Here is a 228,219-nt window from a genome sequence, read left to right as displayed (position 1 = left end):
CGATCAGCCGCCTCGGGGACGGTCTGTTCGCGATCTTGCAGGCCGAGCACCGCATCACCCACCTCTACTTCGTCCGGCCCGACCTTGCGACCTTCTACCGCTTCCACAGCCCCGGGCAATCGGGCGACAAGATCACACGGGCAACGATGATGAAGGCGCGCGACAGCCAGGGCCCCGTGCGCGGCCTCGACCTCGGTGTGATGGGTACGCTCACGCTTCGCCTGGTGCTGCCCTGGAAGCGTGGCGACAGGCTCGTGGGCTACGTCGAGATCGGCGAGGAGATCGAGCATCTGATCGACGAGATCAGCCAGAGCCTGGGCGTCGAGCTGCTGGTGCTGGTCGACAAGGGGCGGCTCTCGCGCAGCCAGTGGCAACAAGGCCAGGCGCTGATGAAGCGCACGGGCGACTGGGACCGCTTCGATACCCGCGCCCTCATCGCGAAGACGAGTGACCACATACCTGCCACGCTCGACCACGCCAGGCTCGCCGCCTTGCTGGCGGGTGATACGACGGAGATCCAGGATCAAGGACGCACGCTGCACCTCGCCCCGGTTCCGCTCAGGGACACCGAGGGGCGCGAGCTGGGTGAGCTGGTGGTGCTGCGCGACATCACCGCGCTGGAAGAGATGTTTCAGCTCTCGATCGGCGTCTCCATCCTCGTCAGCCTGCTCGTGGGGCTGGGCCTGCTCGGCGTGCTTTACGCCGCACTCGACCGCGTCGAGCGCGACTACCGCCGGCAGCACGAACTCGAACATCAACTGCTGCGCCTGGATACCGAGCACCAGCGCATCCTGCAGCTCGAGAAGCTGTCGGCCTTGGGCACGATGGTCGGCAGCATCGCCCACCAGCTCAACAATCCGCTCGTCGGCGTCGTCAACCTCGCCCAGCTTGCCGAGCGCGACACGGATGTACCGTCGCATCTGCGCGAGCTGCTCCACGAGATCCGCACCGCGGGAGAGGACTGCCGCGACTTCGTCAAGCGGATGCTGGCCTTCTCACGGGTATCCGGCTTCGAGGGCAAGCCGACCGACATGACGAGCCTGATCGAGGACACGGTATTGCTGTTCCGCCAGGCCGAAAAACAGCACCTGCCGGTGGGGATGGACCTGCCCGCGACAGCCGTCAATCTGGCGGTCGATCCGGTGCTGATCCGGCACGCGCTCTTCAACCTGCTCATGAACGCCAGCCAGCACTCGAGCGCGGACGACACCCCGATCACGATCTCGCTGACACCGCATACCGACGCCACGCGCGGCGTGCCGGGCTGGTCGCTCACCGTCACCGACCACGGCCGGGGCATGACGCCCGAGGTCCTGGCGCAGATCTTCGTGCCCTTCTTCACCACCCGCACCGATGGAACCGGCCTTGGCCTGCCGGTCGTGCAGCACGTCGCCCTGCTGCACGGTGGCCAGGTGACCGCCAGCAGCGAGCCCGGCAATGGCACGCGAATTGCGTTGTGGTTGCCAGACTCGCCTTCGAACGCTGCCTCAGCAGGCTGACATGCCCCCCAAGATACTTATCGTCGATGACGACCGGCACACCCGGGTCTTTCTCGAACGGCTCCTCGCCAAGACCGCCGAATTGAGTCTCGCCGTCGACGCGCGCGAGGCCCGACAGCGATTCGCAGCGACGGATTTCAACCTGGTGCTGATGGATCAGCGCCTGCCCGACGCCAACGGCATCGACCTGCTGCGCGAGCTGCGCCGGCAGCGCCCGCGCCTGGTCGCGATCCTGATGACCGGCTTTGCCGACGTACGCGACGCGGTCGCCGCGGTCCGCGAGGGCGTCTTCGACTATCAGACCAAGCCCTTCGAGGACATAGACGCCCTCGAGGCGGTCATCGGCAAGGCACTGGAGCTCGATGAGGCCTACAGGGACATCGACACCTTGCGTGCGCAGCTCAACACCGGAACTCACCTGCCGGTCATCGTCGGCCAGTCACCGGCGATGGCGCATGCGCAAGCTCAGCTGCAGCGCGTCGCCGGCCTCGACATCACGGTGCTGCTCGAAGGCGAGAGCGGCACCGGCAAGGACCTCGCGGCGAAATTGATCCACGGCCTCAGCGCGCGTTCGCAACAGCCCTACCTCGAGGTCAACTGCGGCGGCCTGCCCGAAACCCTCCTCGAGAGCCTGCTGTTCGGCTTCGAGAAAGGCGCCTTCACCGGCGCCGGGCAGGCCACCGCCGGCTACTTTGAAAAGGCGCACGGCGGCACGCTCTTCCTCGACGAAATCGCCGACATGAGCCCCAAGCTGCAGAGCAGCCTGCTGCGCGTGCTGCAGGACAACTCCTACACGCGGATCGGCAGTGCTCAGACGCGAAAGGCGGACTTTCGCCTGGTCTGCGCCACGAACCGCCCGCTGCAGGCAGAGGTCAGGTCGGGCCGCTTCCGCGAGGACCTGTACTACCGCATCGCAGTGGTGACCATCGTGATGCCGCCCCTGCGCGAACGTACCGGGGACATCCTGACGCTAGCGATGCACTTTCTCGAGGCCTTCAACGCCAAGTTCGGCCGCCACTGCGGGCCCTTTACCCCGGCGGCAGTCGAGGCGCTCGAACACCACCCGTGGGAAGGCAACGTCCGCCAGTTGCAGCATTGCATCGAGCGTACCGTCGCACTGCATGGCGATGGCCCGATCGACGACATTCATCTCTTTCCGGAAGGTTTCGACGCCCCGAGGGCCGGCCTCGAGCTCGGCCCCGGGCCGGCGGAGTCCTCCCAGGCTGCGCTGGGCTATCAGGACGCACGGGCGTCGTTCGAGCGCGACTACATGGTCCGCCTGCTCGAAGCGGCACACGGCAACGTTTCGGAAGCGGCCCGCCTGTCCGGCATCCCACGACAGAATCTCTACGTACGCATGAAGCGCTGGGGGATTGTCACCGAACGGTGACGACTGTCGCTGAAACATGACAGCTCCAGGCCGATCGATCGCCCCAAACCGCCGTAGGCACGGCCCGAAACCGTGGCATGAACCTTGCATGATGTCAGTCACCTGACAACAACCATGTAGGGGCCATCGTTATGAAAAAGACAGCAGTGTTTCTGGGCGTTTCCGTGATCGTCGCCGGCTGTGCCTCCATGGCGACCGGCCCGCAAGCGATCGACTGGAACAAGATTCCCGCGACCAAGGTCGCGCTGTTCTATCCCGGCCAGTCTTCCTACCAGTGGTTGCGCAGCGAGGCCCATGCGGGTGCCGCCAAGGAGACCGCGCGCGGCGATGCCTGCACCTCCTGCCACGACGATCCCAAGGAAGAGCAGCGCCAGGGCGCCAAGATCCTGCGTGGCGATCATCCGCTCGAACCGCATGCCGCAGTCCTGAAGGGCAAGAACGGCCACATCGACATGACGGTGCAGGCGGCCTACGACGACAAGAACGCCTACCTGCGCTTCCAGTACAAGACGAATAACCCGAACCACCCGGGCAACGACTATCCGGGCTACCGCTTCGACGGCAAGGAATGGAAAGCCTACGGCGGCATGCGCCTCAACAAGAACGTGCTGGCCGGCAAGACCGGGGTCGTCTATGAGAACCGCGTGAACATCATGCTCGACGATGGCAAGGTGCCCGGTTTCGCCCAGCAAGGCTGCTGGCTGACCTGCCACACCGGCGAGCGCGACATGCCGAAGGAGCCGACGAAGGCGGAGGTCGAGGCGAACGCCCTGATGCAGGCGATCAAGAAGTCCGACGTGCGCAAGTTCATTCCAGGCACCCGCACCAATCCGATGGACTGGTCGACGGGCAAGTCGCTCGAAGAGATAGCGAAAATGAAGGCCAATGGCGAGTTCCTCGAACTGATGCAGTGGCGTTCCCATCGCAGCGACAAGGTCGGCGGCGCGGATGATGGCTTCGTGCTCGAGTACCGCAACTTCGATGCCGGCAAGAACCACTTCAGCTCGAACATGGACGGCAAGACCAAGCTGCCGAAGTTCATGTTCGATCCGGCCAAGTTCGGTGGCAAGGCGTTCGCCGCGAGCGACTACGGTAGCAAGAAGGAGCTGATCCTGATCCAGGGCGTCAATGCCGTGCCCTTCGATCCGAACGCAGGCTGGAAGGAAGGCGACATCCTGCCGCAGTACGTCCTGAGCGCCGCGGATGCGACGGGCTCGGCCGCCGACAACAAGGCCATTTCCGAATGGAAGGATGGCGTGCAGACGGTGGTGTTCATCCGTCCGCTCGGCCTGACCAACGCCGACGACAAGGCCCTCGAGCCGGGCGGCGTCTACAACGTCGGTTTTGCCATCCACGACGACAACATGACCGGACGCGGCCATCACGTGTCTTACACCAAGACGCTGGGCATCGGCACCAAGGCCGACATCACGGCCGTCAAGCTGAACTGATTCCCACCCCACCGGCCGTCCGCGGACGGCCGGTTTCTTACCGCATCAAGGGGCAAAAAATGAACATCCGAACCCTTATCGTGTCCGCCGCCATCGGCAGCCTGTGTCTCTCCGCGCCCGCCTTCGCCCAGGTGGATGCAGAAGAGGTCTTCAAGGACAACGATTGCCATAAATGCCACCACGCCACAAAAGCGAAAAAGGGCCCTTCGCTCGAGAAGATCGCAGCGCGCTTCAAGACCGAGAACCTCGGCACCGACGAAGCCATCAAGCACATGACGAGCGGCGGCAAGGTCAAGCTGACGGATGGCACCGAGGAGGACCACAAGATCATCGACTCCAAGGACCCCGCGGTCCTGAACGCCGTCGCCAAGTGGATGCTGGATCGCTGATCACCCGACAAGAGTCAACACATCATGCGTAGCCCGGGACTCCGATGGCAGTTGGTGGCAGGCTTGGCCTGCCTTTTTTTCGGTGCGCTTGGCGGGGAGGCGCTTGCTGCAGACACCGGCTCGCTCGACAACGCGAGTTGTCTCGGGTGTCACGAAAAGTCCAAGCCGCCGATCGAACTCGCCGACGCGGATGGCGAGGCGCGGACGCTGCGCCCCGTCGACCCGCATCGCTTTGACGCGGGCGTACATGCCGGGCTGCAGTGCCTTGCCTGCCACACGGAGATCACCGACAGCCAGGCCAGGCACCAGAAGAAAGCGGGCGCCGAACGGCCGACCTGCATCGGCTGCCACGAAACGCTGTGGAAGGACGCGCAAGCCAGCGGGGCGGCGGCACAGAAGCCCCGTCTCGGCGTCGTTGTCCAGAACATCGAAGCCTACAGGACCTCGTTCCATGCCCGCCCCAGCGAGGACGAGCCGGGACGGCCGATGGCGGCCTGCGAGGACTGCCACACCAGTCACGACTTCAACGTGCCGGCCGACGTGTCGCAGCGGCGCAGCGACTGGCATGCGACGGTTCCGGAGACCTGCGGCGGCGCCTGCCACGAGGACCAGCTCGAGTCCTACGCCGAATCCGCACATGGCAAAAAGGTCCTCGACGAGGGCGACACGAAAGGCGCCGTCTGCACCGACTGTCACAGCGCGCATTCGGTCCTGAACACGTCATCGGAAAAGTTCAAGCTCGCTGCCGTCAACACCTGCGGCGGCTGCCACGACGACAAGCTCGCGAGCTACGCGGACACCTATCACGGCCAGGTCAATCGCCTCGGCTACGCCCACACGGCAAAGTGCGCCGACTGCCACGGCAGCCACCGCATCCTCGGCGTGGACCACCCCAAGTCGATGATTCATCCGAACAACCGGATGAAGACCTGCATGCAGTGCCACAGCGACAAGAAGCCCGGCATGCGCGACGCTACGGCCGGCTTTGCGTCCTTCGCCCCGCACGCCACCACGAACGACTTCGACAAGTACCCGCAAATGTACGTCGCGTCGAAATTCATGGTCGGCCTGCTGATCTTCGTGTTCGCCTTCTTCTGGGCCCATTCCGGGCTGTGGTACTACCGCGAGTGGAAGGACCGCAAGCAAGGCAAGACCATCCCCCATGTCGACCTCGCCGCCCTGGGCATCGACCCGAGCAAGCACTTCCGCCGCTTCAACTGGGGCTGGCGCCTCGCGCACCTGCTGTTCGCGCTCGCCACCATGACCCTCGTCCTCACCGGCTCGACCGCGCTGTTCGCCGAGAGCCCATGGGCGCCGAAGGTGGCGGACCTGGTGGGCGGACCGAAGGTGCTGGCCGTGGTGCACCGCGTTGCCGCGGCGGTCTTCATCGCCATCTTCCTGGTGCACTTCGTCCATGTGATGCAGAAGCTGCTCCGTGACCGCAGCTTCCGCTGGTTCGGCCCGGATTCGCTGCTGCCCAACTGGAAGGACTTCGCCGACTGCTGGGGCATGTTCAGGTGGTTCTTCGGCAAGGGGCCGCGCCCCGAGTTCGAGCGCTGGGCCTACTACGAGAAGTTCGACTACTGGGCGGTGTTCTGGGGCGTGAATGTGATCGGCTGGAGCGGCCTGATGCTGGCCTTCCCGCACGTCACGGCGACCTACCTGCCAGGCTGGGTGTTCAACGTGGGGACGCTGGTGCACGGCGAAGAAGCCTTCCTCGCCGCCGTCTTCCTCTTCACGGTGCACTTCTTCAACAACCACTTCAGGCCCGACAAGCTGCCGCCGCCGGACGTGGTGATGTTCACCGGCACGCAGTCGCTGGACGAGTTCCGCCACGATCACCCTGCCCACTTCAAGCGCATGGTGGCCACTGGCGAGATTCAGAAGTATCTGATCGACCAGCCGTCGCGCCCCTTCCACATCGGCTCGGTGGTACTCGGCCTGGTCCTGATCGGTATCGGGCTCGGACTGCTGTTGCTGGTCGGAGTCGGGTTCTTCACCGGCTGATGCCTGCATCCGCCGGGCGGCGCACACGATGCGCGGCCTGGCGGATCGGGGCATTCGCTCCGGCGGAGGCGGGCTTCAACCTGCGGGCAGGAAGCGCTCGAACGCCGCCGGCAGCGGCGCGTTCTCCAGGCTGCGCTGGGTGAACAGGAAGCGCCCGTCGCACACGAAACCGAGGTCCGCCCAGTCGACGTCGTTCAGCGCGTCGCGGAAGGCCTCGAGGTCGACATCCGCGCGGCGCGGAAACACCGCCATCACCGCGCCGTCGTAGTCGGTGCACGGATGCACGAAGAAGGGCCTGGCCACCCGCGTCCTGCCATTCACGTACACCCGCGGCTGCGTGCTGCGGTAGTGCATCCGTCCCCACATCCACCAGTTCGACTCGTCGAACTTCGTCACCTTGCGCTGCAGCAGGCGCACCTTGTGCGGCAGCAGCACCGCCGGCGGCTGCTCGCCCGGCTCGCTCCAGATCATGCGCCGGGTGTGCCCGGTGCTGACCGTGGACGAGCACACGAAGTCGCGGCTGCCGTGTGCCGCGTCGGCGTACAGCTCGTCCGCGCCCGACACCGCACCGACCTTGACGAAGGCCACATCGGACAGGCGCAGCGGATAGTCGCCGCGGGCGAACATCAGGTGGCCGCCGGCTTCGACGAAGTGGCGCTCCACCCACACCGGCGCGGCGAGCGCGGCGTCGAGCGCGTCGCCGACGCCGATCTCGCAGTAGCGCAGGCTGCGCTCGCTGCGGCCCTTCTCGAAGCGCCAGATCAGGCAGTTCGGCACCGCATCGGGGAACACGCGCGCGTCGCCCAGTTCGATCGCATCGGTGATCGAGCCCGCCTCGAACAGCAGGCGGTTGAGCTTCACCGCCGAGGTCGCCTTGAGGAAGTCGCGCGGCGTGATGAAGATCAGCTCGCCGCCGGGCTTCAGGTGGCGCAGGCACTTGTCGATGAAGAACAGGTAGAGGTTGGCGCGCTTGTCCAGGCAGGCGCCGTAGTGGCCGCGCGCGATCAGCGCCCGGGTCGGTTCCGGGATGTCCTGGAAGCGCACGTAGGGCGGATTGCCGATGATGGTGTCGAACTGCTCGCGCTCGGGATAGGCGAAGAAGTCGATCGCCTGCGCACCGGGCGGGCAGTGGTCGGGATCGAGTTCGAGCCCGACCGCGCCCAGCAGATGGCGCAGGAAGGCGCCGTCGCCGCAGGACGGCTCGAGCACGCGACCGTGCTTGCGGCGCAGCGCGAGCATCGCGCGCACCACCGGCTCGGGGGTGAAGATCTGGCCGAGGGCGGCGACATCGCGCAGGCCGAGGGCGAGCTGATCAGGCATGGGGCGCTCCTCGGCGGGGAACCACCCGGGGGGAGCGGGAATCAAGGCAGGCAGACATGGGCGGCGATGTTACCAAGCCCGCCGCCCGCCGGGGCGGTGCCGAGTGCGACACTGGCCGCCCCATCCCCTGGCCCCGAGCCGCCCGGCGGCGCGCACCCGGACTTCGCCGCGATGCCTGTACCTGTGACGCATGCACCTCCTCTCCACGCTTCCCCGCCCGACGCCGACGCGCTGTTGCGCCTGGTCGACGAGGTCGTCCGCGAGCTGCAGCCCGGCACCACGCGCCACGCCAGCCTCGACAGCGCGCTGGACCGCGAACTCGGCCTCGACAGCCTGAGCCGCGTCGAGCTGCTCGCCCGCATCGAGCGTCGCTTCGCCCTGCGCCTGCCCACCGAGGTGCTCGCCGCCGCCGAGACGCCGCGCGACCTGCTGCGCGCGCTGGCTCAAGCCCCCCGCGCGCCCGCGCCACCGTCCGGCGCGGCAGGCGGTGCCGCCGATGCGCACACCGCCGACACCGATGCCGGCGCAGCGCAGACCGGCGCGTCCGAGCCGACGCCGGCCCGCGCCGCGCCCCGGTTCCCGGAATCCGCCACGACCCTGGTCGAGGTCCTCGAATGGCATGTCGCCCGCCACCCCGGGCGCACCCACGTCCGCTTCCTGGTCGATGACGAGCACGCGGAGACACTCAGCTACGGACAGCTGCACGAGGCCGCCATGCGCCTCGCCGGCGCACTCGTCGCGCTGGGCGTGCGCCCGGGCGACTGCGTGGCGCTGATGCTGCCCTCGGGGCTGGACTTCTTCCGCTGCTTCTTCGCCATCCTGTTCGCCGGCGCGGTGCCGGTGCCGATGTATCCGCCGGCACGCCCCAACCAGATCGAGGAGCACCTGCGCCGCCAGGCCGGCATCCTGCGCAACTGCGAGGCGCGGCTGCTGATCACCTTCGACCGCGTACGCCCGCTCGCACGCATGCTCGCCGGACTGGTGCCCACGCTCACCCATGTCGGCACCCCGGCCGCACTCGGGGCTGCGATCGAGACCGCCCGCGCCCGTCCGCTGCCGCCGCAGCCGCTGCGCAGCGCGGCGCTCGGTCTGATCCAGTACACCTCCGGCTCCACCGGCGACCCCAAGGGCGTCGCCCTCAGCCACGCCAACCTGCTCGCCAACATCCGCGCCTGGGGCCGCGCCGCCGCGGTCGTGCCGCAGGATGTGTGCGTGAGCTGGCTGCCGCTGTACCACGACATGGGCCTGATCGGCACCTGGCTCGGCAGCCTGTACCACGGCTGCACCCTGGTGCTGATGTCGCCGCTCGACTTCCTCGCCCGCCCCGAGCGCTGGCTGTGGGCGATCCACCACTACCGCGGTACGGTCACCGCGGCGCCCAACTTCGCCTTCGAGCTGTGCGTCAAGCGCCTGGCCGACACCGCGCTCGACGGCCTCGACCTGTCCTCCTGGCGGCTGGCCGCCAATGGCGCCGAACCGGTCAACCCCGACACCCTGGCGCGCTTCGCCGCCGCCTTCGCCCGCTACGGCCTCGATGCGCACAGCCTGATGCCGGTCTATGGCCTGGCCGAATGCGCGGTGGGGCTGTGCGTGCCCCCGCCCGGCCGCGGCGTGGTGGTCGATCGCGTGCGGCGGGCCAGCGTGCGCCTGGGCGCGCGGGTCGAGCCCGCGACGGCGGACGAGGCCGACACACTGCGCCTGGTGTCCTGCGGTCCGGTCCTGCCCGGCCACGCACTGCGCGTCGTCGACGGCGAGGGCCATCCGCTGCCCGAGCGCTGCGTCGGCGAGGTCGAGTTCCGCGGCCCCTCGGCCACCGCCGGCTACTACCGCAACCCTGCGGCCACCGCCGCGCTGATCCGCGACGGCTGGCTCGCCACCGGCGACCACGGCTACCTGGCCGAGGGCGAGCTCTACCTCACCGGGCGGGCGAAGGAGATGATCATCCGCGCCGGCCGCAACCTCTATCCCTACGACCTCGAGCAGGCGGTGGGCGAGCTGCCCGGCGTGCGCAAGGGCTGCGTGGCGGTGTTCGGCACCCACGCGCCGGGCGAAGCCGACGAGCGCCTGGTCGTGGTGGCGGAGACGCGGGTGCGCGATGCGCAGACGCGGGCGGCGCTCGAGGCGCGCATCACCGCCGCGGCGATGGACGAACTCGGCCTCGCCCCCGACGTGGTCGTGCTCGCCCCGCCGCATGCGGTGCTCAAGACCTCCAGCGGCAAGATCCGCCGCGCCGCCATCCGCGACGCCTACATCGCCGGCACCCTCGGCGCCCCCAGCCGCGCCACCTGGCTGCAGGTGCTGCGCCTGCAACTGGCGAGTGTCGGCGGACGTGCCCGCCGCGCGGCGCTGGCGGTGCCGCACCAGCTCCAGGCGGCGTGGGCGTGGGCCGCATTCATGGCACTCGCGCCGCTCGCGACCCTGGCCATCCTCGCGCTGCCACGGCTCGCGCAGCGCTGGGCGGTCTGCCACCGCCTCGCGCGCCTGCATGCGCGCCTGTGCGGCTGCCCGCTGCGGGTCGAGGGCGCCGACCGCCTGCCGGCCACCGGCTGCGTGCTGGTGGCCAACCACGCCAGCTACATCGACGGCCTCGTGCTCGCCGCCGCGCTGCCGCAACCGGTGCGCTTCGTAGCCAAGGCCGAGCTGCGCGACAGCCGCCTGCTGCGCCCGCTGTTCGAGCGCATGGGCGCGCATTTCGTGCGCCGCTTCGACGCCGGCCATGGGGTGGAGGACGCCGACACGCTCGCCGCCGGCGCCGGCACCGGTGCACCACTGCTGTTCTTCGCCGAGGGCACCTTCAGCGCCCGCCCCGGCCTGCAGGCCTTCCGTCTCGGCGCCTTCCAGGCCGCCGCGCGCCAGCGCCTGGCGGTGGTGCCGGTCGCGCTCGCCGGCACCCGCGCGGTGCTGCCCGACGGCAGCTGGCGGCCGCGGCCCGGGCCGCTCGCGGTCACGATCTGCGCGCCGCAGTACCCCGCCGGCGAGGACTGGCACGACCTGCTCGCCCTGCGCGACACGGTGCGCGCCGACATCCTCGCGCACTGCGGCGAGGGCGATGCGACACGGGACTGAAACGGCGCCGACACCCGCATGCCTGCCGGCAAGGGGCTTCGCAGCGGGCGTGGACCTTGCCGCGCGACATGGCGGGCAGGCGCCCGCCTTGCCTATACTTCGGCCACGGGCACAGTCCCTCCGTCAGCCTTCCCCATGAGGAAATCCGCATGTCCCACTGGTACCCCGACAACGCCGAATCCATCGGCCACACCCCGCTCGTCCGCCTCAACCGCGTGCTCGACGGCGCGCCGGCCACCGTGCTCGCCAAGATCGAGGGCCGCAATCCGGGTTACTCGGTCAAGTGCCGCATCGGCGCGGCGATGGTGAAGGACGCGATCGCCCACGGCCGCCTCGGCCCAGGGCAGGAGGTGGTCGAGCCCACCAGCGGCAACACCGGCATCGCGCTCGCCTTCGTGTGCGCCGCGCGCGGCACCCCGCTGACCCTGACCATGCCCGAGACCATGAGCATCGAGCGCCGCAAGCTGCTGGTCGCCTACGGCGCCAGGCTGGTGCTCACCGAGGGCGCCAAGGGCATGAACGGCGCGATCGCCAAGGCGAAGGAAATCGTCGACAGCGACCCGGGCCGCTACGTGCTGCTGCAGCAGTTCGAGAACCCGGCCAACCCGGCGATCCACGAGACCACCACCGGCCCGGAGATCTGGAACGACACCGACGGCGCGATCGACATCCTGGTCTCGGGCGTCGGCACCGGCGGCACCATCACCGGCGTGTCGCGCTACATCAAGCGCGTGCGCGGCAAGGACATCCAGTCGATCGCGGTCGAACCCGCGGCCAGCCCGGTCCTGACCCAGCACCTCGCCGGCCAGCCGCTCACCCCCGGGCCGCACAAGATCCAGGGCATCGGCGCCGGCTTCGTCCCCAAGGTGCTCGACCTGGCGCTGATCGACGGCGTCGAGCAGGTCAGCAACGAGGACGCCGTCCTCTACGCCCGCCGCCTCGCGCTCGAGGAAGGCATCCTCTCCGGCATCTCCTGCGGCGCTGCCACGGCGGTTGCGGTGCGTCTGGCACAACGGCCCGAGAACGCCGGCAAGACCATCGTGGTGATCCTGCCGGACTCGGGCGAGCGTTACCTGAGCTCGATCCTGTTCGAGGGGCTGTTCGACGAGAAGGGCATCGCGATCTGATCACGCCATGAGCCTGCGCGTGCGCCGCGTCTACGACCCGCCCGCAGCCGACGACGGCTGCCGGGTTCTGGTCGACCGCCTGTGGCCGCGCGGCCTCGCGCGCGAGGCCGCGGGCATCGACCACTGGCTGCGCGAGCTCGCCCCGTCGAACGAACTGCGCCAGTGGTTCGCCCACGACCCCGAACGCTGGGACGGATTCCGCCAGCGCTACGCGGACGAGCTGCAGTCCCCTGCAGCCGCCGCAGCACTCGCCGAACTGCGCGGCCTGATCGCCGCGCATGCGGTCGTCACCCTGCTCTACGGCGCGCGCGACACCGCGCACAACAACGCCGAGGCGCTTCGCATTTTGCTGGCCGCGCAAGACGAAGAGGGCTGAACCGGCTCACCGCCACATGTCGCGCATCTTCGCCGCGAGGTCGATCGCCGCCTGGCGCGAGGCCGGCGAGCCCTGGAGTTCGGGCGGCGGAGGCGGCCAGCCGATCTGCTCGAAGTTGCCGAGCAGGCGGTTGGGGATGAAGCGCGTACGCCCGGCATACACGTGGCGGTCGCCCATGCCCATCTGCTGGGTGACGTAGAAGCGCTGCGGCACGACGAGGTCGAGGTTGTCCCTGGCCCGCGTCATCGCCACGTACAGCAGCCGGCGCTCTTCCTCGATCTCGGCGCTGTTGCGGGTGGCGACGTCGGACGGGATGCAGCCATCGACCACGTTGAGCACGCTCACCGCGTTCCATTCCTGGCCCTTGGCGGAGTGGATGGTCGACAGGATCAGGTAGTCCTCGTCGAGCAGCGGCATGCCGGCCTCGCCGCTCGTGGCGCTGGGCGGGTCGAGGGTGAGCTCGGTGAGGAAGCGCTGGCGGCTGGGCGAGGACGCGGCGATGCGCGCGAGCTGCTGGACGTCGATCACGCGCACCGCGAAGTCGTCGTACAGGCGCGGCATCTGCGCCTCGTACCAGCGGCAGGCGAGCTCGAAATCCGCCGGCCAGGCGGGGCGTTCGGCCAGGCCATCGATCAGCGCGGCGAACTCGCGCCAGCCCGCGCGCGCCGCCTCCGGCACCGGTTGCTCATCCAGCAGCATGCAGCCCGCGGGCGCGGCGCAGACGTTGTCGAGCACGCGGCCGGCGGTCTTCGGGCCGATGCCGGCGAGCAGCTGGATGGCGCGGAAGCCGGAGATGCGGTCGCGCGGATTCTCCGCCCAGCGCAGCAGCGCGAGCACGTCCTTGACGTGGGCGGCCTCGAGGAAGCGGAGCCCGCCGAATTTCACGAACGGGATGTTGCGCCGGGTGAGCTCGATCTCCAGCCTGGCGCTGTGCGCCGAGGCGCGGAACAGCACCGCCTGCTGCTTGAGCTTGAGCCCCTCCTCGCGCCGCGCCAGCACGGTATCGACGACGAAAGCGGCCTGGTCGGCGTCGTCCTTGACCGAAACGATGCGCGGGCGCTGGGCGGATTCGCGCTCGGACCACAGGTTCTTGGTGAAGCGCTCGGCGGCGAGCGCGATCACCGCGTTGGCCGCGTCCAGGATGGGCCTGGTCGAGCGGTAGTTCTGCTCCAGGGTCACCACCCGCGCGGGCGGTTCGAAGGCGGCAGGAAAGTCGAGGATGTTGCGCACCGTCGCGCCGCGAAAGGCGTAGATCGACTGCGCGTCGTCGCCGACCACGGTCAGGCCGCGGCCGTCGGGCTTCATCGCCAGCAGGATGGCCGCCTGCAGCGCGTTGGTGTCCTGGTACTCGTCGACCAGCACGTGATCGAACAGGCCGCCGATCTCGGCGCCGAGTTCCGGCTCGGCCACCATCTGCGCCCAGTACAGCAGCAGGTCGTCGTAGTCGAGCACCTGCTGCGCCTGCTTGGCCTCGACGTAGGCGCGGAACAGGCGCTTGAGCGCGTCCGCCCACTCCGCGCACCACGGGAAACTCGCCTGCAGCAGTTCGGCGAGCGGGGCCTGGGTATTGACCGCCGCCGAGTAGATCGCCAGGCAGGTGCCCTTCTGCGGAAAGCGCTGCTTGGTCGCCGACAGGCCGAGCTCGTGGCGCACCAGGTTCATCAGGTCGGCCGAGTCCTCGCGGTCGTGGATCGTGAACCCGGGGTCGAGCCCGATCCGCCCCGCGTAGTCGCGCAGCAGGCGCGCGCCGATGGCATGGAAGGTGCCCGACCAGTGCAGCTCGGCCTGCGCCAGCCCCGGCCGGCTGGCGGCCGCCTGCGCCAGGATGCGCCTCACCCGCCGCCCCATCTCGTCCGCCGCACGCCGGGAGAAGGTCAGCAGCAGGATGCGCCCGGGATCGGCGCCGTGGGCGATCAGGTGGGCCACGCGGTGGGCCAGGGTGTTGGTCTTGCCCGAGCCGGCGCCGGCGATGACCAGCAGCGGCGGCGCCGGCTGCGGGGCGGTCGCCGCCCCCGCCGTGATCCCGTGCTCGACCGCCGCGCGCTGCGCCGGATTGAGGCGGGCGAGCGGGTCGGGAGCGAGACGGTCGGAGACTGCCGCAGAGGGTGCGGCAGCAGGAGAAGACGAAGGCGGCATGGCTGTAATTATATTCAGCCGATGCCGCCGACGATAGAGCAGGCGTCGGCCCCCTGGCCCGACCTCGCAGGCCGGCGCCGAAGTCCGGGCTGACGCGCCCGGCTCAGGCGGCCGCCCGCAGCGGCGCGGCGCGCTGCAGCAGCAGCCGGGTGAGCGGACTGTGCGGCCGGGCGTCGACGCGCTCGTTGCACAGCGCTAGGGCGAGCGCCTGCTGGCCGTCACGCAGCGCGGCCTCGATCAGCGTCAGGTCGAGCAGGCTGCGCTGCGCGTGGCTGCCGCCGAAGCGGTGGGCGATCTCGCGCACCTCGCGGATCAGGCGCACGGTCTCGGCGTAGCGGCCTTCGCCGAAGGCGCGCATCGCCCGCGTCAGCGGCTGGCCCACCTCGCGCGTGAAGGCGGCGTTGTCGCCCTCGCCCGCCATCGCCGCGCGCTGCGCCTCCAGCACCGTGTCGACCAGGTCGAAACGCCCCGCGCCGACGAAGGCCAGGGTCGCATGCACGTCGTTGAAGGCGTAGTTGCCGGCGGCCGCGAGCGGCGCCCAGTCCTCGGCGAGCTGCTGCCAGCGCGTGCCGACATCGATCCCGCGCAGGTGCAGGCGCCACAGCATCGCCGAGGCGTCGATCATGTCCAGGATCACGGTCGAGCGCTCGCCGCGGATCGGCCCGTCGTAGAGCGCCAGCACCTCGTCGATCTCGCCCAGCTCGAAGTGGTAGAGGGCGAGATGCCACCAGTTGTGCACGCGGAAGAAGCTGTCGGTGGACCACGCCGCGGGGTCGGCGCGCATCCAGTCGATGCCGTCATGCTCGCGGCCCTGCATCTCCATCACGTGCGCCACCGCGTGCTGGGCCCAGCCGTCACGCGGCTCGAGCTCGACCCCGGCACGGCCCTGCGCCTCGGCGCGGGCGTAGTCGCCGCACTCCTCGAGGCCGAAGGCGTGCATGCCGAGCAGGGCGTGGTAGCCCGGCATGCCGCGCGACCACGACGGCAGTGCGCGGGCGATGCGGTCGCGCAGCATGCGCGCGTTGCCGACGTAGAAGTCGAGCAGATGCCCGGCCTGCAGCGCGAGGGCGTCGCGCGGATGGTCGATCGCGACCTCCTCCAGCACGCGTGCGGCCTGGCGGAAGCGGCCCGCCACCAGCGCGCCGACCGCCTGCAGGTGGCCGCGCTCGCGCGCGTTCGCCGGCAGCCGGGCGGCGGCGGCGAGGCAGGCGCGCGCCACCGGGATGGCGGCCGGCTCGGTGCCGAGCAGGTGCAGCCAGGCCTTCAGCGCATGGGCCATGACGAAGTCGGGGCGCAGCGCGAGTGCGGCATCGACGCTCGCCACCGGATCCTCGATGTAGCAGCGGAACTGGTGCAGGGCGCGCCGGTAGTGGGCGGCGCTGTCGGCGTCGGCACCGGTGCAGGCCAGGCCGTGGTCGTCGTGGAAGCTCATCTTCGTTCTCCTTGCCGGGGTGGGGATGACGCGCCTTCTACCCCCGGCCAGCGAAGATCGGCCGGGGCGTGCGCGCAGTGCTAAGTTAAGTCCATGGCCGCATGGCCGATATGTCCGCGACGCCGGAAGTCTTGACCGCGGCGCCGCGGATCGCAGCAGGAGAGGGAGCGTGGATGCACTGTCCGACGTCTTCGCCGCGGTGCGCCTGTCGGGCGGCGTGTTCCTCGACGCCGAGTTCAGCGCGCCGTGGTGCGTCGAATCCCAGGTCGGTCCGGAGGAGTTTCCGCAGGGCGAGGCCCCGGCGCACCTGATCGCCTACCACTACGTGGTGACGGGGCGCATGTTCGTGCAGGTGGGCGGCGAGGCGGTCGAGGTGGCGGCGGGCGAGATCGTCATGCTGCCGCGCAACGACGGCCACCTGCTGGCGAGCGCGCCGGGCCTGCGACCGACGCCGATCGACGCCCACCTGCAGGCACCGGACGCCGGCACGCCGGCCGCGCTGCGCCTGGGTGGCGGCGGCGAGCACACCCGCATCGTGTGCGGCTTTCTCGGCTGCGAGGCGCCGCACAACCCGCTCGTCGCCACCCTGCCGCCGGTGCTGAAGCTGGAAGTGCGCGACGGCACCGGCGGGGCCTGGATCGCGAGTTCCTTCCGCCACGCCGCCGAGGAATTCGCCGCAGGCGGCATCGGCTCGGCGGCGGTGCTCGGCAAGCTCGCCGAACTGCTGTTCGTGGAGGCGGTGCGGCGCTATCTGGCGAGCCTGCCCGCGGGTCAGACCGGCTGGCTCGCCGGGCTGCAGGACCGCATGATCGGACGCGCGCTGGCGCTGCTGCACGGTCGCGTCGCCCATCCGTGGACCACCGAGGAACTGGCGCGCGAGGTGGGGCTGTCGCGCTCCGCCTTCGCCGAGCGCTTCACCGCCCTGCTCGGCACGCCGCCGATGCACTACCTGGCCAGCTGGCGGCTGCAGCTCGCCGCGCTGCGCCTGCGCGACAGCCCGGCAGCCACCGCGCAGATCGCCTTCGACGTCGGCTACGACTCCGAAGCCGCCTTCTGCCGCGCCTTCAAGCGCGCCTTCGGCACCACCCCGGCGGCGTGGCGACGGCAGGGCGGGCGCTGACCGGCCCGCACCCGGGGCGGTCGCGCGCTCAGCGGAAGCACGCAGCCTCGCCAGCCCCCGGCGCGCGCTCCTATGATGGCGTACCGCCCCGCTGCAGCAATCGTCTCCGCCGTGAGGACCGCAACCGTGCCCGACTCGCCCGCCCCGCCCGCCCCACCCGGTTCGCGCCGGGTGATCCTGTTCAGCGGCCACATGGTGGATGCGCCCGGTCGCGCGCTGCCGCGCTTTCCGCCTGCCTGCGTGCCGGCCGCGGCGCAGCGCATCGCCGCCGCGCTCGACCAGCTCGGTGCCGGCCCGGGGGACCTCGGCCTGACCCAGGGCGCGGCCGGCGGCGACCTGCTGTTCGCCGAGGCGGCCCAGGCCCGCGGCCTGCCGCTGCAGCTGCTGCAGCCCTTCGCGGAAGACGAGTTCGTCGCGCGCTCGGTGCGTCCGGTCTGCGACGGCGAGGACTGGGTGGCGCGCTATCGCGCGGTGGCCGCCCGCCTCGCCGCGCCGCCGCGGGTGATGCCGCCCGGGCCGCCCGACGACAACCCCTACGAGCGCTGCAACCGCTGGCTGCTCGACACCGCGCTCGCCCACGGCGGCGAGCAGGTGTGGCTGCTGTGCCTGTGGGACGGCCAGGGCGGCGACGGCGCCGGCGGCACCGCGCACATGGTGGGCGAGGTACGGCGCCACCACGGCCACGTCATCCACATCGACTGCCGGCGGCTGTGGCAGGGCGCAAGCCCCTGAACTAGGCTTAAGCAGTGGCGCGGGCGCCCGCAGGACCTGCCCGCGGCGACTCGTTGCGCATGCCGCCTCACGGCCGCGCGGCGCCGACCCGACGAGCTTCCGGAGGTCCCATGTCCACCCGCAGCTTCCGCATCCGCGGCACCCCCTCGACCCCCGAGCACGCCGTTCGCAAGGCGGGAGGCGGCGGCGCCCCGGCCACCGTGCTCAGCCATCGCGTGCTGAGCCCGGGCCGGGCACGCGACGGCGTCACCGGCGAGCTGGAAGTCGCCGCCGACGAGGTGGTGCGCATCGAGCTGGACAACGGCTTCGAGCTGTGGAGCCGCGCCGATGCGCTGGTGCGCGAGCATGGCCGGCGCAGCCTGGCGCGCGACGGCGGCGACGCCTGGGAGTTCGACACCCTGGGCGACACGCCGGGCGGCGTGCCGGGCGACACCCGCGCACCCGCCGGCGGCGAGGCCAGCCGCGGCGAGCGCGGCGCACTCGGGCTCGGGATCCGCGTGCTCGAGTTCTTCGGCATCCGCGTCGAGGAGAAGGCGGCGAGCAAGCTCGGGCGCTGGTTCGAGGACCGCAAGCTGGAAGGCGGCAAGCCCGGGCTCCACGCCCTGGGCCTGGACGGGGGCTTCGCGCTCGCCCCGCTCGCCCCGCTCGCCGCGGACGCAACGCTGCCGGCGACCACCGAACCGCTGCTGATCCTGCTGCACGGCACCGCCTCCAGCACCCGGGGCAGCTTCGGCAAGCTGTGGGCCGCCGACAACGCCGCCGGCCGCGACGCCCGCACCCGCCTCGCCACCACCTATGCCGGACGCGCCTTCGCCTTCGAGCACCGCAGCCTGACCGAAAGCCCGGTGGCCAACGCGCTCGCGCTGGTGCGCCGCCTGCCCGCGGGCGCGCAACTGCACCTGGTCAGCCATTCGCGCGGCGGCCTGGTCGGCGAGCTGCTATGCCTCGGCCAGTGCGAGGGCGTGGCACAGCAGCTCGACAAGACGCGCCTCGCGCAGCTGTTCGCCGCCGATCGCACCATCGCCGACCAGCTCGGCCTGCTGCCGCTGTCGCCGGACGAAGTGAAGGAACGCGATGCGGCCTACGCTGCCGACCGCGACGCCCTTCTCGAGCTCGTCGGCGAACTCGTCGCGCGCGGGATCCGCGTCACCCGCTTCGTGCGCGTGGCCTGCCCGGCGCGCGGCACCACGCTCGCCTCCGGGCGGCTCGATCGCTGGCTGTCGATGCTGAACTTCCTCGCCGGCAGGGCGCTGGGCGAGAGCCCCTTCGCCGACGCGCTCGAGTTCCTGCTCGCGGTGGTCAAGGAGCGCACCGACCCGCGCACCCTGCCCGGGCTGGAGGCGATGATGCCGGGCTCGGCGCTGACCCGGCTGCTGCACCACCCGGAGCTCGTCTCCGCCGCCGATCTCAGCGTCATCGCCGGCGACGTCGAGGGCGACTCGCCGTGGCAGAAGATCAAGCTGCTGGTCACCGACTGGTTCTACGGTGCCGACCACGACCTGGTGGTCAATACCGGCGCGATGTCGGGCGGCCTGCGCCGCCCCGAGGGCGGCGCGCGCTTCCGCCTCGACCGCGGCGCGCAGGTCAATCACTTCAGCTACTTCCACAATCCGGACAGCGTCCGCTGGCTGCTCGCCGGGCTCACCCGGCGCGACGACGACGCGGCCGGCTTCATGCCGATCGCCGCCGCGCCGCACACCCCGCCGCGCTGGCGCGAGGCGGTGGCGCGCAGCCGGCAGCAGGCCGGACCGCGCCCGCTGGCGGTGGTGCTGCCGGGCACCATGGGCAGCGGCCTGTCCGCGGCCGGGCGACCGGTCTGGCTCGACTACCGCGCCCTGCTGCGCGGCGGCCTGGGCGAGATCGCGATCGACCGCCCCGAGGTCGCCGCCGGGCACCTGATCGACGACTTCTACGGCCCGCTCATCGAATTCCTCGCCGCCAGCCATCGCGTCGAGCTCTTCCCCTACGACTGGCGGCAATCGGTGCGCGAGGCCGCCGCGCGCCTGGCGAACGCGCTCGAGCAGTGGCTGCCGCAGGCCGAACAGGCTGCCCAGCCGGTGCATCTGGTCGCGCACTCGATGGGCGGCCTGGTGGTGCGCGCGATGATCGCCGACGGCGGCCGCGGCGCCGCGCTGTGGCAGCGCATCACCCGCCTGCCCGGCAGCCGCCTGCTGATGCTGGGGACGCCGAATGCCGGCTCGTACGAGGCCCTGCGCTGGCTCACCGGCACCAACCCGACCGAGGCGCGGCTGGCGCTGCTCGACTTCACCCGCGGCATGGACGACATCGTCGACCTGGTGCGCGACTACCCCGGCCTGGTCGAGCTGCTGCCCTTCTCCGCCGCCGACCCCGACTTCGCCGATCCGGCGCGCTGGCGCACGCTGCACGACACCCTGCAGCCGCGCTGGAAGACGGTGCAGGCGCCGGTGCTGCGCGCCGCGCGCGAGACCTGGACATTGCTGCGCCAGGCGCGCGCCGATGCCGAGCACATGTGCTACGTCGCCGGCAGCCAGCCGGCCACCATCGTCGATTACCAGTTCGCCGACTACGATTTCGCGAACCCCGCCGACGAGCAGGCCTGGCTCGCCGGCCGCAAGCGCCTGGCCTTCATCGCCAGCGCCGAGGGCGACGGCACGGTGAGCTGGGCCTCGGGCCGGCTCGACGGCGTACCGATGTGGTATCTGGAAGACACCGCCCACGACGCGCTGTGCGTGCAGCAGCAGGCCTTCCCCGCCTACCTCGACCTGCTGCAGACCGGCACCACGAATCGCCTGCCTTCGACGCCACCGCTGCGCGCACGCGCAGGCGGCGACCAGGCACGGCGTTTCGAACTCCCCGCCACACCGCCGGCCGACGGCCTGCCGGGCGAGGACGAGCTGCGCAGCCTCGGCTTCGGCGGCGGGCTGCGGCGGGCGCCGTCGGATCTCCGCCCGGCGGCGCCGGTGATCGAGATCAGCATCCGCCACGGCGACCTGTCCTACGCCCGCCATCCGGTGCTGGTCGGCCACTACCACGGCGACACCATCGTCAGTGCCGAGGCCACCCTCGACCGCCAGCTCGGCGGCGCACTGTCGCGCCGGCTCGAGCTCGGCCTCTACCCCGGACGGCTCGACACCTGTGCGCTGTTCTTCAACGTGCGCCGCCAGGCCAAGCCCGAGGGCGCGATCGTGGTCGGCCTCGGCCAGGTCGGCGAGCTCACCCCCGGCCTGCTCGAAGCCGGCGTGCGCGCGGCGCTGCTCGACTACGCGCTGCAGGTGTCGCAGTGGCCCAACTCGCGCTTCGGTCCGGCGGGCGGCACGCGCCGCGCCGCGGTGTCCTGCCTGCTGGTGGGCACCGGCGCGGGCGCGCTGAGCACGCGCGATTCGCTCGAGGCCATCCTGCGCGCAGCAATTTCGGCCAACGTGCAACTGCAGGACACCCGCCTCGACAACCCGGTCGCCATCGACCGCCTGGAATTCATCGAGCTGTTCGCCGACGTCGCCATCTCCGCCGCCGAAAGCCTGCACGCGATCCTCGCCAATGGCCAGATCGCCGCCGCGGTGCGCTGGCCGGCTCGGGTGGTGGAGGCCGGCCGCGCCGGCCGCCGGCGGGTGCGCTTCGACGAGGCCCCGGAATGGTGGCACCGGCTCGAGATCGTCGACGAGGACGGCCGCCGCAACGCGCTGCGCTTCATCTTCACCACCGACCGCGCGCGTGCCGAGGAGACGCTCGCCACCGGCCAGCTCGCGCTCGCCGACGCCTTCATCCGCACCGCGTCGAGTTCGCCGAGCGCCAACCCCGAGGCCGCGCGCACGCTGTACGAGATGCTGCTGCCGCTGCGCCTCAAGGAAGCCGCGCCGCGCCAGGGCGACCTGGTGCTGCTGGTGGACGAATGCTCCGCGCGCTACCCCTGGGAGCTGCTCGAGAACCGCTGGAGCGACAACGGCCGCCCGCCCGCGGTCGATGCCGGGCTGATCCGCCAGCTGCGCACCGCGGACTTCCGCCCGCGTCCCGCGCACGCCTTCGAGGCGCGTGCGCTGGTGGTCGGCAACCCCGATCTCGAAGGCTGGGACGCCTTCCCGCCCCTGCCCGGCGCCCAGCACGAGGCCTTCAAGGTCGCCGACCTGCTGCGCGGCCGCGGCTGGCAGGTCGAGGACTGCATCGACCGCCGCGCCGACAAGATCATCGAGCGCCTGCACGGCGACGCCTGGCGCATCCTGCACCTGGCCGGCCACGGCGAGCACGACTACGCGCTGCCGCCGCGCACCGAGCGCCCGTGCGCGGAGCCCGACAAGGACCGGGCAGCGCTCAAGGTCTCGGGCATGATCATCGGCCGCGACATCTTCCTCACCCCCGGCGACATCGAGCAGATGCGCTGGGTGCCCGAGCTGGTCTTCATCAACTGCTGCCACCTCGGCAAGACCGGCCCCGGTACCGACCGCGGCGCGCTCGCCGCAAACCTCGGCATGCAGTTCATCCGCATGGGCGTGCGTGCGGTGGTGGCGGCCGGCTGGGCGGTGGACGATGCCGCAGCGCTCGCCTTCGCCGACGCCTTCTACCGCCGCATGCTCGAGGGCGAAGCCTTCGGCGAGGCGGTGCGCGCGGCGCGCGAGGAGGTTTGGCTGCGCTTCCCCGGGGTGAACACCTGGGGCGCCTACCAGTGCTACGGCGACCCCGCCTACACCCTGCAGCGCAACGGCCCCCAACGCCAGCGTCAGCGCCTGCCCTTCCACGCGCCGGACGAGCTCGTGACCGAGCTCGACAACCTGACCCAATGGCTGCGCGCCGGCGCCGGCCCCGGCACCGCGGGCCGCGACGAAGCCACCGCGGCGCGCATCAACCGCCTGCTGGCGCGCATCCCCGAGGCCGAACGCACGCGCTGGCTGGCGCGCGCCGACGTCGCCGCCGCGCTCGGCTTCGCCTGGGGCGAGGCGCGCTTCTGGGAGGCGGCGATCGACGCCCTGGTCACCGCACTGAGCGCCGCCAAGGGCAACTGCCCGCTGCGCGCGCTCGAACAGCTCGCCAACTTCCGTGCCCGCCATGCCGCCGAGCTGTGGGGCGCGCGCGGCGCGGCCGAGACCGCCGACGAAACACGGGCGCGCGAGGCGCTGATGGCGAGCGCGATCGCCGACCTCACCCAGCTGTGCGAGCGCGCACCCACCGCCGAACGCCTGGACCTGCTCGGCAGCGCCCACAAGCGGCGCGCACTGGCGGCAGAGTCCGAGCCGGCGGAGCGGCTGGCCGCGCTCGACGCCTGCGCCGCCGCCTACCTGCAGTCCTTCGACCTGGGCGGCCGGCAGGAGGCCTATCCCTTCACCAACTGGGCGAGCGCCGCGCTGCTTGCCGGGCGGCTGGACCCCGGACGCCCCGACACCTGGCGGCAGGCACTGGAAGCCGACATCGTCCGCCTGCAGGCCGACCTGCAGGCGCGCTACGACCGCGAGCCCGACTTCTGGGACGGCGCCGCGCTCGCCGACCTGGAGCTTGTGCGCCTGCTCGAGCGCTGCATCGGCGCGTCCGCCGTCCGCGCGCGCCCACGGCGCACGACCAGCCTGCCGGCCCCATGCGCGGAGATCGCCGAGCGCATCCGCGACGGCTATCGCGGGGTGATCACCCGCGGCGCCAGTCCGCGCGAACGCGCCTCGGTGATCGAGAACCTCGACTGCCTGATCACCCTGCTCGGCCAGGACCTGGCCGCGCTGCGCAAGACGCTGGAGGAGATCCGCGACGCGCTGTGAGGCGCACATGGCCGACGCCAGGCGCGACACCGGGGACTAGCCCGCCTCGCCCCTTCGCCGCCCGGACGGGCGCTGGCGAGCCGACGTCAGCGCCGCGGCACGCCGTGATCGAAGGCGCCGGTATCGAGGAAATGGACGGCCTGCAGCAGGCAGGCGCGTGACCACAGCAATTGCAGGTGGGTGACGGGCAGCACGATGTGGTCGCGCGCGCCCGGCCAGCGCGTCTCCGCCACCGTAACCATGCCGTCGTTGGGCCTGGGCACGCCGGGCACGATGCGCCCGAGGCCGATCGGCAACCGGCCCGCAACCACACCGATCTCATGGTCCGGCGGCACCACGGGCCGCACCCGCGCCAGCCATTGCGGCAACACGCGGCCAAGCGCATGGCGCAGCACCGGCACACGCAGGATGCGCTGCGCCGGGTAGGAGCCGAGCGCCGGCGATCCGAGCAGCACCACTCGCCGGATCCCTTCGGGGCGGTGACGAGCGAGCATGTCCAGCACCACACAGCCGCCCAGGCTGTGCCCGACGAGATGCAGCGGGCGATCGAGGCGCGTGATCATGTCCGCCAGCCCATCGGCCGCCCCCGCGAGCGAACCACGCAGCGAGGGATACGAATACGCATGGCTGCACCGCCCCATTTCCCGCAGCCGGCGACGGTGCAGCGCGAACACGCAGCCGTGCATCCACAGGCCGTGGACGAAGAGGATCTCGGGACGCGGTGCGCTCATCGGTACTCCGCAGAAGACATTCGGCTGATCCCGATCACCAGGATCGACGGACAAATATTGACACCGAACCGACCGACTTCCACCATCGCCCGCCTGCACGGGCGCATGAACCCAACGCACTATCCGATTCGAAACGCACGCCGGAGAACCAAGCCGATGACTGCCCTGAACGCCACTTCCCCTGCCGCGCTGGAATCACTGACCGTCGCCTTCGGCGCCGACGTGCTCCCCGGCGACGCCAGCCCGAAATACCTGCAGGACTGGAGCGGCTGTGCCGGCGGCCAGCCGCTGGCGATCCTGCGCCCGCGCAGCACCGAGGAGCTGTCGCGCATGCTGGCGATCTGCCACGCCCACGGCCAGGCGGTGGTGCCGCAGGGCGGGCTCACCGGCCTGGTCGGCGGCGCGGTGCCGGCCGGCGGCGAGGTCGTCGTCTCGCTCGAGCGCATGAACCGCATCGAGCGCATCGACGTCGATTCGGGCACGGTGATCGTCGAGGCCGGCGCGATCCTGCAGACGGTGCAGGAGGCCTGCCGCGACGCCGGCGCGTTGCTCGCGGTCGACCTCGGCGCACGCGGCTCGTGCCAGGTGGGCGGCAACGTCGCCACCAACGCCGGCGGCAACCGCGTGATCCGCTACGGCAACACCCGCGACCTGGTGCTCGGGCTCGAGGTGGTGCTCGCCGACGGCACGGTGCTGAGCATGCTCAACCAGATGGTCAAGAACAACGCCGGCATGGACCTGAAGCACCTGTTCATCGGCAGCGAGGGCGTGCTCGGCATCGTCACCAGGGTGGTGTTCAAGCTCCAGCCGCTGCCCAGGGGCGTCAGCACCGCGGTGGTCGCGCTCCAGGACTACCCCGCTGCCTTGCGCTTCCTGCGCCACGCGCAGCAGAGCCTGTCGGGCCAGGTGAGCGCCTTCGAGATCATGTGGAACGACTACCTCGTCACCGCCGTCGACGCCGGCAAGCTGCGCGCGCCGCTCGACACCGGCTATCCGGTGTATGTGCTGATCGACATGCACTGCGGCCAGCCCGAGACCGACGCCGGCCGCTTCGAGGCCATGCTGGAGCAAGCGATCGAGGCCGGCTGGATCCTCGACGGCGCGGTGGCACAGTCGGTGGCCGAAGCCGAATCCTTCTGGGCGATCCGCGACGGCGTCGCCGAGGTGCTGCGCGACTACGCGCCGACGCTGAACTTCGACGTCTCGGTGCCGATCGCACAGATCGGCGAGTGCGCCGCGCGCATCCGCGAGAACCTCGACCGCGACTGGCCCGCGCTCAAGGCGCTGTTCTTCGGCCATGTCGGCGACGGCAACCTGCACGTGGTGGTGTGCAAGGTGCCGGCCGACCACGACAGCCTGATGCGCATCGAGGACGCGGTGTATTCGGTGGTGCGCGGCTACGGCGGCTCGATCTCGGCCGAACACGGCATCGGCACCCTGAAGCGCGACTGGCTGCACTACTCGCGCAGCGAGGCCGAGCTGGCGCTGATGCGGGCGCTGAAGCAGACGCTCGATCCGAAGAACATCCTCAACCCTGGGAAGATGCTCTGAGACGGCTGCCATGTTTCGCCACGCTGCGCGTGCACCACGGGCGCCCCGCTGCGCGGCGCCTGCCCCTCAATTGCCTTTCAGCTGCCGCGCCGTCAGCGCGGGATTGTCGCCGCTGTAGGCGGCCTTGATCGCGTCCCAGGCCTCCTCGGCAGTCTCGGCGTAGTGGAACAGGTTCTTGTCCTCGGGGCTGATCACGCCGTGCTCGACCAGCACGTCGAAGTCGATCAGGCGCTGCCAGAAGTCGCGCCCGATCAGCACGATCGGACGGCGGCGGATCTTGCGCGTCTGGGTCAGCGTGAGCACCTCGAACAGCTCGTCGAGCGTGCCCAGCCCGCCGGGGAAGCTCACCAGCGCCACCGCGCGCATCAGGAAGTGCATCTTGCGGATCGCGAAGTAGTGGAACTGGAAGCACAGCTCGGGCGTGATGTAGGGGTTGGGCGCCTCCTCGAAGGGCAGGAAGATGCTCATCCCCATGCTGCGCCCGCCGGCCTCGAAGGCGCCGCGGTTGCCCGCCTCCATGATCCCCGGTCCGCCGCCGGTGGCGACGATCACCGGCTCGCCTAGCGCGTCCGCCTCGCGCGTGACCAGCTCGCCGAAGCGGCGCGCTTCCTCGTACCAGCGCGCGTTCTTCACCATCTGCTGCGCGCGCCGGATGGCCGCCTCGTCGCGGCTCGCCACCGCATCGTCGAGCATCTGCGCCGCCACCTCCGGCGCCTTGAAGCGCGCGCTGCCGAACACCACCACTGTCGATTCGACACCCTGCTCCTGCTGCACCAGCTCGGCCTTCAGCAGTTCGAGCTGCAGCCGCACCGGGCGCAACTCCTCGCGCAGCAGGAACTCGGTGTCGGTAAAGGCCATGCGGAAGGAACTGCCGGGGCCGTCGTAGCGGCCCTGCGGTTGGGCGGCCCTGGCCTCGTCCTCGGCAGACGGGAAGTTGCGGGCGCGCAGGGGAAGTTTGTCGCTCATCGGGGGATCCATGTCGGTCGGGACCGGCATCATCGCATCCGCGCATTACATGAGGCGAGTCCCGGCGCCCGCGCCGCACACCCTTACCCCAGCAGGGCCACCGACTTGATCTGCGCCCACATGCGCCGCCCCGGGCGCAGCACCAGCTGCTCGGCGGCGCGGCGGGTGATGCGGGCGATCAGCGCGGTGCCGCCGGCATCCAGTCCCACCAGCACGTGGGCCGGCGAATCGGCGCCGACCACCTCGGTGACCGTCGCCGGCAGCAGGTTCTGGATGCTGGTGCCCTCGACCTGGTGGTCGGCGAGGCTGACGTCGCGGGCGTGGATGCGAAAGCGCAGGCGGCGGCCGAGCGCCACCGCCTGGCGCTGCACCCACACCGCGCCGCCGGGAAAGTCGAGCCGGGTGAGGTGGTAGTGGTCGTCGTGCGCGGCCACCGTGCCGTCGATGACCACGCCGGCATCCTCGGTGAAGGCGGTGGGCAGGTCGAGCCGCGCCATGGTGGCGTGCAGTTCGCCGGCGGCCATCACCTTGCCCTCGCCGAGCATGACCACGTGGTCGGCCAGGCGCACGACCTCGTCGGGCGAGTGGCTGACGTAGAGCACCGGGATGTCGAGCTCGTCGTGCAGGCGCTCGAGGTAGGGCAGGATCTCCTGCTTGCGGCGGTGGTCGAGCGCGGCGAGGGGTTCGTCCATGAGCAGGATGCGCGGGCTGGTGAGCAGCGCGCGCGCCATGCCGACGCGCTGGCGCTCGCCGCCGGACAGGCGATCCGGCATGCGCTCGAGCAGATGGTCGATGCCGAGCAGCGTGGTGGCCTGCGCCAGCGACACCCTGCGCGCCGCGGCCGGGATGCGGCGCAGGCCGAACTCGAGGTTGCGCCGCACCGACAGGTGCGGGAACAGGCTCGCCTCCTGGAACACGTAGCCGAGCGCGCGGCGGTGGGTGGGCACGCATACGCCGCGCGCGTCGTCCTGCCAGCACTCGCCATTGACCACCAGCCGCCCGCGCGCCGCCGGCTCCAGTCCGGCGACGCAGCGCAGCAGCGTGGTCTTGCCCGAGCCGGAGTGGCCGAACAGGGCGGTGACGCCGCGCCCGGGCAGGTCGAGGTCGACGTCGAGGCGAAAGCCGGGGAAGACGACCTCGAAGCAGGCGCGGATGCCGACCTCCGCCATCAGCCCAGCCCTCCACCCGCCTGTCGCCCCCGGCCGTACAGCGCCAGCAGCACGAGGAAGCTGAACACCAGCATGCCGGCCGACAGCCAGTGCGCCTCGGCGTATTCCAGCGCCTCGACGTGGTCGTAGATCGCCACCGACACCACCCGCGTGCTGTCCGGGATGTTGCCGCCGATCATCAGCACCACGCCGAACTCGCCCACCGTGTGCGCGAAACCGAGGATGGTCGCGGTGACGAAGCCCGGGCGCGCCAGCGGCAGCGCAACCGCGAAGAAGCTGTCCCAGGGTCCGGCGCGCAGCGTGGCGGCGACCTCCAGCGGGCGGCGGCCGATGGCCTCGAAGGCGTTGTGCACCGGCTGCACGACGAAGGGCAGCGAGTAGATCACCGAGCCCACCACCAGGCCGGCGAAGGAAAACGGCAGCAGGCCGATGCCGAGCGCCTCGGTCAGCCGGCCGACCGGCCCCTCGGGCCCCATCGCCACCAGCAGGTAGAAGCCGATCACCGTCGGCGGCAGCACCAGCGGCAGCGCCACCACCGCGCCGACCACGCCCTTCCATTGCGAGCGCGTGCGCGCCAGCCACCACGCGATCGGCGTGCCGACCAGCAGCAGGATCACGGTGCTGACCGTGGCGAGCTTGAAGGTGAGCCAGACGGCGGACCAGTCGGCGCTAGTCAGGGAGGGCATGGGGCGGAAGGGTCATCGGCAGGGACGCGCCGTCGGGACGGCCAGGGCCCCATTGTGCCGCGCCGCCCGCCCGCCGGGAAAGCGCGGTGCCGCGGCGTGACGGCCGCGAGCGGTCAATCCGGGGGCAGTTCGAAACCGTAGCGCCGCAGCACCGCACGCGCGGCCTCCGTGCCGATGTAGTCGGCGAAGGCGGCCGCGAGCACCTTGCCCTCGGCCTTGCGGGTAAGGATGAAGCCCTGCTCCAGCGGCGCGTGCAGCGCGGCATCGATCAGGTGGTGGCCGCCCTGCGCGGCGAGCGCCGGATTGAGCGCCAGCGACAGTGCGATGATGCCGACCGTGGCGTTGCCGGTCTGCACGAACTGCGCGGTCTGGGCGATGTTCTCGCCCTGCACCAGGCGCGGCTGCACCGCCTCCCACACCCCGGCGGCGCGCAGCGCCTCTTCCGCGCGCTTGCCATAGGGCGCGTGGCGCGGGTTGGCGATCGCGATGCGGCCGATGGCCGGGTCGGCGAGGTCCTGCAGGCGCAGCGCGCTGGCATCGCGGCTGCGGCTCCACAGCACGATGCGTCCCACCGCATAGGGCCGGGTCGGGCCCAGCGCCAGGCCTTCGGCCTCGAGCGCGCGCGGGTAGGCGATGTCGGCGGAGAAGTAGAGATCGAAGGGACCGCCCTGGCGGATCTGGGTGGCGAACTTGCCCGAGGAGCCGTAGACGACATCGACCGTTCCTTCGGGATGCGCGCGGCGGAAGTCCGCCACGATCTCGTCGAGCGCGAACTTGAGGTCGGAGGCCGCCGCCACCGTGATGCGCTCGCCCGCCACCGCTGCCGGCACGAGCGCGTGCAGCGCCAGCAGCAGGGGCAGCCCGAGCAGGCGCAGCGCAGCGCGCAGCCGGGCACCGCAAGCTCCGAACCTCTCATTCACCGTATCGACTCCTTTCCTGCCGTCATGGCGCCGCGCTCGCGCGGACGCCTCCCGCCCTCATCCCTTCCTCGCCCCTCGGCGCCTTCAAGCCCGCGCCCGCCGCCGCACGCCCTCCGCGCCCGGCAGCTGCGCCGCCACGAAGCGCCAGATCAGGCGCGAGGCGTCCGGCCCGCTCGCATCGCTGAACGCTTCGCCGGCCTGTCCGCCGCTCCAGGCATGGCCCAGGCCATCGACCTCGCACAGACGCACGCACAACTGCCGCCCGCGGCTGAAATCGGTGACCGTCATCGCCCGGCGCGCACCGCGCTGGACGAGGCGCGCCTCGCCGGGCACGGCACCGAGCGCCGCCGCCCACTGCGCCGCCGCGGCCCGGGCATTGCGCGGCGAGACCACGAGGTCGTCGCGACCATGGACGACCAGCAGCGGCGGCCAGTTCCCCGGCCCCCCGTCTGGCGCCAGCGCATGCGTGCCGGCGCGGGCTAACTCGGCCGCCGGCAGACGGCGCCCATGCATCGCGGCCAGCGCACCGGCCGCGGAATGCGCATGCCCGGGCGGCACGCCCGCATGCATCGCCAGCGCACGGAAACGCTGCGGATGAGCGACCGCCAGCAGGCCTGCCATGCTCGCCCCGGCCGACAGCCCGGCCACCGCCACCGCGTCGCGGTCCACCGGATACAGCAGGCAGGCCTGGTCGATCGCCGCCATCAGTGTCGCGGCCTCCGCATCGGCGTGGTAGTTGCGGGTGTCGTACCAGTTCCAGCACCCCTGCGGGTTGGCAGTCCGGTCCTGCTCCGGGTACAGCACCAGGAAGCGCTCGCGCGCGGCGAGCCGGTTCATGCGCGTGCTGCGCGCGAAGCTCGCCGCGGTCTGGCCGCAGCCGTGCAGCATCACCAGCAGCGGCAGGCGCTCGTCGTCACGCACGCCGGCGGGGCGGAACAGGAAGAAGCGGCGCAGCCCGGCCGGCCCGATGGCCTGGCCGGCGATCCAGTCGCCGGCGCCGGGCGGCGGCCGATACGGCGCCGCCATCGCGTCGACCGTGCGCGCCACTGCCTTGCCCGCCGCCTTCGCGCCGGCGTGGAAGGCGTGGCGGGTCATCGAGGTCGCGGCGCGCTGCAGCGCACGGGCAAGCGGCGACTTGCGGACGCGCGGGCTCATGGATGGGCGCTCAACGGGAATTCACGCGACGCGCCGGCATCGCTTCGGCGCGCAGGATGCGTCCGACGTGGCCGGCACCGACCGCCCGCGCATCGTCACGCGCTGCACGCCGCCGCGCATCGCCTCATCGCTCGCCGCGCTCCTCGCGCGCCACCGCCGACAGGTCGCGCAGGTACCAGGCCGCATAGGCGTAGCCGACCACGGCGATCAGCGCGGTGAACACCAGGCTGCCCTCGAAGGGCACACCGGCCAGCACGTTGCTGACCACGACGAAGCTCAGGTAGAGGGCGGCGACCATGCCGCCGAGGATGCGGATCAGGGCGAAGGTCTTGCGTTGCTTGAGGGTGGGCTGGGCCATGGCGCAGGCGCCGGACGGCGCATGAAAAGGGTACAGGCCGCAGGGTAACGGATTCGCGCGCTGCTGGCATCGGCCGCGGCGGTCCGGCCGGCAAGGCGGGTGCGCACCGGGCCTGTGCCGCGTCCGCTCAGGCCCGGTGCGCCGCCTCGCGCATGCGGTCGCGCAGGCCGGAGGCGCGCACCGTGCGCGCCGCGCAGCCGGCGACGAACACCGCGCCCGCGCCCGCCACGGTCACCTTCTTCGCCGCCCGGGTGACGCCGGTGTAGATGAGCTCGCGCGTCAGCACCCGCAGCGGCTGCGCCGGCAACACCAGCACCACCTCCTCGAACTCCGAGCCCTGGCTCTTGTGCACCGTCAGCGCAAAGGCGGTGTCGTGCGCCGGCAGGCGCAGCGGCGCGATCGCGCGGAAGCCGCCGTCGGCCGCCGGGAAGAACACCCGCAGCGCCCCGGTCTCGTCCGGCAGGCACAGGCCGATGTCGCCGTTGAAGAGGCCGAGCAGGTAGTCGTTGGCGAGCACGATCACCGGCCGCCCGGGATACCAGCGTCCGCCCGCGCTGCGATCGGGCGCAAGGCCGAGCACGGCGCGCAGGCGCGCCTCCAGCCAGGCGTTGAGCGCGCCCAGCCCGCGCCCGCCCTCGCGCACCGCGACCAGCACGCGGAAGCGCTCGAAGGCGCCCATCGCGGCGGCGACATCGACGCCGGGCGCACCACCGGGTCCGGCGCGCAGCAGTTCGAAGTAGGCGGCGAAGCCGGCCTCGATGCGCGCCAGCGTCGCCGCAGCGGGCCGCGCCTCCGCATCCTCGATCCACTCCGCGGAGGCATCCTGCCCGGCGCCCAGCCAGGCCAGCGCCGCCTCGCCGCGCCCGGCGCGGATGTCGGTCGCCAGCCGGCCGATGCCGGAGTCGGCGCGGAAGCGGTGGCTCTCGGTGAGCCAGACCACGCAGTCCGCCAGCACGCCGCCCGTCGCGCCCGCGGCAGGCGGGGACCCCATGGGAGCGGGCGTGCCCGCGAACGAAGGCTCGGTGACCCCGTTCGCGGGCACGCCCGCTCCCACAAGGTCCGCTCCCACAAGGTCCACGCTTCCAGGGCCGGCTGCTTGCGGAGGCGCGGTACCCGCGGCCTCGCTCCCCAGCCCCAGCCCCAGCCGGGCGCGCATCGGCGCGCTGAACACGCATTCCGCCGACAGCTCGGCGAACACCGCGCCGGCCTCGACCGCGGCGAGCTGGTCCTTGTCGCCGAGCAGCACCAGGCGGGCGGTGGGCGGCAGGGCGTCGACCAGGCGGGTGGCGAGTGCGAGGTCGAGCATCGAGGCCTCGTCGACCACCAGCACATCCACCGCCAGCGGATTGCCGGCGTGATGGCGGAAGCGGCCGGGTTCGGGGGTGACGCCGAGCAGGCGATGCACGGTGTGGGCCTCCGCGGGCAGGCGGGCGACGAGCGCCGCGGGCAGCGTCTGCGCGCGCTGGCGCAGGGCCTCGAGCATGCGTGCGGCGGCCTTGCCGGTGGGCGCGGCGAGCGCGATGCGCAGGCCCGGCTGCGCCTCCAGCAGGCAGGCGAGCAAGGCGGCGACGGTGGTGGTCTTGCCGGTGCCGGGCCCGCCGCTGATGACGGTGAGCCGGCCCTGCAGCGCCAGCATCACCGCGCACTTCTGCCAGTCCGGCGCCGAAGCGGAGCGCGGCGGGAACAGGGTGTCGAGCAAGGCCGGGCGCACTGTCGCCCCCTCCGTACCCGGAACACCTCGGGCGCCCGCCTGGCCCTCGACGAGGACAGCCCCCCCGGCCACCGCCACGCCCTCGACGAAGTCGGCGCCCTGCCCCCGCGCCACCAGCGCCGCCGCCAGCGCGCGCTCCTGGTCGAAATGCCGGCGCAGGTAGAGGCGATCGCCCGCGTCCACCACCAGCGGATGCGCCGAGCGCCCGGGCACGGCCTGCTCCGCCTCGATCACGACGGCGCTGGCGAGCAGCCGCCGGCGCAGGTCGGCGAGCGCCGCGCCTCCGCCCGCAAGCCCGGCATCGGCGAATCCGCCCTCGTCCCACGCGGGCGGCGCTTCGTCGTCCGGGCGCGGGAAGTCGTCCTCCAGCGCGGAGGGTTCCGGCGCGACGAACGCGGCGAGCGGCACGCAGACATGGCCGGCACCGGTCGCCAGCGCCAGGCGTCGGGCGACGCGGTCGAGCAGCGCCAGGCTGTCGGCCGGTGCCCCGAGGCTTGCCGCCCAGTCGAGCAGGTGGCGCGTGAAGCCGTCGGCAAGATCGTTCATGCGACCGCCTCCGCGATCGGCTCGTCCCGGCCGGCGAGCAGGGCGTCGAGCGCATGCAGGGTGGCGGCGGGGCAGCGGTGGTGGAACACGCCGGCGGGCCGGCCGTCCACCCGCCAGCCCGGGCGCACGCCGCGCACGAAGAGGTAGAGCACGCCGCCGAAGTGCCGGTCGTAGTCGTAGCCCGCCAGGCTGCGGCCGAGGTGGCGGTGCAGGGCCACGGTGTACAGCAGGTGCTGCAGGTGATAGCCGTGGGCCTGCATCGCCGCCTCCAGGCGCGCCGGCGCGTAGTCCTCCGGGCGGTCGCCGAGGTGGTTGGACTTCCAGTCCAGCACCCAGAAGCGGCCGTCGTGCTCGAACACCAGGTCGATGAAGCCCTTGAGGTAGCCGTCGAGATCGGCGAAGGCCAGCCGCGGCACGCCGTAGCCCCGCGCCGCCAGCCAGGCGTTGAGCTGCGCCGCCGTCAGTCGCGGCGCGGGCAGGTGGAAGCCGAGCTCGACCAGGCGGCGGCCGTTCGGGACGCTGTCCAGGCGCAGCGCCGCGCATGCTTCATCGGCCGCCAGCAGGGGCGTGGCGAGCACGTCCGCCAGCAGGCCGCGCAGCATGCGCGCGAGCCGCGCCTCGCCGCCGTCCTCGCCTGCGCGCGCGGCAGCCCCCCCCCACGCCCGCCACCCTTCGTCCGCCAGGCGCTGCGGATGGGCCGCCAGCGCGCGCGCGATCGCGGCCTCCCAGCTCGCCGGGTCGGTGAAATCGGCGGCCTCGAACATCGCATGCATGCAGTCGCCGGCGGCGGGGCCGCGCGGGAAGCGCAGGATGTCGTCGGCCGCCACCGGCTGCGGCGAAGCTGCCTGCAACCCAGCGCCCTGCAGCGGCAGATTCCGTGGGAGCGGGCTTGCCCGCGAATCGAGCGCGCCGTCCGGCTCCTCTCCCGCCAGCAGCCGGATCTCCGCGGCCGGCAGCGCGCTCGCGTCATGGTCCTGCGCCGCGCGCTCGTGGGCGGCGCCCGACAGCAGCGCGCTGAAGCTGCCGATGCGCCAGCCCGCCGGCAGCGGCGGCGGGCGCTGGGCGCGCGGGCGCTGGCCGGCGGTGTCGGGCGCGGGCAGCGCGGCGCCGTCGCCCCCGGGGAGATCGTCCACCGCCATCACCGGCTGCCCGTCCACCGTGCTCGCCGCCACCAGCGCACGCCAGTGCGCATCGGTGCCGGCGGGCGTGGGCTTGTGCGCGGCCCAGGCCTCGGCGTCCATGCCGGCGCCGGCCACCATCCAGTTGAGCAGGCTGCGGCCGGCCTCGGTGTGGCTGATCCGGCCGAAGCTCTTGCTGGCGTAGCTGCCGACCACCAGGTAGCAGCGATGCACCGCGCGCGTCAGCGCGACGTAGATCAGGCGCAGGTCCTCGGCCTGCTGCTCGTGGCGGATGCGCGCCTTGACCGCCTTGTCCGCGGAGGCGCCGGCGCGGTAGTCGAGCACCAGCTCGCCGTCCTCGTCGTGCCAGGCGCGCATCGGCCCCTCGTCGCCCTTGCGCGCGTAGCCGTCGAACAGGAAGGGACAGAACACGATGCCGTACTCCAGGCCCTTGGCGCGGTGGACGGTGACGATCTGCACCAGGTTGCGGTCGGACTCGAGCCGCAGCTGGGTGGCCTCGCCGCCCTTGCCGTCGGCGCGGCGGCCGGCGAGCGTGCGCAGCAGCACCTCCGGCGTGGCGCCGCCGGCGTCCTGCTGCAGCAACTCGGCCAGGTGCATCAGATTGGTGAGGCGGCGCTCGCCGTCGGGGCGGGCGAGCAGGCGGGCGGCGACGCCCTCGTCGCTCATCCACTGCCGCAGCATCACGCCGAAGCCGCGCGTCAGCCACAGCTCGCGCCAGCGCGCGAAGGCGTCCAGGGTGGCGAGCAGCGCGGCCTCGTCGGCGGCCAGGCGGGCGAGCGCGGCGGCGTCGTGGCCCATCGCGGTGGTGGCGAGCGCGGCCTTGACGCGGCGCTCGCGCAGCGGCTCGGCGATCGCCAGCAGCACGCGTTCGAGTTCCTCGGCATCGTCGGTGTGATACACGCTGGCCTGCGACAGCTCGACGCTGCCGACGCCGAAGGCCGCCAGCGCCCGGCGCATGCGCGCGCCCTGGCCGTGGCTGCGCACCAGCACCGCGATGTCGGCGGGGGCGAGCGGGCGCTCGCCGATGCGGATGCTGCCCGCGGCACCGGCGGCGAGCAGGCGGGCGATCTCGGCCGCGCTGGCCTGCGCCGCGCGCTGCATGGCGATGGCACGCGGCAGCCGGGTGCCGCCACCCGCCTCCTCGTCCTCGCTCCCCTCCTCGTCCCCGGGTGTCTCGTCGTGCGGGATGCGCCACAGCTGCAGCGGCGGCACCTCCCGCGCCGCCGTGTCGTCGACCAGCGGCTTGCGCGGCCGGCTGCCGGCGCCGACGTGGATATAGTCCAGCCCGTCCATCATGAACACCGCCGGGTTGGCGCCGAACAGGCGGTTGCAGGCTTCGATCAGCGCGGGGGCCGAGCGCTGGTTGTGGCGCAGCGTGTAGCGCGCGTCGGTGCGCTCGCGCGCGGCGAGGTAGGTGAACAGGTCGGCGCTGCGGAAGCTGTAGATCGCCTGCTTGGGGTCGCCGACCAGGAACAGCGTGCCGTGGCGGTCCTCTGCGCGGTAGATGCGGTCGAAGATCCCGAATTGCAGCGGATCGGTGTCCTGGAACTCGTCGATCAGCGCCACCGGGTAGCGCGCATGCAGCGCCGCGGCGAGCCAGGGCTGGTCGCCCGAATGCAGGGCGCGGTGCGCGTTCCACAGGATGTCGTCGAAGGCGATCTGGCGGCGCTCGGCCTTGCGCCGGCGCAGTTCGGCGGTGGTGCGCTCGACGAAGCGGCGCAGCAGGCGCAGGCGCGCGCTCGCGCATTGCGCATCGACCGTGGCGCGGGCGGCGAGCAGCTCGGCGGCGAGCTCGAAGAAGGCGTGGCGCGGCGGGGCGATGCCGCTCTTGCGGCCGGCGGCCGTGGTGCGCCTGGCGAGCGCGTCGGCGGCGAGCAGCGCGAGCTTGTTGTCCTTTTCGCCCGCCAGCGGATGCAGCGCATCGCCGGCCCCCAGCCAGTCGGCCCATTGCCGGGCGGCCTTGGCGACCGACTCGGGCGAGTAGCTGTTGGCGTTGAGGCCGCCGAACGCGGCTTCGACCGCGGCGCGCGCGTCGCCGAGCGTGCCGGCGGCGGCACACGCCGCGGCGTAGGCCGAGTGCAGACGCGCCTCGTCGCCACGAAGGCCGGCACCGACGCAGGCAGCGTCCACCGCTTCCGCGCCATCGCTCGCGGCCTCCAGCGCTACCGAAGCCGAAGCGCCGGCCGCGACCTCGTCCTCATCGGTCTCCGCATCCCACAGGGCGCGCGCGCACGGCCGCGCCATGTGGCGCTTCAGGATCTCGGCCCAGGCCTCGGGGCTGTCGCCGGACTGCAGCAGGTGCGCGGCGAGCAGCGGCGGCAGCCCGCCGCCGGCGACCTCGCGCCGCCAGAAATCCTGCGTGGCTTCGAGGCGCAGCGCGCTGTCGTCCTCGACCAGCTCGAGCTCGTAGGGCAGGCCGGCGGCGAAGGGCGTGTCGGCGAGCGCGCGCTGGCAGAAGCCGTGGATGGTGAAGATCGCCGCCTCGTCGAAGGTCTGCAGCGCCAGGCGCAGGCGGGTGGCGAGCTGTTCCTGCGCGTGGCCGGCGGCGGCGAGATGCGCGAGCAGCTGGGGCACGAAGGGATCCGCCCCCGGCGTGCCGCCGTCGAGCACCTGCAGGGTCTCGACGATGCGCTCGCGGATGCGCCCGGACAGCTCGGCGGTCGCCGCCTTGGTGAAGGTGACGACCAGCAGCGACTCCACCGGCAGCGCACGCTCGAGCAGCAGGCGCAGGTAGAGGCCGCAGATGTTCCAGGTCTTGCCGGTGCCGGCCGAGGCCTCGACCAGGCGGATGCCGTCGAGCGGGCAGGAGAAGACGTCGAGTTCGGGCGCGGCGGTCATGGGCGGGGATGGTAGCGGTCGGGCGCGAGGGTCGCCAGCCCGGGCGGACCACAGCCCGGGCGGACCGCAGCATCCGAACGCCCTCGGGATCCCCGGCGGACATCCCTGCCAGGGCGGGCGGCGCAGTGAGCACCCGGTGGATCGCTCGACAACCGAAAAGAACGATCGGCGACGGATGTTGCCGGACAAAGCAAAGGCCGCAGAAGCCGCATTTACTATCCTGCAAGCATGACGCACAAAACCTTTCCGAGGTCATTCCGCCCCGAAGACAGGAATCCAGTCGGCCCTCGACGAGCTGGATGCAGGCAAGCAGGTGCCGCGCCCGCTCAACGCGCGGCGCGCGCGTCCGCCGACGCAGCGCTGGACGGCGCTGCGATTCCCACAGCCGTCCAGCTGCCCAGGCGGTGATGCTGCGGCCGCCGGTCCGCCCACGCGGCGAGGCGTTCCATCCAGCTCACAGGGGAAGTCGCGGACCGCGGCGCGGACTTCTCGAACGCCGGGGCGAGCGCGATGCGAGGCAGGTTGATGATGTTCATGGGGACCTCCGGATCGGCAGTGCCTGCATTTTGGCAATCGACATCTGCGCACACAATTGGGCAAACTGCGAACGAACTTTGCGAATTTGCAAAGTCCTTGCGGAGACCTTGTCATGCCCGATCTGGAATGGAGTGACCTCAGGCACGCGCTTGCAGTGGGCGAAACAGGCTCGCTGGCGGGCGCCTCACGCCTGCTCGGCGTCAACCACACGACCGTGCTGCGCCGGCTCGACGCGCTGGAGGCGAAGCTCGGCACGCGCCTGTTCGAACGCAAGCGAAGCGGCTACGCGCCCACCGACGCCGGACAGACCGTGCTGGCGCACGCGCGCCACATGGCTGACCGGGTGGACGAGATCGAGCGCCAGATCCTGGGCCGTGATCGCGAACTCACCGGGCTGCTGCAGGTCACGACCGCCTTCGTCATCATGGAGCACCTGCTGCCCGCGCCGCTGGCCGACTTCGCCCGTGCCTATCCCGGCATCGAGGTCGAGGTGTCCGAGAACGCGTATCTCGTCGACCTGTCGTGCAGGCGGCCGGAGCTCGTCGGCCAGAGCCTGGCGCAGCGGGAGGCGGACGTGGCGCTGCGCATGTCGGGCCAGGTTTCCGAACACCTCGTCGGGCGCAACCTGGGCGTGACGCAGTGCCGCGTCTATGCCCGTCGCGGCGCGCCCGGGCTGCCGCAATCCGTGCAGCCCCTCCCGGCATTGGTGCGCGATGCGCCCTGGGTCGCCTTCGAAAAGAACCAGCAGGACCGCATCTACGACCGCTGGATGCGCGCGCAGATGGAACACGCCCGCGTCAGGGTCCGCGTGGATATCTTCAACGCAACCGCCGCCATGTTGCGTACCGGCATCGGCGTCGGCGTGCTCCCCACCTTCATGGAAACCGCCAACCCTGATCTGGTACCCGTGTCCGAGCCGATTCCCGAACTGGCTGCACCGATCTGGATGCTGACGCACCCCGATCTGCGGCAGACGGCCCGGGTGCGCGCCTTCATGCAGCACGTCGGCGATGCACTGACCGAACGCTTGCGCGCGATCTAGAAGCGCCCCCGGGGCGCGCAACGCGCCAACCGTTGCAGCTCTCTGGAGTCGGACGGGTCACTCGAACAGCAGGGGGCTTTGTGGTCCGAGTGGCGGATCATGGCCGAACCGAGACTTCCGCCCGCCGCCCTGAGCACCTATGCGAACGATCTGCGACAGCGGGAACCATGCGGCCCACGGTGCATCGCAGACACATCGGTTTCACGGCCCCTGGCAGAGCCGCCTGCTCGGCCGCTTCGATCCTCCAGCGGCGCAACTCAACGCCCCCGCGCTCACCCATGACCACCCTCCGCCTCATCCTCGGCGACCAGCTCAACGCCGCCCATTCCTGGTTCCGCGTCCCGCGCGCCGACGTGCTCTACCTGATGATGGAGGTGCGCAGCGAGACCGACTACGTGCGCCACCACGCGCAGAAGGTGCTGGCGATCTTCGCTGCGATGCGCGCCTTTGCCGCCGCGCTGGAGGCCGCCGGCCACCGGGTGCGCTACCTGAAGATCGGCGACGCCGACAACCGCCAGGCCTTCGCCGCCAACCTGGCGCAGGTGGCGGCCGAATGCGGCGCAACGCGCTTCGAGCGCATGGAGGCCGACGAGTGGCGGGTGGAGCGCTTGCTGGACGAAGCCGCGCAGACGCTGGCCCTGCCGCATGCGGTGGTCGGCAGCGAACACTTCCTCGCCGACCGCGTCGAGCTCGCTCAGCGCTTCGCCGCCAAGGTGCCGCGCATGGAGTTCTTCTACCGCGACATGCGCCGCCGCCACCGCATCCTGGTCGATGCCGAGGACGGCCCGGTGGGCGGGGTGTGGAACTTCGACGCGCAGAATCGCGAGAAGTGGCCGGGCGATCCGCCTGCGCCGGAGTGGCCGTGGGGCGGCCACGACCTGACGACGCTCTGGGACGAGATCATCGCTGCCGGCGTGCAGACCATCGGCACGCCGCACGCCGAGCGGGTACGCTGGCCGCTGACTCGCCGCGAGGCGCGCACCGGCCTGGCGCACTTCGTCGAACACGCCCTGCCCTGGTTCGGCCCCTACCAGGACGCGATGAGCACGCGCTCGACCACGCTGTTCCACTCCGGGCTCTCGTTCGCGCTCAACATCAAGCTGCTGCATCCGCGCGAACTCATCGATGCCGCGGTCGGGGCCTGGCAGGCGGGCAAGGTAGAGCTGGCGAGCTGCGAGGGCTTCGTGCGCCAGATCCTGGGCTGGCGGGAATTCGTGCGCGGGGTGTATTGGGCGCGCATGCCCGGCTATGCGCAGGGCAACGCGCTCGATGCGCGACGTCCGCTGCCAGGCTGGTACTGGACCGGCGACACGAAGATGGCCTGCCTGCGCTACGCCATCGGCCAGTCGCTGGACACGGCCTACGCCCACCACATCCAGCGCCTGATGATCACCGGCAACTTCGCGCTGCTCGCCGGCTGCGACCCGGACGCGGTCGACGCCTGGTACCTGGGCATCTACGCCGACGCCTTCGAGTGGGTGGAGATGCCCAATACCCGCGGCATGAGCCAGTTCGCCGACGGCGGCGTGATCGCCAGCAAGCCCTACGCCGGTGCGGCGAGCTACATCGGAAAGCAGTCGGACTACTGCAAGGCCTGCGCCTACGACCCAAGGCGCCGCCATGGCCGCGATGTCGGCAAGAGCGGCGAGCCCGCCTGCCCCTTCAACAGCCTGTACTGGGACTTCCTGCTCCGTCACCAGGCCCGCTTCGCGCGCAACCCGCGCATGGCGATGCCCTACAAGGCGTGGGCGAAGATGGATGAAGCGGAGCGCGCCGCCACCCTGGCGCAGGCGGCGCACTACCTCGGCAGGCTCGACACGCTCTGACGCGCGCGGGCGCATGGCCGCGCCATGCGGCGCTCGAAAACCTCCGCCCAGGCCTCAGCACCGTCGCCGGGTGCAGGTCCGGACGCTCCGTGCGGCCCCTGGCCCGCTTCTAGGCCAAGCCCTTGAGGATCTCCCGGAAGCTGTTCAGACCCGCCTCGATGTTCTCGATGATCTCCTCGGCCAGGTCATCCGGCTCCGGCAGGTTCTCCAGGTCGGCCAGCGACTTGTCCTTGAGCCAGAAGATGTCGAGGCTGGTCTTGTCGCGGGCGAGGATCTGCTCGAGACCGTACTTGCGCCAACGGCCTTCCGGGTTTTTCGTCTCGTGCCAGGTTTCCTGGCGCGCGTGACGGTTCGCCGGGTGGTAGCAGGCGATGAAATCCTGCAGATCCTCGAAGCGCAGCGGCTTCTTCTTCAGCGTGTGGTGGATGTTGGTGCGGTAGTCGTAGATCCACACCTCCCGCGTCCACGACTCCTTGCGCGCCGGCTTGTTGTCGAAGAACAGCACGTTGGCCTTCACACCCTGGGCGTAGAAGATGCCGGTCGGCAGGCGCAGGATGGTGTGCAGCTCGGTGGTTTCCAGCAGCTTCCTGCGCACCGTCTCGCCGGCGCCGCCCTCGAACAGCACGTTGTCCGGCAGCACCACGGCCGCCTGGCCGGTGGTCCTGAGCATGCTGCGGATGTGTTGCAGGAAGTTGAGCTGCTTGTTCGAGGTGGTCGCCCAGAAATCCTGACGGTTGTAGGTCAGCTCGTCGGTTTCTTCCTCGCCCTCGGCGTTGGTGAAGCTCATCGAGCTTTTCTTGCCGAACGGCGGGTTGGCCAGCACATAGTCGAAGCGCCGGCCATCGTCGGCAATCAGCGCATCGTTGGGGGAGATCGTGCTCTGGCCGTCGATCTCGCCGATGTTGTGCAGCAGCATGTTCATCAGGCACAGGCGGCGGGTGCTGGCGACGATCTCGTTGCCGTGGAAGGTCGAGTTCTTGAGGAAGGCTTTCTGTTCCTTGTCCAGCGCCGGGTTGGCGGCCAGGAAGTCATAGGCGGCGAGGAAGAAACCGCCGGTGCCGCAGGCGGGGTCGGCGATGGTCTTGCCCGGCGCGGGGCGCACGCACTCGACCATGGCGCGGATCAGCGCGCGCGGGGTGAAGTACTGGCCGGCGCCGGACTTGGTGTCCTCGGCATTCTTCTCCAGCAGGCCCTCGTAGATGTCGCCCTTCACGTCGGCGCCGAGCTTCACCCAGCGCGTTTCGTCGATCATGCTGATCAGCCGGCTCAGCTTGGCCGGGTCCTGGATCTTGTTCTGCGCCTTGGTGAAGATCTGCCCGAGCATGCCCGCACTGCCGCCGAGCCGCATCAGCGTGGTGACGTAATGCACTTCCAGTTCGGCGCCGCGCTTATCCAGCAGGCTTGCCCAGTCGTGGCCTTTGGGAATGCCGATGTCGCGCCTGTGGGGCGGCCTTGCGTATTCGTCGGCCATCTTCAGGAAGATCAGGTAGGTCAGCTGCTCCAGATAGTCGCCGTAGCCCACGCCGTCGTCGCGCAGGGTGGTACAGAAGCTCCAGACTTTGGAGACGATGGCATCGGTGCTCATGAATAGGTCAGTCCTGGGAATTCAGTTGCGCCCGGCCGGCGGCGGTCAGGCGGTATTTTTGCAAACGGCTGTTGGGCTTGTCGGGCAGGGTGTATTCGATCAGGCCGGCGTCGAGCAGACTGCGTATGCTGCGGTTCAGCGCGCCGCTGACCGACGGCAGGGCGAGCCGGCTGGCCAGCTCGGCCTTGCCTAGCGCGCCTGCGCTCAAGGCCGCCAGCACGCGGCGCGCCTGCGACTCTGCCCCTGACTCTGCCCCTGACTCTGCCCCTGACTCTGCCCCTGACTCTGCCCCTGACTCTGGCTGCGGCTTGACGCCAGCCTGGCTGGCTGTCGCACTAATCGGCAGGGTTGGCAGCATCACCGTCACCCGAAAGATCGACTCCTCGCGCAGGATCGGGTCGTGCCCGCCGAAGGCGCGGGCGTACTTGAACAGGTTGCGCACGCCGGAGCCCAGCTCCTCCGCCCACTGCATCTCGCGGAACACGCGGGCGATGGCCGGGTTCTTCGGCGAGGGAGCGAAGTCGTCGGGGCGCAGCAGGCCCAGGCCGTGCGGGTTGTTGCTGTTCTCGGTGATCACCCGGTCGCGCTGGATGATCAGCTTGGCCGGGAAGGGGTTGAGGTATTCGCGGTGGATCAGCAGGTTGGCTACCACCTCGCGGAAGATGCGGTCGCGCAGGCTGACGCGCCGGTTGCCCTCCAGATAGAAGGGGTCGGCAATGTGCTTGTTCACGAAGGCCATCAGCCGGTCGTAGCTTTCCAGCAGGTTGGTGCGGATATCGTCGCGGTCGTCGTAGCGGTCCAGGTCATGCACGCGCAGGATGGCGTCGGTGCGATGGTGCGGGACCACGCCCAGCACCACCTCGTCACGGCCGAACAGCAGGGCGCCGGCCATGGAGATGCCTTCGGCCCCGGTCTGGTAGTCGCGCTGGTACAGGCGGGCGCTTTTCAGCAGCTCCAGGTCGTCCAGCTCGGCCCAGGGGTGGCCGGCGCGTTGCAGGCGCACGTTGCGGCGCACCCGCTCGATCAGATCGCTGCGCAGGTCGTTCAGGCGGATATGGGGAAAGATGCGGTTTTCGCTGTAGCCGACCTGCTTGCGCAGGTACAGCTCGGCCAGTAGTTGCCCATGGCCGGTGATGTCGAAATCGCCATCCTCGTTGCGGCTGAAGATGCGGTTGTTGCAGCTGTGTACCTGCGAGCTTTCCGGCACGCTCAGCACCAGCAGGGTCTGCCCGTCCAGCGCCACCGGCTCGGGCACCAGCGGCATGGGTGGGTTGATCTTCTGCGGGTTGTGCAGGGTGTTGGCCAGATCCTTGCGCATCTGCGCCAGCGCCTCGGGGGCGATGCCGGTCACCTGGCCGTCATCCGCCGCGCCCAGCACCAGGGTGCCGCCGCGCTGGTTGAGGAAGGCGCAGATGGTCTCGTAGATGTCGCGGTTGAGCGCCTCGCGGGCGCGCTTGAACTCGACGGTCAGCCCTTCGCCGCCGCGCAGCAGTTGGGCCAGATGGTCCGGGGTCATGCCTCAGCCCTGCGCTGGCGCCCGCGCCTTGCGGTGGGCGGTTGGGCGGCGCGTTCGGCGCGGATGCGCTCCAGCAGCGCGCTGGCCGGCTCGTCGTCGGGGTTCTGTGGCACCAGTTGGCCGGAGAAGGCCTTTTTCAGGATGGACTGGCGCAGGGCTTCGGCCTGTTGCATGGAGTTGGCGATGGTTTTTTCGAGTTGCTCGAGGTTGGAGAGCTTTTCATCCAGCAGCCGGGAAAGCTGCTCCTGCTCTTTGGCGCCACAAAGCGGAATGATGGTATCTCGGCATATTTCGAGTGTCAGGTTGAACTGGCCTGCCGTGGCTTTTGATTTGCTCATCATGCGGCGGACATTGATCTCGCTCGACAGGAATGCGGCCAGCAGCTTGTTTTGAATTAGCTCGCTTCGGTAAATGGCAATCGCTTGGTTAATATTCCACTCCGGATAGGTCTCAGGGACAATCGAGACCTTGCCAAGCGGGGGGCCGACAATGTTCATTAGAACGTCGCCGGGATAAACCTTGGATCTCGCCAGGAAGCCGTTGTGGGTGTCTTGGCTGACAAAAGTGGGAGACACCGTGAAGTCTAAAGTCCCGGTTTTGGTGAGGTTGTAGACTTTTATGAATGGGATTTCCCCAGTCCCATCAAACAGTAGTTCCTTTCCAGGGGTCGTGCCCTTCGTGATGAAGTCGCTGATAGCCTCAGCCTTGACATAAACCCATCCCTCCGGAAGTTCCGGCAACTCTGCCAGCTCCTCGGCCGTCAGCGGCGGCAGCGCTTTCGGCTCCTTGGGCTTGGCCGGCTTGCTGCCGGTCCTGCCGGCGGCTTCCCAGGCCTGCTGCGCTTCTTCCCATTCCGCCAACTGCTGCTGATAGCGTGCCTCGCGCTTCTGCTGAATGCGCGCCAGCGGCGCTTCGGCGCTTTCCAGCTTGTCGGGATTCCGCGCCCGCCACTCGGCGGTCAGCTTGCCCTCGAAGGCGTGCTTGAGCAGGGCCTGGCGGTAGACCTTGAGTTGTTGCTGGGCGGTGCGCAGGGTTTCCACGCCTTTGTCCAGTTCGGAGAACAGTTCTTCGAGTTTGTTGGTAATTCGGCCCTGCTCAGGTGCTGGCGGGATAAGTAAGTCGAAATCACCAATCTGTTCGAAGCTTACCCTTGGTCTGTCGCCTTCGTTCAAATGGTTGGCGAATCTGACAAAATCACGGGCATTCAGGCGATATTTCAGGAAGGAGCTTTTGATTAACTCATTTTCGGGGAAAACTATAAACTCTGCAGAAGCAAGTCCGTCACTTTTTGGTTGTGCAATCTTGTTGAGGTAAGGGCGCAGTCGGCCGTACAGGACGTCGCCTGCGTAAAAGCGCGCAGCATTACTTTTCATCTCCCGCGCCGGAACGGAGCCGATGATTTTAGTGGTGTGCGCCTCTACATGATCCATGCCTATAAAAGGCAAATCTGGAAAGCTTTCTGGGCTAACTTTTTCTCCGCGAGGCTCTATTGCACCGCTGAGCTTTAGCTTCACCCAGCCACTTGGTAGTGGTTGCTTTTCTGTCAGCTCATTATCCAGCGATTCACTCATCACGCCACCAACGCCTCATTGATCTCATCCAGCACCGCTTCATAGTCGTCGCCGAACTGCTCATAGAACTCGCCCAGCCCGCCCGCGCGGTCGAAGGGCGCGAAGTCTAGCGCGTCGGTGTCGATATGTACCGAGCTGGCGATGTGGTCGCGGATCATCTGCAGCCACTCCATCTGCTGCTCGTTGAACTTCTCGCCCTTGCCGGCGTGGCGCTTGAAGATCCAGGTCTTGAAGTTGCGCGCCACCGTCTCCTCGAAGGGCGTCAGTTTGTCGTCCAGCCCGCAGGCGCGGCGGATCAGCGCTACCAGCGCGGTGAGGTCGCTGACCGGGTGCTTGCCCTTGTAGTCTTCCAGCCGGGCATAGGCATGCCAGACATGCAGCGGCGCCAGCTTGGGGCGGTCAGCCTTGAGCGCGTCGAGCACCGCGCGCAACTGCTCGAAGGTGACTTCGCGGCGGCGCTGCGGCACGTTGAAGTAGATGGTCAGTGCTTCCAGCTCGTCGCGGTGCGCCTGCAGCCAGGCGGCGAAGTCTTCGGTCTGCTGGCGAGCCACCTCGACGCTGTCAGCTTGCCAGCCGGCATGTAGCACCTCGTCCAGGGTGTCGTGGTCGATGATCTGCTCGCGCTCGCGGCGGATGCGGTCGATCAGCTCGATCAGTTCGCCGTTGAGCACCTTGGCCGCCTGCTTGACCAGCTCGGCCTGGGCCTGGTCGCGCAGTGCCTCGCCCGGATCGCTGCCCACTGGCATGCCAGCCAGCTCCAGGGCGCGCGCTTCGACCCGGTCGGCGTCGATGGCGTTGAACAGCCCGGCGACGATATGGCTGAGTGGCTTGCCGCCGGTATGCGCTTCCAGCTTCTTGTGGTCGGCGGGCTCCAGTTGCTTGGCCAGCCGCGCCAGCCGGCCGGCCAGCGAACTGACGGTATCGCTGTCGCTGGCGCCCATCATCACGCCCATGGCGAGATCCTTGAGCGGCACGCTGGGCTTGGTGATCAGCGGCTGGCTGGCGGTCTTCAGCGACTTGGTGACACCGATGGCATCGACGATGACGTAGTGGGTCTTGGCGGTCTTGGCTGCCGAGGAGACTTTCTGCAGGTCGTCCTTGTCGAGGGTGCGGGTGCCGCGGCCCTTCATCTGCTCGAAGTAGTTGCGGCTCTTCACGTCGCGCATGAACAGCAGGCACTCCAGCGGCTTCACGTCGGTGCCGGTGGCGATCATGTCCACGGTGACGGCGATGCGCGGGTTGTACTCGTTGCGGAACTGGGCGAGCACCGAGCGGGGGTCTTCGCCTTCCTCGACGATGTTGCCCTCGGCATCCTTGCGCCCATCGGCGACCCGGTAGGTGACCTTCTTGCAGAAGGCGTTGCCTTCGCCGAATTCCTCGCGCACGCACTGGATGATGTCGTCGGCATGGCCGTCGGTCTTGGCGAAGATCAACGTCTTGGGCACCTGGTAATGACCATCGGCTTCAACGCGGTCGGGGAAGATCTCCGGCAGCCTGTCGCGGAACGTGCGGATGACGGTGCGGATCTGGTCGGGGCTGACGATGTCGCGGTCGAGCTGTGTGCCGCTGTAGGCCTCGTCCTCGTCCTGCTGCTCCCAGCGTTTGCGGCGGGTCAGGCGCTCGCGCCGCTCGACCTGCTGTTCGGCCTTGAGCTGGCCGCCTTGCTTGGTGACGGCGGTTTCGATCAGGTAGACCTCGTTGCCGACGTTGACGCCATCAGCCACCGCCTTCTCGTGGCTGTAGTCGCTGACCACGTTCTTCCTGAAGAAGCCGTAGGTGCGGTTGTCCGGGGTGGCGGTGAGGCCGATCAGGCTGGCATCGAAGTAGTCGAGCACTTGTTGCCAGAGGTTGTAGATGGAGCGGTGGCATTCGTCGATGAAGATGAAGTCGAAGAACTCCGGCGGGATGGCCGGGTTGTAGGCCACCGGCATCGGCTTCTTCGGCTGGGTCAGCTGCTCGGCCGGGCTGCGCTCCTCCAGCGTCTCGTCCAGCTCCTCGCCCTTGAGGATGGCGTACATGCGCTGGATGGTGCTGATGCAGACCAGGCTGTCTCTGGCGATGTAGGAGGACTTGAGGCGCTGAACCGGGTACAGCTCGGTGAACTTGCGGGGGTCGTCGATGGGCAGATAGCTCATCATTTCCTGCTCGGCCTGTTCGCCAAGGTTCCTGGTATCGACCAGGAACAGCACTCGCCTGGCGCCAGCGTACTTGAGCAGACGGTAGATGGCGGTGATGGCGGTGTAGGTCTTGCCGGCACCGGTGGCCATCTGGATCAGCGCGCGCGGCTTGCCCTCCCTGAAAGACTCCTCGAGTTTGCCGATTGCCTTCTCCTGGCAGTCGCGCAGACGGAGCTCACTGGCCGGCCGCTCGTCCGGGTTGAGTAGCGGCATGCCTTGCAGGCGCGCACGCAGAGTGGCGGTCTGGCCGAGCCATTCACGCAGGGTTTCCGGGCGATGGAAGCTGAACACCTCGCGGGAACGCGGCTTGGGATCGCGGGCATCGGTGAAGCGGGTGATGACGCCGGTGGCCTCATAGAGGAAGCGCAGCGGCTCGCCGGCCTTGACCCATTTCAGCCGGGCGCTGGCATAGCCCTCGGTCTGGTCCTCGACGGCAGTGATGTGATGACCGGCGGTCTCGGGCTTGGCCTCGATCACGCCGACCGGCTTGCCCTCGACGAACAGGATGTAGTCGGCAGGGCCGACGCTGGTCTGGTATTCGCGCACGGCCACACCGATGCCCGCGCTGAAGTCGATCTTCGTCTTGGCCTGCACTACCCAACCGGCGGCAGTGAGCTGTGCGTCGATCTTGTCGCGGGCGCGTTGTTCGGGGTTCTGGTTGAGGGCCATCGAGCAAGCTTCCATCACTGCGTGCATATGTTGCCCGGATGGTATTCCCTTTCGGTTGTCGGCAGCGAGACCGCCTAAGCGCGCCACATCCGGCGGCTGATGATCACCGGCAACTTTGCGCTGCCTGCGGACTGCGACCCGGACGAGGTCGTCGCCTGGAAACTCGGCATCAACAGCGACGCCTTCCAGGCATACGATCGCCATCGAACAAAACGCCCGCAACAGGCCTCCCCATTGCGGGCGTCATTGCGGCACCAGGCCGCGCGCCCAGCGCACGGCGGTGACGTTGACTGCGGACAGAAAGCTCAGGCGATCTGCACCTCGATCCGCTTCGGCTGGGCGTGCTCGGCCTTGGGGATGCGCAGCGTCAGCACGCCGTGCTCGAACTTGGCCTCGACCTTGTTGGGGTCGAGTTCGCGCGACAGCGTGAACACGCGGCGGTAGCGCGGCAGCTTGACCTCGGCGTGGGTCGCCTCCATGCCCTCGGGCACCGGCAACGCCAGCTCGCCCTCGATGCTCAGCGTGTCACCCTCCACGTGCAGGTTCAGGCGCTCCTTGGGCACGCCGGGCAGGTCGGCGTACAGGGTGATGCCGCCGGCGTCCTCGATCACGTCGACGGGCGGCAGCAGTGCGGCGTCCTCGCGCGCCTGGTCGGCGGCCTTGGCGGCGGCATTCGCGATATCGGGCTTGGTGCTCATGGTCGGTCCTCCGTGATCCTTACTGGATGGCGATGCGGCGCGGCTGGGCTTCTTCCTTGCGCTGGATGCGCACGTGCAGCACGCCGTCGCGGTACCTGGCCTCGATCGCATTGGGATCGACATCGTCGGGCAGGTTGACGACGCGACGGAAACGGCCAGCGAAGCGCTCGCCGATATGCACGGTAGCCTTCTCCGCTACCTCCGCCGCCTTGCGCTCGCCGGCGATGGTCAGCGTGCCCTTCTCGAGCTGGACGTCGAGCGTGGCCGGATCGAGGCCGGGCGCGAAGGCGTAGACCTCCACCGAGGTCGGCGTGCCGCCGACGTTGAGCGCGGGATAGCCGCGGGTCAGGCCGCGAATGCTCGGGCCGGTGTCGAAGGACTGCTGCATCTCGCGCTGCAGGCGGTCCAGTTCCGCGAACACGTCGCGGGGAAACAGGGAACGGGCGTACATGCGAACCTCCGGTCGTGGTGTGGAACGGGCGCCGCAGCGGGCGCCCGCACCCTCCCTAACTAGGGTGCCACGGAGGCGATTTCAAGCCCCGGCCCGCCCCCGCCATCTAGAATTCACGCAGACGATCGCTGCGCCGCGTGCTGCAGGAGCCGCATCGGAACGACGGGCGGGACCACACGGAGAACGGCATGAAGAACCATCTCGACGAGCTGCTCGCCGGCATCGCGGCGCTCCAGGAGGAGCTGGAAGCGGAATACCGCAGCCGGCGCGAGGAGCTGGTGCGCAAGCGGATCGAGCTCGCCGACCGCTTCCTGCGCGAGCAGCAACGGCACAAGATCGGGCTTTTCCGCTATCTGCGGCGCTCGCGGCTGCCGGTGGCGCTGACCGCGCCGCTGATCTACCTGGGCTGGATCCCCTTCCTGCTGACGGACCTCTTCGTCACTCTCTATCAGACGGCATGCTTCCCGATCTACCGCATCCCGAAGGTCAGTCGCAGCGGATACATGGTGTTCGACCGCAGCGATCTGCCCTACCTGAACCTCATCGAGAAGTTCAACTGCTTCTACTGCGCCTATGCCAACGGCGTCGCCGCCTACGCGCGCGAGGTGGCCGCGCGCACCGAGCAGTACTGGTGCCCGATCAAGCACGCCCGCCGCATCGGCCACGCGCACGAACGCTATCCGCACTTCTTCGACCACGGCGACGGCGAGGCCTTCCGCGCCGGGCTGGAGCGCCTGCGCCGGCAGTATGAAGCAGAAGACGTGCAAGGCCGTCCGCCCACGGACGATGAGCCGCCGCGCTCATGAAGGCGGGCGGGCGTACGGGCGCCGCCGCCGGCGCGCGCCGCGCGGGGTTCAGCCGGCCAGGGCGCGCACGTCGGCGAGCAGCGCGTCCACGCTCGCGGGCAGGGTGTCCCAGCCGCACATGAAGCGCGCGCCGCCGGCGCCGATGAAGGTGTAGAAGCGCCAGCCGCGCGCGCGCAGGCCGTCGAGCACCGCCGGCGGCAGTTCGCAGAACACGCCGTTGGCCTCGACCGGGAACATCAGCTTCGCGCCCGGCACCTGCACCAGGCCGGCCGCCAGGCGCTGCGCCATGGCATTGGCGTGGCGGGCGTGCTCGAGCCACACCTCGTCTTCCAGGATGCCGAGCCAGGGCGCGGACAGGAAGCGCATCTTCGAGGCGAGCTGTCCGGCCTGCTTGCAGCGGTAGGCGAAATCCTCGGACAGCCTGCGGTCGAAGAACACCACCGCCTCGCCCACCGGCAGGCCCATCTTGGTGCCGCCGAAGCACAGCACGTCGACGCCCACCTTCCAGGTGATCTCGGCCGGCTTGACGCCGAGCGTGGCCACCGCATTGGCGAAGCGGGCGCCGTCCATGTGCACCCGCAGGCCGTGTTCGCGCGCGCAGGCGGAGATCGCCGCCACCTCGTCCGGTCGATACACGGTGCCGACTTCGGTGCTCTGCGTCAGCGTCACTACGCGCGGCTTGGGGTAGTGGATGTCGCTGCGGCGCGAGATCACCTCCAGTACCGCGGCGGGGGTGAGCTTGCCATTCTCGCCGTGCGCGGGCAGCAGCTTGGAGCCGTTGGAGAAGAACTCCGGCCCGCCGCACTCGTCGGTCTGCACGTGGGCGAGCTCGTGGCACACCACGCTGTGATAGCTCTGGCACAGCGAAGCGAGCGCCAACGAGTTGGCCGCGGTGCCGTTGAAGACGAAGTAGACGTCGCAGTCGGTTTCGAACAGTTCGCGCAGGCGGTCGGAGACCTCGCGCGTCCATTCATCCTCGCCGTAGGCAGGGGCATGTCCGGCGTTCGCCGCCACGAAGGCCGCCATGGCCTCCGGGCACACGCCGGCGTAGTTGTCGCTGGCGAAATGTTGAGTCGGGTGCATGACAGATCAGGCGCGGTCCAGGTTCAGCGGCTCGCCGCTCTCGGCGGCGCAGGCCGCGGCGGTGAAGAGCACGTCGGTCGAGGAGTTGAGCGCGGTCTCGGCCGAATCCTGCACCACGCTGATCACGAAGCCGATCGCCACCACCTGCATCGCCACGTCCGCCGAGATGCCGAACAGCGCGGTCGCCATCGGGATCAGCAGCAGCGAGCCACCGGCCACGCCCGACACGCCGGCGGCGGCGAGCGAGGACACGATGCACAGCAGCAGCGCGGTCGGGAAGTCGACCGGGATGCCCAGGGTGTGGGCGGCGGCCAGCGACATCACCGAAATCGTGATCGCGGCGCCGGCCATGTTGATCGTGGCACCGAGCGGGATCGAGATCGAGTAGGTATCCTCGTGCAGGCCCAGGCGACGGCACAGCTCGAGGTTGATCGGGATGTTGGCGGCCGAGCTGCGGGTGAAGAAGGCGGTGACGCCGCTCTCGCGCAGGCAGGTGAACACCAGCGGATAGGGGTTGGTGCGCAGCTTCCAGAACACGAACAGCGGATTGACCACCAGCGCGACGAAGACCATGCAGCCGACGATCATCAGCAGCAGCTGGCCATAGCCGAGCAGCGCATCGACGCCGGCTTCGCCCATGGTGGCGGCGACCAGGCCGAAGATGCCGAGCGGGGCGAAGCGGATCACCACATGGACGATCTTCGAGACCGCGTCGGCGAGGTCGTTGAGCACCTTGCGCGTGCCGTCGCCGGCGTGGCGCAGCGCGATGCCCAGGCCGATCGCCCACGCCAGGATGCCGATGAAGTTGGCTTCCATCAGCGCCTTGACCGGGTTCGAGACCGCGCTCAGCAGCAGGTTCTTGAGCACGAGCAGGATGCCGCCCGGCGGGTTGCCGGTGGCGGCCGGGGCGTCGAGCACCAGCGTGGTCGGGAAGGCGAAGCTGGCGAGCACCGCGACCAGCGCGGCGGCGAAGGTGCCGAGCAGGTAGAGCATCAGCACCGGGCGGATGTGCGTGGGCTGGCCCTGCTTGTGGTTGGCGATCGCCGCGGCGACCAGCACGAACACCAGCACGGGCGCGACCGCCTTCAGCGCGGAGATGAAGATGTCGCCGAGCAGGGCGACCGACTTGGTCGCGCCGGGCGCGACCAGCGCCAGCACGACGCCGAGGACCAGACCGATGGCGATCTGGGAGATGAGGCTCATGCGCATCAGGCGCTGGAAAGCCGTGGGGGTTGCGGTGGTCATCTGGGTGTCTCCTCGTGGATGACGTTGTGGTTAGGGATGCCGGGTAGGGCGTCGCCCCGGCGCGGCGGGGATGCACCGCGCACGGGCTGGGATGAATCGGGTGGGTTGAATCGGTGAGGGTTCGTGTTCCGTCGTGTCGCGCTCAGCATTCGGGGAAACTGACCGCGAGGCCGCCGCGGGAGGTTTCCTTGTACTTGTCGAGCATGTCGCGGCCGGTGTCGCGCATGGTGCGGATCACCTGGTCGAGCGAGACCGTGTGCGCGCCGTCGCCGCGCAGGGCGAGCTGGGCGGCGTTGATCGCCTTGATCGAGGCCATCGCGTTGCGCTCGATGCAGGGCACCTGCACCAGGCCGCCGACCGGGTCGCAGGTCAGCCCGAGGTTGTGCTCGAGGCCGATCTCGGCCGCGTTCTCGACCTGCTCGGGCGTGCCGCCGAGGACCTCGGCGAGGCCCGCGGCAGCCATCGCGCACGCCGAGCCGACCTCGCCCTGGCAGCCGACCTCGGCGCCGGAAATCGAGGCGTTCTTCTTGCACAGCACGCCGACCGCGGCGGCGGCGAGGAGGAAGTTCTCCACGTCGCGCTCGTCGCTGCCGGGCATGAAGTTCATGTAGTAGTGCAGCACCGCGGGGATGATGCCGGCCGCGCCGTTGGTGGGCGCGGTGACGACGCGGCCGCCGCCGGCGTTCTCTTCATTCACGGCGAGCGCGTACAGGTTGACCCAGTCGAGCGCGGCCATGGTGTCGCTGATCAGGTTGTGCTTGCCGCCGCGCTCGCTGAGCTTGCGGTGCAGTGCGGCGGCGCGGCGGCGCACGTTGAGTCCGCCGGGCAGCACGCCCTCCTGGGTGATGCCGCGCTCGACGCAGGCGCGCATGACGTCCCAGATGCGCTTGAGCGCGGCACGGGTCTCGTCCGCGCTGCGCCAGGCCGATTCGTTGGCCAGCATCAGCTCGCTGATGCTCAGGCCGTGGCGGCGGCACTGCGCGAGCAGCTCGGCGCCGGTGTCGAAGGGATACGGCACGACAACCTCGGCCTCGGCCGACGTTCCCGACTGCGCCTGCGCCTCATCGACGACGAAGCCGCCGCCGACCGAGTAATAGGTGTTCTCGTACAGCACGCCGCCCTCGCCGTGCGCGGCCAGGCGCATCGCATTGGGGTGGTAGGGCAGGCTCACCGGCAGCAGGCGCATGTCGCGCGCCCACTCGAAGGGGATGGTGTGGCGGCCCAAGAGCGCGAGTTCGCCGTCGAGCTTGACCAGGTCCACCGCGTCCACGACGAAATCGGGATCGACCTCGTCCGGACGCGCGCCCATCAGCCCCGCCACCACCGCACGGTCGGTGCCGTGGCCGATGCCGGTCGCCGACAGCGAGCCGTAAAGCCTGACCTCGATGCGACGCACCTGGTCGAGAATGTCCTGGCGCTCGAGCGCGGCGGCGAAATCGTGCGCGGCGCGCATCGGCCCGACGGTGTGGGAGCTGGACGGCCCGATGCCGATCTTGAACAAGTCGAGGACGCTGATGGACATGGGAGGCTCCTGTTGTAATTCGCTGCTTGCTTTAACCAGGCTAATCGCGAAAATGCTTATCGGTGTATCAATGCATTTTGCGCGCACGGAAAACGGCACTCAATCGATAGTTTTTCACCGTCGCTTCAGTATTTCTAAACCATGACGCCGAACGCACCCTCACAGATCCACACCCGGCTGCGCGTCTTCCTGGCCGCCGCCCGCCACCTGTCCTTCACCCGTGCGGGCGAGGAACTGAACATCACCACCGGCGCGGTGAGCCAGCAGATCAAGCTGCTCGAGGACTGGCTCGGCCAGCGCCTGTTCCGCCGCCTGCCGCGACGGCTGGAACTCACCGACGCCGGCAACCGCCTGCTCGCCGCGGTCGATCCCGCCTATGCCGCGGTGGAGCTCGCCATCGGCCGCCTGCGCGGCGGCGCGCTCAGCGGCGTGGTGCGGGTGCGCACCCTGCCCTCCTTCCTCGCCACCTGGCTGGTGCCGCGGCTGCCGCGGCTGATGGAACGGTTCCCGCAGATCGAGCTGCAGGTCGAGGCCGAGGACAGCACCTATTCGCTGCGCGACGGCGAGTTCGACCTCGCGATCGACCTCAACGACGGCAGCTATCCGGGCTTCCAGAGCACGGTGCTGCTGGAGGAGGAGATCTTCCCGGTGTGCTCGCCGCGCCTGCTCGAAGGCCGGCCGCCGCTGCTCACCGCCGAGGACCTGCGCCACTACCCGCTGCTGCACGACATGACCGCCTGGCGTGGCAGCCCGCCCTACGCCGAATGGGAACGCTACCTGCGCGCGATCGGCGCGCCGCAGGTGGAGGTGCGGCGCGGCTACATGTTCAACCGCAACCACATCACCATGCAGTGCGCGATCGCCGGCATGGGGGTGGCGATCGCGCGCCGCACCCTGATCACCGACGAACTCGACAGCGGCCGCCTGGTGGCGCCCTTCGCGCAGTCGGTGCGCACCGGCAAGCGCTACTGCGTCATCCATTCCGCCGGCGCGCTCGCCGACCCGCGCGTGGCCACGGTGCATGACTGGCTGGTGAGCGAGGCGCGCACGGCGGAACTGGCCGCCGGACCGTCCGCAGACGCGACACCCGCGACCGGCGAGTAAACCCCGCCAGCCGCCGGCGTCGAGCCAATCACCCGATCATGTGCCCGGGAAGCCAGGTCACCAGGCCGGGGAAGGTGTACAGCAGCACCACCGCCAGCACCATCAGCAGGAAGTAGGGCAGCGCATAGCGCGCGATCACGGTCATGTCGCGCCCGGTGAGGCCCTGCAGCACGAAGAGGTTGAAGCCCACCGGCGGGGTGACCTGCGCCATCTCCACCACGACCACCACGAAGATGCCGAACCACAGCGGATCGATGCCCGCGGCCTGGATGGTCGGCATCAGCACCGCCATCGTCAGCACCACGATCGAGATGCCGTCGAGGAAGCAGCCGAGCAGGATGTAGAAGATCGCCAGCGCCACGAGCAGCATCGCCGGGCTGAGGCCGAGGGCGCCGATCCATTCGGCGAGGTGGCGCGGCAGACCGATGTAGCCCATCGCCAGAGTCAGGAAGGCCGAGCCGGCGAGGATCAGCGCGATCATGCAGTACAGCCGGGTCGCGCCCATCAGCGCGCCGAAGAAGCTCTTGCGGTCGAGCGTGCGCTGGCTGGCGGCGATGATGAGGCTGCCGATCACGCCGATCGCGGCCGCCTCGGTGGCGGTGGCGATGCCGCTGTAGATCGAGCCGAGCACGCCGCCGATGAGCAGGATCACCGGAATCAGGTTCTTCGAGGCGGCGAGCTTCTCGACGAAGGTGGTCTTGAGATCGGCCGCCGGGATCTTGCCCGGGTTCATCAGCGACCACACCACCACCCAGCCCATGAACAGCGTCGCCAGCAGGATGCCGGGCAGCACGCCGCCGATGAAGAGCTTGGAGATCGACACGTCGGCCGCCACGCCGTACACGATCATGATGATCGAGGGCGGGATCAGCAGGCCCAGCGTGCCGGCGCCCGCCAGGGTGCCGAGCGCCATCGACTCGGGATAGCCGCGGCGCTCGAGCTCGGGCAGCGCGATCTTGCCGATGGTGGCGCAGGTGGCCGCCGACGAGCCCGACACCGCGGCGAACAGCGTGCAGCCGATGATGTTGGTGTGCAGCAGGCGGCCCGGAAGGCGCTCCAGCCAGGGCGACAGGCCCTTGAACATGTCCTCGGACAGCTTGGTGCGGAACAGGATCTCGCCCATCCACAGGAACAAGGGCAGCGCGGTCAGCGTCCAGCTCGAGCCGTGGCTCCAGATCGCCACCGCCATGCCGTCGCCCGGCGCGCGCGGCGTGAAGCCGAGCATGCCGAGGATGCCGATCGCCATCAGGGCGAGGCCGATCCATACGCCGCCGGCGAGCAGCGCCAGCATCAGGCCGATCATCACGGCCGCAATCATGACTTCCATGGCGCGCTCCTCTTATTCCATGCGCGCGGCTTCGCCGCTGTGGGTGGCGAGTCGCGCCGGTGCGCGACCCAGCATGGCCATCACCAGATCGTCGAGCAGCGCGATCAGCAGCACGACCGAGCCGATCGCCATCGACAGCTGCGGGATCCACAGCGGGGTGGCGTCCACGCCCTGCGAGATCTCCTCGAATTCATGCGACTGCAGCACCATGCGCACGGCGTAGAAGGCCAGCGTCGCCGCCACCGCGGTGCCTGCCGCGAGCGAGAACCACTCCAGCGCCGCGCGCATGCGCGGGCCGACGCGCTCGAGCACCAGGCTCACGCGGATGTGCTCGCCGTGCTTGAAGGTGTAGGCCAGCGCGAAGAAGCCGCAGGCCGCCATCGCGTAGCCGGCGTAGTCGTCGGTGCCCGGCAGATAGATGCCGAGCGGCCGGGTCACGACGCCGGAGGTGACGAGCACCAGCGTCGCCACCATGCCGATCGCGGCCAGCGCACCGGACAGGCGGTACAGCGAATCGAGGAACGCTCTCATGGGCGATCTCCTGAATAGTGAAGGCCCCGCCGATGGCGGGGCCGATGCAGCAGCGGATTACTTGAGCTTGCGGTAGGCGTCGAGGATGGCCTGACCGTCCGGGCCGGCCTTCTCGACCCACTCGGCGGTCATCTTCTCGCCGACCTTGAGCAGTTCGGCCTGCAGCGCCGCCGGGGCCGGCTGCACCTTCATCTTGTTGGCCTTGAGCTGCTCGACGTACCAGGCGGTCTTCTCTTCCGAGACCTTCCAGCCGCGCTCCTCGGCAGCGGCGGCGGCCTTGAGCAGGGCGTCGCGCGCGGGCTGGTCGAGCGCATCGAAGGCCTTCTTCGACACGAACACGATGTTCTTCGGCAGCCAGGCCTGGATGTCGTAGTAGTGGCTCAGCTGCTCCCAGCTCTTGGTGTCGTAGCCGGTGGCCGAGGAGGTCAGGTTGGCGGAGACGACGCCGGTCGACAGCGCCTGGGTGAGGTCGGCGGCCTGCACCGTCACCGGCTGGCCACCCATCAGCTCGATCATGCGCGCCACGGTCGGGCTGTAGGAGCGGATCTTCATGCCCTTGAGGTCGCCGATGGTGTTGAGCTCGGTCATGGAGTACAGGCCCTGGGGCGGCCAGGCCACCGAGTAGAGGACCTTGAGGCCGTTCTTCGCCAGGCGCGCTTCGACCGCGTCCTTGGAGGCCTGCCACAGCTTCTTCGAGTCGGCGTAGCTGGTGGCGAGGAAGGGCACGGTGTCGAGCGCGTAGAGCGCGTCCTCGTTGGCGAGGCCGGAGATGATCAGCTCGCCGATCTGCGCCTGTCCGGACTGCACCGCACGCTTGATCTCGTTGGCCTTGAACAGCGAGCCGTTGGCATGGACGGTGATCTTGAGCTTGCCGCCGGTGGCCTCGTCGACCTCCTTGGCGAACTGCTGGATGTTCTCGGTGTGGAAGTTGCTGGCCGGGTAAGGCGTGGGCATGTCCCAGGTGGTCTGGGCGTGGGCGGCGGCGGCAATGCCGAAGCCGAGCAAGGAACCGGTGATCGCCTTGAGCAGAGGATGCGAGAAGGTCATGGATGTAACTCCTGATTGAAGTGGGGCAGCGCCCGGAACACATTGTCGGAGGCGGCGACCAGCTATCCATAAGTCACCGTTATTGCACAATAGAGATTTTGTGGGTATCTTGTCAACAAAACGTAGAGGTTTTTTACGCGAAACGTCTTCAAAACCTAATCGGAGGCTCCCATGGGCGACAGCGGCCCCATCGTTTCTTCACAGCACCTCGTCTCGGCGAAGTCGCCCCAGGTATCCGAATTCGAGTTCGGTCTGATCATCGCGTGGCACGCCTTCGCGCGCTGGATGATGCGTTGCATGACCGCCGCCGGCGTCAAGGACATGACCCCGATCGACGTGCTGGTGCTGCACCACGTCGCCCACCGCGACACCGAGAAGCGCCTCGCCGACATCGGCTTCGTGCTCAATGTGGAAGACACCCACGTCGTCTCCTATTCGCTGCGCAAGCTCGGCGGGCTCGGTCTGGTGCACAGCACCAAGCGCGGCAAGGAAGCCTTCTATTCCGTCACCGAGAAGGGGCGAGAGATCTGCCTCGCCTACCGCGACGTGCGCGAGGCCTGCCTGATGCCGGGCTTCACCGGCAGCGCCGACGAGAACCGCCGCATCGCCGAACTCGCCCAGCTGCTGCGCACGGTCTCGGGGCGTTACGACCAGGCCGCGCGCGCGGCCTCCACCTCCCCGCTCTGAATCCAGGAGGCCCGCCATGAGTTTTCGCATCCTGGACGCCGGCGACGCCGCGCTGACCATCGAGTTCGGCACCGTCATCGATCCAGCCCTGCTGGCTGCGGTCAATGCCCTCGACACCGCCATCCTGCGCCTGCAGCAGGCGGGCGCATTGCCGGGCGTGATCGAGACCATGCCCACCTTCCGCTCGCTGACGGTGTTCTTCGACCCGCTCGCCACCGACCGCGACGCCGTGCTCGCCGCGCTGCAGCCGCTGATCGCCGCCGCCGAGCACGGCGCGCCCGCCGACGGCCGCCACTGGCGCCTGCCGGTGTGCTACGAGGGCGAGGCCGCGCCCGACCTCGCCGAGGTGGCCGCCACCCTCGGCATCGACGAAGACGAGGTGGTCGCCCTGCACAGCGGCACCGAATACCTGGTGTACATGCTCGGCTTCCTGCCCGGCTTCCCCTTCATGGGCGACCTGCCGGCGAAGCTGCGCCTGCCGCGCCGCGCCCAGCCGCGCGTGCGCGTGCCCGCCGGCAGCGTGGCGATCGCCACCGGGCTGACCGCGATCTATCCCTGGGAAAGTCCGGGCGGATGGCACCTGCTCGGGCGCTGCCCGGTGCCGCTGTTCGACGCCCGCCGCGCCTCGCCCTCGCTGCTCGCCGCCGGCGACCGGGTGCGCTTCGTGCCGGTGAGCGCCGAGCGATGCCGCGCGATCGAGGCCGCCGCGCGCAACGCCGACTTCGACCCGATGCAGTGGCTGGACGCCGCCCCGACCCCCGCGGAGAACGCAGCATGAGCACGCAGACCGAACTCGAGATCGTCACCCCCGGCGCGTTCTCCTCCATCCAGGACGAAGGCCGCCGCGGCTTCCGCCGCATCGGCGTGCCGTGGGCGGGCGTGCTCGACCGCCGCCTGATGCGCATCGCCAACGCACTCGCCGGCCAGCCCGAGGACGCGCCGGTGATCGAGTGCTTCGACGGCGGCCTGCATGTGGTGGCGCACGGCGGCGCGGTGAAGCTCGCCGTCGCCGGCGACGCGGTGGTGGAGGTGGACGGCCCCGACGGTCGCCGTCAGCTCGCGCCCTGGCGCTCGGTGACGATCGCCGAGGACGAAGCGCTGCGCATCCGCAAGATGGGCAGCGGCCGTATCGCCATGGTCGCGGTGGCCGGGCTGGCGGTCGCGCAGGTGATGGGCAGCGCCTCGACCTATGTGCGCGCCGCCCTCGGCGGCGCAGACGGCAGCGGCCACGCGCTGGCAGCGGGCATGCGCCTGGCCCTGAGCGAAGCCGATGCCTGGGGCAGCGACCGCGTGCTGACCCAGCCCCCGGAAACCGACACGGGCCCGATCCGGCTCGTTCCCGGGCCGCAGGACGACCACTTCAGCGCCGCGGCGCTCGAAGCGCTGGTCGGCGGCGACTACCGCGTCACCGCCGAAGCCGACCGCATGGGCGTGCGCCTCGAGGGCGCGAAGCTGGAGCACAGCGGCGCGGCCGACATCGTGTCCGACGCCACCGTGGCGGGCTCGATCCAGGTCCCCGGCGCCGGCCAGCCGATCGTGCTGCTCGCCGACGCCCAGACCGCCGGCGGCTATCCCAAGATCGCCACCGTGATCACCGCCGACCTCGGCCGCCTGGCCGCGCTGCGCCCCGGGCAGACGCTGCGCTTCGCCACCGTCACCGCCGCCGAGGGCGCGCAGATCGCACGCGCCGCCGAAGCCGAGACCCGCGCGCTGATCGCCGCCATCCGTCCCCTGCCGGCCGACGGCATCGACCTGGTGGCGCTGTACACCGGCAACCTGGTCGACGGTGTCGTGCACGCCCTCGGCACCGAATACCGACCGCTGTATTGAGAAGCCCACCCACCCTGTAGGAGCGACGCAAGTCGCGACCCCCCCTCAATCCGCGCCCGCCCCCCATCCCCTCGCCCACCCCACGGAGCCCCGCCCATGACCCACACCATCAACCTCAACGCCGACCTCGGCGAATCCTTCGGCGCCTGGACCATGGGCGAGGACGAGGCCCTGCTGCAGGTGGTGCGCTCGGCCAACATCGCCTGCGGCTTCCACGCCGGCGATCCGGTGGTGATGCGCCACACCGTGCGCACGGCGCTCGCCGCCGCGGTGAGCCTGGGCGCGCATCCCGCCTACCCCGACCTGCAGGGTTTCGGCCGCCGGCAGATGAAGATGGCGCCCGCCGAACTCGAGGCCATGGTGATCTACCAGGTCGGCGCGCTCGCCGGCATGGCCGCGGCCGAAGGTGGCCGCGTCACCCACGTCAAGCCGCACGGTGCGCTCAACAACCAGGCCTGCGAGGACGCCGCGCTCGCCGACGCGGTGGCACGCGCGGTCAAGGCGATCGATCCCGGCCTGATCCTGCTCGCCCCGGTGCTGTCCGAGCTCCACGCCGCCGGCGAGCGCGCCGGGCTGAAGGTGGCCGGCGAGATCTTCGCCGACCGCGCCTACACCGACCGCGGCACGCTGGTCCCGCGCGGCCAGCCCGGGGCGGTCATCCACGACCACGACGAGCTCGTCGCCCACGTGCTGCGCATGCTGGACGCCGGCGGCGTGGTCAGCCAGAGCGGCAAGGTGCTGCCGACGGCGATGGACAGCATCTGCGTGCACGGCGACACCCTGGGCGCGGTGGAGAGCGCGCGCCATCTGCGCAGCGAACTGGAGGCACGCGGCTGGAAGGTGACGACGCTGCCGGAGGTGGTCGCCGGGCGTTGAGCAGGTTTCCCCTGTGGCGGGCGCGGGCTTGCCCGCGAGTTCGACCACGCCCGGTGGGCGCTTCCCCCCGAGTTCCGCAGCGCCCTGTGGGAGCGGACACGCCCGCTCCCACGACACCGGAAAGCGATGCGATCGAGCCTGCTCAGGCGACCTCGTCCGGCGCGGCCAGCCACTCGATCCGCCCCTGCCCCGCCTCCGCGAGGCGAGCGCGCAGGGCGGCGGCGGAATCCTCGGGCAGGCTGAAGCACAGTTCCACCGCCTGGCCGTGCGCCACCGTCAGCAGCGTCGCGCCCGCCGCATCGAGCTCGCGCCGCAGCAGGCCTTCCAGCGCGTAGGGCAGCACGCAGCGCAGCGTCGCCAGGCGCACGATCGGCACCTTCTCCGCCTGCAGCAGCGCCTGCGCCACCGCATCCGTGTAGGCCCGCACCAGGCCGCCGGCGCCCAGCTTGACCCCGCCGAAGTAGCGCACCACGGTGGCGAGCACGCCTTCCAGGTCCTGGTGGCGCAGCACGTCGAGCATCGGCCGCCCGGCGGTGCCGCTCGGCTCGCCGTCGTCCACCGCCGCCGACTGCCCGCCGGCGAGCAGGGCCCAGCACACGTGGCGCGCGCCCGGGTGCTGCGCCCACAGGTCCGCCACCACCTTCTGCGCCCCGGCGCGGTCGGCCATCGGCTGCACGCAGCCGATGAAGCGGCTCTTCTTGATGATCAGTTCGCTATGGACGGGGGCGGCGAGGGTCTGCGGCATGGCGGCGATTCTAGCCGACGCCCGCGGCAAGGGCCGGGTGATCCGGTCGCAGTCCCCTGACGGGCTCGCGTACGGCGACGCCCCCCCCCTCAGCCCAGGCGCTCGTCGTCCAGCGCCTCGAACAGCGGCATGAACACCGCGCCGGCAAGCGCGCAGAAGCGCTCGTCCAGCGGCTGCTCGACGCCGCGCAACGCCAACCGGTAGGCCGGGTCGGCGGCCTCGCCGAATTGCGGGCGCATGCCGCCGCTCCATCGGGCCGAGGCCTTGTGCAGGCTGTCCCCGTTCGTCACATAGGCCCAGCCCGACTTGGGGAAGAAGTGCAGCGGCCCACGCAGCCCCTCGCGGTACAGGCCGAGCAGGGCCTCGAGCTGCGCACGCGCGTGCGCGGGCTCCAGCGCCGCGAAGCGGAACTCGCCATCGCGCGACAAGCCACGGGTCTCGCAGCGCACGCCGGGCGCCGGCGCCGCGCACAGCAGCAGGTGGGCGAGCCAGGCGCCGAGGTAGTCGCCGGCGCGGGTGTCGTCGTAGCGCGCGCGCAGCAGGCCGTCGGCACGCAGGTCGGCAAAGCTCGCGCTCAAGGACCAGGCCTCGCCGTCGATGCCGCACTCGAAGCGCGCCAGGTGCGGCGGCTGCGCCGGCGCGGCGAGCAGCGCGCGCTGGCGGCGGGCGAAGGCGAGGAGGCAGTCGAACTCGCGCGCGAGCGCGGCCTCGCCGAGGCTGCCGACGGGGTATTCGTTGCCGGCGCACGCGAGCGCCCACAGGCGGGCGTGCGCCACGGACGCCGCTTCCATTCGCGACGGCAGGCCGGCGGCAGCTGCGGCGGCAGCCCCCTCCTCCTCGGCCAGCATCACCGGCAGCAGGCGTGCGGCGAGCGCGCGCTGGCCCGGCCAGTCGGGCAGCAGCGGCTCGACGTCGTCGAGCGCCTCGGCGGATTCCGGCAGGTCCAGCCCCAGGCGCTCGCGCAGCAGGTAACGGCAGGGGTTGGCGAAGAAACGGGTCAGCTGCAGCAGGTCCACTTCCCGCCAGGCCGCATCCGGCGGCGGCAGCGGCGCGGTGAAGAAGGGCGCGGCAGCGGCCGGATCGGCGACCGCCTCCTCGTCGCCTGCATCCTCGACGCCGGCCGCATCGTCCTCGTCCTCGGCCGCCGCGATCACGGACGCGGCCGGCCCGGACGCAGCGCCCGCCGGCGAGGCGGAGGCCGCCAGCCGGCTGGCCAGCGCCTCCGCGTAGTCGGCGTTGAAGCTCGCCAGCCTATCGTCGGCGCGCGCACCGGCGATGAAGTAGTCGGCGGCGAAGGCCTGCAGCGGATGGACCACGGTGAGCCGCTTGCGCGCCTCGGCCAGCGCTTCGGCATCGCCCGCCGTGCTGGCGCAAGCGGTGGCGAGGGTGTCGAGCAGCTCGTCCACCAGCACCGAGGGCGGCAGCGCGCTGCCGTCGCGCACGCTGCGGCCGACGTAGGACAGGTGCAGCACCTCGCGCGCGGACAGGATCAGGTCGAGGAACAGGTTGCGGTCGTCGAGCCGGCGCTGGCGGTCGCCGGCCTGCGGGCGGGCGGTCATCAGGTCGAACTCGGCCGGGCGCTCGCTGCCGGGGAAGGCGCCGTGGTCGAGCCCGATCACGCACACCACGCGGTAGGGCAGGCTGCGCAGCGCCGGCAGCGCGGAGAAGGTGACCGTGCCGCCGGGCACGCCACCGCGCGCCGGGTCGTCGAGCAGCGCGGCGAGCGCCGGATGCACGACCGCCAGCGGCAGGGTGGCCGCCAGCTCGGCGGCGGCGATGTCGTCGGCGAGCGCGGCGATCGCCGCGCGCAGCTCGCGCAAGGCATCGGCGTATTCGGCGGGGTCGCCGACCAGGCGATCGAGCACCTCGTTGAGCACGCTGCGCCAGCCCTCGCCATCGTGCTCGCGCAGCAGCAGGTCGCGCACCCGGCGCAGGCTGTCGGCGTAGCGCCACAGGCTGCCGAGGGCGAGTGCGGCCTGCCCCTCCGGCGCGGCGGCGCCGATGCGGCCGGCGAAGCTGGCCTGATCGGCGGCCTCGCCGGCGGCCCAGGCCAGGAACAGGCGGTGCAGGCCTTCGTCGAGCGTGTGCGCGGGCGCCGCGCCGGCCTCGGTATCGGTAGCCGCGTCCAGCCCCCAGCGCACACCGGCGGCGCGCAGCCAGTCATGCACCGTCTCCAGCGCCGCCTCGTCGAGGCCGAAGCGCGCCGCCACCGGCGCCTGCTGCAGCAGGTCGAACACCCGGCTCGCCGGGAAGCGGCTGGCGGCCAGCTCCAGCACCTGGTCCAGCACCCGCGCCACCGGGTTGTCGCGGGTGCCGCCGAGGCCGGTGATGCGCCACGGAATGCGGCGTGCCGGCGGCGCGGTGCCGAACACCGCCTCGATCAGCGGCGCGGTGGTCTCGAGATCGGGCGTCAGCACCACCACATCGGCCGGGCGCAGCGCATCGGCGGTGCCGGCATGCATCTTGAACAGGCCGAGCAGTCGGTCGTGCAGCACCTCCAGCTCGCGGGTGCGCGAGTGGCAGACGTGCACCTCCACGCTGCGGTCGGTCGCGGCCAGGCGCAATCCCGCCGGAGGCAGCTCCTGCAGGTCGAGGATCGCGTTCTGCAGCCGTGCCAGCAGCTGGCGGCCGGGATGGGGCGCGAACGCGGCGTCGTCCTCGACCGCGTGCTCACCCTCGAACAGCAGGCCGATGTGGGCGCGGGTCTGCTTGCCCCAGGCCGCGAGCAGGCCGTTGCCGGTCTCGAAGAACATGTCCTTCTGCTGCGCCGCCAGCCAGGACAGGCGGCGCGCATCGACGATGTCGAACCAGAACTCGCGGCAGGGATTGAGCGCGTACAGCCGCACCTCCACCACCCGCGACAGCTCGCGCAGCAGGTCGAGGTAGAGCGGCGGCAACGCCGGCAGCGCGAACACGTGCACCGTGGCCGGCAGGCCGACCGCAGCCAGCTCCTCGGCGCTCATCGCGGTCACGCGGCGCAGGAAGGCCTGGGCCGGATGCTCCTGGCGCAGCCCCATGCCGTCGCGGATGCGCCGCCACAGCTCGGCCTGCCAGGCCTCGTCGGCACGCTCGACGGCACTCGCCCCCGGCCCCAGCGCCGAGCCGCGCCCGTCCGCCCACAAGGCCAGCCACTGCGGGCGGTAGGTCAGGTAGTGGTCGAACACGCGCGCGATGCGCCCGGCGAGCTCGAAGCGCATGCGCGCGTCCGCGCCCTCCAGGTAGCGCGCCAGGCGCGGATGGGCCGCCACCCAGGCGCCGCGTTCATGCACGGCGTCGAGCAGGCCATGGATGCGCCAGGCCAGCAGCGCGGCGGAGAACGGCGAGCGCTCGGCCACAGGCACCACGCGTCCGATCTGCGCCCACAGCCACTGCGCGAGGTAGTCGAAGCGCAGGTTGGCGCACACGCCCTCGCGGTCCGCCATCGCCAGCTCGACCTTGCGCCGCAGCGCGCTGCTCGGCACCACCACCTGGCGCTGGCCGAAAGGCCCGGGCTGCTCGGCACCGAGGCGGTCGAGCAGGGTATCGAGCAGGATCTCGAAGCGGTTGGAGAAGCTCAGGTGGAACATGGCGGGCGCGGAGGAGCGCGCAGGCGAGCGCGCGGCGTCGGGTGGATCGCCATTATACGGAGCCGGCCACGCCCCCCCGCGGCACGCGAAGCAGGCGTCGCCCGGCCGCCGCGCGCAGCGCCCCTCATTCGGCGGGAGGCGGCGCGGCGGCATCCGTCGGCCGCCAGGCCATGGCCCGTCCCCGCCCTTCGCGCTTGACCGTGTAGCAGGCCTGGTCGGCCGCACGAACGATGTCGGCGACGCTGTCCACCGAGCCGTCGATCATCGCCAAACCGATGCTGGCACCGATGCGGTACTCGCGCCCTTCCCATTCGAAGCGCAGATCCCGCACCACCGCGCACAGGTCGTCGGCGATGCGTTCGGCATCCTCCGCGGTACAGCCGTGGAGGATCAGCGCGAACTCGTCGCCACCGACCCGGCACACGATGTCCTCGCTGCGCAGGCGGCTGCGGATCAGGTCCGCCACGACGCGCAGCAGGGCGTCGCCCGCCGCATGACCGCCGGTATCGTTGACCGGCTTGAAGTGGTCGAGGTCCATGAAGCACAGCGCGCCGCGATCGCCGGCACGGCGCGAGGCGGCGAGCATCTTCTCCAGCGCCTGCTCGAAGGCGCGGCGGTTGGGCAGTGCGGTAAGCGGGTCGTGCAGCGCCTGGTGGGCGAGGCGCGCGGTGGCCTGCTCGATGCGGGCCTGCAGCGTCTTGTGCGCATTGGCGATCGCGCGCGCCATCGAGTTGAAACCCTGCTGCAGCGTGTACAGCTCCTCGCTGCCCGCGCGCCCGCCGACCTGCACGTCCAGATCGCCCCGCGCCATGCGCTGCACGGCCTCGACCAGGCGCGCCACCGGCGCGCCGACGACGTTCGCCAGGCGGATCGCGAGCAGCATCGCGAGCACCACCGCGCCGGTCGCGAGCCCGATCGCGGTCAGCACCGTGGCGCGCCAGCGCGCGTCGTAGGCGCGGGTGTCGAGCTCCACGTAAACCCAGCCCACCGGCAAGGGCGCCAGCACCGACTCGGCGCCGGCGAGCTCATCGACCTCCACCGGCACCGACATCACCGGCGCGGCAAAGGCGGCGCGCTGGCCCCGCCGCCACAGATGCACGGCGGCGCTCGCCGAGCGCGCTTCCGCGGCGTCCTCGAGCATCGGCTCTCCCATGCGTGCGAGCTCGTCGCCGCGGCGATCGTAGAGCACCGCGGCGGCCACGTCGCTCTGCGCCTGCAGCGCCTGCATCAGGCCGTCCAGGCTGCCCCGGCTGCCCGAGATCACCCCGTACTCGGCCGCGGGCGCGAGGAAGCGGACGATGGCGAGACCGCGCTCGGCGATCTCGCGGTCGGCCACGCGCGCGCCGCGGAACAGCGAGACGCCCGTCATCGCCACCGACAGCAGCATCACCGGCAGCAGCACGGTGAGCAGCAGACGGATGCGCAGCGTCAGTCGATCGCCGCTCATGGCTGGCCTCCTTCCGCGGTGAGGCGCAGCAGCTCCCCGTCGTCCGCAACGTTGATGCCGAGCGCGCGCGCGACCTGACGGTTGACCGCGATCTCGAACGAAACCGGGGCGCGCGGCGGCGGCAGGACGAGCGGCTTGCCGTTCTGGCTGCGCAGCCAGTCGATGAGGTCGCCGGCGACCTGCTCGGGGGTGATGAACACCGCCGCCAGCGCGCCGGCGTTCACATAGGCGCGCGAGAAGGCGATGATCGGCTTCTGGTAGCGGTAGCTGGTGAGCAGGATCGAGCGCGCCGCGGTCGGGCTGGTCAGCATCGGATCGGGCAGCGCCAGCAGCACCTCGCTGGCGCTCAGCACCTCCTCCAGGCTGGCGATCACCTCCTTGTCGTTGCGCACCACGCGGGTGGCGAGGCTGAGGCCGAAGTCGGCGGCCACGCCGTGCAGCCGCGCCTCGGCATCGGCGTTGGCGCCGAGCAGCAGACCCACCCGTTTGCGCTCGGGCAGCACCGCGCGCAGCAGGCGCAGCTGGCGCTCCAGCGGCTGGTCGAGCAGCCAGGCCGACAGCGGCGCCTGCGGGTGCGCCTTGCGCAAGGCCTCGAAGCGACTGCGCGCGATCATCGTCACCAGCGTCGGCCGCAGGTGGCGCGCGAGCGCGAGCTCGGCGGCCGCCTCGCCGCTGGCGACGACCAGGTCGGCGCGCGCGAGCGCGACGTCGTCCAGGCCCTCGGCCGGGCTGCCGATGTCGAAGACACGGTGGCCGAGGCTGGCGGCCGCACGCTTGAAGGCGTCGGCGAAGGCCTTGTGCGCGCCCTCGCGCTGCGACACCACGACCGCGACGTCGAGCGCGAAGGCGGGTGCGCACAGCAGTGTCAGCGCGAGCGCGAACAGGCGCAGCAGCCCCTGCATACCCCACCGCCGCCGCTGCATCGATCGACTCACCAGGACAGGCGCAGCGTGGCGAAGAGCTGCGGCTCGTGGCGGAACTTGCGGGCGTAGAACTCGGGATATCGCCCATTGATGCTCTGGGCCACGATCGCGACCTCGTTGTCGGCACTCGGCGGGCCAAAGCGACGCGCAAGGCGCAGATCGAAGCGGTTGGTCGCCGGCACGCGGTCGCCCTGGTTCAGCCAGTACATGTCGCTGTGGCGGTAGTAACCCAGGCTGGCCTGCCAGCGCTCGGGCAGCTCCTTGAGCACCAGCAGGGAGGTGATCGTGGTCGGCGAACTGCGGTCGAAGTCGCGGTCGGACGCCTCGGCGTCGGCATCGATGTCGATGAAGGCCTGCGACAGCACGATCCGGCCCCAGCCGGGACGGCGCCAGTCGACGCTGAACTCGGCGCCGTGGCGGGTGAGCGCCGCGGAGTTCACGAAGCGGAACTGCTTGGGCGGTCGGTCCGCTGCATGCGGGAAGGGATCGTAGTCCTCGGGCGGCGTGCAGCCCGGCTCGCCAATGATGCAGCTGCGGCTGTCGAGGTAGCGCAGATAGCGCTCGTGGAAGGCGCGCACGTCGAGGTTGAGGCCAAGCTCACTGAACTGCGCCACATAACCGAGCTCGAAATGGCGCACCCGCTCGGGCTCGACCGGGGTGGTCTGGCGGACCCCGACCCAGCGCACCTTATCGTCCATGCGGATTGTCTCGTACGCACTCGACTCGAAGAAGCCGGGCGCCCGGTAGGACACACCGGCCGACGCGCGCACGGCCGACTCGGGCGTAAGCGCGTAGTTCATCGCCACCCTGGGCGAGAAGGTCGAGCCGCTGTAATGGTGGTCCTCATAAGTGCCACCAACATCGAGCTTGAGCGCCGCAAGCGGGTTCCAGCTCAGCGAACCGAAGAGCTGGCTGCTGGTCCCCGACAGCGAGGTGCCGGTGTTGAAGTAGCGCAGCGAGCGCACCGTCTCGCGACGCACGCCGGCGCCGAGCAGCAGGCGCCAGTCCTCGGCGGGGCGATTGGTGTACTGCAGCTCGAACTCGTCGCGGCGGCCGTCGGTGTTCATGTCGATCGGCACCATCACCTCGCCGGCCGTCATCCAGGCCGCACGGAAGCGCTCGTCCTGGTGGCTCAGGTGCAGGCTGAGATCGGATTGGGCCGAGAGGGTATGCCGCCAGGACAGATGAAGGAAACGCGAGCGCGTCTCCTCGTCGCGCGGCTGCTCCTGCCAGTCCTCTACGGTGCCGCGCTCGGCAACCCCGTCGTTGAGCGCCACGTACGCGTCGAGCTCGTCGCGCGCGCCTAGCTGCGCGGTGGCACTGAAGTTGAGAAGCGTGTTGCGCACATCCTCCCCGTAAGTCGGCTCGCCGGTCTTGTCGTCGGGGCGGGCGCGAAAGTTCTGCGCGCGGCGGTGCGAACCGGACAGCCGCCAGTCGATCGCGCCCTCGGTGTGGCCATTGATGCGGAAGCCGTGATCCTGGAATGCATTGCGTCCGACGCGCGTGACCAGGGCCGTACCGTCCTCGGTGGCCGGCGAGCGCGTGATGATGTTGATCACGCCATCGAAGGCATTGACGCCGTAGGCTGCGCCGTTGGCACCGCGCACGACCTCGACGCGCTCGATGTCGTCGACCCGCACCGGCAGGTCCGTCCACGCGGTATCGCCCGACAGCGGGCGGTTCACGGTGACGCCGTCGACCATCACCTTGATGCGGCGATCGTAGGCATCGCCGAGCCCATGGCGCGCCACCACCGGCGAGCCCTCCGGCCAGTCCGCGACCAGGAAGCCGGGGACCAGGCGCAGCAGATCGTGGATCTCGGTGAAACCGGAGGCGCGGATCATCTCGCGGTCGATCACGCTGACCGCCACCGGCGCATCCAGCGGCGACTGCGCGATACGCGAGGCGGTGAGCACGATCGGGATGTCTTCGAAGAACAGGTCGGCAGCCTGGGCGACACCGCCGGCGAACATGGCGATCGTCACGGCGGCGGCACGCGGCGGAAGGCGGTGGGCGGGCACGATGGGGTCCTGCAAGATTCTGAATGGATTAGCCAAAAGCTTTACATGCGCCGGGGATGGCGTCCAGCGGCGCGCGGCCACGAGTGCGAGAATATGCACACTCGGCACCGGGTCGGCGCCACCGCCTTGCTAAACTGCGGACGCGCCGCCCGGCACCACACGCAACCCCTACCGAACCGCGTCCGCAGCCGCCGGCACCCCGACGACATCCCCATGGCCCGAACCCACCCCGAAGGCTGGCAACAGCTCCCCGCCGCCGGCGCCCGCGGACGCGAGCGCGCCACCCTCGCCCTGCTCGCCGCGGCCCTGCCGCGCGCGTGGACGATCTACCACGGCCTGCACTGGACCCGCGCCGAGGGCGCGCAGCTCATCTTCGGCGAGATCGCGTTCGCCGTCGTCGGCCCCGACGGGCGCGTGCTGCTGATCGAGCAGCATGCGGGCTTCCTCGACGAGACCGCCGAGGGCCTGATGCGACCGGGGCGCAGGCGCGCGCAGCACATCAGCGTCGAACTCGCGCGCAGCGCCGACGAGCTGCGCACCCGCCTGCGCCCGCTGCTGGACGGCGCCGAGCCGCAGCTCGACATCCTGCTCTTCTGCCCCGACTACCACGTGCGCCAGCCCGGCAGCGCCGGGCTCGATCCGGCACGCATCGTCGACGCCAGCCGGCGCGACGCCTTCGCCGCCATCGTGCAGGAACTGACCGCCGCGCAGGCGGGCGATGCGCCCACCGAGCCCGCCCGCCTGCAGGCGCTGCACCGCTTCTTCGCCGACATCCTGGAACTGGTGCCCGACGTGCAGGCCCACATCGGCCAGGCCGACGACCTCACCACCCGCCTGTCGGGCGGCCTCACCGAATGGGCGCGCCGCATCGACATGCACCCGCACCGCCTGCGCGTGATCGCCACCGCCGGCAGCGGCAAGACCCAGCTCGCGCTCGCCGCCTACACCGATGCGCTCGCCGCCGGCCGGCGGCCGCTCTACGTGTGCTACAACCGCCCGCTCGCCGACCACTTCGCCCGCATCGCGCCGGCCGGCGGCGAGGTCGCCACCTTCCACCAGCTGTGCGACCGCCGCCTGCGCGATGCCGGGCGCAAGCCGCACTTCGGTGCGCCCGGTGCCTTCCGCCGCATGGAGGCGGACTTCGCCGCGCTGGTCACCACCCACACCACCGCCGACTGGCAGTTCGACGAACTGATCATCGACGAGGGCCAGGACTTCATGGAGCCCTGGCGCGACGCCCTGCTCGCGCTGCTCGAGCCCGGCGGGCGGGCGTGGTGGCTGGAAGATCCGCTGCAGAACCTCTACGACCGCCCGCCGGTGGCGCTGCCGGGCTGGGTGGGCCTGACCGCCGACACCAACTACCGCACCCCGGCCGACGTGCTCGCCCTGCTCAACGCCCGCCTGCCGCTGCCCGCGCCGATCCGCGCCGGCAGCCCGGTCGCCGACAGCGAGCCCGAGCTCTTCGCCTGGCACGACGACGCCGGTCTGCTCGAGGCCACGAAGCGCGCGATCACCCGTGCGCTCGGCCTCGGCTTCAGGCGCGAGATGATCGTGCTGCTCACCTTCCGCGGCCGCGAGCACTCGCGCTTCACCGCCCTCGAGCACCTCGGCCCCCATCGCCTGCGCGCCTTCACCGGGCGCTACGACCTGCTCGGCGAGCCGGAACACTCGCAGGGCGAGCTGCTGATCGACTCCGTCTACCGCTTCAAGGGCCAGTCCGCGCCCTGCATCATCTTCACCGAGATCGACTTCGAGGCCATGGACGAGCTCACCATGCGCAAGCTCTTCGTCGGCGCCACACGGGCGACGATGAAGCTGATCATGGTGGCGTCGGAGCGCAGCGCGGCGCAGCTCGCACCACCCGGACCGTGATGCCTCGCCCCCGGCCGACTAAGATGCAGACAGGGGGTTTCGATCGACAAGGCCGGCGCAGGGGGCCGACGCCCGCGGACACCCGGACACCATCACCATGAGCACACCGGAACGCAAGCTCACCGTCTATTACGACGGCGCCTGCCCGCGCTGCGTGCACGACCGTGAGCGCTACGAAGCGCTCGCCGGCACGGAGGCGGACACGGTGTGCTGGGTGGACATCACCGGCCGCGACGACGAGCTGCGTGCCCGCGGCATCGACCCGCAGCATGCCCTGCGCGAGCTGCATGTCGCCGACGGCGAGGGGCGGGTACGGCGCGAGCTCGACGCCTACATCCTGCTGATGTCGCGCGTGCCGCGGCTGCGAGCGCTTGCCTGGCTGATCGGCCTGCCCGGCGTCCGCCCGCTGCTTTCCGCGCTCTATCGCGCCAGCGTGCTGCGCCGCCTGCGTGCGAGCGGCCGCATGCCGGCCGATGCGGGCGCGGGGGTGCCGCCACAGCGCGGGGCCCCGCATGGCGACAGGTCCGCGCCGCCCGATCGATAGCGGACACCGGATGGACGGGCGATCGCGCAGGAGACTCCCATGACAAGCGCCTCGGGCGTGGTGCTGCTCGCCTGTGTCGGACTGGTCGGATGTGCGACCCTGGATGCCGGACCGCCCGACACCGCCTACCAGGCGACGCTGGGCGAGGTTGCCGTAGTCGCGACCGAACAGTCGCCGACGCTGGGCTTCCACGGCTTTGCCCATGGCAAGGGGGAAGGTGCGCTCACCGGCGCGGGGGGCACGTTTGCCGCCTGCCTGTCGGGCGGGGGCGGTGGCTGCAGCGGCGCGGCCTGCGGTGCGGCCTTGCTGGTGATACTCGGCCTCTGCGGCGTGGCCGGCCTGGTGGGCGGCATTGCCGGCGCGGCCGAGGCGCCTGACGCGAGCGTGGCAGCGGCGAGTGAGGCGCACCTCGCGCAGGCGGTGGAGATACGGACCGTGCAGGCCGCCCTCCGCGACCAGGTCTCCGCTGCCGCCCTGCTGCGCGGCGCCCGTCTTCGCGATGTGCCCCCCGCGTTGGCGCAGGAGGCCGCGGCCACCGGGGACTACCGTTCGTTCGCCGCGTTCGGCGTCGACTCGGTGGTCGAGACCGGCCTCGTCGAGGCGGGTACGCGCGGCAGCGGGATCAACGCGCCCGTCGGCGTCCACCTGCGCGCACGCGTGCGGGTGCTGGCCACCGCGGACGATGGCGAACGCCTCGTGGCCGACTACCTGTACCAGGGCCGCCACCGCACGCTCGCGGAATGGGCCGCCGACGACGGCCGCCCCTTGAAGACGGAACTCGAGGCCGGCTACCGCGCGCTCGGCGAACACATCTACGAGCAGGTCTTCGAACTCCTCCCGCTGCCCGACCGTCGCGCCCATTCCGCCGGTGGCGCGCTGTCGACCGCCTTCGGGCTCGCGCCCATCTCGCCTCCGACGCGCGGCCAGCTCAGCGGCGAGTCCGTCCTCGGTGACATCCTCGAATGGACTGCCGTCGATACCCTGCGCCCGACACTGCGCTGGCAAGCCTTTCCGCGCGCGAGCGATGTCGCCCTCGCACCGGCGGAAATGGCACGCGTGCGCGAGGTCAGCTACGACCTCGTCATCGCGCAGGAGATGCACCAGGCGCCGGAGCGGATCGTGTATCGCCGCCAGGGTCTGCCTGCACCCGAGCACCGGCTGGAAACCGCGCTGGAGCCGGGCACCCGCTATTTCTGGACCATCCGCAGCCGCTTCCGGCTGGACGGCCGTTCCCGCCTCACGGAGTGGGGCAGCACGCGCGCGCTCGACGGCGATTCGGTCGTCGCGCCCTCGGCCTTCGCCTACCGCTTTCGCACGACGAAAACCGCCTTTTGAAGCGCCCCGAGCAGGCGAAATTTTCCCAATGGCCCACCGCCAGGCGCTGCCATGACGGACTACGATGAAGCAGTCGCCATTGCCTCGAGAGGTCCGCCATGAGCAGCAAGCACCGCCACACCCTGGAAGCGATCTTCCGCGATCCCCCGGTTGGAAACCTGCAGTGGCGCGAGGTGGAGTCGCTGCTCCACCACCTTGGCGCGGTGGTCGAATCGGGCCACGGTGCGCGCTTTCGCATCGTCATCAACCGCCACGAGTTCTACCTCCACCACCCGCACCACAGCAACGAGTTCGGCAAGCAGGCGGTGAAGGCCTTGCGGGAGTTCCTCGCCAGCGCGGGCGTCACGCCCTCGCAGTACGAGGAGGGTGGACAATGAGCGGCCACCATGCGGCGTCGCGTTGCCGTTAGCCGAGTCGATCGACCTGCAATAGAACCCGATGCCAAGCGTCTGACCGTCTATACGACGGCGCCCGTCCGCGCCGAGTGCGCGACCGCCAGCAGCACGAGGCACTCGCCGGTAACGAGGCCGACACCGTGTGCCGGATCGACATCACCGGACGCGACGAGGAGTTGCAGGCGCAGGGCATCGACCCCGGCCTCGCCCTGCGCGAACTCCACGTCGCCGACGCCCAGGGGCGCATCCATCGCGAACTGGACGCCTACATCCTGCTGCTGTCGCATGTGCGCTTGCTGCGTCCGCTCGCCTGGCTGATCGGCCTGCCAGGCCTTCGCCGTCTGCTGTCGGCGCTTTATCGCGCCAGCGTGCTGCGCCGTCTGCGTGCGAGCGGGCGCGACTAGTCAGCATTTCCCGCCCGCCTTCGACTTATTTCCTTGCCCCGCCCGCCGCACGGTGACGCTTGTCGCATCTGTCGCAAGCGGGACGCGACGGCTGTCTCAGCACCAGCCGCCGCACTTCCAAGCCAGTGATGGTCCTGGTCATGACTGCAGCGCGCACTTCGATGCGCCCGGTCGCGGGCGATGGTGCTGATGCATGGGAGTCTCCTTTTCTTCTCGTGCAATTGGATGAGATCGGGGAGGCCGGCCCGGCATGGAACGCAAGCCGGGCACTGTTCCCCGAGGCTGCGTCATCGCACGTTCGATGCCATGCAGGCGGCCCCCAATGAATCAACACCTTAGCCTGCACGACCGCTCGCATCTCAGTCGCATCTGTTGCACCCCGCACGCGACAGGTGTCGCCCCCGCTGCGACAGTCGTCCGCCGCACGCAGCGCCCCAGGCGCCCCGCCGGAGCGTGCCCAGCTCATACCAAGTAGCTGTTTTTGTTGCTTCTTCCAGGAGCTGCAGAAACCTGCAGCCGCAGTGGCACCGAAGTTGCAATGCAAGCCCCAGACGCAGTGGCAAGGCGGGGCGAGCACGGACAGCACGGCCAACCCCGCTTCCCGACCACGGCGCGACCAGACCACCCAATCGACGAGGAGGCTTTGCAGCGATGGAAGCGACAAGCGAGCAACTGCTGTGGATGTACGAAAAGATGATCGAGATCCGGGAGTACGAGGAGACCATGGCCCGGGTCTACCTCGAGGCCAAGCTCCCGCCAAAGATCCAGAAGGGCCTGGCCTTCGACATCGGCGCCGGCCCGGTGCCCGGCGAGATGCACCTGGCCGCCGGCCAGGAACCGGTCGCGGTCGGCGTGTGCGCCCACCTGCGCCGCGACGACACCGTGGTCGGCGCCCACCGCCCGCACCACTTCGCCATCGCCAAGGACGTCGACCTGAACGCGATGACCGCCGAGATGTACGGCAAAGCCACCGGCCTGGGCCGCGGCAAGGGCGGCCACATGCACCTGTTCGACCCGGCGGTGAAGTTCTCCTGCAGCGGCATCGTCGGTGCCGGGGCGCCGCAGGCCTGCGGTGCCGCGCTGGCGGCGAAGAAGCTGGGCACCGATGCGGTGGCGATCGCCTTCTTCGGCGAGGGCGCCGCCAACCAGGGCGCCTTCCACGAGGCGCTCAACCTCGCCGCGCTGTGGAAGCTGCCGGTGGTGTTCGTGGTCGAGGACAACAAGTACGGCATCTCGGTCGAGAAGTCCGCGTCCACCGCGATCGCCTCCAACGCCGATCGTGCCGTGGCCTACGGCATTCCCGGCGTGCTGGTGGAGCGCAACGACGCGCTGGCGGTGTTCGAAGCCGCCGGCGAGGCGGTGGCGCGTGCCCGCCGCGGCGAGGGCCCGACCCTGATCGAGGTCAAGACCGACCGCTACTTCGGCCACTTCCAGGGCGACCCCGAGACCTACCGCCCCAAGGGCGAAGCCAAGGCGTTGCGCCAGCACGACCCCATCCCGGCGCTCGGCGCCACGCTGCGCGCGCGCGGCCTGCTCGACGACATGGCCGACGCCGCACTGCGCGAACGCGTGTCGGCGCGCGTGCAGGCCGCCTACGACTTCGGCCGCAACAGCCCCTACCCGGAACCGCAGGACGCGCTGCTGCACGTCTTCGCCGAATAAAGACCAGGAGACCGCAATGAGCACGACCACCACCACCCGCCGCCTCACCATGGCCCAGGCGATCTCGGAAGCGACCGCGCAGGAGATGGCGCGCGATCCACGTGTCTTCGTCATGGGCGAGGACGTCGGCAAGTACGGCGGCATCTTCAGCGCCACCACCGGGCTGCTCGAGCAGTTCGGCCCCGAGCGCGTGATGGACACGCCGATCTCGGAGACCGGCTTCATGGGCGCCGCGCTCGGCGCTGCCGCCGAAGGGCTGCGGCCGATCTCGGAGCTGATGTTCGTCGACTTCTTCGGCGTCTGCTTCGACCAGATCTACAACCACATCGCCAAGAACCACTACATGTCGGGGGGTGCCTGCAAGGTTCCGCTGGTGATCACGACCGGCATCGGCGGCGGCTACAACGACGCCGCCCAGCACTCGCAGTGCCTGTACTCGATCTTCGCCCACGTGCCCGGCCTCAAGGTGGTGGTGCCGTCCAACGCCTACGACGCCAAGGGCCTGATGACGTCCGCGATCCGCGACGACAACCCGGTGGTCTTCCTCTACCACAAGGGCATCATGGGCCTGTCCTGGATGTCCTACTTCGAGGGCAGCACCACCGAGGTCCCGGAAGCGCAATACACCATCCCCTTCGGCCAGGCGCGGGTGGTGCGCGAAGGCCGCGACCTCACCATCGTGACCCTGTCGCAGATGGTGCAGAAGTCGGTGCTCGCCGCCGACCAGCTCGCCGCCGAGGGCATCTCCGCCGAGGTGCTCGACCTGCGCACCCTGGTGCCGCTCGATCGCGCCGCGGTGCTGGCCTCTGTGGCGAAGACCGGCCGCCTGCTGGTCGCCGACGAGGATTACCTCAGCTACGGGCTGTCCGGCGAGATTGCCGCGCTGGTCGCCGAGAACCTCGACACCCTGCGTCTCAAGGCCCCCGTGCGCCGCCTCGCGGTGCCCGATGTGCCCATTCCCTTCAGCCGCCCGCTCGAGCAGTTCGCCATTCCGCAGGTGGACAACATCGTCGCCAGCGCGCGCGGCCTGATGAGCTTCAAGCTCGACTAATCAACCAGGAGACACAACATGACCGACATCATCCTCGACGACGCGGTGTGGGCCGACGTCGATGAAGGCACCGAAGCCCTGCTGCAGGAATGGCAGGTGAAGGAAGGCGATCAGGTGGAGGCCGGCCAGGTGCTGGCCGTGGCCGAACTGGTCAAGACCAGCCACGAGATCTTCGCCCCCTCGTCCGGCCGCATCGTCAAGCGCTGCGTGGCGGAACAGGACACCTTCGGCCGCGGCGCAGTACTCGCGCAGCTGGAGGCCTGAGCCATGGCAGCGAGCGCGGCGGCGAGCGCCGCCCCCTCCAGCACCGCCCCGGCCGAGCGCCGTGTGGTCGCGCTCAGCGGACTGCGCGGCGCGATCGCGCGCAACATGGCGCAGGGCTGGCAGGCGCCGCGGGTGGCACACTCGGTGGACGTCGACCTGACCCGCGTCGAAGCCCTGCGCGCCGAACGTGCCGCCGCCGGCGAGAAGCTCAGCGTGAACGCCTTCGTGATCCATGCGGTGGCGCGGGCGCTACGCAGCCATCCGCGGCTGAACGCACTGATGCGCGAGAAGGAAGTCGAGCTGATCGACGACATCAACATTGGTGTCGCGGTCGCGCTCGACGAGGGACTGATGGTGCCGGTGATCCGTCAGGCCGACACCAAGTCGGTGGCGATGCTGGCGGCGGAAACCCGCCAGCTGGCCGAGGGCGCGCGCGCCGGCGCGCTCACCGGCGGCGCCTACCAGCGCGGCACCTTCACCGTGACCAACCTCGGCAGCACCGTGGTCGATCGCTTCAGCCCGGTCATCAACCCGCCGCAGGTCGCCATCCTCGGCGTCGGGCGAACCCGCCAGCAGGCGACGGTGAGGGATGGCGCGATCCTTGCCGCCCCGCTCGCCAACCTGACCCTGGTGTTCGACCACCGCGCGGTGGATGGCTACCCGGCGGCGCTCTTCCTCGGCGAGATCGTGCGCCGGCTGGAACAGGCGGAGTTCGACTGATGCCGGCCGCCGCCCTCGCCCCCACTGCCGTCGCCTGCCCCGCGCGCGGGGCGGCGCCCACCGGCACCGCGTTGACCGTCGCCCGCGCCAGCGCCGAGCAGGCCTGGAACAGCCGCCAGCTTGCAGCGCCGATCAACGTTCCACGCGTGCGGGTGTGGACCTACCCCGCGCCCGGCGTGGTGTTCGGCTGCGCCCAGGCGGCGCTGCTCAGCGAGGCGGCACGGGCGGCGCGCACCCACTGCGAACTGGTGCAGCGCCGCGCCGGCGGCGGCGCCGTGCTGACCGGACCGTGGATGCTGTCGTCCTCGGTGGTGCTGCCGCCGGACCACCGCCTGCTTGCCGGCGGCACGGTGGCGAGCTACCGCTGGCTCGGCGTGCTGCACGCCGGCCTGCTGCGCGACCTCGGCATCCCTGCCCACGCGCTGGCGCCCGAGCAGCTCAAGGCACGCCCGGCCGACCCGGCACTGGCCTGGGCCTGCTTCGGCGGCCTGTCGCCGTGGGAGGTGATCGCCGACGGCCGCAAGCTGGTCGGCCTCGCCCAGTTGCGCGGCCGCCATGGCGTGCTGCTGACCACCGGCACCCTGCTGTGGCGGCCGGACTGGACGCTGCTGTGCCGCGCGCTGGACCGTCCGGAGACGGACGTGACCCGGCTCGATGCCGCGACCACGTCCTGCGCCGAACTGCTCGGCGCCCGCATCCACATCGAAACGCTCGCCGAGGGCCTGCGGCAGATGCTCGCCGACGTGCTCGGCGACTGCGCGGAGGGCGCCGCCGCCTGAGGCGACCCTGCCGCACCCACGTCCACACAGAAAGGCCATCCCGGCCGCCAGAAGATTACGGAGACAAGCATGAGCACCGAATACACCGCCACCCCGATGCGCATCGTCGACAAGCGCATCACCCTTTCACGCCGCGGCTTCCTCAAGGGCGGCGGCATGGCCGCGCTGGGCGTCGGCACGCTGTCGGCGACGACGCTGATGACGCCGGCGCGCGAGGCGCTGGCACAGGAGTTCAAGGTGCTGGGCGCCGCCACCGGCAACACCCTGCTGGTGCTGGCGCGCGACATCTTTCCGCACGACCGCATCTCGGACCGCTACTACCTGCAGGCGCTCGAGCCGCTGGAAGCGCAGGCCGCCGCCGACGACAAGCTGAAGTCACTGTTGAGCGAGGGCGTGGCCGCGCTCGATCGCCTGGCCAAGCTGCGCTTCAGGAAGGCCTACGCCGCGCTCGACAAGGAAAGCGAGCGCGTGAGCCTGCTCTATGTGATCGAGCACGGCGCCTTCTTCCAGAAGGTGAAGGGACACCTGGTCACCGGTTTCTACGACAACAAGGCGGTGTGGCCGCTGTTCGGCTACGAGGGCTCGTCGTGGGAGAAGGGCGGCTACCTCAACCGCGGCTTCGACGACATCGACTGGCTCGAGCAGGCCTGAACCGCCCCCCGATCAAGACGACATAACGGAGACAAACCATGAGCGCTAAATTCTCGCTGGACGACGACAGCGTGGTGGTCATCGTCGGCTCGGGCGCCGGCGGCGGCACGCTGGCGGACGAACTAACCCGACGCGGGGTGAACGTCGTCATCCTCGAAGCCGGCAAGCATTACACCCAGGCCGATTTCGAAAATGACGAGTGGGCGATGTTCCACAAGATCTCGTGGCTGGACAAGCGCATTTCGGCCGGTGGCTGGCATCACACCGAGACCTATCCCAACCTGCCGGCGTGGATCGTGAAGGGCGTGGGCGGCTCGACCATGCACTTCTCCGGCCTGGCGCTGCGCTTCCTGCCGCACGACTTCCGCACCAAGAGCACCTATGGCACGGTCGATGGCGCCAACGTGCTCGACTGGCCGATCAGCTACGAGGAGCTGGCACCCTACTACGACATCGCCGAACGCAAGATGGGGGTGGCCGGCACCAAGGCCAGTGGCCTGCCCGAGATGCCGCCCAACAACCACTACAAGGTCATCGCCGCGGGCGCGAAGAAGGTCGGCTACACCGACATCAGTCGCCCGGTCGCGTCCAACACCCGGCCCAATGACGGCCGCCCGGCCTGCCAGCAGATCGGCTTCTGCATGCAGGGCTGCAAGATCGGCGCCAAGTGGTCGACGCTGTATTCGGAGATCCCGCGCGCGCTCGACACCGGCCGCGCCGAGCTGCGCCCGCAGAGCATGGTGCTGAAGATCGAGCACGACAGGTCGGGCAAGGCCAGCGGCGTGCTCTACGCGGACAAGGATGGCCGCCAGCACCTGCAGAAGGCACGCGTGGTGTGCGTCGCCGGCAACTCGATCGAGTCGCCGCGGCTGCTGCTCAATTCCGCCTCCAGCCTGTTCCCGAATGGCCTGGCGAACTCCTCCGGCCAGGTCGGCAAGAACTACATGAACCACACCACCGCGGCCGCGGTGGCGATCCACAAGGGGCCGGTCTACATGTATCGCGGCTTCGACATCGCCGCGGTGATCTCGGACGAGGCGCAGCTCAATCCCGACCGCGGTTTCCTCGGCGGCTACCACCTCGAGGGTCTGGCCCTGCACCTGCCCTTCACCGCGGCCTTCATGAAGCCGGGCGGCTGGGGACGCGAAGTGAGCTCGGCGCTCGAGCAGTACGACCACATGAGCTGCGTGTGGGTATGCGGCGAGGACATGCCGCAGGAAGAGAACGGCATCACGCTGCACCCGACCGAGAAGGACCAGTACGGCCTGCCGATCCCGATCGTGACCAAGACCGACCACACCAACGACGCCGCGATGCGCCGCCACGGCCTGGCGCAGTGGCGGAAGGTGTCGGAAGCGGTAGGCGCCACGCGGGTGATCGACATGCCGCCCTACCCCGCCAGCCACAACATGGGCACCAACCGCATGAGCGCCAATGCACGCGACGGGGTGGTGAACAAGTGGGGCCAGACGCACGACATCGGCAACCTGTTCATCTCCGACGGCAGCCAATTCACCTCGAGCTCGGCCGCCAATCCCACCCTGACCATCGTCGCCCTCGCCGTACGCCAGGCCGAATACATCGCCGGCGCGATGCAGCGGCGCGAACTCTGAGCCACACCGTGCAGTTGCGGATCCACACCGCGGACTGCACCTCCCACCACAAGAAACGGAGACACCCATGAAGCAGAAGAACCGCATCCGCCGCATCCTGTCGGCCGCCACGATCACAGCCGGCCTCGCCACCAGCCTGGCGGCAACCAGCCTCCCCGCACAGGCGGAGCCGATTCCGGGCATGCGCGGCATCCAGCACATCGGCATCACCGTGCCGAACATGAATGAGGCCGTCGCCTTCTTCCGCGACGTCCTCGGCTGCGAGCCGTCATTCACCTTCGGCACCTTCAAGTTCGAGGACGACTGGATGGAGCGCCACCTCGACGTACACCCGCGCGCGACGATCAGCGACTTCCAGATGGTCCGCTGCGGCAACGGCACCAACCTCGAGGTCTTCGAGTACACCGCACCCGACCAGAACCGCCGCGGGCCCCGCAACAGCGACATCGGCGGCCACCATCTCGCCTTCTATGTGGACAACATGGACGCCGCGGTGAGCTACCTCAAGGCCAAGGGCGTGCGCGTGCTCGACACGCCCAGCACCTTCACCGAGGGCCCTGCGGCGGGGCTGACCTGGGTCTATTTCCTCGCTCCCTGGGGGCTGCAGCTCGAGCTCGTCAGCGCACCGAATGGCATGGCCCACGAGAAAGCCCTGCAGCGCAAGCTGTGGGACCCGCGCTTCCCCGCCAGCTGAGCTCCTGCCCGCACGCGCATGCCCCCGGGGACGCCGCGCGGCCTACCCGGGGGCATCGGTTTCCCATGCCTGACTCCTCCAGGCGCTTTGCGGGGCGCGCCGTCAAGGCCGCCCCGTCCTTTCTTGTTGAGCCGCCGGGACGGGAGGAGTAACTTGCAAGGTCACACAGAGACCGATCCATGGTCCGCACCGGGCGCCAAGGTGAAACGGCCCGGAAGAGGAGACAAGATGCTGGCCCAATCCCAAAGGGAGCACATCGATCATGTGCTTGCCGTCTCGAAGACCGGCGCGCCCCCATCCGATCGCATCGGCCGTTCGTGGGTACGCTGTATCCGCGACTACGGGCTCGACCCTTGCCGTCCGACGCGGGCCCACATCGTCGAACATGCGCGCCTGCGCGAACACCAGGACCACATCGAGGAATTCCTCGGCGTCGCCCGCACCGGCATGGAGCAGTTGTACAAGCGCATGGCCGGCATCGGCTACGTCCTGTTGCTGACCGACGCGCACGGGATCGCGGTGGACTTCATCGGCAACGACGCCTGGGCGCGCGAGCTGAAGCAGGCCGGGCTCTACCTTGGCGCCGACTGGAGCGAGGCGCGCGCCGGAACCTGTGCGGTGGGCACCTGCATCGTCGAGAAGGCGCCGATCACCGTTCATCACGCCGACCACTTCGACGCCACCCACATCGCGCTGACCTGCAACGCCGCACCCTTGTTCGACCCCACCGGGGGCTTTCTCGGCGTGCTCGACGTCTCCGCACTGACGTCGCCTTCGCCGCGCGACGGCCAGCATCTGGCGCTGCAGATGACCACGATGTTTGCGCAGATGGTGGAGGACGCCAACTTCCTGCGCTATTTCCGCGATCGCTGGGTGCTGCGCCTGGGCTCGGCGTGGTCGATGGTGGATGTATCGGCAGAGATCATGCTCGCCTTCGATGCCGACGGGGTCATCGTCGGCACCAACAGCGGAGCGCGGAGATCATTGCGACCATTGCACGGCGGCGGTAACGACGCCCTGGTCGGCCGCCCCCTGGGCGAGATCTTCCGTGAAGGCATGGATTCGATCTGGCGCATCGCCCGGGCAGGCTTCGCCGCCGACCGCACAGCGCTGTCGACCGGCAGCGGCGAGGTCTACTACGGCACTGTCGTGCAGCCTCGGGTCGCACCGCGCGCAGCGCGACCGAGCGTAACCGAGACCGCCGTGCGCGCACCGGCGCTCGAGCGCCTGGCTGGCGATGATCCGCAGATGCAGCGCCTGATCGCGCAAGCCTCCAGGCTGGTCAACCGCCCGGTGAACATCCTCGTCCACGGCGAGACCGGCACCGGCAAGGAGGTGCTGGCCAAGGCCCTGCACGAATCCAGCGATCGGGCCGCGAAGCCCTTCGTTGCCGTCAATTGCGCGGCCATTCCCGAGTCCCTGATCGAGAGCGAGCTGTTCGGCTATACCGCCGGAACCTTCACCGGCGGGCGCAGCAAGGGCATGCGCGGTCTCATCCAGCAGGCAGACGGTGGCACCCTGCTGCTCGACGAGATCGGCGACATGCCGCTGCACCTGCAGACCCGGCTGCTGCGGGTCCTGGCCGAGCGCGAGATCCTGCCGCTCGGCGCCGAAAAGCCGATCCCCGTGAACCTGACCGTGGTCGCCGCCTCCCATCGCGACTTGCGCAAGCTGATTGCCGAGGGCAGCTTTCGCGAGGATCTCTACTACCGCCTGTGCGGCGCCATCCTTTACCTGCCGCCACTGCGCGAGCGCCGCGACCTCGACTACCTGATCGACCGCTTGCTGGCGGCGGAGGGGGGTGAATTGGGCACCAGCGCAAGCCTCGGACCGATTGCGCGCGCCGCCCTGCTCGAATACAGCTGGCCAGGCAACGTCCGCCAGTTGCGCAACGTGTTGCGGTTTGCGCTCGCGGTCTGCGACGGCGGCACGATCACCACCGACGACCTGCCCGCCGAGCTCATGTCCGCGAGTCACCATGACACCCCGTCACTCGAGACGACGCAGCCGCCGCGCGGCGAAGCCGCCGAACTGGAGGCCGCCCTGCGCCGCCATCGCTGGAACGTCACCGCCGCCGCCGCGGAACTCGGCATCGTGCGCGCGACGGTCTATCGGCAGATGAAGCGCTTCGGGATCGTGCCACCGAACCAGCTCTAGCCGATCCTGGTCGGGCGCGCATCAGGCGGCCGCCAAGGCGCGCAAGGGAAGCGCCGGGAAGCCGGCCTCGGCCTCTGCGCTCAGCGCGGCCTGGGCTGCCGCGGAGATCCGCACCGCCCCCCGACTGAACCCCGCCCGCCCTCGGCGCATCGCGCCAGAACTCGAGGCGCTCGCTCGTTTCGAGTGCCCGGGAGAAGCGGTGGGAGGACTGAAGCTCGATATTGAAGGCGGCAATCTTCACGGACGGACCTGTGCGCTGCGTGGGGACGGGTGCTTAACGGCATCTGGATCAAGGCCTTGAGCTCGCGACCCCGGATCAGTGACGCGCCCACCCCACAGTCGGTCCGAGCCAGGCGGCCATGCGCCGCGGGTCACCCCGTTGGCGATCGCGACCCAGAGCGCCGCTCCGCGCTCGCACCCAAGCCGTCACGCCGAATCAGCCCAGTGAGAACGGGCGACTGAACTATAAAAGGACTCATGATCGTTCTCCGTACGTGAGCCCCTTTTCAGCGCCCCCCAAGGACAGGGACCGAACTCGGACATCTGTACTTCTTATTGCACGCCCTGTTGTGAGGTCCGAACCGGCACCAATGAAAACGCGCGCGGCTCAGGACCCTAAATCGATTTTTTTCATCGATGAATTCCATGACAAATGTCAAATGCTGCACCGCAAGGTCTCCGTATGGTGAGGACTCGCCACTCGACGTGTTCCGCCCCGCCGGCGCATGATGACAGGAGCACCCGCATGAAGCCGATGATCACCATCGACGGCAACGAGGCCGCCGCCTCAGTTGCCTTCCGCGCATCCGAAGTGATCGCGATCTACCCGATCACGCCCTCGTCCAACATGGGCGAGCTCGCCGACGAATGGGCCGCCCACGGCAAGGCCAACATCTGGGGCAGCGTGCCGCGGGTGGTGGAGATGCAGTCCGAAGGCGGCGCTGCCGGCGCGGTCCACGGTGCACTGCAGGCAGGCGCCCTGGCGACCACCTTCACCGCGTCGCAGGGCCTGCTGCTGATGATCCCGAACATGTACAAGATCGCCGGCGAACTCACGCCCACGGTCTTCCATGTCGCGGCGCGCGCGCTCGCCACCCATGCGCTGTCGATCTTCGGCGACCACTCCGACGTGATGTCCACCCGCGCCACCGGCTTCGCGCTGCTCGCGTCCAACTCGGTGCAGGAGGCGCACGACTTCGCCGCCATCGCCACCGCGGCCACGCTCGCCGGGCGGGTGCCGGTGCTGCACTTCTTCGACGGCTTCCGCACCTCGCACGAGGTGTCGAAGATCGACTTCATCCCCGACGAGGTCCTGCACGCGCTGCTGCCGGACGCGCGCATCGCCGCCCAGCGCGCACGCGCGCTGTCGCCCGAGCACCCGGTGATCCGCGGCACCTCGCAGAACCCGGACGTGTTCTTCCAGGCGCGCGAGGCGCAGAACCCCTGGTTCGACGCCTTCCCCGCCGTGGTGCAGCAGGCGATGGACGAATTCGCCGCGCTCACCGGCCGCCGCTACACGCTGTTCGACTACGTCGGCGCACCGGATGCCGAGCGCGTGATCGTGATCATGGGTTCGGGCGCGGACACGGTGGAAGAGACCGTCGCCCACCTCAACGCCCGCGGCGACAAGGTCGGCGTGCTCAAAGTGCGCCTGTTCCGCCCCTTCGCGCCCGCCGCCCTGCTCGCGGCCTTGCCGCAGAGCGTGCGCAGCCTGGCCGTGCTCGACCGCTGCAAGGAACCCGGCGCCGACGGCGAGCCGCTGTTCAAGGACGTGATGGTGGCGCTGGCCGAGGACCAGGCGGGCGCGGCGCCGCGCTTTGCCGCGATGCCGAAGGTGATCGGCGGCCGCTACGGCCTGGGCTCCAAGGAATTCAACCCGGCCATGGTGTGCGCGATCTTTGCCGAGCTGCAGCAGGCCGCGCCGCGCCGCCGGTTCACCATCGGCATCGAGGACGACGTCACCGGCCTGTCCCTGCCCTGGGACCGCGCCTTCCGCACCGACGCCACCGCCAGCGCCTTCGCCGCGGTGTTCTACGGCCTGGGTTCGGACGGCACGGTGTCGGCCAACAAGAACTCGATCAAGATCATCGGCGACGAGACCGCGCTCTTCGCCCAGGGCTATTTCGTCTACGACTCGAAGAAATCCGGCGCGATGACGGTGTCGCACCTGCGCTTCGGCCCGCAGCCGATCCGCTCCGCCTACCTCACCGGCGCGGGCGATGCGAAGTTCGTCGCCTGCCACCAGCCGCTGTTCATCGCGCAGCACGACCTGCTCGCCCACGCCGCGCCGGGCGCGGTGTTCCTGCTCAACGCCAGCGAGCCCGCCGACAAGGTATGGGCCGCGCTGCCGCCGACCATGCAGCGCACCATGGTGGAGAAGAAGATCAGCTTCTGGGTCATCGATGCCTACCAGGTCGCGCTGGAGGCCGGCATGGGGCGGCGCATCAACACCGTGATGCAGACCTGCTTCTTCGCCATCTCCGGCATCCTGCCGCAGGACCAGGCGATCGCCGCAATCAAGCGCGCGGTCGAGAAGACCTACGGCCGCAAGGGCCGCCGCATCGCCGAGCAGAACTACCGCGCCATCGACGCCACCGTGGCCGCGCTGCAGCGGGTGGCGGTGCCCGAAACGCTGGCCGCGCTCGATGCCGTGACAGGCGAAGCGCCGATCACGGCCGCCGGCCTCGATGCCTTCACCCGCCGCGTCACCATCCCGCTGATCCAGGGCAAGGGCGACGCGCTGCCGGTGTCGCTGCTGCCGGTCGACGGCACCTGGCCGACCGGCACCGCCCGCCACGAGAAGCGCAACCTCGCGCTCGAGATCCCGGTGTGGGACGAGAAGCTGTGCACCCAGTGCGGCAAGTGCGTGTTCGTGTGCCCGCACTCGGCGATCCGCGCCAAGGTCTTCCCGGCCGAGCGCGTCGCCGACGCACCTGCCGCGTTCAAGCACGTCCCGGCGCGCAGCAAGGACTACGCGGCGGGCACCCACATGAGCTACCAGGTGGCGCCCGAGGATTGCACCGGGTGCACGCTGTGCGTGGACGTGTGCCCGATCCGCGACAAGTCGAACGTGTCGCACAAGGCGCTCAACATGGCGCCGCAGCCGCCGCTGCGCGCGCAGGAGGCCGAGAACTGGGACTATTTCCTGCGCCTGCCCGACCTCGCCCGCCGCGACGCCAAGCGCAGCACCATCCCCGGCTCGATGCTGCTGCAGCCGCTGTTCGAGTTCTCCGGCGCCTGCGTGGGCTGCGGCGAGACGCCCTACATCCGCCTCGCCACCCAGCTCTTCGGCGACCGCATGATGGTGGCCAACGCCACCGGCTGCTCGTCTATCTACGGCGGCAACCTGCCGACCACGCCCTACACCACCGACGCCGACGGCCGCGGCCCGGCGTGGAACAACTCGCTGTTCGAGGACAACGCCGAGTTCGGCCTCGGCATGCGCCTGGCCACCGACCAGCTCGCCGCCGCCGCGCGCACGCAGTTGCAGGCGCTGGCGGCGACGCAGGGCGAGGCGCTCGGCAATGAACTCGTCGCCGCGCTGCTCGACGCCGACCAGCATTCGGAGGCCGGCATCCACGAGCAACGCGAACGCGTGGCGCTGCTCAAGCAGAAGCTCGCGACTATCGACACCCCGGCCGCGCGCCAGCTCGCCGCGCTCTCGGAATACCTGATCCGGCGCAGCGTGTGGATCATCGGCGGCGACGGCTGGGCCTACGACATCGGCTTCGGCGGCCTCGACCACGTGCTGGCCTCGGGCGAGGACGTGAACATCCTGGTGCTCGACACCGAGGTCTATTCCAACACCGGCGGGCAGAACTCCAAGGCCACGCCGATGGGCGCGGTGGCCAAGTTCGCCGCCGGCGGCAAGCCCGCGCACAAGAAGGACCTCGCAAAGATAGCGATGGACTACGAGAACGTCTTCGTCGCCAAGGTGGCCTACGGCGCCAAGGACGTGCATACGCTGAAGGCCTTCCTCGACGCCGAGGGCTACCCGGGGGTGTCGATCATCATCGCCTACAGCCCCTGCATCGCCCACGGCGTGGACATGTCCTTCAACCTGCACCAGCAGGATCTGGCGGTGAAGTCCGGCCACTGGCCGCTGCTGCGCTACGACCCACGCCTGCGCGCGCAGGGCCGCAACCCGCTGTCGGTGGATAGCGCTGCGCCGAGCGTGCCCTACCGCGATTTCGCCCGCAACGAGGCGCGCTTCACCGTGCTCGAGCGCCAGAACCCGGAGGCCTCCGAGCGCTTCCTCGACGAGGCCGAACGCCACGCCCGCCACCGCCACCACGAGTACGTGGAGCTGGCCGCGCTGCCCGGGGTGGACGAGACTGAGCCCAAGGACGCTGCCACCGACGGCGCCGCACAGGACGCCGCCCCCGCCGCCCGCACCGGAGACACCCAGAATGGCTGACCCGAACGCCCCCGACCTGCGCACCACCTACCTCGGCCTGGCGCTGAAGAATCCGATCGTGCCCTCGTCCACCCCGCTCAGCCGCAGCCTCGACCCGGTGCTGCACCTGGAGGATGCCGGCGCGGCGGCGATCGTCATGCACTCGCTGTTCGAGGAGGACGTCGTCAACGACGAACGCATGCTGGACCGCTTCCTGATCCACCCCGACACCTTCGGCGAGGCCGCCGGCCACCTGCCCGCCGACGCCGGCTACCGGAGCAGGCTCGACACCTACCTCGAACAGATCGAGCGCCTGAAGGTGCGGCTGTCCATCCCGGTCATCGCCAGCCTCAACGGCTCATCGCTGTCGGGCTGGGTCGAGCTCGGCCGCGAGATGCAGGCGGCCGGGGCCGACGCGCTCGAGCTCAACGCCTGGTACATGGCGGGCGACCCCAGCTTCTGCGGCGACGAGCTGGAGGAGCGCTACCTCGCGCTGCTGCGCGAACTGAAGACGGTGGTGAGCATCCCGGTGACGATGAAGCTGTCGCCCTTCTTCTCCGCGCTGCCCAACTTCGTCGCCCGCATCGAGCGCGCCGGCGGCGCCGGCGTGTCGCTGTTCAACCGTTTCTTCCAGCCCGACATCGATCTCGACACCCTGTCGGTGGTCGATCGCGTGCAGCTGTCCTCGTCCGCCGACGGCCTGCTGACCATGCGCTGGATCGCGCTGCTGCACGGCCACACCGGGCTGAGCCTGGCTGCGACCGGCGGCGTGCATCGGGCGGAGGACGCGCTGAAGATGCTGCTCGCCGGCGCCGACGTGGTGCACATGGCGAGCGCCCTGCTGAAGAACGGCCCGCAGGCCATCACCGAGGTGCTGGCGGGCATGACGCGCTGGATGAGCGAGCGCGAGTACGAATCGGTCGCGCAGTTGAAGGGCTCGATGAGCCAGCGCAATCTCGCCGACCCGGGGGCCTTCGCCCGCGCGGCCTACCTCAACGCGATCGACTCCTTCTCGCCGCCGCCAGGGGTGCGCTACTGAGGGCGGCCGACGCGCGGAGCCGACGCCCCGGCGCGCCGGGCGGCAGCGGGCCGGAACGGGTGGCAGGCCGGCGCTCCGGCTACCGTCGCTGCATCAGGCGAGCGTCTCGGCCAGTTCGGCGATGGCCCCGTCCTTGCCCTCGTCGTTGCCGTCCTGCGCCCACTCGGGATGGGCGCGCGCACGAACCAGCGCGGCGGGCAAGGTCCCGCTGCGCCACTGCCGGGTCGCGGGATCGGTCGCCTCCGCCACCGGCAGGCGAGTGCCCGACTCCCCCGCGTTTCGCGCACCGCCCCTGCCGAGCTCGATCGGCGTCAGCGCCGCATGGCCGCGGCCTTCCAGCGCCGCCAGCAGCTCGCGCTGGCGCAGCGCGACGATGCGCAGGATGGCGTCATCCACGCTGAGCTCGCGGTGCCCGCGCAGCCTGGCAGCGATGCGCTCGCCGTAGTGGCCGAAGGTCTGCCACAGGCCGCCGGCGAGAGCGCCGAGCGCGGCCGCGGCGCCCAGCGTGAGGCCGCCGACCATCAGATCCACACCCAGCCCGGCCGCCGCGCCCGCCGCGGCGCCGGTGCCCAGGCGCACCCCCATCTGGCGCAGGGTCTCGGCGTTGAAGAGGTCGTCGTCCCAGCGCCCTTCGGTCAGCGGCAGCGCATCCATGCGCGCATCGTCGGGACGGAAGCGGTACAGGCGCAGCAGCGCATCGACGCAGGCCTGCTCGCGGCGGCGCACGTCCTCGCGCAGGCGGGCGACGGCGGCCTGCAGCAGCGCTTCGGCATCGCTCTCGGACGCCTCCTCGATGCGGTCGCGGCGGGCCGCGAGTTCGACCAGCAGCTCGGCGACCAGGCGGCGCGCCGCCTCGCGGCGGGCATCGGCCTCGCGCGCGCGCGCGTCGATCAGCGCCTGCAGGCGGGCGCGGTGGGCGTGGATGAGCGTGGCCAGGGTGTCGAACAGTTCGCGCTCGCCATCCAGCGGCGGCGCCACCGTGTCGAAGCTCACCACCGCGTGCAGACCGAGGCGGGCAAGCGCGGCGCGCCAGTCATCCACCCGGGCCGTGGGCGCGGCGACGAAGTTGAGCACCGGCAGCAGCGGCCGCGCGCAGGCGGCGAGCAGTTCGAGCTCGTCGCGGTGCTTGGGCAGCACCGGGTCGCGCGCATCGACCACGTACAGCGCCGCATCGCTCGCCTGCATCTGGCGCAGCACCTTGGCCTCCTGCTCGAAGCGGCCGGCGGCCTCGTCGCGGGCGAGGAAGCGCGCCACCCGCTCCGGGCCGTCGATACGCTCGCCGGGCGCCACCAGGCCGTCGATGAACTCGAGCAGCGCGATCGCGTCCTCCATGCCCGGAGTGTCGAACAGCTCTACCGCCGCCACGCCGTCGGCCATCAGCCGCAGGCCCTCGACGTGTCGGGTGGTGCCGGCCGAATCCGACACCTCGCCGAAGCCGACGTCGCGCGCCAGCGTGCGCAGCAGGGAGGTCTTGCCGGTGTTGGTGTGGCCGACCACGGCCACGCGCAGGATGTCGCTCATCGCGCTTCGTCTCCGTGTTCCAGCCAGGCCCGTGCGGCGGCGGCATCGACGAACACGGCCGCGCCGGGCGCGCCGGCGTTCGCCCCGCCCTGGCCCGCCGTGCCCGTTTCACCGAGACCGATGCCGGCCAGGCCCTCGCGCCACTGGCGCAGGCGCCCGGACGGTGCCGCGCCTCCGCCATCAGCCGCGCCCCGCTGCTCGCCAATGCCCGCGCCGGCGTTCCGAGCGGCCATGGGGGAGGCCCCAAGCCCGGCCAGCCAGACACGGATCGACTGCGCGTGATCGGCCAGCTCGGCGATCAGGCCCAGGCTGCCGCGGTCGGGGGTCTGGCGGGCGTCGACCGCCACCAGCAGACGCGCCGGCGGATGGGCGGCGAAGCGTTCGCGCGCGGCGCGACGCTGCTCGCGGCCGTCGAGGCGGCCACCGTCGGTCCATACGGAATCCGCTCCGGACGCGGGCGTGGCGAGGACGTCCGGCCATGACAGATCGTCGCCGAGTTCGAGCGCCACCGCGACCGCGCCACCATCGCCGGTGGCGACCGCGGCGTGGCGCAGCGGCCGCGGCATCGCCGCCGGCGCGGGGTCGCGCACGCCGATGCGTTCGCTGTCCGGCATCAGCAGCGGGCGCAGGCGGGCGTAGCCCGGACGCGACAGGTCGAGCGCCAGTCGGCGCGTGCCGCGCCGCCACATCAGCGCGCACAGCACGACGAGCACGAGGCGCGGCAGCACGCCGTAGACCACGAGCGCCCCCACCAGCCACCCCGCCCAGGCGCGCCGGCCGGCCTCGTCCACCATCGGTGCGTCGCCGCTCGCCACCACCGTGGCCGCGTCCGGCACCGGAAAACCGAGCGAGGCGGGCAGCGCGCCGAGCGCCGCGCTCAGGCCGACGAAGCTTTGCGCCGGCAGGATGGTGGTCTCCCACACGAAGCCGTAGCGCCGGGTGGCGAGCAGCGCGAGCACGCCGAGCGTGGCACCGAGCAGCGCCGCGAACCACAGCGCGTGGTTGGCCGCGCCCACGCCCCAGGCCGCGAGCCGCCCGCGCCCGAGCAGGCCGCCGAGCGCCAGCGGCAGATCGGCCGCCGCCTTGCTGCGATCCAGGAACCCGGTCAGCGCCAGCCAGGCGCGGCCGAGCACGCCACCGTGCTGGAAGCCGCCACGCGCGCCACCCTGCAGCGCCAGACTCAGCAGCCACAGCAGCAGGCTCAGCAGATGCACGCCGAGCAGCCCGCCCAGCGTCCACACCACGTTCACCGGCCGCGCGCCGTCGCCGAGCACGCCGGCCGCCGCGCCGAAACCGAGCACCAGCGCCAGCAGCGCCGCGGCGACCAGCAGCACGCGCGCGCGCGCCTGCCAGCGCAGGATCGCGTCGCGCCAGCCCATGCCCCCGGCGAGCGCGTCCGCGCGGTGCAGCAGCCGGCCCTCGAAGTCGGGCGCCGCCGCGCGCGCGGCAGCATGCACGCGCTCGTCGTCGAGCGCCGCATGACGCTCCTCGTGGCGACGCACCACTTCGGCGAGCCAGCGGGACTGGAGGGGGGGCAGACGCGTGTGCTGATGCGAGCTCAAATCGGCAGGGGCGCTCAAGGCGTGTCGTTCATGCGGTATCCGAGGACCACATGGTAACGCGCACCGCGCTCATCATCGCCGACTCGATCCGCATGCCGGGGTGCCGACAGCAGCACGAGCACACGCCGGTCAGGCGCCTCCCGGGAGGCGCATGTCATGCCCAGGACATTGCGATGCGAGAAATCGGTCACGGAAACGGTGGCAAACACAGGGGAGCAGACCAGACATCTTGATCGTGATCAAGCTTCCCCATGCAGAAGCGTTTAGCCTTCGGAGCCTGTAACAGCACTCCGGCACAGATCATGACCACCGACCTCTTCCACTGGTCCGACGAATTCAGCGTCGGCCTCCAGGAAATCGACGAGCAGCACAAGGAGCTCGTCGACCTGCTCAACCAGCTCCACACCGCCATCCAGGAGCATCACGGCTCCACCACCTCGCGCCAGATCCTCGACAAGCTGGCCGACTACACCCGCACGCATTTCGCGGTCGAGGAAAGCCTGATGCGGGTGTCGAACTATCCCGACTTCGGCGCGCACAAGCAGAACCACGAGGACCTGATCGGCCAGGTCCAGGCCCTGCAGGACAAGCTCGACTCCGGACAGACCACGATCACCTTCGAACTTCTGCACTTCCTGAAGGTCTGGCTGACGCGCCACATCAACGAGGCGGACAAGCGTTTCGGTGCATACTTCCTCGAGGCCGGCGGCGCCAGCAAGTGGTCCGATCACGTCGAGGACGCGATGCGGAAGCGCAAGTGGTGGTGGAAGTTCTGGTGAGGCGCCCGTGCCCCACCAGTTCCACTGCGACGCCCACGATCGCCCGCTGCACCCGGCCCGCGGCCGGGTCCGGGCACGACCGTTCCTGAACCGACACACAGCCAGACGACCATGACGATGCCTTTCAGCGCCCGCGCCCGACTCGCCCTCCTGTCCCTCGCCCTGCCCGCCTGCGTGCTCGCCACCCCGGCGCAGGCCGAAGCCGTGTCCTGCCCGGCGCTCGACACCGCCGTCCAGGTCGCCGCCTGCCCCAGCGACGCCGAACTGCATTACACCTTCGTCGGCTACTGCAGCGACAACGCCCGCCTCTACGGCCGCGACGTGATGACCTGCGCCAGCTTCGAGAACTACAAGGCGGTCAAGAACACCGCCCTGTGGGAATCGGGCGACGGCGCCTTCAGCGGCTACCTGGACTGCAATGTCGAGCCGGGGGTCCTGCGCGCCGCGAAGGCGGTGAAGATGAGCGTGGAGCGCAAGAGCAACCTGACCCGGCTGATCTGCGACTACGACAACGACCAGCGCATGGTGATGCGCACCAAGGCCAGCTGCACGGTGGACGCCGCGGACTGCAGCGCCGGCGAATGCCGTGCGAGTTGCGAATGAGGCGAATGAGCCTCGTGCGGCGGGCACGCGCGTCATGAGCGGCACCACCTCCCCCGAGCGGCCAGCGGCGGGCGCACGCGGGGCCCGGCTGCTGGTCGCCATCATCGGCGGCGGCTTCCTGCTGCTGATCGCGGCCTTCGTCGGCATGATCTTCTTCGTGCACGACGAGGCGCGCCTGAACGCGGTCGGCCCGATCGCCGCCGCACCCGGCGCCGAGCGCGGCGGCGTCATCTTCCACGGCACCGCCAACATCTGGGAGGTGCGCGGCCGCCTGAGCCAGGACGGCGCACGCCAGGCGAGTGTCGCGATCGACTTCGTCGGTCCCACCGGCCAGCCGGCACCGGCCGACCTGGCGGTCCGCCTCGGCCTGGAGCGCGCCGACGACGGCAGCGCCGCGCAGGCACTCGAGCATCGCCTGCTCCGTCCCGGCAGCCTGGTCGCGACCAGCGCGCCGCTGGCGCCCGGACGCTGGCGGCTGCGCATCACCCTGCCCGAGATCGAGGCGGTGCAGGAGTTCCGCGTCGAACCATGAGCACTGAAGCCGCCCGCGCAGGGGCGGCGCGCCGACTCGCGGGCGCGGCGGGTGCGCCTCAGCTCGCCAGCTGCGGCATCTGCCCGGTGAAGCTGGCGAGGATGGAGACCACCTCGTCCTGCGCCAGGTCGCGCACGATGAACACCAGCCGGCTGCGACGGTCGTCGTAGGGCGGCACGTCCGGCCAGGCCGGCAGGCTGGAGGGCGGATAGACGCTGTGCTGCACGCATTGCAGCACCCGCGGCAGCGGGTCGCCGGCCACGTTCAGCAGGCCCTTGATGCGCAGGATGCGCACCCCATAGACCTGCAGCAGCAGCGCCAGGCCATCGGAAAACTCGTACCACGCCAGTGGGTCGTCGAAGCGCAGCACGAAGCTGGTGACGCCGGCATCGTGGCGCGGCGGCGCGCTTTCGTGCGCGGCGTGCGCGGGCGAGCCCGCTCCCACCGGCGCCACGCCCGCTGCGCTCCGATCCCCGTCAGCCGAGGTCGCGCCCGGCACATGCGCCGGCGTCCCGCCCGCCCGCAGCCGCGCCCACGTCGTGCCGACCGGCCGGCGCCCGGCGGCGCGCACCGCCTCCTCGCCCAGCCAGGCGGCGACGTCGGGGACCTTGGCCGCCGGATCGTAGAGGCCGCAGCCGAACACCGCGTCGGCCGCGACCACGCCGCCAGACACCTCGACCTGGCGCGCGCCGGGATTGAGGATGGCGATGCGGTCACCCACCGCCTCGCGTTGCGCCGCGTCGGCCAGGTCGCACTTGGTCAGCAGCAGACGGTCGGCCATCGCCACCTGGCGCACCGCCTCCCTGTTCATGCCGAGCTGGTCCAGCGCGTGGGTCACATCGACCGCGGTCACCACGCCGTCGAGCCGGTAGCGCTCCGACAGGAAGGGCTCGGCCATCAGCGTATGGATGACCGGCGCCGGGTCGGCGAGGCCGGTGGTCTCGATCAGCACCCGGCGCAGGCCCTTCAGCTCGCGCCGCAGCGCGCGCATGAACAGGCCCTTCAGCGCCCGCACCAAGTCGCCCTGCACGCTGCAGCAGATGCAGCCGGAGTCGAGCACGACCAGGCTCTCGTCGACCTTCTCCACCAGGTGGTGGTCGACGCCGACCGCGCCGAACTCGTTGATCAGCACCGCGCTGCCGTCCATCTGCGGCTGGCGCAGCAGGTGGTTCAGCAGCGTGGTCTTGCCGGCGCCGAGGAAGCCGGTGAGGATGGTGACCGGGATGCGGCGGTCGGGTTCGGCGGAGGTGGGCGTCGTGTTCATGGCTGCGAAGTGTAGCGCGACCATGCCCGGACCCGGGCGCGCCGCGCTACTGCCAGCCGCCGCCGAGCGCCTTGTACAGTTCGACGCGGTTGGTCGCCTCGAGGAAGCGGACACCGATCAGCTCCAGCTCGGCCGCGTACAGGCTGCGCTGGGCGTCGAGCAGGCTCAGATAGCTGTCGACGCCACCGCGGTAGCGGGCGTCGGACAGCTTCAGGCTGTTCTGCGTCGCCGCCACCTGCTTGCGCCGGGCGTCGATGCGCTCGGTGACGGTCGCGCGCTCGGCAAGCGCGTCGGCCACTTCGCGGAAGGCCGACTGGATCGCCTTCTCGTACTGGGCGACGTTGATGTCGCGCTGGATCTCGGCGAGATCCAGGCTCGCCTGCAGCCGTCCGGCCTCGAAGATCGGCAGGCGCAACTGCGGCACGAAGCTCCAGGCACCCGAGCCGCCGTCGAACAGGCCGTCGAGCGTGCTGCTCGCGGTGCCGGCGGTGGCGGTCAGCGTGATGCGCGGGAAGAAGGCGGCGCGTGCGGCACCGATGCTGGCATTGGCCGCCAGCAGGGCACGCTCGGCCTGCAGGATGTCGGGGCGACGCGCCAGCACTTCGGAGGGCACCCCGGCGGGGAGCTCCGCCACCGTGGCGACCGCCTGCTCGAGCCCGTCCGGCAACAGAGTGGCCGGGACACCGCCGCCGACCAGTTGCGCCAGTGCGTTCTGATCCTGTGCGACCACGGTCTCGAAGCGCGCCGCATCGGCGCGTGCGCCCTGCAGCAAGGTCTCGGCCTGATGCACGTCGAGGGCGGACACCGCACCCAGCTCGAAACTGCGCCGCACCAGATCGAGGGATTCCTGGCGGGTCTGCTGCGTGCTCTTCGCCAGCGCCAGGCGTTCGCGGTCGGCGGCGAGGCGCAGCCAGGCGTTGGCGACCTCGGCCACCAGGCTGATCTGCGCGCTGCGGCGAGCCTCCTCGGTGCCGAGGTAGGTCTGCAACGCCTGCTCTTCCAGGCTGCGCACGCGGCCGAAGAAGTCGAGCTCGTAGCTGGCGAAGCCGAGGTTGGCGCTGTACTGGCGGCTGATGTCGGCCTGCTGGCTGGCGTTCAGGTCCGCCGGCAGGCGCTGCGCGCTCTGCCCGCCGCTGACCGCGATCGACGGGAACAGGTCGGCGCGCTGGATGCCGTACTGGGCGCGCGCACGCTCGATGTTGAGCGCGGCCACGCGCAGGTCGCGGTTGTTGTCGAGGGCGAGCGCGATCACCTCGCGCAGGCGCGCGTCGGCGAAGTAGTCACGCCAGGCGATGGTGTCGGCCAGCGGCGCGATCGCCGAGGCCGTGGTGGACTGGGCCTGCGGGAAGCTCGCCGGCACCGGCGCCGCGGGGCGCTCGAAGGCCGGGATCATCGAGCACGCGCCCAGGGTGGTGGCAGCCAGTGCCACCACCAGGGCGCGCAGGGGCCGCTTCGTTTCCTGCTTGTTCATCTCAACGTCCCTCCTGGGCGGTCGGCGCCACGGCCTCCTCCCTGGACTTGTCGGGGAAAATGCGCTTGATCACGACATAGAACAGCGGCACGAAGAAGATGCCGAGCACGGTCGCCGCGATGGTGCCGCCGAGCACGCCGGTACCGATCGCGTTCTGGCTGCCGGCACCGGCGCCGGTGGCGATCGCCAGCGGCAGCACGCCGAAGCCGAAGGCGAGCGAGGTCATGATGATCGGGCGCAGACGCATCCGCACCGCGGTCAGGGTGGCCGCGACCAGATCCTTGCCCTCCTCCATCTGCGCCTTGGCGAACTCCACGATCAGGATCGCGTTCTTCGACGACAGGCCGATGGTGGCGAGCAGGCCGACCTGGAAGTAGATGTCGTTCGACATCCCGCGGCTGGTGGCGGCCAGCAGCGCGCCGAGCACGCCGAGCGGCACCACCAGCATCACCGCGAACGGCACCGACCAGCTCTCGTACAGCGCCGCCAGGCACAGGAACACCACCAGCAGCGACAGCGCGTACAGCGCCGGCGCCTGCGAGCCGGAGCGGCGCTCCTCGTAGGAGGTACCCGACCAGTCGTAGCCGATGCCCGGCGGCATCTTCGCCATGATGTCTTCCACGGCCTGCATCGCCTCGCCGGACGACAGTCCGGGCGCGGACTGGCCGAGGATCTCCATCGACGGCTGGCCGTTGAAGCGCTCGAGACGCGGCGAGCCATAGGTCCAGCGCGCGGTGGCGAAGGCCGAGAACGGCACCATGTCGCCCGCCTTGTTGCGCACGTACCACTTGTCGAGGTCTTCCTGCGTCATGCGCGCGGGGGCGTCGCCCTGCAGGTAGACCTTCTTGATGCGGCCGCGGTCGAGGAAGTCGTTGATGTAGCTGCCGCCCCAGGCGGTCGACAGGGTGTCGTTGATGTCGGCGATCGACAGCCCGAGCGCGCCGGCCTTGGCGTGATCGATGTCGAGCTGCAGCTCGGGCATGTCCTCCTGGCCGTTCGGGCGTACCCCGACCAGGCGCTTGTCCTGCGCCGCCATGCCGAGGAACTGGTTGCGCGCGGCGAGCAGCGCCTCGTGGCCGAGGCCGGAGCGGTCCTGCATCTGCACGGTGAAGCCGCCCGAAGTGCCGAGCTCGATCACCGCCGGCGGCACGAAGGCGAACACCATCGCCTCGCGGATCTGCGCGAAGGCGCCCATCGCGCGCCCGGCGACCGACTTCACGTCCATGCCCGGCGCCTGGCGCTCGTCCCAATGCTTGAGGTTCACGAAGCCGATGCCCATGTTCTGGCCGCTGCCGCCGAAGCTGAAGCCGGCCACGGTGAAGATCGCGCGCACGGTATCCTTCTCGTTCACCAGGTAATGCTGCTCGACCTTCTCGAGCACCGCGAGCGTGCGCTCCTGGGTGGCACCAGCAGGCAACACGATCTGGTTGAACATCACGCCCTGGTCTTCCTCGGGCAGGAAGGAGGTCGGCATGCGCACGAACAGCAGGCCGAGCACCGCGACGATGGCGAGGTAGATGGCTAGGAAACGCGCGCTGCGCTTGAGGATGCCGCCGACTGCCGACTCGTAGCCCTTGGTGCTGCGATCGAACTTCAGGTTGAACCAGTGGAAGAGCTTGCCGAACAGGCCGCCCTCGCCGTGTCCGTGGCCTTTCTCCACCGGCTTCATGATGCTGGCGCACAGGGCCGGGGTGAACACGATCGCCACCAGCACCGACAGCGCCATCGCCGACACGATGGTGATCGAGAACTGGCGGTAGATCACGCCGGTCGAGCCGCCGAAGAAGGCCATCGGCACGAACACCGCCGACAGCACCAGGCCGATGCCGACCAGCGCACCGGTGATCTGGTCCATCGAGCGTTTGGTGGCCGCCTTCGGAGGCAGCCCCTCCTCGGTCATCACGCGCTCGACGTTCTCGACCACAACGATGGCGTCGTCCACCAGCAGGCCGATCGCCAGCACCATGCCGAACATGGTCAGCGTGTTGATCGAAAAGCCGAAGGCCGCCATCAGGCCGAAGGTGCCGAGCAGCACAACCGGGATCGCCATGGTGGGGATCAGCGTGGCGCGGAAGTTCTGCAGGAACAGGTACATCACCAGGAACACCAGCACCACCGCCTCGATCAGCGTCATCACCACCGACTCGATCGAGATCTTGACGAAGGGCGTCGTGTCGTAGGGGACGACGTACTCCACGCCCTCGGGGAAGTAGCGCTGCATCTCGTCGAGCTTGGCGCGCACCGCGGTCGCGGTGTCGAGCGCATTCGCGCCCGGCGCGAGCCGGATCCCCATGCCCGAGGCGACCTGCCCGTTGTAGCGCGCCAGGGTGCCGTAGTTCTCAGCCCCGATCTCGACACGGGCGACGTCGCGCAGACGCACCTCGCCGCCCTGAGCGTTGCTGCGCAGCAGGATATCCTCGAATTCGGCGACCGTCTGCAAGCGGCTCTGCGCCGTGATCGTGGCGGTGAAACCCTGCCCCGGCACGGCGGGGGTGCCGCCGAGCTGGCCGGCCGAGACCTGGGCGTTCTGGGCCTGCAGGGCGGTACGCACGTCGCCCGGGGTGAGGCGGTAGTTGGTGAGCTTCGCAGGGTCGAGCCACACGCGCATGGCGTACTGCGCGCCGAAGACCTGCACCTCGCCCACGCCCTCCACGCGCGAGAGCGGATCCTGAACCGTCGATACCAGGAAGTCCGAAAGGTCCGACCCCGTCAGGCTGTCGTCCGTCGAGACGAAACCGACCACCATCAGGAAGTTGGCGCCGGACTTGGCGACCGTCACCCCCTGCTGCTGCACGGCCTGCGGCAGCAGCGGCAGCGCGGTCTGCATCTTGTTCTGCACCTGCACCTGGGCGGTATCGGGGTCGGTTTCGGCGGAGAAGGTCAGCGTAGTCGAGGCGTTGCCGAAGGCGTCGCTGGTCGACTTCATGTACAGCAGGCCGTCGAGACCGGTCATCTTCTGCTCGATGATCTGCGTCACCGAGTCCTCGACCGCCTTGGCCGAGGCGCCCGGATAGCGGGCGTTGATGACGATCGCGGGCGGCGCGATCGACGGGTACTGGGACACCGGCAGCTGCTGGATGGACAGCGCACCCGCCAGCATGATGACGATGGCGATGACCCACGCGAAGATGGGTCGGTCGATGAAGAAACGGGCCATGGTCGGCTACCTCAGCTGGCCTTGGCCGCGGGCGCCTGGCCGGCAGCGGGCGTGCTCGCTCCCGCCTCCTGCGCCTGCACCGGCGTACCCGGGCGGACCTTCTGCAGCCCCTCGACGATGATGCGCTCGCCGGCCGCGAGACCGCTGGTCACCACCCAGTCCGAACCGAACGACTGCGCGACCTGCACCGGACGCGCCTCGACCTTGCCCTCGGCATCGACCAGCATCACCAGCGCGTTGCCGCGCGGGTCGCGCGACAGCGCCTTGTGCGGCACCCGGATCGCCTCGCTGCGCATGCCCTGCGGCAGGCGGGCACGCACGTACATGCCGGGCAGCAGCACGCCGTCGGCGTTGGGGAACTGGGCGCGCAGGGTCACGCTGCCGGTGCCCTCGTCCACGGTCACTTCCGACAGCGCCAGGCGGCCCTCGGCGGCGTACTCGCTGCCGTCCTCGAGGATCAGCTTCACCGGCACCTCGCCCTTCGCGCCCGCCTGCAGGCGGCCGGCGGCGATCTCGCGGCGCAGGCGCAGCATCTCGGCGCTGGACTGGGTGAGGTCGACGTAGATCGGGTCGAGCTGCTGCACGGTGGCGAGCGCCTGCGCCTGGTTCGCGGTGACGAGCGCGCCGGCGGTGACGGTCGAGCGCCCGATGCGGCCGGCGATCGGCGACTTCAGGCGGGTGTAGTCGAGGTCGATCTTCGCCTTGTCGAGCGCCGCCCTGGCCGCCGCGACCTCGGCCTGGGCCTGCTTGAGCCCGGCCTGGGCGTCGTCGTTGGCCTGCTTGCTGACCGCCTCGATCTTCACCAGGCCGGCGTGGCGCTCGGCCTTGATGCGCGCCACCTGAGCGTTGGCTTCGGCGCGCGCAAGCGCGGCCCGGGCGCTGTCGAACGCGGCCTGATAGGGCGCCGGATCGATGCGGTAAAGCACCTGGCCGGCCTTGACCTCGCTGCCCTCGTTGAAGGCGCGTTCGGTGACGATCCCGGTGACCTGCGGGCGCAACTCGGCGATCAGGTAGGGGCTGGTGCGCCCCGGCAGTTCGGCCACCATCGGCACCGATTCGGTCTTGAGCGTCATCACGGTCACGGCGGGTGCCTGCGGCGGCGCCCCGGCGCCCGGCGCGCCGCCCTGTTCCTTGCCTCCACTGCAAGCGGCAAGGAACAGGGCGCTCAGCGCCACTGCAGCCGCGGACCTGAAAAGGGCTTGGGATCTTGTCTTCATTGGAGCCTCGTGAACGCGAGAAGCGGCGGCATCGGCGTGCAACTGTTGATCGCGACCCGACGACCCGCTCATTAGAATGGTTATTCTAGATCGAACGCTCATTCTATGTTATCGTTTGTTGCACCGCAAGATTTTTCAAGACATCGTCCCGCCGCGGTGGTTCATCGACGGCGGGCCCGAGCGTCTGACCGGAACAGCATGCAGATCACAGACTCCACGCCCCACACCACCGAAGCTTCGCGCGCCGCCGCCCGCCGCCAGCAGATCCTCGCCGCCGCGGCGCAATGCTTCCGCGAGCACGGCTTTCATGGCGCCAGCATCGCACAGATCTCGAAGATCGCCGGCATGAGCGCCGGCCACATCTACCACTACTTCGAGAACAAGGAAGCCATCATCGGCGCGATCGTCGCGCAGGACCTCGAGACCCTGCTGACGCTGACCGCCGAACTGCGCGCCGCGTGCAACGTGCGCAATGCGTTGATCGAACGCGCCGCCGAAGGCGTGCTCGATCAGCTCGATCCGGCCAGTGCGGCGCTGAAAGTGGAGATCGTCGCCGAGGCCGCGCGCAACCCGCATGTGGCGCAGATCGTGCGCGAGGCCGACGCCACCTGCCGGCGCGAACTCGCGGTGACCATCGGCGCCATCCGCCGCGCCGCCGGCCACGACGACACCCCCGCGGCAACCGCCGACATGGTGGAAGTGCTCGCGGCCATGTTCGAAGGCCTGCTGCTGCGCACCATCCGCAACCCCGAGCTCGACCGCGAGCGCGTCGCACAGCGCATCCAGCTCGCGATCAACGACCTGCTCGACCAGCCGGGCTGAGGCCCAGCCCAGCGGCGGTGCGGAAGACGCCAGGGCGGGCGGCAGCGGCCCGCATCCCGGGTTACAGGTAGCCGAGCTTCCCCGGCAGCCACAGCGCCAGCTGCGGGAACACGATCATCAGCGTCAGCCCGGCACCCATCGCCAGCACCAGCCAGATCACCCACTTGAAGGTCTCCTCCATGCCGATGCCGGCGATGCGCGAGGTGATCATCAGCGAGATCGCCATCGGCGGGGTGAATTGGCCGATGGCGAGGTTGATCGTCATCATCACCCCGAACCACACCAGGTCCCAGCCCATGGCGACCGCGATCGGCACCAGCAGCGGCAGCAGGATCAGGAAGATCGAGATCGCGTCGAGGAACATGCCGGCGACGAGCAGCAGCAGGTTGATCGACAGCAGCATCAGCCATTCGCTCGAATGCAGCCCGACCAGCGCCTTGGCCGCGACGTCGAAGATGCCCAGGGTGTTGCCCGCCCACGCGAACACCGAGGCGATGCCGATGATCATCAGCACCACTGCCGACAGCTCGCCGGCATCGACCAGCACGCGGAACAGGCCTTTGAAGCTGATGCTGCGATACACCACCATGCCGACGAAGATGCCGTAGGCCACCGCCACCACCGCCGCCTCGGTGGGCGTGAACACGCCGGTGCGCAGGCCGCCGAGAATGATCACCGGCGCCAGCAGGCCCCAGATCGCGTCGATGAAGCTCCTGCCCAGCGGCGGGCGAGCCGCCTTGTAGTCGCGCCCGAAGCCGTACTTGCGGCTGATCACGATCGCCGGCACCAGCAGGCACAGGGCGGCGATGATGCCCGGGAACAGGCCGGCGGCGAACAGCGCCGGCACGGTCGCTGCCGGCACCATGACGCTGTAGACGATGAAGGCCACCGAGGGCGGAATGATGATCGCGGTCGAGCCGGAGGCGGCGATCAGGCCGGCGGAGAAGCCCTTCGGATAGCCGCGCGCGATCATCGACGGCAGCATCACCGCTGCCACTGCCGCGGCGTCAGCGGGGCCGGAACCGGAGATGCCGCCCAGCAGCATCGACACCAGCACCGCCACCACCGCCAGCGAACCGGTCCATTCGCCGACCATCGCGGTCACGAAGCGCACCAGCCGGATCGCCACGCCGGAACGTTCGAAGATCATGCCGGCGAGGATGAACATCGGGATCGCCAGCAACGGGTACTTGGCGATGCCGGCGTAGATGTTGGTCGGCACCGCGAGCTGGTCGAAGCCCGCCAGCGCCAGCACCGCGATGCTCGCCACGCCCAGCCCGGTGGCGAGCGGCATGCCCGCGACCAGCGCGAGCAGGAACAGGCCGATGAGGACGGTGCCGATCATGCGTGCCTCCGCATGCGGGTCAGCACCAGGCGCAGCACCAGCGCCACCGCCAGCACCGGCATCCACACCGTGTACCACCACTGCGGCACGCCGAGCGCGGGCGAGGTCTCCTCGAAGCGGTACTGGTCCCAGGTCAGGCGCCCGGCGTAGAAGGCGATGAAGGCGAACAGGCTGGCGGTAACCGCGAACGACAGCCACTCCGCAGCCGCGTGCCAGGAGCGTGGCAGCTTGCGCACGAAGAAATCGACCCGGATGTGGCGGTCGAAGGCGAAGGCCGCCGAGGAGCCGAGGAAGGACAGCACGATCAGCAGCGCGATCGAGAACTCCTCGGTGGCGGCGAAGGACTGCGAGGTGAAGTAGCGCGCCAGCACGTTGCCGAAGGTGATCAGCACGATCAGGCCCATGACGATGCCGGAGAGGATCTGTTCGATCGTGTACGGGGCGGATGCTTCGGTTTCGTGCGGCGGCGATTCGGTGTTCATGGACTCAGAGTGCTGTCGGCGGAAAAAAGGCCGGACGGCCCGAGTGCGGCGCCGTCCGGCCAGCTTGCTGGATGTGCGGCTCAGCGCTTGGCGATGTCTTCCTCGGCCTGCTTGACCAGGTCGGCGCCGATCTTCTCGGCCCACTCCTTGTACACGCCGGCAGTGGCGGCACGGAAGGCGTCGCGCTCGGCGTCGCTCAGGCGGACCACGGACACGCCATTGGCCTCGATCTCCTTGAGCAGCGCATCGTCAGCCGCCGAGATGCCGGCGCGGGCGCGGGCGATCTCTTCCTTGGCGGCCTGCTGCGCGGCCTCGGACACCGCCTTGCGGTCGGCCTCGGACCAGGAATTCCACACGCTCTTGTTGACCACGAAGATCAGCGGGTCGGCGACATAGCCCCACAGCGTCAGGTGCTTCTGCCCGACGGTGTGCAGCTTGGCGGCATTGAACACCGCGAGCGGGTTCTCCTGGCCGTCGACCGCGCCGGTCGCCATCGCCGGCTGGGCGTCGGCCCAGCTCATCTGCGTCGGGTTGGCGCCGAGTGCGTTGAAGGTGGCGAGGAACAGCGGCGAGCCGACCACGCGCATCTTCATGCCCTTGACGTCGTCCGGCGTGCGGATCGGCTTCTTCGAATTGGAAACCTCGCGGAAGCCGTTCTCGCCCCAGGCCAGCGGCACCACGTCGCGCTCGGCGAGGATATCGAACATCTTGGTGCCGACGCGGCCCTGGGTCAGGGCGTCGATCGCCTTGTGGTCGGGCATCAGGAAGGGCAGCGCGAACAGGTTCAGTTCCTTGACCTGCGGCGACCAGTTGATGGTCGAGCCCACCGCCATGTCGATGATGCCCTGGCGCAGCGCGGTGAATTCCTTGGTCTGGTCGCCGGAGACCAGCGAGGTGCCCGGATAGACCTTGATCTTGATCCGGCCCTCGGTCTTCTCCGCCACCAGGTCCGCCCAGCGCTTGGCGCCCCAGCCCCACGGGAAGGCCTCGCCGAGCACGGTGGAGAGCTTGTATTCGTCCTTGTACTGCTGCGCCGAAGCGGGCATCGAGAAGCCGAGCGCGGCGGAGGCGGCGAGGCCGGCAATGAGGGCGGTGAAGCGGCGTTTCTGCATGAGGCGGTCTCCGTGTTGTGCTTGTCGTTCCGGTCCCGGTGCACGCGGCTCGGGCCCCGGAGGGTGGGAAGGAGGATCGATTCTACAAACCCGGGCGTCCCGCGGCCAGCGCACGGTCCAAGAATTCCACCAGGCGCCCCATGTGATGCTCGAGCTCGGCGAAGGATTCGTGGTCCCCGGACACGGTCATCAGCTCGACCGGCGTGTCGCCGCGCGCGGCGAAGATCTGCCGCGCCTCGTCGATCGGCACCACCTCGTCATCCTCGCCGTGCACCAGCAGCACCGGGCGGCGGATACGCGCGATCGTGGCGACCGGCGCGATGTCGTCGAAGCGGTGACCGATGGTCTTCTCGACGTAGCCGAGGATGTAGCGGCCGAGCGGCTTCTCCGGGATGCGCCTGGCCGCCAGCCAGCGCCGCATCATGGCCGCCGGATGCGAGAAGGCCGCGACGCTGACCACCGCCGCGACCCGCGGCGTGCGCGCGGCGGCCAGCAGCACCGCGCCCGCCCCCACCGAATGGCCGAGCAGGGCGATGCGCGCCGGGTCGACGCCGGCACGGGTGGCGAGCCAGGCGAAGGCGTGCTCGGCGTCCTCGGCGAAGCGCGGCAGGGAGGCGAAGCTGTCGTCGTCGCTGGCGCCGTGGCAGCGCGCATCGACGAACAGGGTGGCGAAGCCGGCATCGTGCAGCGGACGTGCGAGCGGCAGCATCAGCGCCGCATTGCCGCCCCAGCCGTGCACCACGAGCACCGCCGGCGCGGCCACTGCAGCGGCGTCCGGCGCGGGGATGAACCACGCGTGCAGCGTCCTGCCGTTGGCGGTGGCGATGCGCACCGTGTCGAAACCCAGCCCGAGCGCGCCCGGATCGGTGTGATGCGCCACCCGCGGCGCCGCCAGGCCCTTGCGGATCCCCCAATGCACCAGCGCCCGCCCTCCGGCGAGCGTGGCCGCACCGGCGGTGAAGGCGGTGATCAGTCTGGGCGCCCCCATGTCGTCCTCCTCAGCCGCTCACGCCCGCCCACCACAGGCGCGCGCGCAGCCCCCAGCCGGTGGTGTAGCCCAGCGATACCGAGCGGATCGCCCCCGCCGGGTCGAGCACGACGAAGGCGGGCACGCCGCGCAGCCCGTAAGCCTGGGCGATGCGGCCGTCGGCGTCGATCGCGGTGGTCCAGGCAAGGCCGCGCCCGGCGAGCACATCTGACACCGCCGGCGCGTCGCCCGACTGCATGGCGACGGTGAGCACCGGGTAGTCGGCCTGCACGCCGTCGATCGTGCCCTGCTGCGCGGTGCAGATCGGGCACCACTCGGCCCAGAAATACACGCCCACCGCCCGACCCGGATGGGCGGCGCGCCACTCGGCGAGGCTGAGTGCGCGGCCGTCGGCGGCGACGGTGGCGAAATCCGGTGCAGGGCCGGCCGGCACGTCGCGCGCCATCCAGGCCTGGATGGCGAAGAAGACGGCGACGAAGATGCCGATCTCGACCGCCCAGCGCCGCCAGCGCGGCGGCTTGCGGGGCGGCCCGGCTTCTTCGGCAGAGCCATTCGCGGGCAAGCCCGCTCCCACGGGGTGCGTGCCGGCCACGTCCGTTTCCGGCTGCAGCGCAGGTCCGGGGCCGGGGTTGTCGGCCTCGTCTTTCAATTTCGTCATCGCGGATCGATCCAGCGCAGGCCGCCGGCCTCACGTTCGAACAGGCGCCAGCCGTCGGCGGCGTTGCACAGGCCGTAGATGAAGGGTTGGCGGTCGCGCCCCGGGGTGAGGAAGCGCAGGTCCTTGAAGCTGGCGCACAGCTGGCCGTCGCCCTCCTCGCCCGCATGGTCGAGCACCGGGAACATCGCGAACCAGCGGTAGAAGGCGAAGTCCTCGGCGTTCCACACCTGCTCGGCGAGCGCGCGCGTGCTGCCGTTGCCGAAGCGCTCGCGCACCTCCCACTGCGCCATCGCCACCGGCAGGTAGGGCGCGGAGAAGCGGCGGATGAAGTTGTCGTCGTCGGTGGCCACCAGCGGTTCGCTGCGCCGGGTGTTGAGGTGGGCGTAGTGGTAGCGTTCGCCGTCGAACACGATCGCGGTCCAGTTGAAGGGCGAGGCCGGCCGCGGCGCGGCGTCGACCTCGACCACGGCGATGCCCTTGGCCGCGGCGTAGGCGCGCGCGGCGTCGATCGCCTCGGCGCGGCCCGTCGCCTGCACGCCCACCCAGGCGGCGAGCAGCACCAGCGCGCTCGCCGCCGGCACCCGGCTGCCGCGCCACAGCGCGCTCGCCAGCAGGCCGGCGAGGATGATGCCGGTGAAGGGCAGGTCGATGATGAAGGTCGTGCCCCAGCCGAAGCGGCGGTCGGACAAGGGCGCGAGGATCATGGTGCCGAACTGGGTGATCAGGTCGCCGAGGATGTGCACGAAAAGTGCGCTGCACACCACGAGGTAGAAGCTGCGCCAGCCCGCGCCCGGCCGGCCCCCGCGCCGCCAGAAGCGCGCCAGCAGCCAGGCGAGCATCAGCCCCCACAGCGGGAGCAGGAGCAGCGAGTGGGTCACGCCGCGATGCCCGCGCAGGTAGGTGAGCTCGGAGATCCAGCCGAGCACGAAGTCGAGGTCGGGGAAGGTCGCCGCCACGGTGCCGGCGACCACCATCTGCCATACCGGGGGCTGCGGGCCGTGTGCGGACGCGGCCCCGGGCATAGCGGCCGAGGTGCGACGTCCGGCGAGCACGCGGCCGACGAGGGCGCCCGAGAGGGCATGGGTCAGTGTATCCATCGGGTCCTGAGTGTCTGGTATTCCTTCGGCTGCCGGGCCGGCTGCTCCGGGACGCCGGCGCGCGCATGCGGTCCGGCGGCGCATCGGCCCAGCCGGCTAAGGGGCCGCCGCGTCCGCGGGCAGCGCGCCCGGCCACAGGCGGGCGAGCGCCGGCAACAGGCCGCGCCAGTCCGGCGCCGAGCGGGTATCGATCGGCAGCAGGCGCGCGAGTTCCTCGGTTTCGAACGCTTCGCGCGTGCGAAGTTGCGTCGCGAGCACCGCCTCGTCGGCCTCGGAGGCGTCGCCACCGGCGGCGAGGCGGCTGCGCACGCGCGCCCGCAGCACCGCCACCGGCGCATCGAAGGCGAGGATCGCGAAGGGCACGCCGAGCGCGGCGGCGAGGTCGGCGAACACCCGGCGCTGGGCCCGCCTGAGGAAGGTCGCATCGACCAGCACCGGATAGCCCGCCCCGACCACGGCGCGCGCGCGGTCGGCCAGCCGGTCGTAGGTGCGCGCGCCGGCCGCTGCGGTGTACAAGCCGCCGCCGAGCGCCGAGCCGCTCGCCGCCTCGGCGTCGAGGCCGAACAGGCGCTTGCGCTCGACGTCGGCGCGTACGCGGATCACCCCGCACCGTTCCAGCAGCGGCAGCGACTGGCTCGTCTTGCCCGCGCCCGACACCCCGCTGGCGATCAGCAGCGCCGGCGCGGGCGTCCGTGCCGGTGCCGCGGCGAGCGCGAGATAGCGCGCGCATTCGGCCAGACTCTCCGCGCGCGCCTCGCCCGCCACCTGCGCGGCGCGGATGGCGGCGATCTTGGCACGCACCATCGCGCGGTAGCTCAGGTACCAGGGCAGCACGCGCAACCCGGCGTAATCGCCGCTGCGCTCCAGCCAGGCGTTGAGGAAGCGCCAGCCCAGGCCCGGCCGGCCGCGCGCCTGCAGGTCCATGACCAGGAAGGCGATGTCGGCGATCACGTCGGCCCACCGCAGCTCGGCGCTGAACTCGATGCCGTCGAACAGCCGCGGCTCGCCGTCGAGCACGATCAGGTTGCCCAGGTGGAGGTCGCCGTGGCACTCGCGCACCCTACCCTCCGCCAGGCGCGCGTCGAACACCGGCGCCAGTGCGGCGAACTGCGCCTCGGCCCAGGACTCGACGCGTTCGAGCTCGGCGAGCAGGACCGGCGCGTCGAGGCGCGCCGCCGACAGCAACTCGCGCAGCTGCACGAAGTTCTGCCGCACCGGAGCGTGCACCGCCGCCGCATCGCCGAACCCCTGCCCCGGCTGCGCCACCGCCGCGGCGGCATGGAAATCCGCCACATGGCGGGCGAGGCGGTCGAACAGCGCCGGCTCGAGCCGGCCGGCCTCGAGCATGACGGAGAACAGCGCCGACTGCTCGAAGCGGCGCATGCGCACGAGGTAGTCGCGCGGCGCCGCCTGCGGGGCCGCGTCGGCGGCCGCATCCGGCCCGCCCACCCGCACGCCCTGCGCGCTGCGCCACACCGGCACCACCGCCTCGTACAGCATCGGCGCGGTGCGCCGGTTGAGCCGCAGTTCCGCCTCGCAGGCCTCGCGGCGGCGCTCCACGGTGCTGAAATCGAGGAAACCGAGATCGAGCGGCTTCTTCAGCTTCCATGCATGCTGGCCGGCGAGCAGCACCCAGGAGATGTGCGTCTCGACCAGCTCCACGCCGTCCGCCGAATCCGGCAGCACGCCCGGCTGCAACAGCTGCCGCACCAGTTCGTCCTCGCCACCCGCTTCCTTCCGCATGAGTCCGCTCCTCCGCTTCACGCCCTTGCCCCGCATCATGGACAGAGGCGGTGAAGCGGGCAATGATGATGACGATTCTCCCGCCGCGCATCTGCCACGCATTTGCCATTCGCTTGCCCCCACTCACCGCCCCAAGGAGGCCCCCATGAGCACCGGAAACCGCCTGACCGACGCCCCGCCGCGCGTCGAGAACCTCGCGCAGATGCTGCAGTTCCAGGACAAGGCCATCGTCAGCCGCATGCTGGTGAAGAACGCCGCCGGCAGCGTGACCCTGTTCGCCTTCGACGCCGGCGAGGGGCTGAGCGAACACACCGCGCCCTTCGATGCGCTGGTGATCGGGGTCGAGGGCCGCGCCGAGGTGCTGCTCGGCGGCGAGCACCACGGCCTGGGCGCGGGCGACACCCTGCTGATGCCGGCCAACGTGGCGCACGCCATCACCCCCACCGAGCCCTTCAAGATGCTGCTGGTGATGCTGCGCAGCCCGGCCGACGCCGCCCAGTGAGCGCCACGCCCTTCACCGCCCTGGCCTGCCCGCTCGACGGCGCGCCGCTGCAGCGCGACGGCGCGAGCTGGCGCTGTACCGGCGGCCATTGCTTCGACGTCGCCGCCCAGGGCTATGCGAACCTGCTGCCGGTGCAGAACAAGCGCTCGCGCGATCCGGGCGACAGCAAGGAGATGGTCGCCGCGCGCCGCCGCTTCCTCGAGGCCGGGCATTACCGGCCGATCGCCGACGCGGTCGCGGCCACAGTGCTCGACGGCGCGCCCGCCGGCCGGGCGCTCGCCTGCCTCGATGCCGGCTGCGGCGAGGGCTACTACCTGCGCCAGCTCGCCGCCACGGCCGGTGCGGCGACCCCGCTCGCACTGCTCGGCCTCGACATCTCGAAATGGGCGGTGCAGGCAGCGGCGAAACGGGATCTGCAGGACTCGCGCGGGCGCAAGGACGCGCACGCCGCCTGGGTCGTCGGCAGCAACGCCGGCCTGCCGGTATTGCCCGCCACCCTCGACCGCGTGCTGTGCATGTTCGGCTTTCCCGTCTACCCCGAGTTCGCCCGCGTGCTGCGCCCCGGCGGCGAGCTGCTGCAGGTCGATGCCGGCCCCGACCATCTGCGCGAGCTGCGCGAGATCATCTACCCGGTACTCAAACCCGAGCGCCCCGCCGAGCGCGTGGCGCCGGCGGGCTTCGTTCACCTGGGCAGCGCGTCGCTGTGCTTCCGCATCCACGTCGACGGCGCCGCGCAGATCGCCGACCTGCTGGCGATGACGCCCCACCTCTACCGCGCCAGCGCCGAAGGCCGCGCACGGGCTGCGGCGCTGAGCGCGCTGACGATGACGGTGGACGTGCGCCTGGCGCGCTACCGCCGCGTGACCGGGTAGCCCGTCCGGCAGGAGCGACGACAGCGGGCAGGATCCACCCGCTCACCGTCAGGGCGAGATGAACGGAAGGTGAACACCGCCTTCAGCATCGATTCAGGGAGCGGCGCGCAAGATGGCATCACGGTCGAAACAGGACCGCTCACCCAACAACGGAGATGCCATCATGCGTGCCACCACCCTCATCGCCACCCTGGCCCTCAGCGGCGGACTCATCGGCGCCGGCGCCGCCATCGCCCCCGCGTTCGCACAGAGCACGGCCCCCGCTGCCACCCCGGCCACCGCGACCGCCCCCGCCGCCCAGTCCAACTGGCTGAGCATCAAGGACGTGCTGGGCAAGCTCGAAGCCGCCGGCTACACCGACTTCCGCGAGGTCGAGCGCGACAAGGACAAGTACGAGGTCAAGGCCACCGACCCGCAAGGACAGCGCGTGAAAATGGATGTCGATCCGGTCACCGCCGACGTCCTCAAGACCGAAGTCAAGCGCAGCAAGTAATCCGCGCCCACGACGGGGTGCCGGCAACGCCGGCGCCCCCTTTTCACGCCTGCCGTCGGGAGCCGCCGCCATGATCCCCACCCTCTCCACTCTCCCCGCCCTGTCCGCCTTCATCGCCCTGATCGCCGCGGCCTGGGGGCTCAACGTCGCCGCTGTCGACGGCGGCCCGGCCTCGCTGCCCTGGCTGATCCGCGAACAGGGCCTGTATCTGAGCGGCCTGCTCGCCATCGGCCTGATGTCGCTGGCGATGGTGCTCGCCACCCGCCCCACCATGCTCGAGCGCCCGCTCGGCGGCATGGACCGCATCTTCCGCCTGCACAAATGGGCCGGCATCCTCGCCGCGGTGTTCGCGGCCCTGCACTGGCTGATCGAGATGTCGGACGACGTCATCAAGTCGCTGTACGGCAAGGCCGGAAAGCCGGAGCACGACGAATTCGGCGGCCTGTACGAGGCCCTGCGCGATGCCGGCGAGGAGCTCGGCGAGTTCGCCATCTACCTGGTGCTGGCGATGGTCGTGCTCAGCCTGTGGAAGCGCTTCCCGTACAAATTCTGGCGCCACCTCCACCGCGCGATGCCGGTGTTCTACCTCGTGCTCGCCTTCCACGCCGCGGTGCTGGCCCCGCCCGCCTACTGGACGCAACCGGTCGGCGTGCTGCTCGCGCTGCTGCTGGGCGCGGGCACCGTGGCCTCGATCATCGCGCTGACGGGCCGCATCGGTCGCGACCGCAAGGTCAAGGGCGTGGTCACCGCGGTGTCCTCCCCCGCCCCCGACGTCACCGAGATCGTGTGCCGGCTGGACGGCGCCTGGCGCGGACACGAGGCGGGGCAGTTCGCCTTCGTCGGTTTCGAGCGCTTCGAGGGCTCGCACCCCTTCACCATCTCCAGCGCCGACCACGGCGACCGCAGCCTCACCTTCCAGATCAAGGCCCTGGGCGACTACACCCGCCAGCTCGCCAGCCGCGTCGCGGTCGGCCAGGCGGTCACCGTCGAAGGCCCCTACGGCCGCTTCGTGCTCGGCCGCCAGGACCGCAAGGCGCGCCAGATCTGGATCGCCGGCGGCATCGGCGTCACCCCCTTCCTGGCGTGGCTCGACGCCCTGCGCGCCGACCCGAACGCGGCACCTGCGGTGGAGCTCCACTACAGCACCCGCGGGGCCACGAGCGACCCCTTCGTCGCCCGCCTTCACAACCTGTGCGCCGAACTGCCCAGCGTGCGCCTGCACATCCACGACCGCGCCGCCGGCGACACGCTGACGCCGGAGAGCCTCGCCGCCACGAGCGGGAACGGCCAGCGCACGGAAGTCTGGTTCTGCGGCCCGCGCGGCCTCGGCGACCAGCTCAAGGCCGGGCTCGCACGGCTGTGGGGACGGCGGCTGAGCTTCCGGCGCGAGGCGTTCGAGATGCGCTGAGGGGCTGCCGGCGGCGGGGCATGCTGGTACGGTGCGCTGGCGGCGCTGCCCGCCGACGGCCCCGCGCTGTTCACCCGATCCGGCGCCATCGCCCGCCCCAACCGCGGTGCGCTCGACCCGGCGCTCGACCAGCTCATGAGCAAGCACGGCCTCGCCTTCGACGGCTAAACGGTGGAACTCGGCGCCACCCACCTCGACGGCACGCCGCTCCCGCTCGGCGGAGTGGGCCCCCTGTGGGCCGTGCACGACGCGGACCGCATTCCCGAACTCGCGGCCCTACCGCTCACCGAGCGCTTTGCGCAGTGTCCATGGGGGCTGTACTCGATCCATGTCGCCGCCGCAGGCGGGCGGTGAGTCGCCTCTTCACAAGCTCGACGAGCTCCCCATGCTGGTCCGACGAAGCAAGGAACGCGATTGGGCGCCCTCCGGTCTTGCAGGCATCGAACGCAGCCTGTTACGCAACAACGACGCCGGGGGGACTATCAGCCTGCCGGAACACCCGCGGCCGGGGCCACAACAGCCGGAACGATGCCCCCGCTCACCGCTGGTTCGCGATGAACGGAAGGTGAACGCCGCCTTCAGCATCGATTCAGGGAGCGGGGCGCACCATGGCATCACGGTCGGAACAGGACCGCTCACAAGTCACAGGAGATGCCATCATGCGTGCCACCACTCTCATCGCGACCCTTGCCCTCACCGGCGGACTCATCGGCGCCGGCGCCGCCATCGTCCCCGCGTTCGCCCAGAACGCCGCCCGCGCCGCCACCTCGGCCGCCCCCGCACAGTCGAACTGGCTCAGCCTGAAGGACGTGCAGACCAAGCTCGAGGCCGCCGGCTACCGCGACTTCCGCGCGATCGAGCGCGACAAGGACAAGTACGAGGTCAAGGCCACCGACCCGCAGGGCCAGCGCGTCGAACTGGATGTCGATCCGGTCACCGGCGACGTCCTCAAGACCGAGGTCAAGCGCAGCAAGTAATCCGCGCCCACGCGGGGGTGCCGGCACCGCCGGCGCCCCTTTTCCGCACGCCTGCCGCCGGGCGCTTCGCCACGATCCTCCCGCTCGCCGTGCTCACTGCCGAGCGGAGACGGACAGCGCGCGGATGCGCTCCTCGAGCGGCGGATGGCTCGCGAACAGGTTCATCCACGCGGGGCGGCCGGCGATGCCGGCGGTGGCGACGTTCTGCGGCAGTTCGCCCGCCTCCAGGCCGCCCAGGCGGCGCAGTGCGCCGATCATGGGCTGGGCGCTGCCCATCAGCTGCGCGGCGCCGGCATCGGCGCGGAATTCACGCTGACGCGAGAACCACGCGACGATGATGCTGGCGACCACGCCGAACAGGATGTCGCACACGATGGTGGTGAGCACGTAGCCGATGCCCGGGCCGCTCGACGCCTCGTCGTTGCGGCGCAGGAAGGAATCCACCAGGTAGCCGACCACGCGCGACAGGAACACGACGAAGGTGTTCACCACGCCCTGGATCAGGGTCAGCGTCACCATGTCGCCGTTGGCGATGTGGGCCACCTCGTGGGCGAGGACGGCCTCGGCTTCCTCGCGCGACATGGACTGCAGCAGGCCGGTGGATACCGCGACCAGCGAGCTGTTCTTGCTCGCGCCGGTGGCGAAGGCGTTCGGCTCCCCGGCGTAGACCGCCACCTCGGGCATCGGGATGCCGGCGCCCCTGGCCAGCCGCGCCACCGAATCCAGCAGCCACTGCTCGGTGGCGTTGCGCGGCCGATCGATGACCTGCGCGCCGGTGCTCCACTTGGCGATCGGCTTGGACATCAGCAGCGAGATGAAGGCGCCGCCGAAGCCCATGATGGCCGCAAAGCCGAGCAGTGCGCCGAGGTTCAGTCCGTTCGCGGTGAGGAAGCGATTGACGCCCAGCAGGTTGGCGACGATGCCCAGAACCAGCACCACGGCCAGGTTCGTGGCAAGAAAGAGCAGAATGCGTTTCATCGAAGGCTCCGTGGGAAGATTCGTTGGATTCTTGTCCCGGGTGCTCAGCCCTGGGCAGGCGGCTCGGGCTGGTCTTCGACGGCGGCCTCCGGCGCCGGTTCCGGCAGCCGAGTCGCCAGCACCTTGTCGATGCGCTTGCCGTCGAGGTCGATGACCTCCAGCCGCCAGTTTTCCCAGGTGGCGATGTCGCCGGTGTTGGGCAGGCGGCCGAGCAGCCACATCACCATGCCCGACAGGGTGTGGTAGCGGCCCTTCTCCTCCTCCGGCACCGCCTTGATGCCCAGGCGGTCCTTGAGTTCGACGATCGGGATCAGGCCGTCGAGCAGCCACGAGCCATCCTCGCGCTGCACCGCCCAGGCCTCCTCGGTGTCGTGCGACAGGAACTCGCCGGTCACCGACTCGACGACGTCGTGCAGCGTGACCATGCCCTGCACCTCGCCGTACTCGTCGATCACGAACACGATGTAGGTGCCGGAACTGCGGAACTGCTCGAGCAGTTCCATGCCGGTCAGCGACTCGGGCACGTACACCGGCGCCTGCAGATCTTTTGTCAGATCGACCGTCTCGCCGCGCAGCATCTGGGTGAAGATCTTCTTGGCGCTGACGATGCCGAGGATCTCGTCGAGCCCGTCCCTGCACACCGGGAAGCTCGAGTGCGCCGATTCGGCGACCAGGGTCAGGTTCTCGTCGAGCGGACGATCCACGTCGAGCGCGACGATGTCCGAGCGCGGCACCATCAGCGAGCCGATCTGGCGGTCGTCGAGGCGGAACACGTTGCGCACCATCTCGTGCTCGCTCTTCTCGATGACGCCGGCTTCGGAGCCCTCGTTCAGCAGGGCGTGGATCTCCTCCTCGGTCACGCTCGGCCCGCCCAGCTCGCGCTGGCCCATCAGGCGCAGCAGCAGCGCGGTCGAGCCGGCCAGCAGATGCACGAAGGGGCGCGAGGCCATGGCCAGCACGTTCATCGGCCGCGCCACCAGGCGGGCGATGCCTTCCGGGTTGATCTGGCCGATGCGCTTGGGGACGAGCTCGCCGACCACGATCGACACGTAGGTGATCACCACGACCACCAGCACGGTCGAGCCGATCTCGCTGGTGCGCCGCTCCATGCCCAGGGTCTGCAGCCACTCCGCGAGCGGGCCCGCGAGGGCCGCCTCGCCGACGATACCGTTGAGGATGCCGATCGAGGTGATGCCGATCTGGATCGTGGACAGGAAGCGGGTCGGATCCTCGCCGAGCTTCATCGCGACTTCGGCCGAGCCGTCGCCGTCCTCCGCGAGGCGGGCAAGGCGGGCGCGGCGCGCGGTGACGAGCGCGATCTCGGACATCGCGAAGACACCGTTGAGCACGATGAGGGCGATCAGTAAGGCGATTTCCATGGCTTAGGTTCGGCGCAGGGCGCAGGAGTGAGGGCGAACGGGGACCTGCCCGCAGGCATGATGAATGAAGGACAGCAGGTGGCCGCACCAGGGGCGCCACGAAGGCGTCGGGCAGGCCGGACGAACCCGATCAGGACGGGCTTCGCGTCGTTTCGTGTGCCGGGATGGGCGTGCTACGGACCAGGGACGACATCGACCTGGAACGTCTTCCGGAGGAATGCGGGACGCACCGTCCGGGGAGGCAGAGCGAAAACTCTGGAGGCGGGAAAGACGACTCATAAGGCGGAGTGAAGGCACCCCGCACGATCCTTTATCTGTTTGGACGAAAGCGATGATGCCCGAGATGGGTCGACATGTCGATGTCGGAGCGCATCGGCATCCCGGCGAACCCGGGGGCATTTTCGGCTATCGTCGCCACTGGATGGCCTCCACCTCATCCGCCGGATCCGATGAAAAACGTCCATGTCGTCCATGCCCTGCTCGCAGCCGCGCTGTTCGGCGCGAGCACCCCCTTCGCCAAGCTGCTCGTGGGCGAGATGTCGCCATGGCTGCTCGCCGGCCTGCTCTACCTCGGCAGCGGGCTCGGACTGGGCGTGGCGCGCCTGATCCGCGACCGCGGGTGGCGGCCCTCCGGGCTGGCCGCCGGCGAATGGCCCTGGCTGCTGGGCGCGATCTTCTTCGGCGGGGTGCTCGGGCCGCTCGCGCTGATGTTCGGCCTCACCCTCAGCAGCGGCTCGACCGCCTCGCTGCTGCTCAACCTCGAGGCGGTGCTGACCGCCGTGATCGCCTGGGTCGTGTTCAAGGAGAACGCCGACCGCCGCATCGTGCTCGGCATGCTCGCGATCGTCGCCGGCGGCGTCGTGCTGTCGTGGTCCGGTGGCGAAGCGGGCACGCGCGAGTGGAGCGGGCCGCTCGCCATCGTTGCCGGCTGCCTGTGCTGGGCGATCGACAACAACCTGACGCGGCGGGTATCGGCCTCGGACGCGCTGTTCATCGCCGGCGCCAAGGGCGCGGTGGCGGGGACGGTCAATGTCGGGCTGGCCTTCGCGCTCGGCGCGAGCCTGCCCGGCGGCGCGATCCTGCTCGGGACCATGGCCGTCGGCCTGCTCGGCTACGGCATCAGCCTGGTGCTCTTCGTGCTGGCGCTGCGCGGCCTGGGCACGGCGCGTACCGGCGCCTACTTCTCCACCGCCCCCTTCATCGGCGCCGCGGTGTCGCTGCTCCTGCTCGGGGAATCGACCTCGCCCGCGTTCTGGATCGCGGCCGCGCTGATGGGCTGGGGGGTATGGCTGCACCTCACCGAGCATCACGAGCACGAGCATGTGCATGAGCCGATGGCGCACAGCCATCCCCACATCCACGACGCCCATCACCGGCATCAGCACGATTTCGCGTGGAACGGCGACGAGCCCCACGAACACTGGCACCGCCACGAGGCGATGGTGCACAAGCATCCGCACTTCCCGGACATCCATCACCGGCATCCGCACTGAGCGCCGCCCGCACCGCCTGCGCGGACGCCGCTCAGGCGCGGATCCGCACCCGGCTCCCTCTCGTCCCCGGCACCACCTCGATCGCCACGTCGATCTGCTGCTTCATCTCCTCGACGTGCGAGATCACGCCCACCATGCGCCCGCGCTGCTGCAGGTCGATCAGCGCCCTCATCGCCATGTCGAGCGACTCGGGGTCGAGGCTGCCGAAGCCTTCGTCGATGAACAGGGTGTCGAGCTGCACGCCGCCGGCGTAGGCCTGGACCACGTCGGAGAGGCCCAGCGCGAGCGACAGCGAGGCCATGAAGCCTTCGCCGCCGGACAGCGTGCTCGCCGGGCGGGTGCGGCCGGTGTATTCGTCGAAGACCTCGAGGTCGAGGCCGCCGGCGCGGCGGGCGTCGGCCAGGTCCTCGCGGCGCTGGAGCTGGTAGCGGCCGCGGCTCATCGCCGCCAGACGCAGCGAGGCGGCGCGCAGCACGTCGTCGAGCAGCGCCGCGAGCACGTAGCGCTGGAAGGTGAGGTTGCGCCCGTTGCTGCCGTTGGCGATGTCGGCGAGGTGGCCGACGACGCGGTATTCGGTCTCGATGGCGCCGGATTCGCGCGCGATCTCCTCGACCCGGGCGAGCGTGTCGGCGAGCGTGGCGAGCGCGCTGCGGGCGCGGGCGAGGCGGTCGAGCACCGCCTCGATCGCGGCACGGGCGGCACCGGCGCGGGCGTCGAGGGCGGCGAGGTCGGGGCGCACCACGCCGGCGATGGCGCGCGTGGCGCGTTCGGCGCGTTCATGGGCCGCGGCGCGGCGGTGGTCGGCCTCGCGGATCATGGCCTCGAGAGCCGCGATCCGCTCCGCAGGCATCAGCGCGGCGCGCCACACCGCCTCGGCCTGGGCGAAGCCAGGGTCGCTGCGGCCACCCTCTGTGGGAGCGGGCTTGCCCGCGAACGAAGGCTGGCTCACCGCCGCAACATCGTCCCTCCCCAAGGCGCCACTGCCGATACCGGCATCAGCACCCATCGGCCAGAAGCCCGCGGCACCAAGCGCGTCGGCGAACTGGACGCCCGCCTCCTCGACGCGTAACCCTGCCGCCTGCACCGCCTCGCCGAGCGTGGCGTGCTGCGCGCGCAGGGCAGCCGCGCGGCTGGCGGCTTCGCCGTGCGCGATCTGCGCCTGCTGCAGGGCGTGGTCGAGACGCTGGCGTGCGGCCTGCGCGCCCGCGAGCGCCGCCTGCAGCGCGGCCGGCGTGCGCAAGGCTTCCGGCACACCGGCGCGACGCTCGTCGGCGACGTGCTGCGCCGAACGCGCCGCGCTGGCGGCCTCGGCGGACTGGGCGCGCGCCTGTTCGTACGCCATGGCGGCGCGGGCGAGGTCGGCGTCGAGCGCGGCCACCTGCTCGCGTAGCGGCGCGAGCTCCACCGCGGCGGCGCGGGCGGCATCGAGGTGGCGGCGCAGTTGGGCGACTTCGGCGGCGACCTCGGCGGCGCCATCGGCCGCGAGCGTCAGCGCGGCCGCGCGCGTGTCGACTTCGGCCGCGGCCGTGGCGCGCGCCAGTTCGGCGGTGTTGAGCGCCTGACGGGCGGTTTCGAATGCGGTGTCCGCTTCGCGCACACGCTCGGCCGCATCCTGCAGCGCCTGCTCGCTGGGCAACTCGCCCGCGTGGCGGGCGGGCGCGGGGTGATCGGCGCTGCCGCACACCGGGCAGGGCGCGCCGTCGTGCAGGTGGCGGGCGAGGATGGCGGCCTGGGCCTGGCGCCAGCGATTGTCGAGCATGGAGAAGGCGGTGCTGGCCGCGGTGGCGGCGCGCCGGGCGTCCTTGCAGGCCTGGCGGGCCTTCGCCTCGCTCGACTCGCGCAACGCGAGCTGCTTGCGCGCGGCGGCCAGCGCGGCGTGCGCGCGGACGTGCTGCTCGGCCTGCTGCAGGCGCAGTTCGAGCGCGGAGACATCGGCGGCGATCGGCTGCAAGGCCTCGATGCGGGCGGCGAGTTCCGCGCGGCGGGTGGCCAGCGTCTGCTGCTGCGCGGTGGCGCTGGCGAGCACCTTGTCGGCAGCGACACGGGCAAGCTCGCAGCGCTGTGTCTCGGCCTCGGCCTGGGCCAGGCGCGTGACCGCCTCGGCGAGCGCTTCCAGGCGCAGCACCTCGCGCTGCGCGGCCTCGCGCTCGACGGCGCGCGCGGTCTCGGCCTGCAGCGCGGCTTCCGCTGCACTCAGACGGCGGGCGGCTTCGGTGGATTCACTGGCGACGCGCGCTTCACGCGCGCGGACTTCGTCGACGCTGCGGCGCGCGCCAAGCAGCGCGCTTTCGGCCGGCACGACCTGCAGCGCACGGCGCGCCTGCTCCAGGCGCAGGCGCTGGGCGTCGAGCTCGGGCTTGCCCGCTTCCAGCGCCTCGAGCGCCGCACCGGCTGCCGCTGCCTCGGCGAATTGCGCCTCGACCGCCTGCCCCTGCTGCAGGGCGGCGCGTGCGGCGGCGTCCTCGGCGCGCGCCTGCTGCTCGCCGTCGGCGAGTGTGGCCAGCTCGGACTGCAAGACCTCGCGGCGGGCGAGCAGCGCCTCGACGGAGTCGGCCCCGGCCTGCTCCAGGAGGGTGCGGCGCTGCAGCGCGGCCTGCTCGCCGCGCTCGCGCAGCGCCGCAGCCTCGACCTTCAGGGCCTCCTGCAGGCGCTTGTAGGTGGCGGTGCCGAACAGGGTCTCGAGGATCTTCTCGCGCTCGGCCGAACTCGCCGCCAGCAGCTTGCGGAACTGGCCCTGGGGCAGCAGCACGACCTGGCGGAACTGTTCGGCCTTGAAGCCGAGCAGGTCCTCGATCAGCGCCGTGACTTCGGTGGTCTTGTGCGCCAGCGGCGTCCACGTCTCGCCGTCCGGCTCCAGTCGATACAGCTCGGCCTTCGCGAGCACCTTGACCAGCTTGTCGCCGCGCAAGGCGGCACGCTCCTGCTCGGGCACGCGCTTGACGAGGTAGCGGCGCGCGCCGAGCGCGAACTCGAACCCGACCTCGGTCTGCACGCTGGCGTCTGCATGGTGGCTGCGCATCTCGCGCGCGCTGCGCTCGCCGCCCGAGGTGTCGCCATAGAGCGCGTAGGTGATGCCGTCGAGGATGGAGGTCTTGCCGGCGCCGGTGGGGCCGGCGATCAGGAACAGGCAGCCGGACGGCAGCAGGGTGAAATCCACCTCCTCGCGCGCGGCGAAGGGACCGAAGGCCTGCAGGCTGAGCTTGAGCGGCTTCATGCGACGCGCGCCTCCCGTTCGAGGCGGTTGACGACGCGGTCGAGCGCGGCCTGCGCCGCGGGCTCGAGCGCGAGGCCGGTGGTTTCCTGGTGGAAGCTGGCGAAGAGGTCCTGGATGCGGGTGCGACGGAAGTCGGCGCCGGCGCGCCCCGGGCCGTCGCCGGCCAGCGCCGGGCGCTCGATGGCGAGCGCGTTCGGCCATGCGCTGCGCAGCTTGCCCATGGCGTCGAGCAGCGCGCCGTGGTCGGTGAGGCGGGCGAGTACGTAGTCCTCGCGTGCCGGGTCGGTGGCCGCGGCGGCGACCAGCGCGGCGAGCTCGCCCTCCAGGATGCGCAGCTCGCGGCGCGGCAGCAGCGGGATGCGCTCGACGGTGCAATTGCCCGCGGCATCCAGCTCGACCAGATTCACCGACTTGGCGTGGTCGGCCTCGGCGAAGGAGTACTTCAGCAGCGAGCCGGCGTACTGGATACGCGCGCTGCGCCACGGCGCTGCGGCATCGGCCGCGTCCGCGTCCGCGCTGCGATGCGCCCCGGCTGCGTCCACGCCACACGCGTCCGCAGCGCCCTCGCCGCCGCGCTTCCTGCCGATCGCCTGCGGCCGGTGCAGGTGGCCGAGCGCGACATAATCGAAACCGTCGAACACCCCGGCCCCGACCGCCCCCGTGCCGCCGACCGACAGCGGGCGCTCGGATTCACTCTCCGCGCCGCCCTGCACGAAGGCGTGCGCGACCACCACCGTGCGCCGGCCCGGGACCTGCGCGGCGCGCACCGCGGCGGTCTGCGCGGCGAGCGCGGCATGGTGATCCGCGATCGCGTCGTCGCCGCAGGCGCTGCGCACCAGCGCGGGCTCGGCATAGGGCAGCGCGTGGATCTCGACCTCGCCATGGGCGTCGCGCAGCACCAGCGGCGCGGCGTCCATCTCGACCGGCCCGCGCACGGTGAGGCCGGCGCGCTGCAGCAGGCCGGAGCCGAAGGCGAGGCGGTCGGGGCCGTCGTGGTTGCCGGCGATCATCACCACCGGGATCTTCAGCTCGAGGACGAGCTGCTCGAGCACCAGGTCGAGCAGGCGCACCGCCTCGGCCGGCGGCACCGAGCGGTCGTAGATGTCGCCGGCGAGCAGGATGGCGTCGGGCCGGGTGTCGGCGGCGATGCGCACGAACTGCTGCAGCACGTGGGCCTGGTCTTCGAGCAGGGAGACGCCGTGATAGACACGGCCGAGATGCCAGTCGGCGGAGTGGAGGAAGCGCATCGGCAGAAAGGAAAAGGCGGGCAGCGGGCAGCGAGCGGGGCATGTGGTGCGGGAATTGTCCTACAGCGCAATCCGCACTGTCGGACAGCCCGCGTGCGCCGGGGAGCATACATTTGAATCGCATCGCAGGGGCGACGACACCCGTCCCGCCCCGAACGACAAGTCCAATCAAGGAGACCGCCATGAAACACACCGCCGCCACCCTCGCCCTGTCCGGCCTGCTCGCCTTCACCGCGGTCGGCTGCGCCGTCACCCGCGACCAGTCCACCGTCGGCGAATACGTCGATGACGCCACCATCACCGCGCGGGTGAAGGCCAAGTTCGCCGAGGATCCGACCGTCAGCGCGATGGCGATCAGCGTCGAGACGCTGAAGGGCACGGTGCAGCTGTCCGGCTTCGCCAAGAGCACCACCGAGCGCAACCGCGCGGTCGAGATCGCACGCACCACGCCGGGCGTGAAGGCGGTGAAGAACGACATCGCGATCCGGCCCTGAGTGTGTCCGACCGGACAGGCAAGGCCCCGGGAGCCGCCACGGCGGATCCCGGGGCGTCGCTTCGTGCACGCACGGATCCCGCCACCGTGGGCTAGGATGATGACGGGTTCACAGTCCATCCCGGAGGCGCTGCCCTTGCCCCCTGCCCCGTCCCGCCTGCCGCGCCCGCGTGCGGGCCTGCTGATCGTCGTGCTGCTGCTGAGCTTCGTGCTCGGGCTGGCGTGGCTGGTCGCCGGCCAGTGGCAGTCCGAATCGAGCCGCAGCGCGCTGGAGGATCTGCGCGCGCGCAGCGCGCGCCTGCATCACCTCGACACCCTGCTGCTGCAGATGCTCGATGCGGAGTCGAGCGTGCGCGGCTACCTGCTGACCCGCAACCCGGTGTTCCTGACGCCCTACCAGGAGGGGCAGGCCGAGCTCGAGGCCACTCTCGCCGCCCTGCGCGCCGATAAGTGGGCGGACGAAGGCCAGCGCCAGACCGTCGAGCATCTGGCGATGCTGGTCGACATGCGCTGGAGCCTGCTCACCCAGGCCATCGAACGTGGCGCACCGCCCGGCGCCGAGCAGCCCGACGGCGGCACCGGCAAGCAGGTCACCGACGACATCCGCGCCCGCATCCTGGCGCTGCGCGCCGCCACCCGGGCCGAGATCGCCGCCACCCAGGACGGCGCCTTCGCGCGCTTCGCCGATGCGCGCACGATGAACCGCGTGCTCGGCGCCAGCGTGCTGGCGCTGCTGCTGGTGCTGGTCGTCGTCCTCTACCGCCAGGACCGCCTGCGCGAACACATGGCGCAGCTGCTGCGCTCGGAGAACGAGCGCCTGCACACCGAGGTCGCCCATCGCACCCAGGAGCTCAGCAGCCTCGCCAGCTACCTGACCAATGCGCGCGAGGCCGAAAAGGCGCGGCTGGCGCGCGAACTGCACGACGAACTCGGCGCCCTGCTCACCGCCGCCAAGCTCGACGCCGGCTGGATCGCGCGCAAGCTGCCGGCCGAGACCATGGCGGCGCTGCGCAGCCGCTTCGACCGCCTGCTCGACACCCTGAACCAGGGCATCGCACTCAAGCGCAAGGTGGTGGCCGACCTGCGTCCGCCGCTGCTGTCCGAGCTCGGCCTGGTCGAGGCCCTGCGCGCGCTGGCCGACAGCGGCGACATCGGCGAGCACGGCGGACGGCTGGAGCTCGAACTGCCCGATGCGCTGCCCGAGCCGCCCGCGCAGACCGCGCTCGCGCTCTACCGCATCGCCCAGGAGGCGCTCACCAACGCACGCCGCTATGCGCAGGCGACGCGGGTCTGGCTGCGCCTGCGCACCGAGGGCGACGAACTGGTGCTGGAAGTGGAAGACGACGGTGTCGGCTTCGATCCGGCGGCGCGCGAGCGCAACCGCCACGGCCTGGCGGGCATGGCGCACCGGGTGCAGATGCTCGCCGGCCGGCTGGACATCGACAGCCGGCCGGGCGAAGGCACGCGCATCAGCGCCCGCGTGCCGTTCGCGCGCATGCACTGATCCGGCCCGCGGGCGGGCCGCTCAGGCCGTCGGGCCTGAGACCGCCGCCTGCACGAAGTCGATCAGCTCGTCGAGCTGGAAGGACTTGTCGAAGAAGCGCTCGACGCCGAGCTGTTCGCAGCGGGCGCGGACCGGCGGGTGACCGTAGTTGGAGAACACCACCGCGCGCGGACGGCCGAAGCGCTCCGGCTCGGCCTGCAGCCCGCGCAGCACGCCGAGGCCGCTGCCCGCGCGCAGCTCGAGATCGACGATCGCGAGGTCCGGGCGCTGGCGCTCGAGCGCGGCGAGCGCGCCTGCTTCGTCCTCGGCCTCGGCGACCACGCCGACGCCGTCGAGCTCCTCGAGCATGTCGCGCAGCATGCCGCGCAGCATCGCCGAGTCCTCGACCAGCACGATGCGCAGCGCGGGTGCGGGATGAAGCGGCGCGCTCATCGACCTACTCCAGGATCAGCCCGTGGCGCAGCGCGTAGGTCGCGAGCTCGGCATTGCTGCCGACGCCGAGCTTCTCCAGCAGGCGGGTGCGGTAGGTGCTGACGGTCTTGACGCTGAGATTGAGCACCTCGGCGATGTCCGACACCGACTCGCCGCGCGCCAGGCGCAGGAACACCTGCAGCTCGCGATCGGAGAGCTTGTCGTGCGGCGCCGCGCTGCCGCCGCCACCGAGCTCCTCGGCGAGCAGCTCCGCGGTGCGCGCCGACACGTAGCGCCGGCCCTGGGCCACGGTGCGGATCGCCTGCAGCAGCTCCTCGCGCGAGCAGTCCTTGCACAGGTAGCCGTCGGCGCCGTTGCGGATCATCGCCAGCGCGTAGCGCTCCTCCGGGAAGCCCGACAGCATCAGCACGCGCACGCCCTCGAAACGTTGGCGCACCGCGCGCAGCACGTCGACGCCGCTCTGCCCGGGCAGCGAGAGGTCGAGCAGCAGCACGTCGACCGCCTGCGCGCGCAGCGATTCGAGCGCCGCCTCACCCGAGGCGGCCTCGAACACGATGGTGATGCCGAGCTCGTCGGCCAGCAGCTCGCGAAAGCCGGCACGCACGATCTGGTGGTCGTCGACGATGGCGATGCGCAGCATGGGCGAGGCTCCGGGATGCGAGGCGGGAGCGCCAGCATAGCCGAAGCGCAACGGCTGGGCCGGCATCGCCTGCGAAACGGGCCATGGGCTCATCGGCCCTTGATCAGGTTGATCACGAAGCTGGCGATCGCCATCACCAGGAACACGACGAACAGCACCTTGGCGATCTCGGCCGCACCGGCGGCGATGCCGCCGAAGCCGAGCACGGCGGCGATCAGGGCGATGACGAAGAAGACGACGGCGTAGTGCAGCATGATGTTCTCCTTGCGGGGCACCGGGCGATGCATGCCCGGATCACGCTTCCACTCTAGGCGCCGGCACCGCCGCCCCCCATCGGCCCGGTCCTAAACCGGCGTCGGACGATTCCGACACGCGGCGCACGATCCCTGCCGCGCGCGCCAGCCGCCGGCCCCCCTCCGCCCCCCACGGCAGCGCACAGCGCACGCCACCGCGTCGCTGCGCTATAATCCAAGGCTTTGTTTTATCTGAATATCAGGACCCTTCCGTGCTCGTCGCAGCCAACATCACCCAGCAGTTCGGGGCCAAGCCCCTGTTCGAGAATGTCTCCGTCAAGTTCGGCGACGGCAACCGCTACGGCCTGATCGGCGCGAACGGCGCCGGCAAGTCGACGTTCATGAAGATCCTGTGCGGCATCCTCGACCCCAGCGCCGGCAACGTCTCCAAGGACCCGCACGAGCGCATGGCCTACCTGCGCCAGGACCAGTTCGCCTATGAAGACATGCGCGTGCTCGACGTGGTGATGATGGGCCACGAGGAGCTGTGGGCGGCGATCAAGGAGCGCGACGCGATCTACGCCAACCCGGACGCCACCGAAGACGACTACATGCACGCCGCCGAGCTCGAGGGCAAGGTCGGCGAGTACGACGGCTACACCGCGGAAGCACGCGCCGGCGAGCTGCTGCTCGGCGTGGGCATCCCGACCGAGCTGCACAACGGCCCGATGAGCGAGGTCGCCCCGGGCTGGAAGCTGCGCGTGCTGCTCACCCAGGCGCTGTTCGCCAACCCCGACATCCTGCTGCTCGACGAGCCGACCAACAACCTCGACATCAACACCATCCGCTGGCTCGAGGACGTGCTCAACAACCGCGACTGCACGATGGTCATCATCTCGCACGACCGCCACTTCCTGAACCAGGTCTGTACCCACATGGCCGACCTGGACTACGGCACGATCACGATCTACCCGGGCAACTACGACGACTACATGGAAGCGTCGACGATGGCGCGCGAGCGCCAGTCCTCGGCCAACGCCCGCGCCAAGGACAAGATCCAGGAACTGCAGGCCTTCGTGCGCCGCTTCTCGGCCAACAAGTCCAAGGCCAAGCAGGCCACCAGCCGCCTGAAGCTGATCGACAAGCTCAAGCCCGAGGACGTCAAGCCCTCCAGCCGCCAGTACCCGTGGATCCGCTTCGACTACGACGACAAGGACAAGCTGCACCGCCTGGCCTGCGAGGTGGACAACATCTCCTTCGCCTACGAGGGCATGGACAAGCCGCTGATCAACCGCTTCTCGATCGCCATCGAGGCCGGCGAGAAGGTCGCGATCATCGGCGAGAACGGCGTCGGCAAGACCACGCTGATGAAGCTGCTGGTCGGGGAGCTTTCGCCGCAGAAGGGCGCCATCAAGTGGGCGGAGAAGGCCAAGCCGGGCTACTACGCCCAGGACCACTCGGCCGACTTCGCCGAGGACGTCAGCCTGACCGACTGGATCGCGCCCTATTCGCGCATCACCGCCGCCGCCACCGGCGAGGACAACGAGACCCTGCTGCGCGGCACCCTGGGCCGCCTGTTGTTCTCGGGCGACGAGGTGAAGAAGTCGGTCAAGGTGATCTCCGGCGGCGAGCAGGGCCGCATGCTGTTCGGCAAGCTGATGCTGTCGCGCCCCAACGTGCTGCTGATGGACGAGCCGACCAACCACCTCGACATGGAGTCGATCGAGTCGCTGAACACCGGCCTGGACAAGTTCAACGGCACGCTGGTGTTCATCTCGCACGACCGCGAGTTCGTGTCCTCGCTGGCCACCCGCATCATCGAGATCAAGCTCGACCACCAGATCGTCGACTACCGCGGCACCTACGAGGAATACCTGTCCTCGCAAGGCCTCGAATAATCACAGCCACAGCTCGCGCAGCGGCGTCTCCGGCGAAAACCGGTGCGCCAGCTGCGCCTGCAGCAGCTCGGCGGTGGCGAGCGCATCGGTGAGCGCGTGATGCGCGCGGTAGCGCGGCAGGCAGTAGCGTTCGCGGCTGTCGGCGAGACGGATCGACACGGGCGTCGGCTGGCGGCCGAAAAGCCGCGCCAGGAAACCCCGCGGCAGCTGGCGGTGCAGGCGCGCCTCGAGCTCCATGGTGTCGATCACCGGAAACTCGATCCCCTCGCCCAGGCGCGCCTTCAGCGCCACATCCAGAAATCGGCGCTCGATCTCGCGGCAATGCACCACCACCACCCGCCCGGCCAGTGCCGGCAGCAGTTCGCCGAGGATGGCGCCGAGATCCGGCGCGGTCTCGATCTGCGCATGGGTGATGGCGTGGATCGTCACCGACTCGGGCTGCAGCTCGGCGCGCGGACGCACCACCCAGTAGCGCGACGCACTGGAACGAATGCAGCGGGTGCTCATCGGCACCAGGCCGATGCTGACGATCTCGTCGCGCGCGGGATCGAGCCCGGTGGTCTCGACGTCGAGCGCCACCAGCGGCACCTCATGCAGCGCGGTGTCGCCGGCGAGCACGCCGGCAGCGTAGAAGGCGCGCAGGCGCGGATCGCGCACGCAGGCGGCGAGCTCGGCGAAGCGCGCCGGCCAGTCGGGCACGGTCTCCGCGGCGCGTCTCCGGCCGCGCGCGCCCGACGGCGTCTTCTTCAGGTCTCCGAGGTGCAGCACCGCCGCGCCCTCAGTTCGCCCGCCCGGGCTGGTAGCGGTACTTGAGGAATTTCTGCGCGTTGCCGAGGATCAGGAAGGCGTCGCGCAGGCTCTTGCGCTCGAATTCCGAGAGCTTCTCGGGGTCGATGCCGTTGTCCGGCTCCTCGCCGGCGGCGAGCGACTCGGCCTGGTGGCGCGCGCGCACCATGGAGATGAATTCCAGCGCGTCGTAGAGGTCCTGGCCGCGGCCGAGCGGCAGGACGGCGGCGTCGATGATGTCCTTCAGGCGCTCGAAGGAGTTGATCGACATCGACCCGATCGCCAGCGCATGCACCCGCACCAGGTCCGCAAGCGGCGCGGTGCCGCGGCGCTTGATGTTGATCGCACGCGAGTGGCGACCGTCGGACTCGACCACGAAGTCCTTGAAGAAGCCCAGCGGCGGCGTGCGCAGCAGCGCGTTGCGCGCCATGCAGGCGAGAAAGCGCGAGTTGCCCCTGGCCTTGCGCGCGATCAGCTCGCGCAGGCGCGCCGCCCACTCCACCCGCCCCCACACGCCGTCGAGGTCGAAGAAGATGCCGGCGTTGAGCAGCGACTCGGGTGTCGGGCGCTCGATCCAGTCGCCGAAGGTGCGCTCCCACACCCGCAAAGGCTGGCGCCACTTCTCGTTGCTCGCCATCACCCCGCCGGAGCAGTAGCTGTAGCCGCAGCGCGCGAGGCCGTCGCTGACGAAGGTGGCGAGCGCCTTGAAGTAGGCGTCGTGGCGCGCGGGCTCGAAACGGTTGTCCAGCACCAGGGCGTTGTCCTGGTCGGTGACGATCAGCTGCTCCTGGCGCGCCATCGAGCCGAGGGCGAGGAAGCAGTAGGGCACCGGCGGCGGGCCGAGCCCGGCCTCGGCGAGCTCGAGCAGGCGCTGCTTGAAGCTGCGCCCGATCGCCGCCATCGCGCTGCCCACCATGTGCGAGCTCGCGTCCTCGCCGACCATGCGCGCGAAACAGGCGCGCACCTCGGGCACCAGCGCGGCGAGCTCGTCCACCGACTGCTGGCGGAAGATGCTGCCGACCACGAACAGGCTGTTGCGCGATTCGTAGCGGATGATGTCCGAGAGCGCGATCACGCCGAGCGGGCGCTGGTTCTTCAGCACCGGCAGGTGATGCACGTTGTGGCGCAGCATGGCGAGCATGGCCTCGAACACGAGCTGGTTGTGATTCACCGAAACCACGCCGCGCGACATGATCCCGGCGACCGGGGTGTCGTAGGACAGGCCGGGGGCGACCAGCCGGGTGCGCAGGTCACGGTCGGTGACGATGCCCGCCAGCTGGGGCAGCTCGGGCACCTCCGGGTTGTCGTCGAGGATCAGCAGCGAGGACACGCCTTCTTCCGTCATGCGCTGCGCCAGCTCGCGCGCGCTGGCGGTGCTGGGCAGAGTCACCGCCGGGCGGCCGACCAGGGTGTCGACCGTGGCCGAGAGCAGGTCGTTGGACTCCTCGCGGCGCGACATCACCTGGCGCAGGCGGGTGCGGTCCTCGATCTCGACGTAGTCGGCGAAGCTTTCGTGGTGCTCGAACAGCTCGGCGAAGACCTCGCCCGGGACCAGGTAGAGCAGCGAATCCTCGAGCGCGGCCGCCGGAAAGCGCACGCGGCCGTAGCGCAGCAGCCCGAACTCGCCGAAGTAGCCGCCCTCGGTGAGACGGTTGTAGAGCGTGCCGTTGCGCCGGTAGACCTCGACCGCGCCGCTGCGCACCAGGTGCCAGAAGGCAGCGGGCTCGCCGAAGTCGACGATCCGCTCGCCGGCCTTGTAGTAGCGCACGTCGATCGCACCAGCCAGCCGCTGCAGCGCCTCCTCGGGCAGGTCGGCGAAAGGCGGGCGGGCGCGGAGGAAATCGAGGATCTCGAGCTGTTCGACCTGCATGAAGGGCGGAATCCGCTAACGGGAGTGGAGAAATCGCGGCTGCATTCGCGGGCGAGCCCGCTCCCACGTAACCCCGCGAGGAGGCGCCATCCGTAGGAGCGGGCTTGCCCGCGAACATCGTATCGCGCAAGCGCTCAGCGCACGCGCGGTTCCGACATGAGCCCCTTGATCACCGCCACCGTCGACATCAGCAGCACGATGGTGAAGGGCAGGCCGGTCGACACCGCCATCGCCTGCAGCGCCACCAGGCCGCCGCCGAGGATGAGCGCGATCGCCACCAGGCCCTCGAACACGCACCAGAACACGCGTTGCGGGGTGGGCGCATCGACCTTGCCGCCGGCGGCGATGACGTCGATCACCAGCGAACCGGAGTCCGACGAGGTCACGAAGAACACCACCACCAGGATGATGGCGATGAAGGACGTGATCTGCGCCAGCGGCAGCGCATCGAGCATCGAGAACAGCTGCAGCGGCAGCTCGGCCTTGGTCGCGGCCTCGTAGCCGTCACGCACGAACTGGATGATCGCGGTCTCGCCGAACACCGTCATCCACAGCACGCAGGCCAGCGAGGGCACGATCAGCACCGAGATGATGAATTCGCGCACCGTGCGACCACGCGACACGCGCGCGATGAACATGCCGACGAAGGGCGACCACGAGATCCACCACGCCCAGTAGAAGGCGGTCCAGCCCTGCGAGAAATTGGCGTCGTCGCGCCCGACCGGGTTGGACAGCGCCGGCAGGTACTGGAAATAGGCGCCGAGGTTGGCGAAGAAGCCGGTGACGATGTCCAGCGTCGGCCCGACCGCGACCACGAACACCAGCAACAGCACGGCCAGCACCATGTTGATCTCGGACAGACGCTTCACGCCGGCGTCCAGCCCCGCCACCACCGAGAACAGCGCGATCGCGGTGATGCCGATGACGAGCACGATCTGCGTGGTGTTGCCAAGCGGCACGTCGAACAGGAAGTTGAGGCCCGAGCTCGCCTGCGCCGCGCCGTAGCCGAGCGAGGTCGCCAGGCCGAACAGCGTGGCCAGCACGGCGAGGATGTCGATGACGTGGCCGGGCCAGCCCCACACGCGCTCGCCCAGCAGCGGGTAGAACACCGAGCGCACCGTCAGCGGCAGGCCCTTGTTGAACGAGAACAGCGCCAGCCCGAGCGCGAGGATGGCGTAGATCGCCCACGGATGCAGCGCCCAGTGGTAGATCGTCGCCGCCATGCCGAGCCGGGTCGCGGCCGCGGCGTCGCCCGCCGCGGCGCCGAGCGGCGCCCAGTCGGTGCGCACGCCGTTCTCCACCGCGGTGCCGCCGAAGGCGCTGCCGAAGTGCGACAGCGGTTCCGACACGCCGAAGAACATCAGGCCGATGCCCATGCCGGCGGCGAACAGCATCGAGAACCAGCCGAGGTAGGTGTAGTCGGGCGTGGCCTCGGTGCCGCCCAGGCGCACCCTGCCCAGCGGCGAGACGGCCAGGCCGAGGCACACCAGCACGAAGACGTTGCCGGCGCTGATGAAGAACCAGTCGAGGCTCGACGTGAGCCAGTTGCGCAGGCCGCTGAACATCGGCTCGACCTGGTTCTGGAAGGCCAGCGTCAGCACCACGAAGGCGACCACCAGCAGGCCCGAGATGGCGAACACGCGGTTGTGGATGTCGAGGCCGAAGGGCCCCACGTTTACGATGATGTTGTCCTGGCCGACCTTGTAGTCGGTATCGATGGGGTTGACGGCCCCATCCGGGGCCATCGGGTCCCTGGTTTCGGTCATGTTCGATCCTTGTCGTTATTGCCATCGCCACGCACGAAGGGCGCGGCGGAATCAGCTGGAGGGATCGCATTTTATCAATTTTTGACAATTTGTTTTTGCTCAAATGCTTTTCACTCGGCCAGCCCCGCGGGTGCACACGTGAACGTCCCGCGCGGCCGGACGGCACGGTCTGCGGGCTCTGGGCTAGAATCGGGGCCTGCGGAGAAACACATGATCGGCATCTTCCTCATCACCCACGGCAGCCTCGGCGAATCGCTGATCCAGTGCACCTGCCACGTGCTCAACAAGCGTCCACCCCAGATCGCCCAGCTCGGCGTGTCGGCGCAGGACGATCCGCTCGACATCCTGCCGCTCGCGCGCAGCATGCTCGGCTGGGTCGATGGCGGCGCGGGCGTGCTGGTGCTCACCGACATCTACGGCGCCACGCCGAGCAACATCGCCGCCAAGCTGATCGAGCCCGGCAAGGTCGAGCTGGTCGCCGGGGTGAACCTGCCGATGCTGCTGCGCGTGCTGACCTACCGCGATCGCGACATGCAGACCCTGGTCAAGCGCGCGGTATCCGGCGCCTGCGACGGCGTGCTGCACGTCGCCGCCAACGACTGACCGCACCGCATCGATAACGGACAAGAACACGGAGACCGCCGCACCATGCCGCGAGGAGACGCCGCCATCATCAACAAGCTCGGCCTGCACGCGCGTGCCTCGGCCAAGCTCACCCAGCTCGCCAGCGGCTTCCCCTGCGAGGTCTGGCTGGAGCGCAACGGCCGCCGCGTCAATGCGAAGAGCATCATGGGCGTGATGATGCTGGCCGCCGCCAAGGGCAGCACGATCACCATCGACACCCAGGGCGAGCAGGCCGACGAGGCCCTCGCGGCGATCCAGGCCCTGGTCGCCGACCGCTTCGGCGAAGGGGAGTGAGATGCCCTTCACCCTCCATGGCCTGCCGGTCTCCCAGGGCATCGCGATCGGGCATGTGCACCTGGTCTCGCACGCGCTGCTCGAGGTCAACCACTACCACGTCGCCCCCCGCTACCTGGAGGAGGAAAACGCCCGCCTGGACGAGGCCGTGGCCACCGTGCAGGGCGAACTGGTCGGGCTGAAGGCGATCACCACCGCCGGCCAGGCGCACAGCGAGGTCGGCGCCTTCGTCGACCTGCAGCTGATGATGCTCGCCGATCCGATGCTGATCGACGCCGCACGCAAGCTGATCACCGAGCGCCGCTGCAACGCCGAATGGGCGCTGGTGCAGCAGATGGAACACGTGGTCGAGCAGTTCCGCGAGATCGAGGACCCCTACCTGCGCGAACGCCAGGCCGACGTGGTGCAGGTGGTCGAGCGCCTGGTCAAGGTGCTGCTCGGCCACCCCGGCCGCCTGCCGCCCAAGCGCCGCGACGGCCTGGGCACCATCGTCGTCGCCCACGACCTGTCGCCCGCCGACACCATCGGCTTCCGCGACCACAACATCGCCGGCTTCGTCACCGACGTCGGCGGCCCCACCAGCCACACCGCGATCGTCGCCCGCAGCCTCAAGATCCCCGCGGTGGTCGGCCTGCACCACGTGCGCGACCTGCTCGAGGACGACGAGCTCGTCATCGTCGACGGCACCCGCGGCGTGATCATCGTCGCCCCGGGCGAGGAGATCGTCGAGGAATACCGGCTGCGCCGCAGCGAGCTGGAGATCGAGCGCTCCAAGCTCAACCGCCTGCGCGACACCCGCGCCGCCACGCTCGACGGCGAGACCATCAACCTGCTCGCCAACATCGAGGGCCCCAAGGACCTGCCCGCGGTCAAGGCCGCCAACGCCGACGGCATCGGCCTGTACCGCACCGAGTTCCTGTTCATCGGCCGCGACACCCTGCCCGACGAGGACGAGCAGTACGAGGCCTACCGCGCGGTGGTCAAGGCGATGCCGACCAAGCCGGTCACCATCCGCACCTTCGACGTCGGCAACGACAAGGCGCTCAACGGAGCCCACACCCGCATGGAGCCCAATCCGGCGCTCGGCCTGCGCGCGGTGCGCTACTCGCTGTCCGAGCCGAAGATGTTCCTGACCCAGCTGCGCGCGCTGCTGCGCGCCTCGGCGCACGGCAAGCTGCAGGTCATGATCCCGATGCTGGCGCACGCGCAGGAGATCGACCAGTGCCTGGCGCTGGTGGAAAAAGCCAAGAGCGAGCTGCGCGCCGAGAAGGTGAAGTTCGACGAGGGCATCCAGGTCGGCGGCATGATCGAGATCCCCGCCGCCGCGCTGTCGCTGGGCATGTTCATCCGGCGGCTGGCCTTCCTGTCGATCGGCACCAACGACCTGATCCAGTACACGCTGGCCATCGACCGCTCCGACGAGGCGGTGGTGCATCTGTACGACCCGCTGCATCCGGCGGTGCTCAAGCTCATCGCCGGCACCATCGCCACCGGCGCGCGCTACGGCCTGCCGGTGTCGGTGTGCGGCGAGATGGCGGGCGATCCGCTGTACACCGAACTGCTGCTCGGCATGGGCCTGCGCAACTTCTCGATGCACCCGGGCAACATCCTGGAGATCAAGCAGCAGGTGCTGCGCGCCGACCTCGGCGAGCTCGCACCCAGGGTGCAGCGCATCCTGAAGATGGACGAGCCGGCACGCATCCGCGAGGCGGTGGAGCGGCTCACCCTCTGAGCAAAGCAGGCGCGCACAAGTTGAAGCGCCCCCGCTTCTGCGGCTACAATCGTGAGTCTTGTCGGGCGCCAGGCACCACGCCTCGGCCCGACCATGCGGGTGTCGTATAATGGCTATTACCTCAGCTTCCCAAGCTGATGACGAGGGTTCGATTCCCTTCACCCGCTCCACTGTATCAATCTGCGGACTTCCGCAGAAGTCCAAGAGAGCCTGCAAGTCGTTGCCACACAAGGACTTTTCCTCTCTTTGACGTTCTGCCGCGGTCCACTGCGATCCGCCTACAGCCGGGACTTTTAAGTCCACAAACAAGTCCATTTTTGCGGGTGCGGCTGATTCCGGATTGTTGATGGAGGGGCGAGGTCGACGTGACCAGCATCTGGTTCCTGACTCATGTTCAGGAGCAAGAGCATGGCACTCTCAGACCTGGCCGTTCGGCAGGCCAAGGCAACTGGCAAGGCATACACCCTCCCTGACTTGGATGGCCTCTCCCTGGCCGTCACCGCTGCCGGGGGCAGGACTTGGCACTTCCGCTACTACTGGGCGGGCAAGCAGAAGCGGATGTCGCTCGGCACCTACCCGGAGGTGACGCTTCGCGAGGCCCGCAGCCTGCGCGACGAAGCGCGCGCCCTGCTGGCCAAAGGCACCAATCCTCGCGTTCACCGCAAGCAGAAGCGCACCGCTGTCCGGCTCGCCGACGAAAACACCTTCGAGGCGGTGTATCGCAAGTGGCTCAAGCATCGCGGGCTCAGCCTCAAGGAAGGCCGGCAGACGACCCTCTCGATACTTCCGCGCATCTTCGACAAGGATGTGCTGCCCGCCTTGGGCAAGCGGTCGGTCTATGAGATCAAGCGTCCCGACCTCTTGGAGGTGATCGCCAAGATCGAGAAGCGCAAGGCGCTCTCCGTCGCCGAGAAAGTCAGGACGTGGTTCAACCAACTGTTCCGCTACGCGCTGGTGATCGTGCCGGGCCTGGAACAGAACCCCGCCTCCGATCTCGATGTGGTGGCGCTGCCACTGCCACCCGTCAATCACAACCCGTTCCTGCGCATGGCCGAGCTGCCGAAGCTGTTGCAGCGGCTACGCAGCTATCGCGGCAGGCGGCAGACCCAGCTCGGGCTGCGGCTATTGCTGCTGACCGGCGTGCGAACCGGAGAGCTGCGACAGGCGACGCCGGATCAATTCGATCTGGACCGTGGGCTGTGGATCATCCCGCCCGACGTCGTGAAGCAACTCCAGTTGGATATGCGCAAGAAGCGGCAGCAGGCGAAGGACATCCCGCCCTACATCGTGCCGCTGTCGATTCAGGCCATGGAGATCGTCCGGCACCTGCTGGATGAGTTCAAGCCGGCCCAGCGCCACCTGTTCCGGCACGACAGCGACTTGAAGAAGCGCATCAGCGAGAACACCCTCAATGGTGCCCTCAAGCGCATGGGCTATCAGGAACGCCTGACTGGGCACGGCATCCGCGGCACGATGTCCACTGCGCTCAACGAGATCGGCTACCCGAAGGTCTGGGTGGATGCACAGCTCTCGCATGTCGATCCCAACAAGGTCAGCGCGACCTACAACCATGCCGAGTACGTGGAGCAGCGTCGCCGCATGATGCAGGACTGGGCCGATCGGCTCGACCTCTTCGAGCAGAACCAGGTCGAGGCGGCCAGCATGCCACTCACCGTGCATCTGGAAGGCGTGCCCGCATTCCCGAGTGAGCAAACCGCAAATGCACCCTCCACGCCGGTTAGCGCTTCGCCAATCCTGCTGGTGACGAAGCCGGGTGACGCCATGCCGTTGGTTTCTGCCGCCGCACATCGGCTGCCGGCGGTTCCGATCCCTCGATCAGCCGCGCCGCTGGTGCCTTCGGACATTCAGCGCGAGAGGATGGAACTGTTCGATGTCTTCGAAGCGCCGCACAACCTTCCCGTCGCGGCGTTTGCCAAGATGGCGGGCAAGTCCCGCAGGTGGATCAGCTACGAGATCAAGGCGGGCAACTTGCTGGCGTTGAACGTAGGCAACCGCGGCCAGCGCGTGCCGGACTGGCACCTCGACCCACTCAAGCACGAGCTGATCCAGTCCGTCCTGAAGCTGACCAGGGGTGCGGACCCCTGGCAGATCTACCATGCACTGCTGCAACCGCGCTCGATGCTGCGGGGGCGTTCGGCACTGGAGGGCGTGACGGCCGGCAACCTCGACAAGCTCGTCATGGCAGTGAGCACAGCCGTGAAGGAGAGCGAATGGACCCCGCCGCGAGTCGGGGTCGCCTAGCAGCAGGAATGCGGGATCGTGGCGAAACCGCGATCCCCGCGCGTCCGTCAGGACACCAAGCGCGCGCGGCGGGCGAATCTTGCCTGGGTGTCCGACAAGGAAGCCTCGCGACGGAGCAGGTAAGCCATCACGATCGTTGGTGCGCCGGCCAGCGGCCGCATGGCGATGCCTCGGCGTAGGTAGCTCGCCAGTCTCGCGGCGGGCGCAATGGTGATCCCGTACCCGGCGGCAACCAGCGTCATCACCACATCGAATGTCTCCACCGTTTGCTCCCGCTCCTGCAGCGCGTTCTCGAACACGCGCTGCACGGTCATGCGCCATGGTTCATCGGCCGTGGACTGCGAGCAGATCAACGGCTGCTTGAGCACTTCCTGGCACGGCACTTCACGGTAGGCCAGCAGGTGGGAGCGCTTGGCCACGGCGACCGCCAGCGTGTCATGCCACAGCGGCTCGCATACCCAGCCAGGCCACTGCCGGGCAACCGCAGACAAGGCGAAGTCGAAGCCGTCGCCCGGCAGCTCCGCGCCTCGACCGGGATCTGTCCAGCCGGCCAGGACGGCATGAGTCTCCGGCTCTTCGGCACGCTGCAGGGCGAGCACGTCGGCGAGCTGGGGAGGCACCCATTCGCCGAGGACGGCCATGCGAATTTCGGCGGTGATGTCACTCGATTCCACGTCCAGCTCCCCCCAGGCGGTGAACTCGTGGCAACTGATCTCGAATCCGTTGAATGAGTTAAGTTTAACGTGGTTTAAATCGTGACCGTGTTCGACGCTCTTGGCAATGCCAAAGCGTTCGATCCAAAGGGGCCGCCCCACCGGCACCACTACCTACGAAGCGGAACCAGCCATCGCGTTTGGGGCTGCCGTGCGGGAAGAAAGAACCAACCAGGGTATCGCTCAGGAAACGCTGGCCCACATGGCCGGCATCGAACGGTCGCACATGGGCAAGATCGAGCGCGGCGAGCATGTCCCCACGCTCCCTCTCATCCTCAAGATCGCCCGTGCGCTGAAATGCAGTTCCGCCCACTTGATGACTCTGACCGAAGCCAAGCTGGCAGAGTCGGCCCCATCCGCGGATTGAAGCCGGCCCGCACAGCGGTCGCATGCCTACGCCTGATCGTCGTCCTTGCCCCCAAGGGCTGAATCATCGCGCTTTGCGGCCTCGTTGAGGAGCCGCAGGTATGGGTTGTCTGGCGGCGTCTCCTGGAACAGCGCATCCGGGCTGACGAGCAGGTAGCCGTGCAGCCGGCGCGACTTGCGCGGCCCCGTGACTTCGCAGGTCCAGATGTTCAGCCCGCTCGGCTGCTTGCGGTGCTGTCCCATCTTCTCGAAGCGCTTCTGTACCCACTGCCACCCCTCCAGCTTCTCCTGCTTGGCCAGCGCGGCGACTTGAAGGTACTCCTGCGCGTAGCGCTGGAACACGCCGGGGCTGACGAGGTAGGTCGTACCGGCGACGGTATGCACCAGGGCCTTGGCGTCGTTGATGATGAGCTTGCGCGTCTGGATGCTCTGGCGCAGCCAGGCCATGAAGTGCGCCCCGGAGGGCTCCGCGCGATCCTGGGAAGGCGCGAGGCTCATTCCTGGCGTGGGCACGGTCGAAGGGGCCGGCTCGGCCTCGGCAACAGGGCAAGTCGGGGTCTCCGATGCTGTGGGTGGAGCGGTGTCGCCCAGCAGATCGAGCAGCGCGGCCACGCCGGTGTCTGTGGCTATGGATGCGATCGGCGCCGTGCTCGCGGGTGCAGCTTCGGTGCCTTCCACGCGCGGCCCATCGGCCACCGCCGGCGCTAGCGGCGGCGGCTCCGCCTGTTCCTCTTCGACCTGCACACGGCCTGCGAACGGCGCCAGCCGGTCGGCGGCATCCCAGATCATGGCCGGCGAGAGTTTCAGGAAGGTGAAGGCATGCGACCAGCCGGCGTCGCTGGTGACGGTAGCCTTCCAGATCGCCTTGCCATCCGGCGTCGGTTGCACGATGCCGTGATCCTGCAGCACGTTGAACACCGCCGTATTGCTCGCCGGGATGCCGTCGATGCCCTGCGACAGCAGATGTGCGCGCAGCTTGTCGGAGACGGTCTTGCTCACCAGCCACAGAGCGTCTTGGGTCAGCCAACCGTCCGCCGGACCGGCTTGGTTCAACTTGAATTCTTCCTTGAGCAGGTAGCGCAAGCCGTCGAGCAATTTGCGTTGCAGCGCATGCTTGGGCGCCGCCAGCGCCTTGCTGGGATCGCCGCCGAGTTCCTGGGCGACCGATGCCTGGTCGGCCTGCACGACCAGTTCGCCGAGCGTGCCAGCGTGCTCGTACTGGCCGGCCAGCACGTACAGCAGCGCGGCCCAGAGGTCGGGATAGCCGCTGAGCCAGTCGAAGATGTCCCGATCGAGAAGGCGCGCGTAGAGCAGCCCGGTGGCGGCGCTGTGCAGGCGGTACTCGCGCTCCTTTCGGTAACGGAAGCGGTAGGGCTTTCGCAGCGGGCCGTGCCAGGGATGCCAGACGCTGCCGTCGGCATGTTCGACGTGCAGATCGACGGCAATCTTGCCGATGTCGTGCAGCAGGGCCGCGTAGGCCGTGCCTGCGGTCCAGGCTTCGGCCTGGGCCGCCTGTGCCTCCGGCGTGACGCCCGCAGGCAGCAGGTATGACTGCCGCAGCTTCAGCGCATAGACGACGATCTCCAGGCCGTGGTCCAGCATGCCGCCCGGATAGGCGTGGTGGTGGTTCTCGGAAGCCGGGAACTGCTGGACCAGCTCGGCGTAGCGCTCCAGCGGGGCGAGGTAGAGCGTGGCGAACTGCCGGCGCGAGAGCGATGTGCGCTGCCAGATGTGTTCCAGCAGTTTCTGCCGGCGCGGCGTGGCCAGCAGCGATGCGGCCGACTCCGGCCGCATCGACCCTTTCGGAGTTTCGATGGCGGAGGTGGGCGGCGTGCCGGCGGTGGGTGGCACCCTTTTGCGCTGGAACAGCGAGAGCATGGCGAACCCCGGATGACGGGCTGCTCGGGGCGCCTTTTGGCCTTTTCAGGATAGGGCCTTTCCCCTTGGCGCCCTTCCTTTGCCCCTTCCCAGCCCTTTGGCCTTTATCGGAAGCCTTTGGGTATAGGGCCGCTGCTGCGCGGGCGCCACGATGAATGCGGCATGGGGCAATCCCGGCAAGTGGGGCGCTGCGGGACGCTCGTCAGCTCTGGCCCAAGCCGGTGTCGAGGGCGGCGGATTGCGCTGCGAAGTCGTCGGGACGGCGCTTGCGGAAGGTTTCGAGATTGGCGAGCTTCCAGCGCAGTGCCGGCAGTTGCGCGGCGTGCTGGCACCGCACCAGCGACCAGTCCGGTTCTGCGCGCGCCAGCCCGCTCAGAAACTGCTTGTGCGCGGTGCTCAGTCGCTGTGGCAGCTCGCGCCGCATCCTGGCGCGAGCATCGAGCAGTGTCTCCAGGGAGCAGTCCACTTCGGTCATGCCGACAAAGGCCCGCTCGTACTCGCCGGCGATGTCCTTGTCGTTGCCGAACAGCACTTCGTGGGGCGGCCGGTTGTGGCCCGCCAGATAGATCACGAAGCACTCGACCATGCCGTCGCTGATGTCGCCCGATTCGTAGAGCTGCCACACGTCGAACAGGTCGCGGGGGTGCTGCCGATCCAGCGCGGCCACCAGCTTGCTGGCGTACAGCTCGTCCGGTGCCAGAACCGGCAGCTCGAACTCGACGCCGAACAGATCGCTGGTCTTGGCGCTCAGCGGCCGCCGCTCGACGGGCAGCACGCTGCCTCGGAACACGACGTTGACCTCGATCTTCACCTGGCTGGCATCGTTCTCGACGATCAGCTTGGTGTCCCCCAGGTCCTTGGCGCGAACCAGGCGTGTCTGCACGCCCAGCGGTGCAAGGCGCGCGGCGATGGCGGCCAGCTCCTGGTTGATGGCTTGCAGCGCTTCGTCGCGCGGCGTCTGCCACGGGAGGTATACCACGTCGATGTCCACCGACAGGCGCGGCATGTCCCGCACGAAGAGGTTGATGGCCGTGCCGCCCTTCATGGCGAAGATGTCGTTGGCGAACACGTCGGGCGCGACGGCCAGCAGCAGGCGAACGGTGTCCGCGTAGGTCTTATCCATGAGGTCTCAGGCTCAGCAAGGTGCCGTCATCGAGCCGGCTCATCCAGCGCGTGTTGCTGCCGGTGCGAACCGGGTACTGCTCCAGCAGGGCATCGACATCCACGAGGCTGATCTCGCGCGCCCAGGTGAGGAACAGGCGCACGGCCTTCACGCTGGCGCAGCAGGACAGCAGTTGTCCGAGCAAGTCCTTGCGGGGGGAACGCAGTCCATCGAAGATGTTGCGAGCCTCTTCGAGGCTCTGCTTGACGCCGGCTTCGTACAGCAGCTCCAGAACGGCACGCTCGGAGGCAGCCACCCGCAGATCCTCGGGCAGGCCAGGCGGCGTGGTCAGGGTCTTGCTGGCCAGCGCCGTGTCCGGCCAGTCGAACAGGCGGGCGTGGACGTAGCGGGCCGGAAAGCGCGAGGTGAACCAGGCCGGCAACACGAAACGACCGTCGCCCCACAGCACCAGCGCCTCCCGGCTGCCCAGGTTGTGCCGCACACCCTGCAGGGCCAGGGCGCTCTTGCCGCCGACGTGCAGGCCGGGCACGCGCTGTTGCAGGAACTTCAGCGCACCGTAGACCCCGAATTCATCGTTCGGGAAGGCATAGACGCCATGGGCCAGGCGCACGAGCCACCCGCCGTCGGCATAGTGGGCGGCGAGCTGGGGCGACACCCCGAACTGGCTCAGGGTGGCAAGGTCGAACGGCGCCCCGCGGGGAAGTCCCGCCTGCAGCCGCTTGATTACCTGGTGCCGAGAATTTCCATCCATGTTATAAAAATAACACAAAATCCAATCGCCCCTAGAGCCATTGCAGTAACGTGCAGGGAAAGTAGCATAAGGTTTGATTTATCGTGCAGAATCTAATCGACCTGCGACCCGAGCCAACCCGGCTCTGCCGGCCGCAACCCGCCCTCCTGATCGCGGTCTATGCTGGAGGGCAGGCCACGACCGGCCGCTCCGCGAGGTGAGGCACCACTGAAGCCGAGGCATATGAGCATGACCACCAACACGCACAACGGGCGCTGGAGCCACCGGCTGGGCCGGGGGGCTGGCCGTGCCTGGCGTGGATACGTGCGCCGCGAGCAGCGTGTCGCCGGCTGGCTGGTGACGCGCGGGGTGCCCGCGGGCGCGGCGACGGCGGTGCTCTGGATCGTCAAGCTCGCCGTGCTCGGTGCGCTGCTCTACTCCGCGTTCTGGCTGGCCCTGCTGCTTGCCTTTGCGGTAACTGCTGCATGGCTCGTGCAGCACGACGACCCTGATCAAAAGGAACCGCAACCCGAGTGGAGGGAAGGCCCCAACGGCTTCGGGCTTTATGACAAGAGCGATTGGCGCATCGACCCGCATGTGACCGACGACGACTGAACGGCGGTCACTTCTTCGATACGGCGCTCATTGCCATGCCAGCGCCACGCCCCCCAGCGCCTTTGGCGTCCGAGGTGGCGGTGGACAACCCCTGCACGATATTTCCCGTGCGCACGCCTGCCCAAGCCAATGCCATCACCCAGAACGTCGGCAACACGATGAACATCGTTGCCATGACGAAGTTCAGCAGCATGTCACCGAACGCATTGTTCAGGCCGATCAGCGGATCGAAGTTCGTGTGCGGCCTGTCCGCGCCAAACCCCCAGCCGTAGAGCGCGTCCAGGATCGTGCTGTCGATCCAGCGCGCGAGCTGGAACCAGAAGTCCACGAAGAACAGCGCGAACTGGACGCAGCTCACCGTCACCACCGTCTTCAGGTCGTAGGTGCCGATCAGCAGCACCAGCGGGATGCAGATGACGAGCGCCATCTTGAGCATGGTCAGCACCATCGGCAGCGCCTGGCGCACCACGTCCATCGCCGGAAAGAAGCCCAGCGAGCCGACGGTCAGCCCCAGGTCGCTCGCGCCGCGCGTGACGACGTTTGGCAGCGTCTTGTCGATCTGGCCGCCGTAATCGGTGTAGACGGCGCCCTGGTTCATCTTCTGCTGCCGCGGTGAGACGACGGCGCGGATCACCGAGTCATTGACCTCGCTCTGCGACAGGAAGCCCGCCCAGCGCCCGATGCGGGTCAGCAGGTCCGGGTCGACCTGTGCCAGCAGCCGGCTGCGCAGTCCCTGGCCGCCATCGGCCCACCACTGCCGGCAGGACGGATAGCCGCCGCCGCTGTCCACCTGTGCCAGCCCTGCATCGCGGGTCGCGTCGTAGGGCCAGCCCGTGCGTGGGGTCTTGGCGCGATAGGTGTCATAGAAGCCGGGCGTGTCGAGTAAGTAGCTCGACCCGATCCAGGTGACGTCGTTCATCTGCTCGTCGGAAAGCGTCGGCCGGTTCATGAACAGCTTGGCGCGCGACGGCCCGTAGCAGTCGTGCGTGAAGTCGGCGACCTCCTGTGCCAGCACCGGATCGTCGATGCGCGTGGCATCCACATCCATGCGAATCTGACGCAGGTCCGTGCCACAGGGAATCGCCGCCACGGCGGCGCCGGTGACCGCCTTCGAGATGGCGTGCATGAAGAACCACCACACCGGCACCAGCGCGCTCTGGTTGTTGAGCGCCGTGTAGACGTTGGACCAGCCCGTGTCGTTGGGCAGCGGGACGTTGACCTGGCATTGCGCGGAGCGCGTGGTGTCGAACCTGATCGTGGCGAGATCCACCGGGATGAACGGGATGCCCGCGAACATGATGACCACGATCGCCACCCACACCCGGTTCTCGATGCGCATCGACGACAGCACGCCCTTGTTGCCCTCGTCCGCACCTTCGCTGCGGGCCTTGAGCCATTCCTGGATCACGATGGCCACGAACGGCAGCGCGAACACGCCGCTGGCCACGAGGATGCTCCAGATGCCGTTGTTGACCACCCAAGCCACCAGGGTCAGGTAATACTCCAGGTAGTCCGTGGTGTAGAGCGTCATGCCTGCCTCCCGGTCTCAGCCGTGCCGCAGCAGTTGGCTGGCTTCCAGCGCGACCACGGCGATCACGGCCGCGATCTCCGTGCGCAGCAGGCGCTGATGCGTCTCGCGGGACGGCTCCCGCCGCAACAGGCGCCGACGCATCCACCACCAGCCGTAAGCCGTCGCTCCGTAGAGGCACAGCCGCCACACGAAGAAGTGGCCGGCGTGCGCCTGCAGCCAGTGCTGCCAGCCCTCGACGCCGCCGACGACGTGGATGCCGGCGATGTTCACCGCCACCGCGGCGGCGACCACCAGCAAGGTCCACAGCAGCGCCACGCCGACGCGGCGGTTGAACAGCCATGGCAGCCGCAGCCAGGCCAGCCGGCTCATGGCGTACCGCTCCGCGGCTTCTGGACTTCCCGCAGACGGTCGCGCGTGGTGTCGCCCTCGAAGACGCCGCGCGAACCAGCAGCGCGGGTGCTGTGGCGCTGGATGATCGCCATCGCCGAGTTGCCGGCCAGCGTGCGCCGCAGCTCCAGCTCGGTCTTGAGGTTGTTGATCTCCTGCTCCAGCGCACTGTTCTCCTGGTCGACCGCCTGCACGGCCAGTTCGTTGGCGGCGACGTTCGGCTCCTTCTTGCCGGTCAGCAACGTGCGTTGCAGCAGCAAGGCCTTCTCCAGCACGCTGGACAGCGCCGCCTCCGACGCCAGGCGCTTGCCCAGCACGTCCTGGTCGGGTTCGTCCCGCAGGGCCTCGATCACGCCGCGGGTGATCGGCAGCGAGCTGCTGCCGGCCGCGTCGAGATTGGCCGGCGTCGTCGGCCGGGCGCCCGTCACCAGCTCCTGCAGCACCTGCAGCTTGGTCTCGTACTCTTCCTGGATCACTGGCGTGAGCCCGACGCCAGGCGTGGTCTGGGTCTTCGTGCAGTTTTCGCAGGTGCGTTGCTCGCGTTCGCCGAGCACGCGGTTCGCAAAGGCCGCGGCCGCGCCAGGCGACGACCAGGTCTGGCAGGTCAGGCGGTTGCCGCAGGCGCTGCGCGCGATCGACGAAGTATCGGTGACGCTGCGCCCGTTGAGCAGGTTGTAGCCCGCGCGCGTCACATCGCCGACCACCTTGATCGAACTCTGGCCGGAGCCGCCCGCATTGCCGCCGCCGACCCAGGGCACGCCGTTGTTCCCTTTGTTGGACTCGGCCTGCTCGATGGCGGAGACGGCATCGGTGCTGCTGACCGCATCCCGCAGCGCCATCCCCTCGGCGAGCTGGTCCCAGCCGGCCTGGCCGCCGGCCATGTCCGCCATGCGATTGGCGATGGCCCGGCAGGTCATCTTCGAGCGGTCGAAGTCCAGGCGCGCCTGGAGGATGCCGTTGATCAGCAGGTTGTAGAGCCCCGGGTCGGCGCGCTGGATGATCAGGGCCGGCAGCGAGGCCACGGCGCTGGTGGCGTTCTGGATCACGTTGCTCATGATCGTCTGGAAGCCGTTGGTGATGCCGTTGAGCTGGTTCTGCAGCGTCGTGGTGATGCTCATGTCGCCGCAGATCAGGTTGCTGTTCCAGCCGATCCCCACGCCGATGCTTTGCATGTTGCCGGCACCACCCATCGACACGGCCCGGCCGCCGCCGATGCTGTAGAGCACGTCGTCGCCGATCACGCTGCCGCTGACGTTCACGCCATTGGGGTCGATGCGGGTCTGCGCCCAGGCGGCGCCGACGGCCAGCGTGATGGCCGCCATGAGCAGCGTGGCCCGCAGGTGCGACTTCGCGCGGCGCAGGAAGTCAGGGAGGGAGGCGTTCATCGTGGGTTCCTCACATGAAATCGACGCTGCCGAGGAAGACCTGGCCACGGCGCCGGCAGCAGGAGTACGGCCGCCACAAGGCCCAGGCGTAGTCGCCCTGCTGGGCCTGCACGCGGGTGCGGCTGTGCGGGAAGACCACGCAACTGTTCGAGAGCGTGGGCGTCAGCTCCTGCCACTTGCCCGTCGAGGCGTCGGTCTCCATCAGCGCGCCGGCCGGCCAGTAGCCGTCGCGGGCGTTGGCCAGCAGGGGCTGATACACGTGAATCTGGTTGCGGCGCGTCACGATGTCGCCCGCGCGCTGCGCGACCACGGCGCCGCTCTTGTGGTCGTCGGTCTGGTGCAGGAAGCCACCGCGGGGATACACGTTGCCCCAGAGGTTCAGGCCAGTGCGCGTACCGATTTCGCGCCGGCCGGGGATGAGCGCTTCGGGATAGAACGCTTCCGGGATGTTGTAGCGCCAGGCGATCGTGTCGAGCGTGCTCAGCAGATACGGCATGAAGGCCGTGCCCGCGCCTTCGCAGGTGTAACCGGAGGCGCTGGCGAACTGGCTGAACACCATCCCGGCCGGATGGCCGATGACATCGGCGTTCTTGAACTTGGCGAGGTTGTTCTCGTTGTCGTGATTGGTCGTGCCGTCACCGCCAGCCTTGGCGCTCGGGTTGGGCATGCTCATCGCCCTGACTTCCAGCCACGGGTTTTCGCCGGTGTTCGAGTAGCTCGACACCACCGCATCGGGGACGTAGTGGCGCACCTTGACGGAGGTGCGCACCGAGCAGCCGAAGGGCGTGCAGTACAGCCAGTAGCAGATTCCGACCACGCGGTATTCGAGGCAGTCGGGGGACAGCGCCGACGAGACGATGGTGGCGGTGTCCAGGGCGAATGTCGACGTGGCCGCGCTCAGCAGCAGCGAGGCGGCGGTGGCGCGCAGGCGCCGGCGTGCCAGCAGGAGGCTCATGGCTGCGTGCTCCGGTAGGCGTTGATGCGCGCGACGGCGCGGGACACGTCGGGCTCGCCGTAGACCACGTAGCGTCGATCGACCACCACGGCGGGAATCTTGGCGATGCCCAGTCCCCAGGCATCCGCGACACCTTGGTAGGCATGGCCGATGCGGCGCTGCAGCGCCTCGCCGCCGTCATGCAACCGCTGCCGCACCGCCGCTGCGGCCTGTTGCGGGTCGGCCGGCAGGTGCGCCGCGAGTTCGACCTCGATGCGCGTGGCCTGGTCCAGCTCGATGATCCGCACGCCGGCCGGGGCCTGCACCGGATGACGGCTGTCGGTGACGACGAGCACATCGGCGGCTGCCGCGATGGAACCGAGCAGCGCGGCGCACAGTCCAGCGGCCAGCCTCGTGGCCAGGGGGCGCCGCGAGGCGGCAGGAAGGTTGAGGAAATGAGCCGGCATGTCGCGTCTCCGCGGAGTCGATGCAGACTCGTAGTCGAGCGCAACCCAGATCAGGGGACGACAAAGAAACCGAAGCCGGTCAGTCCCGATTTCCTGCGCACCGGCGAAAAGAAACGGGAGCCAAGGGCTCCCGTGGTGATGAAATGAGTGCGCTACAACAAGCCGGCTTCGGCGAACGAGTACGGGCTGCCCTTGCCGACGATGAAGTGATCCAGCACCCGGACATCGACGGTGGCCAGGGCACTCTTCAGCCGCTCGGAGATCGCACGATCAGCGGCCGATGGCTCGGTGTTCCCCGAGGGGTGCTGATGCGCCAGGATCAGCGCCGAAGCGTTGAGCGCCAGCGCACGCTGGACCACCACCCTCGGATACACCGAAGTCTGGTCGACCGTGCCCTTGAACAGCGGCTCAAAGGCGAGCACCTGGTGCTGGCTGTCGAGAAACACGACGGCGAAGATTTCGTTCGGCTCCGCGACCAGTTTCAGGCGCAGGTAGTCGCGCACGGCGGCGGGGCTGCCCAGCGCCGGACCGGCTTTGAACACGCGGTTCTCCAGCAGGGTGATGGCCTGCTGGATGATCCAGTCTTCGTGCTGGGCGGCGATCAGGGTGAGCGACTCCGGGCGGGAGTCGGCGATGACAAGAGACATGGCGAACCTCCAATGGGTGAGATCGGAGGGCGCCTGCCCCTGGAGGGCAAACCCTCCTGGGGACGATGGGGACGGAACAGGTGATGAGCGAGCATCCACCACCGCGGATGCGGTGGCCGTTCGCGTCAAGGGATGCGATGCGAACGGGTTTCGATCAGCGCGGACAAGCCGCGCCGCAGCCTTGAAGATCGATGGCTACCTGGGCATGTCACCGGCAACGTCGGCGGGCATGTCTGGGGAATTTGCGGGTTCCGCTACGGTCGTGCTGCCGGCGGCGAGCAGGTCGATGGCCGACAGCAAGGCATCGCCTTCGACGGGGCCGTGCAGCAGAAGTGTCTTGCCGGACTCGCGGTCGCGCAGTTGCAAGGCCGGCGTGGCCGCGATGCCCTGCTGTGCTGCTTCCACCGCCTGGGCACGGATGACGGCATCGGGGCGCTCGCTGTCGAGACAACCCCGCATGGCTGGCGTGAGGCCGGGATAGCGCAGGCCCTCCGGCAGGCCCTGGCCGTCGCCACGGGTGTTCGAGTAGAGCCACGCCACGGCCTGCCAGAAACTGGCATGTCCGCCCGTCTCGCCCGCGCACTCGGCCAGGCGTGCCTCGGCAGTCGCGGCCGGCTCGTGCATGGACAGCGGCAGGTGGTGCCACTGCCAGTTCACCTCGGGATGGGCGTCGATCCAGCGCTTGAGCGCGGGGAAGTAGGCCCGGCAGTACGGACACTCCAGGTCGGCGTACCCGACCACCGTGAAGCGCGCATCGGCACGGCCATACAGCCAGGGCGGGCCGGCCGGTTTCGGCACTTCGGACCCGGCGGCGGCCAGGGGCATGGACTCGGTTGCCGGATGCGGCGCGCGCAGCAGCATCCACGAGGCCACCGCAATCGTCACCACGATCAGCAGACCGATCCAGGGATGACGGCGGGCGAAGGAAGGCATGCGCATCGTGTCGCTCCCGTCAGGCCAACGTGTCCAGCGCCAGAGGTTCGATGCCCCGCGCACGGTCGATCTTCTCGGCCACGCGGAAGGCGGCATCCAGCTCGCTGATGCCGTGCTGCTGCATCAACTGGAAGCGTTCGGCCTTCTCCTCGGGCTCGGTCATCGCCATCGCCAGGTAGAGGCTGGGCGGCACGGCGCGAAACAGCACCTCCATCGACTTGGACAGGATGACGCCCTCGCTGAACTTGCCGGCCTCCTTGCGGGCCGAGAGCATCAGCGCCTTCTGCGAAGCGTTGAGTTCGCGGAAGCGCGCGATCTTCTCGACTTCATCGGGCGGCATCGACAGGCAGATCCACCACTCGATCATGTTGAGCATGGGCTCGGCCGCTTTCGGCAAGTCGTCCAGGTTCTGCGTGGCGAGCCAGAACCAGGCGCCGAGCTTGCGCCACATCTTGGTGATCTTGACCACGTAGGGCGCGAGCAGCGGGTTCTTCGTGATGATGTGGCCTTCGTCCGTCACGTTGATGATCGGGCGGCCCAGGAACTGGTCGCGCTCGGCGATGCTGTTGACGGTGTTGATGAGCGAGATGTAGGCAATCGAGAGTTGGGCGTTGTAGCCCTCGCGCGCGAAGGTGGCCAGGTCCACGATCGTGATGTCCGCCTCGGGCCACGGCGTGCCCGACCGGTCGAACATCTCGCCGTCCACGCCCTGGCAGAACATATCCATGGCGTCGGCCATTTCCAGCAGCCGTGCACGCCGCATCTCCGGCAGCGTGGCGTCGCGGGCGCGCTCGCGCAGCGCGTCGCGCACATCGCGCGTGAGCACCGTGCGCTTGTCCGCCACGCAATGTTGGGCCGCATCGAGAATGCACTGACGGATCAGGCTGCGGTCGGCGCGCGTCATGCGCGCTTCTTCCTTGTCCTCGCCGCCGGTGATCATCAGCCGCGCAGTGATCTCCAGCTCGCCGAGCACGTCGCGCTGCTCATCGCCTTCCACGGCCATGCCGGCATCGGTCTGGTCTTCGTCGAGCGCATCGGCGTCCAGCGTCTGTACCTGGCTCGGCGTATCGACCAGCCGCCAGGCGTCGGCGAACGGAGCCAGACTGACGCCCGCGCCCGGCGCGAGCTTCACGCGATGCACGGTGAGGCCCAGCCGTGCCGCGAAGTCGCCGAACAGGCCGAAGCTGTTGCCCGCCTCGACGATGAACAGGCGCGGCCGATAGATCGCCGTCACCTGATTCAGGATGTTGTTGAGCGTCGCGCTCTTGCCCGACCCCGTGGGGCCGAACAGGAACAGATGCGCGTTCATCTGCCGGTCGAGGCGGTTCAACGGATCGAAGGTGATCGGACCGCCGCCGCGGTTGAAGAACGTGATGCCCGGATGCCCCGTGCCCTGGCTGCGGCCCCAGACCGGCGCCAGGTTCGCCGCATGTTGCGCGAACATGAGCTGGGTGTACCACTGGCGCTTGTCGGCAGCCGGATCGAACACGCACGGCAGCCAGCGCAGATAGCTGTTCAGCGGCGCCACCTCGTCCTCTTCGCGTACCGGTTGCAGGCCGGCGTTGAGCATCACGTTGACGAGCTGCAGGCCGCGCGCATCGAGTTGGGCCAAGTCGCGGCCGCGCAGGTAGAACGCCAGCGCGCCGCGGTAGAGCTTGTGCGCGCTGCCGATCAGGCCACGCGCCTGCTGCACGTCCTGCCGGGTCTGCTCCGAGGCCAGGGTCTCGCCGACGGCCTTTCTGGCGAGGTGGTTCAGGTGCGCCTCGAGCACGTCCTGGGGCGTGGCGACCAGCGTCAGGCACATCACCGTGTCCTCGGGCATCTGGTCGAAGAGCGCGTTCATGGCATCGCCGCCCTTGCGCGTCTCACCCGTCAGATGACCGGTCGCCGGCGGTGTACGCAGACGATCTATCACGATCACCCGATGCGGCATGTCGTCAAAGAACCACAGGCCGTTGGACACGTCCGAGCGCGGCTGGCCAAAGAACAGGCGTTGCGCGAAGTCGGTGCCGCTGGCGAGCTCGATATCGCCCTCCTCCCGCCCCTCCGGATAGCGGGTCAGCGCGTAGAAGCGTTCACGGTCCTCGGCAGTGGCGCCGAGCACGGTGGGGTTCGGGTTGAACCAGCGCAGCAGCCAGGCGTGGATGTCCGCCGCGGCGAGACGTCGCGCTTTCACTCCGGCATTCGCCAGCCCGCCGGCGAGGCGGTCGCAGATCGTGGTCAGCGCCTGCTCGGCCGACTGGCCGCGCCGTAGGGTCGGGGTCGCGGGCGTGCGGCGGTAGACGACCATGCGCACGCGCCGAACCTGGCCGCGCCACGGCAGGCGCGTCACCGTGGTGTCCTCGAACAAACCGCCCGGCTTGGCGATGGCCCTCAGGTGATGGGCGAAGAAGCGCAGGTAGAAGTCGCTGAATGCGCTGCCTTGTGCACGAGGCTGCAGATAGTTCGCCAGCGAGCGCAGATAGTTGTCCCAGTTGGCCTCGTCCTGGGCATAGAGCTGCACCACCCAAGGGTTGTCGTCCAACTCGTCGAAGGCGTCCTGCAGCGCGTTCTCCAGCGCATCGCGCGCCTGCCACAGCCAGGCCATCTCGCGGCCCTCGGTGCCGACCGGCACCAGCTCGAAGAAGGCCGCCACCGACTGGCCATCTTCCAGCAACATGCACTTGGTGTCGGGCAGGTACTCGACCCAGGGCAGCAGGTCCGCGAACGACGGTGCGACGCCATAGAGCGCATCGTGGTCGGCCTGGGTGGCCGGCCCGCGCCGACCCCGGCCGAGCGCCCTGCCCGGTTCGGCGACACCCGCTGCCGCCAGCGCCCTTACGTGCCGCGCCCAGGCATCATCGGCCGCATCCACGGGGTCGGAAGGCGATGCGCTGGGCTTGCGTGACCACGGCAGCGACCAGCCCATCAGTAGTCCTCCACGCGCTCGCCCGGCATCGCGTACTGCACGCGCTGGTAGAGCGGAAACACCGTGCTGTAGCCGGGCACCGGTACGGGGTCGGTACCCGCCAGGTGCGGAAACACGTACATCACCAGGTCGGGGTTCGGCAGGCGGTGGAACTGCCGGTAAATCTCGTTCTGCGCGGTACGCGTGTAGCGCGCCTGCATGCCGGGCGCTGCCTGCATATCGGCCTCGGTCAGCGGCCGGCGCAGGCCCTGGCGCGCATCGAGCAGTTGCCGCGCGGCCGGGCCGCCGCCCGCGCCGCCGCCGGTCTCCTGCAGCCAGATGTCGAGCATGGTGCTGTCGCCGTGCGGCAGCAGCTTCTCCTTGCTGGTGGCACAGCCACCGAGCAGGGTGGCCGCCAGCAGTGCAGCGGCTGCGTCAATCCAGATCCGAGGCATGGGATTCTCCGGTGCGGTGGTGGACCCGACGCCCCTTGGCGTCGTAGTCGATGTCGAGCGGCTGCTCCAGATGTACGGCCACCTTGGCGCCGGGCTGCACATAGACCGCCGCGAAGGCCTGGCCGTAGAGCTTGTTGACCCAATCGGCCATGTCGCGCACGCCGCCCGCGAGGATGCGGCCCATCGCTTCATTGCCGCTGATACCGACAGTGCCCAGCGAGCCGTTGCTGTTGGCGACCACGGCCACACTGCCGCTGTCGGAGTCGATGAGCGAGGCCGCACCGGCCCCGGCCGCGGTAATGAGCGCCTGGCTGCTCAGGTACTGCTGGGCGTTGCTGCGCCGCTCGCCGCTGACGCAGGGGATGCCGTAGGGGTCGCTGATCCAGCCCAGGCCGCCCTGGGTGCTGGCCCCGTTCTGGCCCTGGCCGCCGCTGTTGCCGCCCTTGCTGCTGTCCGCCGGCAGTGTGCGGATGGTGCCGTCCTGGAACACGAACGTGACCGAGCGGATCTGCCCGCGCACGCACGAGAGGGTCCAGTCGCCCGAGGCCGTGCCGCTGACCACGGCGCCGGCCACGTCCGGGATGTCGATGCCGTTGGCCGTGAGGTTGTCCGGGCCGATCAGCACCTTGAACGGGTACGGGTCGTTGACGGTTCCATCGATCGGTACGCGCCCAATGAGCGCTGTCATGGCAACGGACCCCATGAGCGTCGAGTTCGACGGCACGGTATAGACGGCCTTCGTGGATGCGCCCACCGCGCGGCTGCCAACGTCACTCACGGATTCCACCGCGGTCGACAGGCTTTTCTGGGCCGGCCCGAAGCTCGATGGAAAGCTCGGCGCCTTGCTCGCGCTCCTGGCGTCGACCTTGGCATCGTCGGGCTCGACCCACTGCGTGTCACTGGTGCCGCGGTCGAAACGCTGGCCGTCACCCTCCTCCAGCCCCAGTCCGACGGGCAGGTCGGACGGACCGCCCTTGCCCGCAAGGCCGTCCAGTTGTCGCTGCAGATCCTGCATCAGCCCCTGGGTCTGCTGCCTGTCGCTGGCCACCTGGGCACGCTCCTGCGCCAGGCGGTTGCGCTCGCCCTCCAGCGCGTTCTGAATGCGCTGGTCGATCGCGCTTTCCCGCGCACGAAGGCGCTCGTTCTCGGCCCTGTGCTGCTTGTTGTCGCCAAGCGCGCTCTGCAGTTCGGTGCGCAACTGCTTCACCTGGGCCACCAGCGTGGCGACGGTATCGCGCGGCGTGTCGCCCGCGATACCCAGCGCTTTCATCTCCTCGGGCGTGAGCGTACTGGCCGCGCCCATGGGGGCCGGCTGACCGCCGGGGGCGCCGGAGAACAGTCTGATGCCGACGAACATCAGCAACAGCGCCATCGGGATCAGCAGCCACTTGAGCAGCGGATTACTCTTCATCGCGCGCGGCTCCTGTCGAGCCGGCCGCAGCAGCCGGCGGCAGGTTCACGGTGGCGTCGATCGGGCTCAGCGCCGGCAGCAGCGACTCGGCCAGGCCGTGGCCGCGCGTGACCAGATAGAGCACCGTGGTGTCGGACGGAGTGCCGGCCGGCCCCAGGTTCGGATGCTGGAAGGTCGCCGCCACGAAATTCCCCTGCAGGGCGCGCGGGTCGAGGTCGAGCCAGCGCGCCGAGGTATTGGTGAGGCGGATCGCCGTCACCCACTGGTCGTCCAGGCGCCACGCGGCCAGCGCCCGCGCGTGCACCGGCACCGCCGGCAGCAAGGTGTCGAGCACGAGGTCGCGGCGCAGGTTCACGCGGCCGATGCCGGCGACTGGCTCGACGGTGCGCAGCGGCGCATACAGGTTCTGCGCGGCATGGCGTGTCAGAACAACCGGGACCGGCGTTTCGCGCAAGGGAGCGGTCTTGTCCGCGGACGCATCGACCGGCTCGTCTGCGCCGCGTGCCGCACCGCCGCCATAGCGCTTTGCGGGGGCCTCTGCTTCCACGATGCGCACCGGCTCGAGCGGCGCCTGGCCTTCCTTTGCCGGCTCGGCGGCGATGTCGATCAGGATGATCGCGCCGGATTCAACATCCTGCAGTTGCAGCCGCGTGGGTGGAATCGGCTCGCTCGCCCGCAGGTAGATCGCGCCCGCCGCACTCTGCACGCGCAGGTGGCCGCCGACGCTGGCCGGCACGCCGACGCGCACGTTGCGGTCGATGAAGACCACGCGCTCTTCACCGACCACCAGCGGCACCGGCAGGGGCAGGCGCTCCCAGCGCAGGATTTCCACGGCATGGCTGCCCGGTACAAACCCGAGGATCAGCAAGATGCCGGCCAGGGCCGACAAGGCAGCGGACTTCATGGGGCGTCTCCCTGCAGGTGGCCGGAAGCGTTGCCGGTTGCACCCGCCTGGGTCGACGTCGGCGGTGCTTCGATGCGCTGCGGTGCGCTGGCGTAGCAGTCCAGCGCCAGGCCGAAAGGGTTGTGCTCGGGGTCGATGTCCAGCCGGACGACCTTGATGGGGTAGCGCACCAGAGCGCGCTTGATCTGCTCGGGTCCGTAGTATTCGTCTGCACTCACGTCGAGCGTGACAATCCAATCCCGGGAGGAAACCACCTTGACGCGCGTGGCCGGATCTTCGCCATAGCCGCGCCCGGGAATCTCGTAGATGCCGCGCACGCGCTGACGCAGCTCACCGCTGGTGCGCCGGTACTCGTAGTCCTGTTGCAGAAAGGTGCGGCAGCCCGGCGTCAGGTAGGACGACAGCGCGCGCAGGTTGCGTGCATAGTCCTCCTCGCCGTTCGTGGGCCAGCGCTGCACCTGCTGCCAGATGTAGAACGTGAAGGCATACACACTCTCGGGCGGCACGTCCCACCACTTGCGCGTGCTGCCCGAGCGCAGATCCGGCGGCACATGGATGGTGAGATCCTTCGGCGCGCTCCACCAACCGAAGGCGAGCAAGAGCGCCACCACGAAAAGGGCGCCGGCCCCAAAGCGCAGCGTCTTCACGTGCGCCTGCAGGTGCGCGACCTCGTTCCTGAACCGGCTCATGGTGCCCCTCGATCGGCACTGCGCCGGATCGTCCAGTAGCCCGAACGGGTGATGAGGCCCGGCCCGCCCAGGAGCGCCGCCAGCGCCGGGTACCGCAGGGCCAGCCGCCACTCGAGCTGCCGGTACAGCCAGGTGTCGGGCCGGCCGCGCTTTTGCGCGCGCAGGATGCCGCCGCCGACAAAGACGCCCAGCGCAATGCCGGCGACGATCAGCGTGGGCACCATGGCGATGCTGTGCGTGAGCCAGGCCAGCGGCAGGCCGAGCACAAACCCGGCCGCACCGGACAGGCCGGCGCAGATCCACAACTCGTCGGCCGTCAGCCCGCGCACGACCACCGGCTGGCGATTCAGCCGGTGCGGCAGGAAGGTCACCAGCGTGTCGCGTGGAGTCTCCGAAGGGAGGGCCATCGCTTGCCGCCGTTACAGTACGCCGGTGGCCTTGGTGAGCAGCCAGATGCCAACCACCAGCAAGAGCGCGCCCACGGCGACCGACAGGCCAAACTGGCCCCAGGTGGCGCGGCCGGTGTGGATCTCCGAGTAGCGTGTGTAGGCGTGATAGGAGACACCGACGAACATCGAGGCGACCACGAGCAGCGCGATCAGCAGCACGATGTCGTAGCCGTAGTTCTGCAAGGTCTGCAGGATGCCGCTGCCCTGGCCGCGCGATGGGTCTTCCATGGTCGGCAGGCCCTGCGCGAAGGCCGACAGCGGCAGGCCCGCGAGCGCGAGCGGCAGCAGCGGTGCGGCGATGCGGGACGGAATGCGATGGGATGTCGTTGGAGTGTTCATGGCGTATGGCCCTTCGTGACGGTCAGGAGAGGAGGAAGAAGGTCAGCACCAGGTACATCGCCACGAAGCGCACGACGACGGCGAGGAACTGACGTTCAGTGATGCGGTGCTCGGCCCAGCCGACGTAGGCGGTGCGCATGGCCCACACGCCCCACAGCAGCAACACGGCGAACACGAAGCCCAGCACCACGGCAGCGACGGCCGAAGGCGCAAAGCCGCCGTTGGCCTGGAAGGCGGTGACCTGATCGGCAGAGGGCGTCATGGCGATGGCTCCTCGTCGTCGGCGCGGTCGCGGCGGACGTAGTCGCCGGCCAGCGGGACGGGATCGCGCGGCTGGGCGCGCTGGGGCACGAGGTAGTCCTGCAGGCCGGCGCGAACGCGCTCCAGGTCGGCACGCAGTTGGGCGTAGTCGAAGTGGTAGCGGGCGCGTTCCTGCGGAGCGGTATGGGCGGCGTGCTCGGCGAGGCGGTCGATCAGGTCGAGTTGGCGGGCGAGCGCGGCGAGATGCTCACGCTCCGAGGCGAGGCTGTCGGCAGCGGCGGCAGGCTGCAGCGCCGAGAACGACACAGTCAACACCACGGCAAGCGCAGGCCATGCGGATGTGCGGCGGTTGGTCTGTCCCATCGTGCCATTCCCCGTTGAAGCGGATGGCCAGATGCTGTGGCGCGCTCTCGCTTTGCGCCGCAGGGAATGGGAACTACGGCATGACCGGATTTCCGGGGCGAGCTGGCCGGCATTCGCCCAATGCCTGATGGATTTCTTGTTGGCTAGCGCCTACCACCTTTTTGTAGAATTGAGCAAACTTGGCAATCCAAAGTCACGAAAGACCAAACCAGATGGTTCTCAGATGAGTGAAGTCGAAAGCGAGATCCTCACGCTTGACGAAGTCGCCGCGTACCTCAAGGCGGGAAAACGGACGGTCTATCGCTTGGCCCAGAAGGGAGAGATTCCGGCGTTCAAGCTCGGGGGAACCTGGCGCTTTCGCCGCTCGGAGCTGGATCGCTGGATCGCCGAAAGCATCAACAAAAAGAAGCCGGAGGCCGAGTGAGCGCGGACCAAGCCAGCCGCCGAATCACGCTCGGGGAAGAGCAAGGGGAGGATCACCGTTGACAACACAGCAGCTTCTGACGCCGCACCAGAGCCAGTACTTTGCTTGGCTGCTGACCAGGCGTGCAGCAGGCGACTCCGTGGAGTCGCTGGCTTCGACCTTGGTCGATTCGCAAGTCGATCTGAATCCCCATCAGGTTGAGGCCGCGCTCTTCGCTTGTCGCAATCCCCTCTCACGCGGCGTGATCCTCGCCGACGAGGTTGGTCTGGGCAAGACCATCGAGGCCGGCTTGGTCCTTTCCCAACGCTGGGCCGAACGGCGGCGGAAGGTGCTCATCATCGTTCCGGCGAACCTGCGCAAGCAGTGGCACCAGGAGCTGCAGGACAAGTTCGGCCTGCAAGGGCTGATCCTCGAAGCCAAAAGCTACAACGCGATTCGCAAGCAGGAGCAGCGGAACCCGTTCCAGTTCACCTCCGGCCCGATCATCTGTTCCTATCAGTTCGCGAAGGCCAAGGCTGACGATGTCAAGGGCATCGACTGGGACTTGGTCGTCCTGGACGAAGCGCATCGCCTGCGCAACGTCTACAAGACCAGCAACGTCATTGCCAAAACACTCAAGGAGGCGTTGTCGCACGTTCACTCCAAGGTGCTTCTGACCGCAACGCCGTTGCAGAACTCGTTGCTCGAACTCTATGGGCTGGTCAGCTTCATCGATGACCGCGTGTTCGGAGACCTTGACAGCTTTCGCTCGCAATTTACTGGCCGGGAACAGGCCTTCAACGCCCTACGTGACCGACTGGCTCCCATCTGCAAGCGCACTCTGCGCAAACAGGTTCAGCCCTATGTGTCGTATACGGCGCGCAAGGCCATCATCCAGGAATTCACGCCGTCAAACGAAGAGCAGGAACTGTCCAGACTCGTCGCTGATTACTTGCGTCGCCCCAACCTGAAGGCCATGCCCGAGGGACAGCGCCAGCTGATTTCACTGGTGCTATGGAAGTTGCTCGCGTCCAGCTCGCACGCCATCGCAGGCGCGCTGGAGACGATGGCCAAACGGCTTCAGGGGGTGCTTGACGAAACTGCCGAGATTCCCGATCTGGCCGAAGAACTCGACGAGGACTACGAGTCGCTGGACGAAACCGCTGATGAGTGGAGCGAGCAGGAAGCCGCTTCTACGACGCCGAGCCGCTCAGAGCGGAATGCCATCGCGCAGGAGATCGAAGAACTTCGCCACTTCAAGGCGCTGGCAACCAGCATCCGCGACAACGCCAAAGGCAAGGCGCTGCTCACTGCGCTGGATCGCGCCTTTGCCGAGCTGGACCGGTTGGGCGCGGCCAGAAAGGCCATCATCTTCACCGAGTCCAAGCGCACACAGGAGTACCTCCTCAGCTTGCTGGCTGACACGCCCTACGGCGACGGCATCGTGCTCTTCAACGGCACGAACAGCGACCAGCGTGCGCAGGCGATCTACAAGGACTGGCTCAAACGCCACGAAGGCACCGACCGCATCACCGGCTCCAAGACTGCCGACACCCGTGCGGCACTGGTCGAGCACTTCAAGGAGCGTGGCAAGGTCATGATTGCCACCGAAGCCGGCGCCGAAGGCATCAACCTCCAGTTCTGCTCGCTCGTCATCAACTACGACCTGCCATGGAACCCGCAGCGCATTGAGCAGCGCATCGGGCGCTGCCACCGCTACGGTCAGAAGCACGACGTGGTGGTGGTCAACTTCGTCGACCGCAGCAATGAGGCCGATGCACGGGTGTACGAGCTGCTGGCGCAGAAGTTCCAGCTCTTCGAGGGCGTGTTTGGGGCCAGCGACGAAGTGCTGGGTGCCATCGGCTCCGGTGTCGATTTCGAGCGGCGTATCGCCGAGATCTACCAGAACTGCCGAGAGCCCGAGGAAATCAAGTCCAGCTTCGAGCAACTCCAGCTCGACCTCTCCGGCGAAATCAACGAGGCGATGGTCAAGACGCGCCAGGTACTGCTTGAGAACTTCGATGAGGAGGTGCAGGAGAAGCTGCGCATGCGGGCCGACGACAGCCGCAACGCGCGCAACCGCTTCGAGCGCATGCTGATGGACTTGACCCGCGCCGAACTGGTCCATTGCGCCGCGTTCGATGACGACGGCTTCGATCTCCGCCACATACCGACTGGAGTCGAGCACGGCGGCCTCGCGGGCATCGAGCTGGGGCGCTACGAATTGCCCCGCCGCTCCGGCGACGCGCATCTATACCGCATCAATCATCCGCTGGCGCGATGGGGCATCGAGCAGGCCAAGGCTCGCGCACTCAACGGGGCTCGTCTTGTGTTCGACTACAACGCCCACGGTGCAAAGATCAGCACGCTTGAAGCCTGGCGCGGCAAGGCCGGATGGCTCACCGTGAAGCTAATCTCGGTCGAGACACTCGGCAACCAGGAGCAACATCTGCTGGTTGCGGCGGGCACGACCGATGGCGTCGTGCTCGCGGAAGAAGACCCGGAAAAACTGCTGCGCCTGCCCGCGACCACGCAGGCGGCCAGTCTGTTCAATGCCCCTGACGCCACCCTGCTGGCCGACGTGGAAGCCCGCAAGACCGCACTGCTGCGCGACGTCAACGAGCGCAACCTCGGCTACTTCGAGCAGGAAGTCCAGAAGCTGGATGCCTGGGCGGACGACCTGAAGCTCGGTCTGGAGCAGGAGATCAAGGAGATCGACCGCGAGATCAAGGAGGTGCGCCGAACCGCCGCGACCTCGCCGACGCTGGAAGAAAAGTTGTCATGGCAGAAGAAGCAGCGCGAACTGGAGAGCAAGCGCAGCAAGCTGCGCCGCGAGTTGTTTGCCCGGCAGGACGAAGTCGAAGCGCAGCGCAATGACTTGATCAGCCAGCTTGAAGTGCAACTCCAACAGCAGGTCGAGGAGCGCACGCTGTTCACTGTCGAGTGGGAGCTGGTGTAATGACTATTAACCCGGCAATCAAATAGGTTTTGATATAATTCGGGCATGGAAAAGATCGATGCCCGCAAGCTTCCGCCCGAAGCCCTGGAACACATTCGTCGCCAAGCATTTGTACTGCGCAAGCAAGGCTACACATGGACGCACATTGCTGAAGTGTGTGGGGTTCATGTTGGGACCGTTCTGAAATGGGCGCGGCGCGCCCAAGCTGACGACCTCGACGCCGTCATCAAGGGCGGGCAACGTGGTCGGCGCCATGGCTCGGGACGAACTCTGACGCTGGTTCAAGAGGAGCAGCTGCGCTTGAAGATCATCGGCTCGAATCCCGCCCAGCTTCAGCTTGAGTTTGCGCTGTGGAATCGTCGCGCAGTGATGCTCGCCATCAAGCAGCTCTTTGGCATCGACATGCCCATTCGCACCGTCGGTGAGTACCTTCGGCGGTGGGGTTTCACGCCGCAGCGGCCGGTCAAGCGTGCGCTTGAGCAGGATCCGGCCCGGCTCAAGGCGTGGCTTGAGGACGAGTATCCGAAGATCGTTGCGCGCGCCAAGACTGAGGATGCCGAGATCTACTGGGGTGACGAGACCGCCATTCGCCAGGACTCGCACTGGGTGCGCGGCTACTCGATGGCGGGGCTGACGCCTGAGCTTCGACTGCCGGCCGGTCGCCACGGATCGACATCGATGATCTCGGCGATCACCAACCAAGGCTTGGTGCGCTTCTCGTTCTTCGAGGGCGCCATCGATGCCGAGCGCTTCATCGTGTTCTTGAAGGACCTGATTCAGGATGCGCAGCGTAAGGTGTTCCTGATCGTCGACAATTTGCGCGTGCACCGCGCCAACCGTGTCCGCGAGTGGGCTGCCGAAAACACCGAGAAGATCGAGCTGTTTTACCTGCCGCCGTATGCGCCGGAACTCAACCCCGACGAGTATCTGAACCGGGATCTGAAAACGTCGATACGCTCCGGGCCGATTGCCAGGACCGCCGCCGCACTTCTCGAGAAGGCGCGTACGTGCATGGAACGCATCGCTGCGATGCCGGATCGTGTGCGGTCGTATTTCAGCCATGAGTACGTTCGCTACGCTCAGTAATTTAGCTATTTGATTGCCGGGTTAATAATCAAGTAGCACCCTTAGACCTGCGCATGACCAGGCCGCGGTTGAAGCGTGCCAAGAATTGAGGAGAGCGAGATATGGCTAGCGGAAAATTACTGCGGCAACTCATCAAATCGGGAACGCAAGGCGATGCTTCGGGCTTTCGCGCGGCGTCCGAGGCAGTGATCAAAGAGGAGCGCGAGAAGAACCATCATCTGCTCGCAAATGACCTTGAGCGTTTACTTTACGGCGATCAGGCAACGGTCGGGAAGAGTGCGCGGAAGCTGCAAAGCTTGCCCAGCGTGCCGACAAATAAAGACAACGGCCTTGCGCTACTAGAAGAGCGTGCCGTGATTCGAGAGGAGAAAGACATCATTCTCTCGGATGCTTCGCAGTCGGCACTCGATGAAATCCTGATGGAGCACAACCGGACGGACGTGCTTCGATCCTATGGCCTGCAACCCGCGCAGAAGCTGTTGTTTTGCGGGCCTCCCGGCTGCGGCAAGACGCTGGCCGCCGAAGTCATCGCGCATTCCCTGTCCATGCCGCTCATCCTCGTTCGGCTGGACTCGGTCATCTCGTCGTTTCTGGGAGAGACGGCCGCCAATTTGCGCAAAGTGTTCGATTACGTCGCAACGCATCCCGTGGTCGCATTGTTCGATGAATTCGACGCCCTGACCAAGGATCGTGGCGACAGCGCCGATCATGGTGAGCTCAAACGCTCCGTAAATGCCGTCTTGCAGATGATGGACGGTTATCGAGGCGAGAGCATCCTGATCGCCACCACCAACTACGAAACCTTATTGGACAAGGCGGTTTGGCGACGCTTCGATGAGGTTGTGCGCTTCGAGATGCCGAATCTGGAGCAGATCAAACGCTTGTTAGCTCTGAAACTCTCCGGTGTCCGCCGCAATTTCGAGCCCGACGATGGCCAGGTGGCATCCGTGTTCAAGGGCATGTCGCACGCCGACATCGAGCGAGTTCTTCGGCGCTCCGTCAAGGAAATGATCCTGTCCGGCCGGGAGTTCCTGGAGAAAAGCCACCTCGATACCGCGCTTGCCCGTGAGTATCGTCATAAGAGTTAAGGGATGGAGGGGGAGGCATGGCCTATGAACACTTGCGCTTGGAGCGAGAAGCGCCCTCAACGGAGCGCCATCCGAGGCGTCATCCGGGAATTCGCCCTCCTGCCGATCCGAGAGCGCATGGTGCCGCGTTAGCCGGGCGGCTCGACCAAGCGCGGCAACGTGCGATGGCAGAGGACGTCGGCGGGTTCGACGACCGTAAGCTGCTCAAGATTCGGCTGCGCGCGGGCGACAAGAGCGTGCCCGCCTTCGATGCCATTCCTGGCGTGGAGATTGTCAGCCAGGAAGATGAATCCATCGTGCTGGCATTTGCCACTGATGACGGCTTGAGCGAGTTCGAGAGCCGCCTGGCCACCCTTGCACGTGATGGCGTTGTTACACGCAAGGAACTGTTCTACGTCATCGAAGACTTCGACCACTGGACACCCCAGGACCGTACCGGCGCGGCCTTGCTTGAGCAAGGATTTCCAGCCGCGCCAACCTTCATGCTCGATGTCGAACTATGGCCCCAGGAGCGACAGGACAAGCGCCAGCAAATGGTGCGTGCCTTTCTCGACTGGTTGCATGCACAAGGCATTGAGCGGCTGGACGACATCCAGCAACCCTCGCTCGTCATGGTCCGTGTGCGCTCTAACCGTGCGCAGGCCGAGCAGATCTTGCATCATCGCGATGTGCGCACTGCCGACCTGCCGCCCCGCTTGGGTGTGGCCGTACAACTGCTTCATACCGACATCAACCAATTTCCTCCGATCGATCCCCCTTCTGACGATGCTCCGTCCATTGCCGTGCTGGATTCAGGCTTGACGCGCGGACATTCGTTGCTCGGCGCAGCGGTCGGCGACGCGCAGGGCTACCTCGCACCGCATCGCAGTGCGGATGACACCGATCCCCACTGGCACGGCACCTTCGTCGGCGGGCTTGCGTTGTACGGCGATGTCCATAGCGCTATTCAGCAAGGGCAGTTCGTCCCGCAGCTTCGCCTGTTCTCCGGCAAAGTGTTCGAAGACGACGGACAAGACCAAACTGAGTTCGTCGAAAAGGCGGTCGAGGAAGCCGTGCGCGAACTGCGAGCGCAATACGGCTGCCGGGTCTTCAACCTAAGCTATGGCGACCTGAACAAGGTCTACGATGGCCGTCATGTGCGCGGGCTCGCCTACACGCTGGATCGGCTGACGCGTGAGCTGGGGGTCCTGTTTGTAGTACCAGCGGGCAATTTGTTGTCATCCCAGTTGCCAGCCGATACACGCGCGAGTTACCCGGACTACCTGCTCGAAGGCCACGCCCGCCTGCTGGACCCCGCCACATCGCTCAACGCGCTGACCGTTGGCGGCTTGAGCCTGAATGAGGCCACACGCAATGCACAGCGCCATCCCAACACGATTGAAGACCACGTGTTGGCACGGGCGGAGCAGCCGTTTCCATTGACTCGCAGCGGCCCTTCTGCCAGCGGCGCCATCAAGCCCGACGTGGTCGCGCATGCCGGCAACATCGCCTTGCGGCGCACTGGAGGTGGCACAGACCATGCCGGTCTGGGAGTGGTGTCGCTCAACGGCGGCTTTGCCTTGGGGCCGGCGTTCAAGGAAGACATCGGCACCAGCTACGCCGCCCCCCAAGTCGCCCACCAAGCCGCGCGGCTACTGGCCGAAGTGCCCGACGCTTCGCCCAGCCTGCTGCGCGCACTGATCGGCGCCCATGCCCGCTGGCCGCAAGCCTGCGAAGCGCTGTTGAACCCCGGCAACAATGCTGAAGGCCGCGACAAACTCCTGCGCCTCGTCGGGTATGGGCGCGTGGACGATGCGGCGCTGTTCCGCTCGCTTGATCACACCGTCACCCTGCTGGCCGAAGAGCGCGTCGGAAACGACCAGCACCACTTCTTCGAATTACCTCTACCAGACAGCTTCTGGGACGGTGGCCGCCGCACGCGTGAGGTGACCGTCGCGCTCGCCTACAGCCCTGCCGTGCGCACCACGCGGCTGGACTACCGAAGAGCCAAACTGTGGTTCCACCTGGTGACTGCTGGCAGCCTGGATGAGGTCACCCAAGCCTACCGGCGCAATCGGGAAGAAGGCATGGGCGAACGCGCCAACGGCCGCTGGCTACCCAACGACACCCGCAAGAACGGCACGTTGCAGGTCTCTCGATGGCGCTTCAAACAGGCGCTGGCCAACGGTCACAAGGTGTTCGTCGTGGTGACCCGGCAAGACAGCCTTTGGTCCGATGGGCGCGATGGGGACGAGCCCTATGCCGTCGCCGTGGTGCTGGCGGATCGGGAGCAGGCCAACGCTCAGCTCTACGCCCAGGTGCAAGCAGCGCTGCAAGCGCGTGCCCAGGCACGTGCGCGTGCTCGGATTGGCGGGAGGGGCTGATGGCGGCGCTCGAACCTCAGTACATGACCATCCTGAAGCAGGCGCTCGCCGCCCGCTTCGTGCCGTTCCTGCCCCCGTTGCTCGGCAACGCCAATCCTACCGATCAGGCGGCAAAGCAACTCTCACGAGCCTTCAGCGCCTTCGCCCTGCACAAGCTGCTCGACATCTCGCCGCAGGCGGCCGCCGCTTCGGTCGTTGACGACTTCAACGACAAGGGCATCGACGCGATCCACTATCACGCGCCGTCGGAGACGCTGTACCTTCTGCAAACCAAGCTAAAGGAATCTGAGCAGTTCAAGCAGGAGGATGCGCTGCCATTTTGCGAGGGCATTCGCCTGTTGCTCAAACAGGACTTCACCGCGTTCAACGGAAATGTCCTGAATCGGAAGGCTGATATCGAGGGCGCACTCGATGCGTGTAGCTACATCAAACTGGTCGTGCCCTACACCGGCGATGGTGTATCGCAAACGGCCCGCGACGCCTTGCAGGCCCTGCTCGACGACGAAGACCTCGACGAAGAGCGGCTGGTCAAGCAGGTGGAGTACTACACGGCGACCGAGATCGCCCGCGACCTGCTGGCGGAACAGGCCTACCAACCCGTGCACACGGATGTCGCGTTGCAGAAGCACGCGAAAGTCGAAAGCCCGCGAGCCACGTACTACGGCGTCGCGCGGCTGGCGGACTTGGTGGCCCTGCATCAGACGCACGGCAAGGCCCTGTACGAGCGCAACATCCGCTACTTCCTCGGCAGCAGCAAGTCCGATGTCAACAAGGCCATCAAGACGACCTTGCATGACGCCCCGGTGGACTTCTTCTATCTCAACAACGGCGTCACGGCCGTCTGCGACCTGATCGAGCCGAAGGGCAACAAGAATGGCGTCAAGAAGTTCAAGGTGCGCGGCCTGTCCATCATCAACGGCGCGCAGACGGTGGCGTCGGCTGCCGAGTTCGTGCGCCAGCATCCGGGCAAGAGCATCGATGACGCCAAGGTGATGCTCACTTTGATCAAGGCATCGGCGGACGGCCAGTTTGGGAAGAGCGTGACCAGGGCTCGCAACCACCAGAACCCGGTACAGACCGCGAACTTCGCCTCGCTGGACGAGAACCAGGAGCGGTTGCGGCAGGAGATTGCCCACTTCGGCTTCGACTACCACTACCGTCCCGAGGCCGTGGCAAACGGCACCAATGCCATCACGCTCGACGAGGCGCTGCGCGCGCTTGCATTGCAACAGAACGACCCGCGCTATGCGGTCTGGCTCAAGAGCGAACCCGCGCGCCTCGCCGATCCCGACTCCGCCGAGTACCAGGCGCTTTTCACTACTGCCCTGCCGGGAGTGGCGATGATCAACGCTGTCACGTGCCACCGGGCGATTCGCACCCTCGTGGTGGACTATGAGCAGAAGGCTCCGGCGCGCAGCCAGGAACGCCTGATTTATCGGCACGGCATTCACGTCATCACGGCGGTGATGATGAAGCGCCTGCGCACCCGCACCGGCGCAGCGGCCGTCATTGACCCCGCGACGATTCCCGCGCTGATCAGCCAGCCGCTCGATCAGCTCCGGCAGCAAGCGTTCGACCTCGGGCGGCAACGACTCATTCTTGAGGGGCCGCTGGCCTACTTCCGCAACCAGGGCAACGTCGCAGCCTTTCTGGCCGACCTGATGGAAACGCACTTCGTGCTGGCCGGCGATCCGGCCATAGCGCCACTACGCAATATTCAGAATGCAGCGGACGCGTATCCGCGCAAGCGCCTGATCGACTACTTGTCGAGCCACGCGCCACAACTATGAGAGCGATGTCATGAGCAAACAAAAACTAGAACTTACCTGGATCGGGAAGGAGAAGCGGCCCAAGCTGGAGCCGCGCATCCTGCTCGAAGATCCCGAAAAGTCCTATCACGCCAAGCATCGCATCACGGACAGCGACGTCTTCGATAACCGGCTGATCTTTGGCGATAACTTGCTGGCGCTGAAAGCACTGGAGCAGGAGTTCACTGGGAAGGTCAAGTGCATCTACATTGATCCGCCATACAACACCGGATCAGCCTTTGCGCAATACGAAGATGGGTTGGAGCATTCGATTTGGCTAGGTCTGATTCGTGAGCGTCTGATCCTTCTACGGAACTTACTCATAGACGAGGGAAGTTGCTGGGTTCAGCTTGACGATAATGAAGCTCATTACTTCAAGGCGCTGGCAGACGAGATATTTGGCCGCGAGAATTTCATTGCCAACGTCATATGGAACAAGTCCTACGCAGTTCGCAGCAATGCTCAATTTTTCTCATCGGCCCATGAGCATATCTTGGTGTACGCAAAGGACAAGACGCGCCTGCGTCTGAATCAATTCGGCCGCTCGAAGAAGCAGAACGAGCGGTATAGCAATCCTGACAACGATCCGAGAGGGCCGTGGCAATCCGTCACTATGACAATCAGTCTTGTTGGCGGGGCGCGTGGTAGGCAGTATGCGAAGACGGGCGTCTCAGAGAACATTTTTGAGGTTACGTCTCCAAGCGGAAAGGTATTCTTGCCACCACCGAATCGATGCTGGAGTCGCAACCCAAGCGGATTTAGGAAGCTGGATGCCGAAGGGCGCATCTACTGGGGTCCATCGGGGGAAAGCGCCCCCAGGTTGAAGATGTATCTGAGCGAAGCGGCGGAGGGAGTCATCCCAACGACGCTGTGGGCAGATGGAGCAGAGTTCGGGCACAACCAAGACGGCATTCGAGAGCTGAGAGCATTGGGGATTGGGGACTTTCCTACCCCTAAGCCTGAGAAGTTGATTTCCAAGGTTATCTCTCTCGCTAGCGATCCTGGCGACCTCGTACTGGATTCCTTCGCTGGTTCTGGCACCACCGGTGCGGTCGCGCACAAGATGGGCCGCCGCTGGATCATGGTCGAGTTGGGCGAGCACTGCCATACGCACATCATTCCGCGCCTGAAGAAGGTGATTGACGGCGAAGACAAGGGCGGCATTTCCGAAAGCATCGGCTGGGAAGGCGGCGGCGGCTTCCGCTATTACCGCCTTGCTCCCAGCCTGATCGTCAACGACCGCTGGGGCAACCCCGTTATCAACCCGGAGTTCAACGCCGCGATGCTGGCCGAGGCGCTGGCCAAGCTGGAAGGCTTTAACTACGCGCCGTCGGAAACGCACTGGTGGCAGCACGGCCACTCCAGCGAGCGCGATTTCATCTATGTCACCACACAGAACCTGTCCGCTGAGCAACTGCAAGCCCTGGCCGATGAAGTCGGCTCGGAGCGGAGCCTGTTGGTGTGCTGCGCCGCTTTCCATGGAGTCACGGCGGCCAAAGCGGCGGAGCGCTGGCCGAATCTGACGTTGAAGAAGATCCCGAAGATGGTGCTGGCCCGATGCCATTGGGGCCGTGACGACTACAGCCTGAATGTGACCAACCTGCCCATGGCGGAGATTGAGAAGGCCGAACCTGCGGCCGCTGGCAATAGCGTCAAGAACACCAAGAGCAGAAAAGCGGCCCTCGCCAACGCGGGACAGGGCGGCCTGTTTTGGGGGAACGAATAATGAACGCCCGCGTCCTGCACACCGTCACCGGTCGTCTGTCTCTTCGTCCGCCACAGGCGGAATCGCTCATCAGGCTGGTTCGCGCGCTGGATGCCGCGCCCGAACTCTTGGGCCACGAGCGCGATGTCTCGGCGATTCTCTCCACGCTGAAGGCCGAGTTCAGTACGCTGGAGGACTTCGAGCGCGAATTTCCATCGCTGTGCTTCGCGCTTGCCACGGGCGTGGGCAAGACGCGCCTGATGGGAGCCTTCATCGCCTATCTGCATCTGGCCCACGGGATCAACAACTTCTTCGTGCTCGCGCCCAACCTGACGATCTACAACAAACTCATCACGGACTTCACGCGCAACACGCCGAAGTACGTTTTCAAGGGCGTCGCCGAATTCGCGCAACAACCGCCGCTGATCATCACCGGTGACAACTACGACCAGACCGGCGCGGCGGTGGATGACCAGCCACAGGGCTTCGCCCACGACGTGCGCATCAACATCTTCAACATCTCCAAAATCAACTCCGAGGTGCGCGGCGGCAAGGAGCCGCGCATCAAGCGGATGAAGGAAGTGCTGGGCGACAGCTACTTCAACCATCTCGCGAACCTGCCTGACCTTGTGCTGCTGATGGACGAATCGCATCGTTACCGCGCCAGCGCGGGTGTGCGTGCCATCAATGAGCTGAAGCCGCTGTTTGGCCTGGAGGTGACGGCGACGCCATTCGTGGAGTCCAGCAAAGGGCCGGTGCCGTTCAAGAACGTGGTGATGGACTACCCATTGGCGCGGGCGATGGAGGACGGCTTCGTCAAAGAGCCTGCCGTGGTCACCCAGCGCAACTTCGATGCCAAGGCGCATACGCCCGAGGAGATCGAGAAGACAAAGCTGGAAGACGGTGTGCGCCTGCACGAGACGACCAAAGTCGAGTTGCTCACCTATGCCCGCGAGAACGGCGTCAAGCCGGTCAAGCCCTTCATGCTCGTCATCGCTCGCGATACCACGCACGCGGGGCAACTCTTGGCGCTTCTGGAGTCGGAAGCCTTCTATGAGGGCCGCTACCATGGCAAGGTGATTCAGGTCGATTCCAGCCGTACCGGCGCGGAAGAAGAAGAGATGATCACCCGCCTGTTGGCCGTGGAGAGCGTGGACGAGCCGACCGAGATCGTGATTCACGTCAACATGCTCAAGGAAGGTTGGGACGTGACCAACCTCTACACCATCGTGCCGCTGCGCGCCGCCAATGCCCGCACGCTGATCGAACAGTCCATCGGGCGTGGCCTGAGATTGCCCTACGGCAAGCGCACGGGCGTCGCGGCGGTGGATCGCTTGAACATCGTCGCGCACGACAAGTTCCAGGAGATCATCGACGAGGCCAACCGCGGCGACTCGCCGATTCGCCTGAAGCAGGTCATCCTCGATGCGCCGAGCGCCGACGACAAGAAGGTCAGCGTGCAGGTCGAGTCCGGGGCGGCGGCGCGTCTCGGTTTGACGGACGCACCGGTCGTGATCACAGGGGCTTCAGCCACTGAAAGTGGAGCGGAAGTCCCCGCGCCCAAGCCGGTGTTCACCACGGAGGCGGAGAAGCAGGCCGCGCGTGTGGTCATGGACGTCATCGGCAAGTACGAGGTCAAGCGCGATCTAGTGCCCACCAGCAGCGCGCTGCTGAAACCAGAAGTGCAGAAGGAAATCCTCGCGGAGGTGGCGGAGCGGTTGAAGCCGCTGCAAGGCGAATTGCTCGCGGGCGTGGATGAATCAGTCCCTGCACTTGACTTGTCAGCCGTGGTGGCGAAGACCACCGAGATCGTGGTGCAGCAGACCATCGACATCCCGCGCATCGCGGTGGTGCCGACTGGCGAGGTCACGACCGGCTTCCACACCTTCAAGCTGGATGTGAGCCAGCTCCATCTCCAGCCGGGTGAGCGCGAGATCGTCATCCATAACCTGCGCACCAACGAGCAGGATACCCTGGCCGCCGAAGTTGGGCTCAAGGAGCAGCGCCCGGAGGACTACATCGTCCACGCGCTAGTGGACTTTGACGACATCGACTACTTCACCCACGCCGATCTGCTCTACGACCTCGCAGGTCAGCTGGTGCAGCACCTGCGCGGTTATCTGTCCGAGGACGATGCCGTCAACGTCCTCGATCGTGACCGCCGCCTGATCGCGCGGGAAATCCACGCGCAGATGATGGCCCACTTCTGGGAAGAGGCGACCGAGTACGAGGTGCAGGTCAGTCGCGGCTTTACCGAACTCAAGCCGTGCAACTACACCGCCACCGCAGGCCAAACGGCCCACCACTTCCGGGAGACCGTGACCGAGACCAGTCGCATCAAGCAGATGCTCTTCGGTGGCTTCGCGCGTTGTCTGTACCCGCTGCAGAAGTTCGACTCGGATACCGAACGGCGCTTCGCCATCATCCTGGAGCGCGACGCGACGAAGTGGCTCAAGCCCGCGAAGGGGCAGTTCCAGATCTACTACAAGCTCGGCACCGAGCAGCCGGAGTACATCCCCGACTTCGTCGCCGAGACGGACGCGACCATCTTCATGGTGGAGACCAAGGCACGCGCCGACATCAACACCCAGGAAGTTCAGGCCAAGGCCGCTGCCGCCATGCGGTGGTGCAAGCACGCTTCCGATCATGCGGCGAACGTAGGCACCAAGCCCTGGAAGTACCTGCTGGTGCCCCATGACGAAGTCAGCGAGTCGAAACGGCTCGCGGATTACCTGCGCTTTGAGGTCAAGGCTAATTGAGTTGCCCTCGATCGATTTCGGTGAGCAAGAGCGATTCCGGCAAGGCACCCAGGCGGCGGGAATGATGGACTTCGCCGGGCACTTCGGCGCGCAACCCTCGTGGCCACGGCCGCACGATCACCAGAGAGGCAGCCCATGGCACGAATCAGAAAGATCGAGATCGCCAACTTCCGCGGCATCCAGTTGCTGGCCTGGTGCCCGACGCCTGGCATCAACTGCCTGATCGGCCCGGGCGACAGCGGCAAGTCCACGGTACTGGACGCGATCGATCTATGCCTGGGGGCCAGGCGTAATGTCCAGTTCTCGGATGCGGACTTCTTCGGCCTGGACATCACGACCCCAATCAGCATCACGCTGACGCTCGGCGACCTCGATGACAGCATGCGGACGCTGGAGGGCTTTGGTGCATACCTGCGCGGATACCACGCCAACACTGGCGTCGTCGAGGGCGAGCCCTCTGCCGGCGCGGAGGTTGTGCTCTGCCTGAACCTGACGGTCGCCAGTGACCTGGAGCCCTCGTGGACCCTTGTCTCCGACCGCGCCGCACAGCAAGGCATCGTCAAGACGCTCGCATGGAAGGATCGCGTCGCCCTGGCGCCCACTCGCATCGGCGCCCTGGCGGACTTCAACCTGGGATGGCAGCGCGGCTCCGTACTGAACCGCATCTCGGAGGAGCGAGCCGACGCTTCAGCCGCTCTGGTCAAGGCCGCAAGGGATGCGCGCAGTGCCTTCGGAGACCAGGCCGAACAACAGTTGGGAGAAGCGCTGGGAATCGTCACCACCACTGCTCAGGAGTTGGGCGTCAACATCGGCGCCAAGGCCAAGGCGCTGCTGGATTCGCATTCGGTGTCGTTCGGTGGCGGCACCATCTCCCTGCACGACGAAAGCGGCATCCCGCTTCGCAGCCTGGGCGTCGGGTCCACGCGTCTGCTTGTCGCTGGCCTGCAGCGCAAGGCGGCCGGTCAGGCGTCGATCGTGCTCTCGGATGAACTGGAGTACGGGCTGGAGCCACACCGCATCGCGCGGTTCCTGGGCTCCCTCGGTGCCAAGGAGGCCGCTGCTCCGCTGCAGGTGTTCCTCACCACCCACTCACCCGTGGCGCTGAGAGAACTGTCGGGCGGCCAACTCTTCGTGCTGCGCCGCGGCCCCCTCGGCCACGAGGCTCGCCTGGTCGGCGCCGACAATGACATCCAGAGCACGATCCGCCTCTATCCCGAGGCCTTCCTGGCTGGCTCCGTGGTCGTGTGCGAGGGAGCCAGCGAGATAGGCCTGCTGCGCGGGCTGGACTTATACAGGCTTGACCAGGGGAATGCGTCACTGGCTGCATTGGGCGTGGCCCTCGTCGACTGCGGTGGCGGGGAGCCGGATCGACCGTATGCCCGTGCCTCCGCGCTCCAGTCTCTGGGCTACCGGGTGATGGTGCTGCGCGACGACGACAAGAAGCCCACACCTGCGGTCGAGCAGGCTTTTGTCGAGAACGGTGGCACCGTCGTCGCCTACCGCGCGGGCCGGGCGCTGGAGGACGAGCTGTTCGGAAGTCTCACGCCGGCTGCCTGCCAGAGGCTGATCGGCTACGCCAACGAATTGCATGGCGACCTGATCGTCGAACACCTGCGCACTGTCTCGAACAACACGCTCACCTTCCAGCAGATCTGGGACGAGATCCAGAACACCGGCCTCCTGTCGGCCGAACGCAGGGCCATTCTTGGTCAGGCGGCGCGCATCCGAAAAGCTGGCTGGTTCAAGCAAATCTCGTGGATGGAGGACGTGGCGAGGACCATCGTTGCACCGGACCTGCATCTTTGCGATCAGGGCTTCCGTGCTCTGATGGACCAGGTATTCGGGTGGGCCGCTGATGGACCACGTTGAAATCGACCTTCGTGCAATCGAACGCGGAACCGTCACCGCACCGGCCGGCTGCGGCAAGACACAGTTGATTGCCCACGCGCTTGCCGGTCATCGGGGCAACAAGCCCATCCTCGTGCTGACACACACGAACGCCGGGGTCGCGGCCCTGCGTGGCCGGCTGGACCGCGCCGGGGTGCCAGCCAACGCCTATCGATTGAGCACGATCGATGGCTGGGCCATCCGGCTCATCTCGACCTTTCCCGGCCGCAGCGCCCACGATCCGGAGATTCTGCGGCTGGCTGCACCTGCGCGGGACTACCCGGCAATCCGCGACGCCGCCTGGAAGCTGCTGCAAGCCGGGCACGTCAGTGAGGTGCTGAAAGCCTCGTATGCGCATCTGATCGTGGATGAGTACCAGGATTGTTCGGTGCCTCAGCACTACATCGTCTATTTCCTCTCGTTGATCGTGCCGACCTGCGTGCTGGGCGACCCCATGCAGGCGATCTTCGGGTTCCGGGGCAATGCGCTGGCCGACTGGAACCAGCACGTGTGCGCGCATTTTCCTGTCATCGGGGAACTGGCAACGCCCTGGCGATGGCGCAACGCCGGCGCGGAAGCGCTGGGACAATGGTTGCTGGAGGCCCGCCGGTTGTTGGCGGCGGGGCAGTCGGTGGATCTGCGTAGTGGGCCACCGGAGCATGTGACCTGGATGCAGGCCGTACCACCCAACGACCATGCCCAGCGCCTAGCCGCTGCGAGGACGGCATCGCCAACCGCTGACGGGCGCGTGCTCATCATCGCCGACAGCCGCAACCGAGCAGCGCAGCAGAACTTTGCGAGCCAGACGCCGGGCGCTTCGACGGTCGAGGCCGTCGATCTGCAAGACCTCATCGCCTTCGCCAGCAGCTTTGAAGTTGAGGCACCGAATGCCCTCGCGCAGTTGCTGGCGCTGGCGCAGAGCGTCATGACCAATGTGGGCGTGGCGGAGTTGACGCGGCGCCTGGAGTCGTTGGCAAAGGGAACTGCAAGGAATCCTCCGAACGAGGCAGAAAGCCGCGCACTGGCGTTCGGGCGCGCGCCCTCTCTCGCTGCGGCCGCCGCTCTTTTGTCGGAACTGCGGGCACTGCCGAACGTGCGTGTGCATCGGCCGGCCATCCTCTACGGGGTGCTCAAGGCGCTCAGAGAAGCCTCGTCGGGGGCCGTCCCTCTGGCAGAGGCGGCCCGGCGCGTGCGGGAAGAGAACCGGCTGTTGGGGCGCCCGCTGCCAAAACGCGCCGTCGGCAGCACGCTGTTGCTCAAGGGGCTGGAAGCCGAAGTCGCGGTGCTGCTAAATGTTGAGGACATGAGCGCGCAGAACCTCTACGTCGCCATGACCCGTGGGTCGATGAAGCTCGTAGTGTGTAGCGCCAGCCCAGTGGTCGGTTAGAGGTACTTCTTGAACGTCGCCGCCGCGATGCACACGGCGACGCCGAGCAGCACGGCGCTGGGCAGCAGGATCAGCAGCGGGTTCACGCTGACCGGCAGTGCCAGGTAAGTCACCCACGGCAGCACGGCCAGCGGGATCAGGCTGGCCCTGGCGCGGTGATAGATGAACCCCGACTCGCGTCCCGCGCCGAAGCGGCGGATGTCCCGGCGCACCAGGCCGTCCACCAGCCCGACGAAGGCGGCCATCAGGAACAGCGGCAGGGTCAGGCACAGCACCAGCAGCCGCACGAGGAAGACCAGCGTCGTGTAGGCCGCCGCGATCAGGTAGCTCTCCACGTTCACGTAGACCAAGCCGATGTAGTAGCGGAAATCCTTGGTCGGGCGGTGGCGGCCGGCGCTGGCCTGCGTCGAGGCGTCGCGTATCCAGTCCAGCAGGCCGCTTTTCACGAACAGCCAGTCGTAGCCCTGCTCGACCAGCCGGTGCGCGGTGCGCCCCGGCTCCTGCACCAGCGCGCTGCGCGTGAAATGCGTGGAGAGCTGATCCAGCTCGTAGAGCAGCATGCCCTGCGCGTGGCGCCAGCCCTGCTCGGGCCAGAAGAAGTGCATGCCAACGCATTCGATCAGGATGCACAGCAGCAGCGCGCCGCACAGCACGCCGAAGAAGCGGAACGGCAGCGTGACCAGGCCGGCGATCAGCCCCTGCTGTCGTTGCTGCTGGCGCTGGGCCGCGACGGCCGGATCGCTCATGCTTCGGCCTCTTCAGCGGCGGCCATCTGCTTGAAGTCGTCCAGCAGGTCGTCGGGCAGCGCCTTGTCCTGCAGGCCGGGAATGCCCTGGTTCTCCCACCAGTCTCCTGCCTCGACGTAGTGCTGCCGCATGTAGCCGGCCAGCTCCTGAAGATCCTTCGGCATGGCTTCGTCGGGGTCGGGTGCCGGCAGCGGCATGCGGACTTTCCAGAGGTTGCCGCCCTCGATCAGCGCGAAGCACTGCCCCTTTGGCAACGCCACCACATGCGCCGGCTCGATCAACGGCACGCTGTTGCTGCTGATGCGGTCCTGGGTGTTGGACGTGAAGGCGGTGTTGCCGTGCGGGTCGGAGCTGTCGGTGGCGCCGCTCATCAGTGCCGTGGCGTACACCTCGACCTTGGGCAGTTGTCGCGTCAGCAGCTCGGCAGTAGCGGTCTCGCGCACGCGCAGCATGAACAGGTTGTTGAAGTTGCCGACCACCTGGCCGGCCTTGGCGCGGCTGCCGATGCGCGCCTCGATGTCGCTCAAGGTCTGCGTGTAGGCCGTCACCTGCACGCCGGCACCGCCGCCCTTGTTGACCATCGGGATGAACTCGTCACCCATGAGTTCATTGAATTCGTCGGCGTGGACGTTGATCGGGATCTTGGTGCCCGCCGCGGCGCCGGGCAGCCCGTCGTCGATGCCGAACTTGTAGATGTGGCCGGCGACCGAGACCAGATCGCTGAACATCGAGTTGCCCACCGCCGCCGCGACTTCGGCGTCGGACAGCGCGTCCAGCCCCACGTAGACCACAGCACGTTTGCGGATGACCTGCATCCAGTCGAAGATCGGCCGCGGGTCGAACAGGTCGGAATAGTTCGGTGCGAGCAGTTGCGCGATCTTGCCGGTAGTGAGCTTCTCCAGCAGCGGCAGCAGCGAAGCGACGATCTTGTCGAAGTACGTCCGGTCGTAGCGCACGGCGCTGCGCAGGCCGTCGAGCACCGGGTCATAGATGCGCACCTGGGACAGGTACTGTTCGAGGGCCACCACGCGCTTCTCGCGCCCGATCATGTTGCGCGGGATGTTCTTGTCGTTCAGCTTCGCTTCGAGCTGGACGATGACCTCCCAGGCCTTCGGCTCGTTCTTGGCGAAGTAGTGCTGGGCGTACTCGATGAACAGCGCGTCGATGTTGATGACGTGGCGCTGGATCAGCAGGTAGTCCGGCCGCTGCCCCAGCTCGACCAGGGCGCGCGCGATGATGTTGACGAACCGCCAGGCGAATTCGCGGAAGGCGGCGCTGTTGCCTTCGCCCGAGAGCTGTCCGGCGATGCGCGTGGCCACCTCGGAGATCCGCCCGAACCGGCCGACGGCGTTGTAGCGCGCCGAGATGTCCGGCCAGCCCAGGTGGAACACGTAGAACTCGCCTTCGCGCCCGGCGCGCTTGGCCTCGACGTACATGCGCTTCAACAGGTCCGCATCGCCCTTGGGGTCGAAGACGATCACCACCTCGTGCTCGCCGCGGACCTTGCGGCGGATGTCTTGCGTGATGAACAACTCGGCCAGCCGCGTCTTACCCACGCGCGTGGTGCCCAGCACCAGGGTGTGGCCGACGCGCTCGCCCAGCGGCAGCGTGACGTCGACCTCATGCGGCTCGATGCCGTGCAGGCGCGGCATTCCGCCGACCGGCGGCAGCGGCCGCGCCGGGTTGAGCGGGCTGTCCCAGGCCAACGCGCGCGCCAGCTTCGAGACGGGAAACGGCGCGAACTCAAGCCGCTCCTCCAGCCCCCGGGCGGCCCGGTAGATCGCGGTCGGCTCGACATAGCGGCGGAACTCCGGCCGGTAGGTCTGCATCAGCCGGTGTGTGTGCCGCTGCTCCCAGCGAAAGCCCCGGCCGACGAACAGCCGTTGCTGACTCACCGGCACGTCGCGGCTGGTCATCACGTAGCGCGGCAGACGGCGGATGTTGCGGCGATAGCGCAGGATCGCCCAGGCATCGCGCAGGCGAATCGCGCCGAAGGTCAGGAAGGCCAGCGCCGAGCCCAGGCCGAGCAGCGGGTTCAGCGCGAGCGACCACGGTGCCACCAGGCACAGAATCGCGGCGCCGGTGCAGACCGCCACGGTATGAAGCTCCACCGCTGGCCGCAGCAGAACCTCGACCGCATGCGGTTGGGCCATCTGCGCACCTACTGCTCGACGCCGGTGGACGTGATGAGCACCGGGTAGTGGCGCAGGCCCAGGCGCTGGGCCAGGTCGTCGCCGGAGGCCGGCGAGAGGGTCAGGCCGGGAGCCAGCCTACGCAGCGCCGTCAGCGCGGCCAGCGACTCCACGTTGACCACCAGGCCCACGGCCTGCAGCTCTCGCAGCGCTGCCTGCCGCTGCCGCAGCCACGCGCGCGAACGTTCGTCGTCGCCGATCAGGAACAGCGCCGTCAGGCCCGGCGCCCGGATGACGCGGCGCTGCACCTCGCCCGGCGACAATTGCGTCGAGCGCACCGGCAGCATGGCGGCTTCGGCGTCGGCCGCGTTGCCCAGGCGAGGTGCTGGCATCGGGGCCGGCGGTGGGGCCTGATCCGGCTGAGGATTCAGCGACCGGTAGTACGGCAGCGCGGAGTCGCCGCCGCGGTCTTCGACGACGATCAACGGCGCGGAGGCGGTCTGCGCGAAGACGGTGGTCGTGGGCAGCAGCCCGATGGCGGCGATAAGGACGATGTGGTTCATGGCGTGGTGGCCTGGAGGGTTGGAACGGGAACGCCGGCGTCGAGCACGCGGGTCAGGTGCCGATGCACACTGCGCCGGTAGCGCGCCGCGGGTGCTCCGCCGGCGGGCCGGTGATAGCGGCCGATGGCAAGCAGCCAGTCCTCGCCCGGCGTGTGCTGTTCGCGCAGGATTTCCGCAGCGACGGCGAGGTTGCGGTACGGGTCCAGCAGCTCGCAGGGCTGCGTGTAGCGATGCGTGTGGTAGCCGAGATTGACCTGGCCGAGGCCGGCGTCGATGCGATTGGCCGGCGTGCGGGCGAGTGCCCGGCGCAACCCCGCGCAGGCCTCGGCGCGGGTGGCGTAGCGCTGTGGCGTGCCGGCGACGTTGAGCGTCCACGGCCAGGGGATCAGGCGCCCGCGCAGCATGGCGCCGCTCTCCTGCAAGGCCACCGCGTACAGCACCGCCGCCGGCACGTCTGCACGATGCGCCGCCAGTTGATAGGCCGGCGGCGGCACTTCCCGCGCCAGGGCGGCCAACGCCCAGCCGCCGGTGGCGAGCAGCAGCACGGCGCCAGTACAGCGGATGGCGACGCGGGATGGCCGACGCTCCCGGCCCGGAGTACCTATTGCCGCTGCCATTGGCCGTTCACCTCGCGCACCACGGCCGGCAGATCGCCGGGCAGGCCGAGCGACAGCCAGCGCCCCGCATCGTGGTTGAGCGTGATGGTGCGAGCGCGCACCCTGGCCGGGTCGATGCCCGCCAGGGTGGCCCACTGCCGGATGCGCGCGTCGTCCTGACGGCTGCCGACCATGTAGAGGTCGAAGGCCGTGCCGGCCGCCTGCAACTGCTGCACGCGCTGGGCGCACGGTGTGCAGTCGGCCTTGACGAAGACCGCCAGGCGCCCGGAGCCGGTGTTGCCGGCACCCTGCGCCTTGGCGTCGGGCAGGCTCACGCGCGGCTGGCCGGGAAACAGGCGCTGCCACGCCGCGTCGTAGGCACGTTGGTAGGCCAGCGTCTTGCCGACGCGCCGAGCCTCGGCCTGCACCTGCAGCTCGGCGTAACGCCTGCGCTCCTCCTCGCTGCGGGCCTCGATGCCCAGCGCCGTGAGCGGATCGAGCTGGGGCGAATAGACCCCGAGCGGCCCCTCCATCAGTTGCCGGTAACGCGCCCACTCCTCGGGGCGAAGCCCCCACTCCCGCGCCTGCCTCTCGTCGAGCGGGGCATCAGCGCCCGGCTGCACCTGGGCGGGCACCATGCGGGAGTTCGTCACCGGGGCCGGCTGGGCGGATGCGCCGAAAGCGGCAAACAGGACGACGGCAGCGAGCAACGGCCGCAGGTTCATGGCGACCTCCTACGGCACCGCAACGCGCTGCGTCTGGCCGTTCACCTGGAACACGCCCGCCTGCGCCTCGATGGATTGCAGTTGCCAGCCGCCCTCGGCATCGCCCTCGCGCAGCAGCCGGGCGCCCGCGAGTGAGGCCGCGGCGATGGAGGTGATCGACAGAAAGCGCTCGCCTCCCCGCAGCTCCGCGCCGAGCACCCGGAACGGCGGCTCCGGCACCTTGGGCTTCGTCGCAACCGGAACGCGCGGGCGAGCGGCGGATGCCACCTGCCGGGCCTTCTCCAGGCGGGTTTCGATTCCGTTCACGCGCGCCTGCAGCGTCTGCAGGTCGATGGCCGAGGCCCTCGTCTCCTCGGCCTCTTCAAGGCGCGTCATCCGTTCGTCCAGCACCTGCCGCGCGTTGGCGAATTCGGCCTGGCTGATCGGCGCCGGCCGGCGCTTGTCCGCATCGGCCTGTTGTTCGAGATCGGCCACGCGCAGGCCCAGCGCCTTGACCTGCGCATCCTGCGCGCTGCCCTGGGTCTGTTCGGCGAGCCGCGACAGGCCGACGCTGTTGATGAGTGCCACGGCACTGATGAGCAGCAGCCAGAAGGCCGCGGCGATCTTGAGCCAGCGCGTGCGGGAATTGCGCTCGTATGGCGCTTGGGGAAAGGTCATGGCTGCATCTCCTCGGGCCGGTCGGCGTCCGGCACGGGCGTGGTGGTGCCGGGCGGGTTGGCGGAAAGGAAGGTGGGAGCACCGTGCCGGCTGAAGCAGACCTGGCGGGTCAAGTCATCGACCGACAGCTCCCAGGCGGGGCCGGCAAGCGTCAGCAAGGCATCGCGCAGCATCAGCGGGCCCAGGCGCAGGTGTGCGGCGGGCAGCGGCAGCGCGTAGAGCGCGGCGGCCTCGGGCGCATCGCAGAGCCGGTAGCCCGAGCGCAGGAGCACATGGCGCATGGCATCGCCCACGCAGGCATCGAGCATGGGCGGAATCGAGACCTCCACCGCCTGCTGCAAGAGATCACGCTGCGCAGGTTCCGGCACCAGCTCGACCAGGGTGTAGCGGCCGTAGCGGGCCACCGGGATCAGTGCCGGCGGAGATGCTTCAGCAACGCTCCCGGAGTTCCCTGCCGGCACTTCGGCCTGGGGTGGCGTAATGGTGGTGCAGCCGGCTGCCAATGCTGCGAAGATTAATAGAAGGCCAGTAGTGCCTAGCCGGCGGGCAATGGAGAGAAAAGATGGAAATCGATGCATCGCTCGGCTCCTGTAGCGGAGCCGATACCTTCGGCGCATGAAACCGAACGCGCAGCAAAGAAAGGGAGCTAGCGCTCGACCACCTTCTTTCTAGCAATCAGCTACTCTTCGTCACGGTCACGTGGCGGCCAAGCTTCGGCTGATCGCGGTAAGCACAAAAGGCTCAGCGTAGCGTCGTACTGTGCTGCGTGTATCTTCATCTCACGCAGCGGAATACTCGGATCGGCGTGTGGGAACCAAACGGCCGCGGAAATCTTGGTGCCTTGTCGATCATGCAGCACTTCCTGATTTGCCGCGAGGGAGTGTTCTGGCAGAGGAATGACGTTGCCACGGGTGCGGAAGAACGCGCCAGCTCGGGCCGCGGGTTCGCTCGACCAAGCCCAATTGATGAAGCCATCGTTGGACATCACTAGAACGGCCTTCTCATCGGTGTACTGCAACCACTTCAAGATCGCCGCCGTCAGCGACACACCGTAGCGCTCCGCGCATGCGCCGAGGATGTCCATGTCGACGTTCGTGGTGACCTGCTTGCGGTAGTCGTCCAGCGGCATCAGCAGGTACGAAGCAAACAGATCCGCCTGAGCCTCGATGTCGCGATCGTCCTGGGACCAGTTCAGCATGTCGGCATCACTGCACTGGAAGGACTCCCTTTGCATCCGGTGCAGAATGTAGTGCCCAAGTTCGTGCGCTTGCGTGAAGCGCACACGTCCCGGAGATGTCACCGCGTTGTTGTAGAGGAGCAGCCACTCCTTGCGGCCATCCCCGGGAAACAATGCTCCGTCAAAACCTTTGATCGCCGCAGCTTGGACCTTTGTGATGGGATCTGACCAGTTGAATATGCGAGCGGACTCAAGCGCCAACTGAGGCACGTCCACCGGAAACCGATCAATGCCGTGCGCCATGCTGACAGCTTCGACCACCTTCACGAGGCGATTCGCAGCACGCTGGGGCGTCCAGCCGCCGTCCGTCATGGGGTCTTCTTGAAGGTATCGAGGATCTTGCGAAGTTGTTCCTTCGCCTCAGGCTCCAGCTTCTGGTAGCCGCGAAAAAACGCCTCGTCCAAGTGCCGCTCTTCTGGTGCGCGCACGTCTTCCTCTATGAAGTACGAGGCCGCCACACCCAGCGCGTCCGCCAGCGCGGTGAGCTTTTCTGCTGATGGCCGCTGGGACTCGCGATTCTCAAGTTCCCAAAGATAGCTTTTGCTCAAGCCGGCGGCGTCGGCCAGCTTTTCAAGGGTTAGCTTGCGCTCCTTTCGCAGCTCGCGCAGCTTTTCCCCGAGACGGGTCGCCATGGTCACGTCTCCTGTCTAGTTCCTACGAACCCTGAGAATACCACGGTACCGAACTTTTTGTTTGACAACCGAGGAAACGGGTGTAACATCACGGCAAGTTCACGATTCCGAACTTTTTCTGCTGGCGCTCTGAACGCGATCACAAGGACTGATCGGACAGCCCGGCCCAATCACCGAAGGAGCATGTCCACATGTCCAGAGCTCACGTCGATCACCGCGACCTCGTCCGCTTTGCCGAGGAACGCGTCAACCTGCCCAAGGAAAAGGCCGATGAGTTCCGGGCACAGGCGCGCCGACTGCGCGAAAAGCTGGAGGGCTACCTCGCGGAGCATCCGGACTTCGCGCTGAAGAAGATGCTGCTGTCCGGCAGCTTGGCGAAGGGCACGGCACTGCGCTCGCTGAACGACATCGACGTGGCCGTCTATATCAGCGGCTCCGATGCGCCTCACGACCTCCAGGCCCTGCTGAACTACCTTGCCGAGAAGCTGCGCAAGGCGTTTCCCAACTTCAGCCCCGAACAGGTGCAGCCCCAGACCTACTCGGTCACGGTGAACTTCCGCGGAACCGGGTTGAACGTGGATGTCGTACCCGTACTGTACGCCGGCCTACCCGACTGGCGCGGCAACCTCATCAGCCAGGACGACGGCTCGTTCCTGGAAACCAGCATTCCGCTACACCTGGAGTTCGCCCGCAAGCGCAAGCAAGCGCAGCCCACGCACTTCGCGCAGGTGGTGCGGCTGATCAAGTACTGGGCACGTCGCATGAAGCAGGAACACGACGGATTCCGCTTCAAGTCGTTCATGATCGAAATGATCCTGGCCGAGCTGACAGACAACGGCACCGATCTTTCGGACTACCCCGAAGCGCTGCAGTCCTTCTTCACATACGTCGCAGAGAGCAACCTGAGCGAGCGCATCGTGTTCGAGGACTACTACCAGGCCTCGACGGTGGCACCCAGCGCGGACCGTGTGCAGATCATCGACCCGATCAATGCGTCCAACAACGTTGCGCGGCTGTACACCGCCCAGAACGCCGCCGCGATCGTAGACGCGGCGCTGGACGCTGGCGACGCCATCGACGCCGCACTGAAGGCACCTACCAAGGAGTTAACCGTGCACTACTGGCAGAAGGTCTTCGGCTCCTCTTTCCAAGGGTGAACACCATGAGTTACGCCTACACCACCACCGAGACCAAGGCGTTCACCTTGACGCATGCCAGGCACCTGGCGGCGAAAGTGGCAGCCGACCTGAAGCGAATGCAGCGCTTCTACCATGCCCCCGACGATGCTTTCATCGAGCGACTCGAAGGCGAGATCACGGAGCTCTTGCGTCAAGGCTATCTCGACACGGTGACCTATGGCTTCAAGCGCGATGGCGAATGGATCGAGCCGACCCTGCGCTACACGGCCCGTGAACTGGCTGGAGACGGCATGGATGACGATCCGGGCCGTGTTCGCCCCGGCGCCAACGTGGCAGGAGCGTCGTTCTACAGCTATCTCACCTACAGCTCTGCCTGGGATGCACTCACGCTGGCGCAGCGCGAAGCCATCAAGCAGCAGTTGCCCGTCCAACGCACGGGAGCGCCCGAGCCATCGGTCAGCGGAGGCTACTTCGCCGACGACAAGACGTATTCATCCGGCGGCCGCGCCTTGGGCCGCGCCAGTGTCAGGAGCTACTGATGACCACTACCAGCACGCCGGGGCTGTTCGAACGCCCCATCACTTTGCCAGATGCCGACGCCCAGAGCCGTCTGGCCAAGCTGGTCGGAATGGACGACAAGATCCGTCGTCTGAGTAACGTTCTCGCTGTTCTCATCAACCCCGCAGGTCTCAAGGAATGGCTCGACCAGCACCACGCTCATTCGACAGGATTGCTCGACGCCGTGCTGCGCCGGCCCCCATTGGTAGTGCTCTCCGGCGATGTGGGCTCCGGAAAGACCGAACTCGCCGAAACGATCGGTGACATGGTGGCGCGGCAAGAAGGGATCGACATCACACTGCTGCCGCTCAGCCTGTCTTCTCGGGGGCAAGGCCGTGTCGGCGAGATGACCCAACTCGTCTCGGCGGCGTTCGACCACGCCTTCCATGAAGCAAGCAAGGTCAAGTCCTCCAAGGGCAGTCGAGCACGCGGAGGCGTGATACTGCTGGTTGATGAGGCCGATGCGCTCGCGCAATCCCGAGAAGCCGATCAGATGCATCATGAAGATCGCGCGGGCGTGAATGCGTTCATTCGCGGGATCGACCGGCTGGCCAACGGCCACCTGCCGGCCGCTGTGCTGATGTGCACTAACCGCCTCAACGCGTTGGACCCGGCCGTGCGCCGACGCGCGGCCGACATTCTCGTATTCGAGCGACCTGACGAAGCTCAGCGACTTGAGGTCCTTCACCGGCGCCTGGGCGACGCTGGCTTTGGCAAGGCCGATCTGCAATCCCTGGTGGCGGCCACGGGCGAGCAGGCCAAACGCCCTTACGGCTTTACCTACTCGGACCTCACGCAGCGCCTGCTACCCGCGATCGTGCTGGACGCCTACCCTCAGGGGCCCATAAAGCCATCCCGTGCCATCGAACTGGCCCGCGCGATGGCGCCGACTCCGCCGTTCAAAGACTCCACGGCAAGGGGGTGTTAAATGTCTCAGTGGTCGCTCTCCCAGCTTCTTTCCTCTTTGCATGAAGACATCCAGCAGCGCCTCTCTACTGTCCGCAAGACATTTGGCCATCCAGGAACGAAAGGCGATGCAAGTGAAAACGTCTGGATCAGCATGCTGGATACGTACTTGCCGAAGCGTTATCAGGCCGCCAAGGCGCATGTGGTGGACAGTCTCGGGAACTTCAGCCAGCAGATCGATGTGGTGATCTTCGATCGGCAGTACTCGCCCTTCATCTTCACTTACGAGAATGAGACCATCATCCCAGCCGAGAGCGTATATGCCGTATTCGAGGCCAAGCAGACAGCAGACGCCAATCTGGTGGCTTATGCACAGCAAAAGGTTGCTAGCGTCCGCAGCTTGCATCGGACCAGCTTGCCAATTCCTCATGCGGGAGGGACTTACCCTCCCAAGCCTCTCATTCCCATTTTGGGCGGATTGCTTACGTTTGAGAGTGAATGGAGCCCTGCACTGGGGAAATCCTTCGACCGAGCTCTGACCACCGACTTAGAGGACGGGCGACTGGACATCGGGTGCGTAGCTGCTCACGGCCACTTTTTTCTCGACCATGCTACGGGCAACTACAGCTACATCAACGAGAACAAACCAGCGACGGCCTTTCTGTTCAAGTTGATTTCCCGACTTCAGTTCAGTGGGACAGTTCCCATGATCGATGTGGAAGCTTATGGGCAGTGGCTCATGAAATAGGCATATGCCCATCAAACTGGATAGCCATTCGTAGAAATTATCAGAGCAAGCAAGCCCGGCGGTGGCCCGGTCCAAGCGGTCGTCCGGAGCCCGTCGGCGTCCACCCCTACTTGATAGACCAGCTTGGCTCGCACATCGGCAAGCGGCCAGAAAAAGAGCCGACAGCCCTTACGGGGAGTCGGCTCACGTAAACAGGTCAGACCGCGACCAACTGCCGTGCCAGTGCCACCTCCACCGAGTCGCCATCCTGGTTCAGGACATCGAGCCCCGATTCGGGCACGTCGCCGGAGGTGCTCTGCGACACCATGATCTTCCGGGCCATCAGCCCCAGGCAGGTCATCTGCGAGGAGTTGGCGTAGCCGAGGTAGATCACGCGCACCGGCTGCTTCTGGCCGATGCGCCATGAGCGCCGGGCGGCCTGCTGCAACGAATACACGTTGTAGCCGGACTGGAGGAACACGATGGTCGGGAACTCCAGCAGGTCCAGGCCGGTTTTCACCAGCTCGGGATTGGTGATGAGCACGTCGATGCCACGGTCCAACTGCTCGGCGATCCAGTCCTCACGGCGGGAGGCATCCACGCTCGCGCGCAGTACCGCCACCTTGAAGCCTTCCTGCTCAAGCAGCACCTTCAAACGCGACGTGGTGTCGCGCGTGCCAGTGTAGACCGAATAGACCAGGGTCTTGCGACCTTCTGCCTTCTCTTGCTTGCAGATCTCGATCAGCTCGCGTTCCTTGGGCATCACCTCCAGCTCGTTGAACTGAGCCGGCACGAACGCCAAGGTGTTGCGTGTGCGCGGATGTACCACCGTTTCCGACCGGAAGCAGCAGTCCGGCCAGGCCAGCAGCACATTGAGGACTACACCGAGCAGCGTCGTGTCGCGCTTCGCCAGGGCCTGCTTCAGCTCCTGGGTCAGCCGACCCGCCAGATCGCGGTAGGCCGCGGCCTGCGCCGTGTCCATCGCGACTTCGCGGAACTCCTCGTCGTAGGGCGGCAGCACGTTGCCACCGATGTCCTTCAACTTGAGGAAGACCGTGAACGGCAGGACGCAACGCAGCACGCCCTTCGGACCGAAGCCCGGCGCCTTGACCGTGCGCACCGATACCTTGGTGCCCTTGGCCGTCTTGTGCGCCGTGCCAGTGCTCTCGGAATAGATGTCCTTCAAGACACCGTGATCGCGCATGAACGCCATCGCAGCCGACGTCATGCTGCCGCTCTTCGTCGGCCGGTAGCCGTCTTCGATCATCCGCCCCGGCAGGGCTCGGAACAGCAGGTGGAACAGGTCGTCGCCGTAGCCGCCCATCAGTGTGCCGGTGAGCAGCAGCGTCTTGCGCGCCTTGGCCGCCAACACCCCCATGGCCTGGCCCTGTGCGGAGCCGCCGTTCTTGTACTCGTGTGCCTCGTCGGCGATGAGCAGGTCGAACGTGCCTTGGGGAAGCTGCCTCTTGATGAACTCGGACGGCTGGTAGCCGCCCTCGCCGAAGCCGAACTCCATGTTGGCCATCGCACGTTCCATCCGATGGGCTTGCCGGTCCGAGAAGACCAGCTCGCCGTTGCCATCCATCAGGTTGATGAACTCGTGGATGTTGTCCCCGAGCATCGACGCGAGGAAGGCGTCACCGAACTTTTGCATCAGCTTCTGCGCGGTGACTTCCCCGATGGTTGGAATACGCTTCAGTGCCTTGAGCACGGTCGAGGACTGGTCGCTGGCGGACAGGCCTCTCGGACGGATCAACGACCACAGCGGTGCACGGCAGTGGCTGCACTTGCGGCGGGACTCCTCGGCTTCCAGCTCGACCGGGTTGATCGGCTCGCCGTCGAGGTCGGTGATGACATGCCCGCAATCCGGGCACGCCGCCACGTTACCGTGAGGCGTGCGCCGTCGAACGAAGACAGGTTTCCAGTGGAACCCCATCCGCATCCGCACGCGGCCCAGGACGAAAAACTCCTGGCCCTGGGCCGGCACGCCCAACTGCTCGCGCAGTTTCAGCAGCTTGACCAGCGTGTCTGGGCCGTTGAGCACCCAGACCTTGGCACCGGCCACCGTCTCCTGGATCTCGCGCCGCCACTTGTAGACCAGGTGCGGCGGAGACAGAACCAGGGTACGGCGGTAGCCTTCGGCATTGAGCACGGCGGCGGTGGCAATACCCACCGTCGTCTTGCCGCAGCCCATCTCGCCATTGACGATCGCGGCGCGTTCGCCGCGGTCGATCAGTAGCTCGGTGACGGCATGGACCACATCGGCTTGCGCCGGGAACAGCTTGCGCTTGAGCGCGGCGAGGATCAGTTGCCGATGCACCCGCACCTGGCCGGTGTAGACCGGCGGATTGGCGCGGTTGAGTGAGTCGAGCAGTTCGTCGCCGAACTCGGACACGAAGTCCTGCAGGCTGAGTGTGAGGGGTGAAGCGGCCGCTTCGAGCAGGTCGCCCTGCACAGCGGTTTCGGGAACGGTTTCGAGATCGAGGGACATGGTGATGCTCCAAGGCAATGGGGCATGCACCTCCCCCTCGGGGCGGTGACATGCCCCTGGGTGGGAAGAAAGAAGCGGCGCGAGACCGCTGGATGCGGATCAGTATTCGCTGGGCAGCAGCAGTGTGGTGACGCTGCGATCCCATTCGGTGATGATCCAGAGCTTCAGGTCGCGCGTGACCTGGTAGGACGAGAACAGACGATCTTCGCCGGACTTCAGCGCGGCGTCGTTCTGCCGTCGATCGCTGTCGCTCAGGTCGCCCCAATCGCCATGAAGATGGCGGCGCAGGTACGGCGTGGGGTTGAGCCGGCCCTGTCGGACCAGCTCGTCGACGCCGGCGGTCATGACCACCTGCCCGGGCGAAAAGCGTGCTTGTGACGCGAGGTTGAGGACTGCGAGTGCCATGGTGGTTTCTCCTTCTGGAAGAAGGGGCCACGGCACCCCCATCGGGGCAACGTGACCCCGGTGGGTGGATGAAAGCGACGGCGAACCGTCAGGGAACAGCGATCAGCGGATGGTCAGCACTTCGCCCCACGTGGGCGAGCCCAGCGTCAAGTCCCATGCACGAATGACCGGCACGAACTTGTCGGTGAGGATGCGCGTCTCGGCCACGGAGCCGTCGTCGCGCTCGGTGTACTCCGTCTGGAGCGTCTTCTCCTTGTGGGTATCACCTTTGACGACGAGCACGCGCCCGGTCCTGGACTTCACCACGCCGGAGATCGCGCCTGCGGCCAAGGCCAGGGCGAGATGCCAGTGCGACAAGGCCCGCGCCGGTGGCCGCAGCGACTGCTGCGCGGCGCCCAGGTGCGTATCGAGCGCCGGCCAGAGTCCTTGCAGCCGGCCGACTTCATCGGCGAACTGCTCGGGCTCCATCGTCACGCGATAGAAGTGCTCCGGCTCGGCCGGGCTGGCAGGGACGGTGTACGGCAGGAACGGCCATTCGAGCGGCAGCTCATCGGCTTCGGCATCGCCTTGCCCGATCTGCAGCAGCAGACCACGCATGACCTTGGCCGACTCCGACGCCTGGTCGCGCTGGCGAACCCGGCGGCCGAAGATCACTACCTGCTTGAACTGCGTTTCCACCGCACGGTAGATGCGCAGGTCGGCGAAATGGCGCGTCAGCCATCCGACCAGTTCGGCGTCGAGCACGTAGGACGGCACGATGAAGACCAGCACGCCGCTGTACTGCAGCAGCGGCAGCGCGCGCTGATAGAACAGCTTTTCCAGCCGCGCACGGCCCTGGCCCTGATAGCCGATGTTGCCGTTCACGTCCTTGCTCAGGTCGCCATACGGCGGGTTCAGCCACAGCAGCCCGAAGGACTGGCGCGAGATCAGCGTGTCCATCAGGTCACCGTGGATGCAGCGATCGACCAGTTGCCGCGCGTGGCGGGCACGCTCGGCGTCGTACTCGACGGCGAAGGCCTGGACCTGCTCGCGCCCGAGGGCGTGGGCGGCTTCGGCGATCGCCACGCCTTCGCCGGCGCAGGGATCGAGGATGGACATGGAGCCGGGAGACGGCGCCAGTGCGGACAAGGCCCGCTCCAGCGTCGGCTCGTCGGTGGGGAAGTAGCCGTTACGAATGAAATTGCGCGCCAGGCGCGGAAACATGAGTGCCATGGATTTCTCCTGGTGATGGATGAGGTAAGGCGGGCACGCGCGGCGCGCATGCCCGTGGGGATGGCTCACGCCACACGCCGAAGCGGTGCGTTCGCGGCCAGTTCGTACTGCGTGGCGCCGAGGGTGCCGTTGCGGATCAGGTCGCCCAACGCCTTCGTCAGCGCCGGGACATCGAGGGCCAGCCGATGGCCTTCCAGCGGCCCGAGGGCCAAGGGAAGACCGGTCAGCATCCGCCGTGTCTGCAACAGCTCCAGCACGGTGTCGCGCCAGTGGTCTAGCAGTGGCAGCGGGCAGGTGTCCTGCACCAGCGTCCACAGCCGGTCGAGCCGGTGAGCGGAATCCCTGGGCAGAAGCGCCAGCGCGCTGGCGTTGGCCTTGTCTGGCTTCACGCAGCGACGATCGAACAGCCACACATTCGTCAGCGAACCGAACAACGTGCGCCGGTAGGCGCGTGTGATGCGCTTTTCCAGATTCTCGACGTTGCCGACGAAGACCGGGATGGATGCGCCCTGCTCGGTGATGACGTGGAACTGATCCAGCCCCTGTTCATCCCGGACGAGGGTCAGGCGGGCGAGGAACTCCTGAACGGCGGTGTCGCGCGCCCAGATCGAGAGAAAGACGAGATTGCCCTGCGCGTCACCGACGCAACCGTCGGCCATGAGGTCGGGGCATTCGTCGATGCGGTACAGAGGTTTCGCGGAAGAAGGTGCAGGCATGGTGATGTCCTCTTGGAAATGAAGGAGCAACCACAGCCCGCGGGGCCATGCTCGCCCCGGTTGGGTGAAGGAAGATGCGTGCCGCTAGACAGCGCGGCCCGCGTGGAAGAGGTGAACCCGCTCGCGCCAGTCGGGGCTTTGCACTGGCGCCATGTCGAGATAGCGCAGCGGGCACGAGTAGTAGTACGGGTGCACGGACTCATCGAGGGACTTGTAGCCCCAATCGCCGCCCGAGCTTTCCAGCAGATGGCAGCCGATGTAGCAGACGGACTCACCGGCCGCGAGGCCCATGACGCCCGCCTGCCTGGCGGTGACGCGAACCACGGTCCACAGAACGTCGCCGTCCAGCGTGTGGTCGATGACTTCGCAGCAAGCGCGCTCGGATGCCTGCGGAGCGAGCAGCTCGCGGATCAACTGATCGCGCGTCTGACGAACGAAGGTCCAGCCCATGAGGGTCTCCTTGAAGAAAAGGCCGGAGCCCTCCCCGTCGGGGGAGAACCCCGGCGGGTGGCGGAATGCCGCGCAAGGCGGCGGATGGATCAGGCAGCTTTGAGGTGCCAGTCCTGGGACAACGGAGCGAACTCGTAGCCGAGCTTGTCGAGACGGTCGCGCTGCTGACGCAGCACACGACGATCCACGGTCGCATCGAGCTTCACGGTCTCGCCCAGGGGCCACAAGGCACCGAACAGCGCCGCGTCGCCTGCCTCGGCCGAGGCCGCAGCGGACACGGGAGCCGGTTCGCTGCCGAACGGCGTGGTATCGACCAAGGGATCGCGCGGACTACGCGGCTTCGCCTTCGGCTTGGCCGGGGGCGTTGCCGGCGCGGGCGCCTGCGCTTCCTCGTCGATTGGATCGACTTCCTGCGGACTCAGCCGGCGGGCTTCGTCGCGGCTCAGGGCGTCGATGTTGGACAGCGTCATCCCGCCCAGATGGGCGCGGATCTCGATGACCATGCGGCCGTTGGCGTTGTACGTGGAGGGGCGAATCTCGACGATGACGAAATCACCGTCGTACTTGCCCTCGCGGTACTGATCGAGTTCGGCGTTCTTCACGACGAACTCGCCGATCGAGGTCGCCAGGCGGCCGACGTTGAAGTCGCCGTTCCTGCCGTGGATGGTCTTGATGGCCAGTTGGCCGGGGATGGTGATCATGAAGGTCTCCTGCTGACGAAGAGAAGACAAGGCCCCGGGGATGGGGCCTTGCGGATCAGAACGACTCGGCAACGGCCAATGCGGGGGCATCGGCTGCGTCGTCGGCAGCATCGGCGACGGGCTCGGAAGGCTCCGGTGCCGAGGCTTGCTGCGCAGCGGGCGCGTCGGACGTCACAGGGACTTCCGGGTCCCGCTCGTCGGTCTCGGTCGGCTTGGGCTCGGCCTTGTAGACGAGCTTGCCGTCGACCTTGATCCAACTGACGAACAGCAGGCGGGCCTTGAGGCTCACCCCCTGCTCGCCGGCACGCTTGCCCTTGGAGTAGGTGAAGGTGTCGGTCCACAGGTCGCCCATGCGGAAGCCGATCATCACCTTCTTCTCGGCGTCGACCGCCTGAATGCAGCGGCGCACCAGGTGCTGCGCTTCCGATCCCGATACGCGCGTGTCGAAACGCACATACGAGACGTCATCGCTGGGACCGTTCAGGGCTGCGATGTCGCAGGCCAGGAACGCATCGCCTTTCTTGGGCTTCACTTCGCGGATGCGATTGAGATACCCGAGGCCGGCGATGTGCAGATCGAAGTAGGACTTTTCGGTGGAAGTGGTCATGGTGAATCTCCTGAAGGACAAAGAGGCGGAGACACACCCGACCCAGGCGGGGAAGGTGTGGAACCCCCGCGTGGGTTGATGGAACAGCTTGGTGGCATCACCATCGGGAACCGATGGACGTTCGCGCGTGGATGCCGGTGCGAACTGGGGTGATCAACGCGGTCGGAACCGCGTCGCAGCCTCGAAGATCGTGGCTGCCTGGGCATGTCGCTGACGGACGTCAGCGGAACATGGCCGGAAGCGTGGCGCCGGGACGGCGCGCAGGCGAGCGGCAATCGGCACTCGCGGCTGTCCGCATTGCCGGGAAGAAAGAGGCCCCCGGAGCGGGGGCCAGGGATGGGCGGTCAGTTACCGCTGGGCGTGAGAGGAACCGCCTGCAGCGACAGGTGTGTCACGGTGGCGGACACGTCGAGGTCGTCCTCGCTGCGCAGGATGCGCGCAAACACGCCCTCCTGCGGATCGAAGAACTCGCCGAAGTCGTCGCCACCGAACTCGGCACGCGCCAGTTCCCACCAGTCGTCGAAGGCATCGACATCCGGGTTGCAACCGGCGGCATAGGCGATGGTCTTCTGGCGACCATCGGGCCGGCGCTCGCCGCACTCGGCCAGGAAGTACACGCCGTGATCCTTGACCAGGATGACGCGGCATTGATTCGCCACCGCTTCGGCGAGCACGGGCCGCAGCTCCGTGCCTTTGAATCGAACAGTCATGGGTGTGATCTCCAGGGGGCAGGAAGAGAGGCTTCCCGCCGCGAGGGCGGGAAGCTGCTGAGAGGTCAGTGCCGGACAGCCTTGCGACCCGACAGGCACTGCACGCGGATGCGCCTCCAGCTCCCGTCGTCGATCAGCCGTTCCAGCGTCTCGCCGAGGGTGTCGAAGAACACCTCATCGACCCGTTCAATCAGCTCGCCGTCGCGGCGCAGCTCCACCGCGTAGAGGTCGAGGCCACGCTCATACAGCACGGTGACGCAACCCTGGAACTTCATCGTGGCGACGGTGAAGCCGATGGCCGGCGGCGTGCGGATGATGTCGGCGGGCAGCGGATCGACCCAGGTGATGTCCCGCGCACCGGCATCCACCAGCATGTGGGTGATGCGCCGGAAGCCGTCGGGAGCGGGCAACTGCTCCAGTTGGTCGATCAGTTCCTGCAGCTCGGGGCAGCGCGGCTCGGGGATCGGCAGCTTCGCCGGTGCGGAACCGAGCACGAACCGCTTCACCGTGTAGGGCTGGCCGTCGGCGGTGAACTCGGTCTGCTCCTCGGGCGTGTCCGCCCGCTGACCGTCGAAGCGGCGTCTGACATAGGGTTCGACCTGCACCTTGGCGCCCTCGTCGGGCACCTCGGTCACGAGCGTTCGATCGAGCACCGCGAACTCGGCTCGTCCCGTCTTGACGACGATGGCCTCGTCGGTGGTGGCGATGACCTTGCCCTCGAAAGGCTTCGGGTCAATGTGAAAGCCCAGCGTCGAAACCTTGGGCTGGCCGTCGAAGATGTTGAACTTGAACGAACGGACGTTGGAAGGCACATGACCGACAACGAGCGTCGGCATCTGTGCGCGGATGGCTTGGGTATCCATGGGGAGACTCCTTGTGGCAACCAAGGGACTCCCGCCCGCAAGGGAGGTCTGTCCCTTGAGGGTGAGGTGGATGGACGCGGGTGCGCCCGGAGAACGAAACAACCAGCACGGCGAACCGCGCCGCAGTCTCGAAGGTCTCGACTGCCTGGGCATGCTGCCGGCAACGCCAGCGAACATGCGGCCAGCGTGCGGCACATGGCGGCGGCCGTCCGCCTGGAATCGGCAACGCGCCGGCACCGCGTTCCGCGGAAAAGAAGAGCCCCGCACGGGGCTCAAGAGGGGGTTACTCGTCGTCGTAGAGCGTCAGTCCGTCCAGCACGGGCGCGCCGGCATCGAACACCAACATGCGAACGTCGGCGAGCGCAGCCAGGTGCAACACTTCCACGAGGGACTCCGGCATGCCCTTGGCCCGGTGCTCCTGCCGCAGTTCTTCGGCGGTGATGCCCTCGACCTGCTGCACGTTCGCATCCGTCCAGGGCGTGGCGATCAGCTTCACGCCGACCGCCGGGCTGTAGGGAATGCGGAAGGCGATGAACAGAAAACCGCTCGGCGTGGCGATGTCGGCCAGGTTGGCCAGATAGCGGCCGGCCTCCTCGGTGATGTGCGCCGAGCTGATTTCCCAGGCACGGCTGTAGAAGCCGGTCTCGAAGCGCAGGCGCCGCACCACCTCGCGTGCGGCTTCCTCGGAGTAGGTATCGCCGACGTGCAGCGGCTGGCCGGCTTCTTCGGCCATGACGGCGTAGACGAGGTTTCGGGCGATGCCGTGGCTGCGGCATTGCGCGTCCAGCTCGGGCGGCACGTTCTGGCCTTCCGTGATCAGCGCGAAGTCGTCGCAGAAGACGCAGGCATGGCGCTCGACCTGGCTGTCTGGCAGGTGCGACTGCGAGACGTGCAGCGCCAGATAGCTCAGCGGGCAGTCGTCGTCGTAGGAAATCGCCAGCAGCCGCTGCACGGACAGGCCATCGTAGCCGCGGACGAAGGGGTTTTTGGAATGAGACATGGGATTCCTCCAGCAGAGGATGGCCGAGGCAATCCCCTGCCGGGGATTGAACCCCAGCGAGTGGATGAAGTGGCAGCCGGTCAGCCGGCCGCGGCGTCGGGCCGCCCTGGTGGCGGGCGGTGCAGGTCAGTGGAAGATGGTGATTCGGGACATGGCCGCTCCTGCGAAAGGAAGGAGGGACATGGCCCCGAACGGGGACGCATGTCCCTCGTGGGGTGGGATGAAAGAACGGTGGGTTGCCAGGCGCGGCTCACCAGCCGTTGTAGTGCAGCGTGAGGTCGGCGATGACCTGGCGCCGTTCCAGATCGAGGCCGCCGAAGTCGGACAGCCCCTCGAAGCCGCAACGCTTGAGCATCGCGCCGCCCTCGCGGGAGTTGTAGAAGCTCACCATCGCGGACAGGAACATGCGTTGACCGCTGCTCAGCACACCCAGGGCGTCGTTGAGCATCAGCATGTTGGGCCGCAGGTCCCACTTGGTGGTGGCACGCTGCAGACCTTCGCGTGTGCCGTCGCCGAACCACTCGTGGCCGGCGATCTGCGCGCCGCGCTTCCAGGCCTCGAAGAAGGCCTGCGGTGCAGCGTCGAAGTGCGCCTGTTCCAGCGCCATCTGATCGAGCACGTCTTCGGGTAAAGACAGATTCATGAGAGAACTCCTTGACGGGTGGGAATCAGGGGTGAGCGCGCTGTGTCCAGGCATGGGTATCCAGGGCGCGCTGTGCTGCGAGGTGGTTCGGGAAATACTCGACGGACTCCCGCGATACCGGGCCTTCGTCGTCTTGCGTGCCGATGTAGTGGCCGGCCGCGCTGCGCAGCACCTGTAGCGGCAAACGCTTGCCGGTCCAGGCCAGCGCCAGCGCACCACTGCGCACTGCGGTTGCAGAGGAAGATGCGGAAGGTTCAGACATGCCGTGCTCCTTGGTGGGTCGGGGAGCACGCATCCCGCAGGGGATGGGTTCCCCTCGGGTGGTTGAGAAAAGTGCATCGTCGCCAGGCCGGCGAGCGTCCGCGGTGGGCGATGCGAAGCGGACTGGATCGGTCAACGCGGCGAACCGCGTTGCAGTCTTGAAGACCGAGACTGCCAGGGCATGCCGCTGACGACTGTCAGCAACGCATGGCGTGAGGATGGGCGCGAAGCATGGCTGTCGTCGCAGGGAAAACCGAATCGCGGACGGCCCGCTTTAGGGCAGGCCCGCGTCACGGGACAAGGCAAGGACCAGGGCGCCGCAGGCCACGCGGGCCTTCGGCTGGAGAGGAAGGAGAACCACCTGTGGGCTGCGTCAGCGCGGGCCGTCGTCAAAGCCGTTCGCTGCGTCAGCAATCGCACCCGGCCCGTTTCGTGGCTGGGGCCGGAAACCTCTGGCGTGCATCCACACACAAAGGGAGCCCGTTGTTCCGCCGGCGGGCACCGGCACGGAATACCCTCGGCCCAAGGGGCCTCCTCACGGCTCGCGCGGCGGCAAGGCGTCAGGAAGCCCCTCATGACCGAGGCAAGGCACACCGATCAAGGGAATGGCGGCGGGCGCGATTCGTGGAGCAATGACCTTCTCGCCCTGTCGCCCGATGGCGGGCAGACGGGGCGCGCACACCGTTGCAGAAGGAGACGCGCGCTTTGGAGTCCCGCGCGGTGCGGGACGTTTGCCTCGCCGCCAGTGAAGTGGCCGGCGCGGCAGGGGGAAGCGAGGATCAGGACGCCTTGGAGGCAGCGCGCCGCTTGCGCGGTGCGCTGCGCCGGCCCGTCGGGGACTCGATCGGCAACGTGCCCTTGCAGTCCGGGTAGCGCGAGCAGGACCAGAACGCGCCGCTCTTGCCCGTGCGCTGCTGCATCGGTGCGCCGCACTGCGGGCAGGCCGGCGCCGGCGGCAGCTTGAGCGAGAGCGTTGCGCCGCGATACTGCTGCACGAGCTGGCCGAGCCACACGGACTGCTTCTCGATGAAGGTGTCCAGCGCCATCTGGCCGGCCTCGATCATGTCGAGCGCCTGCTCCCACACCGCCGTGGTGCCGGGGTCGGCGATGGCCGAGGGCACCGCGTCGATAAGCGTGAATGCCGCGTCGGAAGCGCGGACGGCACGGCCTTTCTTGACCAAGTAGCCACGACCGATCAGACCGTTGATGATGTTGGCGCGTGTCGCCTCGGTGCCGATGCCGGTGGTATCTCGCAGCTTCTGTTTCAGCCGCGGGTCGGTGACGAACCTGGCGACGGTCTTCATGGCTTTGATCAGTTCGCCCTGCGTGTAGGACTTCGGCGGCAGGGTCTTCAGCGCTTTGATATCCACCTGTCCGACCGGACAGGACAGGCCCGCATGCAGAGCGGGCAGCACCTGGCTGCGCTGCGCTTCCTCGCCATCGGCATCGTCCGGCCCCGGCGCCGCCAGCACCTCACGCCAGCCCGTGACGGCGATCTGCTTGCCCCCGGCCGCCAGCGACTGACTGCCGCACGAGAACTGCGCCATCGTGCGGTCGAATTCGTGGTGTGGGAGGAACTGCGCGAGGTAATGGGCGCGGATCAGCCGGTAGACGGCCAGCTCCTTCTCGTTCATGGCCGACAGGTTGGCGGGCTCCAGCGTCGGGATGATGCCGTGGTGAGCCGACACCTTGCCGTCGTTCCACGCACGCGAACGCTGTTGGCGATCCAGGCGCTCGATCAGCGGCCGCAGGCTGGGGTCGGTCTTGACCAGGCTGTCGAGTACGGTCGGCACCTCGGCCAGCATGCTCTCGGGCAGGTAGCCCGAATCGGAGCGCGGGTACGTTGTCGCCTTGTGCGTCTCGTACAGCGCCTGGGCAATGTCCAGCGTCTCCTGCACGTCGAGGCCCAACTGCTTGGAGCACACCTCCTGCAGCGTGCCCAGGTCGAACGGCAGCGGCGGTGCCTCGCGCACGCGCTCGGTGTCCACCGACACGACCTGCGCATCGCGTGCCGCGCGAATGCGATCCGCAGCCTGCTGCGCCACCGGCTGCTGAAGGCAGCGACCCGCTGCATCGGTGCTGCCTTCGGGCGGTATCCAGCTCGCGGTGAAGGACTGGCCGGCATGGGATAGCAGCACGTCCGCGGCCCAATACGGCACGGAGACGAAGCGCGCGATCTCGCGATCGCGGTCCACCACCAGTTTCAACGTCGGCGTCTGCACGCGCCCCACCGACAGCACGCCGGTATAGCCGGCCTGGCGCCCCAGCAGTGTGAACAAGCGGCTCAGGTTCATCCCGATCAGCCAGTCGGCGCGCGATCGGGCGAGTGCGGAGAAATACAGCGGCAGCGTCTCGGCGGACGGCTTGAGCACACCCAGCGCTTTGCGGATCGACGCATCGTTGAGCGCCGACAGCCACAGGCGCTGAATCGGCCCGCGGTAGCCGCACAGGTCGATGATCTCGCGGGCGATCATCTCGCCCTCGCGGTCGGCGTCGGTCGCTATCACCAACTCGCCCGCCTTGGCGACGAGTTGCTGCACGACCTTGAATTGCGCTGCGGTCGCCGCCTTGGGCTCGACACGCCAACGCTCGGGAAGAATGGGCAGTTGCTCGATGGCCCAGCGCTTGTATTGCTCGCCGTAGCCTTCGGGTGGAACCGCCTCCACCAGATGACCAATGCACCAGGTCACGACCACACCCGCGCCGCTGTAGCAGCCGTTGCCGCGTTGACCGGCGCCCAGCACACGGGCGATGTCCTTGCCCTGGGAGGGCTTTTCGCACAGGAACACGCGCATGAAGCCTCCTTGGAAATGTGCGGTTCATCGGATGGGCGTCAGCTTGGCGGGGCCAGGAGATGCCGGCAGCAAGGAAGCCGATTGATGCAGACACCGCTTTGTGATCGGCAGGCGGCCCGTTGCCGCAGCGGTGTGCATAGACCGCAGGAGCTGGCACAGCAAGAGCGTCGTTTCGGGAGGGCGGCTGGAACTCCGTGGACGACCTTGGAGCTATCCCCTGGGGATAGCTCGCTGGTGCATCGCGGGCGTATGACGGTTGCTACAGCCGCCCTCGGGGGAACGGCGATGGGCGAATTACTGTCCGCCGGCCGGCTTGGTGCTGAGCGCCACCGACTCGATGCGGTACGGCAGGATGCCCACGCGCCGCGCCTCGACCTTGAACGTCACGCGCTCGTTCTCGTCGGCGTCCTCCCATTCGTCGCGCACGGTGCGGCCCTCGACCAGCACCCGCATACCTTTCTGGTACAGCGTCTTCCAGTGCTCGGCGTCGCGGTGCCACAGCTCCACGGGCGCCCAGAAGCCGCCGCGATCTTCGTACTCGCCGTCCTTCTTCGGGATCGGGTTGTCGAAGTAGACGTTCAGGCGAAGCAGCCGGCGCGGCCCGTCGTTGCCGTTCGGAAACTCGCGGTAGTCCGGCGCAGAACCGATGTTGCCCTCGCCGACGAAGTGCGTGCTCATGGTGAGTCCTTGGTGGTGGGTGGAACGGCCGCGGTATGCCCGTGGACACGCCGCAGGTAAGCCGCTTCGGCCTGGGCGGCCTTGCTGGCGCATTCCAGGGCTTGGCGAGCGATGCTGTGGGTCAGGCTGATCTGCATGTTCAGCACGATGCGCTGCAGTTCGATCGCGTACAGCTCGTCGATCAGCGAGGCCGGCGTCGCGGGGTTGGCCAGCAGGGCCTCCCACAACGCCACGCCCATGGAGGAACGGTCGAGGTTGCGCCAGCGCAGGAAGGTCGTCCCTGCGCCAGTGGCCTGCTGGGCCAGTTGCACGTCGAGCAGGCTGAAGGGGTAGGCGCGTGCCTGGGGCAGCACACGCCGCTGCGCCAGGCCAATCACGTCGTCGCGCAGCGCTGCGCACTGGCTGGCCCAGGTCTCCAGACTCCCCTTACCCTTAAAAGGCTGTAAAAGGCCTTTTAGGTAGCCTGCATGTTCCAGCCGCTGGAAGTCCGCCTGTTCCAGCGTCACGAAGCGCGTGGAGTGACTGATGGGGGGCGATGCCGTCATGCGTCAGCACCCTCATTACCCGTCGCTGGATTGGCTGCGCCATCCGTGTGAGCCGGCGCATCGGGCTCGATGGCGGGCGCAGCAGGCGGCGTGCCGGGCTTGGTCGTCGGCCGCGCGATCGGTGGCGCGAAGCGCGAGCGGCGCGTGCCTTCCAGCACGTCTTGCGGCAGCTCGCCGAACTTCTCCAGCGCCGCTCGCGCCGCGGCGTTCTTCGCCGCGAAGTCGTCGCGCGTCGTGCCCGAGTAGCGGTACTGCTGGGCGAGCGAGAACAGGCTGCGCAGCGCGTGCGCGCCATCATTGAGCCAGCGCTCCAAGGTGCTGCGGTCGATCAGCGCCGTGTGGTGCGCCAGGATGAGTTTGCGCGCCAGGTCGTCGTAGTCAGCCAGCAGGTACACCGCCATGAAGCCGAGCTGTGCATTCACGAACAGCGGCAGCTTCACCGGCTGCACATTCATGTTCTCGCCCAGCGACAGCGCCGGTGGCACGTCGGCCAGGGCCTGGTCGACCTGTTCGCGCAGGGTCTGCAGGCGGGTCTTGGTGTCGGCGAGCTTGTCCTCGATCCGCAACATCCACCAATCCGAGTACGGGTCGTCCTGCTCGGCGCCGCGCTTCATCTTGTTCATGGCGCCGATGAAGCCGTTGAGACCGATGATGCCGGGGCGCCCCTCGGTCGGGGCGCGGCCGTGCCAGATGCGCGAAGCGTGGTGCGTGTGCAGCGTCAGCGACATCGCGCTGCGCAGCGATCCGAGATTCAGTTGCAGGGGTTCTGTGCGTTCGTTGGCCATTGGAGCGACTCGCGGTGAAGGGGCGAGTCGCCAGCATCGGCATCGGCCGGAAGGCTGTCAGTCAACAAACCGCAGCCCATGCGCGCCCGGTTTGTTCCGCACGGAAGGCTGTGTGTGCCGGCTATCCCCTGGGGATAGCTCGGCGGAGTTGTTCGCGGCTCGCGCGGAGGTGAGACCGCGTTGCGGGGCTATGCCTCGCGAGGTCTGTACCAGGCGGCCCGTTGCCCCTCCACCTCACGGTAGCGAAGCTCGAACAGGCGGCACTCGTGCACCACCTGCCGCCAACTGCTGCAGCCGTACTTGGCTGGAAGCTGCTCGGGATGCTGGCCCGCGATCCAGCGGCCAGCGGCGGCAATGGGTGTCCAGCCCTCGACGGCCAACTGCGCGGCGGCCTCGCGCAGCGCGCGAACGATGCCGGCGGCCGGCCAGTCCACCGTGCCGTCCGGCGCGATGCCATTGACCACCAGGTCGTGGAACACATCCGACTGGACGAACTCCGCTGCCAGGCGCCGCGCCTGATCCATGTGCTCGGCCCAGCCGCGCAGCTGCTCAAAGTGTTGATCGATGCGCGTGTAGGCGGAACCGAGTTCGTCCTGTGCAGCGCGACACCCGTCCACGGTCCATAGATCGTGCTGGTCGATGAAGTGGTGCACCAGGGTGTTGCGCAGCGATACCAGGTCTTTGAGGTCGGCCTGGGTTTTGGCGTAGTCCTGCGCAGACAGGCTCAGTTGCACGCGCGTGCGAAAGGAAATCACGTCGCCGGGAAGATCGTTGTCGCGTTCCTTGCCACCATTTCCATCGGTGACCACATACGAACCAAACAGTTGTCCGACCAACGTGCCCAGGGTCTTGGTCGCGGCATCTTCGATCCGCGCTGTGCGAATGGCCTCCAGCGAATGCGCCGGGCCTGAAATCTCGTGGTGCGCCACGATGGCTTTCATGAGGCGCTCGTATTGTTGAAGGCGCAACAGGCATCTGCCCAGCAAGCGCTGAACGTCTCGCTGCAGTGGTTGCAGTACGTTTGTGACGGGGGAAGTCGTCATGTCCATCATCGGCCGGGCTCGTGCGTGGCTGTCCTCGTCTGATTCACAGGCGACAGTTTCGCCTGTCGTTCGGCGGGCGACAATTGAGCGCGGCGGAAAGGTGTCTGTTCCAGCTATCCCCTGGGGATAGTCAACATCAGCGATCACGCAAGGCTTCTCGGAGCTGTGCCAGGTAGGCACGTGCCACCTCGGGGTCAGCCGCACGGGATGCCGGTGGTGACGACGGCGGGGACGCTGGCGCCGCCGATGCACTTTCTCCGGCCCAGGCCTTGAACTCCCCGCGGATCGCCTTCTGGATGATGCCAAACAGGTAGCCGGCCGGGTTGCGTACCGCGCTGTTGTGGCAGCGTGCCGCCCACTCGTCGAGAACGGCCTGCCTCTGCGCCTCGTCCACCTGCTGCAGCGCCACCAGCGCGCCGGCCTGCTGCTCGTCCTTCAAGCGCAGGAAACGCTCGGGCAGCCGCAGGTTCTGCAAGGCCCTCGCGCGCGGTACTGTACGTACTTCATTTATACGATCATTACGTACTGTACGGTCCTCCTTCGGAATCCGAAGAGAGCCGTCCGGCGCGGGTTTCGGCCCTGCTTCGGATTCCGAAGACGGGCGCGCGCCATTCCGAAGCAGGGCTTCCTGGCCTTCTTCGGATTCGTGGTCCACACCCTCCTGTGGATAACCTGGCGTCGTCCAGCCATGCCGTGCCATGCGCTGCGCGAGCACCTGCAGGCGGGTCGGCAGCGTGCGCCCGCTGAGCAGCGGGTCTTCGGCGATCTCCCGCAGCGTGTTCATGCCCACGACCTGCACCGCCTTCGCCGCGTGCGTGAGCGCTTGGCTCACCAGGCCCAGATAGTCGGGGTCGAGCTGCATCGCCTCGAAGGGCGACAGCGGTTCGTCGTGCAGCACGTAGAGGTTCCCCTGGATGCGGCCGGTCTTGGGATCGCGCCGCCGCCGCACCAGGCTGAGCCAGCGCGTCAGCCGCAGCAGCGTCAAGGCGCGCGCCACGGTCTCGTGCGAGGCTTGCGCCGCACAGGGCATGGACGCCAGATAGGGGCGGAGTTGGTCGTAGGTGGGAAAGGCGGTCACGCCGTCGTCGTTGAGCTGCAGGCGGAACACCTGCCAGGCATTGCGCTCCAGCGGCGTCAGGCGTCGGTCGAGGAACAGCGCGCGCGGCACGCTCTCGTGCCGGTTGCCGCTGTAGAGAAAACCGTCCTGGCTCGGCGCCGTGCCCTGCGCCGGTTCCTTCGGCTCAAGGTACCGCAGCGCCTCGTCGAACAACGCCGACAGCGCAACCGGGCCATCACGCCGTGGAGCGTCGCCCGTCGTCATGACCTACACCAGCCCCTGGTCGACCCAGTTCCGTATCGCCGACCAGATCACCGACATGGGCAGGGTCATGGCCTCGGCCAGGTCCATGGTCAGCGCCAGCATCGCCATGTCGTCGTTCAGTGCGATGTGCCGCTCCGTGATGCCGGCCTTCCAGCGTTCCCACAGGGCCACGTCCTGCGCCTCGTCGAGCACCGGATGCCGGCCCTTGCGCTTGGGCAGTCCGAGGATGTCGCGGCGCAGCGCCACTTCTTGATGCGTGAGGCCGTAGAACTTGCTGACCATCTCCGTGCTCGCCCCCAGGCGCAGCATGCGGTCCACCGTGGCGATCTCCCGCTCCACGTCGTGCACCTGGCTCAGCAGCCGCTTCAACACTTCCCGGTTCACCGACACCGAGCACCACGACACCGTGGCATTCACCAGCATGCTCACGAGTTCGGGGTGCTTCAGCGCATCCAGCTCCTCCTCGCCGAAGCCCATCGCCTTGCAGCGGCGCAACTGCCCGTTGCGCAGGTCATGCAGCGCCTGGGCGATGACGGCCTGGTTGAGCGGGTGCGGTGCCGACATGGGAGCCTCCTGCGCGCTCAGGACTCGTGGCCCGGGTCACCGGCTTCCAGATCCAGCAGCCGGCGCGCCAGGCGCAGCAGACGGAACAGCTTTACCAGCCCGGCATCGCTCAGGCGCGTGACCAAGCCGCCGTGACCATGCAGCAGCGGCCCAAGGTCATCGGCCAGCCGCGCGCTGTCCAGCCCGGTCGCGGGTGCCGGCGCGGTGCTCAGCGCGTGCAGCAGGGTCAGCATCGCACGCGCGAACGCCGGCAGCGCCTTCGCCTGGCCCACGGCCGGCGTCACGCAGACGAAGCCGATGCCGCCATCGCTGGCTTCGATGTGGTCGGCCACCGCCGCTTCCCCCGCGACCTCGCGAGCGAACTGCGCGATATGCACGCGCAGGCGATCCGGCACGTCCAGGCCCGGCTCGATGTACCAGACATCCGAGATGGGAAAGAGCCCGCCAACCTGCACCGGGATCGCACGCAGCGCATCTGCCTCGAAGTCGGGTAGCTTGTCGCCGAGCTGATCCGCGACCATCCGCTGGATGGACTGCAGGCGCTCGGTGGTCGGGGCCGGCGTCACGATGTGCCCCTGCAGGCGCTCGTCGCGCTGCCCGTCCCGGGCGTTTGGTGCAGCGGCAGGTGGTGCCGAGGGTGTCTCTGCCGGTGGCGCGACGGGCGAGGTGTCCCGTGGCGTTGGCGCCGCGGGCGGCAGTTGCGGCGTGATGGCTGGCGCCGCAGGTGCGACAGGCGTTGCCGGGTTCGGCGCGGCCGGCTCGCTGGTCAATGCTCGCTGACGGCTTTCGCTGTCATCGACCTCCAATGCCAGCGTGTCGTAGTCCGCTTCCAGCAGCTCGGCCATCTGACCCACCAGTTCGTCCTGCACGCGCTGGGGCGAGAAGCCCTCCGGCTGCGTGTCGAACTGCGACAGCACATCCTGAAACAGCGAAGCGAAGTCCACGGTCAGCGGCCGGCCCAGCGCACGCCGCTCCCAGGTGCGCTCGCACGCCTTGCGCAGCACTGCGAGCCGGTCCACCTGATGCCGGCCCAATCCGCCGTACAACAGCGTCGGGATCGCCGGCAGCAGATAGCGCACCGCATCGTTCATGCGGCTGATGTGTGACTGCGGCACCGGATAGCCGTCGGCAGTCAACCGCCGCGCGAGTTCGCTCTGCGACAGCGCCTGGCCGCTTTCCTGCTCGTAGAACTCGCGCGCCTTCTCGATGCCCAAGGCCCGCTCGATGAAGGTCAGGCCGCCGCGCAGCTCGTTTTCGGCCAGATGCCCGGTCAGCGCCACGATTTCGCCGCGCGCCGGCCACGGGCGGAACAGGCACGCAATGCGGAAGAAGCGTTCCTCCTTGGTCTCGCTCCACAACTCGCGCAGGATCGCCAGCCGCGTGTTGCCGCCGTTGCGAATGATGTAGTGCGCCTCGCCCGGCCTGCGCGTGATCGCGGGGGGCGCGTCCAGCCCACGTTCGCGGATGGACGCCTTGATCTCCGCATAGGCCGGGTTGCGCGTCACGCGCGGGTCGTGGTCGTAGGGCCGCAACTGGTCCAGCGTCACCACCATCGGCGTGTCGGCGATGGGGTCGCTCAAGGTCGCGGCCGAAGGGCCGCTGCGCTCGAAGCCGGTGGCCAGCAGCTTGGCAGCCATGTCCTGCGGCGTCAGCTCAGCCACGGCCGTTCTCCTGCGCTTGCCGGTCGGCGCGGCGAAGCTGTGCGCGGGCATTGCGGTCGGCACGGTGGTCGCTTGCAGTCGAGCTGGTGTAGATCGACGCGCAGCCTGGTTTCGTGAATTTCAGGTGCCCACCGGACGTGCGCACCACGCGCCAGCCTTCGCCCAGCGCAAACTCGATCAGCGCGCGCAACCGTTCACGGCCGCGCGCCAGTTCATGCGCGCTCGCCATGGCCGGCTCCTCCCGCATCGGCCCGGCCGGTGACCAGCGCGAAGCGCTCCCGCCACACGGGGAACAGCTCGCCGGCCAGCGTGCGCATGGTCTCCAGCGCCGCGGGCGCCGAGCGCCCCGCCGGCTGCCGGTACTCCACCCGGTGCACCGGCAATCCTCGTGTCGCAGCGCGCGGATAGGCTTCGATGGCCGGCACGTCGGTGCCCAGCACCTGCACGCCGGCCTGTTCCTGGAACACCTGTCGCAGCGCCTGCTGGACCAGCCGCGCGTTCGACGACACCGGATGCACACGGTTGATGAGCAGGCGCAGCGGTGGCGGCTCGATGCCCAGGTGCCGATACGGCGCGATGTCCTCGATCAGCTGCAGCGTGCCGCGCCGCAGCTCGCGCGCCGCGAGGATCTCCGGCGTCACCGGCGACAGCGCCAGGTCGGACGCCAGCACCGCCATCTCCAGCAGCACGCTGCGCGCGCCCTGGGTGTCGACCAGCAGCAAGTCATAGTGCGTGCGGAAGACGGGAAGCAAATGGCGCAGTCGCAGGCGCCCATCCGGAGCGTGCAGCAGCAGCGTGTTCAGTTCGCCGCTGTCGTCGTTGGAGAGCACCAGGTCCAGGCCCGCGATCACGGTACGCGACACCAGTTGCTCGATGCGCCGCTCGTTGAAGGCCAGCATCTGGTAGATGCCGCCGGGCGCGCGAACGTCCAGCGTGAAGTAGCTCGACAGCGTGGGCTGCACGTCCAGGTCCAGCAGCAGCACGCGCAGCCCGGCATCGGCGATGAAGCCGCCCAGGTTGGCCGCCGTCGTGGTCTTGCCCACGCCGCCCTTGGTCGAAATGATGGACACCACCTGCATGGGCTTCTCCTCGTCGAATGGCATGAACCGAGAAGAAGCGTCAGGCGCGTTCTTTGAGGCGATCGGCGATCCACTGTTCGATCTCCACCGAGTCCCAGCCCACCGCGCGCACGCCCAGGCGCAGCGCCTTGGGGAACTTGCCTTCCTTCATGAGGCTGTAGATGTGCGCGCGCTTGAAGCCGGTCTTGGCTTCGACCTCGGCGCGGCGCAGGATGCGGTGCTCGGGCGGCAAGGCCGGCGCGATGGTCTGCGAAGACATGAGAGGCACTCCTTGACGCTCGATGGCGTTGTTCAGAAAGTGCCTCGCATTCCATATGCTGCTGCTGCGAGATTCACTGCAACTGCAGAACACGCAACTGCAATTGCAGTCTGCTGTTACAGGCTCAGCGCGATGCCTCCAGGTGGCGACGCGCCTGTGCCAGCTTGCTCCACAGCGTTCGCTCGCTGATGCCGGGCCGCCCTTCATGGTGGGCCAGTAGCGCACTGATCACCGCATCCATGTTGCGGAAGGACGAGTAGGCAGAGCCCGCGGGGGACTTGCCCAACAGCAATGTCAGCAGGCCGCCAATGATGTTCAGGTAAGTCGATTCGCTGCGCAGGCCCGGTTCACTCGCATCGCCCTCACGAATGCTACTGGCATGCTCCTTCGCCAACGCTTCGTGCTGTGCCTTCAGCGCCGCATGTAGTTGTGCGAGTTCGGCAAGCTGCAGCTTGGCGGCCTCGCGATCGGCCAGCAACACGTTCAGCATGGCGACGCTCACCGAAGGATGCAGTTCGCGCTCGATGCCGTCGAACAGGAATGGAGGCCGCTCACCGGGGTAGTAATGCGACATCCACGCCTTCAGGTCGACGTGGCGCACGATCAACGCAGGATCGTCGAGTGCGGGGCGCTGAGGTTCCTGCGCCATGCCTGCCTTGCCGTAAGAAAGCTCATCGTGTGCCAATGCGTCGAAGATGCGCTCGGAGAAAAGGCGCAGCAAGGGCCAGCGCGGAAAGTCGTTCGGCTCAGGCATGGCACGTGGCCCGAGCGTTTCCAGAATCCGCGGCTCAAAGCGCAACAGTCCCGCCCAACGGACGGCCGCCTCGATCGGGCGGTAGTAGATCCTGGCGCCAAAGGCAAGGCAACTCGATTTCTCCATGTCGCGTGCGTCCCATCGTCGGATCGAACTCTGGCAGACGCGCACCGCCCAAGTGGGCGAGGCGATTGCCCAGAAATCCGGATGAAGCGCAGGACCGGCCGGGATCGTGGAAGGAAGCGTTGCATCGGCGCTGACGGCCGGCTAAGGGCGAACTACATCTTGCTACGCTTGAAACTCCTCAACCATGATGCGGGCGCTTTGCCTTTGGACCGGCACGCGGCTTGGTGGTCGCGCTCCCCTGGGGTCAAGCATGGGTGCCGCGCTTTACCCGAAACCTGGCCAAAGTTTTCCGTAGGAATTCCAACGGCGTAAAGTGCCAATGCGTCAACAGGATGAGCCGGTTTGCAACCAGCAAAAGCTCATGCGTTCCGCGTCAGTGAAATGACCGCGGCGGCGAGCCCGCAGGCGAGTGCCGGAGTACGGAAGGGCGCAGCAATTGCGTCGAAACTGGAATCAGTACAGCGCATGAGCCATGCAGATCGGGTCAGCCGCAAGACCAAAGATGAATCGCGCAATCCGAGAAAACTAGCCGCGCACCTTTCGATAGATCTGCGTCAAATCGCGCGTGATGTGCTTGCGTCCTGATGACATACACGTTCGGCGCGTTCGATGAACCGCTTCAACGGCTCCGTCATGCCACCCTCGGTTCGTAACAGATAGGTGGTTATCGATGCGCTCTGACCGGCCAACGGGCGGACAACAACATCCGCCGGCTGGCAAGTTGCCAAGTGCGCGGCAGTGGAAAAACTTAGCCCGTACCCTGCGGCCACCAACGTCAGCATCAGCCCGTGAGAAGCGGCATACTCAGCCACGATCGGTTGGACATCGACAGAGCGGAACAGTCGTTCGCTCTGCCGACCGCAACCTTGGCATGCCCGTGGATCACAAAGTACCAGCGGATAGCTCACCACTTCCTGCAACGGCACTTCCTTGAAGGCTACAAGCGGGTGCCGTGCGGGCAGGATCACTACCAAGGGGTCGGCCCACAGCGGCTCAGCAATGATCCCGTCCTCCACTTCATTGACCATTGCAAAGCCGGCGTCGAACAGATTTGCGTTCAGCCCCTGCACGAGTTCGGTCAGCGGTACTTCGGAGAGCCGGATGTTTACCTGCGGCGACTCTTCGCGGCACAGTGCAAGCAGTGCTGATAGCCTCACCCGTCCTATGTCTCTCGACAGCGCGATTCGCAAAATGCCCTGAGAACCGGAGGCAGCAGCCTTCGCGCTGGCCACTGCCTGCTCAACGCTCAACATGATGCGGCGGGCGTCGTCGAGGAAGACTCGCCCTGCCCAAGTCAGGGTTGCGCCCCGCGGCGTGCGACTGAGCAACGTCACGCCTAGAGTTGTCTCCAACTTGCGGATCGTGCGTGATAGGGGAGATTGTTCTATATGCAGCCGCCTAGCGGCTCGACCGAAGTGCAGTTCCTCGGCTACAGCAATGAAACAGCGAAGATGACGTAAGTTCATGCGCAGTCCCTCGTGACGTGACCAGTCCTTATGATCGTAGGGAGCCGCATGCGTGCGGAGAAGAGGCCGGCATGTCTTGCAGCGGCTGCCGTCGCCGGCTCACAGCACGCGGGCAATGGTGTCCGGAGTTATTGCAACGCTGCTTGAACGCGGGCGGCGGTCATGGCGGATGGCTAGCTAGAGCACTCGCGCCAGCGCGCCTCGGCTAGTCTTCTGTGGCCGCAGCGACCCGAGGAAGACAGTCGCGGCGTCTTACGTCACTCCCCGAGGGCGAGCGATTTGGTCTGTCGACACGGGCGGCGGCGCAGCGTCTGAAGTTCGCGCCAGCGGGCATCGCGCCGGATGAACTGTCGATGGGCATGTTCGGCGAATTCGAGATCGCCACCTGTAAACGCGCTGCTGAAGCACTGCGGCCGGAGCAGTCGCAGCAAGCGGCTGACGCGGGCGGACAAGCAATTCCTGTAACATGTGCCGCGCCTCTTCACTGTCTTGCAGCAAGCCCGCGACAGCGTGAGGGGAGCGGCCAACGGCTTTCACGGTCAGCAACGCATTACGCTGTCCGATGGCATCACCCCGTCGCGCTTGCCGACCTTGCTGGCGTTAAGCTGGCAGGAGGAGCCCGACGTCGAGTTGCGCCTGTTCGAGGTGTCACTGTCGCAGCAAATCAAGGGGCTGCATGGCGATCTGTATGACCTAGGGCCCAGTCTGGTGAAGTGGGTGACGACATCGTGGCTAAGGCGCTTTGGAGCGCCCCCCTCATGGTCGCGGCGCCGGCATGGCATCCGCTGCTCAAGCACAAACGTATCTCACTGGACGAGGTGCTGCGTTATCCGCTGGTGCTGGTGACCCACATGCATACGGGAGTCATGAACGTCAGATCCAACGAGTGCTGCCGCGGGTAAAGCAGGAACCCGTGATCGCTGCACGGGTGGCTTCCTGGGAACCTGAAACGCGTCGAGGTATATTGATTGGACAGAAGCTAGTCTTCCGTCAACAGGTGTAGCCATCCCTTGCTAGCGGCTTCCATAGAACTTTTCCACGAACGAGCGACGGTAACTCTGGTGGCAGGCTAGGCAGCTTTGCTGGGTCTTGGAGAAAGCCGCGATGACTGCTTGGCCGTCATTCCGCTGTGCAGCCTCGCCCATGGCGGTCGCGGCGTCATGGACCTGTCCATCAAGACCCCGAAACTTTCCAGCGTCTGCCCCAAGCCAGGCAAGGATGCGCATCTTTTCCGACATGGGCGGCTCGGCATGCTTGGCGATTCGTGGTGCTAGCTCGGCGACCAGCGGCCAGTCTTCTTTGGAGATCGCGCCCGTGACGGCTTGCATGTCGCGACCGAGTCTTTCCATTATGGTACGAAGCGCCATTGGCTTTGCCGCCTCTACGGACTGCGCACCGAGTGCCGTGGCGAAGGTTGCCAAGAGCACGGACAGCGGGACGGTGAAAAACGATCTGGGTTTCAAGGGCTGGTTCACGAATTTCTCCATTGATGTTGTGACGAATGCTTTGGGTCTAACGATTGGTTGCAGGTGTCCTCAAAATTCCAGACTCAGCGCGATCGATCCGAATGCGTGATGGCCCGCCTGCTGGTCGAACTCGCGGGTTCTCCAAACGCGCATCACGGCGAGCCGTACGCCACGTCCAGCAACGATCCATTGGCTACTGATGCCGAGAGCTGCTTGCGCGATCCAAGGCCGCCGGCTGACGTGATGGCTATGCCGGAACATGTTTCCGTCGAGTGAGAAGTCCCAGGCGACGGCTTTACCCTCCAGATTCAGGAAGACATGTGCCCCAGGTTTGGGCGCCAGGACCGACTGCGGCGTTGTCGTGCGCAGATCGGCAACACCAGAGGGCGGGCGGTTCTCTGCGCCAGGGCGGATCGGATAGCTGCCGAAGTCGTTCGGTATGTTCCAGCCCGCGCGAAACTCCACGCCGGTACTGGCGGCGGTTTCGATGTTTCCGACCCGCAGGGCATAGCTGCCGATCACGTCGCTGCCCCATCCAGGGCGGACCGCACCCTCCGTGTACGGCTTGAACTTGCGCTCCATGGCCATCTGAAACGCCGGCTCGTTGCGCAACTGGTTGTCCCAGCCGCGAAATCGCTCAATGCCGCGTGCCCGATGCACCAGATCCTGAGATTGCTCGGCCAGCGACCAGGGGCCGATCACGCCCAGGGTCAGCTCACGCACGTCAAGCATTTCGTAGCTGGCGGCTTGTGGGTGGATGCGGCGATTCCACGCCAAACCCAGGTAGAGCAAACCAGCGTACGGTCGGTCATCTGGAATCACGTCGGTGCGCGTCTTGTTCTCGGGCGTGTACATGGACTGGCCAAAGCGCACGACGAGGTTTTGCGACGATGTCTGGGCGCCGGAATCGCGCCAGAACCCGGGATCAGCCCAGCCGATGAAGCGGGCGTACAAACCAATCGGCTGAGGCAGGCACTCCGGACGGAGCCCGCCTTGCAGATCACGTGAGACTGCTGTTAGCGCGACACCGTTGGTGTAGTTGCGATCGGAGCCGGTGAACAAATCGTTCTCCAGACGCAGGGTGCCGCCCCGCCAGCGCAGGGATTGCTCTGGCGAGCAGGAGGGAGGATTTGCAGAGAGTGAGACTTCGGAACCAAAAGCAGAAATCGGGCTGAACAATGCACCCGCAATCAACAAGATAACGCACTGCATCGGCTGCCGCACCTTGGTGCCGCGCAGGCTCCAGCGATACCCGCCGATGCCAATCATGTTGCCCCATCGCCTGCCGCCCTGTTGACGTAAAAGCGTTCGAGGGCACTGACGATTTCCTCCGCATCGTCTACGCAGGTGAACAAGTCGAGATCGGATGAAGAGACATAGCCTTCGTCGAGCAGAAGATCGAAATCAACTACGCGACGCCAGAATGCACGGCCGACCAGCACCACCGGAACACGCTGCATCTTTCTGGTCTGGATCAAGGTGAGCACCTCGAACAGCTCATCGAGCGTTCCATAGCCACCGGGGAAGGCCACCAAGCCCTTGGCGTGTAACAAGAAGTGCATCTTGCGCAGCGCGAAATAGTGGAATCGGAACGCCAAATCCGGGCACATGTAGGGGTTGGGTGCCTGTTCGTGGGGCAGCGTGATGTTGAGGCCAATCGAACGTGCGCCGACCTCGAAAGCACCGCGGTTGGCGGCCTCCATGATGCCGGGCCCACCCCCGGTGACGACGACGAAATCACGGCGGTTTTGCTGCTGGAAACGCGCCGAAATAAGGCCCGAGAAACGCCTCGCTTGCTCGTAGTGACGTGCCTGTTCGACCCGGCGATTGGCCCGCGCAAGCTCTTGCCGCAGCCCGACATCCTCCGGAGTGACGAGCGCCTGACGTTCCAGAACGCCAAGACGGGCTTCTGCCGTCTCGGCATCGCTCACGCGTGCGCTGCCGAAGACCACTACCGTCGAGCGAATGCCTTGCTCGTGCAGGATGCGCTCGGGCTTGAGCAGTTCGAGCTGTAGTCGCAGCGGCCGCAGTTCGTCCTGGCCAAGCAGCTCGATGTCTTCGTACGCAAGCCGGTACGTTGGCGACTCGCGGATGGCGCGCAGGCGTTCATCGAGATCTTCTGCGGGCTTCATCACTCGTGCGCCAGAAAGTCCGGCCAGCGCAGCGCATGGCCATACTCGGGCACCGTGACCTGCCAGCCGAGTTGCTGCTGCAAGAGGTCAGCGAAGGTTTGCGCGGCCGACGATTCCCCATGCACCACGAAGGTTTGCGCCGGTGCTTGAATGAAAGCACGGGCCCAATCCAGCAGCGCCTTCTGGTCGGCATGCGCCGAGAGGCCGTCCACGCTGTGGATCGCCGCATGTACCGGGATGTCCTCACCGAAGATGCGTACACGTTCGGCCCCCTCGATCAGGCGCCGGCCAAGCGTCCCCTGCGCCTGGAAACCGGGAAACAAGATGCTGCATTCGCGGCGTGGCAAGTTGTGGCGCAGGTGGTGCCGGATACGTCCCGCATCGCACATGCCGCTGGCAGAAATAATGATGGCCCCGGAGCGAATCCGGTTCAGCGCCATGGACTCCTCAGCGCTCGCTGTGAAATCCAGGTACGGGAGGTTCTCGCCGCGCGCGTGCCATCCGGCCAACCGCTTCGCCTGTTCGTCGAACAATTCGAGATGTTCACGCGTGATGCGTGTGGCCTCGGTGGCCATCGGCGAATCGACAAACACCATTGGACGCTGCAGACGCCCTTCGCAGGTGAGACGATGTAGGTGGTAGAGCACCTCCTGGGTTCGGCCGACCGCAAAGGCCGGAACGATGACATTGCCGCCGCGCTCGAACAGGGTTTTCTCGACGATGCCGATCATGTCCGCTTCGGTCGCCGAAAAATCCTTGTGCCGGCGGTCACCGTAGGTGGACTCGATGACGAGGATGTCGGCTTCCTCAATGGGTGTCGGGTCGCGCAGGATGGGGCGTCCCGGCTGACCCAGATCGCCGCTGAACACGATCTTCGTGGGGTAACCGTACTCGGTAATCCAAACTTCCACGATGGCCGAACCAAGGATGTGTCCGGCATCACGAAAGCGGGCGCGCACCCCGACGCGGGGTGCGAACTCCCGGTCGTATTCGATACCTCGTACTTGCTGCAGGCATTCGTGTGCATCCTGTAGGGTATACAGGGGTGGCGGCACGGTCTTTTCTTTGAGCCGCTTGGCAACCCGCTTGGCATCGCTTTCCTGGATGTGAGCGCTATCGGGCAGCATCACCCCGAGCAGATCAACCGTCGCTGGCGTGGCGTAGATGGACCCCTTGAACCCGGCGCGCGTGAGTTTGGGCAATAGCCCGCTGTGGTCGATGTGGGCGTGGGTCAGCAGGACGAAGTCAATGGACGCCGGGTCGAACGCGAACGGCTCGTGGTTGCGTGCTGCTGCTATACGCCCACCTTGAACCATGCCGCAATCGACCAGGAAGCGGACATTAGCCGCTTCGACCAGAAAGCACGATCCGGTGACTTCTCGGGCTGCGCCCAAAAAACTGAGTTTCATAGGGCGTTCACTCGGGTTTTCGCATCGGGCAAGTGCTGAGGCCGAGCAGGCGATAGCCAGGACAGCGGCCTGCCAGGCCGGTGAGGAGTGGCATGATTCCAATGAGTCCCAGCCAACGCCAGGATGAGTCCAGCCACAATGGGAGACTGAGCAAAATCAGTCCGATGACGATGCGCACAATGCGGTCGAGATTTCCAACGTTGATTTGCATGACGGCCCCCTTGTGTTGAGTCAGCGGCTTGAAAACGCGACGGGGGCGGCAGCGCCCCGCAGCGGATGGGTTGCGGTCGATGCCGTCGTCGATACGTCCCAGCCGCCACCAAGGGCCTTGTACAGCGCCACCAATTGCACGGCGGCGTTGGTATGTGCCCGCGCGGCTGCGGTTTCGGCCTCATGCAGGCTGCGCTGGGCAGCCAGCAGTTCGACCAGCGCGATGTCGCCCGCCGCGTAGCGCGTCCTGGTGTGGCCGTAGGTTGTGCGCGCGGCATCCAGTGCCATGCCGCGGCGTTCCAGTGTGTCCAGCCCGCCGTGGTAGTCGCCCAGCGCGCGCTCGGCGTCGCCCAGCGCCGTCAGCACGGCCTGCTCATAGGCCAGCGCGGCCTGCCGCTCGGCCGCCTCGCGTGCCCGAATTTCGGCTCGCACACGGCCACCGTCGAACAGGCGCCAGGAAATCAGCGGCAGGATGGAAAAACGCGAGCTGGATGCATCGAACCAATCGCCCGTACTGAGCGCCTGAAACCCGCCGCCGACACCGATGGAGAGTTTGGGGAACAACTCGGCCGTGGCCACGCCGATGTCGGCAGAACTCGCTGCGAGGCGACGTTCCGCAGCCAGCACGTCAGGACGTCGGCGCAGCATATCTGCGCGCTCGCCCACCGGCAGTGCCCGCAGCGTGCTCGGCGTCAAGGGGCCATCAAGCAGTGCCAGCTCCCGCTCCGGCGGTGCGCCCAGCAGCACGCCCAGGCTGAGCACCGCGGTGCGCTGGCGCGCCTGGATATCCGGGATGAGCGCGTTGACTGCTGTCCATTGGGCGTACGCCGCCTCCACGTCGGCGGCCGACGCGTCGCCCAGCGCGTGCCGCAGGCGCACCAATTCAAAGGTCTGCTGCAGCGTATCCAGCGTGGCGCGTTGTGCGTGCAACTCGTAGCGGGCGCCGACGGCGGTGAACCAGGTGCGCGCGACCTCGGCCACGATACGCATGCGTACGCCCTGTGCCTCGGCTTCGGTCGCCTGCAGGCGGGCGCTGGCGCCTTCCAGGGCGCGCCGCTTGGCCCCGAACAAGTCGGCCTCCCAGGCCGCGTCGAAGCCCGCGTCGTAGATGGTCTGCGTGGCGTCAAGACCGGGGATGGAGCCTACGGGCAAGGGGCCGTTCTCGCTTTGACGGCGCCGGTTGACGCTCGCGCCTGCGGCGGCGGTGGGCAGTGCCTCGCCGGCCACACGTTCGCGCAGGGCGCGTGCCTCATCGATGCGTGCCGCAGCCTGGCGCAGATCCAGGTTCTGTGCCAGCGCTGTGGCCATCAGGCGATCGAGGACTGGATCGTCCAGTGCAGACCACCATTGGCTCAAGTCTGCGGACTGGGATTCACTTGCCAACGGCAAGGTCCAGCCGCTGCCGACGTCGACCGGCGGCGGCTCGCGGTAGTCGGGGCCCACGGTTGCGCAGGCAGTCAGCAGCACGCACGACAGGGCCAGCGCGACCGGACGCACGCGCCCAGGGGTCAGGCCGGTGACGGTTGCGCGAAGAAAGGGAGTGCGGGTCTTGGATTTCATTGCAGGCGTCCTCGGACGAATACGGTGGCCATCGTCAGCGTGGCGAGGGCGATGATCGCCAGCGGCCACAGGCTGGCGAGAATGTCACCGGGCGGCATGGCCTTGAGAAAGCTGCCTTCGACGATGATGAGGAAATGGGTCAGCGGAATGGCCTGAGCCAGCCATTGCAGAACGACGGGCATGTTTTCCACAGGCGTCGCAAAGCCTGACATCAGCACCGCCGGCACGCCGACGGCGAACGCCCCCAGGATGGCCTGCTGCTGCGTCATGCTGACCGCGGAAATCATCAGACCGATGCCGACCACCGAGGCGATGAACAGCACCAGGCTGGCAAGCAGGAGTGCAAACGAGCCCGTAAACGGGATGCCGAACAGGAAGACGCCCGCGCTAATCATGAACAGGCCCAGCCCGGTGCCAATTGCGAGTGCCGGCAGCGACTTGGAGATGATGATCTCGGGCGTCGAGGTGGGCGACACCAGCAACTGGTCGAAGGTGCCCAGCTCGCGCTCGCGCGCGATCGACAACGAGGTGATCAAGAGCGAGCTGAACAGCGCCAGGATGCCCGTCAGCCCGGGCACGATGAACCAGCGGTAGACCAGATTCGGGTTGAACCAGTGGCGCACGACCACGGGCGTTGGTGCCTGGGCGTCGGGCACGACCTCGGCGCCGACATCGGCGGCGATGGTGGACAGATAGGCCACGGTGATCTGCCCGGAGTTGCTGCGCCGGCCATCGACCAGTACCTGCGCGCGGCCACTTTCGCCGGCAGCGATGGAGCGCGAGAAATCCACCGGGATGGCGAGCGCGGCGATCACCTCGCCACGGTCGATCAGCTCGTGCAGTTGCTGCTGGCTGTCGACATGCCGGATGTGGGTGATGAAGCGGGCGCTGTCCAGGCGCTGTACCAGCTCGTGCGACCAGCGCCCCGTATCCTGGTCGTAGACGGCGATATCGACGTTGCGCACTTCCAGCGTCGCGGCAAAGGCGAACACCAGCAACTGCAGGATCGGCGGCACGAACACCACCATGCGGCTGCGCGGGTCGCGCAGGACGCTGAGCACCTCCTTGATGAACTGGGCGCGCAGGCGGGTCAACGAGAATGCGGACGTCAACATCGCTTCACTCCAGGTTCTTGCGCGTGGCGCGCTTGGCGATCACGAAGAACAGCACCCCGATCGCCGCCATGGCCGCCAGGTTGGGCAGGAACACGGCCCAGATGTCGCCGGCCAGGAACACCGTCTTCAGCGAATCGACGAAGTAACGCGCCGGAACCAGCCGGGTGATGGCCCGGATCGGCGCGGGCATCGCGTCGATCTCATACAGAAAGCCCGACAGCATGAAAGCCGGCAGAAAACCCGTGAACAGCGCGATCTGCGCTGCCAGGAACTGGTTGCGTGCCAAGGAGGAAATCAGCAGACCTTGACCCAGCGCCGGCACCATGAACACCGCCGACAGCAGCAGCAGCGCCGCCAGCGAGCCCCGCATCGGGACCCCGAACACGAACACCGCCAGCGCCGCCGCACCCAGCGTGGACAGCATGCCGAGCACGAAGTACGGCAGCAGCTTGCCGATCAGGATTTCGGCCACCGAGGCCGGCGTGGACAGCACCGCCTCCATGGTGCCGCGCTCCCATTCACGCGCCACCACCAGTGCAGTCAGCATGGTGCCGATGATGGTCATGACGATGGCGATGGCACCGGGAATCAGTGCGCGGCGGCTTTCCAGCTCGGGGTTGAACCAGTAGCGCGGTTCCAGCATGACGGCCTGCGCTGGTGCTCCGACGTCCAGTCCGGCACGCCAGGACTGGACCACGCCACGGGCGTAGTTCTCGACGTAGTTGGCGGTATTGGGGTAGGAGCCATCGGTGACGATCTGCACCAGCGGCTCGCTGCCACGCTGGGCCAGACGCTGCTCGAAATCCTGCGGAATCACCACGTAGCCGCGCAGGTCGCCTGAGACCAGTTGGTCGGCCACTTCGCGCCGGTCATGGGCGAAGTGCGTATTCAGGAAGCGGGTGCCCGAAAACGCTGCGGCCAGCGAGTGTGCCGATGCGCCGGGCGACTCCAGGACCACGCCGACACGGACATCCTTCGCATCCAGCGACACCGCATAGGCGAACAGCAGCAGCAACACCACTGGCAGCACGAACGCGATCAGCAGCGTCGAGGGGTCGCGCAGCGCCTGGTAGCTTTCCTTGGTCACCAGGGCGATCAAGCGCCGTAAATCAAAACGGCGCAAGTCGGTCTGCAGGGGGCCACTTCCGTCTTTGTGCATTGTGGCGCCGTTCATGTGGCGGCCTCCAGCTCGCGGTCTGACGACTCCACCAGGTGAATGAAGGCGTCCTCCATCGTCGGGTCGGGTTGTTCGGGGCTGACCGCCGAACGTTTGAGCGCGTCGGGCGTATCCAGCGCGATCAGTTGCGCACGCGAGAGCATGGCCACGCGGTCGCAGTATTCGGCCTCGTCCATGAAGTGGGTGGTGACCATGATGGTCACGCCCTTGCGGGCCAGTCCGTTGATGTGGGTCCAGAATTCCCGCCGGGTGATCGGGTCCACGCCCGAAGTGGGTTCATCCAGGAACAGCACGGGCGGCCGGTGCATCAGCGAACAAGCCAATGCCAGGCGCTGCTTGTGGCCCAGCGGCAGGGAATCGGGCGTGGCGGACAGCCAGTCGCCCAGATCGAAGGTTTCGATCATCTCGGCAATGCGCTCGCGCCGGGTGTTGCCTTCCAGTCCGTAGACGCCGGCCGAGAATTCCAGGTTCTGCTGCACCGAGAGCAGGCCGTAGAGCGAAAACTTCTGCGCCATGTAGCCGAGCCGGCTCTTGGCTGCGCCGGTGGCGCGGCGCAGATCATGGCCCACCACATGCGCTTCGCCAGCAGTTGGTTTCAACAGGCCGCACAACATCTTGAAGGTGGTGGACTTGCCGGCGCCGTTAGGGCCGAGCAGGCCGAAGATTTCGCCCTTTTGCACCTCGAAGCTGACGTTGTCGGTGGCGGTGAACTCGCCGAAGCGCTTGGTGAGGTTTCGGCACGACACGGCAATGTCGGAACCCAGCTCAACCGGCGGCAGACGCTCGGCCAGCGTCGAAGTGCCGCCGGGGCCGCCACCGAGCAGATCGATGAAGGCGTCTTCGAAGCGCGCGGGCACCTGCGCCAGCTCCACTCGCGCCTGATCGGACAGGGCCTGGAGCTGCTCCGCTTGAGCGCCCTCGCGCAACACCACGCGCACGCCGGCGCCCTGGATCACGCCATCGCTCACGCTGGGCAGGTCGAGTGCCTGGGTCAGGACCGCTCGGCGCTCGGCACCGACGTCTTCCAGACGGAAACTGCGGCCTTCGAGCTGCGCGGTCAGCTCCTGCGGCGGGCCATCGAACAGGAGCTGCCCTTGGTTCAGCAGCAGCACGCTCTCGCAGCGCTCGGCTTCGTCGAGATAGGCGGTGGACCAGACCACGGCCATGCCTTCATCGGTCAGCGCCTGCACCATGCGCCACAAGTCCTGGCGGCTGACCGGGTCGACACCCACGCCCGGCTCGTCCAGCAGCAGCACCTTCGGCCGCGCCATGAGCGCACAGGCAAGGCCCAGCTTCTGCTTCATGCCGCCGGAGAGCTTGCCGGCCAGGCGTTTGGTGAAGGGTCCGAGCCGCGTGAAGTCCAGCAGCTCGGCAAACAGATCGGCGTTGCGGTCCGCATCCATGCCGCGCAACTGCGCATACAGGCGCATGTTCTCCATCACCGACAGGTCTTCGTACAGGCCAAAGCGTTGCGGCATGTAGCCACTGGCGACATGAATGGCGTCGTTGTCCTTGACCACGTCATAGCCTGCCAAGGTGACGTGGCCGGCGTTAGGCACCAGGAGGCCGGTCAGAATCCGCATCAGCGTCGTCTTGCCAGCGCCGTCGGGGCCGACCAGACCCGTCAGCCGCCCATAGTGGATGCGCGCGCTCAAGCCCCGCAGCGCCTTTACGTCTCCGAAATGCTTGTCCACGTCTTCGATGACGACGGCAGCGTCTTCGCCCGCACCCGCAGGCACGGCGGCGATGGCAGGGCTTGCCTGCATTTCAACGCTCCCCCGCCGGGATGCTGGTGCCGGCTTTCGCATCGACCTCGATCGTCACCGGCATGCCCTGGCGCAAGGCACTGTCGCTGTCGGCTTCGTCGATGACGATGCGCAGGCGGTAGACCAGATCCGTGCGCAAATCCGTCGTCTCCACCGTCTTGGGGGTGAACTCGGCGCGCGGCGAGATGAAGCCGATCTGGCCGCGATAGACCTTCTCTGATGAATCGCTTTTGACGCGCACCACAGTACCGGGCGCGATGCGCCCCAAGTCCGACTCGCCCACGTAGGCGCGCACGTAAACCGGCTTGTCCAGGCTCAGGCTGTAGACCGCGCTCTGGCTTGCGACCATGCTGCCGGGCTCCCGCACTCGTGCGATGACGGTGCCGCTACTGGGCGCCATCAACTCGGTGTCCGCCAAGGCTGTCGTGGCTTGCGCTGCGGCAGCCTGTGCGGCCGCAAGGCGAGCTTCTGCTGCGGCGATGTCTTCCTTGCGAAAACCTTCGGATGCTTGCGACAGGGCCGCCTTGGCCGCTTCGACGCCAGCGGCTGCCTGGTCGCGTGCCGTGCGGGCTGCATCGACCGTGCGCTGGCTGCTGGCGCCCGATGCCAACAGGCCACTCTGGCGCTGGAAATTGCGCTCGGTCTCGGTGGCGAGCGCCTGTGCCTGTCTGAGAGCCTCGCGCGCCTGGGTGATTTCCTGTGGTCGCAGGCCGCGGCGCAGCTTGGCCAGTTCCGCCTGCGCCACCTGCACCTGGGCCTGCGCTGCCGCAAGGGCCTCCCGATAGGGTTGCGCATCGAGCGCCGCCAGGCGCGCGCCGGCGCTGACGGCATCGCCCTCATCGAAAGCCATTTGCATCACGCGCCCGGGCTGACGGAAGGCCAGTTGCACCTCGCGGATGTCGACGTTGCCGTAGAGGCGCAATGCATCTTGTTGTCCATGGTCGCGCGACAGCCAGAACGCCAGTGCGCCGCCAAGAGCGAGCACGACGACGGCGATTACGACCCAACGGGTTTTTCTGGAGAGGAGGTTTGGAGTTGTCATCGATGGGTTTCCGCTGGATAAAGGTGCTCAGTGCTCGCGTGCGACCGGCGCATTCGCCGCTGACCGGCGCCAGGCTATGGCCGCTATGCCTGCCCACACCAACGTGCGCAGCGTCATGGCGACCACCGTGCGCCGCTCCCAGGCGCCACCCAAAGCCACATGCACTCCGAAAGCCAGGAACACGAGTGCGGTCGCCACCGTGATGACAATCGCCAACCACGCGGCCCAGCGCCGGCGCATCCACAAGCCGACGCCGGCGACGATGTAGGCGAGCCCGGCCAGAAAATTGAACCAGAGCACGAAAGGCACATAGTGGCCGGCGGCTTGGCGCGCCGCGCCGTCGACAAACAGAACGGCGCCGCCCTCCCGAAGAGTGAGCAGGCCGAAGCCGATCGCGAGCGGGGAGATCAGCCAGTGCCAGATGCTGCGTTGTGGATGAGTGGTCATCTTCATGGCCTTTACTTGATCGCGGAAACTCCCAAGCCTTCGCCGTCGTCGCGGTGTGCGTGTGCGTTCCGCCGGGCGGTCGGGCTGAGTGTTGAATGACGCGGATTCGCGCTGGAGGCGCAACGCGATCGCATGACCGTGGTGTGCCTCTCGGCCGACCGGGCAACTGCGTGGCGGCAGGATGGAAGGCGTTTCATCGGGTGTGCGTGATGCCACGGAGATAGATGGCAAACACGGCTGGCGCATCACGACGGATGCGACTGACCTTGCCGGCCAACAGCGACTGCATGACCAGTCCCTGGATCGTGCCGATGAACAACACGGCGGCGGCATCTACGTCCAGATCCGCATCCAGGTCGCCTTGGGCCTTGCCTGCCTCCATCAGGCGGCGCAGGCGCTGTTCGTATTGACGGAGCAAGGTCTGCACCATCCGCTTGGCGAGCGTCTCGCCAGAGCGTTGCAGTTCTCCGAACAGCATGCGCGGCACGCCGGGATGCTTGGCCACGAAGTCGATGTGCGTCATGAACATGGCTTCGAGTGCCGCGGCAGGAGACGCGGCGCCCTCGGCCGCCTTGTCCACGCGCACCAGCAGACGCTCACCGACCCAGGTCATCGTTGCCTCCAGGATCGCGTCCTTGGTGGGGAAGTGGCGAAACAGCGCGCCCTGCGTCAAACCCATTCGATCGGCGATGGCCGTGGTCGTGATTTCGGCCGGGTTTTGCTCCGCGGCCAAGTCCACCACCGCTTGCACTGTGGCAGCACGCCGCTCTTCAGCGGACAGATGTTGAGGACGTTCGCTCACCGATCAGACTCCATAAAGTAAGTGACTTATTACTATCCTAACATGCAAAACATCCGCGTCGCAAGATCGGGAATACGGTTCATCGCATGGGAAAGGATGGTTCCTGCCCCATCCATGGATCGTGGCCAAGTGAGCTGACGAGACCCAGGAAGCGAACACACTCCTCTGGCACATCATGAGTAATCGGTCGGCAGGTCGGCCACCCCAGTCAGAGCAAGAGAAGCGGTTTCGTTCGAGCGAAGGCGGAAATCCCCCGGGCGTTCTTCAAGGCTTTGCATCTTTTCCCGTAGGCATTATGATAGTAATAAGTTACTTACAACATCGGAAGACCAGAGATGAACACCCTTGCCATACCTGACAAGCCCGCGCCGGCACCGTCCGAAGTCGTCTGTCGCCCCGATGTCCTGGATACGCTTGCGAACGCGTGCCGGGCACGCGGCACTGGCGGGTTGTCACCGGCGGCGGGTTTGCTGGCTTGGTACGACTGGGCGCTGCACCTGAGCCTTTCACCGGGCAAGCAGCGCAGCCTGATCGAAAAGGGATTGCACAAGCAGCGACGCTTGGCGCGCTACGTCGCGCACGCTGCAAGTGCCCACGGCTGCCCCACGTGCATCGAGCCGTTGGAGCAGGATCGGCGCTTCGAGGCGCCGGCCTGGCAGCAATGGCCGTTCAACGTGATCCACCAGGGCTTTTTGCTGCAGCAGCAGTGGTGGCACAACGCCACCACCGGCGTGCGCGGCGTGTCGCGCCATCACGAGAACATGGTCACTTTCGCTGGGCGGCAGTGGCTGGACATGTGGTCGCCATCGAATTTCATCTGGACCAACCCGGAAGTGCTGGAAGCCATCAGAACCAGCGGCGGCGCCAACCTGTGGCGCGGCGCGATGAACTTCCTCGACGATACACAGCGTCTTGCGCTTGACGATGAACCGGCCGGGGTCGAAGGCTTCAAAGTCGGCCAGGACGTGGCGGTCACACCAGGAAAGGTGGTGTTTCGCAACCACCTGATCGAGCTGATCCAGTACACACCCACGACCCCCGATGTGTATGCCGAGCCGGTGCTGATCGTGCCCTCCTGGATCATGAAGTACTACATCCTCGACCTGTCACCGCACAACTCGATGGTGAAGTACCTGGTCGACCAGGGGCATACGGTGTTCATCCTTTCCTGGAAGAACCCGACCGCGGCCGATCGCGACCTCGGCCTCGAGGATTACCGATGGCTGGGGGTCATGGATGCACTGGACGCGGTCACGGCCATCGTGCCCGAGCGCAAGGTGCAGGCGGTTGGCTATTGCCTGGGCGGCACCTTGCTGACGATCGCCGCAGCCGCGATGGCGCGCGATGGCGACGAACGGCTGCGCAGTTTGACGCTGCTGGCGTCGGAGACCGACTTCCGCGAGTCGGGCGAAATCGCGCTTTTCATCGACGACAGTCAACTTGCCTGGCTGGAAGCCGGGATGTGGGACAAGGGCTATCTCGACGGCAAGCAGATGGCCGCCTCTTTCCAGATGCTCAACTCGCGCGACCTGATCTGGTCGCGGCGCGTGCGCGAGTACCTGCTGGGCGAACGGCAGGAGTTCAATGACCTGATGGCATGGAATGCCGACGTGACGCGCATGCCGTATCGCATGCACAGCGAGTACCTGCGGCGTTTGTATCTGAACAACGATCTGGCCGAGGGACGCTACCAGGTCGGCGGACGGCCGGTGGCGATCGCCGACATCGAAGTGCCGATGCTCATCGTCGGCACGGTGCGCGACCACGTTGCCCCCTGGCCATCCGTGTACAAGATGCATCTGCTCAGTGATGCGGAGCTGACCTTCGTACTGACCAGCGGCGGGCACAACGCCGGCGTGGTCAGCGAGCCGGGGCACCCCCGGCGCAGCTACCAGATTGCGACCCGCAGCGTCGGCGCTCGCTACGTCGATCCGCAAACGTGGCGTACCGAAACCCCGCTGAACGAGGGCTCATGGTGGCCAGCCTGGCAGCAGTGGCTGGCACGACATTCGACCGAGCGGGTATCGCCGCCTGCCATGGGCGGCACGCAGGTCCCGCTTGGTGATGCACCGGGAACCTATGTGGCAATGCGCTGATACGACGCGCCGAAGCCGAGACAAGACAAGACCATTTCAACAGGGACATCGCTTGGGATGGCCTACACCCGCCCCGAAGGGGGCCCACCATGACCGAAGGGCACTGCAATGAGCAACGAACTGCCAATCCATCTCTACAAAGCCAATGCCGAGCTGCAACTGCAGATCACGCGCTTGCTGCAGGAGAGCAGCCATCACTGGCTCGAAGTCATGCAACAGCTCAGCGCTGGCAGCGTGCTGGAGACCACCTCGCGCATCCAGGGCCTCCAACAGGCGGCCGACTGGCAAGCGCTCGCGACCTTGCCGTCCGAAGTGTTCTGGCGTCTGTGCCAAGGCCGCATGGGCGATGCCCAAGCGGTCGGGCAAGTAGCAGCCAAGAGCCAGACGGCCTTTGCCAATGGACTGCGCCAGGCGCTCACGACTTGGCAGGAGTCTGTCTCCGAGGCATTCGGCGCGAGTGGCGACGCAGCCTCTTTCACGCAGCTTTGCCAGCGCTGGACCCAGCCCTGGACCGCCCCAAGCGCCGTACCCCAGGGCAAGACCAAGAAATGAGGGGACGGCAATGAATACGACGCAACGGACGGCGCTGGTGACGGGAGGCAACCGGGGGTTGGGCGCTGCGATCGCCCGTGCCCTGCACGATGCCGGCCACCGCGTGATCGTCACGCATACCCCCGGCAACACCACGATTGGCCAGTGGCAGCAAGCGCAAGCGACACAGGGCTACAAACTTGCTGCCTACGGGGTGGATGTATCGAACTACGAATCAACGCAGGAAATGGCGCGGCGCATCCACGCCGACGGTCATCGGATCGACATCCTGGTGAACAACGCCGGCATCACCCGCGATGCAACGCTGCGCAAGCTCGACAAGGCCGGTTGGGATGCCGTACTGCGCACCAACCTGGACTCCATGTTCAACGTCACCAAGCCGTTCATCGATCCGATGGTCGAGCGCGGCTGGGGTCGCATCGTCAACATCTCGTCGATCAACGGCAGCAAGGGCCAGTTCGGGCAGACCAATTATTCGGCGGCCAAAGCCGGCGTGCACGGGTTCACGAAGGCGCTGGCGCAGGAGGTCGCGCGCAAGGGTGTGACGGTCAACACCGTGTCGCCGGGTTATCTGGCCACCGAGATGGTGATGGCGGTGCGGGAGGACATGCGCCAGAAGATCATCGATGCGATTCCGGTTGGCCGTCTGGGCCAGCCGGACGAGATTGCGGCACTTGTCGCCTTCATCGCCAGCGAAGCCGCCGCCTTCATGACCGGCAGCAACGTGGCGATGAACGGCGGCCAGCATATGTATTGAGTAGTCGAGGGGCCTGCGGCATGAAAGTCTGGACCATTCGCTTGGGCAGTTCACCGAAGAGCATCCTTTACACACTCGGGTGCTCGGACACGAAGCATGCGCATTGACACGAGGGTGTTTGCGTGCTGACGGATAGTGATCTGCAAGCCCTCCGGTTGACCGCACGTTTAGCAGGCGTCGTCACCCTGATCCTGATCGACATCCCCATCGCTTGGTGGCTGGCTCGTACCAAGACCTGGTGTAAAGGGCCGATGGGAGGCTGCCTTGGAGCCTAGATTGCTACGCTATTTCGTTGCAGTCGCGGAAGAGCTGCATCTCGCCCGCGCGGCCGAGCGTCTCGGGATCGAGCAATCTCCCGTATCACGAGCAATGCGCGACCTGGAAAGCCAGCTTGGCGTGCAGTTGTTCGACCGCAGCACCCGCCTGACGCGGCTGACCTGGGCCGGCCAGGTGTTCCTAGGCGAATGCCGACGCGTGATGGCCACCGTGGAGCAGGCAGTCAAGAGTGCCAAGGCGGCGGCACAGGGCTACCAGGGCCATCTGCGCATCGCGATCTGCGACGGCCTGGCGCAGCCCCGCATCGCCACCTTGCTGGCACGCAGCCGCGAGGAGGAGCCCGAGATGGAGATTCGCGTCTTCGAGCTGCCGTTCGCGCAGCAGCTCAAGACGCTGCACGACGATCTGCTGGACATCGGCTTTGCGTTGTCAAACGCGGTACATGATGGCCTCGTCGCCGAGCCGGTGTGGACCGATCCGCTGTCGGTGATCGTGCCCGCACGCCACCCCTTGCTGGCACACGTGCAGGTGCCGCTGGCCGAAGCCCTGAAGTTCCCGCTGGTTCTGTGCCATCCCGAATCGGGATCGGGCTGCCGCCATCAGATTCAAGCGCTGCTGCAGGACGCAGGCACGCCGCTCAAGCTGGTCGATGAAGTGACCAGCCTGGGCGTGATGCTGACCCTGGTCGGTGCAGGCTACGGCATCGGCTTCGCCATCGCCTCGCAGGTGCAGACGCTACAGCGCCCGGACATCTCCATTCGTCCCTTGGCCGGCAGCCCACCGGTGCTCTCTACCTACCTGCTGCGCCGCCGGGGCGAACCCTCGGAGCCCATGAAGCGGTTCATCGAGCGGGCGAAAGGCGGGCGGGACCGCGCCTGTCGATGATGAGTCAATCCTTTGAGGACGCAGCTCACCTGTCCGTAGCGGCCTGTGGCGTGATGTGCCAGTGGACAGATAGACTTCGGTATGAAATCCGATGCTCTGGCTGTTGATGGATGAGCTTGGCTCGATTTGGATCACCCGCAGCGGCTTGCGTTGACCAGGCCGAAGACTTGAGTCCACAATCGAGTCTATTCCGTGACGCTTGGATCGGAAAAAGCGTTCGTAATAAACGAGTTAGCGACCGGGTGCTGTTCCCTTCACCCGCTCCAAGCGAATTCAAGCACTTACGCCAATCCTACGGGGTTGGCGTTTTGCTTTCTGGCGTCATGTCGCCACCGTGCAGTCAGATTCGGACCTTCCCGCCTGACTCGCCTCGCGGATCATCGGCCGCGCACCGATCACGCATTGTCAGGGTGGCGCTGAGCAAGGCGCTCGTCAGCTACCACACTGACGACAGGACGAAGCACCTTGCCGGGATGATGGACGACGGGCTGTTGTTGGTCACCAACGCCCAGGGCCTGTTGTCACCGAACGCGATTGAGCCTTTCAAGCCCCCAGACGACATCGAGTGCGGCCTTGGGGAGCTCAAGTCCGAGTTCGAGGCCCGCTCGACACGCCCCGCCCGCCCCTACGAATTCCCTCTCAAAATCAATGCCTTGCGCGCGCAACCGGCGAACGCCCGTGGATCGACAATCCACGCGCAGTGCCGCATCCACATCCGCCTCTCGCGGTATGCGATACGAAATTTCCTGTTGACCGGCCAGGAAGTATCACTTTTAATATGAGAAAACGATTCCTCTATAAGAAATATTGAGCCCTACCAAGGGCAGTCAAGGCGATACCAAGTCCCTTGCATACGGCGCAGCGACATACGCCAGGCGGAAGGGCAACAACCACCACAGGAGCGGCAAGAGCATGCGAAGCTTGAAGAACATCACGGTTGCAATCTCTCTGACACTTACAGGCACGCTCGTGGCCGGTTGCATGGGGAACTACGGTGCTAACCCGCCGCAGGACCGCATCACCATCATTCGCGATGCTTACGGCGTGCCGCATGTATATGCCAAGACCACGCAAGACCTGTTCACCGGTTACGGCTACGTCATCGCAGAGGATCGCCTGTTCCAGATGGAAATGGCGCGCCGCTCGGTCACCGGCACGGTAGCCGAGGTGCTTGGCGAGGCGTACGTCAATCATGATGTCTCCACCCGCTCACTGTTCGACCCTCAGGACATTCAGCGACAGATCGATGCGCTTGGCGCAGACGATCTGGCCATCCTCCAGGGATATGCAGATGGCTTCAATCGGCGCATCGATGAGGTAATCGCTGACAAAGCCAATCTGCTTCCGAAGCAGTTCATCGATGCCGGCTTCGAGCCGACAAAATGGACGCCTCTTGACGTTGCAATGCTTTACGTCGGGACCATGGTCAACCGCTATTCAGGCTCTTCGTCCGAGGTTTCAAACTACAAGGCGCTCACATCGCTGACGGGCGCCTATGGAGATCGCGCAGGGCGGGCACTTTTCGACCAGATATACTGGCTCGAGGACAAACTTGCGCCGACCACCGCACCGCGTAACGAGACGCTCGCCCTGGATAAGGGTCATGCCGGCGCGGCAGCGCAGGAGTTCGCGCTTCTTGAGACGAAGTCCGAGACGGGAAGAAATTCATCTCCTTCGTCCGATCATCTTTCGCGCCTGCGACCGCTGTCTGTCGACTGGAAGAATATGGACCTTGCCAGCTCGGTGGTCGGCGGCACGTGGCCAGATGCTCGTCCGACGACCAGCAATATCTGGATCGTTGGCCCAGACAAGACCGACGACGGCTCTACCATGCTGCTCAATGGTCCACAGTTCGGCTGGTTCAATCCCGGCTACGTGTTTGCAGTGGGCTTGCACGGCGCTGGATTCGATATCGTCGGCAACACACCCTTCGCGCTGCCAGTCGTCTTGTTTGGTACCAACGGCAAGATCAGCTGGGGGGCAACGGCGGGGCCGCTCGACGTCAACGATATCTATCAGGAAACCCTGGTCTCGGGCGACAAGACCGCCTATTTGCACAAGGGCACGGTGCAGCGCATGAAAGTGCGGACAGAGATCATCAAGGTCAAGGATAAACCCGACACGAAAGCGGACGTTCATTCCACCGTGCACGGTTTCGTAACCAGTTTCGATCTCGCCAACAATACCGCCTACACGAAGAAGTCGAGCTGGACAGGCTTTGAAGTGCAGTCACTGATCGCCTGGGTTCGCGCTACTCAGGCCGGCAACTGGGGGGAGTTTCTCAACCAAGCCAGCAAGGTGGCGCATACGATCAACTGGTATTACGCCGACGCGAATGGGAACATTGGCTATGTCTCACCCGGTTATCTACCCAAGCGTCCGACCAACCAGGACGTGCGGCTTCCGGCGAGCGGTGCGGGTGACATGGAATGGGAAGGTTTTCTGCCGTTCAGCAGCAATCCTCAGGTTTTC

Annotated in this window: 195 protein-coding genes, 1 tRNA gene and 1 pseudogene (2 of these 197 running past the window's edge); 77 read left to right on the top strand and 120 right to left on the bottom strand. The window is 68.2% G+C overall.

Annotation, left to right across the window (positions count from 1 at the left end; all coding sequences use genetic code 11):
• The 5 genes from CKCBHOJB_RS01985 to CKCBHOJB_RS01965 all read left to right on the top strand — a co-directional run.
• Window positions 1-1,499, top strand: partial view of an ATP-binding protein gene (locus CKCBHOJB_RS01985; protein ID WP_281050365.1) — the 3' portion only. Its footprint begins 280 nt before the window's first position; only the last 1,499 of its 1,779 coding nucleotides appear in the window; its start codon lies off the left edge, out of view; the stop codon is at window positions 1,497-1,499.
• Window position 1,500: 1 nt separating this feature from the next.
• Window positions 1,501-2,889, top strand: coding sequence for a sigma-54 dependent transcriptional regulator (locus tag CKCBHOJB_RS01980; protein ID WP_281050364.1), 1,389 nt, complete (start codon window positions 1,501-1,503; stop codon window positions 2,887-2,889).
• Window positions 2,890-3,020: 131 nt separating this feature from the next.
• Entirely contained in the window at window positions 3,021-4,340 is a 1,320-nt protein-coding gene (locus CKCBHOJB_RS01975; RefSeq protein WP_281050363.1) for an ethylbenzene dehydrogenase-related protein, read from the top strand.
• An 80-nt stretch (window positions 4,341-4,420) separates the two neighbouring features.
• The gene (locus CKCBHOJB_RS01970; protein WP_281050362.1) at window positions 4,421-4,729 is read left to right on the top strand and encodes a c-type cytochrome; all 309 of its coding nucleotides are present in this window, start codon (window positions 4,421-4,423) and stop codon (window positions 4,727-4,729) included.
• Window positions 4,730-4,792: 63 nt separating this feature from the next.
• Entirely contained in the window at window positions 4,793-6,736 is a 1,944-nt protein-coding gene (locus tag CKCBHOJB_RS01965; RefSeq protein ID WP_281050361.1) for a cytochrome b/b6 domain-containing protein, read from the top strand.
• 75 nt (window positions 6,737-6,811) lie between these two features.
• Here CKCBHOJB_RS01965 and CKCBHOJB_RS01960 read toward each other — a convergent pair whose 3' ends face one another.
• Entirely contained in the window at window positions 6,812-8,056 is a 1,245-nt protein-coding gene (locus CKCBHOJB_RS01960; RefSeq protein WP_281050360.1) for a class I SAM-dependent methyltransferase, read from the bottom strand.
• Window positions 8,057-8,227: 171 nt separating this feature from the next.
• Here CKCBHOJB_RS01960 and CKCBHOJB_RS01955 point away from each other — a divergent pair, with 171 nt between their 5' ends.
• The 3 genes from CKCBHOJB_RS01955 to CKCBHOJB_RS01945 all read left to right on the top strand — a co-directional run bounded on the left by CKCBHOJB_RS01955 (window position 8,228) and on the right by CKCBHOJB_RS01945 (window position 12,625).
• Window positions 8,228-11,122, top strand: coding sequence for an AMP-binding protein (locus CKCBHOJB_RS01955; RefSeq protein ID WP_281050359.1), 2,895 nt, complete (start codon window positions 8,228-8,230; stop codon window positions 11,120-11,122).
• Between the two features lie 149 nt (window positions 11,123-11,271).
• A complete protein-coding gene (cysK, locus tag CKCBHOJB_RS01950; RefSeq protein WP_281050358.1) occupies window positions 11,272-12,249 on the top strand; it encodes a cysteine synthase A in 978 nt (325 codons plus the stop codon).
• Between the two features lie 7 nt (window positions 12,250-12,256).
• Window positions 12,257-12,625: a DUF488 family protein gene (locus CKCBHOJB_RS01945; protein WP_281050357.1), complete on the top strand. Its 369-nt coding sequence runs from the start codon at window positions 12,257-12,259 to the stop codon at window positions 12,623-12,625.
• 6 nt (window positions 12,626-12,631) lie between these two features.
• Here CKCBHOJB_RS01945 and CKCBHOJB_RS01940 read toward each other — a convergent pair whose 3' ends face one another.
• On the bottom strand, window positions 12,632-14,761 hold the full coding sequence (locus CKCBHOJB_RS01940) for an ATP-dependent helicase (RefSeq protein ID WP_281050356.1): 2,130 nt from the start codon (window positions 14,759-14,761) through the stop codon (window positions 12,632-12,634).
• 103 nt (window positions 14,762-14,864) lie between these two features.
• A complete protein-coding gene (locus tag CKCBHOJB_RS01935) occupies window positions 14,865-16,193 on the bottom strand; it encodes a tetratricopeptide repeat protein (RefSeq protein ID WP_281050355.1) in 1,329 nt (442 codons plus the stop codon).
• Window positions 16,194-16,362: 169 nt separating this feature from the next.
• Between CKCBHOJB_RS01935 and CKCBHOJB_RS01930 the strand changes: the two genes are divergently transcribed.
• The 3 genes from CKCBHOJB_RS01930 (at window position 16,363) to CKCBHOJB_RS01920 (ending at window position 23,762) form a co-directional block, all read left to right on the top strand.
• Entirely contained in the window at window positions 16,363-17,313 is a 951-nt protein-coding gene (locus CKCBHOJB_RS01930; protein ID WP_281050354.1) for an AraC family transcriptional regulator, read from the top strand.
• A gap of 126 nt (window positions 17,314-17,439) precedes the next feature.
• Window positions 17,440-18,045 carry a hypothetical protein gene (locus tag CKCBHOJB_RS01925; RefSeq protein ID WP_281050353.1) on the top strand — a complete coding sequence of 202 codons (606 nt, stop codon included), beginning with the start codon at window positions 17,440-17,442 and terminating at the stop codon, window positions 18,043-18,045.
• A 110-nt stretch (window positions 18,046-18,155) separates the two neighbouring features.
• The gene (locus CKCBHOJB_RS01920) at window positions 18,156-23,762 is read left to right on the top strand and encodes a CHAT domain-containing protein (RefSeq protein WP_281050352.1); all 5,607 of its coding nucleotides are present in this window, start codon (window positions 18,156-18,158) and stop codon (window positions 23,760-23,762) included.
• Between the two features lie 86 nt (window positions 23,763-23,848).
• Here the strand turns inward: CKCBHOJB_RS01920 and CKCBHOJB_RS01915 are convergent, their stop codons facing one another.
• Window positions 23,849-24,493 (bottom strand): alpha/beta hydrolase, encoded by a 645-nt coding sequence (locus tag CKCBHOJB_RS01915; protein WP_281050351.1) that lies wholly within the window; start codon window positions 24,491-24,493, stop codon window positions 23,849-23,851.
• Between the two features lie 156 nt (window positions 24,494-24,649).
• Here CKCBHOJB_RS01915 and CKCBHOJB_RS01910 point away from each other — a divergent pair, with 156 nt between their 5' ends.
• Entirely contained in the window at window positions 24,650-26,044 is a 1,395-nt protein-coding gene (locus CKCBHOJB_RS01910; protein WP_281050350.1) for an FAD-binding oxidoreductase, read from the top strand.
• A 66-nt stretch (window positions 26,045-26,110) separates the two neighbouring features.
• Here the strand turns inward: CKCBHOJB_RS01910 and CKCBHOJB_RS01905 are convergent, their stop codons facing one another.
• The 9 genes from CKCBHOJB_RS01905 to CKCBHOJB_RS01865 form a co-directional block, all read right to left on the bottom strand.
• Window positions 26,111-27,010: an LOG family protein gene (locus CKCBHOJB_RS01905; RefSeq protein WP_281050349.1), complete on the bottom strand. Its 900-nt coding sequence runs from the start codon at window positions 27,008-27,010 to the stop codon at window positions 26,111-26,113.
• 83 nt (window positions 27,011-27,093) lie between these two features.
• Window positions 27,094-28,179 carry a molybdenum ABC transporter ATP-binding protein gene (gene modC / locus CKCBHOJB_RS01900; RefSeq protein WP_281050348.1) on the bottom strand — a complete coding sequence of 362 codons (1,086 nt, stop codon included), beginning with the start codon at window positions 28,177-28,179 and terminating at the stop codon, window positions 27,094-27,096.
• On the bottom strand, window positions 28,179-28,865 hold the full coding sequence (modB, locus tag CKCBHOJB_RS01895; RefSeq protein WP_281050347.1) for a molybdate ABC transporter permease subunit: 687 nt from the start codon (window positions 28,863-28,865) through the stop codon (window positions 28,179-28,181). Before modB ends, modC begins: the two co-directional genes overlap by 1 nt.
• A gap of 113 nt (window positions 28,866-28,978) precedes the next feature.
• Entirely contained in the window at window positions 28,979-29,785 is an 807-nt protein-coding gene (gene modA, locus CKCBHOJB_RS01890; protein ID WP_281050346.1) for a molybdate ABC transporter substrate-binding protein, read from the bottom strand.
• A gap of 84 nt (window positions 29,786-29,869) precedes the next feature.
• Window positions 29,870-30,940, bottom strand: coding sequence for a PHB depolymerase family esterase (locus CKCBHOJB_RS01885; protein ID WP_281050345.1), 1,071 nt, complete (start codon window positions 30,938-30,940; stop codon window positions 29,870-29,872).
• A 124-nt stretch (window positions 30,941-31,064) separates the two neighbouring features.
• Window positions 31,065-31,298, bottom strand: coding sequence for a hypothetical protein (locus CKCBHOJB_RS01880; RefSeq protein WP_281050344.1), 234 nt, complete (start codon window positions 31,296-31,298; stop codon window positions 31,065-31,067).
• Between the two features lie 127 nt (window positions 31,299-31,425).
• Window positions 31,426-33,555, bottom strand: coding sequence for an AAA family ATPase (locus tag CKCBHOJB_RS01875; protein WP_281050343.1), 2,130 nt, complete (start codon window positions 33,553-33,555; stop codon window positions 31,426-31,428).
• A complete protein-coding gene (locus CKCBHOJB_RS01870; RefSeq protein WP_281050342.1) occupies window positions 33,552-37,532 on the bottom strand; it encodes a UvrD-helicase domain-containing protein in 3,981 nt (1,326 codons plus the stop codon). Before CKCBHOJB_RS01870 ends, CKCBHOJB_RS01875 begins: the two co-directional genes overlap by 4 nt.
• Before the next feature lie 326 nt (window positions 37,533-37,858).
• Window positions 37,859-38,068, bottom strand: coding sequence for a hypothetical protein (locus CKCBHOJB_RS01865; RefSeq protein WP_281050341.1), 210 nt, complete (start codon window positions 38,066-38,068; stop codon window positions 37,859-37,861).
• 113 nt (window positions 38,069-38,181) lie between these two features.
• On the opposite strand from CKCBHOJB_RS01865, the gene CKCBHOJB_RS01860 reads away from it, so the two are divergent.
• Complete coding sequence (locus tag CKCBHOJB_RS01860) at window positions 38,182-39,111, top strand: LysR family transcriptional regulator (RefSeq protein WP_281050340.1); 930 nt, start codon at window positions 38,182-38,184, stop codon at window positions 39,109-39,111.
• Window positions 39,112-39,389: 278 nt separating this feature from the next.
• Entirely contained in the window at window positions 39,390-40,937 is a 1,548-nt protein-coding gene (locus CKCBHOJB_RS01855) for a cryptochrome/photolyase family protein (protein ID WP_281050339.1), read from the top strand.
• Between the two features lie 109 nt (window positions 40,938-41,046).
• Here CKCBHOJB_RS01855 and CKCBHOJB_RS01850 read toward each other — a convergent pair whose 3' ends face one another.
• From CKCBHOJB_RS01850 to CKCBHOJB_RS01825, 6 genes are all read right to left on the bottom strand, one after another.
• Window positions 41,047-42,522 carry a class I SAM-dependent DNA methyltransferase gene (locus CKCBHOJB_RS01850; protein ID WP_281050338.1) on the bottom strand — a complete coding sequence of 492 codons (1,476 nt, stop codon included), beginning with the start codon at window positions 42,520-42,522 and terminating at the stop codon, window positions 41,047-41,049.
• A gap of 7 nt (window positions 42,523-42,529) precedes the next feature.
• Window positions 42,530-44,038: an RNA-binding domain-containing protein gene (locus tag CKCBHOJB_RS01845; RefSeq protein ID WP_281050337.1), complete on the bottom strand. Its 1,509-nt coding sequence runs from the start codon at window positions 44,036-44,038 to the stop codon at window positions 42,530-42,532.
• Window positions 44,035-45,609: a restriction endonuclease subunit S gene (locus CKCBHOJB_RS01840; protein ID WP_281050336.1), complete on the bottom strand. Its 1,575-nt coding sequence runs from the start codon at window positions 45,607-45,609 to the stop codon at window positions 44,035-44,037. Before CKCBHOJB_RS01840 ends, CKCBHOJB_RS01845 begins: the two co-directional genes overlap by 4 nt.
• Window positions 45,609-48,455 (bottom strand): type I restriction-modification enzyme R subunit C-terminal domain-containing protein, encoded by a 2,847-nt coding sequence (locus CKCBHOJB_RS01835; protein ID WP_281050335.1) that lies wholly within the window; start codon window positions 48,453-48,455, stop codon window positions 45,609-45,611. Before CKCBHOJB_RS01835 ends, CKCBHOJB_RS01840 begins: the two co-directional genes overlap by 1 nt.
• Window positions 48,456-48,760: 305 nt before the next feature.
• The gene (locus CKCBHOJB_RS01830; protein WP_281050334.1) at window positions 48,761-49,153 is read right to left on the bottom strand and encodes an Hsp20/alpha crystallin family protein; all 393 of its coding nucleotides are present in this window, start codon (window positions 49,151-49,153) and stop codon (window positions 48,761-48,763) included.
• Window positions 49,154-49,172: 19 nt separating this feature from the next.
• Window positions 49,173-49,604, bottom strand: a complete 432-nt coding sequence (locus tag CKCBHOJB_RS01825) for an Hsp20/alpha crystallin family protein (protein ID WP_281050333.1) — start codon at window positions 49,602-49,604, stop codon at window positions 49,173-49,175.
• A 188-nt stretch (window positions 49,605-49,792) separates the two neighbouring features.
• On the opposite strand from CKCBHOJB_RS01825, the gene CKCBHOJB_RS01820 reads away from it, so the two are divergent.
• The gene (locus CKCBHOJB_RS01820; RefSeq protein WP_281050332.1) at window positions 49,793-50,410 is read left to right on the top strand and encodes a hypothetical protein; all 618 of its coding nucleotides are present in this window, start codon (window positions 49,793-49,795) and stop codon (window positions 50,408-50,410) included.
• A 48-nt stretch (window positions 50,411-50,458) separates the two neighbouring features.
• Here CKCBHOJB_RS01820 and CKCBHOJB_RS01815 read toward each other — a convergent pair whose 3' ends face one another.
• The 3 genes from CKCBHOJB_RS01815 to CKCBHOJB_RS01805 form a co-directional block, all read right to left on the bottom strand.
• Window positions 50,459-51,493, bottom strand: coding sequence for a low specificity L-threonine aldolase (locus CKCBHOJB_RS01815; protein ID WP_281050331.1), 1,035 nt, complete (start codon window positions 51,491-51,493; stop codon window positions 50,459-50,461).
• Window positions 51,494-51,499: 6 nt separating this feature from the next.
• Window positions 51,500-52,738, bottom strand: a complete 1,239-nt coding sequence (gene sstT / locus CKCBHOJB_RS01810) for a serine/threonine transporter SstT (RefSeq protein ID WP_281050330.1) — start codon at window positions 52,736-52,738, stop codon at window positions 51,500-51,502.
• A gap of 142 nt (window positions 52,739-52,880) precedes the next feature.
• Window positions 52,881-54,260 (bottom strand): L-serine ammonia-lyase, encoded by a 1,380-nt coding sequence (locus CKCBHOJB_RS01805; RefSeq protein WP_281050329.1) that lies wholly within the window; start codon window positions 54,258-54,260, stop codon window positions 52,881-52,883.
• A 141-nt stretch (window positions 54,261-54,401) separates the two neighbouring features.
• On the opposite strand from CKCBHOJB_RS01805, the gene CKCBHOJB_RS01800 reads away from it, so the two are divergent.
• Entirely contained in the window at window positions 54,402-55,364 is a 963-nt protein-coding gene (locus tag CKCBHOJB_RS01800) for a LysR substrate-binding domain-containing protein (RefSeq protein ID WP_281050328.1), read from the top strand.
• A gap of 28 nt (window positions 55,365-55,392) precedes the next feature.
• On the opposite strand, the gene CKCBHOJB_RS01795 is transcribed toward CKCBHOJB_RS01800, so the two are convergent.
• The 3 genes from CKCBHOJB_RS01795 to CKCBHOJB_RS01785 are packed head-to-tail and all read right to left on the bottom strand — an operon-like array spanning window position 55,393 to window position 58,269.
• Window positions 55,393-56,691, bottom strand: coding sequence for a TRAP transporter large permease subunit (locus CKCBHOJB_RS01795; RefSeq protein WP_281050327.1), 1,299 nt, complete (start codon window positions 56,689-56,691; stop codon window positions 55,393-55,395).
• A gap of 12 nt (window positions 56,692-56,703) precedes the next feature.
• Complete coding sequence (locus tag CKCBHOJB_RS01790; protein ID WP_281050326.1) at window positions 56,704-57,222, bottom strand: TRAP transporter small permease; 519 nt, start codon at window positions 57,220-57,222, stop codon at window positions 56,704-56,706.
• 57 nt (window positions 57,223-57,279) lie between these two features.
• Window positions 57,280-58,269, bottom strand: coding sequence for a TRAP transporter substrate-binding protein (locus CKCBHOJB_RS01785; protein WP_281050325.1), 990 nt, complete (start codon window positions 58,267-58,269; stop codon window positions 57,280-57,282).
• Between the two features lie 171 nt (window positions 58,270-58,440).
• On the opposite strand from CKCBHOJB_RS01785, the gene CKCBHOJB_RS01780 reads away from it, so the two are divergent.
• The 4 genes from CKCBHOJB_RS01780 (at window position 58,441) to CKCBHOJB_RS01765 (ending at window position 61,662) form a co-directional block, all read left to right on the top strand.
• Complete coding sequence (locus CKCBHOJB_RS01780) at window positions 58,441-58,956, top strand: winged helix DNA-binding protein (protein WP_281050324.1); 516 nt, start codon at window positions 58,441-58,443, stop codon at window positions 58,954-58,956.
• Window positions 58,957-58,972: 16 nt separating this feature from the next.
• Window positions 58,973-59,734, top strand: a complete 762-nt coding sequence (pxpB, locus tag CKCBHOJB_RS01775) for a 5-oxoprolinase subunit PxpB (RefSeq protein ID WP_281050323.1) — start codon at window positions 58,973-58,975, stop codon at window positions 59,732-59,734.
• On the top strand, window positions 59,731-60,786 hold the full coding sequence (locus CKCBHOJB_RS01770) for a biotin-dependent carboxyltransferase family protein (RefSeq protein ID WP_281050322.1): 1,056 nt from the start codon (window positions 59,731-59,733) through the stop codon (window positions 60,784-60,786). Before pxpB ends, CKCBHOJB_RS01770 begins: the two co-directional genes overlap by 4 nt.
• 96 nt (window positions 60,787-60,882) lie before the next feature.
• Window positions 60,883-61,662, top strand: a complete 780-nt coding sequence (locus CKCBHOJB_RS01765) for a 5-oxoprolinase subunit PxpA (RefSeq protein ID WP_281050321.1) — start codon at window positions 60,883-60,885, stop codon at window positions 61,660-61,662.
• 142 nt (window positions 61,663-61,804) lie between these two features.
• On the opposite strand, the gene CKCBHOJB_RS01760 is transcribed toward CKCBHOJB_RS01765, so the two are convergent.
• The 5 genes from CKCBHOJB_RS01760 to CKCBHOJB_RS01740 all read right to left on the bottom strand — a co-directional run bounded on the left by CKCBHOJB_RS01760 (window position 61,805) and on the right by CKCBHOJB_RS01740 (window position 70,364).
• Window positions 61,805-62,407: a YigZ family protein gene (locus CKCBHOJB_RS01760; RefSeq protein ID WP_281050320.1), complete on the bottom strand. Its 603-nt coding sequence runs from the start codon at window positions 62,405-62,407 to the stop codon at window positions 61,805-61,807.
• Between the two features lie 89 nt (window positions 62,408-62,496).
• Window positions 62,497-65,973: an exodeoxyribonuclease V subunit gamma gene (gene recC, locus CKCBHOJB_RS01755; RefSeq protein WP_281050319.1), complete on the bottom strand. Its 3,477-nt coding sequence runs from the start codon at window positions 65,971-65,973 to the stop codon at window positions 62,497-62,499.
• Between the two features lie 124 nt (window positions 65,974-66,097).
• Entirely contained in the window at window positions 66,098-67,420 is a 1,323-nt protein-coding gene (locus CKCBHOJB_RS01750; RefSeq protein WP_281050318.1) for a diguanylate cyclase, read from the bottom strand.
• The gene (locus tag CKCBHOJB_RS01745; RefSeq protein ID WP_281050317.1) at window positions 67,417-68,322 is read right to left on the bottom strand and encodes an ABC transporter substrate binding protein; all 906 of its coding nucleotides are present in this window, start codon (window positions 68,320-68,322) and stop codon (window positions 67,417-67,419) included. Before CKCBHOJB_RS01745 ends, CKCBHOJB_RS01750 begins: the two co-directional genes overlap by 4 nt.
• Before the next feature lie 29 nt (window positions 68,323-68,351).
• On the bottom strand, window positions 68,352-70,364 hold the full coding sequence (locus CKCBHOJB_RS01740) for a TonB-dependent receptor (RefSeq protein ID WP_281050316.1): 2,013 nt from the start codon (window positions 70,362-70,364) through the stop codon (window positions 68,352-68,354).
• A gap of 213 nt (window positions 70,365-70,577) precedes the next feature.
• Here CKCBHOJB_RS01740 and CKCBHOJB_RS01735 point away from each other — a divergent pair, with 213 nt between their 5' ends.
• The 16 genes from CKCBHOJB_RS01735 (at window position 70,578) to CKCBHOJB_RS01660 (ending at window position 89,940) form a co-directional block, all read left to right on the top strand.
• Window positions 70,578-72,236 carry an ATP-binding domain-containing protein gene (locus tag CKCBHOJB_RS01735; protein WP_281050315.1) on the top strand — a complete coding sequence of 553 codons (1,659 nt, stop codon included), beginning with the start codon at window positions 70,578-70,580 and terminating at the stop codon, window positions 72,234-72,236.
• A 97-nt stretch (window positions 72,237-72,333) separates the two neighbouring features.
• Window positions 72,334-72,780, top strand: a complete 447-nt coding sequence (locus CKCBHOJB_RS01730; RefSeq protein ID WP_281050314.1) for a DUF393 domain-containing protein — start codon at window positions 72,334-72,336, stop codon at window positions 72,778-72,780.
• A 39-nt stretch (window positions 72,781-72,819) separates the two neighbouring features.
• Window positions 72,820-74,115, top strand: a complete 1,296-nt coding sequence (locus tag CKCBHOJB_RS01725; protein WP_281050313.1) for a hypothetical protein — start codon at window positions 72,820-72,822, stop codon at window positions 74,113-74,115.
• Window positions 74,116-74,213: 98 nt separating this feature from the next.
• Window positions 74,214-74,492 carry a type II toxin-antitoxin system HicA family toxin gene (locus tag CKCBHOJB_RS01720; protein ID WP_281050312.1) on the top strand — a complete coding sequence of 93 codons (279 nt, stop codon included), beginning with the start codon at window positions 74,214-74,216 and terminating at the stop codon, window positions 74,490-74,492.
• A gap of 107 nt (window positions 74,493-74,599) precedes the next feature.
• A complete protein-coding gene (locus CKCBHOJB_RS01715) occupies window positions 74,600-74,914 on the top strand; it encodes a DCC1-like thiol-disulfide oxidoreductase family protein (protein ID WP_281050311.1) in 315 nt (104 codons plus the stop codon).
• Between the two features lie 651 nt (window positions 74,915-75,565).
• Complete coding sequence (locus CKCBHOJB_RS01710; protein ID WP_281050310.1) at window positions 75,566-76,576, top strand: thiamine pyrophosphate-dependent dehydrogenase E1 component subunit alpha; 1,011 nt, start codon at window positions 75,566-75,568, stop codon at window positions 76,574-76,576.
• Window positions 76,577-76,592: 16 nt separating this feature from the next.
• Window positions 76,593-77,627 carry an alpha-ketoacid dehydrogenase subunit beta gene (locus tag CKCBHOJB_RS01705; protein WP_281050309.1) on the top strand — a complete coding sequence of 345 codons (1,035 nt, stop codon included), beginning with the start codon at window positions 76,593-76,595 and terminating at the stop codon, window positions 77,625-77,627.
• 18 nt (window positions 77,628-77,645) lie between these two features.
• Window positions 77,646-77,891, top strand: a complete 246-nt coding sequence (locus CKCBHOJB_RS01700) for a lipoyl domain-containing protein (protein WP_281050308.1) — start codon at window positions 77,646-77,648, stop codon at window positions 77,889-77,891.
• Window positions 77,892-77,894: 3 nt separating this feature from the next.
• Window positions 77,895-78,611, top strand: a complete 717-nt coding sequence (locus CKCBHOJB_RS01695) for a 2-oxo acid dehydrogenase subunit E2 (RefSeq protein WP_281050307.1) — start codon at window positions 77,895-77,897, stop codon at window positions 78,609-78,611.
• The gene (locus tag CKCBHOJB_RS01690; RefSeq protein ID WP_281050306.1) at window positions 78,611-79,390 is read left to right on the top strand and encodes a lipoate--protein ligase; all 780 of its coding nucleotides are present in this window, start codon (window positions 78,611-78,613) and stop codon (window positions 79,388-79,390) included. Before CKCBHOJB_RS01695 ends, CKCBHOJB_RS01690 begins: the two co-directional genes overlap by 1 nt.
• Before the next feature lie 69 nt (window positions 79,391-79,459).
• Window positions 79,460-80,041: a twin-arginine translocation signal domain-containing protein gene (locus tag CKCBHOJB_RS01685; protein WP_281050305.1), complete on the top strand. Its 582-nt coding sequence runs from the start codon at window positions 79,460-79,462 to the stop codon at window positions 80,039-80,041.
• Between the two features lie 38 nt (window positions 80,042-80,079).
• Complete coding sequence (locus CKCBHOJB_RS01680; protein WP_281050304.1) at window positions 80,080-81,654, top strand: GMC family oxidoreductase; 1,575 nt, start codon at window positions 80,080-80,082, stop codon at window positions 81,652-81,654.
• Between the two features lie 67 nt (window positions 81,655-81,721).
• Window positions 81,722-82,348: a VOC family protein gene (locus CKCBHOJB_RS01675; protein WP_281050303.1), complete on the top strand. Its 627-nt coding sequence runs from the start codon at window positions 81,722-81,724 to the stop codon at window positions 82,346-82,348.
• A gap of 126 nt (window positions 82,349-82,474) precedes the next feature.
• Entirely contained in the window at window positions 82,475-84,505 is a 2,031-nt protein-coding gene (locus CKCBHOJB_RS01670) for a sigma-54-dependent Fis family transcriptional regulator (protein WP_281050302.1), read from the top strand.
• Window positions 84,506-85,250: 745 nt separating this feature from the next.
• Window positions 85,251-88,922, top strand: coding sequence for a pyruvate:ferredoxin (flavodoxin) oxidoreductase (gene nifJ, locus CKCBHOJB_RS01665; RefSeq protein WP_281050301.1), 3,672 nt, complete (start codon window positions 85,251-85,253; stop codon window positions 88,920-88,922).
• Window positions 88,915-89,940: a dihydroorotate dehydrogenase-like protein gene (locus CKCBHOJB_RS01660; protein WP_281050300.1), complete on the top strand. Its 1,026-nt coding sequence runs from the start codon at window positions 88,915-88,917 to the stop codon at window positions 89,938-89,940. The genes nifJ and CKCBHOJB_RS01660 overlap by 8 nt, the downstream gene beginning before the upstream one ends.
• 93 nt (window positions 89,941-90,033) lie before the next feature.
• On the opposite strand, the gene CKCBHOJB_RS01655 is transcribed toward CKCBHOJB_RS01660, so the two are convergent.
• The gene (locus CKCBHOJB_RS01655; RefSeq protein WP_281050299.1) at window positions 90,034-91,461 is read right to left on the bottom strand and encodes a GTPase/DUF3482 domain-containing protein; all 1,428 of its coding nucleotides are present in this window, start codon (window positions 91,459-91,461) and stop codon (window positions 90,034-90,036) included.
• The gene (locus CKCBHOJB_RS01650) at window positions 91,458-93,023 is read right to left on the bottom strand and encodes a DUF2868 domain-containing protein (RefSeq protein WP_281050298.1); all 1,566 of its coding nucleotides are present in this window, start codon (window positions 93,021-93,023) and stop codon (window positions 91,458-91,460) included. The genes CKCBHOJB_RS01655 and CKCBHOJB_RS01650 overlap by 4 nt, the downstream gene beginning before the upstream one ends.
• 302 nt (window positions 93,024-93,325) lie before the next feature.
• On the opposite strand from CKCBHOJB_RS01650, the gene CKCBHOJB_RS01645 reads away from it, so the two are divergent.
• The 3 genes from CKCBHOJB_RS01645 to CKCBHOJB_RS01635 all read left to right on the top strand — a co-directional run bounded on the left by CKCBHOJB_RS01645 (window position 93,326) and on the right by CKCBHOJB_RS01635 (window position 94,937).
• On the top strand, window positions 93,326-93,802 hold the full coding sequence (locus CKCBHOJB_RS01645) for a bacteriohemerythrin (RefSeq protein ID WP_281050297.1): 477 nt from the start codon (window positions 93,326-93,328) through the stop codon (window positions 93,800-93,802).
• A 111-nt stretch (window positions 93,803-93,913) separates the two neighbouring features.
• Entirely contained in the window at window positions 93,914-94,405 is a 492-nt protein-coding gene (locus CKCBHOJB_RS01640; protein WP_281050296.1) for a hypothetical protein, read from the top strand.
• A 34-nt stretch (window positions 94,406-94,439) separates the two neighbouring features.
• Complete coding sequence (locus CKCBHOJB_RS01635; protein ID WP_281050295.1) at window positions 94,440-94,937, top strand: FixH family protein; 498 nt, start codon at window positions 94,440-94,442, stop codon at window positions 94,935-94,937.
• Between the two features lie 58 nt (window positions 94,938-94,995).
• Here the strand turns inward: CKCBHOJB_RS01635 and CKCBHOJB_RS01630 are convergent, their stop codons facing one another.
• Genes CKCBHOJB_RS01630 through CKCBHOJB_RS01615 form a run of 4 tightly spaced genes read right to left on the bottom strand, consistent with a single transcriptional unit; the run spans window position 94,996 to window position 102,046 of the window.
• Window positions 94,996-96,201: a GTP-binding protein gene (locus CKCBHOJB_RS01630; protein WP_281050294.1), complete on the bottom strand. Its 1,206-nt coding sequence runs from the start codon at window positions 96,199-96,201 to the stop codon at window positions 94,996-94,998.
• A 46-nt stretch (window positions 96,202-96,247) separates the two neighbouring features.
• Window positions 96,248-97,672, bottom strand: a complete 1,425-nt coding sequence (gene adeC / locus CKCBHOJB_RS01625; RefSeq protein WP_281050293.1) for an AdeC/AdeK/OprM family multidrug efflux complex outer membrane factor — start codon at window positions 97,670-97,672, stop codon at window positions 96,248-96,250.
• 1 nt (window position 97,673) lies between these two features.
• Entirely contained in the window at window positions 97,674-100,829 is a 3,156-nt protein-coding gene (locus CKCBHOJB_RS01620; RefSeq protein ID WP_281050292.1) for an efflux RND transporter permease subunit, read from the bottom strand.
• An 11-nt stretch (window positions 100,830-100,840) separates the two neighbouring features.
• Window positions 100,841-102,046, bottom strand: coding sequence for an efflux RND transporter periplasmic adaptor subunit (locus CKCBHOJB_RS01615; RefSeq protein WP_281050291.1), 1,206 nt, complete (start codon window positions 102,044-102,046; stop codon window positions 100,841-100,843).
• A 198-nt stretch (window positions 102,047-102,244) separates the two neighbouring features.
• On the opposite strand from CKCBHOJB_RS01615, the gene CKCBHOJB_RS01610 reads away from it, so the two are divergent.
• Window positions 102,245-102,868, top strand: coding sequence for a TetR/AcrR family transcriptional regulator (locus tag CKCBHOJB_RS01610; protein WP_281050290.1), 624 nt, complete (start codon window positions 102,245-102,247; stop codon window positions 102,866-102,868).
• A gap of 61 nt (window positions 102,869-102,929) precedes the next feature.
• Here CKCBHOJB_RS01610 and CKCBHOJB_RS01605 read toward each other — a convergent pair whose 3' ends face one another.
• The 7 genes from CKCBHOJB_RS01605 to CKCBHOJB_RS01575 all read right to left on the bottom strand — a co-directional run bounded on the left by CKCBHOJB_RS01605 (window position 102,930) and on the right by CKCBHOJB_RS01575 (window position 110,293).
• A complete protein-coding gene (locus CKCBHOJB_RS01605) occupies window positions 102,930-104,213 on the bottom strand; it encodes a TRAP transporter large permease (RefSeq protein WP_281050289.1) in 1,284 nt (427 codons plus the stop codon).
• On the bottom strand, window positions 104,210-104,695 hold the full coding sequence (locus CKCBHOJB_RS01600; RefSeq protein ID WP_281050288.1) for a TRAP transporter small permease: 486 nt from the start codon (window positions 104,693-104,695) through the stop codon (window positions 104,210-104,212). The genes CKCBHOJB_RS01605 and CKCBHOJB_RS01600 overlap by 4 nt, the downstream gene beginning before the upstream one ends.
• Window positions 104,696-104,775: 80 nt before the next feature.
• Window positions 104,776-105,807: a DctP family TRAP transporter solute-binding subunit gene (locus tag CKCBHOJB_RS01595; RefSeq protein ID WP_281050287.1), complete on the bottom strand. Its 1,032-nt coding sequence runs from the start codon at window positions 105,805-105,807 to the stop codon at window positions 104,776-104,778.
• Between the two features lie 82 nt (window positions 105,808-105,889).
• The gene (locus CKCBHOJB_RS01590; protein WP_281050286.1) at window positions 105,890-106,795 is read right to left on the bottom strand and encodes an alpha/beta fold hydrolase; all 906 of its coding nucleotides are present in this window, start codon (window positions 106,793-106,795) and stop codon (window positions 105,890-105,892) included.
• A gap of 10 nt (window positions 106,796-106,805) precedes the next feature.
• Window positions 106,806-107,453, bottom strand: a complete 648-nt coding sequence (locus CKCBHOJB_RS01585; RefSeq protein WP_281050285.1) for a redoxin family protein — start codon at window positions 107,451-107,453, stop codon at window positions 106,806-106,808.
• Entirely contained in the window at window positions 107,450-108,550 is a 1,101-nt protein-coding gene (locus CKCBHOJB_RS01580; protein WP_281050284.1) for a metal-dependent hydrolase, read from the bottom strand. Before CKCBHOJB_RS01580 ends, CKCBHOJB_RS01585 begins: the two co-directional genes overlap by 4 nt.
• 96 nt (window positions 108,551-108,646) lie before the next feature.
• On the bottom strand, window positions 108,647-110,293 hold the full coding sequence (locus CKCBHOJB_RS01575; protein WP_281050283.1) for a bifunctional aminoglycoside phosphotransferase/ATP-binding protein: 1,647 nt from the start codon (window positions 110,291-110,293) through the stop codon (window positions 108,647-108,649).
• Window positions 110,294-110,438: 145 nt separating this feature from the next.
• Here CKCBHOJB_RS01575 and CKCBHOJB_RS01570 point away from each other — a divergent pair, with 145 nt between their 5' ends.
• The 5 genes from CKCBHOJB_RS01570 (at window position 110,439) to CKCBHOJB_RS01550 (ending at window position 114,545) form a co-directional block, all read left to right on the top strand.
• The gene (locus tag CKCBHOJB_RS01570; protein ID WP_281050282.1) at window positions 110,439-110,795 is read left to right on the top strand and encodes a cupin domain-containing protein; all 357 of its coding nucleotides are present in this window, start codon (window positions 110,439-110,441) and stop codon (window positions 110,793-110,795) included.
• Window positions 110,792-111,667, top strand: a complete 876-nt coding sequence (locus CKCBHOJB_RS01565; RefSeq protein WP_281050281.1) for a putative RNA methyltransferase — start codon at window positions 110,792-110,794, stop codon at window positions 111,665-111,667. The genes CKCBHOJB_RS01570 and CKCBHOJB_RS01565 overlap by 4 nt, the downstream gene beginning before the upstream one ends.
• 163 nt (window positions 111,668-111,830) lie before the next feature.
• Complete coding sequence (locus CKCBHOJB_RS01560; RefSeq protein WP_281050280.1) at window positions 111,831-112,160, top strand: PepSY domain-containing protein; 330 nt, start codon at window positions 111,831-111,833, stop codon at window positions 112,158-112,160.
• A gap of 70 nt (window positions 112,161-112,230) precedes the next feature.
• The gene (locus CKCBHOJB_RS01555) at window positions 112,231-113,568 is read left to right on the top strand and encodes a ferric reductase-like transmembrane domain-containing protein (protein WP_281050279.1); all 1,338 of its coding nucleotides are present in this window, start codon (window positions 112,231-112,233) and stop codon (window positions 113,566-113,568) included.
• Between the two features lie 659 nt (window positions 113,569-114,227).
• The gene (locus tag CKCBHOJB_RS01550) at window positions 114,228-114,545 is read left to right on the top strand and encodes a PepSY domain-containing protein (protein WP_281050278.1); all 318 of its coding nucleotides are present in this window, start codon (window positions 114,228-114,230) and stop codon (window positions 114,543-114,545) included.
• A gap of 93 nt (window positions 114,546-114,638) precedes the next feature.
• On the opposite strand, the gene htpX is transcribed toward CKCBHOJB_RS01550, so the two are convergent.
• Together htpX and CKCBHOJB_RS01540 are read right to left on the bottom strand one after the other, a co-directional pair.
• On the bottom strand, window positions 114,639-115,523 hold the full coding sequence (gene htpX / locus CKCBHOJB_RS01545) for a protease HtpX (RefSeq protein ID WP_281050277.1): 885 nt from the start codon (window positions 115,521-115,523) through the stop codon (window positions 114,639-114,641).
• Between the two features lie 44 nt (window positions 115,524-115,567).
• Window positions 115,568-116,902 (bottom strand): hemolysin family protein, encoded by a 1,335-nt coding sequence (locus CKCBHOJB_RS01540; RefSeq protein ID WP_281050276.1) that lies wholly within the window; start codon window positions 116,900-116,902, stop codon window positions 115,568-115,570.
• A 449-nt stretch (window positions 116,903-117,351) separates the two neighbouring features.
• On the opposite strand from CKCBHOJB_RS01540, the gene CKCBHOJB_RS01535 reads away from it, so the two are divergent.
• Window positions 117,352-118,395, top strand: coding sequence for an EamA family transporter (locus CKCBHOJB_RS01535; protein ID WP_281050275.1), 1,044 nt, complete (start codon window positions 117,352-117,354; stop codon window positions 118,393-118,395).
• Window positions 118,396-118,426: 31 nt separating this feature from the next.
• Here CKCBHOJB_RS01535 and CKCBHOJB_RS01530 read toward each other — a convergent pair whose 3' ends face one another.
• A complete protein-coding gene (locus CKCBHOJB_RS01530) occupies window positions 118,427-121,609 on the bottom strand; it encodes an SMC family ATPase (RefSeq protein WP_281050274.1) in 3,183 nt (1,060 codons plus the stop codon).
• Window positions 121,606-122,856 (bottom strand): exonuclease SbcCD subunit D, encoded by a 1,251-nt coding sequence (locus tag CKCBHOJB_RS01525; RefSeq protein WP_281050273.1) that lies wholly within the window; start codon window positions 122,854-122,856, stop codon window positions 121,606-121,608. Before CKCBHOJB_RS01525 ends, CKCBHOJB_RS01530 begins: the two co-directional genes overlap by 4 nt.
• A gap of 182 nt (window positions 122,857-123,038) precedes the next feature.
• Here CKCBHOJB_RS01525 and CKCBHOJB_RS01520 point away from each other — a divergent pair, with 182 nt between their 5' ends.
• Both CKCBHOJB_RS01520 and CKCBHOJB_RS01515 read left to right on the top strand, forming a co-directional pair.
• Window positions 123,039-123,350: a BON domain-containing protein gene (locus CKCBHOJB_RS01520; protein WP_281050272.1), complete on the top strand. Its 312-nt coding sequence runs from the start codon at window positions 123,039-123,041 to the stop codon at window positions 123,348-123,350.
• A 96-nt stretch (window positions 123,351-123,446) separates the two neighbouring features.
• A complete protein-coding gene (locus CKCBHOJB_RS01515; protein ID WP_281050271.1) occupies window positions 123,447-124,853 on the top strand; it encodes a CHASE3 domain-containing protein in 1,407 nt (468 codons plus the stop codon).
• A 21-nt stretch (window positions 124,854-124,874) separates the two neighbouring features.
• Here CKCBHOJB_RS01515 and CKCBHOJB_RS01510 read toward each other — a convergent pair whose 3' ends face one another.
• The 3 genes from CKCBHOJB_RS01510 to CKCBHOJB_RS01500 all read right to left on the bottom strand — a co-directional run bounded on the left by CKCBHOJB_RS01510 (window position 124,875) and on the right by CKCBHOJB_RS01500 (window position 126,179).
• Complete coding sequence (locus CKCBHOJB_RS01510; RefSeq protein ID WP_281050270.1) at window positions 124,875-125,285, bottom strand: response regulator; 411 nt, start codon at window positions 125,283-125,285, stop codon at window positions 124,875-124,877.
• Window positions 125,286-125,289: 4 nt separating this feature from the next.
• The gene (locus CKCBHOJB_RS01505) at window positions 125,290-125,925 is read right to left on the bottom strand and encodes a response regulator transcription factor (RefSeq protein WP_281050269.1); all 636 of its coding nucleotides are present in this window, start codon (window positions 125,923-125,925) and stop codon (window positions 125,290-125,292) included.
• 89 nt (window positions 125,926-126,014) lie between these two features.
• Window positions 126,015-126,179: a DUF1328 domain-containing protein gene (locus CKCBHOJB_RS01500; protein WP_281050268.1), complete on the bottom strand. Its 165-nt coding sequence runs from the start codon at window positions 126,177-126,179 to the stop codon at window positions 126,015-126,017.
• A 251-nt stretch (window positions 126,180-126,430) separates the two neighbouring features.
• Here CKCBHOJB_RS01500 and CKCBHOJB_RS01495 point away from each other — a divergent pair, with 251 nt between their 5' ends.
• Window positions 126,431-128,056 (top strand): ABC-F family ATPase, encoded by a 1,626-nt coding sequence (locus CKCBHOJB_RS01495; RefSeq protein WP_281050267.1) that lies wholly within the window; start codon window positions 126,431-126,433, stop codon window positions 128,054-128,056.
• On the opposite strand, the gene CKCBHOJB_RS01490 is transcribed toward CKCBHOJB_RS01495, so the two are convergent.
• The 3 genes from CKCBHOJB_RS01490 to CKCBHOJB_RS01480 all read right to left on the bottom strand — a co-directional run bounded on the left by CKCBHOJB_RS01490 (window position 128,057) and on the right by CKCBHOJB_RS01480 (window position 132,478).
• Complete coding sequence (locus tag CKCBHOJB_RS01490; RefSeq protein ID WP_281050266.1) at window positions 128,057-128,824, bottom strand: 3'-5' exonuclease; 768 nt, start codon at window positions 128,822-128,824, stop codon at window positions 128,057-128,059.
• Between the two features lie 10 nt (window positions 128,825-128,834).
• Entirely contained in the window at window positions 128,835-130,712 is a 1,878-nt protein-coding gene (locus CKCBHOJB_RS01485) for a DUF294 nucleotidyltransferase-like domain-containing protein (protein ID WP_281050265.1), read from the bottom strand.
• Between the two features lie 134 nt (window positions 130,713-130,846).
• Window positions 130,847-132,478, bottom strand: coding sequence for a BCCT family transporter (locus CKCBHOJB_RS01480; protein WP_281050264.1), 1,632 nt, complete (start codon window positions 132,476-132,478; stop codon window positions 130,847-130,849).
• Between the two features lie 210 nt (window positions 132,479-132,688).
• Between CKCBHOJB_RS01480 and CKCBHOJB_RS01475 the strand changes: the two genes are divergently transcribed.
• The 5 genes from CKCBHOJB_RS01475 (at window position 132,689) to CKCBHOJB_RS01455 (ending at window position 137,390) form a co-directional block, all read left to right on the top strand.
• The gene (locus CKCBHOJB_RS01475; protein ID WP_281050263.1) at window positions 132,689-133,081 is read left to right on the top strand and encodes a PTS fructose transporter subunit IIA; all 393 of its coding nucleotides are present in this window, start codon (window positions 132,689-132,691) and stop codon (window positions 133,079-133,081) included.
• Window positions 133,082-133,126: 45 nt separating this feature from the next.
• Complete coding sequence (locus CKCBHOJB_RS01470) at window positions 133,127-133,396, top strand: HPr family phosphocarrier protein (RefSeq protein WP_281050262.1); 270 nt, start codon at window positions 133,127-133,129, stop codon at window positions 133,394-133,396.
• Between the two features lies 1 nt (window position 133,397).
• Window positions 133,398-135,128, top strand: a complete 1,731-nt coding sequence (gene ptsP / locus CKCBHOJB_RS01465) for a phosphoenolpyruvate--protein phosphotransferase (protein ID WP_281050261.1) — start codon at window positions 133,398-133,400, stop codon at window positions 135,126-135,128.
• A 95-nt stretch (window positions 135,129-135,223) separates the two neighbouring features.
• Window positions 135,224-135,298: transfer RNA gene (locus CKCBHOJB_RS01460), tRNA-Gly, on the top strand.
• A 238-nt stretch (window positions 135,299-135,536) separates the two neighbouring features.
• On the top strand, window positions 135,537-137,390 hold the full coding sequence (locus CKCBHOJB_RS01455) for an integrase arm-type DNA-binding domain-containing protein (RefSeq protein ID WP_047349546.1): 1,854 nt from the start codon (window positions 135,537-135,539) through the stop codon (window positions 137,388-137,390).
• A 47-nt stretch (window positions 137,391-137,437) separates the two neighbouring features.
• On the opposite strand, the gene CKCBHOJB_RS01450 is transcribed toward CKCBHOJB_RS01455, so the two are convergent.
• Window positions 137,438-138,064, bottom strand: a complete 627-nt coding sequence (locus tag CKCBHOJB_RS01450) for a LysR substrate-binding domain-containing protein (RefSeq protein WP_031640195.1) — start codon at window positions 138,062-138,064, stop codon at window positions 137,438-137,440.
• 106 nt (window positions 138,065-138,170) lie between these two features.
• On the opposite strand from CKCBHOJB_RS01450, the gene CKCBHOJB_RS01445 reads away from it, so the two are divergent.
• Window positions 138,171-138,470, top strand: a complete 300-nt coding sequence (locus tag CKCBHOJB_RS01445) for a helix-turn-helix transcriptional regulator (RefSeq protein WP_003282197.1) — start codon at window positions 138,171-138,173, stop codon at window positions 138,468-138,470.
• Window positions 138,471-138,496: 26 nt separating this feature from the next.
• Here CKCBHOJB_RS01445 and mobH read toward each other — a convergent pair whose 3' ends face one another.
• The 3 genes from mobH to CKCBHOJB_RS01430 all read right to left on the bottom strand — a co-directional run bounded on the left by mobH (window position 138,497) and on the right by CKCBHOJB_RS01430 (window position 142,221).
• Window positions 138,497-140,347, bottom strand: a complete 1,851-nt coding sequence (gene mobH / locus CKCBHOJB_RS01440) for a MobH family relaxase (protein ID WP_047349545.1) — start codon at window positions 140,345-140,347, stop codon at window positions 138,497-138,499.
• Window positions 140,348-140,549: 202 nt separating this feature from the next.
• A complete protein-coding gene (locus tag CKCBHOJB_RS01435; protein WP_021248620.1) occupies window positions 140,550-141,470 on the bottom strand; it encodes a nucleotidyl transferase AbiEii/AbiGii toxin family protein in 921 nt (306 codons plus the stop codon).
• The gene (locus CKCBHOJB_RS01430; protein WP_041106820.1) at window positions 141,463-142,221 is read right to left on the bottom strand and encodes a type IV toxin-antitoxin system AbiEi family antitoxin domain-containing protein; all 759 of its coding nucleotides are present in this window, start codon (window positions 142,219-142,221) and stop codon (window positions 141,463-141,465) included. The genes CKCBHOJB_RS01435 and CKCBHOJB_RS01430 overlap by 8 nt, the downstream gene beginning before the upstream one ends.
• Window positions 142,222-142,443: 222 nt before the next feature.
• Here CKCBHOJB_RS01430 and CKCBHOJB_RS01425 point away from each other — a divergent pair, with 222 nt between their 5' ends.
• Window positions 142,444-142,815: a DUF3742 family protein gene (locus CKCBHOJB_RS01425; RefSeq protein WP_004254867.1), complete on the top strand. Its 372-nt coding sequence runs from the start codon at window positions 142,444-142,446 to the stop codon at window positions 142,813-142,815.
• Between the two features lie 7 nt (window positions 142,816-142,822).
• Here CKCBHOJB_RS01425 and CKCBHOJB_RS01420 read toward each other — a convergent pair whose 3' ends face one another.
• From CKCBHOJB_RS01420 to CKCBHOJB_RS01345, 16 genes are all read right to left on the bottom strand, one after another.
• On the bottom strand, window positions 142,823-144,346 hold the full coding sequence (locus CKCBHOJB_RS01420; protein ID WP_281050260.1) for a conjugal transfer protein TraG N-terminal domain-containing protein: 1,524 nt from the start codon (window positions 144,344-144,346) through the stop codon (window positions 142,823-142,825).
• A gap of 15 nt (window positions 144,347-144,361) precedes the next feature.
• Entirely contained in the window at window positions 144,362-144,715 is a 354-nt protein-coding gene (locus CKCBHOJB_RS01415; RefSeq protein WP_003292115.1) for a hypothetical protein, read from the bottom strand.
• Window positions 144,712-146,118 (bottom strand): integrating conjugative element protein, encoded by a 1,407-nt coding sequence (locus tag CKCBHOJB_RS01410; RefSeq protein WP_281050259.1) that lies wholly within the window; start codon window positions 146,116-146,118, stop codon window positions 144,712-144,714. Before CKCBHOJB_RS01410 ends, CKCBHOJB_RS01415 begins: the two co-directional genes overlap by 4 nt.
• A 10-nt stretch (window positions 146,119-146,128) precedes the next feature.
• The gene (locus tag CKCBHOJB_RS01405) at window positions 146,129-147,073 is read right to left on the bottom strand and encodes a TIGR03756 family integrating conjugative element protein (protein ID WP_058149370.1); all 945 of its coding nucleotides are present in this window, start codon (window positions 147,071-147,073) and stop codon (window positions 146,129-146,131) included.
• Entirely contained in the window at window positions 147,070-147,519 is a 450-nt protein-coding gene (locus CKCBHOJB_RS01400; RefSeq protein WP_281050258.1) for a TIGR03757 family integrating conjugative element protein, read from the bottom strand. Before CKCBHOJB_RS01400 ends, CKCBHOJB_RS01405 begins: the two co-directional genes overlap by 4 nt.
• 152 nt (window positions 147,520-147,671) lie before the next feature.
• The gene (radC, locus tag CKCBHOJB_RS01395; RefSeq protein ID WP_281050257.1) at window positions 147,672-148,166 is read right to left on the bottom strand and encodes a DNA repair protein RadC; all 495 of its coding nucleotides are present in this window, start codon (window positions 148,164-148,166) and stop codon (window positions 147,672-147,674) included.
• 195 nt (window positions 148,167-148,361) lie between these two features.
• The gene (locus tag CKCBHOJB_RS01390; RefSeq protein ID WP_281050256.1) at window positions 148,362-149,105 is read right to left on the bottom strand and encodes a thioredoxin domain-containing protein; all 744 of its coding nucleotides are present in this window, start codon (window positions 149,103-149,105) and stop codon (window positions 148,362-148,364) included.
• Between the two features lie 13 nt (window positions 149,106-149,118).
• The gene (locus tag CKCBHOJB_RS01385; RefSeq protein WP_281050255.1) at window positions 149,119-152,007 is read right to left on the bottom strand and encodes a conjugative transfer ATPase; all 2,889 of its coding nucleotides are present in this window, start codon (window positions 152,005-152,007) and stop codon (window positions 149,119-149,121) included.
• On the bottom strand, window positions 152,007-152,441 hold the full coding sequence (locus tag CKCBHOJB_RS01380; RefSeq protein ID WP_281050254.1) for a TIGR03751 family conjugal transfer lipoprotein: 435 nt from the start codon (window positions 152,439-152,441) through the stop codon (window positions 152,007-152,009). Before CKCBHOJB_RS01380 ends, CKCBHOJB_RS01385 begins: the two co-directional genes overlap by 1 nt.
• A complete protein-coding gene (locus CKCBHOJB_RS01375) occupies window positions 152,422-153,852 on the bottom strand; it encodes a TIGR03752 family integrating conjugative element protein (RefSeq protein WP_281050253.1) in 1,431 nt (476 codons plus the stop codon). Before CKCBHOJB_RS01375 ends, CKCBHOJB_RS01380 begins: the two co-directional genes overlap by 20 nt.
• The gene (locus CKCBHOJB_RS01370; protein ID WP_281050252.1) at window positions 153,842-154,756 is read right to left on the bottom strand and encodes a TIGR03749 family integrating conjugative element protein; all 915 of its coding nucleotides are present in this window, start codon (window positions 154,754-154,756) and stop codon (window positions 153,842-153,844) included. Before CKCBHOJB_RS01370 ends, CKCBHOJB_RS01375 begins: the two co-directional genes overlap by 11 nt.
• Window positions 154,753-155,445, bottom strand: a complete 693-nt coding sequence (locus CKCBHOJB_RS01365; protein ID WP_281050251.1) for a PFL_4703 family integrating conjugative element protein — start codon at window positions 155,443-155,445, stop codon at window positions 154,753-154,755. Before CKCBHOJB_RS01365 ends, CKCBHOJB_RS01370 begins: the two co-directional genes overlap by 4 nt.
• Window positions 155,442-155,852 carry a TIGR03750 family conjugal transfer protein gene (locus CKCBHOJB_RS01360; protein WP_281050250.1) on the bottom strand — a complete coding sequence of 137 codons (411 nt, stop codon included), beginning with the start codon at window positions 155,850-155,852 and terminating at the stop codon, window positions 155,442-155,444. Before CKCBHOJB_RS01360 ends, CKCBHOJB_RS01365 begins: the two co-directional genes overlap by 4 nt.
• Before the next feature lie 12 nt (window positions 155,853-155,864).
• Window positions 155,865-156,233, bottom strand: a complete 369-nt coding sequence (locus CKCBHOJB_RS01355) for a TIGR03745 family integrating conjugative element membrane protein (protein ID WP_281050249.1) — start codon at window positions 156,231-156,233, stop codon at window positions 155,865-155,867.
• Between the two features lie 22 nt (window positions 156,234-156,255).
• Window positions 156,256-156,495, bottom strand: a complete 240-nt coding sequence (locus CKCBHOJB_RS01350; protein WP_057390422.1) for a TIGR03758 family integrating conjugative element protein — start codon at window positions 156,493-156,495, stop codon at window positions 156,256-156,258.
• Complete coding sequence (locus CKCBHOJB_RS01345; RefSeq protein WP_281050248.1) at window positions 156,492-156,857, bottom strand: RAQPRD family integrative conjugative element protein; 366 nt, start codon at window positions 156,855-156,857, stop codon at window positions 156,492-156,494. Before CKCBHOJB_RS01345 ends, CKCBHOJB_RS01350 begins: the two co-directional genes overlap by 4 nt.
• A gap of 223 nt (window positions 156,858-157,080) precedes the next feature.
• Here CKCBHOJB_RS01345 and CKCBHOJB_RS01340 point away from each other — a divergent pair, with 223 nt between their 5' ends.
• The 10 genes from CKCBHOJB_RS01340 (at window position 157,081) to CKCBHOJB_RS01295 (ending at window position 174,302) form a co-directional block, all read left to right on the top strand.
• Entirely contained in the window at window positions 157,081-157,281 is a 201-nt protein-coding gene (locus CKCBHOJB_RS01340) for a helix-turn-helix domain-containing protein (RefSeq protein ID WP_031653361.1), read from the top strand.
• 58 nt (window positions 157,282-157,339) lie between these two features.
• Window positions 157,340-160,219 (top strand): SNF2-related protein, encoded by a 2,880-nt coding sequence (locus tag CKCBHOJB_RS01335; protein WP_281050247.1) that lies wholly within the window; start codon window positions 157,340-157,342, stop codon window positions 160,217-160,219.
• Window positions 160,220-160,264: 45 nt separating this feature from the next.
• Window positions 160,265-161,305: an IS630 family transposase gene (locus tag CKCBHOJB_RS01330; RefSeq protein ID WP_002924806.1), complete on the top strand. Its 1,041-nt coding sequence runs from the start codon at window positions 160,265-160,267 to the stop codon at window positions 161,303-161,305.
• Between the two features lie 101 nt (window positions 161,306-161,406).
• Window positions 161,407-162,393 carry an ATP-binding protein gene (locus tag CKCBHOJB_RS01325; RefSeq protein ID WP_003141003.1) on the top strand — a complete coding sequence of 329 codons (987 nt, stop codon included), beginning with the start codon at window positions 161,407-161,409 and terminating at the stop codon, window positions 162,391-162,393.
• A 17-nt stretch (window positions 162,394-162,410) separates the two neighbouring features.
• The gene (locus tag CKCBHOJB_RS01320) at window positions 162,411-164,756 is read left to right on the top strand and encodes a S8 family peptidase (protein WP_281050246.1); all 2,346 of its coding nucleotides are present in this window, start codon (window positions 162,411-162,413) and stop codon (window positions 164,754-164,756) included.
• Window positions 164,756-166,546 (top strand): AIPR family protein, encoded by a 1,791-nt coding sequence (locus CKCBHOJB_RS01315; protein ID WP_281050245.1) that lies wholly within the window; start codon window positions 164,756-164,758, stop codon window positions 166,544-166,546. The genes CKCBHOJB_RS01320 and CKCBHOJB_RS01315 overlap by 1 nt, the downstream gene beginning before the upstream one ends.
• Window positions 166,547-166,556: 10 nt before the next feature.
• Complete coding sequence (locus tag CKCBHOJB_RS01310) at window positions 166,557-168,290, top strand: site-specific DNA-methyltransferase (protein ID WP_281050244.1); 1,734 nt, start codon at window positions 166,557-166,559, stop codon at window positions 168,288-168,290.
• Entirely contained in the window at window positions 168,290-171,028 is a 2,739-nt protein-coding gene (locus CKCBHOJB_RS01305) for a DEAD/DEAH box helicase family protein (RefSeq protein WP_281050243.1), read from the top strand. Before CKCBHOJB_RS01310 ends, CKCBHOJB_RS01305 begins: the two co-directional genes overlap by 1 nt.
• Window positions 171,029-171,163: 135 nt before the next feature.
• Window positions 171,164-172,897, top strand: coding sequence for an AAA family ATPase (locus CKCBHOJB_RS01300; RefSeq protein ID WP_281050242.1), 1,734 nt, complete (start codon window positions 171,164-171,166; stop codon window positions 172,895-172,897).
• Window positions 172,884-174,302 (top strand): UvrD-helicase domain-containing protein, encoded by a 1,419-nt coding sequence (locus tag CKCBHOJB_RS01295; RefSeq protein ID WP_281050241.1) that lies wholly within the window; start codon window positions 172,884-172,886, stop codon window positions 174,300-174,302. Before CKCBHOJB_RS01300 ends, CKCBHOJB_RS01295 begins: the two co-directional genes overlap by 14 nt.
• Here the strand turns inward: CKCBHOJB_RS01295 and CKCBHOJB_RS01290 are convergent.
• The 9 genes from CKCBHOJB_RS01290 to CKCBHOJB_RS01250 all read right to left on the bottom strand — a co-directional run bounded on the left by CKCBHOJB_RS01290 (window position 174,299) and on the right by CKCBHOJB_RS01250 (window position 181,590).
• On the bottom strand, window positions 174,299-175,048 hold the full coding sequence (locus CKCBHOJB_RS01290; RefSeq protein WP_281050240.1) for a TIGR03747 family integrating conjugative element membrane protein: 750 nt from the start codon (window positions 175,046-175,048) through the stop codon (window positions 174,299-174,301). The genes CKCBHOJB_RS01295 and CKCBHOJB_RS01290 overlap by 4 nt on opposite strands.
• Window positions 175,045-177,201 (bottom strand): type IV conjugative transfer system coupling protein TraD, encoded by a 2,157-nt coding sequence (gene traD, locus CKCBHOJB_RS01285; protein ID WP_281050239.1) that lies wholly within the window; start codon window positions 177,199-177,201, stop codon window positions 175,045-175,047. Before traD ends, CKCBHOJB_RS01290 begins: the two co-directional genes overlap by 4 nt.
• An 8-nt stretch (window positions 177,202-177,209) precedes the next feature.
• Window positions 177,210-177,743 (bottom strand): integrating conjugative element protein, encoded by a 534-nt coding sequence (locus CKCBHOJB_RS01280; protein WP_281050238.1) that lies wholly within the window; start codon window positions 177,741-177,743, stop codon window positions 177,210-177,212.
• Window positions 177,740-178,360: a lytic transglycosylase domain-containing protein gene (locus CKCBHOJB_RS01275; RefSeq protein ID WP_281050237.1), complete on the bottom strand. Its 621-nt coding sequence runs from the start codon at window positions 178,358-178,360 to the stop codon at window positions 177,740-177,742. The genes CKCBHOJB_RS01280 and CKCBHOJB_RS01275 overlap by 4 nt, the downstream gene beginning before the upstream one ends.
• Window positions 178,345-179,064, bottom strand: coding sequence for a TIGR03759 family integrating conjugative element protein (locus CKCBHOJB_RS01270; protein ID WP_281050236.1), 720 nt, complete (start codon window positions 179,062-179,064; stop codon window positions 178,345-178,347). Before CKCBHOJB_RS01270 ends, CKCBHOJB_RS01275 begins: the two co-directional genes overlap by 16 nt.
• 9 nt (window positions 179,065-179,073) lie before the next feature.
• Entirely contained in the window at window positions 179,074-179,721 is a 648-nt protein-coding gene (locus CKCBHOJB_RS01265) for a hypothetical protein (protein WP_281050235.1), read from the bottom strand.
• Window positions 179,718-180,299, bottom strand: coding sequence for a PilL N-terminal domain-containing protein (locus tag CKCBHOJB_RS01260; RefSeq protein WP_281050234.1), 582 nt, complete (start codon window positions 180,297-180,299; stop codon window positions 179,718-179,720). Before CKCBHOJB_RS01260 ends, CKCBHOJB_RS01265 begins: the two co-directional genes overlap by 4 nt.
• 101 nt (window positions 180,300-180,400) lie before the next feature.
• A complete protein-coding gene (locus CKCBHOJB_RS01255; protein ID WP_011829964.1) occupies window positions 180,401-181,270 on the bottom strand; it encodes an ImmA/IrrE family metallo-endopeptidase in 870 nt (289 codons plus the stop codon).
• A complete protein-coding gene (locus tag CKCBHOJB_RS01250; RefSeq protein ID WP_011829963.1) occupies window positions 181,267-181,590 on the bottom strand; it encodes a helix-turn-helix transcriptional regulator in 324 nt (107 codons plus the stop codon). The genes CKCBHOJB_RS01255 and CKCBHOJB_RS01250 overlap by 4 nt, the downstream gene beginning before the upstream one ends.
• A gap of 191 nt (window positions 181,591-181,781) precedes the next feature.
• Between CKCBHOJB_RS01250 and CKCBHOJB_RS01245 the strand changes: the two genes are divergently transcribed.
• Genes CKCBHOJB_RS01245 through nucC form a run of 4 tightly spaced genes read left to right on the top strand, consistent with a single transcriptional unit; the run spans window position 181,782 to window position 184,941 of the window.
• Window positions 181,782-182,747: a CBASS oligonucleotide cyclase gene (locus CKCBHOJB_RS01245; RefSeq protein ID WP_050157977.1), complete on the top strand. Its 966-nt coding sequence runs from the start codon at window positions 181,782-181,784 to the stop codon at window positions 182,745-182,747.
• Between the two features lie 5 nt (window positions 182,748-182,752).
• Window positions 182,753-183,268, top strand: a complete 516-nt coding sequence (locus CKCBHOJB_RS01240; RefSeq protein ID WP_050157975.1) for a hypothetical protein — start codon at window positions 182,753-182,755, stop codon at window positions 183,266-183,268.
• Entirely contained in the window at window positions 183,268-184,215 is a 948-nt protein-coding gene (locus CKCBHOJB_RS01235; RefSeq protein ID WP_050157973.1) for an AAA family ATPase, read from the top strand. The genes CKCBHOJB_RS01240 and CKCBHOJB_RS01235 overlap by 1 nt, the downstream gene beginning before the upstream one ends.
• Entirely contained in the window at window positions 184,216-184,941 is a 726-nt protein-coding gene (nucC, locus tag CKCBHOJB_RS01230) for a CBASS effector endonuclease NucC (protein ID WP_050157971.1), read from the top strand.
• A 196-nt stretch (window positions 184,942-185,137) separates the two neighbouring features.
• On the opposite strand, the gene CKCBHOJB_RS01225 is transcribed toward nucC, so the two are convergent.
• The 26 genes from CKCBHOJB_RS01225 to CKCBHOJB_RS01100 all read right to left on the bottom strand — a co-directional run bounded on the left by CKCBHOJB_RS01225 (window position 185,138) and on the right by CKCBHOJB_RS01100 (window position 208,507).
• Window positions 185,138-187,411: a helicase-related protein gene (locus CKCBHOJB_RS01225; protein WP_161773231.1), complete on the bottom strand. Its 2,274-nt coding sequence runs from the start codon at window positions 187,409-187,411 to the stop codon at window positions 185,138-185,140.
• Between the two features lie 99 nt (window positions 187,412-187,510).
• Window positions 187,511-187,816: a hypothetical protein gene (locus tag CKCBHOJB_RS01220; RefSeq protein WP_043496636.1), complete on the bottom strand. Its 306-nt coding sequence runs from the start codon at window positions 187,814-187,816 to the stop codon at window positions 187,511-187,513.
• Between the two features lie 102 nt (window positions 187,817-187,918).
• Window positions 187,919-189,028, bottom strand: a complete 1,110-nt coding sequence (locus tag CKCBHOJB_RS01215) for a DUF6094 domain-containing protein (RefSeq protein WP_161773230.1) — start codon at window positions 189,026-189,028, stop codon at window positions 187,919-187,921.
• 65 nt (window positions 189,029-189,093) lie between these two features.
• On the bottom strand, window positions 189,094-189,744 hold the full coding sequence (locus CKCBHOJB_RS01210; protein WP_151023704.1) for a hypothetical protein: 651 nt from the start codon (window positions 189,742-189,744) through the stop codon (window positions 189,094-189,096).
• An 84-nt stretch (window positions 189,745-189,828) separates the two neighbouring features.
• Window positions 189,829-190,194, bottom strand: a complete 366-nt coding sequence (locus tag CKCBHOJB_RS01205; RefSeq protein WP_151023703.1) for a hypothetical protein — start codon at window positions 190,192-190,194, stop codon at window positions 189,829-189,831.
• An 89-nt stretch (window positions 190,195-190,283) separates the two neighbouring features.
• A complete protein-coding gene (locus CKCBHOJB_RS01200) occupies window positions 190,284-190,895 on the bottom strand; it encodes a DUF3275 family protein (protein ID WP_281050232.1) in 612 nt (203 codons plus the stop codon).
• A 55-nt stretch (window positions 190,896-190,950) separates the two neighbouring features.
• A complete protein-coding gene (locus CKCBHOJB_RS01195) occupies window positions 190,951-191,502 on the bottom strand; it encodes an STY4534 family ICE replication protein (RefSeq protein ID WP_281050231.1) in 552 nt (183 codons plus the stop codon).
• 344 nt (window positions 191,503-191,846) lie between these two features.
• Window positions 191,847-192,212 carry a DUF3085 domain-containing protein gene (locus CKCBHOJB_RS01190; RefSeq protein ID WP_034050578.1) on the bottom strand — a complete coding sequence of 122 codons (366 nt, stop codon included), beginning with the start codon at window positions 192,210-192,212 and terminating at the stop codon, window positions 191,847-191,849.
• A gap of 65 nt (window positions 192,213-192,277) precedes the next feature.
• On the bottom strand, window positions 192,278-193,075 hold the full coding sequence (locus CKCBHOJB_RS01185; RefSeq protein WP_034050576.1) for a hypothetical protein: 798 nt from the start codon (window positions 193,073-193,075) through the stop codon (window positions 192,278-192,280).
• A 283-nt stretch (window positions 193,076-193,358) separates the two neighbouring features.
• Window positions 193,359-194,075, bottom strand: coding sequence for an ABC transporter substrate-binding protein (locus CKCBHOJB_RS01180; RefSeq protein WP_281050230.1), 717 nt, complete (start codon window positions 194,073-194,075; stop codon window positions 193,359-193,361).
• A 250-nt stretch (window positions 194,076-194,325) separates the two neighbouring features.
• Window positions 194,326-194,718 carry a hypothetical protein gene (locus tag CKCBHOJB_RS01175; protein ID WP_003141051.1) on the bottom strand — a complete coding sequence of 131 codons (393 nt, stop codon included), beginning with the start codon at window positions 194,716-194,718 and terminating at the stop codon, window positions 194,326-194,328.
• 25 nt (window positions 194,719-194,743) lie between these two features.
• A complete protein-coding gene (locus CKCBHOJB_RS01170) occupies window positions 194,744-194,980 on the bottom strand; it encodes a hypothetical protein (protein WP_013982118.1) in 237 nt (78 codons plus the stop codon).
• Between the two features lie 778 nt (window positions 194,981-195,758).
• Window positions 195,759-197,774: a DNA topoisomerase III gene (locus tag CKCBHOJB_RS01165; protein ID WP_281050228.1), complete on the bottom strand. Its 2,016-nt coding sequence runs from the start codon at window positions 197,772-197,774 to the stop codon at window positions 195,759-195,761.
• Between the two features lie 294 nt (window positions 197,775-198,068).
• Window positions 198,069-198,452, bottom strand: coding sequence for a single-stranded DNA-binding protein (locus CKCBHOJB_RS01160; RefSeq protein WP_161613369.1), 384 nt, complete (start codon window positions 198,450-198,452; stop codon window positions 198,069-198,071).
• On the bottom strand, window positions 198,449-198,997 hold the full coding sequence (locus CKCBHOJB_RS01155; RefSeq protein ID WP_281050227.1) for a DUF3158 family protein: 549 nt from the start codon (window positions 198,995-198,997) through the stop codon (window positions 198,449-198,451). Before CKCBHOJB_RS01155 ends, CKCBHOJB_RS01160 begins: the two co-directional genes overlap by 4 nt.
• A complete protein-coding gene (locus tag CKCBHOJB_RS01150; protein WP_124189398.1) occupies window positions 198,994-199,782 on the bottom strand; it encodes a PFL_4669 family integrating conjugative element protein in 789 nt (262 codons plus the stop codon). Before CKCBHOJB_RS01150 ends, CKCBHOJB_RS01155 begins: the two co-directional genes overlap by 4 nt.
• Window positions 199,783-199,970: 188 nt before the next feature.
• Window positions 199,971-200,723: an OST-HTH/LOTUS domain-containing protein gene (locus CKCBHOJB_RS01145; protein ID WP_281050226.1), complete on the bottom strand. Its 753-nt coding sequence runs from the start codon at window positions 200,721-200,723 to the stop codon at window positions 199,971-199,973.
• Window positions 200,724-200,961: 238 nt separating this feature from the next.
• On the bottom strand, window positions 200,962-202,146 hold the full coding sequence (locus CKCBHOJB_RS01140) for an STY4528 family pathogenicity island replication protein (RefSeq protein ID WP_161613371.1): 1,185 nt from the start codon (window positions 202,144-202,146) through the stop codon (window positions 200,962-200,964).
• Window positions 202,147-202,149: 3 nt separating this feature from the next.
• Window positions 202,150-202,710 carry a DUF2857 domain-containing protein gene (locus CKCBHOJB_RS01135; protein WP_010792177.1) on the bottom strand — a complete coding sequence of 187 codons (561 nt, stop codon included), beginning with the start codon at window positions 202,708-202,710 and terminating at the stop codon, window positions 202,150-202,152.
• Between the two features lie 17 nt (window positions 202,711-202,727).
• Complete coding sequence (locus tag CKCBHOJB_RS01130; protein WP_161613372.1) at window positions 202,728-204,371, bottom strand: ParB family protein; 1,644 nt, start codon at window positions 204,369-204,371, stop codon at window positions 202,728-202,730.
• Window positions 204,364-204,600 carry a type II toxin-antitoxin system HicA family toxin gene (locus CKCBHOJB_RS01125; RefSeq protein WP_013982111.1) on the bottom strand — a complete coding sequence of 79 codons (237 nt, stop codon included), beginning with the start codon at window positions 204,598-204,600 and terminating at the stop codon, window positions 204,364-204,366. Before CKCBHOJB_RS01125 ends, CKCBHOJB_RS01130 begins: the two co-directional genes overlap by 8 nt.
• The gene (locus tag CKCBHOJB_RS01120; protein ID WP_281050225.1) at window positions 204,584-205,450 is read right to left on the bottom strand and encodes a ParA family protein; all 867 of its coding nucleotides are present in this window, start codon (window positions 205,448-205,450) and stop codon (window positions 204,584-204,586) included. Before CKCBHOJB_RS01120 ends, CKCBHOJB_RS01125 begins: the two co-directional genes overlap by 17 nt.
• 40 nt (window positions 205,451-205,490) lie before the next feature.
• Window positions 205,491-205,709: an AlpA family transcriptional regulator gene (locus CKCBHOJB_RS01115; protein WP_004255100.1), complete on the bottom strand. Its 219-nt coding sequence runs from the start codon at window positions 205,707-205,709 to the stop codon at window positions 205,491-205,493.
• Between the two features lie 124 nt (window positions 205,710-205,833).
• Window positions 205,834-206,589, bottom strand: a complete 756-nt coding sequence (locus CKCBHOJB_RS01110) for a hypothetical protein (RefSeq protein WP_010792182.1) — start codon at window positions 206,587-206,589, stop codon at window positions 205,834-205,836.
• Between the two features lie 554 nt (window positions 206,590-207,143).
• On the bottom strand, window positions 207,144-208,055 hold the full coding sequence (locus tag CKCBHOJB_RS01105) for a LysR substrate-binding domain-containing protein (RefSeq protein ID WP_038011046.1): 912 nt from the start codon (window positions 208,053-208,055) through the stop codon (window positions 207,144-207,146).
• Window positions 208,056-208,312: 257 nt separating this feature from the next.
• Window positions 208,313-208,507, bottom strand: coding sequence for a hypothetical protein (locus tag CKCBHOJB_RS01100; RefSeq protein WP_004255109.1), 195 nt, complete (start codon window positions 208,505-208,507; stop codon window positions 208,313-208,315).
• On the opposite strand from CKCBHOJB_RS01100, the pseudogene CKCBHOJB_RS01095 reads away from it, so the two are divergent.
• A pseudogene (locus CKCBHOJB_RS01095) lies at window positions 208,470-208,998 on the top strand (LysR substrate-binding domain-containing protein); the annotation flags it as partial. The gene CKCBHOJB_RS01100 and the pseudogene CKCBHOJB_RS01095 overlap by 38 nt on opposite strands.
• Window positions 208,999-209,068: 70 nt before the next feature.
• Here CKCBHOJB_RS01095 and CKCBHOJB_RS01090 read toward each other — a convergent pair.
• From CKCBHOJB_RS01090 to CKCBHOJB_RS01035, 12 genes are all read right to left on the bottom strand, one after another.
• Window positions 209,069-209,542 (bottom strand): cytochrome c, encoded by a 474-nt coding sequence (locus tag CKCBHOJB_RS01090; RefSeq protein ID WP_004255128.1) that lies wholly within the window; start codon window positions 209,540-209,542, stop codon window positions 209,069-209,071.
• Window positions 209,543-209,590: 48 nt separating this feature from the next.
• A complete protein-coding gene (locus tag CKCBHOJB_RS01085; protein WP_013721840.1) occupies window positions 209,591-210,790 on the bottom strand; it encodes a lipid A deacylase LpxR family protein in 1,200 nt (399 codons plus the stop codon).
• On the bottom strand, window positions 210,787-211,653 hold the full coding sequence (locus tag CKCBHOJB_RS01080) for a TIGR00730 family Rossman fold protein (RefSeq protein ID WP_013721839.1): 867 nt from the start codon (window positions 211,651-211,653) through the stop codon (window positions 210,787-210,789). Before CKCBHOJB_RS01080 ends, CKCBHOJB_RS01085 begins: the two co-directional genes overlap by 4 nt.
• Window positions 211,653-213,062 carry an MBL fold metallo-hydrolase gene (locus CKCBHOJB_RS01075; protein WP_151609301.1) on the bottom strand — a complete coding sequence of 470 codons (1,410 nt, stop codon included), beginning with the start codon at window positions 213,060-213,062 and terminating at the stop codon, window positions 211,653-211,655. The genes CKCBHOJB_RS01080 and CKCBHOJB_RS01075 overlap by 1 nt, the downstream gene beginning before the upstream one ends.
• A gap of 7 nt (window positions 213,063-213,069) precedes the next feature.
• Entirely contained in the window at window positions 213,070-213,273 is a 204-nt protein-coding gene (locus tag CKCBHOJB_RS01070) for a DUF2892 domain-containing protein (protein WP_010792188.1), read from the bottom strand.
• A gap of 20 nt (window positions 213,274-213,293) precedes the next feature.
• Window positions 213,294-214,832, bottom strand: a complete 1,539-nt coding sequence (locus tag CKCBHOJB_RS01065) for an efflux transporter outer membrane subunit (protein ID WP_004255142.1) — start codon at window positions 214,830-214,832, stop codon at window positions 213,294-213,296.
• Complete coding sequence (locus tag CKCBHOJB_RS01060) at window positions 214,829-215,947, bottom strand: ABC transporter permease (RefSeq protein WP_281050224.1); 1,119 nt, start codon at window positions 215,945-215,947, stop codon at window positions 214,829-214,831. Before CKCBHOJB_RS01060 ends, CKCBHOJB_RS01065 begins: the two co-directional genes overlap by 4 nt.
• Window positions 215,948-215,951: 4 nt before the next feature.
• Window positions 215,952-217,121, bottom strand: coding sequence for an ABC transporter permease (locus CKCBHOJB_RS01055; protein WP_275848935.1), 1,170 nt, complete (start codon window positions 217,119-217,121; stop codon window positions 215,952-215,954).
• Window positions 217,118-218,890 carry an ATP-binding cassette domain-containing protein gene (locus tag CKCBHOJB_RS01050; RefSeq protein ID WP_151609299.1) on the bottom strand — a complete coding sequence of 591 codons (1,773 nt, stop codon included), beginning with the start codon at window positions 218,888-218,890 and terminating at the stop codon, window positions 217,118-217,120. The genes CKCBHOJB_RS01055 and CKCBHOJB_RS01050 overlap by 4 nt, the downstream gene beginning before the upstream one ends.
• A gap of 1 nt (window position 218,891) precedes the next feature.
• A complete protein-coding gene (gene hlyD / locus CKCBHOJB_RS01045) occupies window positions 218,892-219,932 on the bottom strand; it encodes a secretion protein HlyD (RefSeq protein ID WP_151609298.1) in 1,041 nt (346 codons plus the stop codon).
• A 27-nt stretch (window positions 219,933-219,959) separates the two neighbouring features.
• Complete coding sequence (locus CKCBHOJB_RS01040) at window positions 219,960-220,385, bottom strand: hypothetical protein (protein ID WP_151609297.1); 426 nt, start codon at window positions 220,383-220,385, stop codon at window positions 219,960-219,962.
• A gap of 187 nt (window positions 220,386-220,572) precedes the next feature.
• On the bottom strand, window positions 220,573-221,181 hold the full coding sequence (locus CKCBHOJB_RS01035) for a TetR/AcrR family transcriptional regulator (RefSeq protein ID WP_004255154.1): 609 nt from the start codon (window positions 221,179-221,181) through the stop codon (window positions 220,573-220,575).
• A gap of 335 nt (window positions 221,182-221,516) precedes the next feature.
• Here CKCBHOJB_RS01035 and CKCBHOJB_RS01030 point away from each other — a divergent pair, with 335 nt between their 5' ends.
• The 6 genes from CKCBHOJB_RS01030 to CKCBHOJB_RS01005 all read left to right on the top strand — a co-directional run.
• Window positions 221,517-223,277: an alpha/beta fold hydrolase gene (locus CKCBHOJB_RS01030; protein ID WP_151609296.1), complete on the top strand. Its 1,761-nt coding sequence runs from the start codon at window positions 221,517-221,519 to the stop codon at window positions 223,275-223,277.
• A gap of 108 nt (window positions 223,278-223,385) precedes the next feature.
• Window positions 223,386-223,829, top strand: a complete 444-nt coding sequence (locus CKCBHOJB_RS01025) for a phasin family protein (RefSeq protein WP_013721835.1) — start codon at window positions 223,386-223,388, stop codon at window positions 223,827-223,829.
• 10 nt (window positions 223,830-223,839) lie between these two features.
• Window positions 223,840-224,586: an acetoacetyl-CoA reductase gene (gene phbB, locus CKCBHOJB_RS01020; RefSeq protein WP_151609295.1), complete on the top strand. Its 747-nt coding sequence runs from the start codon at window positions 223,840-223,842 to the stop codon at window positions 224,584-224,586.
• Window positions 224,587-224,850: 264 nt separating this feature from the next.
• On the top strand, window positions 224,851-225,747 hold the full coding sequence (locus CKCBHOJB_RS01015) for a LysR family transcriptional regulator (protein WP_013721833.1): 897 nt from the start codon (window positions 224,851-224,853) through the stop codon (window positions 225,745-225,747).
• A gap of 410 nt (window positions 225,748-226,157) precedes the next feature.
• Window positions 226,158-226,529, top strand: a complete 372-nt coding sequence (locus CKCBHOJB_RS01010; RefSeq protein ID WP_281050223.1) for a hypothetical protein — start codon at window positions 226,158-226,160, stop codon at window positions 226,527-226,529.
• Between the two features lie 139 nt (window positions 226,530-226,668).
• Window positions 226,669-228,219: the 5' portion of a penicillin acylase family protein gene (locus CKCBHOJB_RS01005; protein WP_281050222.1), read on the top strand. It continues 951 nt past the right edge of the window; 1,551 of the gene's 2,502 nt are visible here — the first part of the coding sequence; the start codon lies at window positions 226,669-226,671; its stop codon lies beyond the right edge, outside the window.

This window comes from Thauera sp. GDN1 (genome assembly GCF_029223545.1).
Taxonomy (GTDB): Bacteria; Pseudomonadota; Gammaproteobacteria; order Burkholderiales; family Rhodocyclaceae; genus Thauera.
The sequence above is the reverse complement of the archived record's forward strand: the minus strand, read 5'-3'. Positions and strand labels throughout refer to the sequence as shown.

Coding starts and splice junctions, on each gene's coding strand:
- CKCBHOJB_RS01475 (WP_281050263.1), top strand. CDS start 132,689: ATGATCGGCATCTTCCTCATCACCCACGGCAGCCTCGGCGAATCGCTG.
- CKCBHOJB_RS01255 (WP_011829964.1), bottom strand. CDS start 181,270: ATGACGGACGGCGGCTGGACGCCCCAGCGTGCTGCGAATCGCCTCGTG.
- CKCBHOJB_RS01345 (WP_281050248.1), bottom strand. CDS start 156,857: ATGGGACAGACCAACCGCCGCACATCCGCATGGCCTGCGCTTGCCGTG.
- CKCBHOJB_RS01660 (WP_281050300.1), top strand. CDS start 88,915: ATGGCTGACCCGAACGCCCCCGACCTGCGCACCACCTACCTCGGCCTG.
- CKCBHOJB_RS01780 (WP_281050324.1), top strand. CDS start 58,441: ATGGGCGACAGCGGCCCCATCGTTTCTTCACAGCACCTCGTCTCGGCG.
- CKCBHOJB_RS01880 (WP_281050344.1), bottom strand. CDS start 31,298: ATGGCCCAGCCCACCCTCAAGCAACGCAAGACCTTCGCCCTGATCCGC.
- CKCBHOJB_RS01275 (WP_281050237.1), bottom strand. CDS start 178,360: ATGGCAGCGGCAATAGGTACTCCGGGCCGGGAGCGTCGGCCATCCCGC.
- radC (WP_281050257.1), bottom strand. CDS start 148,166: ATGTCTCTTGTCATCGCCGACTCCCGCCCGGAGTCGCTCACCCTGATC.
- CKCBHOJB_RS01875 (WP_281050343.1), bottom strand. CDS start 33,555: ATGAACGATCTTGCCGACGGCTTCACGCGCCACCTGCTCGACTGGGCG.
- CKCBHOJB_RS01915 (WP_281050351.1), bottom strand. CDS start 24,493: ATGAGCGCACCGCGTCCCGAGATCCTCTTCGTCCACGGCCTGTGGATG.
- CKCBHOJB_RS01220 (WP_043496636.1), bottom strand. CDS start 187,816: ATGGCACTCGCAGTCCTCAACCTCGCGTCACAAGCACGCTTTTCGCCC.
- CKCBHOJB_RS01975 (WP_281050363.1), top strand. CDS start 3,021: ATGAAAAAGACAGCAGTGTTTCTGGGCGTTTCCGTGATCGTCGCCGGC.
- CKCBHOJB_RS01075 (WP_151609301.1), bottom strand. CDS start 213,062: ATGAAACTCAGTTTTTTGGGCGCAGCCCGAGAAGTCACCGGATCGTGC.
- CKCBHOJB_RS01050 (WP_151609299.1), bottom strand. CDS start 218,890: ATGCAGGCAAGCCCTGCCATCGCCGCCGTGCCTGCGGGTGCGGGCGAA.
- modC (WP_281050348.1), bottom strand. CDS start 28,179: ATGGCGGAGGTCGGCATCCGCGCCTGCTTCGAGGTCGTCTTCCCCGGC.
- CKCBHOJB_RS01235 (WP_050157973.1), top strand. CDS start 183,268: ATGACCACTACCAGCACGCCGGGGCTGTTCGAACGCCCCATCACTTTG.
- CKCBHOJB_RS01730 (WP_281050314.1), top strand. CDS start 72,334: ATGAGCACACCGGAACGCAAGCTCACCGTCTATTACGACGGCGCCTGC.
- CKCBHOJB_RS01515 (WP_281050271.1), top strand. CDS start 123,447: ATGATGACGGGTTCACAGTCCATCCCGGAGGCGCTGCCCTTGCCCCCT.
- CKCBHOJB_RS01655 (WP_281050299.1), bottom strand. CDS start 91,461: ATGAGCGACATCCTGCGCGTGGCCGTGGTCGGCCACACCAACACCGGC.
- CKCBHOJB_RS01690 (WP_281050306.1), top strand. CDS start 78,611: ATGCCGGCCGCCGCCCTCGCCCCCACTGCCGTCGCCTGCCCCGCGCGC.
- CKCBHOJB_RS01870 (WP_281050342.1), bottom strand. CDS start 37,532: ATGACCGCCGCGCCCGAACTCGACGTCTTCTCCTGCCCGCTCGACGGC.
- CKCBHOJB_RS01735 (WP_281050315.1), top strand. CDS start 70,578: ATGGCCCGAACCCACCCCGAAGGCTGGCAACAGCTCCCCGCCGCCGGC.
- CKCBHOJB_RS01410 (WP_281050259.1), bottom strand. CDS start 146,118: ATGAACGCCTCCCTCCCTGACTTCCTGCGCCGCGCGAAGTCGCACCTG.
- recC (WP_281050319.1), bottom strand. CDS start 65,973: ATGTTCCACCTGAGCTTCTCCAACCGCTTCGAGATCCTGCTCGATACC.
- CKCBHOJB_RS01405 (WP_058149370.1), bottom strand. CDS start 147,073: ATGAGCCTCCTGCTGGCACGCCGGCGCCTGCGCGCCACCGCCGCCTCG.
- CKCBHOJB_RS01320 (WP_281050246.1), top strand. CDS start 162,411: ATGGCCTATGAACACTTGCGCTTGGAGCGAGAAGCGCCCTCAACGGAG.
- CKCBHOJB_RS01305 (WP_281050243.1), top strand. CDS start 168,290: ATGAACGCCCGCGTCCTGCACACCGTCACCGGTCGTCTGTCTCTTCGT.
- CKCBHOJB_RS01615 (WP_281050291.1), bottom strand. CDS start 102,046: ATGAAGACAAGATCCCAAGCCCTTTTCAGGTCCGCGGCTGCAGTGGCG.
- CKCBHOJB_RS01240 (WP_050157975.1), top strand. CDS start 182,753: ATGAGTTACGCCTACACCACCACCGAGACCAAGGCGTTCACCTTGACG.
- adeC (WP_281050293.1), bottom strand. CDS start 97,672: ATGAACAAGCAGGAAACGAAGCGGCCCCTGCGCGCCCTGGTGGTGGCA.
- CKCBHOJB_RS01815 (WP_281050331.1), bottom strand. CDS start 51,493: ATGCACCCGACTCAACATTTCGCCAGCGACAACTACGCCGGCGTGTGC.
- CKCBHOJB_RS01360 (WP_281050250.1), bottom strand. CDS start 155,852: ATGGCCCTCCCTTCGGAGACTCCACGCGACACGCTGGTGACCTTCCTG.
- CKCBHOJB_RS01280 (WP_281050238.1), bottom strand. CDS start 177,743: ATGAACCACATCGTCCTTATCGCCGCCATCGGGCTGCTGCCCACGACC.
- CKCBHOJB_RS01955 (WP_281050359.1), top strand. CDS start 8,228: ATGCCTGTACCTGTGACGCATGCACCTCCTCTCCACGCTTCCCCGCCC.
- CKCBHOJB_RS01700 (WP_281050308.1), top strand. CDS start 77,646: ATGACCGACATCATCCTCGACGACGCGGTGTGGGCCGACGTCGATGAA.
- CKCBHOJB_RS01165 (WP_281050228.1), bottom strand. CDS start 197,774: ATGCGCGTGTTCCTGTGCGAAAAGCCCTCCCAGGGCAAGGACATCGCC.
- CKCBHOJB_RS01640 (WP_281050296.1), top strand. CDS start 93,914: ATGACGATGCCTTTCAGCGCCCGCGCCCGACTCGCCCTCCTGTCCCTC.
- CKCBHOJB_RS01420 (WP_281050260.1), bottom strand. CDS start 144,346: ATGACGCTCTACACCACGGACTACCTGGAGTATTACCTGACCCTGGTG.
- pxpB (WP_281050323.1), top strand. CDS start 58,973: ATGAGTTTTCGCATCCTGGACGCCGGCGACGCCGCGCTGACCATCGAG.
- CKCBHOJB_RS01695 (WP_281050307.1), top strand. CDS start 77,895: ATGGCAGCGAGCGCGGCGGCGAGCGCCGCCCCCTCCAGCACCGCCCCG.
- CKCBHOJB_RS01090 (WP_004255128.1), bottom strand. CDS start 209,542: ATGGAGAAATTCGTGAACCAGCCCTTGAAACCCAGATCGTTTTTCACC.
- CKCBHOJB_RS01150 (WP_124189398.1), bottom strand. CDS start 199,782: ATGGCCAACGAACGCACAGAACCCCTGCAACTGAATCTCGGATCGCTG.
- CKCBHOJB_RS01140 (WP_161613371.1), bottom strand. CDS start 202,146: ATGACGACGGGCGACGCTCCACGGCGTGATGGCCCGGTTGCGCTGTCG.
- CKCBHOJB_RS01530 (WP_281050274.1), bottom strand. CDS start 121,609: ATGAAGCCGCTCAAGCTCAGCCTGCAGGCCTTCGGTCCCTTCGCCGCG.
- CKCBHOJB_RS01560 (WP_281050280.1), top strand. CDS start 111,831: ATGCGTGCCACCACCCTCATCGCCACCCTGGCCCTCAGCGGCGGACTC.
- CKCBHOJB_RS01290 (WP_281050240.1), bottom strand. CDS start 175,048: ATGAGCGATCCGGCCGTCGCGGCCCAGCGCCAGCAGCAACGACAGCAG.
- CKCBHOJB_RS01570 (WP_281050282.1), top strand. CDS start 110,439: ATGAGCACCGGAAACCGCCTGACCGACGCCCCGCCGCGCGTCGAGAAC.
- CKCBHOJB_RS01580 (WP_281050284.1), bottom strand. CDS start 108,550: ATGGATACACTGACCCATGCCCTCTCGGGCGCCCTCGTCGGCCGCGTG.
- CKCBHOJB_RS01190 (WP_034050578.1), bottom strand. CDS start 192,212: ATGACTGTTCGATTCAAAGGCACGGAGCTGCGGCCCGTGCTCGCCGAA.
- CKCBHOJB_RS01365 (WP_281050251.1), bottom strand. CDS start 155,445: ATGAGCCGGTTCAGGAACGAGGTCGCGCACCTGCAGGCGCACGTGAAG.
- CKCBHOJB_RS01855 (WP_281050339.1), top strand. CDS start 39,390: ATGACCACCCTCCGCCTCATCCTCGGCGACCAGCTCAACGCCGCCCAT.
- CKCBHOJB_RS01535 (WP_281050275.1), top strand. CDS start 117,352: ATGAAAAACGTCCATGTCGTCCATGCCCTGCTCGCAGCCGCGCTGTTC.
- CKCBHOJB_RS01270 (WP_281050236.1), bottom strand. CDS start 179,064: ATGAACCTGCGGCCGTTGCTCGCTGCCGTCGTCCTGTTTGCCGCTTTC.
- CKCBHOJB_RS01200 (WP_281050232.1), bottom strand. CDS start 190,895: ATGATCACCATCCCCGGCCAACTGGCCATCAAGACCATCCACGGCAGG.
- CKCBHOJB_RS01820 (WP_281050332.1), top strand. CDS start 49,793: ATGAAGAACCATCTCGACGAGCTGCTCGCCGGCATCGCGGCGCTCCAG.
- CKCBHOJB_RS01175 (WP_003141051.1), bottom strand. CDS start 194,718: ATGAATCTGTCTTTACCCGAAGACGTGCTCGATCAGATGGCGCTGGAA.
- CKCBHOJB_RS01250 (WP_011829963.1), bottom strand. CDS start 181,590: ATGGCGACCCGTCTCGGGGAAAAGCTGCGCGAGCTGCGAAAGGAGCGC.
- CKCBHOJB_RS01160 (WP_161613369.1), bottom strand. CDS start 198,452: ATGAGCACGCACTTCGTCGGCGAGGGCAACATCGGTTCTGCGCCGGAC.
- CKCBHOJB_RS01135 (WP_010792177.1), bottom strand. CDS start 202,710: ATGTCGGCACCGCACCCGCTCAACCAGGCCGTCATCGCCCAGGCGCTG.
- CKCBHOJB_RS01030 (WP_151609296.1), top strand. CDS start 221,517: ATGAACACCCTTGCCATACCTGACAAGCCCGCGCCGGCACCGTCCGAA.
- CKCBHOJB_RS01865 (WP_281050341.1), bottom strand. CDS start 38,068: ATGAACATCATCAACCTGCCTCGCATCGCGCTCGCCCCGGCGTTCGAG.
- CKCBHOJB_RS01705 (WP_281050309.1), top strand. CDS start 76,593: ATGAGCACGACCACCACCACCCGCCGCCTCACCATGGCCCAGGCGATC.
- ptsP (WP_281050261.1), top strand. CDS start 133,398: ATGCCCTTCACCCTCCATGGCCTGCCGGTCTCCCAGGGCATCGCGATC.
- CKCBHOJB_RS01430 (WP_041106820.1), bottom strand. CDS start 142,221: ATGGATGGAAATTCTCGGCACCAGGTAATCAAGCGGCTGCAGGCGGGA.
- CKCBHOJB_RS01510 (WP_281050270.1), bottom strand. CDS start 125,285: ATGAGCGCGCCGCTTCATCCCGCACCCGCGCTGCGCATCGTGCTGGTC.
- CKCBHOJB_RS01120 (WP_281050225.1), bottom strand. CDS start 205,450: ATGCAGGTGGTGTCCATCATTTCGACCAAGGGCGGCGTGGGCAAGACC.
- CKCBHOJB_RS01155 (WP_281050227.1), bottom strand. CDS start 198,997: ATGACGGCATCGCCCCCCATCAGTCACTCCACGCGCTTCGTGACGCTG.
- CKCBHOJB_RS01300 (WP_281050242.1), top strand. CDS start 171,164: ATGGCACGAATCAGAAAGATCGAGATCGCCAACTTCCGCGGCATCCAG.
- CKCBHOJB_RS01825 (WP_281050333.1), bottom strand. CDS start 49,604: ATGTACGCCCGTTCCCTGTTTCCCCGCGACGTGTTCGCGGAACTGGAC.
- CKCBHOJB_RS01920 (WP_281050352.1), top strand. CDS start 18,156: ATGTCCACCCGCAGCTTCCGCATCCGCGGCACCCCCTCGACCCCCGAG.
- CKCBHOJB_RS01025 (WP_013721835.1), top strand. CDS start 223,386: ATGAGCAACGAACTGCCAATCCATCTCTACAAAGCCAATGCCGAGCTG.
- CKCBHOJB_RS01055 (WP_275848935.1), bottom strand. CDS start 217,121: ATGAACGGCGCCACAATGCACAAAGACGGAAGTGGCCCCCTGCAGACC.
- CKCBHOJB_RS01195 (WP_281050231.1), bottom strand. CDS start 191,502: ATGACCACTTCCACCGAAAAGTCCTACTTCGATCTGCACATCGCCGGC.
- CKCBHOJB_RS01315 (WP_281050245.1), top strand. CDS start 164,756: ATGGCGGCGCTCGAACCTCAGTACATGACCATCCTGAAGCAGGCGCTC.
- CKCBHOJB_RS01070 (WP_010792188.1), bottom strand. CDS start 213,273: ATGCAAATCAACGTTGGAAATCTCGACCGCATTGTGCGCATCGTCATC.
- CKCBHOJB_RS01040 (WP_151609297.1), bottom strand. CDS start 220,385: ATGAAGATGACCACTCATCCACAACGCAGCATCTGGCACTGGCTGATC.
- CKCBHOJB_RS01720 (WP_281050312.1), top strand. CDS start 74,214: ATGAGCAGCAAGCACCGCCACACCCTGGAAGCGATCTTCCGCGATCCC.
- CKCBHOJB_RS01805 (WP_281050329.1), bottom strand. CDS start 54,260: ATGTCCATCAGCGTCCTCGACTTGTTCAAGATCGGCATCGGGCCGTCC.
- CKCBHOJB_RS01310 (WP_281050244.1), top strand. CDS start 166,557: ATGAGCAAACAAAAACTAGAACTTACCTGGATCGGGAAGGAGAAGCGG.
- CKCBHOJB_RS01550 (WP_281050278.1), top strand. CDS start 114,228: ATGCGTGCCACCACTCTCATCGCGACCCTTGCCCTCACCGGCGGACTC.
- phbB (WP_151609295.1), top strand. CDS start 223,840: ATGAATACGACGCAACGGACGGCGCTGGTGACGGGAGGCAACCGGGGG.
- CKCBHOJB_RS01910 (WP_281050350.1), top strand. CDS start 24,650: ATGACTGCCCTGAACGCCACTTCCCCTGCCGCGCTGGAATCACTGACC.
- CKCBHOJB_RS01830 (WP_281050334.1), bottom strand. CDS start 49,153: ATGAGCACCAAGCCCGATATCGCGAATGCCGCCGCCAAGGCCGCCGAC.
- CKCBHOJB_RS01145 (WP_281050226.1), bottom strand. CDS start 200,723: ATGAAAGCCATCGTGGCGCACCACGAGATTTCAGGCCCGGCGCATTCG.
- CKCBHOJB_RS01455 (WP_047349546.1), top strand. CDS start 135,537: ATGGCACTCTCAGACCTGGCCGTTCGGCAGGCCAAGGCAACTGGCAAG.
- cysK (WP_281050358.1), top strand. CDS start 11,272: ATGTCCCACTGGTACCCCGACAACGCCGAATCCATCGGCCACACCCCG.
- CKCBHOJB_RS01480 (WP_281050264.1), bottom strand. CDS start 132,478: ATGACCGAAACCAGGGACCCGATGGCCCCGGATGGGGCCGTCAACCCC.
- CKCBHOJB_RS01065 (WP_004255142.1), bottom strand. CDS start 214,832: ATGAAATCCAAGACCCGCACTCCCTTTCTTCGCGCAACCGTCACCGGC.
- CKCBHOJB_RS01635 (WP_281050295.1), top strand. CDS start 94,440: ATGAGCGGCACCACCTCCCCCGAGCGGCCAGCGGCGGGCGCACGCGGG.
- CKCBHOJB_RS01590 (WP_281050286.1), bottom strand. CDS start 106,795: ATGGGGGCGCCCAGACTGATCACCGCCTTCACCGCCGGTGCGGCCACG.
- CKCBHOJB_RS01500 (WP_281050268.1), bottom strand. CDS start 126,179: ATGCTGCACTACGCCGTCGTCTTCTTCGTCATCGCCCTGATCGCCGCC.
- htpX (WP_281050277.1), bottom strand. CDS start 115,523: ATGAAACGCATTCTGCTCTTTCTTGCCACGAACCTGGCCGTGGTGCTG.
- CKCBHOJB_RS01105 (WP_038011046.1), bottom strand. CDS start 208,055: ATGAACTTACGTCATCTTCGCTGTTTCATTGCTGTAGCCGAGGAACTG.
- CKCBHOJB_RS01170 (WP_013982118.1), bottom strand. CDS start 194,980: ATGTCTGAACCTTCCGCATCTTCCTCTGCAACCGCAGTGCGCAGTGGT.
- CKCBHOJB_RS01325 (WP_003141003.1), top strand. CDS start 161,407: ATGGCTAGCGGAAAATTACTGCGGCAACTCATCAAATCGGGAACGCAA.
- CKCBHOJB_RS01380 (WP_281050254.1), bottom strand. CDS start 152,441: ATGCCTCGGATCTGGATTGACGCAGCCGCTGCACTGCTGGCGGCCACC.
- CKCBHOJB_RS01180 (WP_281050230.1), bottom strand. CDS start 194,075: ATGTCTCATTCCAAAAACCCCTTCGTCCGCGGCTACGATGGCCTGTCC.
- CKCBHOJB_RS01685 (WP_281050305.1), top strand. CDS start 79,460: ATGAGCACCGAATACACCGCCACCCCGATGCGCATCGTCGACAAGCGC.
- CKCBHOJB_RS01125 (WP_013982111.1), bottom strand. CDS start 204,600: ATGGCGAGCGCGCATGAACTGGCGCGCGGCCGTGAACGGTTGCGCGCG.
- CKCBHOJB_RS01485 (WP_281050265.1), bottom strand. CDS start 130,712: ATGCAGGTCGAACAGCTCGAGATCCTCGATTTCCTCCGCGCCCGCCCG.
- CKCBHOJB_RS01575 (WP_281050283.1), bottom strand. CDS start 110,293: ATGCGGAAGGAAGCGGGTGGCGAGGACGAACTGGTGCGGCAGCTGTTG.
- CKCBHOJB_RS01540 (WP_281050276.1), bottom strand. CDS start 116,902: ATGGAAATCGCCTTACTGATCGCCCTCATCGTGCTCAACGGTGTCTTC.
- CKCBHOJB_RS01935 (WP_281050355.1), bottom strand. CDS start 16,193: ATGAGCTTCCACGACGACCACGGCCTGGCCTGCACCGGTGCCGACGCC.
- mobH (WP_047349545.1), bottom strand. CDS start 140,347: ATGCTCTCGCTGTTCCAGCGCAAAAGGGTGCCACCCACCGCCGGCACG.
- CKCBHOJB_RS01375 (WP_281050253.1), bottom strand. CDS start 153,852: ATGAAGAGTAATCCGCTGCTCAAGTGGCTGCTGATCCCGATGGCGCTG.
- CKCBHOJB_RS01675 (WP_281050303.1), top strand. CDS start 81,722: ATGAAGCAGAAGAACCGCATCCGCCGCATCCTGTCGGCCGCCACGATC.
- CKCBHOJB_RS01185 (WP_034050576.1), bottom strand. CDS start 193,075: ATGGATACCCAAGCCATCCGCGCACAGATGCCGACGCTCGTTGTCGGT.
- CKCBHOJB_RS01385 (WP_281050255.1), bottom strand. CDS start 152,007: ATGGGCTGGTCGCTGCCGTGGTCACGCAAGCCCAGCGCATCGCCTTCC.
- CKCBHOJB_RS01620 (WP_281050292.1), bottom strand. CDS start 100,829: ATGGCCCGTTTCTTCATCGACCGACCCATCTTCGCGTGGGTCATCGCC.
- CKCBHOJB_RS01585 (WP_281050285.1), bottom strand. CDS start 107,453: ATGACGAAATTGAAAGACGAGGCCGACAACCCCGGCCCCGGACCTGCG.
- CKCBHOJB_RS01415 (WP_003292115.1), bottom strand. CDS start 144,715: ATGAGCCGGCTGGCCTGGCTGCGGCTGCCATGGCTGTTCAACCGCCGC.
- CKCBHOJB_RS01425 (WP_004254867.1), top strand. CDS start 142,444: ATGAGCATGACCACCAACACGCACAACGGGCGCTGGAGCCACCGGCTG.
- CKCBHOJB_RS01205 (WP_151023703.1), bottom strand. CDS start 190,194: ATGGGCTGGACCTTCGTTCGTCAGACGCGCGATCAGTTGATCCGCGAG.
- CKCBHOJB_RS01370 (WP_281050252.1), bottom strand. CDS start 154,756: ATGAAGTCCGCTGCCTTGTCGGCCCTGGCCGGCATCTTGCTGATCCTC.
- CKCBHOJB_RS01470 (WP_281050262.1), top strand. CDS start 133,127: ATGCCGCGAGGAGACGCCGCCATCATCAACAAGCTCGGCCTGCACGCG.
- CKCBHOJB_RS01795 (WP_281050327.1), bottom strand. CDS start 56,691: ATGGAAGTCATGATTGCGGCCGTGATGATCGGCCTGATGCTGGCGCTG.
- traD (WP_281050239.1), bottom strand. CDS start 177,201: ATGGCCCAACCGCATGCGGTCGAGGTTCTGCTGCGGCCAGCGGTGGAG.
- CKCBHOJB_RS01085 (WP_013721840.1), bottom strand. CDS start 210,790: ATGATTGGCATCGGCGGGTATCGCTGGAGCCTGCGCGGCACCAAGGTG.
- CKCBHOJB_RS01400 (WP_281050258.1), bottom strand. CDS start 147,519: ATGCCGGCTCATTTCCTCAACCTTCCTGCCGCCTCGCGGCGCCCCCTG.
- CKCBHOJB_RS01210 (WP_151023704.1), bottom strand. CDS start 189,744: ATGCCTGCACCTTCTTCCGCGAAACCTCTGTACCGCATCGACGAATGC.
- CKCBHOJB_RS01600 (WP_281050288.1), bottom strand. CDS start 104,695: ATGAACACCGAATCGCCGCCGCACGAAACCGAAGCATCCGCCCCGTAC.
- CKCBHOJB_RS01330 (WP_002924806.1), top strand. CDS start 160,265: ATGGAAAAGATCGATGCCCGCAAGCTTCCGCCCGAAGCCCTGGAACAC.
- CKCBHOJB_RS01245 (WP_050157977.1), top strand. CDS start 181,782: ATGTCCAGAGCTCACGTCGATCACCGCGACCTCGTCCGCTTTGCCGAG.
- CKCBHOJB_RS01340 (WP_031653361.1), top strand. CDS start 157,081: ATGAGTGAAGTCGAAAGCGAGATCCTCACGCTTGACGAAGTCGCCGCG.
- CKCBHOJB_RS01445 (WP_003282197.1), top strand. CDS start 138,171: ATGCCAAAGCGTTCGATCCAAAGGGGCCGCCCCACCGGCACCACTACC.
- CKCBHOJB_RS01555 (WP_281050279.1), top strand. CDS start 112,231: ATGATCCCCACCCTCTCCACTCTCCCCGCCCTGTCCGCCTTCATCGCC.
- CKCBHOJB_RS01225 (WP_161773231.1), bottom strand. CDS start 187,411: ATGTCCCTCGATCTCGAAACCGTTCCCGAAACCGCTGTGCAGGGCGAC.
- CKCBHOJB_RS01785 (WP_281050325.1), bottom strand. CDS start 58,269: ATGACCTTCTCGCATCCTCTGCTCAAGGCGATCACCGGTTCCTTGCTC.
- CKCBHOJB_RS01750 (WP_281050318.1), bottom strand. CDS start 67,420: ATGAGCGGCGATCGACTGACGCTGCGCATCCGTCTGCTGCTCACCGTG.
- CKCBHOJB_RS01390 (WP_281050256.1), bottom strand. CDS start 149,105: ATGCGCATGCCTTCCTTCGCCCGCCGTCATCCCTGGATCGGTCTGCTG.
- CKCBHOJB_RS01645 (WP_281050297.1), top strand. CDS start 93,326: ATGACCACCGACCTCTTCCACTGGTCCGACGAATTCAGCGTCGGCCTC.
- CKCBHOJB_RS01595 (WP_281050287.1), bottom strand. CDS start 105,807: ATGCAGAAACGCCGCTTCACCGCCCTCATTGCCGGCCTCGCCGCCTCC.
- hlyD (WP_151609298.1), bottom strand. CDS start 219,932: ATGACAACTCCAAACCTCCTCTCCAGAAAAACCCGTTGGGTCGTAATC.
- CKCBHOJB_RS01835 (WP_281050335.1), bottom strand. CDS start 48,455: ATGGCCCTCAACCAGAACCCCGAACAACGCGCCCGCGACAAGATCGAC.
- CKCBHOJB_RS01355 (WP_281050249.1), bottom strand. CDS start 156,233: ATGAACACTCCAACGACATCCCATCGCATTCCGTCCCGCATCGCCGCA.
- sstT (WP_281050330.1), bottom strand. CDS start 52,738: ATGACCACCGCAACCCCCACGGCTTTCCAGCGCCTGATGCGCATGAGC.
- nucC (WP_050157971.1), top strand. CDS start 184,216: ATGTCTCAGTGGTCGCTCTCCCAGCTTCTTTCCTCTTTGCATGAAGAC.
- CKCBHOJB_RS01840 (WP_281050336.1), bottom strand. CDS start 45,609: ATGAGTGAATCGCTGGATAATGAGCTGACAGAAAAGCAACCACTACCA.
- CKCBHOJB_RS01435 (WP_021248620.1), bottom strand. CDS start 141,470: ATGGATAAGACCTACGCGGACACCGTTCGCCTGCTGCTGGCCGTCGCG.
- CKCBHOJB_RS01630 (WP_281050294.1), bottom strand. CDS start 96,201: ATGAACACGACGCCCACCTCCGCCGAACCCGACCGCCGCATCCCGGTC.
- CKCBHOJB_RS01295 (WP_281050241.1), top strand. CDS start 172,884: ATGGACCACGTTGAAATCGACCTTCGTGCAATCGAACGCGGAACCGTC.
- modB (WP_281050347.1), bottom strand. CDS start 28,865: ATGCCCTCCCTGACTAGCGCCGACTGGTCCGCCGTCTGGCTCACCTTC.
- CKCBHOJB_RS01790 (WP_281050326.1), bottom strand. CDS start 57,222: ATGAGAGCGTTCCTCGATTCGCTGTACCGCCTGTCCGGTGCGCTGGCC.
- CKCBHOJB_RS01260 (WP_281050234.1), bottom strand. CDS start 180,299: ATGCATCGATTTCCATCTTTTCTCTCCATTGCCCGCCGGCTAGGCACT.
- CKCBHOJB_RS01725 (WP_281050313.1), top strand. CDS start 72,820: ATGACAAGCGCCTCGGGCGTGGTGCTGCTCGCCTGTGTCGGACTGGTC.
- CKCBHOJB_RS01060 (WP_281050224.1), bottom strand. CDS start 215,947: ATGTTGACGTCCGCATTCTCGTTGACCCGCCTGCGCGCCCAGTTCATC.
- CKCBHOJB_RS01860 (WP_281050340.1), top strand. CDS start 38,182: ATGCCCGATCTGGAATGGAGTGACCTCAGGCACGCGCTTGCAGTGGGC.
- CKCBHOJB_RS01800 (WP_281050328.1), top strand. CDS start 54,402: ATGACGCCGAACGCACCCTCACAGATCCACACCCGGCTGCGCGTCTTC.
- CKCBHOJB_RS01350 (WP_057390422.1), bottom strand. CDS start 156,495: ATGACGCCCTCTGCCGATCAGGTCACCGCCTTCCAGGCCAACGGCGGC.
- CKCBHOJB_RS01845 (WP_281050337.1), bottom strand. CDS start 44,038: ATGACCCCGGACCATCTGGCCCAACTGCTGCGCGGCGGCGAAGGGCTG.
- CKCBHOJB_RS01505 (WP_281050269.1), bottom strand. CDS start 125,925: ATGCTGCGCATCGCCATCGTCGACGACCACCAGATCGTGCGTGCCGGC.
- CKCBHOJB_RS01520 (WP_281050272.1), top strand. CDS start 123,039: ATGAAACACACCGCCGCCACCCTCGCCCTGTCCGGCCTGCTCGCCTTC.
- CKCBHOJB_RS01680 (WP_281050304.1), top strand. CDS start 80,080: ATGAGCGCTAAATTCTCGCTGGACGACGACAGCGTGGTGGTCATCGTC.
- CKCBHOJB_RS01710 (WP_281050310.1), top strand. CDS start 75,566: ATGGAAGCGACAAGCGAGCAACTGCTGTGGATGTACGAAAAGATGATC.
- CKCBHOJB_RS01850 (WP_281050338.1), bottom strand. CDS start 42,522: ATGAGCACCGATGCCATCGTCTCCAAAGTCTGGAGCTTCTGTACCACC.
- CKCBHOJB_RS01760 (WP_281050320.1), bottom strand. CDS start 62,407: ATGCCGCAGACCCTCGCCGCCCCCGTCCATAGCGAACTGATCATCAAG.
- CKCBHOJB_RS01940 (WP_281050356.1), bottom strand. CDS start 14,761: ATGCCGCCTTCGTCTTCTCCTGCTGCCGCACCCTCTGCGGCAGTCTCC.
- CKCBHOJB_RS01115 (WP_004255100.1), bottom strand. CDS start 205,709: ATGTCTTCGCAGACCATCGCGCCGGCCTTGCCGCCCGAGCACCGCATC.
- CKCBHOJB_RS01745 (WP_281050317.1), bottom strand. CDS start 68,322: ATGCAGGGGCTGCTGCGCCTGTTCGCGCTCGCGCTGACACTGCTGTGC.
- CKCBHOJB_RS01215 (WP_161773230.1), bottom strand. CDS start 189,028: ATGGCACTCATGTTTCCGCGCCTGGCGCGCAATTTCATTCGTAACGGC.
- CKCBHOJB_RS01525 (WP_281050273.1), bottom strand. CDS start 122,856: ATGCGCTTCCTCCACTCCGCCGACTGGCATCTCGGCCGTGTCTATCAC.
- CKCBHOJB_RS01885 (WP_281050345.1), bottom strand. CDS start 30,940: ATGAGCCCGCGCGTCCGCAAGTCGCCGCTTGCCCGTGCGCTGCAGCGC.
- CKCBHOJB_RS01980 (WP_281050364.1), top strand. CDS start 1,501: ATGCCCCCCAAGATACTTATCGTCGATGACGACCGGCACACCCGGGTC.
- CKCBHOJB_RS01265 (WP_281050235.1), bottom strand. CDS start 179,721: ATGACCTTTCCCCAAGCGCCATACGAGCGCAATTCCCGCACGCGCTGG.
- CKCBHOJB_RS01770 (WP_281050322.1), top strand. CDS start 59,731: ATGAGCACGCAGACCGAACTCGAGATCGTCACCCCCGGCGCGTTCTCC.
- CKCBHOJB_RS01610 (WP_281050290.1), top strand. CDS start 102,245: ATGCAGATCACAGACTCCACGCCCCACACCACCGAAGCTTCGCGCGCC.
- nifJ (WP_281050301.1), top strand. CDS start 85,251: ATGAAGCCGATGATCACCATCGACGGCAACGAGGCCGCCGCCTCAGTT.
- CKCBHOJB_RS01765 (WP_281050321.1), top strand. CDS start 60,883: ATGACCCACACCATCAACCTCAACGCCGACCTCGGCGAATCCTTCGGC.
- CKCBHOJB_RS01945 (WP_281050357.1), top strand. CDS start 12,257: ATGAGCCTGCGCGTGCGCCGCGTCTACGACCCGCCCGCAGCCGACGAC.
- CKCBHOJB_RS01605 (WP_281050289.1), bottom strand. CDS start 104,213: ATGATCGGCACCGTCCTCATCGGCCTGTTCCTGCTCGCGCTGGTCGCG.
- CKCBHOJB_RS01960 (WP_281050360.1), bottom strand. CDS start 8,056: ATGCCTGATCAGCTCGCCCTCGGCCTGCGCGATGTCGCCGCCCTCGGC.
- CKCBHOJB_RS01905 (WP_281050349.1), bottom strand. CDS start 27,010: ATGAGCGACAAACTTCCCCTGCGCGCCCGCAACTTCCCGTCTGCCGAG.
- CKCBHOJB_RS01080 (WP_013721839.1), bottom strand. CDS start 211,653: ATGAAGCCCGCAGAAGATCTCGATGAACGCCTGCGCGCCATCCGCGAG.
- CKCBHOJB_RS01110 (WP_010792182.1), bottom strand. CDS start 206,589: ATGGAGAAATCGAGTTGCCTTGCCTTTGGCGCCAGGATCTACTACCGC.